This is a genomic window from Streptomyces sp. NBC_00461, from assembly GCF_036013935.1.
Lineage (GTDB): Bacteria > Actinomycetota > Actinomycetes > Streptomycetales > Streptomycetaceae > Streptomyces.
The window spans coordinates 2,554,857-2,784,472 of record NZ_CP107902.1; the positions used below are offsets into that span (position 1 = coordinate 2,554,857).

211 protein-coding genes, 2 pseudogenes and 2 riboswitches (2 of these 215 cut by a window edge) are annotated in these 229,616 nt (G+C 70.5%); of the genes and pseudogenes, 93 read left to right on the top strand and 120 right to left on the bottom strand.

Translation table 11 applies throughout. The annotated features are described in order from the left end of the window. From trpB to hisI, 8 genes are all read right to left on the bottom strand, one after another. Positions 1–579: the 5' portion of a tryptophan synthase subunit beta gene (trpB, locus tag OG870_RS12190; RefSeq protein WP_266512587.1), read on the bottom strand. 705 nt of this gene lie to the left of the window's left edge; only the first 579 of its 1,284 coding nucleotides appear in the window; its start codon is at positions 577–579; its stop codon lies off the left edge, out of view. 105 nt (positions 580–684) lie between these two features. After that, positions 685–852, bottom strand: coding sequence for a tryptophan biosynthesis modulator TrpM (gene trpM / locus OG870_RS48145; RefSeq protein ID WP_249834740.1), 168 nt, complete (start codon positions 850–852; stop codon positions 685–687). Positions 853–873: 21 nt separating this feature from the next. Beyond that, positions 874–1,683, bottom strand: a complete 810-nt coding sequence (gene trpC, locus OG870_RS12195) for an indole-3-glycerol phosphate synthase TrpC (protein ID WP_266585386.1) — start codon at positions 1,681–1,683, stop codon at positions 874–876. Between the two features lie 145 nt (positions 1,684–1,828). Further along, a complete protein-coding gene (locus tag OG870_RS12200) occupies positions 1,829–2,278 on the bottom strand; it encodes a DUF2752 domain-containing protein (protein ID WP_266585384.1) in 450 nt (149 codons plus the stop codon). Between the two features lie 76 nt (positions 2,279–2,354). After that, positions 2,355–2,609: an HGxxPAAW family protein gene (locus tag OG870_RS12205; protein ID WP_266512595.1), complete on the bottom strand. Its 255-nt coding sequence runs from the start codon at positions 2,607–2,609 to the stop codon at positions 2,355–2,357. A gap of 122 nt (positions 2,610–2,731) precedes the next feature. Beyond that, positions 2,732–3,373: a TIGR02234 family membrane protein gene (locus OG870_RS12210; protein ID WP_266512601.1), complete on the bottom strand. Its 642-nt coding sequence runs from the start codon at positions 3,371–3,373 to the stop codon at positions 2,732–2,734. Between the two features lie 72 nt (positions 3,374–3,445). Further along, the gene (locus OG870_RS12215; RefSeq protein ID WP_266512603.1) at positions 3,446–4,933 is read right to left on the bottom strand and encodes an anthranilate synthase component I; all 1,488 of its coding nucleotides are present in this window, start codon (positions 4,931–4,933) and stop codon (positions 3,446–3,448) included. Between the two features lie 11 nt (positions 4,934–4,944). After that, positions 4,945–5,337: a phosphoribosyl-AMP cyclohydrolase gene (gene hisI / locus OG870_RS12220; protein ID WP_266512605.1), complete on the bottom strand. Its 393-nt coding sequence runs from the start codon at positions 5,335–5,337 to the stop codon at positions 4,945–4,947. Positions 5,338–5,421: 84 nt separating this feature from the next. Here hisI and OG870_RS12225 point away from each other — a divergent pair, with 84 nt between their 5' ends. Continuing rightward, positions 5,422–6,057: a TIGR03085 family metal-binding protein gene (locus tag OG870_RS12225; protein WP_266512608.1), complete on the top strand. Its 636-nt coding sequence runs from the start codon at positions 5,422–5,424 to the stop codon at positions 6,055–6,057. A 185-nt stretch (positions 6,058–6,242) separates the two neighbouring features. On the opposite strand, the gene OG870_RS12230 is transcribed toward OG870_RS12225, so the two are convergent. The 10 genes from OG870_RS12230 to hisD all read right to left on the bottom strand — a co-directional run bounded on the left by OG870_RS12230 (position 6,243) and on the right by hisD (position 13,973). Continuing rightward, on the bottom strand, positions 6,243–7,493 hold the full coding sequence (locus tag OG870_RS12230; RefSeq protein ID WP_266585380.1) for an MFS transporter: 1,251 nt from the start codon (positions 7,491–7,493) through the stop codon (positions 6,243–6,245). A 14-nt stretch (positions 7,494–7,507) separates the two neighbouring features. Further along, a complete protein-coding gene (locus OG870_RS12235) occupies positions 7,508–8,098 on the bottom strand; it encodes an ArsR/SmtB family transcription factor (protein ID WP_266585378.1) in 591 nt (196 codons plus the stop codon). Positions 8,099–8,208: 110 nt separating this feature from the next. Beyond that, complete coding sequence (gene hisF, locus OG870_RS12240) at positions 8,209–8,964, bottom strand: imidazole glycerol phosphate synthase subunit HisF (protein ID WP_266512613.1); 756 nt, start codon at positions 8,962–8,964, stop codon at positions 8,209–8,211. Continuing rightward, entirely contained in the window at positions 8,961–9,356 is a 396-nt protein-coding gene (locus OG870_RS12245; protein WP_266512616.1) for a RidA family protein, read from the bottom strand. The genes hisF and OG870_RS12245 overlap by 4 nt, the downstream gene beginning before the upstream one ends. Continuing rightward, positions 9,353–10,078, bottom strand: a complete 726-nt coding sequence (priA, locus tag OG870_RS12250) for a bifunctional 1-(5-phosphoribosyl)-5-((5-phosphoribosylamino)methylideneamino)imidazole-4-carboxamide isomerase/phosphoribosylanthranilate isomerase PriA (RefSeq protein ID WP_266512618.1) — start codon at positions 10,076–10,078, stop codon at positions 9,353–9,355. The genes OG870_RS12245 and priA overlap by 4 nt, the downstream gene beginning before the upstream one ends. A 3-nt stretch (positions 10,079–10,081) precedes the next feature. Continuing rightward, positions 10,082–10,732 carry an imidazole glycerol phosphate synthase subunit HisH gene (gene hisH / locus OG870_RS12255; protein ID WP_266512621.1) on the bottom strand — a complete coding sequence of 217 codons (651 nt, stop codon included), beginning with the start codon at positions 10,730–10,732 and terminating at the stop codon, positions 10,082–10,084. Continuing rightward, the gene (locus OG870_RS12260) at positions 10,723–10,887 is read right to left on the bottom strand and encodes a hypothetical protein (protein WP_266512623.1); all 165 of its coding nucleotides are present in this window, start codon (positions 10,885–10,887) and stop codon (positions 10,723–10,725) included. The genes hisH and OG870_RS12260 overlap by 10 nt, the downstream gene beginning before the upstream one ends. A 4-nt stretch (positions 10,888–10,891) precedes the next feature. Then, positions 10,892–11,485 (bottom strand): imidazoleglycerol-phosphate dehydratase HisB, encoded by a 594-nt coding sequence (gene hisB, locus OG870_RS12265; protein WP_046261880.1) that lies wholly within the window; start codon positions 11,483–11,485, stop codon positions 10,892–10,894. Further along, positions 11,482–12,618, bottom strand: coding sequence for a histidinol-phosphate transaminase (locus OG870_RS12270; RefSeq protein WP_266585376.1), 1,137 nt, complete (start codon positions 12,616–12,618; stop codon positions 11,482–11,484). The genes hisB and OG870_RS12270 overlap by 4 nt, the downstream gene beginning before the upstream one ends. Beyond that, a complete protein-coding gene (gene hisD / locus OG870_RS12275; RefSeq protein WP_266585374.1) occupies positions 12,615–13,973 on the bottom strand; it encodes a histidinol dehydrogenase in 1,359 nt (452 codons plus the stop codon). Before hisD ends, OG870_RS12270 begins: the two co-directional genes overlap by 4 nt. Positions 13,974–14,152: 179 nt before the next feature. Between hisD and OG870_RS12280 the strand changes: the two genes are divergently transcribed. The 4 genes from OG870_RS12280 (at position 14,153) to ybaK (ending at position 18,185) form a co-directional block, all read left to right on the top strand. Then, positions 14,153–15,730 carry an oxidoreductase gene (locus OG870_RS12280; RefSeq protein ID WP_266512630.1) on the top strand — a complete coding sequence of 526 codons (1,578 nt, stop codon included), beginning with the start codon at positions 14,153–14,155 and terminating at the stop codon, positions 15,728–15,730. Between the two features lie 141 nt (positions 15,731–15,871). Further along, the gene (locus OG870_RS12285) at positions 15,872–16,909 is read left to right on the top strand and encodes a hypothetical protein (protein WP_266585372.1); all 1,038 of its coding nucleotides are present in this window, start codon (positions 15,872–15,874) and stop codon (positions 16,907–16,909) included. 11 nt (positions 16,910–16,920) lie between these two features. Next, positions 16,921–17,661, top strand: coding sequence for an LON peptidase substrate-binding domain-containing protein (locus OG870_RS12290; RefSeq protein ID WP_266512635.1), 741 nt, complete (start codon positions 16,921–16,923; stop codon positions 17,659–17,661). Between the two features lie 20 nt (positions 17,662–17,681). Further along, entirely contained in the window at positions 17,682–18,185 is a 504-nt protein-coding gene (gene ybaK / locus OG870_RS12295; RefSeq protein WP_266585370.1) for a Cys-tRNA(Pro) deacylase, read from the top strand. Between the two features lie 378 nt (positions 18,186–18,563). Here the strand turns inward: ybaK and OG870_RS12300 are convergent, their stop codons facing one another. From OG870_RS12300 to OG870_RS12315, 4 genes are all read right to left on the bottom strand, one after another. Next, entirely contained in the window at positions 18,564–19,259 is a 696-nt protein-coding gene (locus OG870_RS12300; protein WP_266512640.1) for an AAA family ATPase, read from the bottom strand. Positions 19,260–19,293: 34 nt separating this feature from the next. Beyond that, complete coding sequence (locus OG870_RS12305; RefSeq protein WP_266585368.1) at positions 19,294–20,115, bottom strand: ABC transporter permease; 822 nt, start codon at positions 20,113–20,115, stop codon at positions 19,294–19,296. A 100-nt stretch (positions 20,116–20,215) separates the two neighbouring features. Beyond that, complete coding sequence (locus tag OG870_RS12310) at positions 20,216–21,190, bottom strand: ABC transporter ATP-binding protein (RefSeq protein ID WP_266588473.1); 975 nt, start codon at positions 21,188–21,190, stop codon at positions 20,216–20,218. Positions 21,191–21,312: 122 nt separating this feature from the next. Then, positions 21,313–22,524 carry an NYN domain-containing protein gene (locus OG870_RS12315; RefSeq protein WP_266585363.1) on the bottom strand — a complete coding sequence of 404 codons (1,212 nt, stop codon included), beginning with the start codon at positions 22,522–22,524 and terminating at the stop codon, positions 21,313–21,315. A gap of 234 nt (positions 22,525–22,758) precedes the next feature. Here OG870_RS12315 and OG870_RS12320 point away from each other — a divergent pair, with 234 nt between their 5' ends. Then, positions 22,759–22,923 carry a hypothetical protein gene (locus OG870_RS12320; RefSeq protein ID WP_266512647.1) on the top strand — a complete coding sequence of 55 codons (165 nt, stop codon included), beginning with the start codon at positions 22,759–22,761 and terminating at the stop codon, positions 22,921–22,923. A gap of 91 nt (positions 22,924–23,014) precedes the next feature. Here OG870_RS12320 and dnaE read toward each other — a convergent pair whose 3' ends face one another. Then, on the bottom strand, positions 23,015–26,554 hold the full coding sequence (gene dnaE, locus OG870_RS12325; RefSeq protein ID WP_266585361.1) for a DNA polymerase III subunit alpha: 3,540 nt from the start codon (positions 26,552–26,554) through the stop codon (positions 23,015–23,017). A 205-nt stretch (positions 26,555–26,759) separates the two neighbouring features. Between dnaE and OG870_RS12330 the strand changes: the two genes are divergently transcribed. The 4 genes from OG870_RS12330 (at position 26,760) to OG870_RS12345 (ending at position 31,529) form a co-directional block, all read left to right on the top strand. Then, positions 26,760–28,100, top strand: a complete 1,341-nt coding sequence (locus OG870_RS12330) for a DUF2252 domain-containing protein (RefSeq protein ID WP_266512653.1) — start codon at positions 26,760–26,762, stop codon at positions 28,098–28,100. Between the two features lie 68 nt (positions 28,101–28,168). After that, positions 28,169–28,870 (top strand): hypothetical protein, encoded by a 702-nt coding sequence (locus OG870_RS12335; RefSeq protein WP_266512656.1) that lies wholly within the window; start codon positions 28,169–28,171, stop codon positions 28,868–28,870. A 79-nt stretch (positions 28,871–28,949) separates the two neighbouring features. Beyond that, a complete protein-coding gene (locus OG870_RS12340; RefSeq protein WP_266512658.1) occupies positions 28,950–29,765 on the top strand; it encodes a thioredoxin domain-containing protein in 816 nt (271 codons plus the stop codon). A gap of 93 nt (positions 29,766–29,858) precedes the next feature. After that, positions 29,859–31,529 (top strand): alkaline phosphatase D family protein, encoded by a 1,671-nt coding sequence (locus tag OG870_RS12345; RefSeq protein WP_266512660.1) that lies wholly within the window; start codon positions 29,859–29,861, stop codon positions 31,527–31,529. Positions 31,530–31,536: 7 nt separating this feature from the next. Here the strand turns inward: OG870_RS12345 and OG870_RS12350 are convergent, their stop codons facing one another. Beyond that, entirely contained in the window at positions 31,537–32,106 is a 570-nt protein-coding gene (locus OG870_RS12350) for a dienelactone hydrolase family protein (RefSeq protein WP_266512662.1), read from the bottom strand. A gap of 107 nt (positions 32,107–32,213) precedes the next feature. On the opposite strand from OG870_RS12350, the gene OG870_RS12355 reads away from it, so the two are divergent. Next, the gene (locus OG870_RS12355; RefSeq protein WP_266512664.1) at positions 32,214–33,326 is read left to right on the top strand and encodes a mechanosensitive ion channel family protein; all 1,113 of its coding nucleotides are present in this window, start codon (positions 32,214–32,216) and stop codon (positions 33,324–33,326) included. Between the two features lie 27 nt (positions 33,327–33,353). Here the strand turns inward: OG870_RS12355 and OG870_RS12360 are convergent, their stop codons facing one another. The 6 genes from OG870_RS12360 to OG870_RS12385 all read right to left on the bottom strand — a co-directional run bounded on the left by OG870_RS12360 (position 33,354) and on the right by OG870_RS12385 (position 39,344). After that, complete coding sequence (locus OG870_RS12360) at positions 33,354–34,094, bottom strand: SDR family NAD(P)-dependent oxidoreductase (protein WP_266512666.1); 741 nt, start codon at positions 34,092–34,094, stop codon at positions 33,354–33,356. Between the two features lie 66 nt (positions 34,095–34,160). After that, a complete protein-coding gene (locus OG870_RS12365) occupies positions 34,161–35,747 on the bottom strand; it encodes a Na+/H+ antiporter (protein WP_266585359.1) in 1,587 nt (528 codons plus the stop codon). 79 nt (positions 35,748–35,826) lie between these two features. Next, positions 35,827–36,297, bottom strand: coding sequence for a GNAT family N-acetyltransferase (locus tag OG870_RS12370; RefSeq protein WP_266585357.1), 471 nt, complete (start codon positions 36,295–36,297; stop codon positions 35,827–35,829). After that, a complete protein-coding gene (locus tag OG870_RS12375; protein WP_266512680.1) occupies positions 36,294–37,238 on the bottom strand; it encodes an RluA family pseudouridine synthase in 945 nt (314 codons plus the stop codon). Before OG870_RS12375 ends, OG870_RS12370 begins: the two co-directional genes overlap by 4 nt. A 95-nt stretch (positions 37,239–37,333) precedes the next feature. Continuing rightward, a complete protein-coding gene (gene lspA, locus OG870_RS12380) occupies positions 37,334–37,909 on the bottom strand; it encodes a signal peptidase II (RefSeq protein ID WP_266585355.1) in 576 nt (191 codons plus the stop codon). Between the two features lie 61 nt (positions 37,910–37,970). Next, positions 37,971–39,344, bottom strand: a complete 1,374-nt coding sequence (locus OG870_RS12385; protein WP_266585353.1) for a TraR/DksA family transcriptional regulator — start codon at positions 39,342–39,344, stop codon at positions 37,971–37,973. 594 nt (positions 39,345–39,938) lie between these two features. Here OG870_RS12385 and ileS point away from each other — a divergent pair. After that, positions 39,939–43,091 carry an isoleucine--tRNA ligase gene (gene ileS / locus OG870_RS12390; RefSeq protein ID WP_266512688.1) on the top strand — a complete coding sequence of 1,051 codons (3,153 nt, stop codon included), beginning with the start codon at positions 39,939–39,941 and terminating at the stop codon, positions 43,089–43,091. A 208-nt stretch (positions 43,092–43,299) separates the two neighbouring features. Here the strand turns inward: ileS and OG870_RS12395 are convergent, their stop codons facing one another. From OG870_RS12395 to rsmH, 16 genes are all read right to left on the bottom strand, one after another. Continuing rightward, a complete protein-coding gene (locus tag OG870_RS12395; protein WP_266512690.1) occupies positions 43,300–44,523 on the bottom strand; it encodes a DivIVA domain-containing protein in 1,224 nt (407 codons plus the stop codon). A gap of 53 nt (positions 44,524–44,576) precedes the next feature. Continuing rightward, positions 44,577–44,861 carry a YggT family protein gene (locus OG870_RS12400; RefSeq protein ID WP_016435858.1) on the bottom strand — a complete coding sequence of 95 codons (285 nt, stop codon included), beginning with the start codon at positions 44,859–44,861 and terminating at the stop codon, positions 44,577–44,579. Positions 44,862–44,932: 71 nt separating this feature from the next. Continuing rightward, positions 44,933–45,574, bottom strand: a complete 642-nt coding sequence (locus OG870_RS12405) for a cell division protein SepF (protein WP_266512699.1) — start codon at positions 45,572–45,574, stop codon at positions 44,933–44,935. Positions 45,575–45,703: 129 nt separating this feature from the next. Then, positions 45,704–46,438 carry a YggS family pyridoxal phosphate-dependent enzyme gene (locus tag OG870_RS12410; protein ID WP_266585351.1) on the bottom strand — a complete coding sequence of 245 codons (735 nt, stop codon included), beginning with the start codon at positions 46,436–46,438 and terminating at the stop codon, positions 45,704–45,706. 5 nt (positions 46,439–46,443) lie between these two features. Further along, positions 46,444–47,181, bottom strand: coding sequence for a peptidoglycan editing factor PgeF (pgeF, locus tag OG870_RS12415; RefSeq protein WP_266585349.1), 738 nt, complete (start codon positions 47,179–47,181; stop codon positions 46,444–46,446). Next, positions 47,178–48,371, bottom strand: coding sequence for a cell division protein FtsZ (gene ftsZ / locus OG870_RS12420; protein WP_266512707.1), 1,194 nt, complete (start codon positions 48,369–48,371; stop codon positions 47,178–47,180). The genes pgeF and ftsZ overlap by 4 nt, the downstream gene beginning before the upstream one ends. A 278-nt stretch (positions 48,372–48,649) precedes the next feature. After that, a complete protein-coding gene (locus tag OG870_RS12425; protein ID WP_266585347.1) occupies positions 48,650–49,444 on the bottom strand; it encodes a cell division protein FtsQ/DivIB in 795 nt (264 codons plus the stop codon). 34 nt (positions 49,445–49,478) lie between these two features. Further along, positions 49,479–50,576, bottom strand: coding sequence for an undecaprenyldiphospho-muramoylpentapeptide beta-N-acetylglucosaminyltransferase (gene murG / locus OG870_RS12430; RefSeq protein WP_266512712.1), 1,098 nt, complete (start codon positions 50,574–50,576; stop codon positions 49,479–49,481). 6 nt (positions 50,577–50,582) lie between these two features. After that, entirely contained in the window at positions 50,583–51,941 is a 1,359-nt protein-coding gene (gene ftsW / locus OG870_RS12435; protein ID WP_327690866.1) for a putative lipid II flippase FtsW, read from the bottom strand. A gap of 97 nt (positions 51,942–52,038) precedes the next feature. After that, positions 52,039–53,463 (bottom strand): UDP-N-acetylmuramoyl-L-alanine--D-glutamate ligase, encoded by a 1,425-nt coding sequence (gene murD / locus OG870_RS12440; RefSeq protein ID WP_327690867.1) that lies wholly within the window; start codon positions 53,461–53,463, stop codon positions 52,039–52,041. After that, complete coding sequence (mraY, locus tag OG870_RS12445) at positions 53,445–54,518, bottom strand: phospho-N-acetylmuramoyl-pentapeptide-transferase (RefSeq protein WP_266512719.1); 1,074 nt, start codon at positions 54,516–54,518, stop codon at positions 53,445–53,447. The genes murD and mraY overlap by 19 nt, the downstream gene beginning before the upstream one ends. Further along, the gene (locus OG870_RS12450) at positions 54,515–55,921 is read right to left on the bottom strand and encodes a UDP-N-acetylmuramoyl-tripeptide--D-alanyl-D-alanine ligase (RefSeq protein WP_266512722.1); all 1,407 of its coding nucleotides are present in this window, start codon (positions 55,919–55,921) and stop codon (positions 54,515–54,517) included. The genes mraY and OG870_RS12450 overlap by 4 nt, the downstream gene beginning before the upstream one ends. A 4-nt stretch (positions 55,922–55,925) precedes the next feature. After that, positions 55,926–57,446, bottom strand: coding sequence for a UDP-N-acetylmuramoyl-L-alanyl-D-glutamate--2,6-diaminopimelate ligase (locus OG870_RS12455; RefSeq protein ID WP_266520202.1), 1,521 nt, complete (start codon positions 57,444–57,446; stop codon positions 55,926–55,928). 161 nt (positions 57,447–57,607) lie between these two features. Further along, complete coding sequence (locus tag OG870_RS12460; protein WP_323179383.1) at positions 57,608–59,569, bottom strand: peptidoglycan D,D-transpeptidase FtsI family protein; 1,962 nt, start codon at positions 59,567–59,569, stop codon at positions 57,608–57,610. A gap of 5 nt (positions 59,570–59,574) precedes the next feature. Continuing rightward, positions 59,575–60,162, bottom strand: coding sequence for a septum formation initiator family protein (locus OG870_RS12465; RefSeq protein ID WP_327690868.1), 588 nt, complete (start codon positions 60,160–60,162; stop codon positions 59,575–59,577). A 62-nt stretch (positions 60,163–60,224) separates the two neighbouring features. Further along, positions 60,225–61,181, bottom strand: coding sequence for a 16S rRNA (cytosine(1402)-N(4))-methyltransferase RsmH (gene rsmH / locus OG870_RS12470; RefSeq protein ID WP_266585337.1), 957 nt, complete (start codon positions 61,179–61,181; stop codon positions 60,225–60,227). Between the two features lie 358 nt (positions 61,182–61,539). Between rsmH and OG870_RS12475 the strand changes: the two genes are divergently transcribed. The 4 genes from OG870_RS12475 (at position 61,540) to OG870_RS12490 (ending at position 67,303) form a co-directional block, all read left to right on the top strand. Beyond that, complete coding sequence (locus OG870_RS12475; RefSeq protein ID WP_405623994.1) at positions 61,540–62,148, top strand: beta-class carbonic anhydrase; 609 nt, start codon at positions 61,540–61,542, stop codon at positions 62,146–62,148. 240 nt (positions 62,149–62,388) lie between these two features. Beyond that, positions 62,389–63,429, top strand: coding sequence for an AAA family ATPase (locus tag OG870_RS12480; RefSeq protein ID WP_266512739.1), 1,041 nt, complete (start codon positions 62,389–62,391; stop codon positions 63,427–63,429). Continuing rightward, a complete protein-coding gene (locus OG870_RS12485) occupies positions 63,429–64,805 on the top strand; it encodes a DUF58 domain-containing protein (protein WP_266512742.1) in 1,377 nt (458 codons plus the stop codon). The genes OG870_RS12480 and OG870_RS12485 overlap by 1 nt, the downstream gene beginning before the upstream one ends. After that, positions 64,802–67,303, top strand: a complete 2,502-nt coding sequence (locus OG870_RS12490) for a transglutaminase TgpA family protein (protein ID WP_327690869.1) — start codon at positions 64,802–64,804, stop codon at positions 67,301–67,303. Before OG870_RS12485 ends, OG870_RS12490 begins: the two co-directional genes overlap by 4 nt. Before the next feature lie 81 nt (positions 67,304–67,384). On the opposite strand, the gene OG870_RS12495 is transcribed toward OG870_RS12490, so the two are convergent. From OG870_RS12495 to OG870_RS12505, 3 genes are all read right to left on the bottom strand, one after another. Continuing rightward, the gene (locus OG870_RS12495; protein ID WP_232648209.1) at positions 67,385–67,777 is read right to left on the bottom strand and encodes a DUF3040 domain-containing protein; all 393 of its coding nucleotides are present in this window, start codon (positions 67,775–67,777) and stop codon (positions 67,385–67,387) included. A 277-nt stretch (positions 67,778–68,054) separates the two neighbouring features. Continuing rightward, positions 68,055–68,882 carry a methyltransferase gene (locus OG870_RS12500; RefSeq protein ID WP_266923710.1) on the bottom strand — a complete coding sequence of 276 codons (828 nt, stop codon included), beginning with the start codon at positions 68,880–68,882 and terminating at the stop codon, positions 68,055–68,057. A 174-nt stretch (positions 68,883–69,056) separates the two neighbouring features. Beyond that, positions 69,057–69,623 carry an SAV_6107 family HEPN domain-containing protein gene (locus tag OG870_RS12505; protein WP_266512752.1) on the bottom strand — a complete coding sequence of 189 codons (567 nt, stop codon included), beginning with the start codon at positions 69,621–69,623 and terminating at the stop codon, positions 69,057–69,059. A 173-nt stretch (positions 69,624–69,796) separates the two neighbouring features. On the opposite strand from OG870_RS12505, the gene OG870_RS12510 reads away from it, so the two are divergent. From OG870_RS12510 to OG870_RS12525, 4 genes are all read left to right on the top strand, one after another. Next, positions 69,797–70,591: an ATP-binding cassette domain-containing protein gene (locus OG870_RS12510; protein WP_266840890.1), complete on the top strand. Its 795-nt coding sequence runs from the start codon at positions 69,797–69,799 to the stop codon at positions 70,589–70,591. Continuing rightward, positions 70,563–72,647, top strand: coding sequence for a YhgE/Pip domain-containing protein (locus OG870_RS12515; RefSeq protein WP_266840888.1), 2,085 nt, complete (start codon positions 70,563–70,565; stop codon positions 72,645–72,647). Before OG870_RS12510 ends, OG870_RS12515 begins: the two co-directional genes overlap by 29 nt. Before the next feature lie 47 nt (positions 72,648–72,694). After that, positions 72,695–73,324, top strand: coding sequence for a TetR/AcrR family transcriptional regulator (locus OG870_RS12520; RefSeq protein ID WP_266512760.1), 630 nt, complete (start codon positions 72,695–72,697; stop codon positions 73,322–73,324). Positions 73,325–73,809: 485 nt separating this feature from the next. After that, entirely contained in the window at positions 73,810–75,318 is a 1,509-nt protein-coding gene (locus OG870_RS12525) for a phytoene desaturase family protein (RefSeq protein WP_266512763.1), read from the top strand. Between the two features lie 33 nt (positions 75,319–75,351). On the opposite strand, the gene OG870_RS12530 is transcribed toward OG870_RS12525, so the two are convergent. The 6 genes from OG870_RS12530 to OG870_RS12555 form a co-directional block, all read right to left on the bottom strand. Beyond that, on the bottom strand, positions 75,352–76,335 hold the full coding sequence (locus OG870_RS12530) for an SCO2102 family sporulation regulator (RefSeq protein WP_266585325.1): 984 nt from the start codon (positions 76,333–76,335) through the stop codon (positions 75,352–75,354). A 56-nt stretch (positions 76,336–76,391) separates the two neighbouring features. Next, complete coding sequence (metF, locus tag OG870_RS12535; protein ID WP_266512768.1) at positions 76,392–77,315, bottom strand: methylenetetrahydrofolate reductase [NAD(P)H]; 924 nt, start codon at positions 77,313–77,315, stop codon at positions 76,392–76,394. Positions 77,316–77,434: 119 nt separating this feature from the next. Beyond that, the gene (gene thiE, locus OG870_RS12540; RefSeq protein ID WP_266585323.1) at positions 77,435–78,091 is read right to left on the bottom strand and encodes a thiamine phosphate synthase; all 657 of its coding nucleotides are present in this window, start codon (positions 78,089–78,091) and stop codon (positions 77,435–77,437) included. A gap of 195 nt (positions 78,092–78,286) precedes the next feature. After that, the gene (locus tag OG870_RS12545) at positions 78,287–78,658 is read right to left on the bottom strand and encodes an Rv2175c family DNA-binding protein (protein WP_266512774.1); all 372 of its coding nucleotides are present in this window, start codon (positions 78,656–78,658) and stop codon (positions 78,287–78,289) included. A gap of 66 nt (positions 78,659–78,724) precedes the next feature. Further along, positions 78,725–79,966 (bottom strand): NAD(P)/FAD-dependent oxidoreductase, encoded by a 1,242-nt coding sequence (locus OG870_RS12550; RefSeq protein ID WP_266512777.1) that lies wholly within the window; start codon positions 79,964–79,966, stop codon positions 78,725–78,727. Between the two features lie 32 nt (positions 79,967–79,998). Next, on the bottom strand, positions 79,999–80,349 hold the full coding sequence (locus OG870_RS12555) for a hypothetical protein (protein WP_266512780.1): 351 nt from the start codon (positions 80,347–80,349) through the stop codon (positions 79,999–80,001). A 52-nt stretch (positions 80,350–80,401) separates the two neighbouring features. Further along, a riboswitch (TPP riboswitch) is annotated at positions 80,402–80,513 on the top strand. On the opposite strand from OG870_RS12555, the gene thiO reads away from it, so the two are divergent. The 6 genes from thiO (at position 80,511) to OG870_RS12585 (ending at position 86,182) form a co-directional block, all read left to right on the top strand. Next, complete coding sequence (gene thiO / locus OG870_RS12560; protein WP_266512783.1) at positions 80,511–81,665, top strand: glycine oxidase ThiO; 1,155 nt, start codon at positions 80,511–80,513, stop codon at positions 81,663–81,665. Its footprint overlaps the riboswitch before it by 3 nt. Continuing rightward, positions 81,662–81,862, top strand: coding sequence for a sulfur carrier protein ThiS (thiS, locus tag OG870_RS12565; protein WP_266512786.1), 201 nt, complete (start codon positions 81,662–81,664; stop codon positions 81,860–81,862). Before thiO ends, thiS begins: the two co-directional genes overlap by 4 nt. A gap of 3 nt (positions 81,863–81,865) precedes the next feature. Then, on the top strand, positions 81,866–82,660 hold the full coding sequence (locus tag OG870_RS12570; RefSeq protein ID WP_266512789.1) for a thiazole synthase: 795 nt from the start codon (positions 81,866–81,868) through the stop codon (positions 82,658–82,660). A 118-nt stretch (positions 82,661–82,778) separates the two neighbouring features. Then, positions 82,779–84,710 carry a Stk1 family PASTA domain-containing Ser/Thr kinase gene (pknB, locus tag OG870_RS12575; protein WP_266585311.1) on the top strand — a complete coding sequence of 644 codons (1,932 nt, stop codon included), beginning with the start codon at positions 82,779–82,781 and terminating at the stop codon, positions 84,708–84,710. Positions 84,711–84,744: 34 nt separating this feature from the next. Next, the gene (locus tag OG870_RS12580) at positions 84,745–85,614 is read left to right on the top strand and encodes a deoxyribonuclease IV (protein ID WP_266512794.1); all 870 of its coding nucleotides are present in this window, start codon (positions 84,745–84,747) and stop codon (positions 85,612–85,614) included. Between the two features lie 76 nt (positions 85,615–85,690). Further along, positions 85,691–86,182, top strand: a complete 492-nt coding sequence (locus OG870_RS12585; RefSeq protein WP_266512796.1) for a DUF4396 domain-containing protein — start codon at positions 85,691–85,693, stop codon at positions 86,180–86,182. Positions 86,183–86,198: 16 nt separating this feature from the next. Here the strand turns inward: OG870_RS12585 and OG870_RS12590 are convergent, their stop codons facing one another. Continuing rightward, positions 86,199–86,846, bottom strand: coding sequence for a sulfite oxidase-like oxidoreductase (locus OG870_RS12590; RefSeq protein WP_266512799.1), 648 nt, complete (start codon positions 86,844–86,846; stop codon positions 86,199–86,201). Between the two features lie 173 nt (positions 86,847–87,019). Between OG870_RS12590 and bfr the strand changes: the two genes are divergently transcribed. After that, complete coding sequence (bfr, locus tag OG870_RS12595; RefSeq protein WP_266512801.1) at positions 87,020–87,499, top strand: bacterioferritin; 480 nt, start codon at positions 87,020–87,022, stop codon at positions 87,497–87,499. Here bfr and OG870_RS12600 read toward each other — a convergent pair. Further along, on the bottom strand, positions 87,496–87,723 hold the full coding sequence (locus OG870_RS12600; protein ID WP_266512802.1) for a (2Fe-2S)-binding protein: 228 nt from the start codon (positions 87,721–87,723) through the stop codon (positions 87,496–87,498). The genes bfr and OG870_RS12600 overlap by 4 nt on opposite strands. 169 nt (positions 87,724–87,892) lie before the next feature. Further along, complete coding sequence (locus tag OG870_RS12605; RefSeq protein ID WP_266512804.1) at positions 87,893–89,245, bottom strand: class II 3-deoxy-7-phosphoheptulonate synthase; 1,353 nt, start codon at positions 89,243–89,245, stop codon at positions 87,893–87,895. A gap of 105 nt (positions 89,246–89,350) precedes the next feature. On the opposite strand from OG870_RS12605, the gene OG870_RS48150 reads away from it, so the two are divergent. After that, positions 89,351–89,407 carry a trp operon leader peptide gene (locus OG870_RS48150; RefSeq protein WP_073723848.1) on the top strand — a complete coding sequence of 19 codons (57 nt, stop codon included), beginning with the start codon at positions 89,351–89,353 and terminating at the stop codon, positions 89,405–89,407. Positions 89,408–89,521: 114 nt separating this feature from the next. Continuing rightward, a complete protein-coding gene (locus OG870_RS12610; protein ID WP_266840880.1) occupies positions 89,522–91,402 on the top strand; it encodes an anthranilate synthase family protein in 1,881 nt (626 codons plus the stop codon). Between the two features lie 70 nt (positions 91,403–91,472). On the opposite strand, the gene OG870_RS12615 is transcribed toward OG870_RS12610, so the two are convergent. The 4 genes from OG870_RS12615 to OG870_RS12630 form a co-directional block, all read right to left on the bottom strand. Continuing rightward, positions 91,473–92,501: a 6-phosphofructokinase gene (locus OG870_RS12615; protein WP_266585301.1), complete on the bottom strand. Its 1,029-nt coding sequence runs from the start codon at positions 92,499–92,501 to the stop codon at positions 91,473–91,475. A gap of 108 nt (positions 92,502–92,609) precedes the next feature. After that, positions 92,610–93,299 (bottom strand): response regulator, encoded by a 690-nt coding sequence (locus OG870_RS12620; RefSeq protein WP_266585300.1) that lies wholly within the window; start codon positions 93,297–93,299, stop codon positions 92,610–92,612. Further along, positions 93,296–94,525 carry a MacS family sensor histidine kinase gene (gene macS, locus OG870_RS12625; protein ID WP_266840877.1) on the bottom strand — a complete coding sequence of 410 codons (1,230 nt, stop codon included), beginning with the start codon at positions 94,523–94,525 and terminating at the stop codon, positions 93,296–93,298. Before macS ends, OG870_RS12620 begins: the two co-directional genes overlap by 4 nt. Positions 94,526–94,550: 25 nt before the next feature. After that, positions 94,551–95,282, bottom strand: a complete 732-nt coding sequence (locus OG870_RS12630; RefSeq protein WP_266512818.1) for a lysophospholipid acyltransferase family protein — start codon at positions 95,280–95,282, stop codon at positions 94,551–94,553. 207 nt (positions 95,283–95,489) lie between these two features. On the opposite strand from OG870_RS12630, the gene OG870_RS12635 reads away from it, so the two are divergent. Beyond that, the gene (locus tag OG870_RS12635; RefSeq protein WP_266512820.1) at positions 95,490–96,269 is read left to right on the top strand and encodes an alpha/beta hydrolase; all 780 of its coding nucleotides are present in this window, start codon (positions 95,490–95,492) and stop codon (positions 96,267–96,269) included. After that, positions 96,262–96,825, top strand: coding sequence for a hypothetical protein (locus tag OG870_RS12640; RefSeq protein WP_266512822.1), 564 nt, complete (start codon positions 96,262–96,264; stop codon positions 96,823–96,825). The genes OG870_RS12635 and OG870_RS12640 overlap by 8 nt, the downstream gene beginning before the upstream one ends. Here OG870_RS12640 and OG870_RS12645 read toward each other — a convergent pair. The 6 genes from OG870_RS12645 to OG870_RS12670 all read right to left on the bottom strand — a co-directional run bounded on the left by OG870_RS12645 (position 96,822) and on the right by OG870_RS12670 (position 102,088). Beyond that, positions 96,822–97,568 (bottom strand): endonuclease/exonuclease/phosphatase family protein, encoded by a 747-nt coding sequence (locus OG870_RS12645; RefSeq protein ID WP_266512824.1) that lies wholly within the window; start codon positions 97,566–97,568, stop codon positions 96,822–96,824. The genes OG870_RS12640 and OG870_RS12645 overlap by 4 nt on opposite strands. Before the next feature lie 294 nt (positions 97,569–97,862). Next, positions 97,863–98,816, bottom strand: a complete 954-nt coding sequence (locus OG870_RS12650; RefSeq protein WP_266512827.1) for an ROK family glucokinase — start codon at positions 98,814–98,816, stop codon at positions 97,863–97,865. A 124-nt stretch (positions 98,817–98,940) separates the two neighbouring features. Then, positions 98,941–99,474, bottom strand: coding sequence for a DUF5304 domain-containing protein (locus OG870_RS12655; protein WP_266512830.1), 534 nt, complete (start codon positions 99,472–99,474; stop codon positions 98,941–98,943). A gap of 57 nt (positions 99,475–99,531) precedes the next feature. Further along, positions 99,532–100,701 (bottom strand): ArsA family ATPase, encoded by a 1,170-nt coding sequence (locus OG870_RS12660; protein ID WP_266840875.1) that lies wholly within the window; start codon positions 100,699–100,701, stop codon positions 99,532–99,534. Between the two features lie 64 nt (positions 100,702–100,765). Beyond that, a complete protein-coding gene (locus tag OG870_RS12665) occupies positions 100,766–101,209 on the bottom strand; it encodes an SRPBCC family protein (protein WP_266512842.1) in 444 nt (147 codons plus the stop codon). A gap of 123 nt (positions 101,210–101,332) precedes the next feature. After that, positions 101,333–102,088: a metallophosphoesterase family protein gene (locus tag OG870_RS12670; RefSeq protein WP_266520204.1), complete on the bottom strand. Its 756-nt coding sequence runs from the start codon at positions 102,086–102,088 to the stop codon at positions 101,333–101,335. Positions 102,089–102,426: 338 nt separating this feature from the next. Between OG870_RS12670 and OG870_RS12675 the strand changes: the two genes are divergently transcribed. Next, positions 102,427–104,223 (top strand): AMP-dependent synthetase/ligase, encoded by a 1,797-nt coding sequence (locus tag OG870_RS12675; RefSeq protein WP_266840874.1) that lies wholly within the window; start codon positions 102,427–102,429, stop codon positions 104,221–104,223. 31 nt (positions 104,224–104,254) lie between these two features. Here the strand turns inward: OG870_RS12675 and OG870_RS12680 are convergent, their stop codons facing one another. Next, positions 104,255–105,844: a GMC oxidoreductase gene (locus tag OG870_RS12680; protein WP_266840872.1), complete on the bottom strand. Its 1,590-nt coding sequence runs from the start codon at positions 105,842–105,844 to the stop codon at positions 104,255–104,257. A 207-nt stretch (positions 105,845–106,051) separates the two neighbouring features. Then, entirely contained in the window at positions 106,052–107,194 is a 1,143-nt protein-coding gene (locus OG870_RS12685) for a glycosyltransferase family 4 protein (RefSeq protein ID WP_266840870.1), read from the bottom strand. 120 nt (positions 107,195–107,314) lie between these two features. Between OG870_RS12685 and OG870_RS12690 the strand changes: the two genes are divergently transcribed. Further along, on the top strand, positions 107,315–108,550 hold the full coding sequence (locus tag OG870_RS12690) for a glycosyltransferase family 87 protein (protein ID WP_266585290.1): 1,236 nt from the start codon (positions 107,315–107,317) through the stop codon (positions 108,548–108,550). 4 nt (positions 108,551–108,554) lie between these two features. Here the strand turns inward: OG870_RS12690 and OG870_RS12695 are convergent. After that, positions 108,555–109,832: pseudogene (locus OG870_RS12695) on the bottom strand (MATE family efflux transporter); the annotation flags it as partial. 117 nt (positions 109,833–109,949) lie between these two features. Between OG870_RS12695 and OG870_RS12700 the strand changes: the two are divergent. Then, positions 109,950–110,480 carry a PadR family transcriptional regulator gene (locus OG870_RS12700; protein ID WP_266512858.1) on the top strand — a complete coding sequence of 177 codons (531 nt, stop codon included), beginning with the start codon at positions 109,950–109,952 and terminating at the stop codon, positions 110,478–110,480. Here the strand turns inward: OG870_RS12700 and OG870_RS12705 are convergent. From OG870_RS12705 to OG870_RS12725, 5 genes are all read right to left on the bottom strand, one after another. Further along, positions 110,468–111,658: a hypothetical protein gene (locus tag OG870_RS12705; protein ID WP_266512861.1), complete on the bottom strand. Its 1,191-nt coding sequence runs from the start codon at positions 111,656–111,658 to the stop codon at positions 110,468–110,470. The two genes, OG870_RS12700 and OG870_RS12705, sit on opposite strands and share 13 nt — an antisense overlap. 32 nt (positions 111,659–111,690) lie before the next feature. Next, positions 111,691–112,707 carry a C40 family peptidase gene (locus OG870_RS12710; protein ID WP_266840864.1) on the bottom strand — a complete coding sequence of 339 codons (1,017 nt, stop codon included), beginning with the start codon at positions 112,705–112,707 and terminating at the stop codon, positions 111,691–111,693. Between the two features lie 201 nt (positions 112,708–112,908). Further along, positions 112,909–113,943, bottom strand: coding sequence for a C40 family peptidase (locus tag OG870_RS12715; protein WP_266585286.1), 1,035 nt, complete (start codon positions 113,941–113,943; stop codon positions 112,909–112,911). Positions 113,944–114,165: 222 nt separating this feature from the next. After that, on the bottom strand, positions 114,166–115,509 hold the full coding sequence (locus OG870_RS12720) for an NYN domain-containing protein (RefSeq protein WP_266512869.1): 1,344 nt from the start codon (positions 115,507–115,509) through the stop codon (positions 114,166–114,168). 34 nt (positions 115,510–115,543) lie between these two features. Then, the gene (locus tag OG870_RS12725) at positions 115,544–115,783 is read right to left on the bottom strand and encodes a hypothetical protein (RefSeq protein WP_327690870.1); all 240 of its coding nucleotides are present in this window, start codon (positions 115,781–115,783) and stop codon (positions 115,544–115,546) included. 164 nt (positions 115,784–115,947) lie between these two features. Here OG870_RS12725 and OG870_RS12730 point away from each other — a divergent pair, with 164 nt between their 5' ends. Continuing rightward, positions 115,948–116,733, top strand: coding sequence for a rhomboid family intramembrane serine protease (locus tag OG870_RS12730; RefSeq protein WP_266840861.1), 786 nt, complete (start codon positions 115,948–115,950; stop codon positions 116,731–116,733). Beyond that, positions 116,730–117,011 (top strand): Lrp/AsnC family transcriptional regulator, encoded by a 282-nt coding sequence (locus tag OG870_RS12735; RefSeq protein WP_266512878.1) that lies wholly within the window; start codon positions 116,730–116,732, stop codon positions 117,009–117,011. Before OG870_RS12730 ends, OG870_RS12735 begins: the two co-directional genes overlap by 4 nt. 116 nt (positions 117,012–117,127) lie before the next feature. Here the strand turns inward: OG870_RS12735 and OG870_RS12740 are convergent, their stop codons facing one another. From OG870_RS12740 to ctaE, 6 genes are all read right to left on the bottom strand, one after another. Then, positions 117,128–118,492 carry an aminotransferase class V-fold PLP-dependent enzyme gene (locus tag OG870_RS12740; RefSeq protein WP_266840859.1) on the bottom strand — a complete coding sequence of 455 codons (1,365 nt, stop codon included), beginning with the start codon at positions 118,490–118,492 and terminating at the stop codon, positions 117,128–117,130. Between the two features lie 124 nt (positions 118,493–118,616). After that, a riboswitch (SAM riboswitch) is annotated at positions 118,617–118,733 on the bottom strand. Positions 118,734–118,809: 76 nt separating this feature from the next. Continuing rightward, entirely contained in the window at positions 118,810–119,874 is a 1,065-nt protein-coding gene (gene trpD / locus OG870_RS12745) for an anthranilate phosphoribosyltransferase (RefSeq protein ID WP_266512884.1), read from the bottom strand. Between the two features lie 144 nt (positions 119,875–120,018). Then, complete coding sequence (gene qcrB, locus OG870_RS12750; RefSeq protein ID WP_266840857.1) at positions 120,019–121,671, bottom strand: cytochrome bc1 complex cytochrome b subunit; 1,653 nt, start codon at positions 121,669–121,671, stop codon at positions 120,019–120,021. Further along, a complete protein-coding gene (qcrA, locus tag OG870_RS12755; protein WP_266512890.1) occupies positions 121,668–122,723 on the bottom strand; it encodes a cytochrome bc1 complex Rieske iron-sulfur subunit in 1,056 nt (351 codons plus the stop codon). The genes qcrB and qcrA overlap by 4 nt, the downstream gene beginning before the upstream one ends. Further along, complete coding sequence (qcrC, locus tag OG870_RS12760) at positions 122,720–123,529, bottom strand: cytochrome bc1 complex diheme cytochrome c subunit (protein ID WP_266585281.1); 810 nt, start codon at positions 123,527–123,529, stop codon at positions 122,720–122,722. Before qcrC ends, qcrA begins: the two co-directional genes overlap by 4 nt. A 79-nt stretch (positions 123,530–123,608) precedes the next feature. After that, positions 123,609–124,229, bottom strand: coding sequence for an aa3-type cytochrome oxidase subunit III (gene ctaE / locus OG870_RS12765; protein WP_266512895.1), 621 nt, complete (start codon positions 124,227–124,229; stop codon positions 123,609–123,611). A 178-nt stretch (positions 124,230–124,407) separates the two neighbouring features. Here ctaE and OG870_RS12770 point away from each other — a divergent pair, with 178 nt between their 5' ends. Continuing rightward, positions 124,408–124,812, top strand: coding sequence for a hypothetical protein (locus tag OG870_RS12770; RefSeq protein WP_266512897.1), 405 nt, complete (start codon positions 124,408–124,410; stop codon positions 124,810–124,812). 6 nt (positions 124,813–124,818) lie between these two features. On the opposite strand, the gene OG870_RS12775 is transcribed toward OG870_RS12770, so the two are convergent. The 4 genes from OG870_RS12775 to ctaC form a co-directional block, all read right to left on the bottom strand. Continuing rightward, a complete protein-coding gene (locus OG870_RS12775; RefSeq protein ID WP_266512899.1) occupies positions 124,819–126,075 on the bottom strand; it encodes a L,D-transpeptidase in 1,257 nt (418 codons plus the stop codon). A 132-nt stretch (positions 126,076–126,207) separates the two neighbouring features. Continuing rightward, on the bottom strand, positions 126,208–126,606 hold the full coding sequence (locus tag OG870_RS12780; RefSeq protein WP_266512902.1) for a cytochrome c oxidase subunit 4: 399 nt from the start codon (positions 126,604–126,606) through the stop codon (positions 126,208–126,210). Then, complete coding sequence (gene ctaD, locus OG870_RS12785; protein ID WP_266512905.1) at positions 126,603–128,339, bottom strand: aa3-type cytochrome oxidase subunit I; 1,737 nt, start codon at positions 128,337–128,339, stop codon at positions 126,603–126,605. The genes OG870_RS12780 and ctaD overlap by 4 nt, the downstream gene beginning before the upstream one ends. Further along, positions 128,336–129,295, bottom strand: a complete 960-nt coding sequence (ctaC, locus tag OG870_RS12790; protein ID WP_327690871.1) for an aa3-type cytochrome oxidase subunit II — start codon at positions 129,293–129,295, stop codon at positions 128,336–128,338. Before ctaC ends, ctaD begins: the two co-directional genes overlap by 4 nt. Before the next feature lie 260 nt (positions 129,296–129,555). On the opposite strand from ctaC, the gene OG870_RS12795 reads away from it, so the two are divergent. Then, positions 129,556–130,932 (top strand): cysteine desulfurase/sulfurtransferase TusA family protein, encoded by a 1,377-nt coding sequence (locus OG870_RS12795; RefSeq protein WP_327690872.1) that lies wholly within the window; start codon positions 129,556–129,558, stop codon positions 130,930–130,932. Position 130,933: 1 nt separating this feature from the next. On the opposite strand, the gene OG870_RS12800 is transcribed toward OG870_RS12795, so the two are convergent. Continuing rightward, positions 130,934–131,908 carry a carbohydrate kinase family protein gene (locus OG870_RS12800; protein WP_266512914.1) on the bottom strand — a complete coding sequence of 325 codons (975 nt, stop codon included), beginning with the start codon at positions 131,906–131,908 and terminating at the stop codon, positions 130,934–130,936. A gap of 143 nt (positions 131,909–132,051) precedes the next feature. On the opposite strand from OG870_RS12800, the gene OG870_RS12805 reads away from it, so the two are divergent. Both OG870_RS12805 and OG870_RS12810 read left to right on the top strand, forming a co-directional pair. Beyond that, on the top strand, positions 132,052–132,261 hold the full coding sequence (locus tag OG870_RS12805) for a hypothetical protein (RefSeq protein ID WP_266512917.1): 210 nt from the start codon (positions 132,052–132,054) through the stop codon (positions 132,259–132,261). A gap of 168 nt (positions 132,262–132,429) precedes the next feature. Then, the gene (locus OG870_RS12810) at positions 132,430–134,190 is read left to right on the top strand and encodes a hypothetical protein (RefSeq protein ID WP_266585276.1); all 1,761 of its coding nucleotides are present in this window, start codon (positions 132,430–132,432) and stop codon (positions 134,188–134,190) included. A 96-nt stretch (positions 134,191–134,286) separates the two neighbouring features. Here the strand turns inward: OG870_RS12810 and OG870_RS12815 are convergent, their stop codons facing one another. Beyond that, positions 134,287–134,643: an iron-sulfur cluster assembly accessory protein gene (locus OG870_RS12815; protein ID WP_124004201.1), complete on the bottom strand. Its 357-nt coding sequence runs from the start codon at positions 134,641–134,643 to the stop codon at positions 134,287–134,289. Between the two features lie 291 nt (positions 134,644–134,934). On the opposite strand from OG870_RS12815, the gene nadA reads away from it, so the two are divergent. Then, entirely contained in the window at positions 134,935–136,119 is a 1,185-nt protein-coding gene (nadA, locus tag OG870_RS12820) for a quinolinate synthase NadA (RefSeq protein WP_266512930.1), read from the top strand. A gap of 21 nt (positions 136,120–136,140) precedes the next feature. On the opposite strand, the gene OG870_RS12825 is transcribed toward nadA, so the two are convergent. From OG870_RS12825 to OG870_RS12845, 5 genes are all read right to left on the bottom strand, one after another. Then, positions 136,141–138,384, bottom strand: coding sequence for a serine/threonine-protein kinase (locus tag OG870_RS12825; protein ID WP_327690873.1), 2,244 nt, complete (start codon positions 138,382–138,384; stop codon positions 136,141–136,143). 110 nt (positions 138,385–138,494) lie between these two features. Beyond that, positions 138,495–139,181: a response regulator gene (locus OG870_RS12830; protein WP_266512934.1), complete on the bottom strand. Its 687-nt coding sequence runs from the start codon at positions 139,179–139,181 to the stop codon at positions 138,495–138,497. Positions 139,182–139,209: 28 nt separating this feature from the next. Beyond that, positions 139,210–140,433, bottom strand: a complete 1,224-nt coding sequence (locus OG870_RS12835) for a sensor histidine kinase (protein WP_266512937.1) — start codon at positions 140,431–140,433, stop codon at positions 139,210–139,212. Positions 140,434–140,580: 147 nt separating this feature from the next. After that, positions 140,581–140,859 carry a PspA-associated protein PspAA gene (gene pspAA / locus OG870_RS12840; RefSeq protein WP_266512940.1) on the bottom strand — a complete coding sequence of 93 codons (279 nt, stop codon included), beginning with the start codon at positions 140,857–140,859 and terminating at the stop codon, positions 140,581–140,583. A 23-nt stretch (positions 140,860–140,882) separates the two neighbouring features. After that, complete coding sequence (locus OG870_RS12845) at positions 140,883–141,650, bottom strand: PspA/IM30 family protein (protein WP_266520206.1); 768 nt, start codon at positions 141,648–141,650, stop codon at positions 140,883–140,885. A 242-nt stretch (positions 141,651–141,892) separates the two neighbouring features. Here OG870_RS12845 and OG870_RS12850 point away from each other — a divergent pair, with 242 nt between their 5' ends. The 3 genes from OG870_RS12850 to OG870_RS12860 all read left to right on the top strand — a co-directional run bounded on the left by OG870_RS12850 (position 141,893) and on the right by OG870_RS12860 (position 144,489). Next, positions 141,893–142,567, top strand: coding sequence for a DUF3043 domain-containing protein (locus tag OG870_RS12850; protein WP_266585272.1), 675 nt, complete (start codon positions 141,893–141,895; stop codon positions 142,565–142,567). An 83-nt stretch (positions 142,568–142,650) separates the two neighbouring features. Further along, a complete protein-coding gene (locus OG870_RS12855; protein WP_266585270.1) occupies positions 142,651–143,352 on the top strand; it encodes a class I SAM-dependent methyltransferase in 702 nt (233 codons plus the stop codon). 57 nt (positions 143,353–143,409) lie between these two features. Then, a complete protein-coding gene (locus tag OG870_RS12860) occupies positions 143,410–144,489 on the top strand; it encodes a S1C family serine protease (RefSeq protein WP_266585268.1) in 1,080 nt (359 codons plus the stop codon). Between the two features lie 53 nt (positions 144,490–144,542). On the opposite strand, the gene OG870_RS12865 is transcribed toward OG870_RS12860, so the two are convergent. After that, on the bottom strand, positions 144,543–144,755 hold the full coding sequence (locus OG870_RS12865) for a hypothetical protein (protein WP_266512951.1): 213 nt from the start codon (positions 144,753–144,755) through the stop codon (positions 144,543–144,545). 173 nt (positions 144,756–144,928) lie between these two features. Here OG870_RS12865 and OG870_RS12870 point away from each other — a divergent pair, with 173 nt between their 5' ends. Next, complete coding sequence (locus OG870_RS12870; protein WP_266512953.1) at positions 144,929–146,131, top strand: bifunctional adenosylcobinamide kinase/adenosylcobinamide-phosphate guanylyltransferase; 1,203 nt, start codon at positions 144,929–144,931, stop codon at positions 146,129–146,131. On the opposite strand, the gene OG870_RS12875 is transcribed toward OG870_RS12870, so the two are convergent. Continuing rightward, positions 146,120–146,653 (bottom strand): class I SAM-dependent methyltransferase, encoded by a 534-nt coding sequence (locus tag OG870_RS12875; protein WP_266840844.1) that lies wholly within the window; start codon positions 146,651–146,653, stop codon positions 146,120–146,122. The genes OG870_RS12870 and OG870_RS12875 overlap by 12 nt on opposite strands. A gap of 137 nt (positions 146,654–146,790) precedes the next feature. Between OG870_RS12875 and cobT the strand changes: the two genes are divergently transcribed. The 3 genes from cobT (at position 146,791) to OG870_RS12890 (ending at position 150,480) form a co-directional block, all read left to right on the top strand. Further along, positions 146,791–147,912 (top strand): nicotinate-nucleotide--dimethylbenzimidazole phosphoribosyltransferase, encoded by a 1,122-nt coding sequence (cobT, locus tag OG870_RS12880; protein ID WP_266512958.1) that lies wholly within the window; start codon positions 146,791–146,793, stop codon positions 147,910–147,912. Positions 147,913–147,995: 83 nt separating this feature from the next. Beyond that, entirely contained in the window at positions 147,996–149,732 is a 1,737-nt protein-coding gene (locus OG870_RS12885; RefSeq protein ID WP_266840842.1) for a phosphatidylglycerol lysyltransferase domain-containing protein, read from the top strand. A 10-nt stretch (positions 149,733–149,742) separates the two neighbouring features. Next, positions 149,743–150,480 (top strand): hypothetical protein, encoded by a 738-nt coding sequence (locus tag OG870_RS12890; RefSeq protein ID WP_266512964.1) that lies wholly within the window; start codon positions 149,743–149,745, stop codon positions 150,478–150,480. On the opposite strand, the gene OG870_RS12895 is transcribed toward OG870_RS12890, so the two are convergent. Further along, positions 150,431–151,192 (bottom strand): hypothetical protein, encoded by a 762-nt coding sequence (locus OG870_RS12895; RefSeq protein ID WP_266585262.1) that lies wholly within the window; start codon positions 151,190–151,192, stop codon positions 150,431–150,433. The genes OG870_RS12890 and OG870_RS12895 overlap by 50 nt on opposite strands. 60 nt (positions 151,193–151,252) lie before the next feature. On the opposite strand from OG870_RS12895, the gene OG870_RS12900 reads away from it, so the two are divergent. The 5 genes from OG870_RS12900 (at position 151,253) to sucB (ending at position 158,001) form a co-directional block, all read left to right on the top strand. After that, positions 151,253–152,038: an adenosylcobinamide-GDP ribazoletransferase gene (locus OG870_RS12900; protein WP_266512970.1), complete on the top strand. Its 786-nt coding sequence runs from the start codon at positions 151,253–151,255 to the stop codon at positions 152,036–152,038. Positions 152,039–152,103: 65 nt separating this feature from the next. After that, positions 152,104–152,688, top strand: coding sequence for an RDD family protein (locus OG870_RS12905; RefSeq protein ID WP_266923750.1), 585 nt, complete (start codon positions 152,104–152,106; stop codon positions 152,686–152,688). A gap of 246 nt (positions 152,689–152,934) precedes the next feature. Continuing rightward, positions 152,935–154,482 (top strand): leucyl aminopeptidase, encoded by a 1,548-nt coding sequence (locus OG870_RS12910; protein WP_327690874.1) that lies wholly within the window; start codon positions 152,935–152,937, stop codon positions 154,480–154,482. A 265-nt stretch (positions 154,483–154,747) separates the two neighbouring features. Continuing rightward, the gene (lpdA, locus tag OG870_RS12915) at positions 154,748–156,136 is read left to right on the top strand and encodes a dihydrolipoyl dehydrogenase (protein ID WP_266512977.1); all 1,389 of its coding nucleotides are present in this window, start codon (positions 154,748–154,750) and stop codon (positions 156,134–156,136) included. A gap of 56 nt (positions 156,137–156,192) precedes the next feature. Further along, complete coding sequence (sucB, locus tag OG870_RS12920) at positions 156,193–158,001, top strand: 2-oxoglutarate dehydrogenase, E2 component, dihydrolipoamide succinyltransferase (RefSeq protein WP_266840833.1); 1,809 nt, start codon at positions 156,193–156,195, stop codon at positions 157,999–158,001. Positions 158,002–158,070: 69 nt separating this feature from the next. Here sucB and OG870_RS12925 read toward each other — a convergent pair whose 3' ends face one another. Continuing rightward, positions 158,071–158,613, bottom strand: coding sequence for a hypothetical protein (locus tag OG870_RS12925; RefSeq protein ID WP_266840831.1), 543 nt, complete (start codon positions 158,611–158,613; stop codon positions 158,071–158,073). Between OG870_RS12925 and OG870_RS12930 the strand changes: the two genes are divergently transcribed. The 7 genes from OG870_RS12930 to OG870_RS12960 all read left to right on the top strand — a co-directional run bounded on the left by OG870_RS12930 (position 158,612) and on the right by OG870_RS12960 (position 166,004). Next, positions 158,612–158,797, top strand: coding sequence for a hypothetical protein (locus OG870_RS12930; RefSeq protein WP_266512985.1), 186 nt, complete (start codon positions 158,612–158,614; stop codon positions 158,795–158,797). The genes OG870_RS12925 and OG870_RS12930 overlap by 2 nt on opposite strands. 267 nt (positions 158,798–159,064) lie before the next feature. Next, positions 159,065–159,688, top strand: coding sequence for a GntR family transcriptional regulator (locus OG870_RS12935; protein ID WP_266512988.1), 624 nt, complete (start codon positions 159,065–159,067; stop codon positions 159,686–159,688). Between the two features lie 296 nt (positions 159,689–159,984). After that, complete coding sequence (gene aceE, locus OG870_RS12940) at positions 159,985–162,687, top strand: pyruvate dehydrogenase (acetyl-transferring), homodimeric type (RefSeq protein ID WP_266840829.1); 2,703 nt, start codon at positions 159,985–159,987, stop codon at positions 162,685–162,687. A gap of 168 nt (positions 162,688–162,855) precedes the next feature. Next, the gene (locus OG870_RS12945; protein WP_266840828.1) at positions 162,856–163,770 is read left to right on the top strand and encodes a hypothetical protein; all 915 of its coding nucleotides are present in this window, start codon (positions 162,856–162,858) and stop codon (positions 163,768–163,770) included. A 75-nt stretch (positions 163,771–163,845) separates the two neighbouring features. Continuing rightward, on the top strand, positions 163,846–164,820 hold the full coding sequence (locus tag OG870_RS12950; RefSeq protein ID WP_266840826.1) for a helix-turn-helix transcriptional regulator: 975 nt from the start codon (positions 163,846–163,848) through the stop codon (positions 164,818–164,820). Positions 164,821–164,876: 56 nt separating this feature from the next. Continuing rightward, a complete protein-coding gene (locus OG870_RS12955) occupies positions 164,877–165,395 on the top strand; it encodes a DUF4240 domain-containing protein (RefSeq protein ID WP_266520208.1) in 519 nt (172 codons plus the stop codon). Between the two features lie 66 nt (positions 165,396–165,461). Next, positions 165,462–166,004 carry a carboxymuconolactone decarboxylase family protein gene (locus OG870_RS12960; RefSeq protein WP_266840824.1) on the top strand — a complete coding sequence of 181 codons (543 nt, stop codon included), beginning with the start codon at positions 165,462–165,464 and terminating at the stop codon, positions 166,002–166,004. 12 nt (positions 166,005–166,016) lie between these two features. Here OG870_RS12960 and OG870_RS12965 read toward each other — a convergent pair whose 3' ends face one another. After that, positions 166,017–166,247: a hypothetical protein gene (locus OG870_RS12965; protein ID WP_266513001.1), complete on the bottom strand. Its 231-nt coding sequence runs from the start codon at positions 166,245–166,247 to the stop codon at positions 166,017–166,019. Positions 166,248–166,345: 98 nt separating this feature from the next. Here OG870_RS12965 and OG870_RS12970 point away from each other — a divergent pair, with 98 nt between their 5' ends. Next, on the top strand, positions 166,346–167,473 hold the full coding sequence (locus tag OG870_RS12970) for a lipid II:glycine glycyltransferase FemX (protein ID WP_266840822.1): 1,128 nt from the start codon (positions 166,346–166,348) through the stop codon (positions 167,471–167,473). Positions 167,474–167,578: 105 nt separating this feature from the next. Here OG870_RS12970 and OG870_RS12975 read toward each other — a convergent pair whose 3' ends face one another. Further along, entirely contained in the window at positions 167,579–168,385 is an 807-nt protein-coding gene (locus OG870_RS12975; RefSeq protein ID WP_266840820.1) for a peptidoglycan recognition protein family protein, read from the bottom strand. A gap of 187 nt (positions 168,386–168,572) precedes the next feature. Between OG870_RS12975 and OG870_RS12980 the strand changes: the two genes are divergently transcribed. Further along, complete coding sequence (locus OG870_RS12980; protein WP_266840818.1) at positions 168,573–169,766, top strand: MarP family serine protease; 1,194 nt, start codon at positions 168,573–168,575, stop codon at positions 169,764–169,766. A gap of 4 nt (positions 169,767–169,770) precedes the next feature. Here the strand turns inward: OG870_RS12980 and OG870_RS12985 are convergent, their stop codons facing one another. Then, positions 169,771–170,259, bottom strand: a complete 489-nt coding sequence (locus tag OG870_RS12985) for a GNAT family N-acetyltransferase (RefSeq protein ID WP_266513009.1) — start codon at positions 170,257–170,259, stop codon at positions 169,771–169,773. A 41-nt stretch (positions 170,260–170,300) separates the two neighbouring features. Here OG870_RS12985 and OG870_RS12990 point away from each other — a divergent pair, with 41 nt between their 5' ends. After that, on the top strand, positions 170,301–171,197 hold the full coding sequence (locus OG870_RS12990) for a TIGR01777 family oxidoreductase (RefSeq protein WP_266840816.1): 897 nt from the start codon (positions 170,301–170,303) through the stop codon (positions 171,195–171,197). A gap of 149 nt (positions 171,198–171,346) precedes the next feature. After that, on the top strand, positions 171,347–172,690 hold the full coding sequence (locus OG870_RS12995; RefSeq protein ID WP_266585239.1) for an NAD(P)/FAD-dependent oxidoreductase: 1,344 nt from the start codon (positions 171,347–171,349) through the stop codon (positions 172,688–172,690). Between the two features lie 87 nt (positions 172,691–172,777). Here OG870_RS12995 and OG870_RS13000 read toward each other — a convergent pair whose 3' ends face one another. Beyond that, complete coding sequence (locus OG870_RS13000) at positions 172,778–174,214, bottom strand: regulator (protein WP_266585237.1); 1,437 nt, start codon at positions 174,212–174,214, stop codon at positions 172,778–172,780. A 253-nt stretch (positions 174,215–174,467) separates the two neighbouring features. Here OG870_RS13000 and lipB point away from each other — a divergent pair, with 253 nt between their 5' ends. The 4 genes from lipB to OG870_RS13020 all read left to right on the top strand — a co-directional run bounded on the left by lipB (position 174,468) and on the right by OG870_RS13020 (position 177,647). Continuing rightward, positions 174,468–175,286 (top strand): lipoyl(octanoyl) transferase LipB, encoded by an 819-nt coding sequence (gene lipB / locus OG870_RS13005; RefSeq protein ID WP_266585235.1) that lies wholly within the window; start codon positions 174,468–174,470, stop codon positions 175,284–175,286. A 131-nt stretch (positions 175,287–175,417) separates the two neighbouring features. Then, on the top strand, positions 175,418–176,404 hold the full coding sequence (gene lipA / locus OG870_RS13010; RefSeq protein WP_266585233.1) for a lipoyl synthase: 987 nt from the start codon (positions 175,418–175,420) through the stop codon (positions 176,402–176,404). A 280-nt stretch (positions 176,405–176,684) separates the two neighbouring features. After that, positions 176,685–176,885, top strand: coding sequence for an SCO2195 family GlnR-regulated protein (locus OG870_RS13015; protein ID WP_266513023.1), 201 nt, complete (start codon positions 176,685–176,687; stop codon positions 176,883–176,885). A 60-nt stretch (positions 176,886–176,945) separates the two neighbouring features. Then, complete coding sequence (locus tag OG870_RS13020; RefSeq protein WP_266513026.1) at positions 176,946–177,647, top strand: DUF4191 domain-containing protein; 702 nt, start codon at positions 176,946–176,948, stop codon at positions 177,645–177,647. A 122-nt stretch (positions 177,648–177,769) separates the two neighbouring features. Here OG870_RS13020 and OG870_RS13025 read toward each other — a convergent pair whose 3' ends face one another. Further along, positions 177,770–178,237, bottom strand: a complete 468-nt coding sequence (locus OG870_RS13025; protein WP_266513029.1) for an RDD family protein — start codon at positions 178,235–178,237, stop codon at positions 177,770–177,772. A gap of 197 nt (positions 178,238–178,434) precedes the next feature. Here OG870_RS13025 and glnA point away from each other — a divergent pair, with 197 nt between their 5' ends. From glnA to pspAB, 4 genes are all read left to right on the top strand, one after another. Further along, positions 178,435–179,844, top strand: a complete 1,410-nt coding sequence (gene glnA / locus OG870_RS13030) for a type I glutamate--ammonia ligase (protein WP_266513032.1) — start codon at positions 178,435–178,437, stop codon at positions 179,842–179,844. A gap of 124 nt (positions 179,845–179,968) precedes the next feature. Continuing rightward, a complete protein-coding gene (locus tag OG870_RS13035) occupies positions 179,969–180,226 on the top strand; it encodes an SCO2583/SCO2584 N-terminal domain-containing protein (RefSeq protein WP_266513035.1) in 258 nt (85 codons plus the stop codon). 102 nt (positions 180,227–180,328) lie between these two features. Further along, positions 180,329–181,246: a zinc metalloprotease HtpX gene (htpX, locus tag OG870_RS13040; RefSeq protein ID WP_266585231.1), complete on the top strand. Its 918-nt coding sequence runs from the start codon at positions 180,329–180,331 to the stop codon at positions 181,244–181,246. Positions 181,247–181,249: 3 nt separating this feature from the next. Then, positions 181,250–181,834: a PspA-associated protein PspAB gene (gene pspAB, locus OG870_RS13045; RefSeq protein WP_266513040.1), complete on the top strand. Its 585-nt coding sequence runs from the start codon at positions 181,250–181,252 to the stop codon at positions 181,832–181,834. 40 nt (positions 181,835–181,874) lie between these two features. Here pspAB and OG870_RS13050 read toward each other — a convergent pair whose 3' ends face one another. The 3 genes from OG870_RS13050 to OG870_RS13060 all read right to left on the bottom strand — a co-directional run bounded on the left by OG870_RS13050 (position 181,875) and on the right by OG870_RS13060 (position 184,775). Further along, a complete protein-coding gene (locus tag OG870_RS13050) occupies positions 181,875–182,159 on the bottom strand; it encodes a hypothetical protein (protein WP_266585229.1) in 285 nt (94 codons plus the stop codon). 254 nt (positions 182,160–182,413) lie between these two features. Continuing rightward, positions 182,414–183,148 (bottom strand): GAF and ANTAR domain-containing protein, encoded by a 735-nt coding sequence (locus OG870_RS13055; protein ID WP_266513044.1) that lies wholly within the window; start codon positions 183,146–183,148, stop codon positions 182,414–182,416. 286 nt (positions 183,149–183,434) lie between these two features. Next, on the bottom strand, positions 183,435–184,775 hold the full coding sequence (locus OG870_RS13060) for a DUF2252 domain-containing protein (protein WP_266585227.1): 1,341 nt from the start codon (positions 184,773–184,775) through the stop codon (positions 183,435–183,437). 309 nt (positions 184,776–185,084) lie between these two features. Between OG870_RS13060 and OG870_RS13065 the strand changes: the two genes are divergently transcribed. After that, a complete protein-coding gene (locus tag OG870_RS13065) occupies positions 185,085–186,269 on the top strand; it encodes a winged helix DNA-binding domain-containing protein (protein WP_266513049.1) in 1,185 nt (394 codons plus the stop codon). A 149-nt stretch (positions 186,270–186,418) separates the two neighbouring features. Here OG870_RS13065 and OG870_RS13070 read toward each other — a convergent pair whose 3' ends face one another. Then, positions 186,419–186,727: a hypothetical protein gene (locus OG870_RS13070; RefSeq protein ID WP_266513052.1), complete on the bottom strand. Its 309-nt coding sequence runs from the start codon at positions 186,725–186,727 to the stop codon at positions 186,419–186,421. A gap of 173 nt (positions 186,728–186,900) precedes the next feature. Between OG870_RS13070 and OG870_RS13075 the strand changes: the two genes are divergently transcribed. Further along, complete coding sequence (locus OG870_RS13075) at positions 186,901–187,260, top strand: arsenate reductase family protein (RefSeq protein ID WP_266585225.1); 360 nt, start codon at positions 186,901–186,903, stop codon at positions 187,258–187,260. A 119-nt stretch (positions 187,261–187,379) separates the two neighbouring features. After that, positions 187,380–188,090 (top strand): hypothetical protein, encoded by a 711-nt coding sequence (locus tag OG870_RS13080; RefSeq protein WP_266840766.1) that lies wholly within the window; start codon positions 187,380–187,382, stop codon positions 188,088–188,090. 3 nt (positions 188,091–188,093) lie between these two features. Here OG870_RS13080 and OG870_RS13085 read toward each other — a convergent pair whose 3' ends face one another. Further along, positions 188,094–189,002, bottom strand: a complete 909-nt coding sequence (locus OG870_RS13085) for an alpha/beta fold hydrolase (RefSeq protein ID WP_266513060.1) — start codon at positions 189,000–189,002, stop codon at positions 188,094–188,096. Positions 189,003–189,039: 37 nt separating this feature from the next. Here OG870_RS13085 and OG870_RS13090 point away from each other — a divergent pair, with 37 nt between their 5' ends. From OG870_RS13090 to OG870_RS13125, 8 genes are all read left to right on the top strand, one after another. Continuing rightward, positions 189,040–189,531, top strand: coding sequence for a MarR family winged helix-turn-helix transcriptional regulator (locus OG870_RS13090; protein WP_266513063.1), 492 nt, complete (start codon positions 189,040–189,042; stop codon positions 189,529–189,531). 176 nt (positions 189,532–189,707) lie between these two features. Beyond that, entirely contained in the window at positions 189,708–190,739 is a 1,032-nt protein-coding gene (gene glnII / locus OG870_RS13095; protein ID WP_266513066.1) for a glutamine synthetase, read from the top strand. Between the two features lie 85 nt (positions 190,740–190,824). Further along, positions 190,825–191,781 carry a DUF6891 domain-containing protein gene (locus tag OG870_RS13100; protein WP_266513068.1) on the top strand — a complete coding sequence of 319 codons (957 nt, stop codon included), beginning with the start codon at positions 190,825–190,827 and terminating at the stop codon, positions 191,779–191,781. A 332-nt stretch (positions 191,782–192,113) separates the two neighbouring features. After that, the gene (locus tag OG870_RS13105) at positions 192,114–192,719 is read left to right on the top strand and encodes a winged helix-turn-helix domain-containing protein (RefSeq protein ID WP_266840762.1); all 606 of its coding nucleotides are present in this window, start codon (positions 192,114–192,116) and stop codon (positions 192,717–192,719) included. Between the two features lie 136 nt (positions 192,720–192,855). Continuing rightward, the gene (locus OG870_RS13110) at positions 192,856–193,848 is read left to right on the top strand and encodes an SDR family oxidoreductase (RefSeq protein ID WP_266840760.1); all 993 of its coding nucleotides are present in this window, start codon (positions 192,856–192,858) and stop codon (positions 193,846–193,848) included. Positions 193,849–193,951: 103 nt separating this feature from the next. Further along, entirely contained in the window at positions 193,952–195,223 is a 1,272-nt protein-coding gene (locus OG870_RS13115; protein WP_266840758.1) for a sensor histidine kinase, read from the top strand. After that, the gene (locus OG870_RS13120) at positions 195,208–195,861 is read left to right on the top strand and encodes a LuxR C-terminal-related transcriptional regulator (protein ID WP_266513091.1); all 654 of its coding nucleotides are present in this window, start codon (positions 195,208–195,210) and stop codon (positions 195,859–195,861) included. Before OG870_RS13115 ends, OG870_RS13120 begins: the two co-directional genes overlap by 16 nt. Positions 195,862–196,050: 189 nt before the next feature. Further along, positions 196,051–197,613, top strand: a complete 1,563-nt coding sequence (locus OG870_RS13125) for a DUF1996 domain-containing protein (RefSeq protein ID WP_266840756.1) — start codon at positions 196,051–196,053, stop codon at positions 197,611–197,613. A 76-nt stretch (positions 197,614–197,689) separates the two neighbouring features. Here OG870_RS13125 and OG870_RS13130 read toward each other — a convergent pair whose 3' ends face one another. Further along, positions 197,690–198,106: a hypothetical protein gene (locus OG870_RS13130; protein WP_266585218.1), complete on the bottom strand. Its 417-nt coding sequence runs from the start codon at positions 198,104–198,106 to the stop codon at positions 197,690–197,692. Between the two features lie 134 nt (positions 198,107–198,240). On the opposite strand from OG870_RS13130, the gene OG870_RS13135 reads away from it, so the two are divergent. The 5 genes from OG870_RS13135 to OG870_RS13155 all read left to right on the top strand — a co-directional run bounded on the left by OG870_RS13135 (position 198,241) and on the right by OG870_RS13155 (position 203,508). After that, positions 198,241–198,750, top strand: a complete 510-nt coding sequence (locus OG870_RS13135) for a tetratricopeptide repeat protein (protein ID WP_266513098.1) — start codon at positions 198,241–198,243, stop codon at positions 198,748–198,750. A 61-nt stretch (positions 198,751–198,811) separates the two neighbouring features. Beyond that, the gene (locus OG870_RS13140; protein ID WP_327690875.1) at positions 198,812–200,740 is read left to right on the top strand and encodes a hypothetical protein; all 1,929 of its coding nucleotides are present in this window, start codon (positions 198,812–198,814) and stop codon (positions 200,738–200,740) included. 97 nt (positions 200,741–200,837) lie between these two features. After that, positions 200,838–201,722 carry a metal-dependent hydrolase gene (locus tag OG870_RS13145; protein ID WP_266513102.1) on the top strand — a complete coding sequence of 295 codons (885 nt, stop codon included), beginning with the start codon at positions 200,838–200,840 and terminating at the stop codon, positions 201,720–201,722. Beyond that, on the top strand, positions 201,722–202,762 hold the full coding sequence (locus tag OG870_RS13150) for a PDR/VanB family oxidoreductase (protein WP_327690876.1): 1,041 nt from the start codon (positions 201,722–201,724) through the stop codon (positions 202,760–202,762). Before OG870_RS13145 ends, OG870_RS13150 begins: the two co-directional genes overlap by 1 nt. Before the next feature lie 56 nt (positions 202,763–202,818). Continuing rightward, positions 202,819–203,508 (top strand): TetR/AcrR family transcriptional regulator, encoded by a 690-nt coding sequence (locus OG870_RS13155; protein ID WP_266585210.1) that lies wholly within the window; start codon positions 202,819–202,821, stop codon positions 203,506–203,508. A gap of 43 nt (positions 203,509–203,551) precedes the next feature. On the opposite strand, the gene OG870_RS13160 is transcribed toward OG870_RS13155, so the two are convergent. The 3 genes from OG870_RS13160 to pulA form a co-directional block, all read right to left on the bottom strand. Then, positions 203,552–203,914 (bottom strand): 5-carboxymethyl-2-hydroxymuconate Delta-isomerase, encoded by a 363-nt coding sequence (locus OG870_RS13160; RefSeq protein WP_266585208.1) that lies wholly within the window; start codon positions 203,912–203,914, stop codon positions 203,552–203,554. A 35-nt stretch (positions 203,915–203,949) separates the two neighbouring features. Continuing rightward, positions 203,950–205,581, bottom strand: coding sequence for a fused response regulator/phosphatase (locus tag OG870_RS13165; protein ID WP_266840750.1), 1,632 nt, complete (start codon positions 205,579–205,581; stop codon positions 203,950–203,952). Between the two features lie 71 nt (positions 205,582–205,652). Further along, a complete protein-coding gene (pulA, locus tag OG870_RS13170; protein WP_327690877.1) occupies positions 205,653–211,064 on the bottom strand; it encodes a pullulanase-type alpha-1,6-glucosidase in 5,412 nt (1,803 codons plus the stop codon). Between the two features lie 290 nt (positions 211,065–211,354). On the opposite strand from pulA, the gene OG870_RS13175 reads away from it, so the two are divergent. Further along, positions 211,355–212,776, top strand: a complete 1,422-nt coding sequence (locus OG870_RS13175) for a hypothetical protein (RefSeq protein ID WP_266585202.1) — start codon at positions 211,355–211,357, stop codon at positions 212,774–212,776. Here OG870_RS13175 and OG870_RS13180 read toward each other — a convergent pair. The 6 genes from OG870_RS13180 to OG870_RS13205 form a co-directional block, all read right to left on the bottom strand. Further along, positions 212,754–213,959: a hypothetical protein gene (locus OG870_RS13180; RefSeq protein ID WP_327690878.1), complete on the bottom strand. Its 1,206-nt coding sequence runs from the start codon at positions 213,957–213,959 to the stop codon at positions 212,754–212,756. The genes OG870_RS13175 and OG870_RS13180 overlap by 23 nt on opposite strands. A gap of 356 nt (positions 213,960–214,315) precedes the next feature. Further along, a complete protein-coding gene (locus OG870_RS13185; protein ID WP_327690880.1) occupies positions 214,316–215,692 on the bottom strand; it encodes an alpha-amylase in 1,377 nt (458 codons plus the stop codon). A gap of 123 nt (positions 215,693–215,815) precedes the next feature. Then, positions 215,816–217,549 carry a glycoside hydrolase family 13 protein gene (locus OG870_RS13190; RefSeq protein WP_266513124.1) on the bottom strand — a complete coding sequence of 578 codons (1,734 nt, stop codon included), beginning with the start codon at positions 217,547–217,549 and terminating at the stop codon, positions 215,816–215,818. A 219-nt stretch (positions 217,550–217,768) separates the two neighbouring features. Continuing rightward, positions 217,769–218,674 (bottom strand): sugar ABC transporter permease, encoded by a 906-nt coding sequence (locus tag OG870_RS13195; RefSeq protein ID WP_266513128.1) that lies wholly within the window; start codon positions 218,672–218,674, stop codon positions 217,769–217,771. A 13-nt stretch (positions 218,675–218,687) separates the two neighbouring features. Then, positions 218,688–219,692, bottom strand: a complete 1,005-nt coding sequence (locus OG870_RS13200; RefSeq protein ID WP_266513131.1) for a carbohydrate ABC transporter permease — start codon at positions 219,690–219,692, stop codon at positions 218,688–218,690. A 122-nt stretch (positions 219,693–219,814) separates the two neighbouring features. Next, the gene (locus tag OG870_RS13205; protein WP_327690881.1) at positions 219,815–221,089 is read right to left on the bottom strand and encodes an extracellular solute-binding protein; all 1,275 of its coding nucleotides are present in this window, start codon (positions 221,087–221,089) and stop codon (positions 219,815–219,817) included. A gap of 400 nt (positions 221,090–221,489) precedes the next feature. Here OG870_RS13205 and OG870_RS13210 point away from each other — a divergent pair, with 400 nt between their 5' ends. Further along, entirely contained in the window at positions 221,490–222,524 is a 1,035-nt protein-coding gene (locus OG870_RS13210; RefSeq protein WP_266513136.1) for a LacI family DNA-binding transcriptional regulator, read from the top strand. A 131-nt stretch (positions 222,525–222,655) separates the two neighbouring features. Next, positions 222,656–223,552 (top strand): phosphatase PAP2 family protein, encoded by an 897-nt coding sequence (locus OG870_RS13215; protein WP_266840736.1) that lies wholly within the window; start codon positions 222,656–222,658, stop codon positions 223,550–223,552. A gap of 257 nt (positions 223,553–223,809) precedes the next feature. On the opposite strand, the gene OG870_RS13220 is transcribed toward OG870_RS13215, so the two are convergent. Beyond that, positions 223,810–226,809, bottom strand: coding sequence for a bifunctional [glutamine synthetase] adenylyltransferase/[glutamine synthetase]-adenylyl-L-tyrosine phosphorylase (locus tag OG870_RS13220; RefSeq protein ID WP_266840734.1), 3,000 nt, complete (start codon positions 226,807–226,809; stop codon positions 223,810–223,812). A gap of 279 nt (positions 226,810–227,088) precedes the next feature. On the opposite strand from OG870_RS13220, the gene OG870_RS13225 reads away from it, so the two are divergent. Next, positions 227,089–227,601, top strand: a complete 513-nt coding sequence (locus OG870_RS13225; RefSeq protein WP_327690882.1) for a pyridoxamine 5'-phosphate oxidase family protein — start codon at positions 227,089–227,091, stop codon at positions 227,599–227,601. Positions 227,602–227,623: 22 nt separating this feature from the next. After that, positions 227,624–228,067, top strand: coding sequence for a VOC family protein (locus OG870_RS13230; RefSeq protein WP_266513147.1), 444 nt, complete (start codon positions 227,624–227,626; stop codon positions 228,065–228,067). A 65-nt stretch (positions 228,068–228,132) separates the two neighbouring features. Here OG870_RS13230 and OG870_RS13235 read toward each other — a convergent pair. Both OG870_RS13235 and OG870_RS13240 read right to left on the bottom strand, forming a co-directional pair. Next, positions 228,133–228,324: pseudogene (locus tag OG870_RS13235) on the bottom strand (leucine zipper domain-containing protein); the annotation flags it as partial. A 993-nt stretch (positions 228,325–229,317) separates the two neighbouring features. Continuing rightward, positions 229,318–229,616, bottom strand: partial view of a glutamine synthetase family protein gene (locus tag OG870_RS13240; RefSeq protein ID WP_266513150.1) — the end only. 1,063 nt of this gene lie beyond the right edge of the window; the window shows 299 of its 1,362 coding nt (coding positions 1,064–1,362); its start codon lies off the right edge, out of view — the gene reads right to left on this strand; it ends in the stop codon at positions 229,318–229,320.

Sequence of the window (229,616 nt, forward strand, 5' to 3'; positions counted from 1 at the left end):
GTTGGCGACCCAGTCGCGGAAGGCCTCGTTGATGGCGTCCTTGAGCGTACGGCTGCCGGACTTCACGGCGATGACCTCGGCGCCGAGCATGCGCATGCGGGCCACGTTCAGGGCCTGGCGCTGGGTGTCGATCTCGCCCATGTAGATCGTGCACTCAAGGCCGAAGAGGGCACAGGCGGTCGCGGTGGCGACGCCGTGCTGGCCGGCGCCGGTCTCGGCGATCACGCGGGTCTTGCCCATGCGCCTGGTGAGCAGCGCCTGGCCGAGCACGTTGTTGATCTTGTGGGAGCCGGTGTGGTTGAGGTCTTCCCGCTTCAGGAAGATCCGGGCGCCGCCGGCGTGCTCGGCGAACCTCGGCACCTCGGTCAGGGAGCTGGGGCGGCCGGTGTAGTGGACCAGCAGGTCGTCGAGTTCGCGGGCGAACTCGGGATCGTGCTTGGCCTTGTCGTACTCGACGGCGACCTCGTCCACGGCGGCGACGAGGGCCTCCGGGATGAACTTGCCGCCGTACGCCCCGAAGTAGCCTTCGGGACTGGGGACTTGACCCTCGGGGTCGGGGATGAAGAACTCGCTGGGCATGACTGAACCTCACGGTGAGTTTGGGAAATACCTAATCGCCGTGGGGGCGGGGCTCGTTAGACGGCGAAAGGCCGTCTGTGGCTTGTCGCGCAGTTCCCCGCGCCCCTAAAGGGCGCGCTGCCATCGGCGGCCGTTTACCTGCCCCGGTTCGTCTCCGATGACGTACCTGACCCTACGACCGTGTACGCGGCGTGCCGGGGCGCGGCAGCCACGGGGGCGGCAGCCGCGCGCGAGGCGGGCGTACCGGTCCACGGTCGTCATGGTGAGGGTCATCGGGGTAAGCCTAGCGGGTGATCAGCTGCGGCCGTGCCGGAGTGCGGGGTGCTCGGCCGCTGCCACCAGGTCCGACACCGCCGACCTGGGGTCGCGGCCGGTGACCAGGGACTCGCCGACCAGGACCGCGTCCGCGCCGGCGTTGGCGTAGGCGATGAGGTCGTGCGGGCCGCGGACGCCGGACTCGGCGATCTTGACGATGTGTGCGGGGATCTCGGGGGCGACGCGCTCGAAGGTGCCCCGGTCGACCTCCAGGGTCTTGAGGTTGCGTGCGTTGATGCCGATCACCTTCGCGCCCGCGTCGACCGCGCGCTCGACCTCGTCCTCGTCGTGGACCTCGACGAGCGGGGTGAGGCCGATGGAGACGGCACGCTCGATCAGTGACTCCAGGGCCGGCTGGTCGAGGGCGGCGACGATGAGCAGCACGAGGTCGGCGCCGTACGCCCGGGCCTCCCACAGCTGGTACGAGGTGACGATGAAGTCCTTGCGCAGGACCGGGATGTCGACCCGCGCGCGCACCGCCTCCAGGTCGGCCAGCGAGCCGCCGAAGCGGCGCTCCTCGGTGAGGACGGAGATGACGGCCGCGCCGCCCGCCTCGTAGTCCGCGGCGAGTCCGGCCGGGTCGGCGATCGCGGCCAGCGCGCCCTTGGAGGGGCTGGAACGCTTGACCTCGCAGATGACCTTGACGCCGTCGCCGCGCAGTGCGGCCAGTCCGTCCTTGGCGGCGGGAGCCTTCGCCGCGCGCTCCTTGAGCTCGTCGAGGCTGACGCGCGCCTGCCGCTCCGCGAGGTCGGCACGGACTCCGTCGATGATCTCGTCGAGCACACTCACGCGAGCGGCCCCCTTCCAGACGGTTGACTGTTCAAGCGGTTGACCTTCGGTTAAAACCGATGGTCACTGCGATGGTATCCGGAGGAAGGCTTAGGCCTCACATCCGGTTGACGCCACTCCCTCTACCTGGACTTTCACCCATTGATCAAGGATGCAGCCAGCCACCGAACGGCGAGTTCCGGACAACCGTGAAGACCAGCAGCAACGTCCCCAGCGTCCACAGGTGCACCCGCCCGAGGTCGAGGCGCAGCGGCCGTCCGCGCACCGAGCGCACCACCCATACGGTCCACAGCGCGGCGACGCCCAGATAGCCGATCACGGCCAGGGCGTTGTCCTGGAGTGCGGCCAGGAAGTCCCCGTGGACGAACGAGTAGGCGCTGCGCAGGCCGCCGCAGCCGGGGCAGTAGACGCCGGTGAACCGGTAGAGCGGGCAGACGGGGTAGTGGCCGGGCTGGTTGGGGTCCACGGTGCCCACGTAGGCGAAGGCCCCGGCGACGGCCGCGAGCACCCCGGCGGGGACGGCCAGTCTCGCCGCCACCGTCGAAGGGACGCCGGACGGCGTCACAGGCTGGCCCTCGGCGTTCACACCTCGCATTGTCCCCCCGATCGCACGCCACGCACGCGTGAGGGGCGATCCGGCCACCGGATCGCCCCTCATCAGTCGTACGCGCTCAGCTCTTGGCGTGCGCCGCCTGGCTCTGCGCCAGCGCGTCCTGGAACGTCTCGTGCGCGTCCTTCTCCTGGCCGAGGCCCATCGCGCTCATGATCCAGCCGACGATGCCGCCGACGACCACGATCGCCATGCCGGCCCAGAAGCCCACGGGCTCGGCCATCACCATGAAGGCACCCGAGACGCAGAAACCGATGAAGGCGATCGTGACACCGGTCCAGGCGGCCGGGGTGTGACCGTGGCTGCTGCCCGCCATGACTTGCTCCTCGTTGCTGTGTACGTGTGTGAGCCGGACGCTCAACGGACATTGTCCCGCACGCGTACGCGTGCGCTGCTCGGGGGTCGCCCCTCGCGCGTCGGCGCCCCTAGAGGTGGTACCTACGCGCTGGTGGGGTCCTCGCCGCGGTCGAGTGCCTTCCAGATGTCCTCGGGGCGGTCGGGGTCGACGGCCGCGGCCCTGCGGCGGGTTTTGGGGGCGCCTCCGCGTTCGTAGCGGCCGGACATCGCGGGCCACTGGCGGCCGTAGCGCAGGGCGAGCAGGCCGGCGACGAGGAGCAGGGCGCCGCCCGCGGCCGCGACGTACGGCCAGGCGGTGTGGCTCAGGGCGTGCACGGTGGCCGAGGTGTCGCCCGCGGCCTGCGCGGCCTTCTCGTCCAGCGCGGAACTGTCGGAGACGCCCAGCAGGGCGGCGGCGACGGTACCGGCGCCGGAGAGCGCGAGCAGGGCCGAGACCAGCAGTCGTCCGGCCCTGCGGACGGCGAAGACGGCGACGAGCGCGGCGAGGCCCACTATGGCGAGCGCCGCGGGGACGCCGGTGACGTCGCTGCCCTTGGCGGCCAGGGAGAAGGGCGCGCCGGCCACCGTCGCGGTCCCCTCGGACCAGCGCTGACGGGTGGCCAGCAGCGCCACGGCCGCGCCGAGCGCACCGCACAGCAGGGCAAGGGCGAGACTCCGGCGGCCGGCCCGGGAGGGGCCGTCGGCTTCGGAACGGGGGTGAGGAGCAGCAGTCACGTACTCCACTATCGCCCGAACCCCGGGTGAACCGTCACCCGGGGTTCACGTGAGAAGCACCCCACTGCGCGGGAATGTGCCCTATTCGCCCAGTCTGTTCGCGGTGTGGACCGCGCGCAGGACCGCCGCCGCCTTGTTGCGGCACTCCTGGTCCTCGGCGACCGGGTCGGAGTCGGCGACGATGCCGGCGCCCGCCTGGACGTATGCCGTGCCGTCCCGGAGCAGGGCCGTGCGGATGGCGATGGCGGTGTCGGAGTCGCCGGCGAAGTCGAGGTAGCCGACGCAGCCGCCGTACAACCCGCGCCGGGACGGCTCGAGTTCGTCGATGATCTGCATCGCTCGCGGCTTGGGGGCGCCGGAGAGGGTGCCGGCCGGGAAGCAGGCCGTCAGGACGTCGAAGGCCGTGCGGCCGGCGGCGACCTTGCCGGTGACCGTCGAGACGATGTGCATCACGTGCGAGTACCGCTCGACGGACATGAAGTCGACGACCTCCACCGAACCTGGCTCGCAGACCCGTCCGAGGTCGTTGCGGCCGAGGTCGACCAGCATGAGGTGCTCGGCGCGCTCTTTCGGGTCGGCGAGCAGTTCGTCGGCGAGGGCCTGGTCCTCCTGCGGGGTGGCCCCGCGATGCCGGGTGCCGGCGATGGGGTGGACCATCGCCTGTCCGTCCTCGACCTTCACCAGGGCCTCGGGGGACGAGCCCACGACGTCGAAGCCGTCGAAGCGGAACAGGTACATGTACGGCGAGGGGTTCGTCGCCCTGAGGACCCGGTAGACGTCCAACGCGCTTGCCGTGCACGGTGTTTCGAAGCGCTGGGAGGGGACCACCTGGAAGGCCTCCCCGGCGCGGATGCGCTCCTTGACGTCCTCGACGGCCGCCTGGAAGTCGGGGCCGCCCCAGAGCGCGGTGTACTCGGGGAGTTCCGAGGGCGGGAGGACGGCCGGGGGCTGGGCGACCGGACGCGAGAGGTCGGCCTCCATGGCGTCCAGGCGGGCCACGGCGTCCGCGTGGGCCTCGTCGACGCCCGTGTCGAGGTCGTTGTGATTGATCGCGTTGGCGATCAGCAGGACCGAGCCCTCCCAGTGGTCCATGACGGCGAGGTCGCTGGTGAGCAGCATGGTCAGCTCGGGCAGCTTCAGGTCGTCCCGCTCCCCCGGGCCGATCTTCTCCAGGCGGCGCACGATGTCGTAGCCGAGGTAGCCGACCATGCCGCCGGTGAAGGGCGGCAGGCCCTCCTGGTGCGGGGTGTGCAGGGCCTCGATGGTGGCGCGCAGCGCGGCGAGCGGGTCGCCGTCCTCGGGAACGCCGACCGGCGGGGTGCCGACCCAGTGGGCCTGGCCGTCCTGCGCGGTCAGGGTGGCCGCGGAGCGCACGCCCACGAAGGAGTAGCGGGACCACTGAAACGCCGTGCGGCCGTTCTCCGCGGACTCCAGCAGGAAGGTGCCGGGGCGCTCGGCGGCGAGCTTGCGGTAGAGCGCGACCGGGGTGTCGCCGTCGGCGAGGAGCTTGCGGGTGACCGGGATGACACGACGGTCGGTGGCCAGCTTGCGGAACGTCTCGAGATCCATGGCGGCTGACCTTACTGATCCTGCGCCGGTACGCCGGAATCGGCGTCCTTGAGGAGCACGTCGACGTCGAAACAGGTGCGCGCGCCTGTGTGGCAGGCGGCGCCCACCTGGTCGACCTTGACCAGCACGGTGTCCGCGTCGCAGTCCAGCGCGACGGACTTGACCCACTGGAAGTGGCCGGAGGTGTCGCCCTTGACCCAGTACTCCCCGCGGCTGCGCGACCAGTAGGTGCAGCGGCCGGTGGTGAGGGTGCGGTGCAGCGCCTCGTCGTCCATCCAGCCGAGCATGAGCACCTCTCCGGTGTCGTACTGCTGGGCGATCGCTGGGACTAGCCCGTCGGCGCTGCGCTTGAGGCGCGCGGCGAGGTCCGGGGCGAGGCTGCTGGGCCGGGGCGTGCTGCTCATGGGTGCCATTGTGCCGCGCGCCACTGACAGTGACGGAGGGGTGTCCACTGGGCGGACCCCCTGGGCAGTCGTAGGCTGGCTGGCATGTCGACTTTCGCCAAGCGTGAACGACTTCTCCTGGCCGACCTGTTGGAGGCCGAGGGCCCGGACGCCCCGACCCTCTGCACGGACTGGCAGACCCGTGATCTCGCCGCGCACGTGGTGGTGCGCGAGCGCCGCCCCGATGCCGCCGGCGGCATCCTGATCAAACCGCTCGCGCCGCGCCTGGAGCGGGTGATGGCCGAGTTCACCGCGAAGCCCTACGAGGAGCTGATTCAGCTGATCCGTACGGGTCCCCCGCGCTTCTCGCCCTTCCAGCTCAAGCAGGTCGACGAGATGTCGAACACGGTGGAGTTCTACGTCCACACGGAGGACGTCCGCCGCGCGCAGCCGGACTGGACGCCGCGCGAGCTGGACCAGGTGTTCCAGGACACCCTGTGGTCCCGCCTGGAGCGCTCGGCCCGCCTCATGGGCCGCAGCGCCCCGACGGGCCTGGTGCTGCGCCGCCCGGACGGGCAGACGGCGGTCGCCCACCGCGGGACACCGGTGGTGACGGTGACCGGCGAGCCGTCCGAACTGCTCCTGTTCTCCTACGGCCGGCAGAGCGCCGCCACGGTGGAACTGGACGGCGACAAGGACGCGGTCGCGAAGCTGCACGAGGCCAAGCAGCTGGGCATCTGACGGCTCGCGATCGACCGAGGTGACGCGCGCCGAGAGCTGAAGCCCGACCAGGCTCCTCGGCGCGCCACACGTCCCGGACACCCCAGGCACCCACCACGCCGGCCCCGACCACCCGCGAGCCGCCGCGATCAAGGCCGCCCGCCTCCACCGAAGGAAGCCCGCCCGCCACCACCGAACGCCCGAGATCAGCCCGGCAACTCAGCGCGTCGCAGGTCCCGTACACCCAGCGCGACCACGCCGCCCAGACCACACACCACGGCGCTCACGACGAAGACCGGGCCGGTGCCCCAGGCGCCGATCGCGGCTGCGGACAGCGGCATGCTGAGGGGGGTCAGTCCGAGGCTGACCAGGCTGGAGACGGCGGTCACGCGGCCGAGGAAGGCGGGGTCGGCCTGGGTCTGCAGGAGGGCACCGCACATGGCGCCGCTGAGCCCGGCGAGCAGTCCGACGGCGAGCGCGACGGCCACGGCCGCGAGGAGGGTCGGTACGAAGGCCAGCGCGGCGATGGCGACCGCCCCGGCCAGGAGCGCGTACCCGGACACCTGTCCGGCGTGCGGCAGCCGGCCCCGCACGGCCAGCAGCAGCGAGACGAGCCCCGCGCCCACGCCGAACCCGGCCAGCACCCAGCCCATCCCGGACGCCCCCCAGCCGCGCTCGTCCGCGAGCAGGGTCAGGCCCACGTTGAGCGGCCCGACGAACCCGAAGTCCCCCAGGGCGATCGCCAGCACCAACGGGGCCAGGACGCGGTGGCGGCGGATGTACCGCAGCCCGGCCAGCAGGTCGGCCCAGGCGGTCCGGTCCCGCCCGGCCACCGTGTCGTCCGCCGGCAGCTCCCGCATCCGTACGCAGACCAGCAGCGGCACGGACACCGCGATCAGCAGCCCGGCGAGCCCGAACGCGGCCGCGGCCCCGCCCACCGCCACACCGAGACCGCCGAGCGGGGCGCCGACGATGACGGCGCACCGGTACGCGAGACCCCGCATGCCCTGGACGCGGGCCAGCTGGCCCGGCTCGGTGATGCGCGCGGGCAGCGCACCCACCGCGGGTACGAACACGGCGTCCACCGTGCCGAAGACCAGGGCGAGCACGGCCAGCAGCCACAGGCCCGGGCCGGTGAGCAACAGCAGCCCCGCCACCGCGAGCACGGACGCGCAGCGCACCGCGTCGCTGCCGATGACGACACGGCGCGGCCCGAACCGGTCGGCGACCACTCCCCCGCCCAGCATCAGTACCGCGCGCGGCAGCGCGCTGACCGACATCACCAGACCGGCCTGGGTGGCGGAACCGGCCTGCACGGCGGCCCAGGACAGGGCGACGTAGTAGACGCCGTCGCCGGCCATCGACGACGCGTAGGCGCCGAGCCAGCGCAGGACGTTGGGGTCGCGATGGGCCGGCCGGTCGTCCAGGCCGCCCCGGGGCGCGAGTGTGGTGGTCACGGCGGACCGTCCTCTCAGACGCGGAAGGGGAAGCCGTACGTGTGCACCGCGACGTTCTCGCGGCCCTCGGTGTCGCCCGCGGCCACGGCGGCGCGGCCGTGCTCCTCGTAGCGGCGGACGAGGTCGTTCATCTCCTTGGCCAGCTCGGCCAGTTCGTCCGGGGTGAGCCGCAGCAGCCACTCGGAGGAGTCGGACGCCGCCGTCCACGCGTCGCCCCAGTGGGCGCGCTCGTCGAGGTGGCGTCGGTACATGTCGGCGCGCTGCTCGAAGAAGAGGCGGCTGGCCGCGGTGTGCGCGGCGGCCTTCTCGGGCGCGTCCCGGAAGTCCTCTTCGTGGACGCTCACGCCGTCCGAGGCAGGCTGCCACCATCGCTCCCGCCCGTCCCCGCTGCGCGCCTCGGCCTCCTCGATGAGCCCGTGCACGGCCAGCTTGCGCAGGTGGTAGCTGACGAGCGAGACGGCCTCGTCGACCTGCTCGGCGAGCTGTGAGGCGGTCGCCGCCCGCGCGATGATCAGCAGTCGGTACAGCTGCGCCCGCAGGGGGTGGGCGAGGGCCTTGAGCGTGCCCACGTCCGTGATCCGGCGGTCTCTGTCCCTCTCAGGCATGCCCCCCAGGCTAGAAACGAAAGAAAAGTTGCGCAATCTATTTTGCGCAACTTCTCTTTCGTTTCTGCCGGAGTGGTGTCTCTCCGAGGGTGATGTCTCCGAGGCCGATGTCAGCGGACGGGGTGTCCCGCGGCCTTCAGCTCCTGCTTCACTTCCCCGATCCGCAGATCACCGAAGTGGAACACCGACGCCGCCAGCACCGCGTCCGCGCCCGCCGCGACGGCCGGCGGGAAGTGCGCGAGCTTGCCGGCGCCTCCCGAGGCGATCACCGGAACGGTCACGTGCCTGCGGACCGCCGCGATCATCTCCAGGTCGTAGCCGTCCTTCGTGCCGTCCGCGTCCATCGAGTTGAGCAGGATCTCGCCCGCGCCCAGCTCCGCGGCCCGGTGGGCCCACTCGACGGCGTCGATGCCGGTGCCCTTGCGGCCGCCGTGGGTGGTGACCTCGAAGGACCCGCTCCCGGTCCTGCGCGCGTCCACCGACAGGACCAGCACCTGCCGCCCGAAGCGCTCCGCGATCTCGCGGATCAGCTCCGGGCGGGTGATCGCGGCGGTGTTGACTCCGACCTTGTCGGCGCCGGCCCGCAGCAGCCTGTCGACGTCCTCGGCGGTGCGCACACCACCGCCGACGGTCAGTGGGATGAACACCTGCTCGGCGGTGCGGCGCACCACGTCGTACGTCGTCTCGCGGTTGCCCGACGAGGCGGTGATGTCCAGGAACGTCAGCTCGTCGGCGCCCTCGGCGTCGTACACCTTGGCCATCTCGACGGGGTCGCCGGCGTCGCGCAGGTTCTGGAAGTTGACGCCCTTGACGACCCGGCCGTTGTCCACGTCCAGGCAGGGGATGACTCGCACCGCCAGGGTCATGCGGAACCCCCTCGGAACGCCTCCACCTCGACCTCGACGACCAGGCTGGGGTCCACGAAACCGGAGACGATGATCATTGATGCAGCGGGCCGGACGGTGTCGAACAGCTCCTTGTGAGCACGCCCGACCTCCTCCACGTCCCGGGCGTGCGTGATGTACATGCGCGTGCGCACCACGTCGTCACGGCCGAGGCCCACTTGCCCGAGCGCCGTCAGCGCGACGGTGAAGGCGTTGACCGCCTGCTCGTACGGGCCGCCTCCGGCGATCTCGCCGTCCACTATGGACGTGCAGCCGGAGACCAGCACCAGGCCGTTCGGCAGCTCGACCGCGCGGGAGTAGCCGAAGGCGTCCTCCCAGGGGGCACCCGTCCTCACCCGACGTACCTCACTCACTGGGCCACCGCCTCCAAGGCCTCTTCCAGGGTGAACGCCTTCGCGTACAGGGCCTTCCCGACGATGGAGCCCTCGACACCGAGGGGTACCAGCTCGGCGATGGCGCGGAGGTCGTCGAGGGACGACACGCCGCCGGACGCCACGACCGGGCGGTCGGTCGCCGCGCAGACGTTCTTCAGGAGCTCCAGGTTGGGGCCCTGCAGGGTGCCGTCCTTGGCGATGTCCGTGACGACGTACCGCGCGCAGCCCTCCGTGTCGAGGCGCTCCAGCGTCTCGAAGAGGTCGCCGCCGTCGCGGGTCCAGCCGCGGCCGCGGAGCGTGGTGCCCCGTACGTCGAGACCGACGGCGATCTTGTCGCCGTGCTCGGCGATGACCTTGGCGACCCAGTCCGGAGTCTCCAGGGCGGCCGTGCCGAGGTTCACCCGGGTGCAGCCGGTGGCGAGGGCGGCGGCGAGGGTGTCGTCGTCGCGGATGCCGCCGGACAGCTCCACCTTGATGTCCATCGCCTTCGCGACCTCGGCGATCAGCGCGCGGTTGTCACCCGTGCCGAACGCGGCGTCCAGGTCGACCAGGTGCAGCCACTCGGCGCCCGACCGCTGCCAGGCGAGGGCCGCCTCCAGAGGGGAGCCGTACGAGGTCTCCGTGCCGGACTCGCCGTGCACGAGGCGGACGGCCTGGCCGTCGCGGACGTCGACGGCGGGGAGGAGTTCGAGCTTGGCCATGGTCTACAGGGTTCCGATCCAGTTGGTGAGCAGCTGCGCTCCGGCGTCGCCGGACTTCTCGGGGTGGAACTGGGTGGCCCACAGGGCGCCGTTCTCGACGGCGGCCACGAACGGCTTGCCGTGCGTCGCCCAGGTCACCCTGGGGGCGCGCATCGCCGGGTTGAGCACTTCGAGGGACCAGTCGTGAACGGCGTAGGAGTGCACGAAGTAGAAGCGCGCGTCCGCGTCCAGGCCGGCGAACAGCTCGGAGTCGGCCGGTGCCTCGACGGTGTTCCAGCCCATGTGGGGCACGATCTCGGCCTGCAGCGGCTCGACCGAGCCGGGCCACTCGTCGAGGCCCTCGGTCTCCACGCCGTGCTCGATGCCGCGCGCGAAGAGGATCTGCATGCCGACGCAGATGCCCATGACCGGACGGCCGCCCGACAGCCGGCGGTCGACGATCCAGTCGCCGCGCGCCTCCTTCAGGCCCTGCATACAGGCGGCGAAGGCGCCGACGCCCGGCACGAGCAGGCCGTCGGCGTTCATGGCCGTGTCGAAGTCACGTGTGATCTCGACGTCGGCTCCGGTACGGGCGAGGGCACGCTCGGCGGAGCGGACGTTCCCGAAGCCGTAGTCGAAGACGACGACCTTCTTCGAAGCCGCGCTCAATTCCACACCTCCAACCTCAGCACGCCCGCGAGCAGGCACATCCCGGCACTGATGGAGAGCAGCACGATGAGGCTCTTCGGCATCTGCTGCTTGGCGAAGGAGATGATGCCGCCGACCAGGAAGAGGCCGACGACGATCAGGATGGTCGACAGTCCGTTCATGGTTTTACAGCGCGCCCTTCGTGGACGGGAGGATGCCGGCCGCGCGCGGGTCGCGCTCGGAGGCGTAGCGCAGGGCCCGCGCGAGCGCCTTGAACTGGCACTCGACGATGTGGTGCGCGTTGCGTCCGTAGGGCACGTGCACGTGCAGTGCGATCTGCGCCTGGGCGACGAAGGACTCCAGGATGTGCCGGGTCATCGTCGTGTCGTACTCGCCGATCATCGGCGCCATCTTCTCGGGCTCGGTGTGCACGAGGTACGGGCGGCCGCTCAGGTCCACCGTCACCTGGGCGAGGGACTCGTCCAGCGGGACCGTGCAGTTGCCGAAGCGGTAGATCCCGACCTTGTCGCCGAGGGCCTGCTTGAAGGCGGCGCCGAGCGCGAGGGCACTGTCCTCGATGGTGTGGTGCGAGTCGATGTGCAGGTCGCCCTCGGTCTTCACGGTCAGGTCGAACAGACCGTGCCGGCCGAGCTGGTCGAGCATGTGGTCGTAGAAGCCGACGCCTGTCGACACGTCGACCTTGCCGCTGCCGTCGAGATCGATCTCGACGAGCACCGACGTCTCCTTCGTCACCCGTTCCACACGTCCAACGCGGCTCATGCGCTCTGCTCCTTAGGGGGTGTGGGGGTGCCCCCCACAAAGCTCACCAGTTCACGGACCGCGTCGAGGAACGCGTCGTTCTCTTCGGGGGTGCCGGCGGACACCCGCAGCCATCCGGGTACGCCGTTGTCCCGGACCAGGACGCCCCGGTCGAGGATCTGCTGCCAGACCGTGTGCGAGTCCTCGAACCGGCCGAACTGCACGAAGTTCGCGTCGGACTCGACGACTTCGTAACCGGCCGCGCGCAGCTCGCTCACCAGCCGGTCCCGCTCCGCCTTCAACTGCTCGACGTACTTCAGCAGCGTGTCGGTGTGCTCCAGGGCGGCCAGCGCGGTCGCCTGGGTGACGGCCGACAGGTGGTACGGCAGTCGTACGAGCTGGACGGCGTCGACGACGGCCGGGTGCGCGGCGAGGTAGCCGAGGCGCAGTCCGGCCGCGCCGAAGGCCTTCGACATCGTCCGGGAGACGACGAGATTCGGCCGACCTTCGATGAGCGGCAGCAGCGAGTCGCCGTGGCTGAACTCGATGTACGCCTCGTCCACGATCACCATCGACGGCTTCGCCGCCTGCGCGGCCTCGTACAGCGCGAGGACCGTCTCGCGCGGGACCGCGTTGCCCGTGGGGTTGTTGGGGGTGGTGACGAAGACGACGTCCGGCTTGTTCTCGGCGATCCACCGCTCGGCGGCCGGGAGGTCGATCGTGAAGTCCTCGGTGCGCGGCCCCGAGATCCAGCCGGTGCCCGTGCCGCGCGCGATGAGCCCGTGCATCGAGTACGACGGCTCGAAGCCGATGGCGGTGCGACCCGGTCCGCCGAAGGTCTGCAGCAGCTGCTGGATGACCTCGTTGGAGCCGTTGGCCGCCCAGACGTTGGCCAGGCCGACCTCGTGACCCGACGTGTCCGTCAGATACCTCGCGAGCTGGGTGCGCAGCTCCACGGCGTCCCGGTCCGGGTAGCGGTTGAGGTCCCGGGCCGCCTCACGGACGCGCTCGGCGATGCGTTCGACCAGCGGCTCGGGCAGCCGGTACGGGTTCTCGTTGGTGTTCAGCCGTACGGGGACGTCCAACTGGGGCGCGCCGTAAGGGGACTTGCCGCGCAGCTCGTCCCGTACGGGGAGATCATCGATGCCAGTCACTTGCTCTCGGGTACCTTCCAACCGAACCGCGCCTTGACCGCCGCGCCGTGCGCCGGCAGGTCCTCCGCCTCCGCCAGCGTGACCACGTGATGCGCGACCTCGGCCAGCGCGTCCTTCGTGTAGTCGACGATGTGGATGCCGCGCAGGAAGGACTGGACGGACAGGCCCGAGGAGTGGCAGGCGCAACCACCGGTCGGGAGCACGTGGTTGGAGCCGGCCGCGTAGTCGCCGAGCGAGACCGGCGCCCAGGGGCCGATGAAGATCGCGCCCGCGTTCTTCACCCGGTCGGCCACGGCGGCCGCGTCGGCCGTCTGGATCTCCAGGTGCTCGGCGCCGTACGCGTCGACCACCCGCAGTCCCTCGTCCACGCCGTCGACGAGCACGATCGCGGACTGCCGGCCGGCGAGGGCCGGGCGGATCCGGTCCTCGATGTGCTTGGTGGCCGCGACCTGTGACTCCAGCTCCTTCACGACCGCGTCCGCGAGCGCGACGGAGTCGGTGACCAGGACGGCGGCGGCGAGCGGGTCGTGCTCGGCCTGGCTGATCAGGTCGGCGGCGACGTACACCGGGTCGGCCGTGTCGTCCGCGAGGATCGCGATCTCGGTGGGGCCGGCCTCGGCGTCGATACCGATCTTGCCGGTGAAGTAGCGCTTGGCGGCGGCGACCCAGATGTTGCCGGGGCCGGTGACCATGTTGGCCGGGGCACACGACTCGGTGCCGTGCGCGAACATCGCGACGGCGGTCGCGCCACCGGCCGCGTAGACCTCATCGACGCCCAGCAGCGCGCACGCGGCGAGGATCGTCGGGTGGGGCAGTCCGCCGGCTGGATCATTTTCAAAGGCGGGGGCCTGGGCGGGCGAGGCGAGCGCGATCGACGGAACGCCGGCCTCCTGGGCCGGCACCACGTTCATGACCACGGAGGACGGGTAGACGGACCGTCCGCCGGGCGCGTACAGCCCGACCCGCTCGACCGGCACCCACTTCTCGGTGACCGAGCCGCCCGGCACGACCTGGGTGGTGTGGGTGCTGCGGCGCTGCTCGCGGTGGACGAGGCGGGCGCGCCGGATGGACTCCTCCAGGGCCGCGCGCACGGCGGGGTCGAGTTCCTCAAGCGCCTTTTCGAGCGCCGCGGCCGGGACCCGTACGGATTCCAGACGCACCCCGTCGAACTTCTCGGCGAAGTCGATCAGCGCCGCGTCGCCCCGATGATGCACGGCTTCGCAGATCGGACGCACCTTCTCCAGGGCGGCCGAGACGTCGAAGTCGGCTCGGGGCAGCAGGTCGCGCAGGGCGGGTCCCTCGGGCAGAGCGTCGCCGCGCAGATCGATTCGGGCCAAGACGGAATATTGCAGCACGGGCTCAATTCTCTCAGACCCTGCTCGGGCGTCGTTCGCGCGTATCAATGGCTGATACAGAACTCGGCGGAACCCGGAAGATCGCCTTCACGTCTAGCGTTCGAGGCGTCACACAGCGGGCATGAACAGTTGTGCGAAACGTGTGAGCCGGGAGGTTCGAAGAGCGTGCTGGAAGAGCAGTGACCGAGGGGGCCGGTATCCGCACCGGAGACCTGCCGGAGGATCTGACCGCCGCCGAGGCCGGCATGTGGCAGGCCTTCCGCAACGGCAGTGTGTACGACCTCAGCAGCGGAGACACGACGGTCGACGATCCGCACGGCGGCCATCCCTGGGGGCCCGCGCGGACCGTGCGGGCGCGCATCGTGTGCTGGCTGCTGCTCGACGGCCCGCCCGCGCTGGCCGGCCGTGTGTCGTCCCTGAAGCTGCGCGGTGTGCAGATCAGCGGCGCCCTGGACCTCGCGGGCGGCACGGTCACGCCGTACGTCGAGATGCGCGACTGCCGCTTCGAGCGGGACGTCCTGCTGCCGGAGGCCCACTTCACGACCCTGCGGCTGGTGGACTGCTCGGTGCCGCGCCTGGAAGCGGCCCGCGTCCACACGGAGGGCGATCTGCACCTCCCGCGCTGCCGTTTCCAGGGCGGCATCCGGCTGACCGACGCGCACATCGGTACGGATCTGATGCTCAACCAGGCGATCGTCTACCGCGACCGCAGCGGCCGCTCGATCGCCGCCGACGGCATGACCGTCGGCCAGGACCTGCAGGCCGAGCTGCTGGAGTCGCACGGCGAGCTGAGCCTGCGCAGCGCGAAGGTCGGCGTCTCGCTGAGCCTGCGCGGGGCGCGGCTGGCCAACCCGTACTCCCGGCTCGCGCTGAACGCTCCCCAGCTGACCGTCGGACGCACGCTGTACCTGACCCCGGCGGGCGTCGGCGCCTCGATGCTGAGCGGCGCGACGCCCGCGCGCGGGACACGGATCCAGCGGTTCGAGTGCCAGGGCGGGGTGCGGCTGGACGACGGGCGGTTCGAGGACGCGGTCGACCTGGAGCGGGCCCGGTTCACCTTCACCGAGGACCAGGAACTGTCGCTGCGCCGGGTGCAGACGCCCGAGCTGCGCTTCCTCGGGGAGCGGCCGCAGCGCGGCAAGGTCGTCCTGTCGGGCGCGCGGGTCGTCAACCTGATCGACCGGGCGAGCGCCTGGCCGGGCCCGGGCAACCTCCACATGGGCGGTTTCCAGTACGAGAACCTCGTACCGCAGGGGCCCTTCCCGCTCGCCGAGCGGCTGGACTGGGTGGCCGCCGCGACCGCCGAGTACAACCCGGAGCCGTACGAACGACTGGCCTCCGTGCTGCGGTCCGGCGGCGAGGACGAGGACGCCCGCGAGGTGCTTCTCGCCAAGCAGCGCCGACGCCGCGAGAGCCTGCCGATCGCCGCCAAGCTCTGGGGGTACATGCAGGACTGGACGGTGGCCTACGGGTACCGGCCGGGTCGGGCCGCGGTGTGGATGGCGGTGCTGTGGGCGGCGGGCTCGCTGGCCTTCGCACACGCGAGCCATCCGCCGGTGCAGCCCGGGGGGCACCCGCCTTGGAACCCGGCCCTGTTCGCCCTCGACCTGCTGCTCCCGGTCATCGACCTGGGCCAGGTCGGTGTCTGGCGGCTGCAGGGCGGCTGGCAGTGGCTGGCCGCGGCGATGATCCTGCTGGGCTGGATCCTGGCGACGACGGTGGCGGCGGGGGCCACGAGGATGCTGCGGCGCAACTGACGTACGGCGGGACCCGTGACTCGGTCCTTGACGTCCGAACAGTTGTTGAACAGTCACCCTTTACCTGTACTTGACCGACCCGCGCACAACTTTCCATGAGTTGCCGATAGGCCCTGGCGCGGGTTGACCTGCGGCCTTTCAATGGTCGACACGATGGCTCTGCTGCACCCGTTCAGTCGCACCGCCCGGGCTCCCCGGACCACCCCTCGCCCCGTCACCGGACTCCCCGCCGACGACGAGGTGCTCCTCGACGCGCCCGACGACCGCCTCGGCCCCGCGCTGGTCGCTGCCGCGCGCGGCGAGCACGGCCCCGCGGCCGCACTGCTCGCCGCCACGCGCGCCACCGCCGCCTGGGAGAACCGCGACCGGTACGCGAGACGGCTCGCGGCCTTCGCGCACTCCCGCCCGCAGTGGCTGGAGAGCTGGTACGCCCACGCCCCGCACGACCCGGACGTGCTGCTGCTCAGAGCCCAGCTCGCGGTGGACCACGCCTGGCGCTCCCCGGCGCGCGCGGAGTTGCTGCGCGAGGTGAGCCCCCTGATCACGGCGGCCGCCCGCGGCGACGACCGCGACCCGGTGCCGTGGCGGCTCGCGCTGGACCACGCGCGCGGCACCGAGGCCGGGCCCAAGTACTTCGGTGAACTCTGGGAGGCGGCACTGCGCCGCGCCCCGCACCACTACGGCTGCCATGTGGCGGCCCTGCGCTATCTCGCCGCCTCCTGGCAGGGCTTCCACCTCGAGTGCTTCGACTTCGCCGACCGGGCCGCGCAGGACGCCCCGCCGGACTCCCTCATCCAGGCGCTGCCGTCGCGTGCGGCGCTGGCCTACCTGACCGAAGGCGGCGGTGCCGAGGTGCCACGCGAGCGGCTGGACACGGCGGCCGACCGGGCGATCGCGCTGTCCGCCCGCTTCCCGGTCGCCGACCCGTGGCCGGCCGAGATCCGCAACAAGCTGATGTACGTCCTCGTACGCCTGGACCGCTGGCAGGACGCCCTCGCCGAAGTCCACCGGATCGGCCCGTGCGCCACGTCCTTCCCCTGGGACCGGATGTCGGACGACCCGCTGGCCCTGTTTCTCCGGGTGCGCGGCGACATCCGCGCCCGTGCGGCAGGCCTTGCGACCCCGTCCCGGTATCCACGGAGTGAGCGCGGCGGACGCGCCGGCTCCGGCGACCATTAGGCTTTTGCGCCGTGACCACCGTCCGTCTCCCCCTCTTCCCCCTGAACTCGGTTCTGTTCCCGGGGCTGGTGCTTCCGTTGAACGTGTTCGAGGAGCGCTATCGCGCCATGATGCGCGAACTCCTCAAGGCACCCGAGGACGAACCGCGCCGGTTCGCCGTCGTGGCGATCCGCGACGGCCACGAGGTGGCACCGAGCGCGCCCGGCATGCCGGACCCCACGGCCCTGCCCGACCGGGGGCCCTCGGCGGGCTTCGGCACCGACCCCGCGAAGTCGTTCCACGCGACGGGCTGTGTCGCGGACGCGGCCACGATCCGCGAGCGCGCCGACGGCACCTTCGAGGTATTGGCGACGGGGACGACCCGGGTGCGTCTGGTGTCCGTGGACGCGTCGGGCCCGTATCTGACGGCGGAGCTGGAAGAGCTCCCGGAGGATCCGGGCGACGAGGCGGGCGCGCTGGCCGAGGGCGTGCTGCGCGCGTTCCGCCAGTACCAGAAGCGCCTGGCGGGCGCGCGTGAGCGCTCGCTCTCGACGGGCGCCGACCTCCCGGACGAGCCGTCCGTGGTCTCCTACCTGGTGGCGGCGGCGATGATGCTGGACACGCCCACCAAGCAGCGCCTGCTCCAGGCCCCGGACACGGCGTCCCGGCTGCGCGACGAGCTGAAACTCCTTCGCTCCGAGACGTCGATCATCCGTAGCCTGCCGTCACTGCCGGCGTCGGACCTGACGCGCGGCCGGACGAGCCTCAACTGACCTCCACTGCGAAGGCCCAGATGGCGAAGAAGCCGAAGAAACAGCAGCAGGCGGGCGGCACACCGGCGACGGTGGCCCTGACCTCGGCCGGCGTCACGTACACGGTCCACTCCTACGACCACGACCCCTCCCACCCGTCGTACGGCGAGGAGGCCGCGGAGGCGATGGGCGTCTCACCGGACCGGGTCTTCAAGACCCTGGTGGCGGACGTGGACGGCGCGCTGACGGTCGCGGTGGTCCCGGTGGCGGGCCAGCTCGACCTGAAGGCCCTCGCCTCGGCCGTCGGCGGCAAACGCGCCGCGATGGCGGACCCGTCCCTGGCCGAGCGCACCACGGGCTACGTGCGCGGCGGCATCTCCCCCCTCGGCCAGCGCCGGAAACTCCCCACGGTCCTGGACGCCTCGGCCTCGGCCCACACCACGATCTGCATCTCGGCGGGCCGCCGCGGCCTTGAGGTCGAACTCTCCCCCGAAGACCTGACCAAGCTGACGCAAGCGGTCCTGGCCCCCATCGGACGCGCCTGACCCCTCGACGACCGCCCCTCGCTCGGTTAAGTACGAGGGACATGTCGAAGAAAACCCGAAAACGGAAGTGGCGCACCAAGAAGGGCCGCTCCAACCACGGCCACCGCCCGGCATAACCGTGCCCTGCCCCTCAAACGCCGGCCGGGTCAAGCCAGCCCGTCCGGCGTTCGAGGCCACACCTTTCCACACCGCCCCGCGCCCCCTCAGCCCGTCCGGCGTTTGAGGACGAGGCCGTTCAGGCCGATCGGGGGTCCAGGGGGCAAAGCCCCCGGCGGGGTCGAAGGGGCGGAGCCCCTGGGGACGGGACGGGAAGGGGCGGCGGGGGCGAAAAGAGACCACCGCGACCACAACGGCACCGCCCACCCCACGCCCGACGCCCTACGCCATCGGCGCCCCGTAAGGATCTTCGGGAACACCCCCGTGTTCCTGATACGGCTCCGGATCCCGAGGCCCGAACAACGCCATCAACCCAAGGTGCACCACCAGCGCGGCCAACGACCACGCCAACAACGCCCCCTTGGCCCCAAGCTTCAGCGGCGCGGAGAACCTGACCCCCTCGCCCACAGCCTTCGCATGGGCGATCACATCCTGCGCGGGCCCGAGCCACACCCCGATCTTCCAGGCCAGCAGGGACCCGAGCAGCCCCCCGACCCCCAGCGCCACCACCAACGGCACTCCCCCACGCCGCCGCCACAGGAAGACCGCGAGCGCACTCACCGCACCGAGGGCCACCGCAAGCAGAGTGAACGTTCCGTCCACCCCGATCGCCTGTTCGCCCTCGCTGTCCGCGAGATAGACGATCCACCTCTTGTCGACCACGTCCCCGACCAGCGGCACATGCGGGGCCAGCCACCACCACAACACCCCGAGCAGCACACCTGCGAGCGCCACCGCCACCGTGATCACGGCGGCCTCCCGCACTTCGGTCTTCATCCCGGGCCCGTCCTGTCCGTACGTACCGTCCCAGGATGCGTCATGCGGTGCGGGAGCCACCTGTCCGGCAGCCGGCGGCTGCCACGCGTTCTGCGAGGACGGTTCATGCGGCGGCGGAGGCGGAGTCAACGGTGCGGTCACCCTGCCATCGTGCCAGGCCCGCCTGTGCGGCGCGTCACCGGACGGCAGCCCGCCGGTACGCCCAGGTGGCGACGGCGAGCGAGAGGACGCCCACGCCGGCGCACACGGCGAGGTCCCCGGCCACGAAGGCCCAGTCGGGACGCGGCCCGAAGGTCCGCGCGAAGGCCTCGACGCCGTACGTCGACGGCAGCAGATCCCGGGCGAACCGCACGGCCTCCGGCATCCGGTCGGCCGGCAGCACCCCCAGCAGCAGCGCCGCGGACATGCCCAACTGCCCGAGCAGCGTGGCCAGTTCCGGCCGGGGCGCGAGCAGGCCGAGCGCCGCCCCCAGCCCCGCCAGTGCGGCCCCCGCCAGCGGGATCACCGCGACGAGCACCCACAGGTGCGCCATCGGCAACCCGAACAGCGCGCACCCGAACACCGCCGTGACCACGGTCCCCGGCACGGTGAACGACGCATACGCGCCCGCCGCCCCCAGCACCACGGACGCGGGCGGCACGGGCAGCGTGGCGTAGTGGTCGAGTCCCCCGCTCGCCCGGAGCTGCCCGAAGTACTGAGCCAGCAGGTTCAGCGCGACGAACGCCACCACGAGCACCGACGCCCCGGCCACCACCGACTCGGCCTCGCCCCCGCCGTCCACGACCCCGCGCATCAGGACCATGATCCCGACGGACTGGAAGGTCGCCACGAACAGCAGCGGAATCCGCGCGACCCGCGCGCGCGACAGCTGCGCCCGGTACACGGCGACGAGAGCAGGCCACATCCGCGCCCGCGGCCCGAGCTCGGCCGCGCCGCTGTCGGCCTCCTCCACCGCCAGGGCACTGCCCGGCAGGACATCGGCGGGTACGACACTCACCTCGTGCTGCTCCCCTTCTCGCTCGGGCCCACTGAGGCGCTGGGCCTCTCCCGTAGGGACCATACGGCTGCGGCGGCCCGCGCACTCACGACTACGTCGCTCACGCCTTCACCAACCCCTGCTGCGCGGCGCCGCCCAGCGCCAGGTACACGTCCTCCAGGCTCGGAGTTGCCAGCGTGAAGTCGTCCAGCGCGGCGAAGGCGCTGCCGCCGGTGACGGTGGAGACGACCGCACGCGCCTCCTCGGGGGCGAGCCTGAGCGTCCAGCGGCGCCCGGACTCGGCGGCCCGCTCCTTGAGCGCGGCTACCTCGGGGACGTGCAGCGGCGCCGTCTCGCGCCACACCAGCTCGACCCGGACCTCCCCGGCGACCTGCTCCTTGAGCCCGGCAGGGGTGTCGCAGGCGATGACCCGGCCTCGGTCGAGGACGGCGACCCGGTCGAGGACGGTCTCGGCCTCGATGACGTTGTGAGTGACGAGCAGCACGGTCGTCCCGCGCTCGGCCCGCCGCCGGTCCACGGCCGCCCACACGGCCCGCCGGGCCACGGGGTCCATCCCGGTGGTCGGCTCGTCGAGCACGAGCAGCGGCCGCTCCCCGACCAGCGCGGCGGCGAGGCACGCGAGCCGCCGCTGCCCCCCGGACAGCTTCTTGAGCGGCCGCCCGGCGATCGCCGTCAGGCCCAGCTCCTCGAGTACGGCGTCCCGCTCGTCCCGCGCCTGCCGCGCCTGAAGGCCACGCAGCCGCCCGGTCGTCTCGGCGGCCAGCGACACGGTCAGCTCGTCGAGCGCGCTGGACTCCTGTCCCAGGTAGGCGAGGATCCGCGCGGCCCGCTCCGGGTGCCGCACGATGTCGTGGCCGAGGATCTCGACCCGCCCGGAGTCGGGTCGCATCAGCCCGGTCAGCTGCCGGACGAGGGTGGACTTGCCGGCCCCGTTCGGGCCGAGGAGACCGAAGATCTCGCCCCGGCGGATGTCCAGCCGTACGTCGTCGGTGGCCCGTACCGCGGGCGCCCCCGGCACACCCCGGCGCGCCCGCATCGCCGGATAGGTCTTGGTCAGCCCGCGCACCGCGCACACGACATCCCCACCGTGCCGAAGTGCCTGTGCCGCGCGCGTACTCACAACACACGAGGGTACGGGGTCCGCGGCGTCCGGCCGCTCCCGGGTCGCCCCATAACGGCACATCCACCGGTAAGGAACTACTCCCCGGCAGGCGCGTGCTCCGCGGCCGTCCGTACGTCGATCTCCCGCCAGAACCCGGCCCGGATCGCGTACCGGTCGTGCTCGTCGATCTGGTCGTCCTTGTGGGCGAGCAGCCCGAAGCGGGCGGCGTAGCGCAGCAGCTCCCCGTCGACGCGGTGCGGGACCCGCGGGTACATCCCGGACAGCTTCTGCAGATGGCTCTGGTCGCCCAGCCGCTCCATCCACCGCCGCGCGAACACCTGCCCGACCTCGAAGGGATCGCCGCCGACCGTGGTGATGTCCTCCTCCCGGTCGGCCCACCGCTGCTCGGCCGTGGTCAGCTGTGCCAGCGTCGGCATCGAGGCGGCTTCGGGGGCCTCCGCGACGGGCCGGTCCACCCAGCCCTTGTCGGAGGACCAGCGCAGGGTCGCGTTGGCGGGATGCTGGGCGGGCTGCACTCCGGGGGCACGCAGTGCGGCCAGGTCCTTGGGGGTGGGCACTCCCTTGGACGCGGGGACCCGCTCCTGCGTGCCGTTCTCCGAGGCTGCGGCCGGGGCGTGCTCGACCTCCTCGGAGGTCCGCTCGCGCCCCTGGCCGAGCGAGGAGTCGGGCAGCGGCGCGGAGAGGATCGCGGCGATCTCGGGCCGGGGCACCGGCGACGGCGCGCACACTCCGCCGAGGTCCTTGGCGCGTACGGCCTTGGTGATCCACGTACGGTCCAGGACACGCCGCTCGTCCGCCTCGGCGACCAGGTCCTCGGACTGGTTGTAGTCACCGTCGGCCGCCTGAACGGCCCACAGGTGTACGGCGACGCCGTGCTCCTTGGCGGCCATCATGCCCGGCAGTAGATCGCCGTCGCCGGTGACGAGGACGATGTCGGAACAGGCGCGGTTGCGGGCCAGCTCGGTCAGCTCGGCGTGCATGGCGGCGTCGACGCCCTTCTGGGCCCAGCGTCCGTCGCTGCGGGTCAGGGCGCCCAGCCGGACGGTGACCCGGGGCATCACGCGCAGCCGGCGGTGCTCGGGCTGCGGGACGCGGTCGGGGGCGCCGTCGAACCAGTAGATGCGCAGCAACGGCCGCTCGGTGTCGGACTCGGCGCGTTCACGCAGGGCCTGGATGAGGGCGGTGTGATCGACGGTGATGCGGGAGCGTGACGGCTCACCGGCGAGGAGACTGGCGGCGGCCCCCAGCAGATACCCGGCGTCCACCAGGACGATGCAGCGGTCCACGCGTTCCACCCTCTTTCCGGGAGGTTTGCTTCGGGCTTCCTTCGAGTCTGCCCGACTGCGCGGGGGTTAACGGCCCGAACTCGATCTTCGGCGTGGCGTTTCGGGGCGGACCTCGCACCCTCGCGCTCCGACAAGCCCTGTAACAGACGGTAATTATCCGAAATGCGCTCGTTGTCAGCCTATGTGAATCTGGTCCCGGCCCTGGCCCCTAGATCCCCCACAGGAGGCAGAACCATGGCCAAGAACAAGAAGCAGAACCGTAAGCAGCCGCAGTCCGAGCGCGGACAGCAGCAGGCCCAGGAGACCTCGATGGAGGCACAGGCCGAGCAGCGTGCCACGCAGATCACCCCGGGCGACATGCCCCGCAAGGGCCGGCAGAAGAGCTTCGGTCACAACTGACATCTGAATAAAGGGTTGTTGAGACCCAGGCACAGCCGAGGGGCGCACCCCGTGCAGGGTGCGCCCCTCGCGCATGTCCGGGTGCCCGGCCTCAGCCGGCCAGGCAGGACGGGCCGAGCAGCACCTTCAGGTCGCCGAACAACGCCGGGTCGGGCTTGACCCGGTGGCGGTCGAGGCGCAGGACGGTCGTCCTGGTCGGGCCCTGCAGCCTGATCCGGACCTCGCTGTCGCCCCGGTGGTGGCTGAGGATCTCACCGAGGCGGCTGACCATCGGCGGGGTGACCCGGGTGGCCGGGATGGTGAGGATCACGGGCGCGTTGGTGCCCGCGTTCGACAGGTCCGGCACCTGGAGTTCCATCGCCACCAGCCGCGGCACGTCCTCGCGCTTGTCGAGGCGGCCCTTGACGAACACGACCGCGTCCTCGACGAGTTGGGTCGACACCAGCTGGTAGGTCGCCGGGAAGAACATGCACTCGATGGAGCCGGCGAGGTCCTCGACCGTGGCGATCGCCCAGGCGTTGCCCTGCTTGGTCATCTTGCGCTGCAGGCCCGAGATGATGCCGCCGATGGTGACGACCGCGCCGTCCGCGTGCTCGCCTCCGGTGAGCTGGGAGATGCCCGCGTCGGCCTTGTCGGACAGCACGTGCTCCAGACCGAAGAGCGGGTGGTCGGAGACGTACAGACCGAGCATCTCCCGCTCCTGGGCGAGCAGATAGGCCTTTTCCCACTCGTCGGTGGTGAACTCGACGTCGAGTCCGAAGCCGGGCTCGCTGCTCTCCTCCTCGCCCATCCCGCCGAAGAGGTCGAACTGGCCCTCGGCCTCCTTGCGCTTGACCGCGACCACGTTGTCGATCATCGGCTCGAAGTGCGCGGTGAGGCCCTTGCGGGTGTGGCCCATGGTGTCGAAGGCGCCCGCCTTGATCAGCGACTCCGTGGTGCGCTTGTTGCAGGCGACCGCCTCGACCTTGTCGAGGTAGTCGGGGAAGGAGGCGTACTTCCCCTTGGCCTTGCGGCTCTTGATGATCGACTCGACCACGTTCGTGCCGACGTTGCGGACGGCCTCCAGACCGAAGAGGATCACGTCGTCACCCTGCGCGGCGAAGTTGTGCACCGACTCGTTGACGTTCGGCGGGAGCACCTTGATGCCCATGCGGCGGCACTCGTTGAGGTAGATCGCCGACTTGTCCTTGTCGTCCTTGACGGACGTCAGCAGGGCGGCCATGTACTCGGCCGGGTAGTTGGCCTTGAGGTACGCGGTCCAGTACGAGACCAGGCCGTACGCGGCCGAGTGCGCCTTGTTGAACGCGTAGCCGGCGAAGGGGACCAGCACGTCCCACAGGGCCTGGATCGCCTCGTCGCTGAAGCCCTTCTTCTGGGCGCCGGCCTGGAAGAGGACGAAGTTCTTGGCCAGTTCGTCGGGCTTCTTCTTGCCCATCACGCGGCGCAGGATGTCGGCCTCGCCGAGCGAGTAGCCGGCGATGATCTGGGCGGCCTTCTGCACCTGCTCCTGGTAGACGATCAGGCCGTAGGTGACCGCGAGGACCTCTTCGAGCGGCTCCTCCAGCTCCTTGTGGATCGGGGTGATCTCCTGGAGCTTGTTCTTGCGCAGCGCGTAGTTCGTGTGCGAGTCCATGCCCATCGGGCCCGGACGGTAGAGCGCCGACACGGCGGAGATGTCTTCGAAGTTGTCGGGCTTCATCAGGCGCAGCAGCGAGCGCATGGGTCCGCCGTCGAACTGGAAGACGCCCAGGGTCTCGCCGCGCTGGAGCAGTTCGAAGGTCGTCGGATCGTCGAGGGGGAGGGCCAGCAGGTCGAGGTCGACGCCCTTGTTGGACTTCACCATCTTGACGGCGTCGTCCATGATCGTCAGGTTGCGCAGGCCGAGGAAGTCCATCTTCAGCAGGCCGAGCGACTCGCACTGGGGGTAGTCCCACTGCGTGATGGTCACGCCGTCCGTGTGGCGCACCCAGACCGGGGCGTGGTCGACGATGGGCTCGCTGGACATGATGACGCCGGCGGCGTGCACGCCCATCTGCCGGACCAGTCCCTCGACACCCTTGGCGGTGTCGATGACCTTCTTGACGTCCGGCTCGTTCTCGTACATCGCCCGGATCTCGCCGGCCTCGCTGTAGCGCGGGTGCGCCGGGTCGGTGATGCCGCTGAGGTCGATGCCCTTGCCGAGGACGTCGGCGGGCATCGCCTTGGTGAGGCGGTCGCCCATCGCGTACGGGTAGCCCAGCACGCGCGCGGAGTCCTTGATGGCGTTCTTCGCCTTGATCTTGCCGTAGGTGCCGATCATGGCGACCTTGTCGGCGCCGTACTTCTCCGTCACGTACCTGATGACCTCGACGCGCCGACGCTCGTCGAAGTCGATGTCGACGTCGGGCATGGAGACGCGCTCGGGGTTGAGGAACCGCTCGAAGATCAGACCGTGCGGGATCGGGTCGAGGTCGGTGATGCCCATGGCGTACGCGACGATCGAACCGGCCGCGGAGCCACGCCCGGGGCCGACCGCGATGCCCTGCTTCTTGGCCCACATGATGAAGTCGGCGACCACGAGGAAGTATCCCGGGAACCCCATCTGGATGATGACGTCCATCTCGTACTCGGCCTGCTTCTGGCGGTCGTCGGGGATACCGCCGGGGAAGCGGCGCTCCATGCCGCGGCGGACCTCCTCCTGGAACCAGGTGACCTCGGTGAAGCCGTCGGGGATGTCGAACTTCGGCATGAGGTTCTTGGCCTCGAACATCCCGGCGGTGTCGACCTGTTCGGCCACCAGGAGGGTGTTGCGGCAGCCTTCCTGCCAGGCGTCCGAGGAGTCGATGGCGTACATCTCGTCCGTGGACTTCAGGTAGTAGCCGGTGCCGTCGAAGCGGAAGCGGTCCGGGTCGGAGAGGTTCTTGCCGGTCTGGATGCACAGCAGGGCGTCGTGCGCGACCGACTCGTGCGCGTACGTGTAGTGCGAGTCGTTGGTGACCAGCGGCGGGATGCCGAGCTTCTTGCCGATCGCCAGGAGGCCGTCACGGACCCGGTGCTCGATGTCGATGCCGTGGTCCATCAGCTCCAGGAAGTACCGGTCCTTGCCGAAGATGTCCTGGTAGTCGGCGGCAGCCTTCAGGGCCTCCTCCTCCTGACCGAGGCGCAGCCGGGTCTGCACCTCGCCGGAGGGGCAGCCGGTGGAGGCGATCAGGCCCTCGGACCACTGGGAGATGGTCTCCTTGTCCATACGGGGCCACTTCTGCAGCCAGCCCTCGGCGTACGCGTCCGAGGAGAGCCGGAAGAGGTTGTGCAGACCCGTCGCGTTCGCCGCCCAGATCGTCTTGTGGGTGTAACCACCGGAACCGGAGACGTCGTCGCGCTTCTGGTGCGGCTGGCCCCACTGGATCTTGCGCTTGTTGCGCCGCGACTCGGGGGCGACATACGCCTCGATCCCGATGATCGGGGTGACTCCGGCCTTCTTCGCGGAGTGGAAGAAATCGTACGCACCATGGAGGTTGCCGTGGTCGGACATGGCGATGTGGGTCATGCCCATCTCGTTGCACGCGTCGAACATGTCCTTCAGCCGCGCGGCACCGTCCAGCAGCGAGTACTGGGTGTGGACGTGCAGGTGCGTGAACGGCGGCTTTGACACGGCGTGGCCTCCATGGAAAACACTCGGCGACAGGCGGGCGGCCAGTCTGGGGGACAGCGTCGAAGTCTATGCCTCGGCACTGACACTCCGGGGGCTCCCCCGCGTACCTTCACTGCGAGGATCGCGGGCACTTCCGCGCACCCTCGCCCGTTGGAAACCACAGAAACGCCGTCGTACACATCCAGGCACCAGGAGGCACCCCGCGATGTCGGTACCCGAGCTCAACGACGAGCAGCGCGGCGAGGAGATCCTCACCGTCTTCGACACCGCCTTCGGCCGGCTCCTGGCCGCCGACCCCGCCGCGTTCCGCGTGAAGTTCCGCAAGATGGCGGCCTCCGCGTTCGCGTTCTACCGGGGCACGGCGTGCCTCTTCTACCACGACCTCACCGCGAACTCCCAGTTCGGTTCGAAGCGGGGCGGACCGTACCTGGACGAGCGCACCTCGCGCGTGTGGATCCACGGCGACCTGCACGCGGAGAACTTCGGCACGTACATGGACTCCAACGGCCGCCTGGTCTTCAACGTCAACGACTTCGACGAGGCGTACGTCGGCCCCTTCACCTGGGACCTCAAGCGCTTCTCCGCCTCCATCGCCCTCGTCGGGTACGCGAAGGCGCTCGGTGACGACCAGATCACCGAGCTGGTCGAGGTGTACGCGGGCGCGTACCGCGAGCGCATCCACGCCCTGGCGACCGGCGCCAAGAGCGACGAGGTGCCGCCGTTCACCCTGGACACCGCCCAGGGCCCGCTGCTGGACGCCCTGCGCGACGCCCGCTCCCTGACCCGTTTCGAGCTGCTGGACTCGATGACGGAGATCCGCGACTTCGAGCGCCGCTTCGCCCCCGGCGGCGGCTCCATCGAGTTGGACGCGGCGACCCGCTACAAGGTCCTGGCGGCCTTCGACGGCTACCTGGAGACCCTTCCGGACGCCTCGCTGGACCGCCCGGACTCGTACCGCGTGAAGGACGTGGTCGGCCGCCGCGGCATCGGCATCGGCTCGGCCGGTCTCCCGTCGTACAACATCCTTCTTGAGGGCCACAGCGACGCCCTGGAGAACGATGTGGTGATCTACATCAAGCAGGCCCAGACCCCGGCCGTCTCGCGGCACGTCACCGACCCGGCGATCCGGGACTACTTCCAGCACGAGGGCCACCGCACGGTGATCTCGCAGCGCGCCCTGCAGGCGCACGCCGACCCATGGCTGGGCTGGACCGAGCTGGACGGTGCGGGCCAGCTGGTCGCCGAGGTCTCGCCGTACGCGGTCGACCTGGACTGGGGCGACATCGACGACCCGGAGGAGATCGCGGCCGTCGTCGCCGACCTCGGCCGGGCCACGGCCACCATGCACGCAGCGGCGGACGACCAGTCCGGCGAGTCCCTCGTGCCCTTCTCCACCGAGCGGGCCATCGACGCGGCGATCGCCGCCGACGAGGACGGCTTCGCGGGTCTGCTGACCGACTTCGCGCACAGCTACGGCACACGCGCGCGCGGCGACCACCAGATCTTCGTGGACCTGTTCCGCAACGGCCGGATTCCGGGTCTGTGACGGTCGGAGATCTCACAGGGACCTTTTAGGGCTCCCTTAGCAGGGCTCGTGACAGACTCTCCCTCGCTATGGACATATCCGGGACCCGACTCAGAGCGCTTCGCGCGGCGCTGTTCACGGCACTGGTCGTGACGCTCAGCACCGCGTCGCACGTGCTGCTGTCGCAGGTCCCGCTGCCGCTGAACACGGTGGCCGCGGTAGCCGTCACCGTGTTCGTGGTCGCCTTCGCACTGGCCGGCCGCGAGCGCGGTTACGGACCGATCGCCGCCCTGCTGATCCCGCTGGAGCTGGCCGCGGACACGGTCTTCACCACCGGTCAGCACGTCTGTTACGGCCGGGCGGGCGGCCCGGTGGCCGGCGCCCTGCGCTCCGTCGGCTGGGACCTGCTGTGCGGGAGCGACACACAGGTCGGCACTCCGCTGGCGCGGGTGACCCACACGGGCGGCGACCGGCTCGCCGCGCTGCTCGCGCACGCCGACCCGGCCGCCGCCTGGCTGCTGCTCGGCGCGCACATCGGAGTCGGCCTGCTCGCGGCCGCCTGGCTGCGCCGCGGTGAGCGCGCCCTGGCCCAGCTGCTGCGGGCGGTCGGCGCGACAGCGTGGACAGCGGTCCGCCCCCTGCAGCTGGCGGTCAGCGCGGTGACCGTGCGGCCGGCCACGGCGGTGCGGCGCATGTGGCGCCGCCGGCTGCCCTCCGCCGTCGTCCGCGACCGGCTCTTCGTGCACTCCCTGGGACGGCGTGGACCGCCGTGCTCGGTCGCCCTGGTCTGAGCGACACCTCCGAGCACGATCACTCCCCCACACGTATCCCGCGTACGACAGGTGCGCGTCCCACATGGAGAACACCAACATGAGCAAGCGGAACAGCCAGAGCTCGAAGACGGCGGCCCGGGAGCGGCTGCGGCAGGAGCGCGAGCGTCAGGCCAAGCGGGCCAAGGCCAAGCGGCAGATCATCGTGGCCGGCTCGGTCGTCGCCGTCCTCGCGGCGGCCGGCGGCATAGGCTACGCCGTCGTCCAGGCCAACAAGCCCAGCCACTGGGAGGCCGCGAAGGACGACAAGGTGGTCGCGCCGGCCAACACCACGGGCACCGACGGCACCACCGTCGTCATCGGCAAGGCCGACGCCAAGAAGACCCTCAAGGTCTACGAGGACTCCCGCTGCCCGATCTGCGCCCAGTTCGAGCAGACCGTCGGTTCGACCGTGAAGAAGGACATCGACGGCGGCAAGTACAAGATCCAGTACATCGGCGCCACCTTCATCGACAACAAGGACAACGGTGAGGGCTCCAAGAACGCGCTGAGCGCCCTGGGAGCCGCGCTGAACGTCAGCGACGACGCCTTCCTCCAGTACAAGACCGCCCTGTACTCGACCAAGTGGCACCCGGACGAGACCACCGACAAGTTCAAGGACGACAGCTACCTCATCAAGGTCGCCCAGACCGTCCCCGCGCTGAAGAACAACACGAAGTTCCAGGACGCGGTCAAGAAGGGCACCTACGACGCCTGGGCGATGGCCATGTCGAAGACCTTCGACGACAACAAGGACGGCGTGCAGGGCACCCCGAGCTTCGTCATGAACGGCAAGCAGCTCACGACCTCTCCTCCCAACCAGGCGTGGACGGTCGCGGAGTACAACAAGGTCCTGGACGCGGCCCTCAAGGCCTGACTCCGCCAAGGAACTTCACCATCCGCATGAAGAGCGGGCGAACTTTCGGAGTTCGCCCGCTCCCGCGCTTACCGATCAGTAACCTGATCGGTCGTGACCAGTCGATACAGAACGCCCGAGGCATCCCAGGACCTCAACTCCCTCAAGCCCCGCCGCCGTACGGTCGTCAAGGCCGCGGCGGCGACCGCTGTCCTGGCCGGCCCGCTCGCCGCCGCGCTCCCAGCCCGCGCCGCCGCCGAGACCCCTCAGTTCCTGCACGGCGTCGCGTCCGGCGACCCGCTGCCCGACGGCATCCTGCTGTGGACCCGGGTGACTCCCACCACCGAGGCGACACCCGGCTCGGGCCTCGGCCCGGACACCGAGGTCAGCTGGATCGTCGCCAAGGACAAGGCGCTGACGAACATCGTCGCCAAGGGCTCGATCACCGCCACCGCCGCCTCCGACCACACCGTCAAGGCGGACATACGGGGCCTGCAGCCCGCCACCGACTACTGGTTCCGCTTCTCGGCGGGCGGCACCGACTCCCCGGCGGCGCGCACCCGCACCGCGCCGGCGGCGGACGCGGCCGTGTCCGGCCTGCGCTTCGGCGTGGTCTCCTGCGCCAACTGGGAGGGCGGCTACTTCGCCTCGTACCGCCATCTCGCGGCCCGTGGCGACCTGGACGCCTGGCTGCACCTCGGCGACTACATCTACGAGTACAAGTCCGGCGAGTACGCGGCCCGCGGCACGGTCGTCCGCCCGCACGCGCCGGCCAACGAGATCATCACGCTCGCCGACTACCGCACCCGGCACGGCAAGTACAAGACCGACCCGGATCTGCAGGCCCTGCACCACAAGGCGCCGGTCGTCGCGATCTGGGACGACCACGAGTTCGCCGACAACTCCTGGTCCGGCGGCGCCGTCAACCACACCGAGGGCGCCGAGGGCACCTGGACCGACCGCAAGGCGGCCGCCAAGCAGGCCTACTTCGAGTGGATGCCGGTCCGCCCGGCGATCGCGGGCACCACCTACCGCCGGCTGCGCTTCGGCAAGCTCGCCGACCTGTCCCTGCTGGACCTGCGCTCCTTCCGCTCCCAGCAGGCGTCCACGGCGAGCGGTTCGGTCGACGACCCGGACCGTACGATCACCGGACGCGCCCAACTCGACTGGCTGAAGGCCGGGTTGAAAGCCTCCGACACAACCTGGCGACTGGTCGGCAACTCGGTGATGATCTCGCCGTTCGCCGTCGGCTCCCTCTCCGCCGACCTGCTCAAGCCGCTGGCGAAGCTGCTCGGGCTGCCGCAGGAGGGCCTCGCCCTCAACACCGACCAGTGGGACGGCTACACGGACGACCGCCGCGAGCTGCTGGCCCATCTGCGCTCGAACGCGATTCGCAACACCGTCTTCCTCACCGGCGACATCCACATGGCCTGGGCCAACGACGTGCCCGTGGACGCCGGTACGTACCCGCTGTCGGCCTCCGCCGCCACGGAGTTCGTGGTCACCTCGGTGACCTCCGACAACCTCGACGACATCGTGAAGGTCCCCGAGGGCACGGTCTCCGCGATCGCCTCGCCGATCATCCGCGCCGCCAACCGGCACGTCCACTGGGTCGACACCGACCGCCACGGCTACGGCGTCCTCGACATCACAGCCGACCGGGCGCAGATGGACTACTACGTCCTGTCCGACCGCACGAAGGCCGACGCGACGTCCTCCTGGGCCCGTTCGTACCGCACGCGCACCGGCACGCAGAAGGTCGAGCGGACCTACGACCCCGTATAGCCCTCGTCTACAGGCTGTCGAGGAAGCCGAGTGCCACCCGCCAGGTGGCCTCGGCGGCCTCCCCGTCGTAGTCCGGCAGCCCGGGGTCGGTGTAGATGTGGCCGGCACCCGCGTATCTGTACACCTCTACCTCGGCGCCCGCCCTGCCCATCTGCAGATACCAGGCGGTCAGCCAGTCGTCCGTCTCGAACGGGTCCGGCTCGGCGACATGCAGCTGGACCGGCAGGTCGTCCACCGAGGCGTTCGACGCGATGTCCGAGGTGCCGTGCAGGAGCAGCAGCCCGCGGGCCTTCTCGTCGCCGAGTGCGAGGGTCTGCGCGATGGAGGCGCCGAGCGAGAACCCGGCGTACACAAGGCCCCGCTCCGAGTACGGCGCGGCGGCCAGGACGGCTCTCCTGAGCAGTTCGTCCTTGCCGATCTCGTCCTTGAATGCCATGCCCTCCTCGACCGTCTCGAACGTACGCCCGTCGAAGAGGTCCGGTGTCCAGACCTCGTGCCCGGCGCCGCGCAGCCGGTCCGCGGCCTCGCGCACCGCGGGCCTGAGGCCGTTGGTCGAGTGAAAGAGCATGATGTTCATGAGGCCATGGTGCCAGCCGGTACTGACAACGCCGTTCGGCGCCCGTACCCCTTGCGCGCCCGAAGTCACATGTTCATGACCCCCTCGGGCCGGTTACGTTCGGAGGCATGGAGAACATACTCCGCCCGCTGATCGTGATCGGCGGCTCGGTCGTGATCACACTGCTCATCGGCTGGGCCACCGATCTACTGCTTCGCAAGGTCGACCAACGGCACAGCGAGACGCCCCTGTGGGGCCTGCTGCGCCGCGCCCGCGTGCCCTACCAGCTCGTGCTGTGCGCGGCGATGCTGAGAGGGTCCTACGACCAGGCGCAGCTGACCGAGGAGCACAGGGTCGGCGTCGGCCAGGTGCTGACGCTGGTACTGATCGGCTCCACGGCCTGGTTGGTGGTGCGGATCGCGGCCGCCATCGTCGAGTCGACGTACACCCGCTACGCGCGCATCCACCACGACGCCGCCCGGGTCCGCCGGGTGCGCACCCAGGTGTCACTGATCATGCGCGTGGTGACGGCGGTCGTCGGTGTGGTGGCGGTGTCCGCGATGCTGCTGACGTTCCCGGCGATGCGCGCGGCCGGCGCCTCGCTGCTGGCCTCGGCCGGCATCCTCGGCATCGTCGCCGGTGTCGCCGCCCAGTCCACGCTCAGCAACATGTTCGCGGGGCTGCAGATCGCCTTCGGCGACATGGTGCGCCTGGGCGACACGGTCGTGGTGGACGGCGAGTGGGGCACGGTCGAGGAGATCACGCTGACGTTCCTGACCGTACGGACGTGGGACGAGCGCCGGATCACCATGCCGGTGTCGTACTTCACCTCCAAGCCGTTCGAGAACTGGTCGCGCGGCACGCCGCAGATGACCGGCATCGTCTACTGGCACCTCGACCACTCGGCGCCGGTGGAGCAGATGCGCGAGAAGCTCCGCGACATCCTGCGCGAGTGCCCGGCCTGGGACGGCCGCGACTACGGCCTGGCCGTCACCGACACCACCCCGAACACCATGCAGGTGCGGGCCCTGGTGACGGCCAAGGACGCGGACGACATCTGGACGGTGCGGGTCACGGTGCGCGAGCAGATGGTCCGGTGGCTGTGCGAGCGGCACCCGTACGCCCTGCCCCGGGTCAACACGGCGGACGCGTCTCTGCCCACCGGCCGGCGCTCGCCCGCCGGCTTCTCCGACGGCGCGGCCCGCCGCGCGCACGAGCCGCCCCGGACGGGTCGCGGCTGAGGGCCCGCGCCGAGACCGTACGAGGTCTCAGTGGCCGCGCTCCGCACCCCCGTTGACCTGGACGACCTGCGAGGTGACATGCCCCGCGGCCGGTGAGGCGAGCCAGTGCAGGGTCGCGGCCACGTCGCCGGGGGTGCCGGCGCGCTTGTTCAGGGTGTCCCCCACGAGCCGCTCACGCCGCTCGGGGGCGATCCGCGGCCCGAAGAACTCGGTGTCCTCGATGTACCCGGGCGCGACGACGTTCGCGGTGATCCCGCGCGGTCCGAGCTCCCGGGCGAGGTCATGCGCGTACGGGTGCAACGCGGCCTTGGCTCCCGCGTACGCCCCGCTGCCGGACCCCCGGTAGGCGGCGATGGAGCTGACGAACAGCACCCGTCCGCCCGGCGTGGCCAGCCGGTCCTTGAGGGCCTCCGTGAGCAGCGCGGCGGTCAGGGTGTTGATCCGGAAGTTGACGGTCCAGTCGTGCGCGACCCGGTCGAGCGGATCGGCGCTGTCCGACGCGGGCTCCAGCCGCCCGGTGCCTCCGGCGGAGTGGATCAGCACGTCCACGGCCCCGAACTCCCGCTCCACGTGGTCGGCGACCCCCCGTACCGCTGCCGGATCACTCAGATCGGCCGCGTACGTCGAGGCCCCGGGCACCGCGGCCTCGTCGAGCACCTCCGCGCGCCGCCCGAGCAGCAGGACACGGTCCCCGTCCGCCGCGAACACCTGCGCCGCCGCGAGTCCAATGCCCGTACCGCCACCGCTGATTACGACATTACGAGTCATGATCCGACCCTACGCACCGAGAGCCGCCGAACGCGAAAGATCCGGGGACTCGCCGCCGCCGGAACGTCACCGCAGACTGCGCACGTCGAGATGGCGCAGCACCCGGTCCACGATCTCCGGATCCGCTCCGGGCTCGCTGCGCGCCGCCAGCACCTCGTGCCGCGCCGCGCTCAGCATCTCGCCCTGGATCCGCCGCACCCGCTTCAGCCGGCGCGCCCGGTGCTCGTGGGCCTCCCGCCGCTCCTCGTCGCCCATGTCCGGGCTGATCCGCACCCCGATGTCGAAGGCCCGCCGCAGCATCTGCTCGGACAGCTCCTCCGGCAGCTCCTCGCCCTCCTCGATCTCCCTCAGCCGCTGCTTGGCCGCCCGGGCCGCCCGGACGGCGAGTACCTTCTCGAAGTCCTTCTCCCGCTCGGTGTCGGCCCGCACTCCGAGCCGCTTCACCAGCCACGGCAGAGTGAGCCCCTGCAGCACCAGCGTGCCCATGATCACCCCGAAGGCGACGAACACGATCTCGTCCCGGTCCGGGAAGGCCGAACCGTCGTCGGTCCTGAGCGGAATCGCCAGCGCCAACGCCACCGAGGCCACGCCCCGCATCCCCGACCACCACATCACGACGGTCTCCCGCCAGGTCATCGGGATGTCCTCGTCGTGGTCCCGCTTGGCGTGCAGCCGCTTGGTGAGCCAGGTCGCCGGCAGCAGGTACACCAGACGTACGACGACCACCACGGCCACGATCACCCCCGCCCAGCCGAGCATCTCGCCCCACCGCCCGGCCGCCGTCCGGATCGCGTTGTGCAGTTCGAGGCCGATCAGCCCGAACGCGACGCCCGTGACGAGCGTGTCGACCACGTTCCAGAAGGTGTGCCCGGCCAGGCGGGTCATGACGTCGTCGGCGTCGTTGGCGTACTCGGCGAGGAACAGCGCGGTCATCAGCACGGCGAGCACGCCGGACCCGTGCAGCTCCTCCGCGAGCACGTACGACGCGTACGGCACCAGGAGGGTCAGCCCGATCTGCAGGGTCGGATCGTCCAGCAGATCGAGCAGCTTGTTGGCGCCCCAGCCGAGCGCGACCCCGATCGCCACCGCCACCACGCCGGAGAGCACCAGGTCGAGGGCGGCCCGCCCCGGATGGAACTCCCCGCTGACGGCGGCGGCGATCGCCACGTGGTAGAGCACGATCGCCGTGACGTCGTTGAACAGCCCCTCGCCCTCCAGGATGGACACCAGGCGACGCGGCAGCCCGAGCTGGCCCGCGACCGCGGTCGCCGCGACCGGGTCCGGCGGGGCGACCAGCGCGCCGAGCGCCACGGCGGCGGCGATGGGCAGCCCCGGCACGATCGCGTGCGCGACGGCGGCCACACACACGGTGGTGACGAACACCAGCGCCACGGCCAGCAGGAAGATCGGCCGCAGGTTGGCCGCGAACTGCCGCCAGGACGTCCGCCGCACCGCCGCGTACAGCAGCGGCGGGAGCAGCAGGGGCAGGATCAGATCGGGCGGGACGTCGACGTTCGGCACGAAGTCGAGTACGGCGAGGACGATGCCCAGGAGAGTCATCAGCACCGGCGCCGGCAGCCCGAGGCGATCCCCGACCGGGACGCTCACCAGGGCCCCGAGCAACAGCACGAACAGCAGGGCCAACTGATCCACGCTCAGCGCTCCGGGAGGGTCGACGTACGGGCAGCGGACCTCAAGCCTGCCACGCGACCGTCCCTGCCGCCCCGGGCCGCTACAGGGCGCGCCGCATCGCCCGGTGCGGGATGCCCGCCTCCGGGTACTCCGGTCCGTACGCCTCGTATCCGAGCCGCTCGTAGAACCCGAGCGCATGCGTCTGCGCGTGCAGATCCACCGCCGCGAGCCCACGCGCGCGTGCCGCGTCCTCGACGGCGCGCACCAGCGCCGCCCCGATGCCGAGCCCGCGCGCCTGCTGCGTGACCGCGAGCCGCCCGAGCGAACCCACCGTCAGGTCGCCGTCGGTCTTCGCCGCGGCCCGCTCCCCGTGCAGCAGCCGCGCGGTGCCGAGCGGCACCCCGTCCGCCCGCACGGCCAGCACATGCACCGCCACGGCGTCGTACGCGTCGTACTCGATGTCCTCGGGCACGCCCTGCTCGCCGACGAAGACCTCCTTGCGGACCGCGAAGCACATCTCCTGGTCGGCGGGGTCCTCGGCGACGCGCACCACGTACGCGTGCGTGGTCATCCGTACGTCTCCTCGCGGACCTGGTCGAGGGCCTTCTGCAGGTCGGCCGGGTAGTCGCTCTCGAACTCGACCCACTGTCCGTCGCCGGGGTGCTCGAAGCCGAGCCGCACGGCGTGCAGCCACTGCCGGGTCAGGAACAGCCGCTTGGCGAGCGTCGGGTCGGCGCCGTACGTCAGGTCGCCGACGCAGGGGTGGCGGTGGGCGGCCATGTGCACGCGGATCTGGTGGGTGCGGCCGGTCTCCAGCTTCACGTCGAGCAGGGAGGCCGCGCGGAACGCCTCGATGAGGTCGTAGTGCGTGACGGACGGCTTGCCTTCGGCCGTGACCGCCCACTTGTAGTCGTGGTTGGGGTGGCGGCCGATGGGGGCGTCGATGGTGCCGCTGGTCGGGTCCGGGTGGCCCTGCACGAGCGTGTGGTAGCGCTTGTCGACCGTGCGCTCCTTGAACTGGCGCTTGAGCGACGTGTACGCGCGCTCGGACTTGGCCACGGCCATCAGGCCGGACGTGCCGACGTCGAGCCGGTGCACGATGCCCTGGCGCTCGGCGGCACCGGAGGTGGAGATGCGGTAGCCGGCCGCGGCGAGGCCGCCGATGACGGTCGGCCCGGTCCAGCCGGGGCTGGGGTGGGCGGCGACACCGACGGGCTTGACGATCACGACCACGTCATCGTCGTCGTACGCGATCTCCATGCCCTCGACCGGCTCCGCGACGATCTGCACGGGCGCGGGTGCCTGCGGCATCTCGACCTCGAGCCAGGCCCCGCCGTGCACCCGCTCGGACTTCCCGACCACCGAGCCGTCGACCGTGACCTTCCCCGCCGCGGCGAGTTCGGCGGCCTTCGTCCGGGAGAAGCCGAACATGCGGGAGATGGCGGCGTCGACGCGCTCGCCCTCCAGGCCGTCGGGCACGGGCAGGGTACGGATCTCGGGAACGGTGCTCACCCGTCGAGTATGCCGGACGGGTCGGACAGCCCCGTACGCCAGCCTGTGCGCTCAGGCCTTGCTCGGGCCTCGTTCAGGCCTTGGTCAGACCTTGGTCAGTCCTTGTGGACGGTGCCGTCCGGGTCGAGCCCCTTGAACGACAGCAGCACGATCAGGATGCCGCCGCACACGATCGCGGAGTCGGCCAGGTTGAAGACGGCGAAGCCTTTGGGCGAGATGAAGTCGACGACAGCGCCCTCGAAGATGCCGGGCGAGCGGAAGATCCGGTCGGTGAGGTTGCCGAGCGCACCGCCGAGCAGCAGGCCGAGTGCGATCGCCCAGGGCACGCTGTACAGCTTGCGGGCGAGGCGGGCGATCACCACGATCACCGCCGCCGCGATCATGGTGAAGATCACCGTGAAGGCCTCGCCGAAGCCGAACGCCGCTCCCGCGTTACGGATCGCCTCGAACTTCAGCCAGTCCCCGATGATCTCGATCGGCGCGTGATGCTCCAGCTTGGCGACCACGATCATCTTGCTGACCAGGTCGAGGGTGTACGCGAAGGCGGCGACCGCGAACAGCACGGCGATACGGCGCCTGCCCCTGGGGCGTGCGGTCTCGCCCTGCTCCGGCTCGGTCCCCGCCGCTTCTGGGGAATCCGGCGTGCCGATGATGCGTTCCGCCTCTGCCACGTGAGTCCCTCAACCTAGGTACCTGACTGAGGACGAGGGTACGACACGCCTCCCCCGACCCTCAGTACCGGCGTTCCTGCTTCTGCTTGCACTCGACACACAGGGTGGCCCGGGGGAATGCCTGCATGCGGGCCTTGCCGATGGCGTTGCCGCAGTTCTCGCACAGCCCGTAGGTGCCGGCGTCCAGCCGTTGCATGGCGTGCTCGGTCTGCAGGAGCATCTCGCGCGCGTTGGCCGCGAGCGCCAGCTCGTGCTCTCGCGTGATGTTCTTGGTGCCGGTGTCCGCCTGGTCGTCGCCCGCGCCGTCCCCGGAGTCCCGCATCAGGCCGGCGACGGCGCTCTCGGACGCGGTGATCTCGTCGCGCAGCCGCTGCCCCTCGGACAGCAGCTCGGCACGCGCCTCCTCGACCTCCTGAGGGGTCCAGGGCTCCTCACCGGGGCGAACCGCGAGCTCGCCCGGCTCCGCCGCGGCGAGCCGCGCCTTGGGTACGGCGGTCTTCGCCGCTGTGGCCGTGCCTGGAGTCTTCTTCGTAACCACTGTCGTGGCTCCCGTCTGCTCCGCGGCCTCCGCCGCACCCACCGTCCTGGCCGTACGCTTCCTACCCAGACTCTTCGCGGCCGCGCCCTCTTCCACGCCCCGCGCCCCACCCGCACCCTTCACTCCCGCGCTCTTCACGCCCCCGGCTTTCCCGGCCGCCCGCTTCGCAGCCTTCTTGCCCGCGGTTTCCCCGGCCCCTGCACCCGTCGCGCTCTTCGTTCCCGCGTCCCGCTCGTCCGAGTCCTGCCCGGCCGCGGTCTTCCTACCGACACGTCGCTCGACACCGCCCGGTTCGGCGGCGCCTTCCGCGACGGCGGTCTTCTTGCCCGCGGCCTCCTTGCCGGCCGCCTTCTTCGCGACCGTCTCCTTCGCGGCAGACCTCTTCGAAGCCGCCTTCTTGGTGACCGACTTCTTGGTGGCCGCCTTCTTCACCCCGGCCTTCTGCGCAGCCCCCACCTTCTCGACACCCTTGTCGGCGGCCGCCGCCCTCTTGCCGCCTGTGGCCTTGCCTCCACCGACCGCCTTCCCCGCGCCCGTGGATCTCTCAGGCTCCTCCGCGGCCTCACCTCTCGACGCAGACGCCTTGGAGTCGGTCACCTTGGAGGCGGTCACTTTGGAGGCGGTCGCCTTCTTGGTGGTGCTCTGCTTTCCCGGAACCGCCTTCTTGGTGGTGCTCTGCTTCCCCTTCCCCGGAACCGCCTTCTTCGTGGCCCCCGGCCCCCCACCGCCGGCGGCTCCCCGCACCGTCTTCACCGACTTCGCGGCCGTCGTGCCCGCACGCGCCGGGGCCCCTCCCCGCGCGCTCTTCTTCCCGCTCACATCCTTGGCCGCACCGCCGGAGGCCTGGGGGGACCCGTCGGACGCCGACTGCTGTACGGCGGTCTTCTTCGCCACCATGGCCGCGGCCCCTTCACATATTGTGATCTTGCACGCGAATCGTGCTGGGACGATAAATCGACTTGAGCCCCGCGGCAACGGGGCACACCCCCAGATTCGCCCGGCCCGCGCCCGCCGCTCGCAAGCCTGCATGCGTTGTGCCCAGCTCCCCGCGGGGTAATCCGCCGGACCGACCGCCGCAGGATCCGAACAGGCGTACCGCTCCATTCGGGTCATCTCCGCCCGTCCGGCACCCGCGCCCCCGGGCACCCGAAAACCGGTCGGCCGCTGTCCGCGCGGCGCCGTACACTGGGCGGAGCGAAAAGCGTGGATGGGGACGAGTAGCGGCGTACGCAGCCCAGAGCGACCCGGGGACGGTGGAAGCCCGGGGGCAGGCGCGACGTGAAGATCACCCCGGAGCCGCCGGAAGAAAGCCCCGCAAGGGCGAGTAGAGCCGGCCTCGCGACCCCAATGAGGGGGCTCACAGGTGCACAGCACGCACCCGGGAGCCAAGGAGGGTGGTACCGCGGGAGCGCGCCGAACCCGGCGCTGGAAGTGACACAGCTCTCGTCCCTCCGGACGGAAGGCAGCAAGTCCGCCGGAGGAAGCTCGCTGATGACAACGCCGACGTACCGCCAGGTGCCCGCCCAGGTCGACCTGCCCGCCCTCGAGCACGCCGTGCTCGACTTCTGGCGCGAGCAGAAGATCTTCGCCAAGAGCCTGGAGCAGTCCGAGGGCCGCCCCGAGTGGGTGTTCTACGAGGGCCCGCCCACCGCCAACGGCATGCCGGGCGCCCACCACATCGAGGCCCGCGTCTTCAAGGACGTCTTCCCCCGCTTCCGCACCATGCGCGGCTACCACGTGGCCCGCAAGGCCGGCTGGGACTGCCACGGCCTCCCGGTGGAGCTGACGGTCGAGAAGGAACTCGGCTTCAGCGGCAAGCAGGACATCGAGGCGTACGGCATCGCCGCCTTCAACGACAAGTGCCGTGCGTCCGTGCTCCGCCACACCGACGCGTTCGAAGAGCTCACGACCCGCATGGGCTACTGGGTCGACCTGAACGACGCGTACGTCACGATGGACCCCGAGTACATCGAGTCGGTCTGGTGGTCGCTCAAGGAGATCTTCGGCAAGGGCCTGCTGGTCCAGGACCACCGCGTCGCCCCCTGGTGCCCGCGCTGCGGCACGGGCCTCTCCGACCACGAGCTGGCGCAGGGCTACGAGACGGTCGTCGATCCGTCCGTGTACGTCCGTTTCCCGCTCACCTCCGGTCCGCTCGCCGGCGAAGCCGCGCTCCTGGTGTGGACGACGACGCCCTGGACGCTCGTCTCCAACACGGCCGTCGCCGCGCACCCCGAGGTCGCCTACGTCGTCGTGACCGACGGCGAGGAGAAGCTCGTCGTCGCCGAACCGCTCGTCGGCAAGGCGCTCGGCGAGGGTTGGGAGACCACGGGCCAGACCTTCACGGGCAAGGAAATGGAGCGTTGGACCTACCAACGTCCGTTCGAGCTCGTGGAGTTCCCGGCCGAGGCGCATTTCGTCGTCAACGCCGAATACGTCACGACCGAGGACGGTACGGGCCTGGTCCACCAGTCCCCCGCCTTCGGTGAGGACGACCTCAAGGTCTGCCGCGCCTACGGCCTGCCCGTCGTGAACCCCGTCCGCCCGGACGGCACCTTCGAGGAGGACGTCCCCCTGGTCGGCGGCGTCTTCTTCAAGAAGGCGGACGAACGGCTCACCGAGGACCTCCAGCAGCGCGGCCTCCTCTTCAGGCACATCCCGTACGAGCACAGCTACCCGCACTGCTGGCGCTGCCACACCGCGCTCCTCTACTACGCGCAGCCGTCCTGGTACATCCGCACCACGGCCATCAAGGACCGTCTGCTGCAGGAGAACGAGAACACCAACTGGTTCCCGGACACGGTCAAGCACGGCCGCTACGGCGACTGGCTGAACAACAACATCGACTGGGCACTCTCCCGCAACCGCTACTGGGGCACCCCGCTGCCGATCTGGCGCTGCGAGGACGACCACCTCACCGTCGTCGGCTCCCGCGCGGAGCTCACCGAGCTGACCGGCACCGACCAGTCCGAACTCGACCCGCACCGCCCGTACATCGACGACGTCACCTTCGCCTGCCCCCAGTGCGCGAAGACGGCCACGCGCGTGCCGGAGGTCATCGACGCCTGGTACGACTCGGGTTCGATGCCGTTCGCGCAGTGGGGCTACCCGTACAAGAACAAGGAACTCTTCGAGGCCCGCTACCCGGCGCAGTTCATCTCCGAGGCCATCGACCAGACCCGCGGCTGGTTCTACACGCTGATGGCGATCGGCACGCTGGTCTTCGACAAGTCCAGTTACGAGAACGTCGTCTGCCTCGGCCACATCCTCGCCGAGGACGGCCGCAAGATGTCCAAGCACCTGGGCAACATCCTGCAGCCGATCCCGCTGATGGACCAGCACGGAGCGGACGCGGTCCGCTGGTTCATGGCGGCGGGCGGCTCCCCGTGGGCGGCACGCCGCGTGGGCCACGGCACCATCCAGGAGGTCGTCCGCAAGACGCTCCTCACGTACTGGAACACGGTCGCCTTCCAGGCCCTGTACGCGCGCACCTCCAACTGGGCGCCCAGCGAGGCGGATCCGGCCCCGGCCGACCGCCCGGTCCTGGACCGCTGGCTGCTGTCCGAACTGCACGCGCTCACGGACCAGGTGACCGAGTCCCTGGAGGCGTACGACACCCAGCGCGCAGGCAAGCTCCTGTCGGCGTTCGTCGACGACCTGTCCAACTGGTACGTGCGCCGCTCCCGTCGCCGCTTCTGGCAGGGCGACAAGGCGGCACTGCGCACCCTGCACGAGGTCGTCGAGACGGTCACCAAGCTGATGGCCCCGCTGACCCCGTTCATCACCGAGCGGGTGTGGCAGGACCTGATCGTGCCGGTCACCCCGGGCGCGCCCGAGTCCGTGCACCTCGCCGGCTGGCCGCAGACGGACCTGGCCTCGATCGACCCGGAGCTGTCGAAGCAGATGGTGCTGGTGCGCCGGCTCGTCGAGCTGGGCCGGGCCACGCGCGCGGAGTCGGGTGTGAAGACCCGGCAGCCGCTGTCCCGTGCACTCGTCGCCGCGACCGGCTTCGACACCCTCGACCGCGCACTGCACGCGCAGATCACGGAGGAGCTGAACGTCAGCTCGCTCGCGTCCCTGAGCGAGGTCGGCGGCAGCCTGGTCGACACGACCGCGAAGGCCAACTTCCGCGCCCTCGGCAAGCGTTTCGGCAAGCGCGTCCAGGACGTGGCCAAGGCCGTCGCGAACGCCGACGCGGCCGCGCTCTCGCTCGCGCTGCGCGAGGGCACGGCCTCGGTCGAGGTCGACGGCGAGACGATCACCCTCGCTCCCGACGAGGTGATCATCACGGAGACCCCGCGCGAGGGCTGGTCGGTGGCCTCCGACTCGGGTGCCACCGTCGCCCTCGACCTGGAGATCACCGAGGAACTGCGCCAGGCGGGCCTCGCCCGTGACGCGATCCGCCTGATCCAGGAGGCCCGCAAGAACAGCGGCCTCGACGTGGCCGACCGCATCGCGCTGCGCTGGACCTCGACCGACCCCGCGGTCATCGCGGCACTGAGCGAGCACGCGGGCCTGATCGCCGACGAGGTCCTGGCGACGGCCTTCTTGAATGAGCACAGCGCCCAGGGCGAGGCGGACGACACATACGGCGAGCCGTTCACCGACGAGGGCCTGTCGCTGACGTTCCGGCTCCGGAAGGTCTAGTCGCTCGTCATCAGCGGCTCCGCCGCGGGGGCGCGACCAGCTCCTCGCGGCGGAGCCGCTGATGACACAGCCCCTGCGCCGCAGAGGCCGACGCGGACACCACCCTCTCAATGCGCGTAAAAGGGCGGGGCCCCGGATCGAAATCCGGGGCCCCGCCCTTTTGAACGCTGCCGACGTCTACGGCGTACTACTCACCGTGCCGCGGCCGTCAGTTGTCGTCCTCATCGATAAGGAACCCGCGCATCGGCGAGGGAGCCTGACCCATCGGCGACGGGCCCTGCGGCCGCACCGGAGCCATCGGCTGGGTCATCGCCGGGGACATCTGCTGCTGGCCGCCGTAGGACGGAGCAGCGGGAGCCGGGGCGCCACCCATGGTCGGGTTGCCGCCGTACGACGGAGCGCTCGCGCCGGCCGGTGCCATGGAGGGCGCCGGGGACGGCGGCAGAGACGCGGCGGCCGGAGTGCGCGGCGGAGCCAGCGAGTCGTCGGCCTGAGTCTCAAGCTGACGCAGCTGGGACTCCAGGTACGACTTCAGGCGCGTACGGTACTCGCGCTCGAAGCCGCGCAGGTCCTCGACCTTGCGCTCCAGCGTGGCGCGGGCGGACTCCAGGGAGCCCATCGCGACGCGGTGCTTCTCCTGCGCGTCCCGCTCCAGCGCGTCGGCCTTGGCACGGGCGTCACGCTCGAGGCCCTCGGCGCGGCTGCGGGCCTCGCCGACGATCTTGTTGGCTTCGGAACGGGCCTCGGCGATCGCCTGGTCGGCGGTCTGCTGGGCCAGCGAGAGGACACGGGCGGCGCTGTCGCCACCAGGGCCCTGACCGGGGCCGCCCATCGGACCGCCCATGGGACCTCCCATGGGGCCGCCCATAGGGCCACCCATCTGCTGCTGCATGGGGGGCTGGCCACCCATCGGGCCCTGACCCATGGGGCCTTGACCCATCGGACCCTGGCCCATCGGACCGGGACCCTGGGGACCACCCTGACCACCGCCGGGACCGGCGGGCAGCTGCGGGGCACCGCTCGGCAGCTGGGGCGGGCCACCCATGGGGCCACCCATCTGCTGCTGCGGCGGGCCCGATATGCCGGCGGGTACGGGTCCGCCCGGCCCACGCATACCCTGCTGCGGCATTCCCTGCTGGGGCATCCCACCCTGCTGGGGCATACCGCCCTGCTGGGGCATACCTTGCTGCTGGTCCTGCGGACCGGGGCCGCCGGGACCCTCCGGGGGCTTGCGCATGTTCTGCTGGTTCTGGGCAGCAGCACGCGTCGCCGCGGCCAGTTTGGCGCGCAGGTCCTCGTTCTCCCGGAGCAGGCGGGTCAGTTCGGCTTCGACCTCATCGAGGAAGGCATCGACCTCGTCCTCGTCATAGCCTTCTCGGAGGCGGACGGTCGTGAACTGCTTGTTCCGCACGTCCTCGGGGGTCAACGGCATCTCTTCACCTCAACGTAGTCGTCGGCATTCGGCAAGACGGTAGGTCACATCGATCACAGCCGGCTCACGATCGAGATCAGGATGTAGACGATGATCATCAGTACGAAGAAGGACAGATCGAGCGCCACGCCCCCGAGACGCAGCGGCGGAATGAACCGCCGCAGAAGCTTGAGCGGTGGATCAGTGACAGTGTAGGTGGCCTCCAGAACGACCACCATCGCCTTGCCGGGTTGCCACGAGCGGGCGAACTGGAAGACGTAGTCCATGACCAACCGGAAGATGAGCACGATGAGGAAGCACATCAGCGCGATGTAGATGACATCCAAAACCACGCTCATGACCCGTGCTTCCCTCTCCCCTGTTTCCGTGCTGCGGTACTGCTTTGTATCGCTGTTTCCGGTCGTGCGTCTCAGCTCTGGTTGAAGAACCCGCCCTCTGCGATGCGGGCCTTGTCCTCCGCCGTGACATCGACGTTAGCAGGCGACAACAGGAACACCTTCTGCGTCACCCGCTCGATGCTGCCGTGAAGACCAAACACCAAACCAGCCGCAAAGTCGACAAGTCGCTTCGCATCTGTGTCATCCATCTCAGTCAGATTCATGATCACCGGGGTGCCCTCACGGAAGTGTTCCCCGATGGTACGGGCCTCGTTGTAGGTCCGCGGGTGAAGCGTGGTGATCCGGTAAGGCTCTCGTTCCGACACGACCTTGGGCATGATCACCGGTGCGTTCTTCTCCAGGCTTGCGCGTTCTTGTGTGATGGACGCCACGGGCGCGATGCGCGCCGGACGGCCGGATTCCGCGCCTAGCGAAGCGGAACGGGCTACCGGTTCGCGAGACACGGGCGGCTGCACGATTCGCACCTCTTCGTCCCTTTGGGACTGATGTGCTACGTGCGACTGGTGGGACGGCTCGTGCCGCCGGTGGTCCCGTTCGGGCTCGGGATCCAGTTCGGGCTCGAAGTCGTCATCGGGGTCGAATCCCCGGCCGTCGTACCCATCGTCCTCCACGAGGCCGAGGTAGACCGCCATCTTGCGCATCGCGCCGGCCATGCTCTGAGTCCTCCGCTCTGTGGTGGATCGGGCTGACGACTGCCAAGTGCCCGCGATCCACGAGGTCGTTACGCCCGCCTTCGGCGGCATTGACCATATTTTCTGCTGTGGTCCGACTTCCTGGCGACGTTACCCGAGCCTGGCGCGGACTCCGAGTACCGCGGTACCGACGCGTACATGTGTCGCTCCGGCCGCCACGGCCTGTTCGAGGTCCGCACTCATTCCCGCCGAGACCATGTTCGCAGCCGGATGGGCTCGGCGCAGGTCGGTCGACAAATCCATCAGCCGCTCGAATGCAGCCAGTTCGCGTCCCGCGTAAGGGCCGGTGAGCGGCGCGACGGTCATCAGTCCGTCCAGTCGCAACCCCGGCGCCCGTGCCACCGATTCGCCCAACTCCTCGACGCCGCGGGGCCCGACGCCGCCGCGCTCCCCGCGTCCGCCCCCTCCCGCCGCAGGCTCCTCCGCGTCGAGCGCGACCTGGATCAGGCAGCCGAGTTCGCGCTCCTGTCGCACCGCCTCCTTCGAGAGCGCCGTGACGAGCCGGGCGCGGTCGACGGACTGCACCAGGCCGGCATAACCGACCACGGAACGAACCTTGTTGGTCTGCAGTTGACCCACAAAATGCCAAGTCAGGGGCAGATCCGAACATTCCGTTGCCTTGGGGGCAGCGTCCTGGTCGCGGTTCTCGGCCACATGCCGCACTCCGAGTTCCGCCAGGATCCGCACGTCGCTCGCCGGATACGTCTTGGTGACCACGATCAGGGTCACCTCCTCGCGCTTGCGGCCGGCGGCCGCGCACGCGGCGGCGATGCGACGCTCCACCTTCGCCAGGTTCTGGGCGAGTTCGTCCTTACGGTCCGTCATGCCTCTCAGCCCAACCAGACATATCCCGCGAGTCGCCCCGTGGTGCGATCGCGGCGGTACGAGAAGTGATCGTCCGACTCCAGCGTGCACACCGGCGACTGCTCCCGGTCGTGCACCCCGAGCCGCTCGAGCTGCGCGTGCACTCCGGCGGTCACGTCGACCGCGGGCGTGCCCCAGCTCGTCTCGGAGTGCGCGGCCGGCTCGACGGCGGCCACGTCGGCGCGCATCGCCTCCGGCACCTCGTAGCACCGGCCGCAGACGGCGGGGCCGGTGCGGGCGACGATCCGGCCCGGTTCGGCGCCGAGTTCCGTCATGGCCCGTACGGCGGCCGGGACGACCCCGGCGACCATGCCGGGCCGCCCCGCGTGGGCCGCGGCGACGACCCCGGCGACAGGGTCGGCGAGCAGGACGGGCGTGCAGTCGGCGGTGAGGACGGCGAGCGCGAGACCGCGCCGCGTCGTGACGACGGCGTCGACCTCGGGTACGGGACGATCGCCCCACGGCCCGTCGACCACCGCCACCTCCGCGCCGTGCACCTGGTTCATCCACACCACCCGAGCCGCGTCCAGACCAAGGGACTTGGCGGCCAGCTCGCGATTGGTCCGTACGGCGTCGGGGTCGTCGCCGACCGCTCCGCCGAGGTTGAGCTCCTCGTACGGAACGGCGCTCACCCCGCCCCACCGGTCGGTGAAGGCGAAGTGCGCGCCGCTCACAGTGCTCGTTTCGGAGCGCTGTCCTATCACTTCAGGAAGTCCGGCACGTCCAGTTCCTCGGCTGCGCTGTCGTAGGACCGCGACGGCGGGACCGGCGGGGCGACGGGGATGTCGTTCGCCGGCTCCGGCGCGGGCTCCGGGTCCTCCTTCGGCGTGACGCTGCCGAGCGAGCCGAAGGACGGACGGCTCTCGGACTGCCGTACGGGAGTGGGCTCGTCGCGGCGGGCCGAGGCGGAGGACGAACCAAGGACGTTGTCCCGCTTGGAGGGCGGCTGGCCGCCGTCGAAGCCGGCCGCGATCACGGTGACCCGCACCTCGTCGCCGAGGGCGTCGTCGATGACCGCGCCGAAGATGATGTTGGCCTCGGGGTGGGCGGCCTCGCTGACCAGCTGGGCGGCCTCGTTGATCTCGAACAGACCGAGGTCGCTGCCGCCGGAGATGGAGAGCAGCACACCGCGGGCGCCGTCGATCGACGCCTCCAGCAGCGGCGAGGAGATCGCCATCTCGGCAGCGGCCACCGCGCGGTCGTCCCCGCGGGCCGAACCGATGCCCATGAGGGCCGAACCGGCCTCGGACATCACGGACTTGACGTCGGCGAAGTCAAGGTTGATCAGACCGGGGGTGGTGATGAGGTCGGTGATGCCCTGGACACCGGAGAGCAGGACCTGGTCGGCCGACTTGAAGGCGTCCAGCACCGAGACCTGGCGGTCCGAGATGGACAGCAGCCGGTCGTTCGGGATGACGATGAGGGTGTCGACCTCTTCGCGGAGTTCGGCGATGCCGTCCTCGGCCTGGTTGGCGCGACGCCGGCCCTCGAAGGTGAACGGGCGGGTGACCACGCCGATGGTGAGGGCGCCCAGGTTGCGTGCGATGTTGGCCACGACGGGCGCGCCGCCGGTGCCGGTGCCGCCGCCTTCTCCGGCCGTCACGAAGACCATGTCGGCCCCCTTGAGGACCTCTTCGATCTCCTCGCGGTGATCCTCGGCGGCCTTGCGGCCGACGGCCGGGTTGGCTCCGGCGCCGAGTCCGCGGGTGAGTTCACGGCCGACGTCGAGTTTGACGTCTGCGTCGCTCATCAACAGCGCCTGAGCGTCGGTGTTGATGGCGATGAACTCGACGCCCTTGAGACCGACCTCGATCATCCGGTTGATGGCATTGACACCACCGCCGCCGACACCGATGACTTTGATGACTGCGAGGTAGTTCTGCGGTGCTGCCACGTCGAAGGCCTCTCGCCTCGAGTTACGTGTCGCCCTCTCGCGGTTGCCCGTGATCCGACGACTGATGCCGAATGGGACGGTCCATAGCGCCGACCCGAACCCTAACGTTGAAGTTTAGGGTTACCAGTGTGTCTGTTCCCTGGAGTCTTCTGAACAGGACACTAAGTCGACAAGTGGCGCACGTTCAACGAACACGCCGAACCTCCCGTTTTTCTTTTCACCCTATGTGATCAGCCGTAGCAGTGACCAACCAGGGTGCTGGCCTGCGCGGATGTGCGTCAACTCCCTGATGACGCAGGCGCGGTGGGAACCGAAACGTCGAAGTACCGCGCATCGGGAGCTGCTTTCATGAGAGCGGTGAGCGTATGGGCCTTCGCGGCGCCCTTCTCACCACTCCCCCAGGCGACGCTCCGGCCGTCGCCCAACTCCAGTGAGATGTCGTCGTATGAACGCACCTTGACCACCTGGGTGACGTGCGCGACGGCGTCCGGAATGGCACCGGCGACGCGCACCGCCTCCCGTACCAACCCGTCCTCGCCGAAGCGCCGCAGGCTCGCGGCGGACGAGCCCGGGGAGGACACGGTCAATTCCAGTGCCGGAACGCCTTTCGGGGCCTGGGAAACCGTGGCGAAACGGACACCCTCATCGTCCACTTCGACGAACTTTCCGCCTTTTTGGACAATCAGAACCGGAGTGCGCTCAACCACTTTCAGGCCGATTCCGTGGGGCCAGGAACGGACCACGTCAACTGTGTCAATTCGGGGCAGTTTTCGGCTGAGGCGCGTCTCGATCGCGTCGGTGTCGACGGAAATCAACGGCGCCCCGACCGGGACTTCGGCCGCCTCGCGCACCTCGGCGGGCGTCAGAACGCTGGTGCCGGAGACCGACACGCGCTCCACGCGCGTCCAGTGCGAGCCGTACAACAGCCAGACGGTGCCCGCCCCGAGAAGGACGAGCACGACGGTCAGGATGATGATCGTACGAGGGCGGGGCAGCCTCAACCGCCGTGCCGGAGGCGGGCCGGACGACTCCTGCTGGCGTTCACCGCGTTCGGCGGTGGTCGGTCCGGCCACGCTTCCTGCCCTTCACCTACATTGAAATACAGTCCTATTGACGTGCACGACGCTCGGCGATCGCCTCGTACACCATGCCGACGAGCAGGTCGTCGGCGTCCCGACGGCCGAACTCGGCGGCGGCGCGGGACATCTCGTACAGCCGGTGCGGGTCGGCGAGCACGGGCAGGACGTTGCCCCGTACCCAGTCGGGCGTCAGTTCCGCGTCGTCGACCAGCAGTCCGCCGCCGGCCTTGACCACCGGCTGGGCGTTCAGCCGCTGTTCGCCGTTGCCGATGGGCAGCGGAACGTAGGCGGCCGGGAGTCCGACGGCGGAGAGTTCGGCGACGGTCATCGCGCCCGCACGGCAGAGCATCATGTCGGCCGCCGCGTACGCGAGGTCCATCCGGTCCAGATAACTTACCGGGATGTACGGGGGCATACCCGGCATCTGCTGTACATGCGGCAGTTCGTTCTTCGGGCCGACCGCGTGCAGGATCTGGATGCCGGCCTGCTGCAGCCAGGGTGCGACCTGCTGGACGACCTCGTTGAGGCGGCGGGCGCCCTGCGAGCCGCCGGAGACCAGCAGCGTGGGCAGGTTGGGGTCGAGGCCGAACGCCGCGCGGGCCTCGGGACGGACTGCGGCCCGGTCGAGCATCGCGATGGCGCGGCGCAGCGGGATGCCGATGTAGCGGGCGTCACGCAGCTTGCTGTCGGGGGTGGAGACGGCGACCCTGGCGGCGTAGCGCGAGCCGATCTTGTTGGCGAGGCCGGGGCGGGCGTTGGCCTCGTGGATCACGATCGGCACACCGAGGCGCTTGGCGGCGAGGTAGCCGGGCAGGGCGACGTAACCGCCGAAGCCGACGACGGCGTCCGCCTTCGTGCGCTCCAGGATCTGCTCGGTCGCCTTGATCGTGCCGCGCAGCCGGCCCGGGACGGTGATGAGTTCGGGCGTGGGCTTGCGCGGCAGCGGCACGGCAGGGATCAGCGCGAGTTCATAGCCCCGCTGCGGAACGAGCGTGGTCTCCAGGCCCCGCTCCGTGCCCAGGGCCGTGATCCCCACGGTCGGGTCCTGCCTGCGCAGGGCGTCCGCGAGGGCGAGCGCGGGCTCGATGTGGCCGGCGGTCCCCCCACCGGCGAGTACGACATGCACCGAAATTCACCGCTCTCCGGACGAGCGCGCCGCCGAGGCACGCCGTCGCATTGTGTTCCATCTCCGAGGCCCCCGGTCCCGCACGCCTCTCGCCCGCTTTCTACCAAAGCGAGGTTGCCGCATGGCAAGCGCCGCCCGCGCAGCGGGCTCGTCACGCGCGAACGCGATCAGCAGCCCGATGGCGAACATGGTCGGCAACAGGGCGGATCCTCCGTAGGAGAACAGCGGGAGGGGGACACCGGCGATCGGCAGCAGGCCGAGCACCGCACCGATGTTGATCACCGCCTGCGCGGTGATCCAGGTGGTCACGCCTCCCGCGGCATACCTGACGAAGGGGTCCTCCGTGCGTCCGGCCACGCGGATACCCGCATAGCCTAGAGCCGCGAAGAGGGCGAGTACCGACAGCGTCCCCGCCAGGCCCAGTTCCTCACCGGTGACGGCGAAGATGAAGTCTGTGTGCGCTTCCGGGAGTTGGCCCCATTTTTCCACACTCGCGCCGAGCCCGGATCCGAAGATTCCGCCTGATGCGAGCGCGTAGATGCCGTGCACGGCCTGCCAGCAGTCGGCGACTCCGGACTTGGGTTCGGTGGCGCCGATGCAGGCGAGCCGGGCCATGCGGTTCGGGCTGGTCTTGATGAGGATCACACCGAGGACGGCGGCGATCGACAGCACGCCCGCGAACAGCCGGGTCGGCGCACCGGCCAGCCACAGCAGGCCGAACAGGATCGCCGTGAGGATGATCGCCGTACCCATGTCGCCGCCGAGCATGATCAGGCCGAGCAGCATGAAGGCGACCGGGACGAGCGGCACCAGCATGTGCTTCCACTGGTTCAGCAGCTTCTTGTCCTGTTTGCGGGCCATCAGGTCCGCGCCCCACAGCACCAACGCCAGCTTGCCGAACTCGCTGGGCTGGATCTGGAATGAGCCGCCGAGCGCGATCCAGTTCTGGTTGCCGTTGACCGACATCCCTATCCCCGGCACCTGTACCAGCGCCATCAGGAACACGGCGCCCGCGAGGATCGGGTAGGCGAGCGCCCGGTGCAGCTTGACCGGCATCAGCGAGGCGATCAGCAGCAGGACACCGCCGATGACGGCTGCCAGGAGCTGCTTGCGGAAGAAGTACGAGCCCGGCAGGGACATCTGCAGCGCGGTGATCTGGGAGGCGGAATAGACCATCACCAGGCCGAGCACGGTGATCAGCAGACTGCCGCCGAAGATCAGGTAGTACGCGGTCAGCGGCCGGTCCCAGGCGCGCTTGGCGTTGAGGTACAGCCGGTGTACGGGGTTGTCGCGGGGCGGACGCGGCGCTGCGGGCCGTCTGGCCGGCCGCTGCACCGGCGGACGGCCGGTACGGCTACTGGACATCACCGGCTCCTCGCGCCAACCCACCGAACCCGCGCCACATCCGAGTCATTCGTCCCTCCAAGGGTCCCGAAGCACCCTATGTGGCCGAGACCCGCCGTCAGGCGCCCGCGCCGAGTTCGCCGACCGCCTGGGCGAACGCGTCACCGCGCTTGTTGTAGTTGGCGAACATGTCCATGGAGGCGCAGGCCGGGGCCAGCAGCACCGTGTCGCCGGCGACCGCGAGCCGCTGGGCCTCCTGGACAGCCGCGAGCATCGCCCCAGTGTCGGTCCGGTCGAGGTCGACGACGGGTACTTGCGGCGCGTGTCGCGCCAGGGCTTCACGGATCAGGGCCCGGTCCTGGCCGATGAGCACGACACCGCGAAGCCGCTCGGCAGACTTGGCGACCAGCTCGTCGAAGGTCGCGCCCTTGGCGAGGCCGCCGGCGATCCACACGATGGACTCGTACGCCGCCAACGAGGCCTGAGCCGCATGGGTGTTGGTCGCCTTGGAGTCGTCGACGTACGCGACCGCGTCCACGTCGGCCACGTGCGCGATGCGGTGCGCGTCGGGCCTGAAGTTCCGAAGGCCCTCGCGTACGGCCGCGGCGGGCACCCCGAAGGCGCGCGCGAGGGCCGCCGCCGCAAGAGCGTTGGCGATGTTGTGCGGGGCCGGCGGGTTGACGTCGGAGACCTCGGCGAGCTCCTGGGCGTTCTGCTGCCGGTTCTCGACGAAGGCTCGGTCGACCAGGATGCCGTCCACCACGCCGAGTTGGGAGGGGCCCGGGGTGCCCAGGGTGAAGCCGATGGCCCGGCAGCCCTCCTCTACGTCGGCCTCGCGCACCAGGTCCTCGGTGGCATTGTCGGCGGCGTTGTAGACGCAGGCGACGCGATTGCCCTCGTAGATACGGCCCTTGTCGGCGGCGTAGGCCTCCATGGAGCCGTGCCAGTCGAGGTGGTCCGGGGCGAGGTTCAGGACGGCGGCGGAGTGCGCGCGCAGGGAGGGGGCCCAGTGGAGCTGGTAGCTCGACAACTCCACGGCCAGGACGTCGTACTGTTGCTCGCCGAGGACCACGTCGAGGAGCGAGACACCGATGTTGCCCACGGCGGCGGTGCGCAGACCGGCGGCTGTCAGGATCGACGCGAGCATCTGCACCGTAGTCGTCTTGCCGTTGGTGCCGGTGACGGCGAGCCAGGGTGCCGCGTCCGGGCCGCGCAGGCGCCAGGCGAGTTCGACGTCGCCCCAGATGTCGACGCCGGCCGCACGGGCCGCCTCGAACAGCGGCTTGTCCGGCTTCCAGCCGGGTGTGGTGACGACGAGTTCGGTGCCCTTCGGCAGGGTCGCTCCGTCACCGAGACGCACCGTGATGCCCAGCGCCTCCAGCTCGGCGGCCTGTTCACGCGCGCGTGCGTCGTCGCCGTCGTTGACGACCGTGACGACGGCCCCGCGCGCGTGCAGCACCTTGGCCGCCGGGATCCCGGAGACGCCGAGCCCGGCGACGGTGACGTGCATGCCCTGCCAGTCGGTCACTTGTCCGCTGCCCATCCCGCGTAGAAGAGGCCCAGCCCGACGATCACGCAGATGCCCTGGATGATCCAGAAGCGGACCACCACAAGGACTTCGGACCAGCCCTTGAGTTCGAAGTGGTGCTGGAGCGGGGCCATTCGGAAGACCCGCTTGCCGGTGAGCTTGAAGGAGCCGACCTGGATGACGACCGACATGGTGATGAGGACGAAGAGGCCGCCCATGATGGCGACGAGCAGCTCCGTGCGGGAGAGGATCGCCAGACCGGTGAGGACACCACCGAGGGCCAGCGAACCGGTGTCGCCCATGAAGATCTTGGCCGGCGAGGTGTTCCACCACAGGAAGCCGAGGCAGGCGCCCATCAGCGCGGAGGCGATGATCGCAAGGTCGAGCGGGTCGCGCACCTCGTAGCAGGCGTTCGGGTTGGTCAGGGTCTGCGTGTTGGCGCAGGACTCCTGGAACTGCCAGACGCCGATGAACGTGTACGCGCCGAAGACCAGCACCGAGGCGCCGGTGGCGAGACCGTCCAGGCCGTCGGTGAGGTTCACGCCGTTCGACATCGCGAGGATCATGAACAGCGCCCAGACCACGAACAGGATCGGGCCGATCTTCCAGCCGAAGTCGGTGATGAAGGACAGCTTCGTGGAGGCCGGGGCGTTGCCGCGGGCGTCCTGGAACTGCAGGGCGAGCACCGCGAAGCTGATGCCGACGATCAGCTGGCCGGCCATCTTCGCCTTGGCCCGCAGGCCCAGAGAGCGCCGCTTGACGATCTTGATGTAGTCGTCGAGGAAGCCGACCAGGCCCATGCCGACCATCAGGCCGAGCACCAGCAGACCCGAATAGGTCGGCGTGTAACCGGTGATGACCTTGGACAGGAAGTACGCGGCCACCGTGGCGAAGATGAAGGCGATACCGCCCATCGTCGGCGTACCGCGCTTGCTGGCGTGCTCGCGCGGGCCGTCGTCGCGGATGTACTGGCCGTAGCCCTTGCGGGCCAGCAGCTTGATCAGCAGCGGGGTGCCCACCAGGGTCAGGAACAGGCCGATGACTCCTGAGAACAGGATCTGCTTCATCATCGGGCGGCAACCTCACCCTCGGCACCGGTCGCGAGCAGCGCCTGGGCGACACTCTCGAGGCCGACCGAACGGGACGCCTTCACGAGGACGACGTCCCCCGGGCGCAACTCGCTGCGCAACAGGTCGACCGCCGCCTGTGCGTCGGACACGTGCACCGACTCCTCACCCCACGAACCCTCGTTATATGCGCCCAGTTGCAGCCAGGACGCTTCCCTGCCCCCGACCGCGACGAGCTTGCCGACATTGAGCCGGACGGCGAGCCGTCCGACCGCGTCGTGCTCGGCGAGCGCCTCGTCCCCTAGCTCGGCCATCTTGCCGAGCACCGCCCAGGTCCGCCGCCCCCGGCCCATGGCCGCGAGCGCGCGCAGGGCGGCTCGCATGGATTCGGGGTTGGCGTTGTAGGCGTCGTTGACGATGGTCACGCCGTCCGGTCGCTCGGTGACCTCCATCCGCCAGCGGGAGAGGGAGCCCGCCTCGGAGAGTGCGGTGGCGATCTCTTCCGCGGACATGCCCAGCTCATGGGCGACGGCGGCCGCGGCGAGCGCGTTCGACACGTGGTGCTCACCGTACAGGCGCATGGTCACGTCGCTTGCACCGGAGGGTGTGCGAAGCCTGAAGGCGGGCTGTCCGGTGTCCGTGAGTCGCACGTTCTCGGCACGTACGTCCGCTTCGTCGGCCTCGCCGAAAAAGAGCACCTTCGCCTTCGTACGAGCCGCCATGGCCCGTACGAGGGGGTCGTCCGCGTTGAGGATCGCGGCGCCGTCCTCGGGGAGGGCCTCCACGAGTTCGCCCTTGGCCTGCGCGATCTGCTCACGGCCGCCGAACTCGCCGATGTGGGCGGTCCCGACGTTGAGGACGAGGCCGATCTTCGGGGGCGTCAGATCCGCGAGGTAGCGGATGTGGCCGATGCCGCGGGCGCCCATCTCCAGGACGAGGAACCTGGTCTCCTCGGTGGCGGTGAGGGCGGTGAGCGGCAGCCCGATCTCGTTGTTGAGGGAGCCGGGCGTGAACACCGTCGGCGCCTTGCGCTGGAGCACCTGGGCGATCAGATCCTTGGTGCTGGTCTTGCCCGCGGAGCCGGTGAGGGCCACGAGGGTCGCACCGAGGCGTCGTACGACATGACGTGCTAGGGCGCCGAGCGCCGTCTGGACGTCCTCGACGACGATCGCGGGCACGCCCACAGGGCGCGAGGCGAGGACGGCGACCGCGCCCGCCTCGACGACCTGCCGGGCGAAGTCGTGGCCGTCAGCGCGTTCGCCGACGAAGGCGACGAAGAGGCTGCCGGGCTCCACCTCGCGGGAGTCACGGACCACCGGAGCGGTGACCTGGACGGACGGATCCGGTATGTCGTGCGTCTGCCCGCCGACGACTTCTGCGATCTCGGCGAGAGAGAGGGCGATCACAAGTTCATCCCTGGGTCTTCTGGATAGCTTCGCGAAGCACCTGGCGGTCGTCGAAGGGACGGACCACCCCGGCGATGTCCTGGCCCTGCTCGTGGCCCTTCCCTGCGACCAGCACCGTGTCGCCCGGCCGCGCGCGGGCGACGGCCGCGGCGATCGCGGCGGCCCGGTCCTCGAAGACCTGGACCTCGCCGCGCTCGTGTGCTGGTACGGACGCGGCGCCCTCAAGCATGGTTGCAAGGATGGCGAGGGGGTCCTCGGAGCGGGGGTTGTCGGAGGTCAGTACGGCGGTGTCGGCGAGCCGGGCCACGGCTGCGCCCATCGGCGCCCGCTTTGTCCTGTCCCGGTCGCCGCCACAGCCGAGCACGACGTGCAGCTTGCCCTCGGTGACGTGGCGCAGGGCCCGCAGGACCGATTCGACGGCGTCGGTCTTGTGGGCGTAGTCCACGACCGCGAGATAGGGCTGGCCGGCGTCCACCCGCTCCAGGCGTCCGGGGACTCCCGGCACGGCGGCGATGCCGTCGGCGGCGGTCTGCGGGTCCAGGCCCGCGGCGGCCAGGGCGACGATCGCGGCGAGGGTGTTGGCCACGTTGAAGGGGCCTGGCAGCGGCGCCTTGGCGTGGATCCGCTCGCCCTGCGGGCCGATCACCGTGAACGTCGAGTCCAGTTGGCCGATCTCGACGTCCTCGGCGCGCCAGTCGGCGTCCGGGTGGCCCTCGGCGGAGAAGGTGACGACCGGGACGGCGGCCTCCTTGGCGAGCCGCCGGCCGTACTCGTCGTCGGCGTTGACCACGCCGAGCCTGCTGCGCTCGGGCGTGAACAACTGCGCCTTGGCCCGGAAGTAGTCCTCCATGTCGGAGTGGAACTCCATGTGTTCCGGGCTGAGGTTGGTGAAGACGCCGATGTCGAAGACGCAGCCGTCGACGCGGCCGAGGACCAGCGCATGGCTGGAGACCTCCATGGCGACCGCCTCGACGCCGCGCTCGCGCATGACCGCGAACAGGGCCTGCAGGTCGGTGGCTTCGGGCGTGGTGCGCTCGGACTTGATGCGCTCGTCTCCGATGCGCATCTCGACCGTGCCGATGAGGCCGGTGTTGCTCTTGGTCCGCAGCCCGCCCTCGACGAGGTAGGCGGTGGTGGTCTTGCCCGAGGTGCCGGTGATGCCGATCTGGAGCAGGTCGCGGCCGGGGTGGCCGTAGATCGTGGCCGCCAGCTCGCCCATCTGCGCGCGCGGATCGGCGACCACCAGGACCGGCAGGCCGGTCGCCACGGCGCGCTCGGCCCCCGTCGGGTCGGTCAGCACGGCGACCGCGCCGAGGCCTGCGGCCTGGACGACGAAGTCGGCGCCGTGCAGACGGGCGCCGGGCAGGGCGGCGTACAGGTCGCCGGGGCGGACGGCGCGCGAGTCATGGGTGATGCCCGTGACCTCGGCGGCGCTCTCCGGCGCGGTGGCACCCAGCTGATCGGCGAGTTCCGCGAGGGGTGTGGCGGAGAGCTGCACCGGCCTGGGCGGCCCCGGATAGGTCACGGATGCGCCCTTCTGGGTGGTTTGGGACTGATCAGCGTGTGGCACGGCGGTGAGCGTACCGGGCGCACCCGCTTGCGGGCGAAGTGAGGGGCGGGCGGTGCCCGGGTTGCCGGAGTCGGGAGTGATCATGGTCACGGAGCGTTCCTGGCTGGTTGCGCTGATCAGGGCGTGAAGGTGACGGGCAGGTTCGCGGCCTTGGCCCCCGTGGGCGGGACCTGGAGGGTCTTCAGTGCGAACTCCATCACCTTCTTGTAGATGGGTCCGCAGATCTGGCCGCCGAAGTAACTGCCGCTCGTGGCGTTCTGGATGGCGCAGTAGACGGTGATGCGGGGGTTGTCCGCCGGCGCGAATCCGGCGAACGACGAGGTGTAGCCGCGGTACTTGCCGGTGGCCGGATCCACGCGGTTGGCCGTACCCGTCTTGCCCGCGACCCGGTAGCCGGGGATGCGCGCCTTGGCGCCCGTGCCCTCCTCGTCGTCCACCACCGACTCCAGCATCTGGGCGAGCGTCTTCGCCGTCTTGGCGCTGACGACCCGTGTCTTCTTGGGCTGCGCGGCAGGCGTGAAGCGTCCGTCGGCTCCCTTGGTGCCGCGCACGAGCGTGGGTTCGACGCGGACACCGCCGTTGGCGATGGTCGAGTAGACGGAGGCCGCCTGCATCGCGGTGAGGGACACACCCTGGCCGAAAGGGATCGTGTACTGCTGCGACGTCGACCACTTGTCGGGCGGGGCGAGGATGCCCTTGGTCTCCCCCGGGATGCCGAGTCCGCTGTAGCTGCCGATGCCGAACTTGCGCAGGTACGAGTAGAGGACCCTGTTGGCCTGTGCCTGTGTCTTGCCGAGCTGGCCGGTGGCCAGGATGGTGCCGATGTTGCTGGACTTGGCGAGCACGCCGTTGAGCGTCAGGTTCCAGGTGGCGTGGTCGATGTCGTCCTTGAAGAGCCGGTCGCCGCGGTGCAGCCGGTTCGGCACGACGACATGCGTGAGCGGGGTGGCGACGTTCTGCTGCAGTACGGCCGCCATCGACATGATTTTCGCGGTGGAGCCGGGCTCGAAGGCGTCCTCGACGGCCCAGTTGTGCAAGGCGTTCGGGTTCGCCTTGGACAGGTCGTTCGGGTCGAAGCCGGGTGAGTTGGCCATGGCGAGGATCTCGCCGGTCCGGGTGTCCTGCACTATCACGTAGCCGCGGTCCGCCCTGGACTCCTTGACCTGCTCGGTGATCGCGTTCTGCGCCGCCCACTGGATGTCGCGGTCGATGGTGAGCTCGACGTCGCTGCCGGGCACGGCCGGCGTCTCGGCGGACCCCGCGGTGGGCACCAGGCGGCCGCCGGACTGCGCGTAGCGGATCTTGCCGTCCTTGCCGGCGAGGTCCTGGTTGAACTCCTGCTCCACGCCTCCGCCGCCCTTGCCGTCGTCGTTGACCCAGCCCAGTATCCCGGCGGCCAGGTCCTGGTTGGGGTAGATGCGCTTGCTGCTGGGGTCGGCGAAGACGCCGGCGAGGACGTTGACCGTGGACTTGTCCTTCTCGCCCTTCGCGGTGAGCGCGGCCTTCAGGTCCTTGATCTGCTTCCAGACCTGCGGGGTCTGCCGGCGGGCGAGCAGGACGTAGCGCAGCTCCCTGTTCGTGGGACGCAGCTTCTTCAGGAGCGCGTCCTGGTCGAGGCCTAGGATCGGCGCGAGGAGAACGGCCGCCTGCTCGGGTCCGTCGTCGATCTTCAGCTGCTTGCGGTTGAACATCGTGGGGTCGGCCGTGAGGTCGTACGCGTCCACACTGGCCGCGAGAGCCACGCCGTTGCGGTCGGTGATGCCGCCGCGCTCGGCGGCCAGGACGTGGCCGACGTAGCGGTTCTGCTCGGCCTTGGCGGCGTACGCGCTCGCGTCGACGGCCTGCACCTGCAGCAGCCGTACGACGAACGCGATCAGCACCAGGGTGAGCGCCAGGCTGACCATGCGCAGCCGGGGGCGGGGGCTGCCCAGCCTCAGTGCGTTCGGGGCCGCGGGGCGGGCCGGCACCGGACGGCGGGCCGGGCGGGCGCCGGGGTTCGGGCGGCGCTGGCCGGCGACGGGACGGGCAGGACGTGCGGGGCCGGGCACGCGGCGGCGCGGCGGTTCCCTGTCGGACACTTCCGTCACCTGCCGAGGGTCGTGGTCGTCTGAGCGGGGGCGGTCGTCTGAGCGGGGGCGGTCGCCTGGGCGAGGGTGGCCGCCTGGGCGGGGGCGGCTGCCGGAGTGGGAGTAGCCACGGGAGTGGGAGTGGCTGCCGGAGTGGGGGGCGTGCCGGGGTCCGGTGCGGAGGCGAGTGCCTCCGGCGGGAGCAGGACGAGTGGCATCCCTGCCGCGGACTGCTCGGCGGCGGCCGAGGGGACGCCCTTCACGGTGCCGTCGGGGTTCAGGAAGGCGGGGTCCGAGCCGGGGACCATGCCCAGCTCGCGGGCGCGGCGCTGGAGGGCCTCCGGGGCGGAGTAGGAGTCGATGTCCCGCTGGAGCGCCTGTTCCTCGTCGGTGAGGCTCTTGGTGTCCTTCTGGAGGTCGTCGAGCCGGAACGAGCCCTCGCTGACCGCGGAGTTCAGCACCAGGAGCCCGATCAGTCCGCCGCCGAGGAGGAGCACGACGAGGAGGACGAAGGGGGTTCGGGCCGCCTGTCCGCGGTTTCCCGGTCCCGGGAAGAGCCGGGCGAGCCGGGCGGCCCTCCCTCTCAGTTCGGGTTTCCTACTCACAAGGCCTCCAGTGAGTCCGGTTTCCCAACTCGCTCACTCCCCGGCTCGTTCGAAAATCCGACTCACTCGGCGTCCTCCCTGATGCGCTGGGCGCCGCGCAACCGCGCCGGTGCCGCCCGCCGGTTCTCGGCGACCTCTTCCTCGGTGGGAAGTTCGGCACCGCGCGTGAGCAGCTTGAGCCGGGGCTGGTAGCGCTCGGGCACCACCGGCAGACCGGGCGGGGCGGTGTTCGCCGCGCCTGCTGCGAACACCTGTTTGACCAGGCGGTCCTCGAGCGAGTGGTACGACAGGACGGCGATCCGCCCGCCCACGTCCAGCGACTTCACCGCGGCCGGGATCGCCTGCTCCAGGACGGAGAGCTCGCCGTTGACCTCGATGCGCAGGGCCTGGAAGGTGCGCTTGGCGGGGTTGCCGCCCGTGCGCTTGGCGGCCTGCGGCAGCGCGTCCCTGATGAGCTCGACGAGCCGCGCGCTGTTGCTGAACGGCTCCTTCCCGCGCTCACGCACGATCGCGGACACGATCCGCTTGGCCTGCTTCTCCTCGCCGTACGCGCGCAGGATCCGGACGAGTTCGCCCGGGGGGTAGGTGTTGAGGACCTCGGCGGCGCTCATGCCGGTCGTCTGGTCCATGCGCATGTCGAGCGGGGCGTCCTGGGCGTAGGCGAAGCCGCGGTCGGCCTCGTCGAGCTGCATGGAGGAGACGCCGAGGTCGAACAGGACGCCCTGCACGCGCGCGAGGCCGAGCCGTCGCAGTACGGCCGGGAGCTCGTCGTAGACCGCGTGCACCAGGGTGGCCCGCTCGCCGAAGGACGCGAGCCGCTCGCCCGACAGGCGCAGCGCCTCCTTGTCGCGGTCGAGGGCGACCAGCCGGGCCTCGGGGAACTGGGTGAGCAGGGCCTCGCTGTGGCCGCCCAGGCCGAGCGTGCAGTCGACGACCACCGCTCCCGGCCGCTGCAGGGCGGGGGCCAACAGGTCCAGGCACCGCTGGAGCATCACCGGGACGTGTCGACTCTGACTCAAGGGGCCCTCTCAGATCCGGCACGGTGTACGCACCGCCGGGTCCCCGCCCGCTCATGAAGGGGAGGCCTGCCGGCGCCGAGAGCGTCAGCCGACCGGGAGCGGGAGGAGGCCGAGCCGTACGTACGCGCCGCGCACGTGGGGAGACCGTCCGTGCGCGAGCCGGGGCCTCCGGGGAATTCAGTCCAGCAGGGAGAGCCTCGCCTCCCGCTTCGCGTCACTTTAGTCCACGGTGTCTCGCGGTCAATCAACCGGCCTGCGCGTCGCGGTCCGGCATGAGTGCGATGCGGTGAATCCGGGAAAACCACCCGCGCGGCTCCCTGTCGGCCACCCATGTGGGTTACCTCACAAGAGGACTGTGATGACTCCCTTTTCCCGCTCTCACACCGCGACCGGATCGCTTGTGACCAGTAACGTTATAGATATGACGACTTCTGCATCCGTTCCCACCGACTCCGAAGACGCCATACGGGGCGGCACCGTCACCGACCGCCTCGTGGAGGCCAACGAGCGGTACGCCGCCGAGTTCACCGACCCCGGAATGGACGCCCGTCCCGTCCTGCACGTCGCGGTCGTGGCCTGCATGGACGCCCGTATCGACCTGCACAAGGCACTCGGCCTGCAGCTCGGCGACTGCCACACGATCCGCAACGCCGGCGGCGTGGTCACCGACGACGTGATCCGCTCGCTCACCGTCAGCCAGCGCAAGCTCGGCACCCGCACCATCGTCCTCATCCACCACACCGGCTGCGGCATGGAGTCGATCACCGAGGACTTCCGCACCGAACTGGAGCAGGAGGTCGGCCAGCGCCCCGCCTGGGCGGCCGAGGCCTTCGCGGACGTCGACCAGGACGTACGGCAGTCCATGCAGCGTGTGCGCACCTCACCGTTCCTGCTGCACACCGACGACGTACGCGGATTCGTCTTCGACGTGAGGACGGGCCTGCTGCGCGAGATCGACCCCGTGTGACCGTCCCCGGCCCTTCTCGTTTTTCGCAGAACCGCCGCACACTGAAGCCCAAGCGTCACAAAACCCGACATATCGCAGCCAGTTGTCCACAGTCGAGTGACACGAATCGGTAACGGCAGCAAGAATGCGGTGTGTGACGTCGCGCGGAACTATTCACGCGTGGTGTCCGTGTTTCGGGGTGGGCCGGTCCGCATCGCAGAGCGCGACGGCCCGGAGAAAGAACGGGCCGAGGAGGGCCGGGTGACGACCTATGACGATCGAGCGAGCCTTACAGATCTGACTGCCACTGTGGAGCGGGTCCGCAGTTCGGTGGAAGGAGTGATCGAGGGCAAGCCCGAGGTCGTGCGGCTTTCGCTGACCGTACTGCTCGCCGAGGGGCATCTTCTGATCGAGGATGTCCCCGGCGTGGGCAAGACCATGCTGGCCAAGGCGCTGGCCAAGTCCATCGACTGTTCGGTGCGACGTATTCAGTTCACCCCGGATCTGCTGCCCTCGGACATCACAGGTGTGTCCATCTGGGACCAGCAGCGCCGGGACTTCGAGTTCAAGCCGGGCGCGATCTTCGCGCAGATCGTGATCGGCGACGAGATCAACCGCGCCTCGCCGAAGACGCAGTCCGCGCTGCTTGAGTCGATGGAGGAGCGCCAGGTCACCATCGACGGGACGACCTACGAGCTGCCCAGCCCCTTCATGGTGGTGGCCACGCAGAACCCGGTCGAGATGGAGGGCACCTACCCGCTGCCCGAAGCCCAGCGCGACCGCTTCATGGCCCGGGTCTCCATCGGCTACCCCAGCGCGGAGGCCGAGCTGCAGATGCTCGACATCCACGGCGGGGTGAACCCGCTGGACGACCTGCAGCCGGTGGCGCACGCCCACGACATCGTGAAGCTGGTCGAGGCCGTCCGCGGCGTCCACGTCGCCGACGCGGTCCGGCGGTACGCGGTGGACCTGGTCGCCGCCACCCGCACCCATCCCGACCTCAGACTCGGCGCCTCCCCGCGCGCGACGCTGCATCTGCTGCGCGCGGCGAAGGCATCCGCAGCTCTGAGCGGGAGGCAGTACGCGCTACCGGACGACGTGCAGGCACTCGCCGTCGCCGTCCTGGCCCACCGCCTGCTGCCCACCGCCCAGGCCCAGCTCAACCGCCGTTCGGCGGAGCAGGTCGTGCAGGAGATCCTGCAGCGCACCCCGGTGCCCGCGGCACCCCAGCAGCAGAGCGGCTACGGCACCCTGGGCCACGGCAGTGCGGCGTACGGCCAGCAACCGCCGCGGACGTTGTGATGACCACCGCCGGGGGGACGGGCCGCCCGGACACCGGCCACAGCGACAAGGGCGGCGTCCGTACGGCCCTCGCGGGCCTGACCACCCGCGGACGCTCCTTCCTGGCGGCGGGCGTCGCGGCCGCCGTCTGCGCCTACGTCCTGGGACAGAGCGACCTGTTGCGGGTCGGCCTGCTGCTCGCCGTGCTGCCCCTGGTCTGCGCGCTGTTCCTGTACCGCACGCGCTACCGGGTGGCCGGCAGCCGCCGCCTCTCCCCCGCGCGCGTGCCGGCCGGCAGCGAGGCCCGCGTCCATCTGCGGATGGACAACGTCTCGCGGCTGCCCACCGGCCTGCTGATGCTGCAGGACCGGGTGCCGTACGTGCTCGGCCCGCGCCCTCGGTTCGTACTGGACCGGGTAGAGCCGGGGGGCCGCCGCGAGGTGTCCTACCGGGTCCGCTCCGACCTGCGAGGCCGCTATCCGCTGGGCCCGCTGCAGCTGCGTCTGACCGACCCGTTCGGGATGTGCGAGCTGACCCGGTCCTTCTCGACGCACGACAACCTGACGGTGATCCCGCGCGTGGAGGCGCTGCCGCCGGTGCGGCTGACGGGCGAGGCGAAGGGGTACGGCGACGGGCGGCAGCGCTCGCTCGCCCTGGCCGGCGAGGACGACGTGATCCCGCGCGGCTACCGCTACGGCGACGACCTGCGCCGCGTCCACTGGCGCCTGACAGCCCGCTACGGCGAGCTGATGGTGCGCCGCGAGGAGCAGCCCCAGCGCTCCCGCTGCACGGTGCTGCTCGACACCCGGGGCATCGCCTTCGAGGGCGCGGGCCCCGACTCGGCCTTCGAGTGGGCCGTGTCGGGCACAGCGTCCGTCCTGGTGCACATGCTGGAACGGGGTTTTTCCGTCCGCCTGTTGACCGACACCGGCACCTCGGTGCCCGGCGAGGGCGCCGACGGGTTCGCGGGCGCGAGCCAGGAGACGGCCGACTCGGCCGGGCTGATGATGGACACCCTCGCGGTGGTCGACCACTCGGACGGCGCGGGCCTGTCCCGGGCCTACGACGTACTGCGCGGCGGGAACGAGGGGCTTCTCGTGGCCTTCTTCGGCGATCTGGACGAGGAACAGGCCGCGGTGGCCGCCAAGATGCGGCAGCGCAGCGGAGGCGCGGTCGCCTTCCTGCTGGACACCGGCGGCTGGGTGCGGGAACCGACCGATGTGCCCGGTCCGTTGGACAGGGGCGAGGAGCGGCTGCGGATGCTGCGGGAGGCGGGCTGGACCGCCCTGAGGGTGCCCAGGGGCGCTTCGCTGGCTGGGCTGTGGCGTCAGGCGGACCGTGAGCGCACGGGCCTCGCCGCGGCGGGCGGGACGACCGGTGAGGGGGTGGGCTCATGAGCGGGCGCGCACGACTGGCGCTGTGCGCCTGGGCGGCCACGCTGATGACGTCCTGCGCCCTGCTGCCCCTGCTCTCCCCGGCCACGTGGATCCTTCAGGTGGCCGTCATGCTGGGTGTGCAGACGGGCGTGGGCGCGGCGACCCGGCGGGTGCCGCTGGCGCGGCCGCTGACGGTTGCGGCACAGGCGCTCGTCACGCTGATGATGCTGACCCTGGTCTTCGCCCGGCAGCAGGCGCTGCTCGGGATCGTCCCGGGTCCTGAGGCGTTCCGTCACTTCGCCGATCTGCTGCGGCAGGGGGGCGACGACATCGCGCGGTACGCGATCCCGGCGCCCCTGGAGTCGGCCGGCATCCGGCTGATGGTCTTCGGCGGAGTCCTGCTGATCGGTCTCGCGGTGGACACGCTCGCGGTGACCTTCCGCAGCGCCGCCCCGGCCGGACTGCCCCTGCTCGCGCTGTACTCCGTCGCCGCGGGACTCTCCGACGGTGGGACGGACTGGCTGTGGTTCCTGGTCGCGGCGGCCGGCTATCTGATGCTGCTCCTGGCCGAGGGACGCGAACGGCTCTCGCAGTGGGGCCGGATCTTCGGCGGTGCCGCGCGCTCCCAGAGCGGGGAGCCCGGCGCGGTGGCGCCGGTCCGCACCGGGCGGCGTATCGGGATGGTCGCGCTGGGCGTCGCCCTGGTGGTGCCGGTTGCCCTGCCCGCGATGAACGGCGGCCTGCTGGACGCGGCCGGGACGGGCGTGGGCTCGGGCAACGGCAGCGGCGGCACCATCTCTGCGGTGAACCCCCTGGTGTCGCTGCGCGACAGTCTGAACGTGGACGAGGACCGCCAGGTCCTGTCCCTGAAGACGAACAGCAACGACCTCTCGAACATGTACCTGCGGATCGTGTCGCTCGACGACTTCGACGGCAGCACCTGGAAGCCGTCCAAGCGGCATGTCACCGGCGTACCGGACAAGTTCCCGACCCCGGTCGGCCTCGCCCCGGACGTCAAGCGGGCGGAGATCGAGACCCGGATCTCGGCCGCCGACTGGTACGCCCAGGACTGGCTGCCGATGCCGTACCCGCCCAGCGGCGTGGACGTCGGGGGCAAGTGGCGTTACGAACCGGTGGGCATGACGCTGGTCGGCGACCACGGGGAGACCACGCGTCACAAGACCTATCTGGTCAAGAGCCTCGATGTGCAGCCGACGGCGCAGCAACTCGCCGATGCCCCGGAGCCGCCCGCGTCCCTGAAGCGTGACTACACCAGGCTTCCGGACTCGGTGCCCGCGGTGGTGGGCAGGACCGCCCGCACGGTCACCAAGGGCTCGACCAGCCACTACGAGCAGGCGGTCAAGCTCCAGGACTACTTCGCGATGAACGGCGGCTTCCAGTACAGCACCCAGGTGCAGGTCGGCAACGGCCCGCAGGCGATCGCCCGCTTCCTGAAGGACAAGGAGGGCTTCTGCGTCCACTTCTCCTTCGCGATGGCGGCGATGGCCCGCAGCCTGGGCATCCCCGCCCGGGTCGCGGTGGGCTTCGCCCCGGGCACGCCACAGGCGAACGGCTCGGTGTCGGTGGGTCTCAAGGACGCGCACGCCTGGCCCGAGCTGTACTTCGAGGGCGTGGGCTGGACCCGCTTCGAGCCGACCCCGAACCGCGGCGTGACGCCCTCGTACACGCAGACGGACACGCCGGGCAACAGCCTTCCCGACGTGACGCGGCCCTCGCAGTCGGCGGGCTCGTCCGCCTCCGCGGCGCCGTCGGCGAGCACGAGCTGCTCGGCGCAGCTGAAGAAGCTCGAGGCCTGCGCGGCGGCGCTCCCGCTGGACACCGCCACGCCGGGCGACGACGGCCTCCCCTGGTACAAGATCGCCGGCTGGGCCCTGCTGGGGCTCCTCGCGGTCGCGGTGCCACTGCTGCCCATGCTGTGGCGACTGCGACGGCGCTCGGTGCGCCTGACCTCGGCTCAGCACTCCGCGTCGGGCATGCGGCCGACCCGAGAGGGCCGCACGGCACGAGGGACGGACACGGGGGCCGCCGACGACATCGAGGTGACGGCCCTGCAGATCGAGGCCGAGGCGCGATACGCCGCCGAGGTCGCCGCGGGCCATGTCCTGGCCGTCTGGCGCGAACTCACCGACACGGCCTGGGACTACGGCATCGCGCCGGACGACGCACTGACCCCGCGGAAGGCGGCCGCGCGCATCGTGCGGCTGGGGCAGCTGGACACGGCCACCGCCGAGGCGGTGCACCGGGTGGCGAGTGCGGTGGAGCAGGTGCTGTTCGCACCGGAGCCGCAGGCTGTGCCCGGGCTGGCCGACGATGTGCACCGGCTGCGGGTGGCGCTGCGGTCGAGTGTCGGCTGGACCACCCGGGTACGGGCGGTCGTGGCGCCCCGGTCGGCCATCCGCGCGGTGTGGGACTTCGCGGAACGCTGGACGGTCCTCAAGGCCCGCTGGGCGGACCGCTGGTCGACGCTGGTGCAACGGCCAGGGCAGCAGAGCGGCTGACGGCGCCTCGGTCTTCCGGGCACACATGAGGGGGTGACCACCCGGGCGGGTGGTCACCCCCTCATCTGCGTCTGGGAGGTGCTAGTGGCCCTGCTCGTCGCGGCGGCGCTGCCAGCGCTGCTCGATGCGGTCCATCATGGAGCGCTTCTGCCGTCCCTGACGGCGCGCGTGCGGGGCACCGGCGGCGGGCTGTTCACCCGGCTTGGGGGCCTTGCGCCAGCCGGTCACGGCGAGGACCGCACAGCCGAGCATGACGAGGAAACCCACCACGCTGAGCCACACCTGCTTGGCGACCATTCCAGCCATGAGGAGCGCGATACCCACGAGAAAGCCGGCGACCGCCTGGTAGACCCGTCGCCGGGTGTACGTACGCAGCCCGCTTCCCTCAAGCGCTGTCGCGAACTTGGGATCTTCGGCGTACAGCGCTCGCTCCATCTGCTCGAGCATGCGCTGCTCGTGCTCCGAGAGCGGCACGGAGTCCTCCTCATCGTGCAGTCGCCGGGGCGACCCGGGGGGTCCCTTCAGGATAGGCAGGGAATCGCCCCCGTGAAACCCGCCCCTCTGCGCCAATTGGCCAACCGGAATCCGCCATGGACGTCCCGGCTCGCTGAAGCTTGCATTCCCCAGCGGCCGACCCGTCATGCCGGGTGGTCTCCCTCGATCATACGGCGCCGAGCCTCCGATCGGGGGGCCTGTGGCCTACTCCATGTGCGGCCAAGTCCCTGATCAGCGGTGCACCGCAGGAGGCGGCTCAGGCGTCCAAGGCCCCCTGCGTCTCGCCGAGCACGTGGAGCTGGGTGGCGACGGAGTGGAAGGCGGGGAGTTCGGCCGCCGCCTCCTCCAGCTTCAGCAGCGCCTCCAGGGCGCCCGGCTCGGTGTCCACGAGAACGCCCGGGACGAGGTCGGCGAAGACCCGTACGCCGTGCACGGCACCGACCCTGAGGCCCGCGCCCTCGGCCAGGGAGGTGAGCTGCTCGGCGGTGAAGCGGCGCGGCACGGGGTCGCCGTCGCCCCAGCGGCCGTTCGGGTCTTCGAGGGCCTGCTTGGCCTCCTTGAAGTGGCCGGCGAGGGCGCGCGCGAGCACGGCGCCGCCGAGCCCCGCGGCGAGCAGGCTGAGCACTCCCTCGGACCGCAGGGCGGCCACGGCGTTGCGCACGCCTTCGGCCGGGTCGTCGACGTACTCCAGGACGCCGTGGCACAGCACCACGTCGTAGCCGCCGCGCTCGACCACGTCGAAGAGGCCGTGGGCGTCGCCCTGGACGCCCTTCACCCGGTCGGCGACGCCGGCCTCGGCGGTGCGGCGCTCCAGAGCGAACAGCGCATTGGGGCTGGGGTCGACGACGGTGACCCGGTGGCCGAGACGGGCGACGGGCACCGCGAAGTTGCCGCTGCCGCCCCCGGTGTCGAGGACGTCCAGCGACTCCCGGCCCGTGGCCTTCACTCGGCGTTCGAGGGCCTCCTGCAGGACCTCCCAGACCACGGCGGTACGGAGGGAGGCGCGGGGGCGAGGGGGGTCGGTGCGTGACGACGTCGTCTGGGGGTGGTGGTGGGAGACGGGCGGGCGCATCGGGTCCGACACGGCAGTTGACTCCTCGGCGCGGCACCGCCCCTTGCACGGCGGAGCGAACGGAGTGCCTCCCCCGCCGGGATGCGGGAGGGAAGGCTTCAGGCGCCTTCCACCCTATTGCCTCCTGTGCCCTGCCTGGTCACCGCGGTGGCGTGCCCCACCCGACGTCTCGTACGGCGGACGGGCTCATCCCGTGTCCGGTAAGTCACGGTCGCTCTCCGCTTCGGTCTGCGGATGGTCGGCGTCCTGGCGCGGCTGCGGGAGGACCGGCTGGAGGACGAGCATCCGCTCGACGAGGCGCAGGAACATCGCCACGTCGCGTATCAGGTCGTCGGCGTCGCGGCGGCCGGCGGCGCCCGGGATGCCCGCCTCGGCCCGGGCGCGGCGCCGGGCACCGGAGGCGAACAGCGCGCTCCACTCGGTCAGTTCGGGCGCGATTTCGGGGAGCACTTCCCAAGCGCTCCGGATACGGGCCCGGCGTCGGGAGGACGGTTCGGGGCGCCCTCGCGCGGCGAGCACGGCGGCGGCCGTGCGCAGGGCGGCGAGGTGGGCGGTGGCATAGCGCTCGTTCGGCGTTTCGAGGACGGCTGCCTCGTCCAGTCCGGCGCGGGCCTGGGCCAGCAGGTCGAGGGCGGCGGGCGGGGCCGTGGTCCGGCGGAGCACCGGGTGGACGTCGCTCGCCGGGCCGGTCAGTGAGGGGGCAGGACCGGTGGCACGGCGCCGGCGGGCGGCTGCTGCGTGGTAGCTGGCCATGACGAACCTCCTGTCGTCTGCGTGACGGCATGCCCCGATACGGGCCGCCGTATGTGCCCATCGTGCGGTATGCCACTGACAATCCGTTCTGACCTGGGCTTTTGCTTCGATCGAAAGTTCGCGTTAGTTTTTGCACTGACCAGTCAGTTCAAATTTAGGGGAATGGGGGAACCGTGCCCGGAATCGGTGTCACGGCCCGCGGCCTCGGACTCAGGGGCCCTCGCGGCTGGGCCTTCCGCGACGTCACGTTCGACGCGGAGCCCGGCTCGCTGATCGCGATCGAGGGACCGTCCGGGTCCGGCCGCACCTGCCTGCTGCTCGCGCTCACAGGACGGATGAAGCTCACGGAGGGCGCGGCCGGGGTGGGCGAGTGGAAGCTGCCCAAGCAGATGGCGGCCGTACGCCGGGTCAGTGGGCTCGCGCACGTCGGCGGGGTCACCGATCTCGACCCGGCGCTGACCGTGGGCGAGCACCTGCACGAACGGGCGCTGCTGCAGCGGCGGTTCGGCGACTCGCTGCGCGGGCTGCTGCGTCCGCGTGCGGAACGCGTCGCCGAGGCCAGGCTGCGGATCGACACCGCGCTGGCCGCCGCCGGCCTTGACCGGGAGGTGCTGCCCAAGGGCTCCCGGACGGCCGTACGCGATCTCGAACGGCTGGAGGCGCTGCGGCTGTCCCTCGCGCTCGCCCTGCTCGGGCGCCCCCGGCTGCTCGGCGTCGACGACACCGACCTCAAGCTCTCGGAGGCCGAACGGGGCGAGGTCTGGGCGCTGTTGAGGTCGGTCGCCGAGTCCGGGACGACCGTCGTGGCCGTGTGCAGCGAGGCTCCGGACGACACCGTCGCCGTAGCCACCGGGGACGTCGCAGCCACCGAGGAAGTCGCCGCCACCGAAGGCGTCATGGCCACCCAGGACGTCGCCACCGAGGGAAAGGGGAGGGACGATGCGCTCGCCGAAACTGGCCGCTCTTGAGCTGAGGCGCTTCGGCAGGGGCAGGCTGCCGCGCGCCGCCATGGTGGCGCTCCTGGTGCTGCCGCTGCTGTACGGAGCCCTGTACCTGTGGTCCTTCTGGGACCCGTACGGCCGTCTGGACCGCATCCCGGTGGCGCTCGTCAACGACGACAAGGGGGCGACGGCCGACGGGAAGAGGATCGCGGCGGGCGACACCCTCACCGAGGGGCTGCGCGACAGCGACGTCTTCGACTGGCACGAGGTGAGCTCCGCCGAGGCACGCGCGGGCGTGGAGGACGGCACGTACTACCTGTCGCTGACCATGCCGGCCGACCTCAGCCGGCGGATCGCGTCCAGCGCGGGCGACTCGCCGCAGACGGGCGCACTGCAGGTGCGTACGAACGACGCCAACAACTACATCGTCGGGCAGATCTCGCGGACCGTGTTCAGCGAGGTGCGCCAGGCCGCGTCCACGAAGGCATCACGGTCCTTCCTGGACAAGATCTTCATCTCGTTCTCCGACATCCACGGCGCGACGGTGAAGGCGGCGAACGGCGCCGACAAGCTGAGCGGCGGCATCGGGAAGGCGGAGAAGGGCTCCAAGGACCTCGCCGACGGGCTGAAGGACGCCAAGGACGGCAGCGGCAGTCTGTCCAAGGGCCTGCGGAAGCTCGACACGGGCGCCGGCGACCTGGAGGACGGCTCGAAGCAGGTCGCGGCGGGCACGCAGACACTCGCCGACAAGGTCAACGGGATCGACAAGAAGGCGGGCCCGTTCCTGAAGGGCAACGAGAAGACCATCGGGGACACCGCCCAGCTGGTCGCCGACTCCTCCAAGGCGATCCGCCACAACCTCGGCACCCTGGTCAAGACGGCCCCGGTAGCCGCCAAGGGCGCCCGTGCGGCCTCCGACACGCTGGACGACGTCTACAGGGCGCGCTGCGAGAACCCCGTACTGCCGGACGCGGCCTGCTCCGACCTGAAGAAGGCGAAGGAGGCGGCCGACGACGTGTCGACGATCGCCGACGACCTGAACACGCTGATCGGCGACCAGGACGGCGACCTGAAGAAGCTCGACAAGAACCTGGCCACCCTCCAGACGCAGGCCCAGGCACTCGCCGACCGCGCGCCGCACCTCTCCGAGGACCTCGACGACGCCGTCTCCAAGGTCAACAAGCTGAACGAGGGCGCCGGGAAGGTCGCCGCGGGCGCCAAGAAGCTGCACAAGGGGCTCGGCACGGCCAGGAGCGGTGCCGGAGACCTGGACGAGGGCCTCGGCAAGCTGAAGACCGGCGCCCAGACCCTCAACGGCGGCATGTACAAGCTCGTCGACGGCTCGGGCAAACTCGCGGGCGGGCTGCACGACGGCGCCGGGCAGATCCCCGACTACGACAAGCAGGACCGCGACAAGCGCACCCAGGTGATGGCGGACCCGGTCGGGCTCGTCTCCAAGGACCTGCACAAGGCGCCCAACTACGGCACCGGGTTCGCCCCGTACTTCATCCCGCTGTCCCTGTGGGTGGGCGCGATGGTGGCGTACATGCTGATCCCGCCGATGAACCGGCGCGCGCTCGCCACGGGCGCCCCGGCGTGGCGGATCGCGCTGGCGGGCTGGCTCCCGGTGGTCGCGATCGGCGTACTGCAGACAGTGTCCCTGATGTCGGTGCTGCACTGGGCGATCGGCCTGCAACTGGACCGGGCGGCCGGCACCGTCGGCTTCCTGTTCCTGGTGACGGCGTGCTTCGGGGCGATCGTGCAATGGCTGAACGCGCGCTTCGGGGCGGCGGGCCGGATCCTCGTCCTCGCCCTGCTGATGCTCCAGTTGACCTCCGCCGGCGGCACGTACCCCGTACAGACCAGTCCGGGCTTCTTCAACGCGATCCACCCCTTCCTGCCGATGAGCTACGTCGTGGAGGCCCTGAGGAGGCTCATCACGGGCGGCGGCACGGGACCGGTGTGGCACGCGTGCGTGGTGCTCACGGCGTTCACCGCGGGCGCCCTCGCACTGACCGCCGTGTCGGCCCGCCGCCGGCAGGTGTGGACGCTGGACCGCCTGCACCCGGAGCTGACCCTGTGAGCCCTGCGGTGACGTCCGGACGTACGGTTCCTGTGACAATCAGGACCATGGAACGCAGCAGCGCCACGTCGGGCGGCACCACCCGCCGCGAGGCCACCCGACAGAAGCTCTACGAGGCGGCCGTCACGCTCATCGCCGAGCAGGGTTTCTCCGCCACCACGGTGGACGAGATCGCCGAGCGTGCCGGGGTCGCGAAGGGCACGGTCTACTACAACTTCGCGAGCAAGTCCGTCCTCTTCGAGGAGCTGCTGCGGCACGGCGTCGGGCTCCTCACGGCCTCCCTGAGGGAGGCGGCCGAGCGGACGGCCAGGGACGGCGGCAGCAAGGTGGACGCCCTGGACGCGATGATCCGGGCCGGTCTCGTCTTCATCGACCGCTATCCGGCCTTCACCCAGCTGTACGTGGCCGAGATGTGGCGCACCAACAGGGCCTGGCAGTCCACGCTGATGGTGGTCCGTCAGCAGGCGGTCGCGGTCGTCGAGGACGTGCTGCGCGAGGGTGTGGCGAACGGCGAGTTCAGCGACGAGATCGACGTGTCACTGACCGCGTCGGCGCTGGTCGGCATGGTCCTGGTGGCCGCCCTGGACTGGCAGTCCTTCCAACCGGAGCGCTCCCTGGACGATGTCCACGCGGCGCTGTCCCGGCTGCTCCAGGGGCGCGTGAGCGGGCAGCGCTGAGCACACACGAAAGCGCCGGTCCGAGGTGGCCGCGTCCCCCGCGGGCCACCTCGAACCGGCGCCTTCCCGTACTCCCCCGTTTTCTCTTCCCCCCGTTGGGACCCCCGTTTCGGTCCGTTCCCCCGGGTTCCCCCGTGCCTCGCTCCCGCCGACCTCGGTCGGCGGAAGGAGCGGATCCGGGGCCGCTCCGTTCCGACGCCCCGTGTCGCCGGTGCCGGAGCCGCGCCCCTTTCCGTGCCTCCACTCTCTCGTTCACGCAGGTCGGGCCCATCCGCGCGCGTACTCATCTCGCTCACTAGGTACGCATACTCAGTGCTGCGCACTCACCCCCAGTGCGCTCCGTTGCCGACTGGTCCCGATCGCCTCCGCATCAGTACTCCCCTGGGCGCCTCCTGCCTCCCCTCGGCCGATCTTCCCGGTCTCCCGGATCCGGGGGCGGACCACTCGTGCCGTGGCTGTCAGTGGCGGTCGGTAAGGTCGCTGGCATGGGACGGATTGCGGTGATCGGCGCCGGGATGGGCGCGATGGCGGCCGCCGCCCGGCTGGCCGTCGCGGGCCACCGGGTCGCGGTGTACGAGCGTGCTCAGACGTACGGCGGGGCGGTATGCCGCTTCGAGCGGGACGGGTTCGGCTTCGACACCGGTCCCGGGCTGCTGACGCTGCCCGCCGTCTGGCGCGATCTGTTCGTCAAGACCGGCAAGGAGCCGCTGGAGGCGTGCGTCGAGCTGGTCCAGGTCGATCCGTCCTCACGGCACGTCTTCGCGGACGGCACGGAGGTGTCCCTGCCGAACGCCTCGCGCGCGGGCGCGGTCGCGGCCCTGGACGAGGCCCTCGGAGCGGGCGCGGGCGGGCGCTGGGGCGACTTCCTGGTGCGGGCCCGTGAGGCCTGGGACCGCACCCGCCGGCCCCTGTTGGAGGAGCCCCTGTGGACCGACTGGTCGGTGCTGGCCGAGCGCGAGCCGTACCCGGCGGTCCCGCACAAGAGGCTGCTGCGCACCCGACGCGCCACCACGCTCGCCGAGGTCGGCGCCTGGGAGCTGCGCGATCCCCGGCTGACGGCCCTGCTGGAGAGTTACGCCCTCTCCTACGGCCTCGATCCGCGGGTCGCTCCGGCGAGCGCGGCCGTGCTGCCGTACATGGAGCACGCCTTCGGGAGCTGGTATGTCCGCGGCGGCGTAAGGGAGTTGGCGCGCGCGGTGTACGAGCGGTGCGTGGCCCGCAGGGTCGAGTTCCACTTCGGCGCCGAGGTGACGGGCCTGTTGGAGAAGGACGGACGCGCGGCGGGGGTGGAGCTGGCCGGGGGCACCTCCCTGGTGGAGGCGGACCATGTGGTGGCCGGCGTGCATCCCGTACGTCTGCGGGGGCTGACGGAGCGTCTGCTCGACGGGGAGGGCGATGTACGGCCCGACACCGCCCCCCGCCCCGGACGGTTCACCGTGCTGCTGGCGCTGCGCGGCCCGCGGGAGGCCGGTGCGGTTCATCACACGGTCGTGCACGCGCCCGACCGTGCGGCCGAGTTGGACTCTCTGGGTTCCTGCGCGGCCGAGCCCGTCCGGCCCACGGTGACCGTGCTGCGGCCGGACGACCCGGCGCTGAGACCGGACGACGGGCACGAGTCCGTGGTCGTGTCCGCGGTGGTGGCGACGGGGTCCGACCGGCATCCGCCGGAGCGGGACGAACGCCTCGCCGACGTGCTCGTGGCCGCGGCCGGGGCCGCGATACCGGGGCTTCGTGAGCGGATCCTGTGGCGCGAGGTGCGGCCGCCGGAACACGGCGAGAAAGAAGCAGGCGCCGCGTTCGGTGGGCTGTCGGCTCCTTCGCTGGCCGCGGGGAGCGGGCGCTTCCTGCACCCGGCCAACACCACCCGGTTCCCGGGTCTGTACCGGGTCGGCGGGTGGTCCCACCCCGGTGGCGGTCTCCCGCATGCCGGCATGTCGGGCGCGCTGGTGGCCGGACTGATCGTGGAGGGGCCGGAGTTCAGGGGTTCCCAGTGAGCGCCCCGCGCCGAGGGGCCCGCTGAGGGGGTCTCAGAAGCGGTACTGCTCGTCGTACCCGTTCCCCTGTGCCTGTCCCTGCGCCTGCCCCTGACCGTTGTTGTCCTGGTAGGGGTAGGGCTGCTCCTGCGGGAGTTCGCCGCTGTAGGTCTCGTCGGTGCGCTGCTGCGGAACCCACACGCCGCCGGCCGGGGTCTCGCCGCCGTAGCTGCCGGTGGCGTACTGGTCCTGGCCGTAGCCCTGCTGCGCGTACTGACCGTAGGTGGCGTCGTAGCCGCCGCCGTAGGTCTGGGTGCCGATGTACGGGTCGGAGTAGGCGGCGTACTGCTGCTGGCCGGTGGTGTCGTAGCCGTACTGCTGCTGGTCGTACCCGGAGTAGTCGTACGCGTAGGCCTGGTCGGCGCCCTGGGCCGCCGTCGCGTACTGGTCCTGGGCCTGGCCGGCGTTCGCGTAGGACGGGTCGTTGGCCGCGGTGTACGCGTTGTCGTTGTATATGCCGTACGAGCCGGTGTCGTCGGGCAGGGGCTGCGGCTCGTACACCGCGGTGGACTCGGCGGCCGTGGGCTCGGCGGCGGAGCGGGCGGGGGTGAAGACGTCGTCGCGGTCGTACTCGTCGTCGTTGTACGACACGCTTTCGCGGTTGTAGGCGGCCGCCTGGTCGCCGTACCCGCTCTCACCCGGCTCCAGGTCGGAGACCTCCAGGGTCGGGTCCTGGCGGTCCGCCGTGCCACGCCTGCGCTTGGTGCCGGCGCCGTCCTCGTCGGGGCGCTTGACCGCCCAGCCCGCGGAGAAGCCCCGGCGGAACGACAGCGTGACGTAGGTCTGGCCGACCGCGAACGCGGCCGCGCCCAGCCCGATGACGATCACCTGCGAGATCAGCACCCCGGCCACGACGCACAGGAAGCCGGCGAAGGCGAGCAACCGCCAGCGCAGCCGCGCCTTGTACTGGAGCAGCACCTCACCCAGCAGCCACAGCGCGACGATTCCGAACGCGATGTAGAGGACCGTATAGCCCATGTACGCCCCTCTCCCAGTCGCCGCTACGCAGTGTGTCGTATACCCGTGCGGCTGGTCTAGGCCCGCGGGGGTTGGTGCAGGCCCAGGTTCTCGTAGATTTCCAGCGTCGCCGTGGAGTTGTTGAGCGTGATGAAGTGCAGTCCGGGCACGCCCTCGGCGAGCAGCCGCGCGCAGAACTCCGTGGCGAATTCGATGCCAATGGAGCGTACAGCGGTCGGATCGTCTTTTGCTGTGAGGATTCGCTCTTTCAGGGCGGACGGGATGTGCGCGTTGCTGAGCTGGGGCAGCCGCTCCAGCATCTTCACACTGGTCACCGGCATGACTTCGGGGATGACGGGGGTCTCGCAGCCCGCCGCGGCGACCCGGTCACGCAGCCGCAGATAGGACTCCGGCTGGAAGAACATCTGCGTGATGGCGTAGTCGGCGCCCGCCCGGCACTTGTCCACGAAGCGGGCGACGTCCGCGTCCCAGTCCTCGGAGCGCGGGTGCATCTCCGGGAAGGCCGCGACACCTACGCAGAAGTCGCCCGACTCCTTGATGAGCTGGACGAGTTCGGCGGCGTAGGTCAGGCCCGTCGGGTGCGGCACCCAGTCGCCCATGGGGTCGCCGGGCGGGTCACCGCGCACGGCGAGCATGTTGCGGATCCCGGCGTCGGCGTACTGGCCGATGATGTTGCGCAGTTCGGCGATGGAATGGTTGACCGCGGTGAGGTGGGCGACCGGGGTGAGGGTGGTGTCGACGACGATCTGCTGGGTCTCCGTGACCGTGGTCGCACGCGTGGAACCGCCTGCTCCATAGGTGACGGAGACGAAGTCGGGGGCCACCGCCTCGACCCTGCGCAGCGCGTTCCACAGGCTCTTCTCGCCCTTGGGGGTCTTCGGCGCAGAGAACTCGAACGAGTACGTCGTTTTGCCGCTCGCGAGCATGTCGCTCACCGTGCGTGCGCGATCAGTCCGGGTGGATGCGGTTCCGAGGGCCATACTCGCAGGTTAACCAGGGGTGGGCGGTCCCCCAACCGAGGGCCGGAAATTTGCCCGATTTGTCGACTTGTTGTCCACCCCTTGGACAGCCTGCCCGCTCAGGGATTCCGGCTGCCCGCTCAGCGATTCCGCAGCCGCTTCGCGAAGTCGGCCGCCGCCGCGCCGGGGTCGTCCGCCTCGGTGATCGCGCGAACGACCACGACCCGGCGGGCACCGGCCGCGAGCACCTCGTCGAGGTTGCCGAGGTCGATGCCGCCGATGGCGAACCAGGGGCGGTCGGTGCCGAGGGAGGCCGTGTATCGGACCAGGTCGAGGCCGGGGGCGTACCGGCCCGGCTTGGTGGGGGTCGGCCAGCAGGGGCCGGTGCAGAAGTAGTCGACGCCCTCCTGGACGGCGGCGGCCGCCGCTTCCGCCTCCGCGTGCGTCGAACGGCCGATGAGGACGTCGTCCCCGAGAATCGCGCGGGCCGCGGGGACCGGGAGGTCGCCCTGGCCCAGATGGAGTACGCCGGCACCGGCGGCGTGCGCGACGTCCGCGCGGTCGTTGACCGCCAGCAGCTTGTCGTGACGGGCGCAGGCGTCGGCGAGGACCTTCAGGTGCTCCAGCTCCTCGGCCGCCTCCATGCCCTTGTCGCGCAGCTGCACGATGTCGACGCCGCCGGCCAGGACGGCGTCCAGGAACTCGGGCAGGTCGCCCTGGCGCCTGCGGGCGTCCGTGCACAGGTAGACGCGGGCGTCGGCGAGCCGGGCGCGTGCGGTGGCGGCGGTGTCGGGCATACGAGGGTCCCCCCGGTGTCGTTCCGTGTCGGCGGCGTACGGGCTCGGGGACGGGCCGTGGCCGTCGGTCCCTGCGGGCCGCAGCGAACCTGCGGACCTGACCTCAGTGGACCTGCCGGCCGCAGTGAACCGCGGCCGTGGCCTTGGCCGGCCCCGGCCCGTACGCCGGACGGTGTTCGGATCAGCCTGTTCGGATCAGACGGCGAGCGCCTGGGCCCGGCGCTTCACCTCCGTGCCTCGATTCTCGCTGAGAGCCTGCGCGGGGGTGCCGGGCAGGCTCTCGTCGGGGGTGAAGAGCCACTCGAGCATCTCTTCGTCGGTGAAGCCGTCGTCCCGCAGAAGCGTCAGGGTGCCGGTCAGGCCCTTGACGACCTTCTGCTCGGTCCCGTCGATGAAGGCGGCGGGGACGTGCAGCGCACGGTTCTCACCACGGCGTACGGCGATGACTTGGCCGTCCTTGACCAGCTGTCGCACGCGCGTCACCTCGACATCGAGCATCTCTGCGATGTCGGGCAGCGTGAGCCAGGCGGGGACGAGAGCATCGATCTTTGCGTCAATCTCGGTCACGGAATCAAGCCTGCCATCCCGCACTGACAGTCGGAAGCCAGGAGCGTCCGACCTGCGGCTTTTGCACTACACCGCGGCGGCTTTCAAGGGCTTCGCCGGATCCGCGAGCAGCTCGGGGTCCATCGGCGTGCCCGCCTCGATCAGCCGTCTGCCCTGTGCCAGGTCCCGCGGCCTGCCCACCGCCAGCAGGGCGGCCAGTCGGTTCTCGCGCAACCAGCAGACGGACCAGGCGGGCCCCGACGGGTCGCCGCGCCACAGGGTCGTGTCGGCGGACGTGTGGTGGCCGGCGTACTGGACGAAGCGGCCGAACTGCTCGGACCAGAAGTACGGGACCGGGTCGTAGACCGCCAGGGGTTCGTCGGTGGCCTCGCCGACGATGTTCGCCGCCACCGTGCGCGGCCCCTGGAGGGCGTTGTCCCAGTGGTGGACCAGCAGGCGCTCGCCGTACCGTCCCGAAGGGAACGAGGCGCAGTCACCGACGGCGTAGACGTCCGGCGCGGACGTGCGCAGGTGGGTGTCGGCCACGACCTCGCGGTGCGCGCCGAGCCCGATGCCGGAGCCGGACAGCCAGGCCGTGGCGGGGCGGGCGCCGATGCCGACCACGACCGCGCCCGCGGGCAGCCGCGTGCCGTCGTCGAGGACGACCGCGCCGTGCTCGACGCGCTGCACGCGCGCGTGTGTACGCAGCACGGCGCCGGCATCGCCGTACCAGGCCGCCATCGGCGCGGCCACCTCGGCCGGCAGTGCTCCCGTGAGCGGCCGGTCCGCGGCCTCGACGACGGTCACCGCGCAGCCGGCCTCGCGCGCGGCGGTGGCGAACTCGGCGCCGATCCAGCCCGCGCCGACGACCACGATGTCGTGCTGCCGCGCGAGCACGGGCCGCAGTCGCTCGGCGTCGTCCAGTGTGCGCAGCAGATGCACGCCGGGCACGCCCTCCGTGCCCGGCAGGGCGATCGGCTCGGCGCCGGTGGCGAGGACCAGGACGTCGTACGGGACGGGCCCGGCCTCGGTGTCCAGTTCGTGCTCGCCGGGGCGCACGCCGAGCACCTCGCGGCCCAGTTGCAGTTCGATGCCGAGCGCCTCGAAGTCGACGTCGAAGGCGGAGCCCTCGGACTTGCCGAGCAGGACGGCCTTGGACAGCGGCGGCCGGTCGTACGGCTGGTGGGGCTCGGCGCCGATCAGTGTGACGGTGCCGGTGAAGCCCTGATCGCGCAGGGCGACGGCCGTCTGCACACCGGCCATCCCCGCGCCGACGACGACCACGCGCCGTGCCGGTGACGTGCTCACTTCCCGCGTCTGCTCGCTCACCTGATCACCATAGACAAGTGACGATTCGTCAGTCAGCGGTCGTGCTCAGTGACCTGCTCCACAACACTTGTTCCGCTGCCCGGCTGCGACTCCCACTCCCAGGTCTCCTCCAGCCGCACCCGCCGGTCCGGCAGTTCCACCACCGTCGACACGCAGTGCCCCGAGGACGTCGTCCCGTCGTGCTTGAGCTGGACGTACCGGAAGTCCAGCCGGTCCCCCGCCCGGGTACCCACCAGATGCCCGCGTACGACGTCGCCGCCCGCGTACTCGGCCCAGATCTCCCCGTCCTTCTCGTGGTACGTGAACCGGGTACGGGTACCCACCTGACCTGGGGCCTGGTCGGCGACGGGCGCGAGGACGAGGCCGTCGAGCGAGCGGGGCATGGCAGAGGGCTCCTTACAGAGGCGCGGCGGGTCGGGCTAGGGTGGCCAACGTACAAGCACTCGCGGGAGCCCGGACGCACCGGGCTGAGAGGGAGGCTGGCGGCCTCCGACCGTACGAACCTGATCCGGGTCATGCCGGCGAAGGGAGGGGCTGGACGCCCATGTCGTCACGTACGTCAGACGTCCTCGTCATCGGGGGCGGAATCATCGGCCTGGTCACGGCCTGGCGGGCCGCGCAGCGCGGGCTGACCGCGGCCGTCGTGGACCCCGAACCGGGCGGCGGGGCCGCCCAGGTGGCCGCCGGGATGCTGGCCGCCGTCACCGAGCTGCACTACGGCGAGCAGACCCTGCTCGGCCTCAATCTGGAGTCGGCCCGCCGCTACCCGGACTTCGCGGCCGAACTCACCGACCTCACGGGCCTCGATCTCGGCTACCGCCAGTGCGGCACGCTCGCCGTCGCCCTGGACGCCGACGACCGCGCCCACCTGCGCGAACTGCACGTCCTGCAGCGGCAGTCGGGGCTCGACTCCGAGTGGCTGTCGGGGCGCGACTGCCGACGCCTGGAGCCGATGCTCGCGCCCTGCGTGCGCGGGGGGCTCAGGGTCGACGGCGACCACCAGATCGATCCGCGGCGCCTGGCACGCGCGCTCGTGGCGGCGTGCGAGCGAGCGGGCGTGGTCTTCCACCTCACGTGGGCGGAGCGCTTCCACGTCGTACGCGACCGGGCCGCCGGTGTCACCACGGCGGGCGGTGACGAGCTGGGCGCGGGCCAGGTGGTGCTGGCCGCCGGCAGCCTCAGCGGGCGCCTTCCTGGCGTCCCCGACGACGCACTGCCGCCCGTACGGCCGGTGAAGGGCCAGGTGCTGCGGCTGACCGTGCCGAAGCGGTACGCGCCGTTCCTGAGCCGCACCGTGCGCGCGGTCGTCCGCGGCAGCCATGTCTACCTGGTGCCGCGCGAGAACGGCGAGCTGGTCGTCGGCGCGACCAGCGAGGAGCTGGGCTGGGACACGACGGTCACCGCGGGCGGCGTGTACGAGCTGCTGCGCGACGCGCACGAGCTGGTGCCCGGGATCACCGAGCTGCCGCTGACGGAGACACGCGCGGGCCTGCGCCCCGGCTCCCCGGACAACGCGCCGCTGCTCGGCCCGACGCAGCTGCCCGGACTCCTGCTGGCCACCGGCCACTACCGCAACGGCGTGCTGCTCACGCCGGTCACCGGCGACGCCATGGCGCACGTCCTGACCACCGGCGAACTCCCGGACGAGGCCCGTCCGTTCACCCCGAGGCGTTTCGCGCTCATGGAGCAGCCCGCATGAACATCTCCGTCAACGGTCAGGCACGGGAGTTCGCCGTCGGCACCGCTCTCGACTCCGTCGTACGCACGCTGACCCCGGCCCCCTCCGGAGTGGCCGCCGCCCTGAACGAAACCGTCGTCCCACGCGCCGAGTGGCCGTCGACGTCCCTCTGCGAGGGGGACCGCGTCGAGATCCTCACCGCCGTCCAAGGAGGCTGACCCATGGCCGACGATCCCCTTGTCATCGGCGGTACGTCCTTCACGTCCCGCCTGATCATGGGCACCGGCGGTGCTCCCAGCCTCGACGTGCTGGAGCGGGCGCTGGTCGCGTCCGGCACGGAGCTGACTACGGTGGCGATGCGGCGCGTGGACCCCTCGGTGCAGGGCTCGGTGCTGTCCGTCCTGGACAGGCTCGGCATCCAGGTGCTGCCGAACACGGCGGGCTGCTTCACCGCCGGCGAGGCCGTCCTCACCGCCCGCCTCGCGCGCGAGGCGCTCGGCACCGAACTGGTCAAACTTGAGGTCATCGCCGATGAGCGCACCCTCCTGCCCGACCCGATCGAGCTGCTGGACGCCGCCGAGACCCTCGTCGACGACGGTTTCACTGTGCTGCCGTACACGAACGACGATCCCGTCCTGGCCCGGAAGCTGGAGGACGTCGGCTGTGCGGCGGTCATGCCGCTCGGCTCGCCGATCGGCTCCGGGCTCGGCATCCGCAACCCGCACAACTTCCAGTTGATCACCGAGCACGCGCGCGTGCCGGTGATTCTGGACGCGGGCGCCGGTACGGCGTCGGACGCGGCGCTCGCGATGGAGCTGGGGTGCGCGGGTGTGATGCTCGCCTCAGCGGTGACGCGGGCGCAGGAGCCGCAACTGATGGCCGAGGCGATGAAGCACGCGGTGGAGGCGGGGCGGCTGGCCCGGCTCGCGGGGCGGATCCCGCGGCGGCATTTCGCGGCGGCGTCGTCCCCCGTGGAGGGCCTGGCACGGCTGGACCCGGAGCGGCCTGCTTTCTGAACGAACGTTCGACGCTGGCCGGAAGTCACTGCGATGTCCGTCACAGCTCGGCTGCAGTCACGCCCCGATCCCGCAGGAATCGACGGCTCTGTCAGTCACGGCTCGTACACTCACCTGCGTGGATACGACCCTTCAGGACCCTCTGGTCGGGCAGGTGCTCGACGGGCGCTATCGCGTGGAGGCGCGGATCGCGGTCGGCGGGATGGCCACGGTCTACCGGGCCCTGGACACCCGCCTCGACCGGGTGCTCGCGCTCAAGGTGATGCACCCCTCGCTCGCCGCCGACGGCACCTTCGTCGACCGGTTCATCCGGGAGGCGAAGTCCGTCGCCCGGCTGGCCCATCCGAACGTGGTGCAGGTCTTCGACCAGGGCACCGACGGGTCGTACGTCTATCTCGCCATGGAGTACGTCGCCGGATGCACCCTGCGGGACGTGCTGCGCGAGCGCGGGGCGCTGCAGCCGCGCGCCGCGCTGGACATCCTGGAGCCGGTGCTGGCCGCGCTCGGTGCCGCGCACCGCGCCGGTTTCGTGCACCGGGACATGAAGCCGGAGAACGTGCTGATAGGAGACGACGGCCGGGTCAAGGTCGCCGACTTCGGCCTCGTCCGCTCCGTGGACACGGTCACCAACACCACGGGGACGGTCCTCGGCACCGTCTCCTACCTCGCGCCGGAGCAGATCGAGCACGGCACCGCCGACCCCCGGGTCGACGTGTACGCGTGCGGTGTCGTGCTGTACGAGATGCTGACGGGCGACCGGCCGCACTACGGGGACTCCCCGGCCACCGTCCTCTACAAGCACATCCACGAGGACGTCCCGCCGCCGTCGGCCGCCGTGCCGGGGCTGGCGTACGCGCTGGACGCGCTGGTCGCGTCGGCCACCGCCCGCACCCCCGACATCCGCCCGCAGGACGCGGTGGCGCTGCTCGCGCAGGCGCGCGAGGTGCGCGCCGCGCTCAGCGTGGACCAGCTGGACGCGATGCCCCCGCAGGCGCTCGCCTCGGACCACCGGGACATCTCCGCGGACCGTACGAGCGTGATCCCGCGCGGGCTGACGGTGCAGCGCCCGCTGCCGGTGAACGAGGACGACGACCGGCAGGCGCTGCACCACACCAGCGTGCTGCAGACTCCCCCGCCGCTGCCGCCGCGCCGTCGCGGCGCGCGCGGCCGGCGCGGTCCGCTCGCGATCGTCGTCGCGGTGCTGCTGATCCTCGGGGTCGGCACGGGTGTCTGGTACATCAACTCCGGCCAGTTCACCAAGGTCCCGCCGGTACTGGCGAAGACCCAGGTGGAGGCGCGCAAGCAGCTGGACGACGCCGGGCTGGACCTCGGCAGGATCAAGCACGCCTACAGCGACACGGTGAAGCGGGGCACGGTCATCAGTTCCGACCCCGTGCCCGGCAGCCGCGTCCGCGACAACGCGTCCGTGACGCTCACCCTCTCCGACGGCCCGGAGACCGTGCAGGTGCCCGACCTGGAGAGCCGGACGCTGGCCGAGGCGAGGACGCAGCTGAAGCAGCACAGCCTCGATCCCGGCATGGTCACCCGCGAGTTCAGCGACGACGTCCCCAAGGGCTCCGTGATCTCCACGGATCCGGAGGCGGGCACGAAGCGGCACGCGGGTTCGGCGATCGCGCTGGTCGTCAGCAAGGGCAGCCCGGTGGACGTCCCGGATGTCACCGGTGAGGACCTTCAGGACGCGAAGGCCGACCTGGAGGACGCGGGCCTGACGGTGAAGGTCTCCTCCGAGCGGGTCAACTCCGAGTACGACAAGGGGCAGGTCGCCGCGCAGACACCCCGGAGCGACAGCAAGGCCGCCGAGGGCGACACAGTGACGCTGGCCCTGTCCAAGGGCCCCGAGATGATCGAGGTCCCGGACGTCACCGGGGACAACGTCGACGACGCGCAGAAGACCCTGGAAGACGCCGGCTTCAAGGTCGACAAGGACCGCGGTCTGCTCGGACTGTTCGGCGACACCGTCAAGAGCCAGTCCGTGGAGGGCGGGGACAAGGCGCCCAAGGGGTCGACGATCACCATCAAGATCCGGTGACGGAGCACGTCAGGCTGCGTGACACCCTGAACGGGTGAACAGTCAGCAGTCCCGCAACCCCGTCGGCGGCCATGTCCCCGTGGCCGGCGGTCTCCACTCCGTCGGCCTGTCGTACGCCCATGACCTGAAGGCCGAGACGGTGCAGGTCTTCGTCGCCAACCCGCGCGGCTGGGCCACGCCCGTCGGCAATCCGCGACAGGACGAGGAGTTCCGCGCGGCGTGCGAGGCCGAGTCGATCCCGGCGTACGTGCATGCCCCGTACCTGATCAACTTCGGTTCGCACACCGAGGCGACCGTCGAGAAGTCCGTGGACTCGCTGCGGCACTCGCTGCGGCGCGGCCGGGAGATCGGGGCGCTCGGGGTGGTCGTGCACACGGGCAGCGCGACCGGCGGCCGGGACCGCTCCGTCGCCCTGAAGCAGGTGCGCGAGCACATGCTGCCGCTGCTCGACGAGCTCACCCACGACGACGACCCGTTCCTGCTCCTGGAGTCGACCGCCGGGCAGGGTGCCTCGCTCTGCTCGCGGACCTGGGACTTCGGCCCGTACTTCGAGGCGCTGGACGCCCATCCGAAGCTCGGCGTCTGCCTGGACACGTGCCACATCTACGCGGCCGGCCACGATCTGACCGGCCCGAGCGGCATGCACCAGACCCTGGACCTGCTGGTGGACACCGTCGGCGAGGGCCGGCTGAAGCTGATCCACGCCAACGACTCCAAGGACGTGGTCGGCGCGCACAAGGACCGGCACGAGAACATCGGCGCCGGCCACATCGGCGAGGACCCGTTCCGGGCGCTGATGACCCACCCCGCGACCGAGGGCGTACCGCTGATCATCGAAACGCCCGGCGGCAAGGAAGGGCATGCCGCGGACGTGGAGCGACTGAAGAAACTGCGCGACTCGTAGGCCGTTGAGGAATACCCCTGGGGGGTATACGGTTCCTGCTCGGTGCAGGAACCGTTACCTGGCATTGGGGGCAGTCATGCAGCACGAGGCACATCAGGAACACCGGACACACCCACACCACCACCCGGCCGCCGCCACCTGGAGCATGGCCGCCCAGGCGACCCTGCACTGCCTGACCGGCTGCGCCATCGGCGAGGTACTGGGCATGGTCGTCGGCACGGCGCTCGGCTGGGGCAACGTCGCGACGACGGTCCTGGCGATCGTCCTCGCGTTCTTCTTCGGCTACTCACTGACGCTGCGCGGGGTGCTGCGGGCCGGCGTCGGTTTCCGTACGGCCTTCCGGGTGGCGCTGGCCGCGGACACCCTGTCCATCGCCGTGATGGAGCTGATCGACAACGGCGTGATCGTGCTGTGGCCGGACGCGATGGACGCCCAGCTCGCCGACCTGCTGTTCTGGGCTTCCCTCGCGATCTCCCTGGCGGTCGCCTTCCTCGTGACGACACCCGTCAACAAGTGGATGATCGGCCGCGGGAAGGGCCACGCGGTGGTGCACGGCTACCACCACTGACGACGTCCGCCAGGAGTCAGAGCTCGGGGCCGTCCCCTAGCTCCTCCTGGTAGGAGTAGCGCTGTTCCTTCCACGGGTCCCCGACGTTGTGGTAGCCGCGCTCCTCCCAGAAGCCGCGGCGGTCGGCGGTCATGTACTCCACGCCGCGCACCCACTTCGGGCCCTTCCACGCGTACAGATGGGGCACGACGAGGCGCAGCGGGAAGCCGTGTTCCGCCGTCAGCAGCTCGCCGTCCTTGTGGGTGGCGAAGATGGTCCGCCCGGACGCGAAGTCCGCCAGGCGGAGGTTCGAACTGAATCCGTATTCGGCCCACACCATGACATGGGTGACCGCGGGCGCGGGCGGCGCGATCTCAAGAATCGTTCGGGCGGGAATCCCGCCCCATTCGGCGCCGAGCATGCTGAACTTCGTGACGCAGTGCAGGTCGGCCACGACGGTGGTGTACGGCAGGGCCGCGAACTCCTCGTGGGTCCAGCAGTGCTTCTCGCCGTCCGCGGTCGCGCCGAAGACCCTGAACTCCCAGCGCTCCGGACGGAACTTGGGGACGGGCCCGTAGTGCGTGACCGGCCAGCCGCGTTGCAGGCGCTGCCCCGGCGGAAGTTCGGCCTGTGCTGCTCCTCCCGAATCGCGTTCTCCCGATTCACGCTCCGCCGGCTGACCCATGTCTCCATCCTGACAGACCTATGACAGTGCGCTTGACCGGCCCCATCAAATACGGGCAATTACAACTAAGCATGCACTTACTTACTAAGTGAAGACTTACTGGACGATCTTTGTTGCCGGTGCAATCATGCGGCGCAAACTGCCAGTCCCCCCGCCTGGAAGGAGCCACTGCGATGCAGGGCGACCCCGAGGTCATCGAATTCCTCAACGAGCAGCTCACCGGCGAGCTGACCGCGATCAACCAGTACTTCCTGCACGCGAAGATGCAGGAGAACTTCGGCTGGACGAAGCTCGCGAAGTACACGCGGCACGAGTCGTTCGACGAGATGAAGCACGCGGAGGTGCTCACCGACCGCATCCTCTTCCTGGAGGGGCTGCCGAACTACCAGCGGCTGTTCCATGTACGCGTGGGGCAGACCGTCAAGGAGATGTTCGAGGCCGACCGGCAGGTCGAGGTCGAGGCGATCGACCGGCTCAAGCGCGGTATCGAGGTGATGCGCACCAAGGGCGACATCACGTCCGCGAACATCTTCGAGTCGATCCTCGCGGACGAGGAGCACCACATCGACTACCTCGACACCCAGCTGGAACTGGTCGAGAAGCTCGGAGAGGCGCTCTACATCGCACAGCTGATCGAGCAGCCGGAGAGCTAGGCGGCCTCGTCCAGCGCGGTCAGGACCGCCTTGCCCTGTGGTTCGGCGAGCTCACGGCGGGGGCACTCACCCCGGCCCAGCAGTGCCTGGATCCGCCGGACGCACGAACCGCAGTCCGTGCCCGCCTTGCAGGCGGAGGCCAGCTGGCGGGGGGTGCCGGCACCGTCCTCGGCGTGCTTCTTGACCTGCTGCTCGGTGATGCCGAAGCAACTGCAGACGTACACGCGGTTCCACCTCCCGCCGGGATTGACCAGTCTTGCCGTCCCGAATGATCGGTGAGGCTAACCTAACCTTACCCGGCGCTCAGGAACCGCAAAAGTGCGATGGGGCGCGGATCGTATGTGATCCGCGCCCCATTCACGTCCCTGTAACAGGTGTCCCCGTCACTGGTCCCTACTGGTCCCTGTACATCTCCGCGACGAGGAACGCCAGGTCCAGGGACTGGCTGCGGTTCAGGCGCGGGTCGCAGGCCGTCTCGTAGCGCTGGTGCAGGTCGTCGACGAAGATCTCGTCGCCGCCGCCCACGCACTCGGTGACGTCGTCACCGGTGAGCTCGACGTGGATGCCGCCCGGGTGGGTGCCGAGGCCCTTGTGGACCTCGAAGAAGCCCTTGACCTCGTCGAGCACGTCGTCGAAGCGGCGGGTCTTGTGACCGGAGGCCGCCTCGTAGGTGTTGCCGTGCATCGGGTCGGTGATCCAGGCGACCGTCGCGCCGGACGCGCTGACCTTCTCGACCAGCTCGGGCAGCTTGTCGCGGACCTTGTCGGCGCCCATGCGGACGATGAAGGTCAGCCGGCCGGGCTCACGGTCGGGGTCGAGGCGCTCGATGTACTGCAGCGCCTCCTCGGCCGTGGTCGTCGGGCCGAGCTTGATGCCGATCGGGTTGCGGATCTTCGAGGCGAACTCGATGTGCGCGCCGTCCAGCTGACGGGTGCGCTCACCGATCCACACCATGTGCGCCGAGACGTCGTACAGCTGCCCGGTACGCGAGTCGACCCTGGTCAGCGCCGACTCGTAGTCCAGCAGCAGCGCCTCGTGCGAGGAGTAGAACTCGACGGTCTTGAACTCCTCCGGGTCCGTGCCGCAGGCCCGCATGAAGTTCAGCGCGTTGTCGATCTCGCGGGCCAGCTGCTCGTAGCGCTGACCGGACGGCGACGACTTCACGAAGTCCTGGTTCCAGGCGTGTACCTGGCGCAGGTCGGCGTAACCACCGGTGGTGAAGGCGCGCACCAGGTTGAGCGTCGAGGCGGAGGCGTTGTACATCCGCTTCAGGCGCTCGGGGTCCGGGATGCGGGCGGCCTCGGTGAAGTCGAAGCCGTTGACCGAGTCGCCGCGGTAGGTCGGCAGGGTCACGCCGTCGCGGGTCTCGGTCGGCTTGGAGCGCGGCTTGGAGTACTGGCCGGCGATGCGGCCGACCTTCACGACCGGCACCGAGGCGGCGTACGTCAGCACGGCGCCCATCTGGAGCAGGGTCTTGAGCTTGTTGCGGATGTGGTCGGCCGACACCGCGTCGAAGGCCTCGGCGCAGTCGCCGCCCTGGAGGAGGAACGCCTCTCCCTTGGCGACGGCCGCCATCCGGGCGCGCAGCTGGTCGCACTCGCCCGCGAAGACGAGCGGCGGATACGACTCGAGGTCCGCGATCACTGCGCGCAGAGCCTCGGTGTCGGGGTACTCGGGCTGCTGCGCCGCGGGCAGGTTTCGCCAGGTGTTGCCAGCGCTCGCGCTGGTCGTTGCGTTCACGGTCACCCCGTAAACATTACGGGGTCGTGTCGACTGGTTATCTCCCGGCTCGACTGGTGAGACAGGGCGATCACCGTCCGGACGGCCGGGCGGTGCGGTAGGGTCCGTCGCATGTTCGCGCATTCGACCCAGACCTGGTGGTGGACCGCTCATCCGGCGGCCCACTGACTGCGCGTACGCAAGACTTCGCGAAGGCCGCCCGAGGGGCGGCCTTCGGTGTTTTCCGGGGTCGTTCCTCTCCGCCTCTCCACCGGCGACGAGACCGAGAAGGAACCCGGACCCATGAACCTGCTGGACCTGCCGCACGACCCCCGGCCGTTCGCCCTGCTGCGCCGCCGCGCGCCGGGCCATGCCATCGAGGAAAGCGCCACGGTCGAACTGCTCCTCGGCCCGATCACCGCCTACGACCGCCTCGCCGACCTCCCTGACGAGGGCCTCGCCCTGGTCCCCTTCCGCCAGATCCGCGAGCGCGGCTTCGACGTCCGCGACGACGGCACCCCGCTGGCGTTCCTCACCCCCGAGGAGTCGTACGAGATCCCGCTCGCCGACGCTCTCGCGCAGCTCCCGACGCACGACGTGCGGGTGGAGGACGGCGGCTTCGACGTCGACGACGAGGAGTACGGCGAGATCGTCGGGCGGGTGCTGCGGGAGGAGATCGGGCGGGGCGAGGGCGCGAACTTCGTGATCCGGCGGACGTACGAGGGCGGGATCCCGGGGTTCTCCAGGGCCGACGCCCTCGCGCTCTTCCGGCGGCTGCTGGAGGGCGAGCGGGGCGCGTACTGGACGTTCGTCGTGCACACCGGGGACCGGACGCTGGTCGGTGCCAGTCCCGAGGTGCACGTCCGGATGTCCGGCGGCACGGTCGTCATGAACCCGATCAGCGGGACGTACCGGTACCCCGCCGAGGGCCCGACACCCGAGCACCTCCTCGGCTTCCTCGCCGACGGCAAGGAGATCGAGGAGCTGTCGATGGTCGTCGACGAGGAGCTGAAGATGATGTGCACCGTCGGCGACATGGGCGGGGTCGTGGTCGGCCCGCGCCTGAAGGAGATGGCCCATCTCGCGCACACAGAATACGAGCTGCGCGGGAAGTCCTCGCTGGACGCGCGTGAGGTGCTGAAGGAGACGATGTTCGCGGCGACCGTCACCGGGTCGCCCGTGCAGAACGCGTGCCGGGTCATCGAGCGGTACGAGCCCCTCGGGCGGGACGGCGTCGGGCGCGGCTACTACGCGGGCGCGCTGGCCCTGCTGGGCCGGGATTCCGGGGGCGCGCAGACACTCGACTCCCCCATCCTCATCCGTACCGCGGACATCGACGCGGACGGGCGGCTGAGGGTGCCGGTCGGCGCGACCCTCGTACGGGGGTCGGACCCGGCGAGCGAGGTCGCGGAGACGCACGCGAAGGCGGCGGGTGTGCTGGCGGCCCTGGGCGTACGCCCGTCACGGCCGCGTGAGGAGCACGCGCGCGTACGTCTCGCCGACGATCCACGCGTGCGTGCCGCGCTCGACGGGCGCCGGGCCTCGCTCGCCCCCTTCTGGCTGCGGATGCAGGAGCGGTCCGCTCAGCTCACCGGGCACGCCCTGGTCGTCGACGCGGAGGACACCTTCACGGCGATGCTCGCGCATGTGCTGCGCTCCAGCGGTCTGGAGGTGACCGTCCGGCGCTACGACGAGCCCGGTGTGCGGGACGCCGTGCTCGCGCATGAGGGGCCACTCGTGCTGGGCCCCGGCCCCGGTGACCCCTCGGACCTGGACGATCCGAAGATGCGGTTCCTGCGGGAGCTGACCGCCGCGGTGATCCGGAACCACCGGCACGGCGTCCTCGGCGTCTGCCTCGGGCACGAGCTGATCGCGGCCGAGCTGGGGCTGGAGATCGTACGGAAGGAAGTGCCCTACCAGGGCGCACAGACGACGGTCGACCTGTTCGGGCGGCGCGAGACCGTCGGCTTCTACAACAGCTTCGTGGCGCGCTGCGACGACGAGACCGTCGAGGAACTGGCCGCGCACGGCGTCGAGGTCAGCCGAAGCCCGTCGCACGAAGTGCACGCGCTGCGCGGCCCGGGATTCGCCGGAGTGCAGTTCCACCCGGAGTCGATCCTCACGCTCAACGGCGCCGCGGTGGTACGGGAGTTGGTCGGCCGGCTGCTGAACACGACCGTGTAGCCGGCCGCGCGGAGGTCCGGGGGCCGACGCGCCCGGACCTCCGTCTCGGCCGACCGTCATCGGCCTGCCGTCAGCCGAAGAAGACCCCGACCTCCTCGTACAGCTTCGGGTCCACCGTCTTGAGCTTGGCCGTGGCCTCCGCGATCGGGACGCGGACGATGTCGGTGCCGTGCAGGGCGACCATCTTCCCGAAGTCACCGTCGCGGACTGCGTCGATGGCGTGCAGGCCGAAGCGGGTGGCGAGCCAGCGGTCGAAGGCGCTGGGGGTGCCGCCGCGCTGGATGTGACCGAGGACGGTGGTACGGGCCTCCTTGCCCGTGCGCTTCTCGATCTCCTTGGCCAGCCATTCGCCGACTCCCGACAGGCGGACATGTCCGAAGGAGTCCAGCGACTCGTCCTTGAGGACCACGTCGCCGTCCTTGGGCATGGCGCCCTCCGCCACGACCACGATCGGGGCGTACGACGCCTTGAAGCGGGAGGTGATCCAGGAGCACACCTGGTCGACGTCGAAGCGCTGCTCGGGGATGAGGATGACGTTGGCGCCGCCCGCGAGGCCGGAGTGGAGCGCGATCCAGCCGGCGTGGCGGCCCATCACCTCGCAGACCAGGACGCGCATATGGGACTCGGCGGTGGTGTGCAGGCGGTCGATGGCTTCCGTCGCGATGCCGACCGCGGTGTCGAAGCCGAAGGTGTAGTCGGTGGCGGACAGGTCGTTGTCGATGGTCTTCGGTACGCCGACGACGGGCACGCCGTACTCGTCGGTGAGGCGCGCCGCGACGCCCAGGGTGTCCTCGCCGCCGATCGCGATGAGCGCGTCGACCTCCTGCTTGGCGAGGTTCTCCTTGATCCGGCGGATGCCGTTCTCCTGCTTCAGCGGATTCGTGCGCGAGGAGCCGAGGATGGTGCCGCCGCGGGGCAGGATGCCGCGCACCGCGGGGATGTCGAGGCGGACGGTGTCGCCCTCCAGCGGTCCGCGCCAGCCGTCCCGGTAGCCGACGAAGTCGTAGCCGTACTCCTGCACGCCCTTGCGGACGATGCCCCGGATGACGGCGTTGAGTCCGGGGCAGTCGCCGCCTCCGGTCAGTACTCCGACCCGCATGGAAATGTCCCTTCGCCGCGGTTGCCTGTGGGGGCCACGCTAATGGTGATCCAGGTCACACAGGGATGGGCGTGAAGGGCAATTCCGGTGAACTGTCGGGCGCGCGGTTTACTCGTCGTCAAGTCCGCGTTCTATCGCGTACCGCACGAGTTCGACTCTGTTGTGCAGTTGGAGCTTGCCGAGGGTGTTCTGGACGTGGTTCTGCACCGTGCGGTGGGAGATGACGAGGCGTTCGGCGATCTGCTTGTAGCTCAGGCCCTTGGCGACCAGGCGCAGCACCTCCGTCTCACGGTCGGTGAGCTGCGGGACCTTGGATTCGCCGGTGTCGGCGGCGGGCGCGGGCTCGGAGGCGAGACGGCGGTACTCGCCGAGGACCAGTCCGGCCAGGCCCGGTGTGAACACCGGGTCCCCGACGGCCGTACGGCGCACCGCGTCCAGGAGTTCCTCGGTCGACGCCGACTTCAGCAGATAGCCGGTCGCGCCGGACTTCACGGCCTCCAGGACGTCGGCGTGCTCGCCGCTCGCGGACAGCACGAGGACCCGCAACGCCGGGTTGTGGCCGACGAGTTCCTTGCAGACCTGGACGCCGGGCTTGGCCGGCAGGTTCAGGTCGAGGACCAGGACGTCGGGGGCGGCGGCCTTGGCGCGGCGTACGGCCTGGTCGCCGTCGCCGGCGGTGGCGACCACGTCGAAGCCGGACTCGGCCAGGTCGCGGGCGACGGCGTCGCGCCACATCGGGTGGTCGTCGACCACCATGACCCTGATCGGGTCCCGCTGCCCGTCGGTGGAATCCGTCATCGCCGCTCCGCCTTACCCCGTGGGTCCTTCGCGTCCTTCGGTACTTTCAGTTCGACCTCCGTGCCCTGCCCGGGCACCGAGATCAGTTCGGCGCTGCCGCCGAGTTCGCGCAGCCGGCCCCGGATCGACAGGGCCACGCCGAGCCGTCCCTCGCCCTCGGCCTGTGCGAGCCGCCCCTCGGGGATGCCGGGTCCGTCGTCCCGTACGGTCACCACGACCTCGCCGGGCTCGTCCTCGACGAGGACCCACGCGCGCGCGTGCTCGCCGGCGTGCTCGCGTACGTTGTCCAGGGCGGCGCCGACGGCCGCGGCCAGCTCCTTCGCGGCGGGCGCGGTCAGCAGCACGGGGGCGCCGGGCTCGGCGAAGCTGACCTTCGCGGCGGCGTACCGAGCGAGGAACACGCGCAGGTCCACGGGGCCGTCCTGGTCGTAGGACGGCTCCTCCACGGCCCGTACGACCGCGCCCTCGGCCGCGTCCTCCGACGCCCGGGAGACGGGGACCAGCCCGCCGGAGACCAGTGTGCGCAGCGCGACCTCCTGCTCGCCGGCCATCCGACCCAGCTCGCCCGCCTCGCCGCCGATGACGGCGCCGCGCCGCTGCACCATGGCCAGCACCTGCAGCACGCCGTCGTGGATGTCCCGGGCCAGCCGCTCCCGCTCCCTCGTCGCGGCCTCGATCTCCAGGGCCCGGGCGAGGGTGCGCTCGGAGGCGCGGGCGACCTCGACGACGTAGCCGATGGCGATGGAGGCGACCCAGACCAGGATCACGTTGTGGACGGTGTCGCGGGCCGGGGCGCCGCGCTCGATCAGGTTGGCGGCGGCGACCGGCGTGGAGGCGAACGCGGCCCAGCGCCAGCCGCCCTTGATCGCATACGCGAGGACCGAGCCCGCCGTCCATATCGACGGCAGGGTGGGGCCGCCGCTGTGGATGTGCGCGTCGTCGGCGGCGATCGGGGTGAGGAGGATGCCGGTGAGCGCGATGGCCAGGTCGACGGCGAGGAAGCGCTTGGTGCAGGCGGCCGCGCTCTGGACGCGGGGCAGGGTGGCGAGCGTCCAGACGAACAGGACGACGTAGTAGACGATGGCGATGCCCGCCCGGTCGTACTCGTCGTAGGCGGTGGCGAACAGGCCGACGGCGTACAGCATCGTCAGCACCCGGTACGCGGTGAGCGCACGCCACAGCGGCTGCTCGACCGACATCCGCATGACCTGCTCGCGCCTGGCCATTTCCCCCACCCCCACAACCAGGAGCCTAGGCCCCGGACTTCTCCTTCTTGACCTGTTCCTTGTCGGCCTTCGCGGCATCCGCGATCCGCCGCTTGGCCGCGGTCGCGTAGATGTCGACGTACTCCTGGCCGGAAAGCCTCATGATCTCGTACATGACCTCGTCGGTGACCGCGCGCAGGACGAAGCGATCGTGCTCCATGCCCTGGTAGCGGCTGAAGTCGAGGGCCTTGCCGATGCGGATGCCCGGGCGCATCAGCTTGGGCATCACCTTGCCCGGCGGCTGGATCTTCTCCGTGTCGATCATCGCGACCGGGATGACCGGCGCGCCACTGGCGAGCGCCACGCGCGCGAGGCCGCCGGGCTTGCCCCGGTAGAGACGGCCGTCGGGCGAGCGCGTGCCCTCGGGATAGATGCCGAACAGCTCACCGCGCTCCAGGACGTCGACGCCGCTCTTGACGGCGGCCTCGCCCGCGCCGCGCGCGCCGGAGCGGTCCACGGGGAGTTGACCGACACCCTTGAAGAAGGCGGCCGTGAGGCGGCCCTTCACGCCGGGCGTGGTGAAGTACTCCGCCTTCGCGATGAAGGTGACCTTGCGGTCGAGGACCGCGGGCAGGAAGAACGAGTCGGAGAAGGAGAGATGATTGCTCGCCAGGATGGCGGCGCCCTCCGCCGGAATGTTCTCGAGCCCTTCCACCCAGGGCCTGAAGGCGACCTTCAGCGGCCCTCCGATGGCAACCTTCATCGTGCCGTACAACAACCCAGTGCCTCCCGTTTCCGTCGATCAGACCTTAACCCGGAGCACTGTCAAAGGCGCCGACGGCCCTGGTCGGTGTCAGTGCGGTCGCGTACGGTGAAGGTTCTGCAGGCGCTCCATCCACTGTGTGCCCCTTCCTTGCCCCCTCCCCTGACCCCCTTGTCCATGACCCCCTTCCATGACCCCTCTTCCATGAACAGGAGACCGAAGGTGCCGGTCCTTCCTGGAGCCGAGCCGTACCGCCACGAGGGCGGAGACACAGGCGTCCTCCTCTGCCACGGCTTCACCGGTTCCCCCCAGTCGCTGCGCCCCTGGGCGGAGCATCTCGCCGAGCGTGGCCTCACGGTCGCGCTGCCGCTGCTGCCCGGGCACGGCACGCGCTGGGAGGACATGCAGCTCACCGGCTGGCAGGACTGGTACGCGGAGGTGGACCGCGAGCTGCGGTCCCTGCGCGAGCGCTGCGGCGAGGTGTTCGTGGCCGGCCTGTCGATGGGGGGCACCCTGGCGCTGCGCCTGGCGGCCAAGCACGGCGAGGGGGTCGCCGGGGTGGTGGTCGTCAACCCGGCGAACCGCATGCACGGCTTCTCCCCGTACGCCCTTCCGGTGGCCCGCCATCTCGTGCGGACGACGAAGGGGATCGCCAGCGACATCGCCAGGGAGGGCGGCGTCGAGCTGGGGTACGACCGGGTGCCGCTGCACGCGGCCCATTCGCTGCGGAACTTCTTCCGGCTGGTCGACCGCGAGCTGCCGCAGGTCACGCAGCCGCTGCTGGTCCTGCGCAGCCCGCAGGACCATGTCGTGCCGCCGGCCGACTCGGCGCGGATCCTCGGCCGGGTGTCGTCACGGGACGTGACGGAGGTCCTGCTGGAACAGAGCTACCACGTCGCGACGTTGGACCACGACGCGGACCGGATTTTCGAGGAGAGCCTCGCGTTCATCAGCCGGCTCGCACCCAGTGTCGGCAAGGAAGGGACGGCCGCAGGTGGCTGAGCACGACTCGGACCGCGAGGATCTCGAGCCGGAGGAGCAGGGCGTTCCCTTCGACGAGGATGCCGCGTGGGCCGCGATCGTCGCCGGGTACGGCGACGAGCCGAAGGATCCGCCGGGCGCCAAGCCCTTCAAGTCGGTCGAGGACCTCGCCCTGCTGGAGCCGGAGAGCAACGACTCCGCGGACGACGCGCCGAAGCAGGACAAGCCCGCCGGCCCCCTCGGTGGCTCGGTCTCCTTCGCGCCCGGCGTCGGCCCGCGCGACTACGCGACCGCGGCGCCGTCCGAGGGCGACTTCGACGAGGACGACGAGGGCCACTTCGTACCGCCGGAGCCGCCGCCGCTGCCCGCCGCCGACGCGACCGCGAAGTTCGCCTGGCTGGGAGTGATCGGCGGCCCGATCCTGCTCCTGCTGGCGGTGCTGCTCGGCTGGGACATGACCTGGTGGCTCGCCACGCTCGGCATCGGCGGCTTCCTGGGCGGTTTCGCCGCGCTGGTGATGCGGATGCGGACGGATGACGAGGACGACGACGATCCGGGGCGCGGAGCCGTCGTCTAGCCGGCCGGAATTCTGAGGGCGGCCAGGACCGGGAGATGGTCCGTGGCCGCCCTCAGGTCTGTCTCCGTCACTCCGGGGTGGCCGAGGGGGACGCCGCAGCCGAGTACCTCGATGCCCTTGGTGGCGAAGATCGCGTCGATGCGCTGGAAGGGCGTGACCGGCGTGAAGGTGAAATCGCCGCCCCAGGGGGCGGTGGCCCGGCAGTCCTGAAGGCCGTCGGCGAGACGGCGGAAGGTGCGGCCGGTGGGGCGGTCGTTGAGGTCGCCGCCCGCGATCGCGTGATCGACGCCCAGGCCGGCGAGGCGGTCCAGGAGCATGCCGCCCTGCTCGTACCGCTCGTCCTTCTGCAGCGAGAGGTGGCAGCTGAGGACGCCCAGGCGGGTGGCGCCGAAGCGGAGCACCGCGGTGGCGAAACCGCGGCGGAACTGACCGGGGGTGAGCGGCAGGAGGACGTCCTCGGTGCGTTCGACGGTCGCGCGGAGGGTGCAGAGGATGGCCGGGCCTGCGGCTGTGGCACCTCCGGTGAGGATCACCTGACCGGAGGCGGCCGCCAGCCGTGCGAGTTTCTTGCGCCAGCGGAAGAAGAGCGGGGCTTCCTGGAGGAGGACCAGGTCGGGGCCGCACGCGGTGATGACGCGGGCCAGGGCGTCCGTGTCGTCGCGCATGGAGCGGACGTTGTAGCTGAGGACCCGGATGACGGCGGAACCGTCCGGTTCGGTGCGGGAGTTGGGCAGCGGCTCCATGTGGATCAATTTACGCCTTTGCGCGGGGCGCGAGGTGTATGAGCGACCGCCGGTACGTCGTGGCTTGTCGCGCCGTTCCCCGCGCCCCTTGGAGAGCGAGACAGCCCAAGGCGCGAAGTCCGTCTGCGACTGCCAGTCGTGCGTGGCCGGTGGCGCCGTTCCCCGCGCCCCTTGGAGAGCGAGACAGCCCAAGGCGCGAAGTCCGTCTGCGACCGCCGGTCGTGCGTGGCCGGTCGCGCGGTTCCCCGCGCCCCTTGGGAGAGCGCGCACTCGCCGCGGCTCAGGGAGTGGGCCTCACATGATGGGGTCGGGTTCCCGAGCCAGGTCCGCCGCGCCCACCAGGCCCGCCTTGTTGCCCAGCTGGGCCGCGATGACTTCCGCGACCGGGCGCCAGTTGCCGCCGACCAGCCAGCGCTTGTAGGAGTTGCGGATCGGGTCCAGGACCAGCTCGCCCTCGTCGGAGAGGCCGCCGCCGACGATGAAGGCGGACGGGTCGAAGAGCGAGGCGAGGTCGGCGAGGCCGGCGCCGGCCCAGCGGGCGAGCTCACGGTAGGAGTCGACGGCGACCGGGTCGCCCTGGCGGGCGGCCATGGAGATGTGCTTGCCCTCGATGCCCTCGGGGCTGCCGTCGCCGAGGCCGAGCAGGATCTCGGCGTTCTCGGGGGTGGCGTTGGCGCGCTGTTTGGCGTATCGCACAAGGGCGCGTCCGGAGGCGTACTGCTCCCAGCAGCCCTGCGAGCCACAGCCGCAGAGCAGTCCGTCCGGGACCATGCGGATGTGGCCGAACTCGGCGGCGACGCCGAAGTGGCCGCGGCGCAGCTTGTTGCCGATGATGATGCCGCCGCCCAGGCCGGTGCCGAGCGTGATGCAGATGACGTTGCGGTGGCCCTTGCCCGCGCCGAACTTGTACTCGCCCCAGGCGGCCGCGTTGGCGTCGTTCTCCACGACGACGGGGAGGCCCACCCGGGCCTCGACCGCCTGCTTCAGCGGCTCCTGGCGCCAGTCGATGTTCGGCGCGAAGTACACGGTGGAGCGCTCCCGGTTCACGTAGCCGGCCGCGCCGATGCCCACGCCGACGATCTCGTGACCGGCGCGCGCGCCCTCCACGGCGGAGGCGATGGCGTCCACGATCGCCTCGGGCGTGCCCGGGGTCGGCACCTGGTGCGTCGAGAGGATGTTGCCGTCCTCGTCGACCACACCGGCCGCGATCTTGGTACCGCCGATGTCGACGCCGATGGTGAGTCCCATGAATCCCTCAGTTTCGGTCGAGCCCCGCTACGGCCAACCGTACCCGAGGCCCTGCCGTCGGGGTCCCGGCGTCCGCCTGGAGGACAGGCGGGCGGGACTCCGGCGGCAGGGCCTCGGGGGACTCTCAGTCCAGGTCGATGCGCTGCCCGGGGCCGGTGCCCTCGTCGCCGTCCCGGTGCTCGTCCAGGTCCTTGTGCAGGTCCGTGGTGCGGGTCGTCCAGCGCTGCTCCTGGGCCTGGACCGCGGAGCGGTAGGCGGCCAGCAGTTCGCTGCCCGCGGCGGCGAGGTGGTCGAAGACGTCCGGGTTGCGCTCGATGACGGGCTCGACCGCGGCCTTCGCCTGCTGGACGACCTGTTTCACCACCTGCTGGGCGGCAGGTCCGGCGACCGCGCCGAGCAGCGGGGACTGGATCGTCGACAGCTTGTCCGTGACGGCGTCGACGAGCCTGCGCAGTTCCTCGGCGGCCGAGCTCTGCGGCGGGCCGTACTCCGCGCGGCGGCGGGCCTTCTCCGCCGCGAGGTCCTCGGCGCACGCCGTCGACCAGGCGTCGGCGTCGGTCGCCCGCGCCTCGTCGATCGCCTCGTGCTCTCCCCCACTCTCGGCTTCGCTCGAGCGGGGTGACCCCGACGCGTCGGACGGAGGGAGCTCTTCGCTCATGACGACCTCCTGACTACGGTTCGTCTCTACGACGTTACCCGAACGGGCGCACGTGGTTCACCGGGTCTGAGGCCACAGCTGCGGGTCGGGCGCGAACCGGATGCGCAGCTCGCCCTCGCGCAGCGCCGCCCCGTCGACCGTACAACGGCGCAGGACGGACGGAAGCGGGAGGATACGGCGGAACTGGCCTGCCGCGACGACGAGTTCGTCGCCGCGCCGGATGAGGTCCAGATCCTCGCGTATGGCGCCGGGCAGGGGCAGCCGCCAGACGAGCACGCCGTCGTCGGCGAGCCGGTCGACGACGGGCCACTCGACGGTGGAGGTCGTGTCGTTGACCGCGGGTACGTGGAGCGCGGCGAGGTCGTCGGTGCCGCGGGGGTCGTGGCCGAGATGGGCGACGGTCCGGACGTCGTACGCCTCCTGCCACGCGTCGAGGACCTTGCGCTGCTGGGCGACGGGGCCCGCAGGCCAGCCGTCCGCGGCCCGCTCCGGCAGCACCCGGTTGGCGATCAGGACGTCGGGGCGCAGCCCGCGCAGGGCGAGGCCGAGAGTGACGTCGCGGACCGTGTCGGCGCCTGCCGGGCCGGGGTCGGCGACCAGTCGTACGACGGTGCCGCGGTCGGCGAGCACGGCCTCGACGGCGGCCAGCTCCATGTCCCAGCGGGCGGCGGTCTCGTACAGCCACTCCGACGGCATGGGGACACCGGCCAGCCGCCCCAGGATGGGGCGCAGCGCGCGGGCCGCCTGCCGCTCGGGCGGGAGCAGCCGGCGCAGATAGCGGCGCAGTTCCTCGGGGAGGGCGAGCAGGGCGAGGGCCTGCGGGGCGGGCGGGAGATCGACGACCAGCAGATCGTGCGCCTCGGCGAGGGCGGCGTCACGCAGGGCGCGCAGCAGCGCGAGCTCCTCGGCGCCGGGAAGGGGGGTGACCTCCTCGGCGTCCAGGCGGGAGGCGCCCAGGAGGTCCAGGACGTTGGCCGCGCGTTCCTGGAACGCCGAGAGGTCGTCCCGGAAACCGGCGGCGGCGTCGGGACGCCAGGCGGTGAGATGCGGAGCGATCCGGGTCGGCGTCGAGCCCGTCGCCGCGCCGAGGGCCGCGCCGAGGATGTCGGTGCGGTCGGCGCTGAGGACCAGGGTGCGGGTCCCTTCGCGGGCTGCGGCGAGCGCGGTGGCGGCCGCGAGGGTGGTACGTCCGCTGCCGCCGGGGCCGGTGATCAGGATGGTGCGCATGGGCCTGAACGGTACCTGTGCCTGATCGACTGCCGGACCGCCCCCGGAGGCTGCTCGGCCGCCCCTACTTCTCCCCCGACTCCACGCGCTTCTTCAGCCCCGCCAGCGCCCGGTCGATGATGACCTTCTCGGCCTTCCGCTTGATCATGCCCAGCATCGGGATCTTGACGTCGACGGTGAGCTGGTACGTGACCTCGGTCGCGGCCGCTCCGGCCGGCTTCAGGAGGTACGAGCCGTCGAGCGAACGCAGCATCTGGGACTTGACCAGGGTCCAGGAGACCTCGTCCCGGCCGGTCCAGGTGTACGCGAGCACCTGGTCGTCCTTGATCGCTCCCGCGTCCATGACGAGCCGGACCTGCTCGGCGCGGCCCTCGGCGTCCGTCGCCAGGACCTCCGCCTCCTTCACCTCGCCGGTCCAGTCCGGGTAGCGGGCAAAGTCGGCGATCACCGCCATGACGTCGGCCGGTGCCGCCTCGATCGTGATGCTCGAGCTGGTGTGTTCCGCCATCGCCGTGGCTCCTCCAGATGCGGGCCGGTACTCATGCACGTGCGTGCAGCGTGAAGGCTACCGCGCGTCCGACCAGCCGACTTCACCCGCATACCCGTAGCGCGGGCCGGCGTCAGGAGGTGGTCACCATTCCAGCGCCCACGGCTTTCCGTTCCCGGCGAAGTGACCCACGTTCACGCACTCCGTGGCGCCGATCCGCATCCGCCGGACCAGGGGTTGGTGGACGTGGCCGAACAGCGCGTACCGGGGGCGGGTGCGGCGGATCGCGTCAAGGAGGGCCCGGCTGCCGCGTTCGAAGCGGCGCGCGACCGTGTCGTAGACCAGCTCGGGCACCTCCGGCGGGATGTGGGTGCACAGCACGTCCACCTCGCCGACGGCCTCGATCTTCGCCGCGTACTCCTCGTCGCTGATCTCGTACGGGGTGCGCATGGGGGACTTGAGGCCGCCGCCGACGAAGCCGAAGGTCCGGCCGCCGATCTCCACGCGCTCGCCGTCGAGCACGGTGGTGCCCGGGCCGGCGTATTCCGGCCACAGCGGCGGCATGTCGACATTGCCGTAGGTGGCGTACGTCGGTGTGGGGAAGGCGGCGAACATCTCGGCGTATTGCTTGCGCACCGCCTGCTCGATCACGGCGGCCCGGTCCGGGCCGACACCGCTCCACAACCGGGCCCCGAACGCCCGTGCCTCCTCGTAGCGGCGTGCGGTGCGCAGCTCGACGATGCGGTCGGCGTTCTCCACGCCGAACAGGTCGGGGAAGATCCCGCGCGAGTGGTCGGCGTAGTCGAGGAAGAGGACCAGGTCGCCCAGGCAGATCAGGGCATCGGCACCCTCGCCGGCCGCGGCCAGGTCACGGGCGTTGCCGTGCACATCACTGACCACATGGACACGCGTCCTGCGATTACCGGCTGATGTGGATGCCATGGCGATCAAGGGTAAGCGTGTGCGGTGTACGTGAACAGTGCCGGCGGACCCTGCGGTTACTGGCCAGTCAGCTAGCAGGTGGACTACCGTACGCAAAGGAACACCAAACTGTGTGACGCAGCGAACATCTCGCCGGACCCCCCTGTCGAAGAAGCCATACCGGCGGGTAACGTCCGGGCAGTCCAGTCGTACTCAGGATTTCAACCACTGAACGCCTGAGTACCTGCCCGAGTCTTGGACCGCACCGTCGCATCACACAACGTCGTGGCGCCGGCGCCCTATGAGGAGCAGCAGTCTTGCGCGAGTTCAGCCTTCCGGCTTTGTACGAGGTCCCCGCGGACGGCAATCTGACCGACATCGTCCGGAGAAACGCCGCGCAGCATCCTGACGCCGCCGTCATCGCCCGCAAGGTGGGTGGTGTGTGGCAGGACGTGACGTCGACCGCGTTCCTGGCCGAGGTGCACGCGGCGGCCAAGGGGCTCATCGCCTCCGGCGTCCAGCCCGGCGACCGGGTCGCCCTGATGTCCCGCACCCGCTACGAGTGGACGCTGCTGGACTTCGCGATCTGGAGCGCCGGCGCGATCACCGTGCCGGTGTACGAGACCAGCTCCGCGGAGCAGGTGCAGTGGATCCTCTCCGACTCGGGCGCGAGCGCCGTCGTCGTGGAACTCGACAACCACGCGGCCGCCGTGGAGTCGGTGCGCGACCGGCTGCCCGCGCTCAAGCAGGTCTGGCAGATCGAGGCCGGTGCCGTCGAGGAGCTGGGGCGGCTCGGCAAGGACGTCACCGACGCGATGGTCGAGGACCGCAGCTCGCTGGCGAGGGCGGACGACCCGGCGACGATCATCTACACGTCCGGCACGACCGGCCGCCCCAAGGGCTGCGTGCTCACCCACCGAGCCTTCTTCGCCGAGTGCGGCAACATCGTGGAGCGGCTGCGCCCGCTGTTCCGTACCGGCGACTGCTCGGTCCTGCTCTTCCTGCCCCTCGCGCACGTCTTCGGCCGGATGGTGCAGATCGCGCCGCTGATGGCGCCGATCAAGCTGGGCATGGTGCCGGACATCAAGCAGCTCACCGACGAACTGGCGTCCTTCCGCCCGACGCTGATCCTCGGCGTCCCGCGGGTCTTCGAGAAGGTCTACAACTCCGCGCGCGCCAAGGCGCAGGCGGACGGCAAGGGCAAGATCTTCGACAAGGCGGCGGACACCGCGATCGAGTACAGCAAGGCGCTGGACACCCCGTCGGGGCCCTCACTCGGCCTGAAGATCAAGTACAAGACCTTCGACAAGCTCGTCTACAGCAAGCTGCGCGCGGTGCTCGGCGGCCGCGGCGAGTACGCGATCTCCGGCGGCGCGCCCCTGGGCGAGCGCCTCGGTCACTTCTTCCGCGGCATCGGCTTCACGGTCCTGGAGGGCTACGGCCTGACCGAGTCCTGCGCGGCCACCGCCTTCAACCCCTGGGACCGGACCAAGATCGGCACGGTCGGTCAGCCGCTGCCGGGCTCGGTGGTCCGGATCGCGGACGACGGCGAGGTTCTGCTGCACGGCGAGCACCTGTTCAAGGGGTACTGGAACAACGAGCAGGCGACCGCGGAGGCGCTGGCCGACGGCTGGTTCCACACCGGTGACATCGGCACCCTCGACGAGGACGGGTACCTCAGGATCACCGGCCGCAAGAAGGAGATCATCGTCACCGCGGGCGGCAAGAACGTCGCCCCGGCCGTGATCGAGGACCGCATCCGGGCGCACGCCCTGGTCGCGGAGTGCATGGTGGTGGGCGACGGGCGGCCGTTCGTGGGCGCGCTGGTCACCATCGACGACGAGTTCCTGGGCCGATGGGCCGATGAGCACGGCAAGCCGGTGGGCTCCACCGCGGCGTCGCTGCGCCAGGACCCGGACCTGCTGGCCGCGATCCAGTCGGCGGTCGACGACGGCAACGCCGCGGTGTCGAAGGCGGAATCGGTGCGGAAGTTCCGCATTCTGTCCTCCCAGTTCTCCGAGGAGTCCGGTCACCTCACGCCGTCGCTCAAGCTCAAGCGCAATGTGGTGGCGAAGGACTACGCGGACGAGATCGAGGCGATCTACCAGAAGTAGTACGCCGAGCAGTACGCCCCGGTCGTACGGCTCATGGCGCGGTGTCCTCCACGAGGACCCGCGCCATCGTGCGTTCCGCGAGCGCGGTGATCGTCACGAACGGGTTCACGCCGATCGAGCCGGGCACCAGCGAGCCGTCGGTGACGTACAGCTTCGAATAGCCCTTCACCCGGCCGTAGTCGTCGGTCGCCTTCCCCAGTACGCAGCCGCCGAGCGGGTGGTAGCAGAAGTCGTCGGCGAAGACCTTGCCGGCCGAGCCGAACAGGTCGTAGCGGTAGATCGTGGCGTTGGCCGAGTTGATCCGGTCGAACAGCTTCTTGGCCATGGCCACCGAGACGGCGCTCTGCGCGGCACTCCAGCCGAGCTTGACCCCGTCGCTCGCGGCGTCGTACGTGAACGTCGCCCGTTCCCGGTTCCTGGTGATCGCCAGATAGAGGCTGACCCAGGTCTCGAACCCGATGGGCAGCGGGGCGATCTCGGCGAAGACCGGGTTGTCCGCGTTGGCCCAGTCGTCGATGCCCATGACCGGCATGGTCGACTGGTTGGCGCCGGTGGTGTCCCAGATGTGGTTGGCGCGGCCCAGCATGGTGTTGCCGTTGGTGCCCCAGCCGGCGCCGACGCTGGAGTCGAGCGCGGACAGGGCGCCGGTGTCCCGGGCCCGGACGAGGAGTTCGGTGGTGCCGACGCTGCCGCCGCCCAGGAAGAGATACGTGCAGTTGTACTGCTTGGTCTCGACGACCGCGCCGGAGTTGTCGATCCGGTCGGCGGTCAGGACCCAACTCCCGTCGCCCGCCCGGCTGATGGCCTTCACCCGCTCCAGGGTGTTGATGGTGACGTTCCCGGTGCCGAGCGCCGACGCCAGGTACGTCGTGTCCAGGCTCCGCTTGCCGTGGTTGTTGCCGTAGATGACCTCCTGCCCGAGCGCGGACCTGGTCGCCGTACCGGCCGCCTCGCGCTCCATGTAGCCGAAGTCGTAGACGTTCGGCACGAAGGTGGTCTTCAGGCCGGCGTTCGCCGCGGCCTTCCGTGAGGTCCGGGTGAACCGGTACCACTCCGTCGACTCGAACCAGGTGGGGTCGACGCTGTTGACACCCAGCTCGGAACGGGCGCGCGGGAAGTACGTGTGGTACATCTCGCCCGCGTCCACGGTGGGAAACTGCTCGCTGAAGTACGACCGGAGCGGGGTGACCGCCATGCCGCCGTTGACCAGGGAGCCTCCGCCGACCCCGCGGCCCACGTACACGGACATGTGGTCGAAGTGCACGCGGTCCAGGACGCCGGGGTACGCGCTGATGTCCCTGTTGACGAGGTCCAGCCACAGGAAGGTGGCCAGCGGCGCCTCGGTGCGGGTGCGGAACCACATGGAGCGCTGGTCGGGGGCGGCGGTGGAGCAGAAGACCTTGCCGTCGGTGCCGGGGGTGTTCCACAGCCGGCCCATCTCGAGGACGAGGGTGCGGATGCCGGCCTGGCCGAGGCGGAGGGCGGCGACGGCCCCGCCGTAGCCCGAACCGACCACGATCGCCGGGGCGTTGTCGACGGCGGCCGCTTCCTCGGCGGCCTGCGCCGACTGGAGGCCGATACGGGTGAGACCGGCCGCGGCGGCCGCCTGGAGGGCTGCCATGCCCAGGATTTGACGTCTCGTCAGCTGACGCTTCATCAGTTTTGCTGTCATGCGCGCAGCATGTGCGGATTATTCGGTTCCGCCTAGGGGCTGCGCCGGTTTTGGGGCGCCATCCGGGGTGCCGGGTGCCCAGTCGGGCGGGTGCGGGCAGGGTGTGGCTGGTCGCGCCCACGCGGCGGAGCCGCATATCGACACAGCCCCGCGCCCCTAAAGGAGCGCCTTCAGCTTCTCGGCGAGTAGATCCCACCGCCACTTCTCCTCGACCCACTCCCGGCCCCGCTCGCCCATGCGTCGCCGTAGCTCCGCGTCGCCGAGCAGGACGACGATGCGGTCGGCGGCCTCCTCGGGGGAACCGCCCCGCACCACCCAGCCCGTCTCGCCGTCCAGCACGGCGTCGGGAGCGCCGCCCGAGTCGCCCGCCACGACCGGCAGCCCTGTCGCCGAGGCCTCCAGGTAGACGATGCCGAGACCCTCGACGTCGAGGCCTCCCCGCCGCGTCCGGCACGGCATGGCGAAGACGTCGCCGGCGCCGTAGTGCGCGGGCAGCTCCGACCAGGGCACCGCACCCGTGAAGCGCACGGAACCGGCGACCCCGGTCTCCTGGGCCAGCTTGCGCAGGTCCTTCTCGTAGGGGCCGCCGCCGACGATCAGCAGCACCGCTTCCGGCTCGGCGGCCAGGACGCGGGGCATGGCGAGGATGAGGGTGTCCTGGCCCTTGCGCGGCACCAGCCGGGACACGCACACGACCACCGGCCGGTCCGTCAGCCCCAGCCGTGCCCGGACCGCGTCGCCGCCCGAGGCCGGATGGAAGGTCTTCTCGTCGACGCCCGGCGGCAGTTGCGCCATCCGGCCGGCCGCGTCCGGGGTCAGAGCGGCGGCGATCCGCGAGCGCGTGTACTCGCCGAGGTAGGTGATCGTGTCCGTCGACTCCCCGATCCGGCGCAGCAGCTGCCGCGCGGCCGGCAGCTGCGCCCAGCCCGCCTCGTGGCCGTGGGTCGTGGCCACCAGCCGCTCGGCGCCCGCCTTCCTGAGCGCCGGCGCCATCAGCCCGAGCGGCGCCGCCGCCCCGAACCACACCGACGTGCACCCGTGCTCCCGCAGCAGGCCCACGGCCCGCCGGGTCACGCCCGGCGTGGGCAGCAGCATCGTCGTACGGTCGCGTACGACGGCGAAGGGCTGCTCGGCGTCGAAGGCGGCCGTCGCCTCGACGCCCTCCCGGCCGCGCTTCCAGGTGGAGGCGTAGACGACGACGCGCTCGGGGTCCAGGCGCAGTGCCATGTTGTGCAGGAACGCCTGGATGCCGCCCGGGCGGGGCGGGAAGTCGTTCGTCACAATGAGGGTCTTGTGCATCGCCGCCGACCCTACCCAACGGGAGCACACCGCCCGGCACGGCCACGTTTATGGCACGCACACAGCCCGGCAGGACATCATGTTCCCCTCAAGGCGGGACGCGGACGAACAGGGGCTCCGGTGGACATTGCGGGTACGAGGCGGTCCCTGGCGGGGCTGCTGGGGGCCTGGGGCCTGACCAGGCTGGTCCTGCTGCTGTTCGTGTTCAAGGTGTTCGTCTTCCCGGGCCCGGACGTGACGACCGACGTGTCCGTGATCTACCAGGGCTGGTACGAGACCCTGCGGCACGGCACCTTCCCGCTGGACGACGTCACCTGGCAGTACCCGCCCGCGGCCGCCCTGGCGATCCTCTCGCCCGCGCTGCTGGGCTTCCTGGCGTACACGAAGGCCTTCTTCGTCCTCGCCTTCCTCGCGGACCTTGTCGTCCTGTCACTGCTCGTGTACGCGGGCCTGCGCCCCGGCAAGACGCTGCGCGGAGCCTGGGTGTGGGTGGTGGGCGTACCGCTGCTCGGACCGACCGTGTACGCACGCTACGACGTGATGGTCACGGCCGTGGCCGTGGCGGGGCTCCTGGCGGGCGCCCGGCATCCCCGCGTGATGGGCGTCCTCGTCGGCTTCGGGGCGATGTTGAAGGTGTGGCCGGCGCTGCTGCTGCTCGGCGCCCGCAAGCGCGGTGCGTGGGCCTGGGCGGCGGTGACCGCGGCCGCGCTGGCGGTGGCGTTCGCGGTGAGCATGCCCGGTGCCTTCGCCTTCGTGACCTTCCAGCGCAACCGCGGCACCGAGGTGGAGTCGCTGGGCTCCCTGGTCATCCACGTCGCCCGGCAGTTCGGCTGGAACGGCCAGGTGCTGCTGAACTACGGCTCGATCGAGTTCCTCGGCCCCTGGGTGACCGTCATCAGCTCGGCCGCCCTGTTCCTCACCGGCGTGGCCTTCGGCTGGCTGCTGCTGTGGCGGCTGATGGCGACGCGGTTCCTGCCGAACACGCTCGCCGACGCGGCCTTCACGGCGGTGCTGATGTTCACGGTCACCAGCCGGGTGATCAGCCCGCAGTACATGGTGTGGCTGGTCGGCACGGCGGCCGTCTGCCTGTGCTTCCGCAGCAGCCGGATGGGGCTGCCCGTGGGCCTGGTCCTCGCGGCCGCCTTCGTGACGGTGCTGGAGTTCCCCGTCTGGTTCCAACACGTGGTCGCGAGCGACACCCTCGGCGTCACCCTCCTGGTCGTCCGAAACGGCCTGCTGGTCGTCGCCGCCCTGCTCGCCGCCGTGGAGCTGTGGCAGTCGACGGTCTCCCGCGAGCCGGTACCGTCCCTGCCCGCCCAGGCGACCCGCACGAGGGAGACGTCGACCTCGTCCTGACGCCGGCGCGCCGGAAGAGCACGGCCACCACCGCGCACTGCACGACCATCGAGAGCGCCAGCGCCAGACACACCCCGGGCAGCCCGAGCCCCGACAGGCCGTACGCCAGCGGCAGTTGGACCGCCGTGCCGAGCAGCGTCACCCGCAGCAGCACCGGCGCTTCCCCGCTGCCCTCGAAGACGCCGCCGAGCGCGATGAAGCAGGCCATCAGCAGCAGATAGGGCCCGACGCAGCGCAGGAACAGCACACCGGCGTGCTCGACGCCGGCTCCCGCGCCGAAGACGGCCATGATCCATGGAGCGGCAACGGACAGCACCACGACCGCCCCGAGCCCGACCGCCCCCGACACGAGCACCGCCTGCCGTCCGACGCCCCGGCGCTCGTCCCGCCCGGCACCGCGCAGATGGGCGGTGTGGATGGAGGCGGCCTGCCGCACCGCGTAGAACGCCATGGTGGCGACGTACATGACCTTGTACGCGATCGAGTACGCGGCGACGGCCGTCACCCCGAGCCGCGCCACGATCGCGACCAGGACCAGCGCCCCGCCCTGCCGCACGGTGAAGTCGGCGGACATGGGCAGCCCCGTCGCCAACGTCCGCCGCAGCGCCGCCCCGACCGGCTCGGCGGCCCGGACCCCGACAGCCGTACGCAGCAAGGCGTTCCGCCGCAGCACGACGAGTCCGACCCCGAGGGCCGCGCATCGACACAGCACCGTCGACGCGGCAGCACCCCGCACTCCGTACAGCTGGACCAGGAACGGATCGCAGGCCAGGATCAGCCCGTTCGCGAGCAGCGCGAGCCGCATCGGGGTCCTGGTGTCGCCGGCGCCCTTGAGGATGCCGTCGACGAGGTTCTGCGCGAAGAAGACGGCGATGCCCGGCAGGGAGATCCCGAAGTAGGCGACCGCGAGCGACAGCGCCGCGCCCTCGCCCCCGCCGAGCACCAGCCGGGCCAGCGGCTCCCGCAGCAGCAGGCCGCCCACCACGACGACCGGCGTGACCAGCCCGCACAGCGCCCATCCCCCGCGCACCGCCGCCCGCACCGCCGCCGGATCGCGCGCTCCCCGGGCATGGGCGACCAGCACGGTCGTGCCGGAGGCGAAGACCAGCGAGACCCCGAGCAGCACGTTCTCGGTGTTGGTCGCCACAGCCACGGCGGCCACGGCCGCACCGCCGAGCCGGGAGACCCAGACCGTGTTGATGATCCCGGCGGCGACGGTGGCGAGGAGCGAGAAGTAGACGGGGTGGGCGAGCGAGACGAGCTGTTTGCGATGAGCGTTCATGGATCTTCCCCCTGCGAGCCAGGACCCCTCGATACGAGCTACCTCGAATAGAGGTAGCTCGATAAGAGGTACCATGACCTCGTCGCGCCCGCAAGAAGACCCACAAGGGAGGGACAGGTGCTCGAGCTCTCGATCCTCGGCTTCCTGGCCGAACAACCGCTGCACGGCTACGAGTTGAAGGAGCGCATCAAGGGCCTGAGCGGCCACGTCCGCCCGGTCAGCGACGGCGCCCTCTACCCGGCCCTCACCCGTCTCGTCGAGGCGGGCAAGCTCGACCAGAGAACCGAGCCGGGCACGAGTGCGGCGCCGCGGCGCATGCTCTCCCTCACCGACAAGGGCCGCGAGGACCTGCTCCAGCGCCTGCGCCACCCCAAACAGGCGGAGATCACGGACCAGGTCCGCTTCAACACGGTCCTGGCGTTCCTACGGCAGCTGCCGGACCGCCGCGAGCAGGCCGAAGTGCTGCGTCGCCGGCTGGAGTTCCTGGAGACGCCGACGAGCTTCTTCTACGACAGCGGAAGGCCCGTGCGCGCGGAGGAGACGGACGACCTGTTCCGGCAGGGCATGCTGCGGGTCGCGCGGGCCACCGGCGAGGCCGAGCGGGCATGGCTGAGGGAGGCCATCTCGCTGCTGGATCAGCCGAGTTGAGCCTGGAGGTAGTCCCGCCACTGCGCCGTGAACTTCTCCGGTGTGGTGCCGAGCACCTTCTTCAGTGCGTTCTCGACGGACCCCGAACGCTGCTGGTGGTCGCCCACGGCGCGGTAGAACCGGCCGAGCCGCTCCTGGCCCCACTGCCCGGCGATCATCCGACAGGCCATCCAGCCGGCCTCGTAGGACTGCGCGAGCTTCGTGGCGTCACCGCTGAAGCCGAAGTCCCTGTCGGTGGGCAGGTTGTCCGGCACACGCCCCTCGTTCACCGCGCGCGCCAGCTCCGGCGCCGCCTCGGAGGGGGTGCGGGTGGTGCCGAGGTAGCCGATCCAGTCGGCGTAGCCCTCGGACAGCCACAGCGGGGTGGCGGCGGTGGTGTGGGCGCGGGTGGCGACGTGGGTGGTCTCGTGGGTGAGCACGACCTGCTTGCCCAGGGGCCCGAGCAGGGCGTACGCGTCAGGGTTGACGATGATGCGGTCCGCGGGCGCGTTCGGCGGACCGCCCACCTCGCCCGTGGTGACCGCCGCGATCCCCCGGTACTGGGACGCGGGCGAGCCGAGCAGCCCCGCCATGCCCTCCACCGACCCCGGGACCAGCACCACGACCTGCCCGGTCCACTCCAGGCCCCAGGCCCCGGACACGGCCGGCACCGCCTTGTCCGCGAGGTCGGCGTACGTGTGCAGCGCCTCGCTGGACTGTCCGGTGCCGAGGACGAGGCTGTGCCTGCCGCGCACGACGGTCACCCCGCCCTGGTCCCACAGCTGCTGGGCGGCCTTCTTGGCGGGCTTGTCGGCGTCGACGTACCACTGCCCGTCCGTCTCCCGGGAGAGGGTCAGCGTGCGGCCCACGGTGACAGGCGCCTTGTCGTATCCCTCGATGCGGTAGCGCAGTTCGGCGGCGGCTGTGGCCTCGTCGCCGGTGCGGTGCAGGGCGGTCACGCGGTACGACCAGGCCGCGAGGGGCACCCCGCGGAGGTTCTCGAACCAGCCGAGCTCACCCGTCGTCAGGAAGGCGCCCCGGTCGCGGTCGAGGACGGCGGTGGACCGCCGGTCCAGGACGCGCTGCAGATCTGCCTTGGCGGTGTCGCCCACGGGTCTGCCGCCGCACGCCACCAGAGAGACGAGCAGCAGCACCAGCACCACCAGTGCGGACCTCGATGCCCGCCTACGACCAGCCACCTTTCCGATCGTACGGCCGACAGGGTGGTTGGTCAGACCCTCGTGACCGAGGACACCGGCAACATGTTCACCGGGTCGTAGCGCACGGGCGCGCCGGGATAGGGCGCATGGATCACCTGGCCGTTGCCCATGTACATCGCGACATGGCTGGCGTCGGACCGGTAGGTGACCAGGTCGCCGGGGCGCGCCTGGGAGAGCGGGATCTGCCGGCCGGCGTACCGCTGCTCCTGCGAGGTGCGCGGCAGCTGGACGCCGGCGCGCGCGTACGACCACTGCATCAGGCCCGAACAGTCGAAGCCGGAGGGGCCGGTGGCGCCCCAGATGTACGGCGTCCCGAGCGCGGAGCGGGCGGCGGCGATCGCGGCGGCCGCGCGGGCCGAGGCCGGGAGGGCGCCGCCGAGGCCGGGGATGTCCCCGCGGTCGCCGCGGGAGGCACGGTCGTAGGCGGCGCGTTCCCCGTACGGAAGGGAGTTGAGCAGCCGGCGTGCCTTGGCGAGCTTCTTCTCGACGGTCTCCTTGTGGGCGGCGACGGCCTTGCGGTTCCTGGTCAGCTCGGCGAGCTTGCCGACCGCCTCGACGCGCTCCTGGGCGAGTTCGCGCATCGCGGACTGCAGGTCCCTGAGTTCACCTGCCTCATGGGCGGTGATGCGGTCGAGGACGGAGGCCTTGTCGAGGTAGTCGGCCGGGTCGTCGGAGAACAGCAGGGCGAGGGCCGGGGCGAGGCCGCCGGAGCGGTACTGGGCGCCGGCCAGCGAACCGAGCGACTCCCGCATGGTGTTGATGCGCTGCTGCTGCCGGGCGATGCGGTCCTGCGCGTCGTTAACCTGCCTGCGCAGCGTGTCGGCGGTCTCGTCGGCCTTGTTGTAGGCCTCGGTCGCCTTCTCGGCATCCTCGTAGAGGCGGTCCACCTCGGCCCTGGTCGTGTCGTGCGGAGCGGCGGTCGCCGGCACGGCGCCGAGGGCGGAGGCCGCGGCGGACAGCACACACAGGGCGGCCCCGGCCCCCCGGTTGAACCCGGACGTCGGTGCAAGACGGCGATGAGACCCCACGGGAAGCCGCACTCCTTCCGCTGGCGACAAGGACTGCCTCCCCGCCTCAGCAGGGAAACGCGGCAGACAGTAGCCCCGCGGCGGGCCGACGGCCAAAGACCTCCATGGCCACACAACGTGACGCCCCGCCTCTGACGCAGGTCATCGGCGGGGCGTGGGGTCAGCGTGGGGTCGCGCAATTCGCCCGTTCGGGCGGCACGGTCAGATCCGGACGCCGAACTGGAACGGCATGTTGCCGATCGACTCGTAGCGCACGACGGTGCCGGTACGCGGGGCGTGGATCACCTGGCCGTTGCCCGCGTAGAGACCGACGTGGTGCTGGTCGCCGTAGAAGATGACGAGGTCGCCGACCTTGAGCTGGCTCTCGCTGTAGATCCGCGTGCCCGCGTTGGCCTGGGCCTGCGAGGTGCGCGGGATGGAGACACCGGCCTGGGCGTAGGCCCAGGAGGTGAGGCCCGAGCAGTCGTAGGAGGCGGTGCCGGTGGCGCCGTAGACGTACGGCTTGCCGAGCTGGCTCTGGGCGGCCGAGAAGGCGGCGGCCGCGCGGCCGGAGGCGGCGGGCGCGTCGCCGAGGTCCACACGCTCCGCGGAGGAGCGGCTGGCGCGGCTGTCCGCGGCGGCGAGCGCCGCCCGCTCCGAGGCCGTCAGGGTGTTGAGCAGCTTCTGCGCCTCGGCGAGCTTGCCCTGGACCTGCTTCTTCTTCTTGGCCAGCTCGGTGCGGGTGGAGGCGAGGTCCTTGAGCTTGTCGGAGGCCTCGGAGCGCTCCTGCGCGAGTTCGCGCTGCTTCTCCTGGATCTTCTTCAGCGCCTCGACCTGCTGGGCGCTGAGCTGGTCGGCGGTGGAGGCCTTGTCCAGGTAGTCGTCCGGGTTCGACGACAGGAAGAGCTGGAGCGAGGAGTCGATGCTGCCCGTGCGGTACTGGGCGGCCGCTGCCAGCCCTATCGAGTCGCGCAGCTCGTTGAGGTCGTCCTGGCCGCGGGCCACGTTGTCCTGGATGGTGGAGATCTCCTTCTGGAGCTTCTCCTGCTTCTCCTTGGCGCCGTTGAGCTTCTCGGTGGCCTGCTCGGCCTGCTCGTAGAGAGCGTCGACCTTCGCCTTGACCTCGTCCTTGGAGGGCTTCTCACTCGGCGCGGCGTTGGCGGCCTGGGCGCTGAAAGCAACGGCGGCAGCAGCTGCGGTGGTGAGCACGGTCACGCGAGTGCGGCTCGGCTGCTTGGGTCGACGGTGGGACGCCACGGACGCGGGCTCCTTCTTGAGAGTGATCACCCGTTCGGAGGTTCGGCCCGACCCTAGTGACCATCCTGTGATCAGATCAAATCCTCACACAAAAAAATCCCGTCACGCAATGCATTCTTTGCACACAACGCACATGCAGTGATGCGCGGTTGACGCTACGTTGCGTGACGATCCCGCCAATTCGGTCATTAAACCTAGAAGTTCGACCTTCGGGACATGCGCTCAGGTCAGCCGCTTCAGGAGCATCGCCGAGGCGACCGGACGCGCCCCCGCACGAGCCACTCCGTCGGCCACCTCGCGGTCGGTGGAAGCCACGATGACGGGCCGGCCGGGCGGCTCGGCGCGCACCAGCTGGCGGATCAACTCGTCGGCGGTCACGCCGGGTTTGGAGAACAGCACCCGGACCCCGCGCGGCGGCGCGAGCAGCACGGGAGCGGCCAGCTCGGCCCCGTCGAAGACGCAGGTGACCTCGGCGCCGCTCTGCGCGGCGAGCTGCGAGAGCTGCCCCAGGAGCCTCAACCGCTGCTTTTCCAGGGGCATTTGGGGATAGCCGGTCTTGGTGACGTTGTAGCCGTCGACGACCAGGTGCGCCTGCGGCAGCGCGAGCAGCTGGTCCAGGATCGCGGGGTCGTTTTCGGACAGTGCCCGCGCGGCGATGTCCTTCGGTGTCATTCGTCCCGGTTCGACCGCATCGACGGTCTCGGCCGGCCGGACGGACACGGGTGGCAACGCCAGCTCCCGGCGCAGCCCCTGGGCCGCGTCCAGCACGGTGTCCAGAAGCAGTCGTACGCGCATGTCCTCGACGCTGCGCCCCTCGCGCGCTGCTTTGCGCGTGGCCTCCAGGGCCGCCTCCGCCTCCCCGAGCCGCGACTTCAGGCGCCGGGTCTCGCTCTCGGCGGCGGACAGCTGTGCCTGCCCCTCGGCGCGTGCGGCCTCCATCTCGCCCTGTGTCTTGCGCAGGGCGGCCTCGCGCCGCTTGACGTCGCTGTGGGCGGCACGCAGCTTCCGGTGCAGCGAGTCGGCCTCCTTCTTGGTGGCCTCCAGCTCGGCCCGCAGCCGCTCGGTGTCGGCCCGGGTCTGCTCCCGGGCGCGGTCGAGCTCCTCGCGCAGCCGCTCCAGCTCGGCCCGGCTCTCCTCGTCGGCGCGCTCGGCATCGGCCCGCTGGGCCTCCTCGCCGGCCGCGGTGACGAGCTTGACCCAACCGGTGGGCCGCAGAACATAGGCCGCGGCCGCCACATCGAGCGGATCCGCGGCCGGGGGCGGCGAGCCGGAGTCGAGAGCGCCGGTGATTTCCGGCTGGGCCTCTCTCAGCTTCTCCCCGATGCGCTGCCGGAACAGCGGATCGGTCTCCAGTGCGGCCGCCATCGCGTTGCCGGCGAACTTGGCCCGCCGGTTCGGCGCGAAGCGGGCGTACTGCCTGAGCTGTGCGGGCAGTTCGCCGACGGTCAGCCCGCCGAACCCGTCCGAGACGATCTGGACGACCCTGCGGCGCACTCCGTCGGGCAGCGGACGGTCAAGCACCTCGGCGGTGCCGTCGCCCGGCCCCCCGCCTGTGGTCTCCGCCATCCGTCACACCCCAATACCTGTGGGGCCGCTCCGCTCAGGAGTCGGCGCCCGGCCTGTCCACGAGTTCCACCTGATCCACCGCGTTGCACCACCGGCAGCGCACCGACTCGATGGTCTCACTGACCACCTCGCGCTCCTCGACCTTCGGGTCGCCCGCCAGATCGAGGTGGACGTACTCGACGACCTTGGACGAGCGGGTCACGTCGAAGCGCGTGAGGTTGCCGCAGAAGGTGCAGCGCCACCGCGTGGAGGCGGTCGGCAGGGGAACCGTCATCGTGCCTGTGCTCTTTCCTTCTAGGCTTCCATTGTCAGTGACACCCCGGATTCCCTGGGCGTATGGCTCGTAACCCTACGGCCTGGCGAGGACTCGCCGCCCGCCTGTCCAGGGCGGCGAGGCGCTCTGTGCTGCTGCGTCCCGTTACGTCATGCTCTGTGTCCATGATCAGCAACTGGAGCCCGACCGTCAGCAGAGTGATCCGGCGCCCTGCGGCGCCTGTGACATATGCGCTGATCACGCTGTGCTTCCTGGCCTTCGTGACCGGTCCGGCCGCGGGCCTGAACCCGGCCTACGGCTCCGGCGACGCGCTCGTCGCCGCCCAGCGCGCCTACTTCCACCGCTGGGGTGTGGTCCCGGCCGAGCTGTTCCAGGGCTCCCCGAGGGCCGTCCTGACCCCCGCCACGGCCCTGTTCGTCCACGGCAGCTGGGTGCACCTGCTGGGCAACATGCTGTTCCTCTACGTCTTCGGCGTGATGACGGAGCAACGCCTGGGCCCACTGCGGTTCACCGTGTTCTACGTCTGCTGCGGCTACCTCGCCCTACTGGGATACGCGGCCGCCAACGCCACGTCCGAGCAGTCCCTGGTCGGTGCGTCCGGGGCGATCTCGGCGGTCCTGGGCGCGTTTCTGTATCTGTTCCCCGGGGCCCGGGTCACCAGCCTGCTCCCGTTCCTCTTCTTCCTCCCCGTGCGCTTCCCCGCCTGGGTTGTGCTGCCCTTCTGGGCGGCCCTGCAGTGGCTGGCGGCCGGCCGGGCGCCCGCGGGCCCGGGGGTGGCCTATCTGGCCCACCTGGTGGGCTTCGGCCTGGGCTTCGTCCTCGCCTGGGTCCGCTTCGGACGCGGCGAGGGCCCGAAGGGCGGCCTCGGAAGGGCGGTGGTGGGAGACGGCCGGGCGACTACAGTGAAGTCCGCCCCAGCTCCGACCCCCGAGGGAGAGAACCAGCCGTGATCACCGCGATCGTCCTCATCAAGACCAGCGTGGACCGGATCCCCGAGATCGCGGAGTCGATCGCGGCGCTGGAGTCGGTGAGCGAGGTCTTCTCGGTCACCGGTACGTATGACCTCATTGCCATGGTGCGGGTGAAGCAGCACGAGGACCTTGCTGAAGTGATCCCCGGCAGCATCAGCAAGATCCCCGGTGTCGAGGCGACGGACACACACGTTGCGTTCCGGACGTACTCGCAGCATGACCTGGAGGCTGCTTTCGCCATCGGGTTGGACTCGTGATCGACGCCTAGTCGTCTGCGGGGCACGCCACGCGTGCGACTGCTGGTCCGTCGTGGCTGGTCGCGCCCACGCGGCGGAGCCGCACAATGTCACAGCCCCGCGCCCCTTTGGGGCGGTCAGCTCACCGCGGGTACGCAGCGGCCGTCCTCTGTCCTGTACGTCCACTTCGCGCCGTCCGTCACCAGTTCCCTGACGGCGCTGACGAAGCGCTCGACGTGCTCGTCCGGCGTTCCTGCCCCGAAGCTCACGCGGATCGCGTTGAGGGACTTCTCACCCGGGGCCGCCTCGGGGGCGCCGCACTCGCCCTGGGTCTGCGGGTCGCTGCCCAGCAGGGTGCGGACCAGCGGGTGGGCGCAGAAGAGGCCGTCGCGGACGCCGATGCCGTACTCGGCGGAGAGCGCGGCGGCGAAGTGCGAGCTGTTCCAGCCCTCGACGACGAAGGAGATCACGCCGACCCGGGGCGCGTCGTCGCCGAAGAGGGAGAGGATCCGGACCTCCGGGACCTCGGCGAGGCCCGCCTTCACCGTCTCGATCAGGTGCTGCTCGCGGGCGACCAGCGTGTCGAAGCCGGCCTCGGTGAGGGCCTTGCAGGCCGACGCGATGGAGTGGACGCCGATCACGTTCGGGGAGCCGGCCTCGTGGCGGGCGGCGCTTTCGTGCCACTCCACGTCCACTCCCCCGTCCTCGCGCCGCGTGACCCTGCGGCTGGCGCCGCCGCCCGCGAGGTAGGGGTCGGCGGCCCGGAGCCAGTCGGCGCGGCCGGCCAGCACGCCGGAGCCGAAGGGCGCGTACAGCTTGTGGCCGGAGAAGGCGACCCAGTCGACGTCGAGGTCCCGCACGGAGACCGGGTGGTGGGGGGCGAGCTGGGCCGCGTCCAGGACGATGCGGGCACCGTGGGCGTGCGCGGCCGCCGCCAGCTCGCGCACCGGCCACAGCTCGCCGGTGACGTTCGAGGCGCCGGTCACGCAGACCAGTGCCGGGCCGTACGGGTCACGGTCGGCGAGGGCACGCTCCAGGGTCTCGACGGCCTGCCGCGGGGTGCGCGGGGCGTCGAGGTAGGTGACCCGGGCGTCCTGCCACGGGAGCAGGCTGGCGTGGTGCTCGGTCTCGAAGACGAAGACCTGGCAGTCGGCGGGGAGCGCGGCGGCGAGGAGGTTGAGCGAGTCCGTCGTGGAGCGGGTGAAGACCAGCTGGTCGTCGGGACGGCAGTCGAGGAACTCCGCGACCGTCCTGCGGGCGTTCTCGAACAGGTCGGTCGACAGCTGGGAGAGGTATCCGGCGCCGCGGTGGACGCTGCCGTAGTACGGGGCGTAGGCCGCCACGTCGTCCCAGACCCGCTGGAGGGCGGGGGCGCTGGCCGCGTAGTCGAGCGCGGCGTAGGTGACCTCGCCGCCCGTCACGAGCGGGACGGTGACATCCCGGCCCAGAACGGGCAGCGGGGCACAAATGGTCTGGGCGATGGCAGCGGAGGAGACAGACATGGGGAACTCCCGTGAGAGGCAAGGAAAAGTGAAAAGGGGTACGCGGAGGCAGGGCACTACGCCCTATCGCATTCGCTTGCTCACAGAAGACTCCTCGACGACCAGGACCCCTGGCGGTGGGAGGGGTCCGCGCTTGCCGCACACCTTGTTGTGCACGGCCTGGTCTTCACCCGGGGCACCCCGCCACGGACGGAGGGTTGCCGGACAGTCGGCCGGGGCCTCATGACTGTCACTCATGACCTGGTACGACATCCTGCCATACGATCTTCGGTGCGCAAGGCGCAGTCCGGATTCTGGACTGCGCCCCGCGTGACACCTCAGCGGTTGCTGGCCGCCACCCAGCGCTCCAGCGTCCGCTTGGCCGCGCCCGAGTCGATCGAGTCCGCCGCCCTGTCCATCCCGGCCCGCAGCTGCTCGGCGAGCGTCCCGGAGCCCGGATCGAGCGCCACGAGCGCCGCCGCCGAGTTCAGCAGAACGGCGTCGCGGACCGGGCCCGTCTCACCGTCCAGGAGCCTGCGGGCGACCTCCGCGTTGAACGACGGGTCGGCGCCGCGCAGGGCCTGCACCGGCACCAGTTCGAGGCCGACATCACGGGGGTCGAAGGACTCCTCGGTGACCTTGCCGTCCCGGACGATCCAGACGTGGGAGGTGGCCGTCGTGGTCAGTTCGTCGAGGCCGTCGTCGCCGCGGAAGACGAGCGAGGAGTTGCCGCGCTCGGCCAGGACGCCCGCGATCATCGGCGCCAGCCGGGGGTCGGCGACGCCGACCGCCTGGGCCTTGACCTTCGCCGGGTTGGTCAGCGGGCCCAGCGCGTTGAACACCGTCCGGATGCCCAACTGGCCGCGGGCGGCGGCGACATGACGCAGCGCCGGGTGGAACTTCACCGCGAAGCAGAACGTGATGCCCGCCTCCTCGGCCACCTCCGCCACCCGCGCGGGCGTGAGGTCGAGGTTGACGCCCAGCTTCTCCAGGACGTCCGAGGCACCGGACGCCGACGAGGCCGCGCGATTGCCGTGCTTGACGACCTTCGCGCCGGCGCCGGCCACCACGAGCGCCGACATCGTGGAGATGTTCACCGTCTTGGCGCCGTCGCCGCCCGTGCCGACGATGTCGACCGTGCGGCCCGACACCTCGATCACCTTGGCGTGCTCGTACATCGCCCGGACCACGCCGGTGATCTCCTCGACGGTCTCGCCCTTGGCGCGCAGGGCGACGACGAAGCCCGCGATCTGGGCGTCCGTCGCCTCACCCCGCATGATCTGGTCCATCGCCCAGGCCGTCGCGTCGGCGCTCTGGTCGCGGCCGTACAGCAGGGCGTTCAGTACCTCGGGCCAGGAACGGCCCGCCGCGGTGTCGCCTCCAGCGGGGGTCACAGCGCTCATAAGGCCGCTCCTGGGTGTCGTAGAAGAGTGTGAACTCGTAGCAGAGTCCGCGACCCCCACCCTATCCAGCCGGAAGGCATGACAAAGGGCCCCGTCCGAACACCGGACGGGGCCCTTTGCTGTGGCGTGGCGACGCCGCAGCGATCAGTGGTGGCCGTGGCCGCTCGTGATCTCCTTGTACTCCTCGACGGTCGGCTTCGGAATCTGGGACTCCTCGCCGAAGTACGCCTCGCTGAGCTTGGCGCGGAGCTTCTCGGAGCCCTTCACCTTGCGCTCGACGCCGTTGTCGTCGGTCGTCGGGCCGATCTTGGCCGGCTTGTACTGCTCGTGCGCCGTGAGGGTGTGCAGCGCGTCCTGGCTGAGCGGCTCGTGGACCTCGATGAACTCACCGTGCGGCAGGCGCTTGATGATGCCCGACTCGCGGCCGTGCAGCACCTTGTCCTTGTCCCGGCGCTGGAGGCCGAGGCAGACCCGCTTGGTGGCGATGAACACGAGGACCGGCACGACGAAGAAGCCGACGCGCACGAACCAGGTGATCGAGTTGATCGACAGGTGGAAGTGCGTGGCCCACAGGTCGTTGCCGCCACCGATCATCAGCACGAAGTACCAGGAGATCCACGCGGCACCGAACGCGGTACGCGTCGGGGCGTTGCGCGGACGGTCCAGGATGTGGTGCTCGCGCTTGTCGCCGGTGACCCAGGACTCGATGAACGGGTAGACCGCGATCGAGACCAGGACCAGCGGGAAGATCACCAGCGGGATGAACACGCCCAGGACGAGCGTGTGGCCCCAGAGGTTGATCTCCCAGCCCGGCATGACACGGATCAGGCCCTCGGAGAAGCCCATGTACCAGTCGGGCTGGGCGCCCGTGGAGACCATGTCCGGCCGGTAGGGGCCCATGGACCAGATCGGGTTGATCGAGGCGATCGCCGCGATGGCCGCGATGACACCGAAGACCAGGAAGAAGAACCCTCCGGCCTTGGCCATGTACACCGGCAGCAGCGGCATGCCCACGACGTTGTTGTTCGTACGTCCGGCGCCCGCGAACTGCGTGTGCTTGTGGTAGAAGACCAGGATCAGGTGGCCGACCAGCAGACCGAGCATGATGCCCGGCAGCAGCAGGATGTGGACCGAGTAGAAGCGGGCCACGAAGTCGCCGCCCGGGAACTCGCCGCCGAAGAGGAACATCGACAGGTACGTGCCGACGATCGGCACGGACAGGACCGCGCCCTCCATGAAGCGGACACCGGTGCCGGAGAGCAGGTCGTCCGGGAGCGAGTAGCCGGTGAAGCCGGTGAACATGCCGAGGACGAGCAGCAGGAAGCCGAACAGCCAGTTGACCTCACGCGGCTTGCGGAACGCGCCCGTGAAGAACACACGCATCATGTGCACGAACATGCCCGCGAGGAAGATCAGCGCGGCCCAGTGGTGGATCTGCCGGATCAGCAGACCACCGCGCACATCGAAGGAGATGTGCATGGTCGAGTTGAACGCCTCGGACATCATCTGGCCCTGCAGCGGGATGTAGCTGCCGTGGTACTCCACCTCGTTCATCGACGGGTGGAAGAACAACGTCAGGTACACACCCGTGAGGATGATGATGATGAAGCTGTAGAGGCAGACCTCGCCCAGCATGAACGACCAGTGGTCGGGGAAGATCTTGCGCATGTTGGACTTGGCCAGGGAGTAGATCCCCAGACGGCCGTCGGCCCAGTCGGCGACGCGCTCGCCGGCGGGCGCGTCGCCGCGCCGCCCCGCGTTGTTCCCGGGGGTCCCGTTGGTCTCGTTGCTGCTCATCCGCGCTCCCAGAATGCAGGACCGACGGGCTCTTCGAAGTCGCCGAGCGCCTCGAGGTAACCCTGGTCGTTCACGCCGATGCGCAGCTGCGGCAGGGCGTGACCGGCGGGGCCGAAGATCACCCGGGCACCGTCGGAGAGGTCGAAGGTGGACTGGTGGCAGGGGCACAGCACGTGGTGCGTCTGCTGCTCGTACAGCGAGATCGGGCAGCCGACGTGGGTGCAGATCTTCGAGTACGCGACGATGCCCTCGTGCGACCACTCGAGCTCGCGCTTGTCCTTGATGTTGTCCGGCTGGATCCGGACGATCATCAGGGCCGCCTTGGCGATCTCGGTCTGGAAGTTCTCGTCGTGCTCCTCCAGGCCCTCGGGCTTGGCGAAGGTGAGCGAGCCGACCGCGACGTCCGAGGCACGCAGCGGCTCGTTCGTGTTCATGTTGACGAGCAGCTTGCCCTTGGACCACAGCGTGTGGCGGAGCTTCGTACCCGGCAGCGGGCCGAGGTCGCGCAGCAGCATGACGCCGGAGAGCGGGAACAGGGCCAGAGCACCGAACATCGTGTTGCGGATCAGCTTGCGACGACCGAGCGCGGACTCCTTGGCACCTTGCCGGAAGTCGTCCATCACCTTGGCCTTGACCTCGGGCGAGGCCTCGATCGGGTGACGCTCGTCGGCGACCTCCTCGTCGGACATCAGGGTGCGGGCCCAGTGGACCGCGCCGGCGCCGATGGCGAACAGCGCGAGGCCCAGGGTCAGGCCCAGCGCGAAGTTCAGCGCGTTGATGTGACCGATCGGGAAGACGTAGATCGCCTTGTCGTGCGGGATCGCCACGTACGAGGCGATGAAGCCCACCGTGGCGAGCATGGAGACCGTGAACAGCATGGCCACCACACGCTCGGACCGCTTGGCGGCCCGCTCGTCGATGTCCTGGACACGGTGCTCGTGGGGCGGCAGACCGGGGTCCGCGAACGGGTTCTTCTCGTCCGCGATGCTCACGGTGCCGTGCGCGTCCTGCTCTGCGGGCAGGTTCTCTTCTGGAATGTCTTGGCTACTCATGACTTCTTGGCCTTTGCGGTCCGAGCGGCGACCCAGACGGCGACCGCGATCAGCGCGCCGAGTCCGAAGATCCAGGCGAACAGGCCCTCGGAGACCGGGCCGAGACCGCCCAGCTCAAGACCGCCGGGGCTCTCGGTGTCGTCACCGTTGACCGCGTTCAGGTACGCGATGATGTCCTTCTTGTTCTGCTCCGACAGCGTGGTGTCGGGGAACGACGGCATGTTCTGCGGGCCGGTCTGCATGGCCTCGTAGATGTGCTTCGGGTCGACGCCTTCAAGACTAGGCGCGTACTTGCCGTGCGTCAGCGCGCCGCCCTTGCCGGTGAAGTTGTGGCACTGCGCGCAGTTGGTGCGGAACAGTTCGCCACCCTTGGCGATGTCAGCACCTTCCGGGCCGTACTGCGCCTGCGTCGGGACGTTCGGACCGGCGCCGAGGGAGGAGATGTACGCCGCGAGCTGGTCGATCTCGGCCTGCGTGTAGATGACCTTCTTCTTCGGGATCTGCGCGCCCGGCTGCTGGGCCGGCATACGGCCGGTGCCGACCTGGAAGTCGACCGCCGCGCTGCCCACGCCCACGAGGCTCGGACCGTCGGAGGTGCCCTGACCGCCGGTGCCGTGGCAGCTGGCGCAGCCCACGGAGTAGAGCTTCTTGCCCTCGACGATAGCGAGAGACTGGGCTGTTTCATCGGCCTGCGCCTTGCTCGCGGGTGCGAACGCGGCGTACAGCCCCCCGGTGCATGCCAGCGCGAGGAGTAGGACGACGAGCGCCGCCATGGGATGGCGTCGTCGTGCGGAGAGCTTTTTCACGGATTACCCCGGTGTCAGGATCTTCTGCGTCGATGCTTCTGGGATGTGCGCCTGTGGGCGCACGCGGGAACGGTCCCGGCTACTTGATCAGGTAGATCGTGGCGAAGAGGCCGATCCACACGACATCGACGAAGTGCCAGTAGTAGGACACGACGATGGCCGCGGTCGCCTGCTCGTGGGTGAACCTCTTCGCCGCGTAGGTGCGGCCGAGGACGAACAGGAAGGCGATGAGGCCGCCCGTCACGTGCATGCCGTGGAACCCGGTGGTCAGGTAGAACACCGAGCCGTACGGGTCGGAGGAGAGCGAGAGCCCGTCCTTCGTCACCAGCTCCGTGTACTCGAAGACCTGACCGCCGATGAAGATCGCACCCATGACGAAGGTGACGATGAACCAGCCCCGGAGCTTCTTCACGTCCCCGCGCTCGGCGGCGAAGACGCCGAGCTGGCAGGTCAGGGAGGAGAGCACCAGGATCGTGGTGTTGGTCGCGGAGAACGGAAGGTTGAGATGGCTCGCCATCTCCTTCCAGTGATCCGGACCGGTCACCGATCGCAGGGTGAAATACATCGCGAAGAGGGCCGCGAAGAACATCAGCTCGGAACTCAGCCAGATGATGGTTCCGACGCTGGTGAGGTTCGGCCGGTTGACCGACGGGTGCGCGTGCCCGGTTTCTACTGTCGTTGCTGTCGCCACGACCGACATTATGTCGGTCCCTTATCCCGCCCTCACTCCGGGGGGTGCTGTTCGGAGTGTCCGTACCGCGTGTACTGCCCGTATGGCCCATCGAAGCCGTGTTCCAACAGGTGTTGACGCGGTGTTCATGGGAGTAGCATCCGCCCCATCGGTAACCGATGTTCCCGACCAACGATGCGGAGGAACGATGCAGGCGACCGCCACGGTGCTGGTCTACAGCGATGACTCCAACACCCGCGAACAAGTCCGGTTGGCGACCGGACGCAGGCCTGCGCCGGACGCTCCCGTCGTCGAGTTCCTGGAATGCGCGACGCCCGCGGCCGTCCTCAAGGAGCTGGACAGGGGCGGGATCGACGTCTGTGTCCTGGACGGCGAGGCCGTGCCCATGGGCGGCATGGGCGTGTGCCGCCAGATCAAGGACGAGGTGTTCAACTGCCCGCCGGTGCTGCTGCTGATCGGCCGGCCGCAGGACGCGTGGCTGGCGACCTGGAGCCGTGCGGACGCGGCTGTGACGCTCCCTGCGGATCCTGTGGAGTTCGCGGCCGCGTTGGCCTCCCTGCTGCGGCAGAAGAGGCTTCAGCAGAGCGCCTAGAGCTCCTCAGACGCTCTGCGGCCTGAGCCGGGCTCGCTCCGCCGAGCTCGGCCCGTCCGGCGTGCCGGCGACCAGTGCGCTGCCGGTGCGCCAGTTCTGCCAGGTGAGGTTCCAGTCACCGAAGCCGTTGCCGAAGGGCTCCATGGTGTCGCCGCCTGAGTTGACGACCTTCACCACGTCGCCCTCGTGGACGGTGTCGAAGAACCACTCGGCGTTGCTGGTGCTCATGCCGGTGCAGCCGTGGCTGACGTTGGCGTAGCCCTGGGAGCCGACGGACCAGGGGGCGGCGTGCACGTACTCGCCGCTCCAGGTCAGGCGGGTCGCGTAGTAGACGGGCAGGTCGTACGAGTCCGCGCTGCCCTCGGCGATGCCGACCGTGGCGCTGCGCATACGTACGAAGTACTGCTTGCCCAGGACCACCTTGACGCCGTTGCGGGTGTCGAAGCCGGGCTTGCCGGTGGTGACGGGGAGCTCTTTGATGTCCTCGCCGTTCTTGTAGACCGTCATGGAGTGCGAGGCCGCGTCGGTGACGGCGACGATGCTGTCGCCGATGGTGAGCTTCAGCGCCTTGCTCTTGGTGCCCCACAGGCGGTCGCCGACCTTGACGCCGTCGAGGTCGCTGTGGACCTGGACGGTGGCCTGGGCGGGCCAGTAGTCCTTGGGGCGGTAGTGGAGTTCCTTGTCGCTCACCCAGTGCCAGGCGCCCTGCACGGCGGGCACGGCGTCCACCCGTAGGGCCCGTTCGACGACGGCCCGTTGTGCCTTGTCCTTGACGGGTTTGTCCAGTTCGGCGGTGACGGGCTGGCCGACGCCGTACGTCCCCGACTTGGGCCCGAACGTCACGCCCAGGCTCTTCTTGGTGGTGGGCGTGGTGGTGTCGAAGTCGAGGACCTTGCGTCCCGGTGCCCCGTCGTCGTCCTCCGTGCTCACCCGCACCGTGTAGTGCGCGTTGGCGGCGAGCGGGGAGGTGCTGTGCCAGCGGGAGCCGTCGTCGGAGAGTTCGCCCGTCACATAGCGGCCTGTGGCGTCCACGGCCGTGACGTCGGTGATGCGGTCGTCGTCGGCGGTGACCTCCAGGGGCTTGTCCGGGTCGGCCTTCTTCCCGTCTCCCGTGGGGCCCTTGAAGGAGATCTGGTCCGTCGCGTCGTACGGCTTGTCGGTCAGCGGGTTGCCGCCGCTGCTGCAAGAGGTGCCGCCCGCGCCGAGGGCGATCACCAGCAGCGTGCAGCTGACGACGATGCGGGTGCGCGGAGAGTGGTTCATGTCCCTCACGCTATGGACGTTCGTCAAGCACGGCGCGCCGGGTGACTCGTTCGAGCGAACGGTATTGCGGCAAACGCAGGAGCCCGGACGCTCCTGACGGAGTGTCCGGGCTCCCTTTGCGCTCTGCGCGTGCTACTGGGTGCGGTTCTCACCGCGGTAGTACTCGAAGACCCAGCCGTAGAGGCCGATCATGATGATCGGAGCGGAGAAGTACAGCAGCCACCAGCCGATCGCGATCGACAGGAAGGCCAGCGCGCCACCGAAACCGAGGGCGAGCGGCTGCCAGCTGTGCGGGCTGAAGAACCCGACCTCGCCGGCGTCGTCCGCGACGTCCGCGTCCCTGTTGTCCATGGCACCCGCGTCGACCCGCTTGGCCGTGAAGCCGAGGTAGAAGCCGACCATGATGCACAGACCGAACGCCAGGAAGAGGGCCGTGGTACCGGCCGGCTCCTTCGACCACACGCCATAGACGACCGCCATGGCGAGGACGAAGACGCTCAGCCACATGAACATCTTGCCCTGAACCTTCACTTGCCGGCCTCCTTGCCACCAGCCAGAGCCTTCTCACCGTGAGGCGCGTTCTCGAGCTGGTCGAGAGCGGCGATCTCAGGGTGATGCAGGTCGAACGCCGGGGATTCACTGCGAATCCGCGGCAGGGTGAGGAAGTTGTGCCGCGGCGGCGGGCACGAGGTGGCCCACTCGAGCGAGCGGCCGTAGCCCCACGGGTCGTCGACACCGACCGGCTTGCCGTACTTGGCCGTCTTCCACACGTTGTAGAGGAACGGCAGGATCGACATGCCGAGCAGGAACGAGCTGATCGTCGAGATCGTGTTCAGGGCGGTGAAGCCGTCGGCCGCGAGGTAGTCCGCGTAACGACGGGGCATGCCCTCGGCGCCCAGCCAGTGCTGGACCAGGAAGGTGCCGTGGAAGCCGATGAACAGCGTCCAGAACGTGATCTTGCCGAGCCGCTCGTCGAGCATCTTGCCGGTCATCTTCGGCCACCAGAAGTGGAAGCCGGAGAACATCGCGAAGACGACGGTGCCGAACACCACGTAGTGGAAGTGCGCCACCACGAAGTACGAGTCGGACACGTGGAAGTCCATCGGCGGCGAGGCCAGGATGACACCGGTGAGGCCGCCGAAGGTGAAGGTGACCAGGAAGCCGGTGGCCCAGAGCATCGGGGTCTCGAAGGACAAGGACCCCTTCCACATCGTTCCGATCCAGTTGAAGAACTTCACGCCGGTCGGTACGGCGATGAGGAACGTCATGAAGGAGAAGAACGGCAGCAGCACACCGCCGGTGACGTACATGTGGTGGGCCCACACCGTCACGGACAGGCCGGCGATCGCGATGGTCGCGCCGATCAGGCCCATGTAGCCGAACATCGGCTTGCGGGAGAAGACCGGGATGACCTCGGAGATGATGCCGAAGAACGGCAGCGCGATGATGTACACCTCTGGATGGCCGAAGAACCAGAAGAGGTGTTGCCACAGCAGCGCGCCGCCGTTGGCCGCGTCGAAGACATGCGCCCCGAACTTCCGATCCGCCTCCAGCGCGAACAGCGCGGCGGCCAGGACGGGGAAGGCGAGCAGCACCAGCACCGCGGTCAGCAGCACGTTCCACACGAAGATCGGCATGCGGAACATGGTCATGCCGGGCGCGCGCATGCAGATGATGGTGGTGATGAAGTTGACCGCACCGAGGATCGTGCCGAAACCGGAGAAGGCCAGACCCATGATCCACAGGTCGGCGCCGATGCCCGGGGAGCGCACCGCGTCCGACAGCGGGGAGTAGGCGAACCAGCCGAAGTCGGCCGCGCCGGACGGGGTGAGGAAGCCGCCGACCGCGATGGTCGAGCCGAACAGGTACAGCCAGTAGGCGAACATGTTCAGCCGCGGGAACGCCACGTCGGGCGCACCGATCTGCAGCGGCATGATCCAGTTGGTGAAGCCGGCGAACAGCGGCGTCGCGAACATCAGCAGCATGATCGTGCCGTGCATCGTGAACGCCTGGTTGAACTGCTCGTTCGACATGATCTGCAGACCCGGCCGGGCGAGCTCGGCGCGCATCAGCAGCGCCATGACGCCGCCGATCAGGAAGAACGCGAACGACGTGACGAGATAGAGCGTCCCGATCGTCTTGTGGTCAGTGGTGGTGAGCCACTTGATCACGACGTTGCCGGGCTGCTTGCGCCGGACCGGCAGTTCGTCTGAGTAGTGTCCCTCAGCTGCCGGGGCACCCTGGGGTTCGTTGACGATGCTCACAGGTTGTTCGTCTCCCGGTTCTTCTCGTGGCTCGTCTGCGCGATGCCGGCGGGAACGTAACCGGTCTGCCCCTTCTTGGCGAGGTCCTTGAGGTGCTGCTCGTAGCGCTCAGGGGAGACGACCTTCACGTTGAACAGCATCCGGGAGTGGTCGACGCCGCACAGCTCGGCGCACTTGCCCAGGAAGGTGCCCTCCTTGTTGGGGGTCACCTGGAAGGAGTTGGTGTGGCCCGGGATGACGTCCATCTTCATCAGGAACGGCACCACCCAGAAGGAGTGGATGACGTCACGAGAAGTGAGGACGAAGCGAACCGTCTTCCCCTCGGGCAGCCACAGCGTGGGGCCCGGGTTGCCGGTCTGCGGGTTCTTCGTGGCGGGCGTGCCGACGTCGTAGACACCGCCGGCGTTCGCCGGGAAGTCGGTCTTGAACCGGTCCGGAATGGCGGCCAGGTTCTTGTCGGTCTTCGCGTCACCGGTGGAACCCTCGACGGGCTCGATGTAGTTGAAGCCCCAGCTCCACTGGAAGCCGACGACGTTGACGGTGACGTCCGGCTTCTTGTCGAGGCTCAGGATCTTCGATTCGTCGCGGGCCGTGAAGTAGAACAGCACCGAGACGATGACGAGCGGAACGACCGTGTACAGCGCCTCGATCGGCATGTTGTACCGGGTCTGCGGAGGAACCTCGATCTTGGTGCGGCTACGCCGGTGGAAGATCGTGCTCCACAGAATCAGGCCCCACACCAGCACGCCGGTGGCCAGCGCGGCAGCCCAGGAGCCCTGCCAGAGGGAGAGGATCCGCGGAGCCTCTTCCGTGGTGGGGGTGGGCATACCAAGGCGGGGGAAGTCCTTGTATGTGCAACCGGTGGCGGTCGCCAGGACCAGGCCCGCGGTCATTGCCTGCAGCAGCTTCCGCCGCATCGGGCGCCGCGGCGAGCGGTCGGAGCCGTTGGGACTCACGTAGCGCCTTCCCGAGAGTCTCGCCCGCGCGTATTGGCTGCGGCCTTCTCGCTGGTCGGTCGCCGCCCTGCGTCGGGCAGGGGTTTGGATGTTTATGCGGACCAAACCCTAGCCGACGCTCTCCGAGGGTTCGCGGGGAGGGGTGCCTACTCACTCCGTGGGTTCGCTGGATTGGCGGGTGCGGGTTGTTTGTGGCTGGTCGCGCAGTTCCCCGCGCCCCCAATAGGTCGGTTGCGGGCAGGTCGTCATAGCGTTTGCGTATGTCCTATTTCGACGCCGCTTCCTCCGCGCCTCTCCATCCCCTCGCACGTCAGGCGTTGTTGGCCTCGCTGGACGAGGGGTGGGCCGACCCTGCGCGTCTCTATCGTGAGGGGCGGCGGGCTCGGATGTTGTTGGATGCGGCTCGGGAGGCGGCTGCTGAGGCCGTGGGGTGTCGTACCGATGAACTGGTCTTCACCTCTTCCGGGACCCGGGCCGTGCACACGGGAATCGCGGGGGCGTTGGCCGGGCGTCACCGGATTGGCCGTCACCTGATCGTGTCGGCGGTCGAACACTCCTCGGTGCTCCATGCGGCTGACACGCACGAGGCCGGCGGCGGGAGCGTCACTCGGATCGAGGTGGACCGGCGGGGAAGGGTGACGCCTGCGTCGTACGCCGACGCCCTGCGTCCCGACACCGCTCTGGCCTGTCTGCAGTCGGCCAATCACGAGGTGGGGACCGAGCAGCCGGTGGCCGACGTGGCCGCCATGTGCCGGGAGGCCGGGGTGCCGCTGCTGGTGGATGCGGCGCAGTCGTTGGGGTGGGGGCCGGTCGAGGGCGACTGGTCGTTGCTCGCGGCCAGTGCTCACAAGTGGGGTGGGCCCTCGGGGGTGGGTCTGCTCGTCGTGCGGAAAGGGGTGCGGTTCGCGCCGCCAGGGCCCGTGGACAAGCGGGAGTCGGGGCGGGCGCCGGGCTTCGAGAACCTGCCTGCCATTGTCGCGGCGGCGGCTTCGCTGCGGGCGGTGCGCGCGGAGGCGGCGCAAGAGGCGGTACGGCTGCGGGAACTGACGGAGCGGATCCGGGTGCGGGTGGCGCAGTCGGTGCCGGACGTGGAGGTGGTCGGGGATCCGGAGCGGCGGCTGCCGGGGATCGTCACCTTCTCCTGTCTCTATGTCGACGGGGAGACACTGCTCCACGAGCTCGACCGGGAGGGTTTCTCCGTCTCGTCCGGATCGTCCTGTACGAGCAGCACGCTGACGCCTAGCCATGTGCTGAAGGCCATGGGGGTGCTGAGTGAGGGGAATGTGCGGGTTTCTTTGCCGACGGGGACGACCCGGGAGGAAGTGGAGCGGTTCCTGGAGGTGTTGCCGGGGGTGGTGGCGGGGGTGCGGGAGAAGCTCGGGGCTCCGGACCTGGCCACGACCGTGCAGCAGGACGTCCTGGTCGTCGACGCTCTCGGCAGGCGCTGCCCGATCCCCGTCATCGAACTCGCCAAGGTCATCGGGGGCGTCCCGGTGGGCGGCACGGTGCGGGTGCTGTCCGACGACGAGGCGGCGCGGCTGGACATTCCGGCGTGGTGCGAGATGCGGGGGCAGGAGTACCTGGGCGAGGAGCCGGCGGACCAGGGCTTCGCGTACCTGGTCCGCCGGGTGTCGTAGCTCAGGCCAGATGCTTCTGGACCTCGGCCGCCGCCTCGTCGCCGTACGCCTTGGCGAAGCGGTCCATGAAGTGACCGCGGCGCAGCTGGTACTCCTGGGTGCCGACCGTCTCGATGACGAGCGTGGCGAGCATGCAGCCGACCTGGGCCGCGCGCTCCAGGGAGACGCCCCAGGCCAGGCCGGAGAGGAAGCCGGCGCGGAAGGCGTCGCCGACGCCCGTGGGGTCGGCCTTGCGCTCCTCCTGCGCGCACCCGACCTCGATCGGGTCCTCGCCCTTGCGCTCGACGCGGACTCCGCGGGAGCCGAGGGTGGTGATGCGGTGGCCGACCTTGGCGAGGATCTGCTCGTCGCTCCAGCCGGTCTTGGACTCGATGAGGCCCTTCTCGTACTCGTTCGAGAAGAGGTACGTGGCGCCCTCCAGCAGTATCCGGATCTCGTCGCCGTTCATCCGGGCGATCTGCTGGGAGAAGTCGGCGGCGAAGGGGATCGACCGCGAGCGGCACTCCTCGGTGTGCCGGAGCATGCCCTCGGGGTCGTCGGCGCCGATCAGGACCAGGTCCAGGCCGCCCACGCGGTCCGCGACGGTCTTCAGCTCGATCAGGCGGGCCTCGCTCATCGCGCCCGTGTAGAAGGAGCCGATCTGGTTGTGGTCGGCGTCCGTGGTGCACACGAAGCGGGCGGTGTGCAGGGTCTCGGAGATGCGGACCGAGTCGGTGTCGACGCCGTGCCGGTCGAGCCAGTCGCGGTACTCGGCGAAGTCGGAACCCGCGGCGCCGACCAGGATCGGCTGCGTGCCGAGCTGGCCCATGCCGAAGGCGATGTTCGCGCCGACGCCGCCCCGGCGTACGTCGAGGTTGTCGACCAGGAAGGAGAGCGAGACCGTGTGCAGCTGGTCCGCGACGAGCTGGTCGGCGAAGCGGCCGGGGAAGGTCATGAGGTGGTCGGTGGCGATGGAGCCGGTGACTGCGATGCGCACGGCGGGGACTCTCCTGTGGGGAGACGGATTGACAGTTCACGCTACCGGGTCGTAGCGAGGCACTGAAGAGGGGCTCTGAAGTGGCCAAAACTACCCGATAGTAGATCTTTCTTCGCAGGCTGGTACGTGCATACGGTTCCGCTATGACGAACCTCAAGGTCCATGCCCCGGTCCCGGTCGACCTGGAAGGCGACCTCGCGTCGCTGCGCGGCGACTGTGCCCGGATGGTCCCCCACTGGTCCGCTCCCGACCGGATCACTTCCCTTCCGGTCTCCCCGTCACTCATCCACGGGGTGAAGGTGCCGTCGAAGTCGGCCCGCCTGCTGGACGCGATGTCGGACTACGGCGACTGAACCCGGCTCGGTGGTACCCGATCGGCGCGTTCGAGGGAACCGCGCGCTCCCCCGCTGCGTCCCATCGCCGTCCCCCGTAAAGGGGATGCGCGATACGACCCCGGCAGGCCGTTTTGACAGGGCCGGGTCAGGGTCATGGGACAGCAGTGCAGCAGAAGGAGCGATGCGGTGAACACCGAGCGACCCGACAACGACGCCGACGGCTCCGACGAGGAGCGGGGCGACACCGGCTCCGCGGCGGAGCAGGGTGCCGTGGCCGGACAGGGCCCCGAGGGTGCCGGCGCCCAGGGTTCCGACGCCCAGGGGGAGGGCGCACGGGCCGACGGCGCCCAGGTCGAGGAGAAGACCGAGGCTGCCGCGGCTGACGAAGGTGACGCCGAGGCCACCGAGGCTCCCGCGGCCGAGGACGGTGACGACGGCGTCCCCGACGCCACCCCCGCACCGGGCACGGATCACCCTCGCCCGCCCGCCCGCCGCTCCCCCGTGCTCATCGCCTCCGTCGCCGCCGCCGTGCTGCTCGTGGGAGGCGGCGGGGCCTATCTCACCGCATCCGCCACCGGGGGGTCCGGCGGCCGTACGGGCTCCGGGGCCTCCGGCGACGACAGCACTCCCCCGCCGCTCGCACTCGACGGCTACTCCGAGGGCGGTTCGAACGGGATCGCGCCCGGGGAGCCCAACCCGTACGGCGTGACGTACAAGGTCGACGGCACTCTGCCCGCCGGCCCCGGCTCCGCGCCCGTGTACCGGGCGGCCGGCGAGGTCACCAAGGACGAGGTGGCCCGGCTGGCGAAGTCCCTCGGCCTGGCCGGGGCGCCGGTGGCGCAAGGGCAGGCCTGGCAGGTCGGGCCCGCGGGGGACGGGTCCGGGCCGAGCCTCGTGGTGGACAGGCAGGCGCCGGGGACCTGGACGTTCCACCGGTACGCGGCCGGCACCGACGCCTGCCAGAGCATCACCAAGTGCACCAAGGATCCCGCGAACCCGGCCGGAGCCACGGTGAGCGAGGCGGCCGCGAAGAAGGCCGCGGCGCCCGTGCTGAAGGCGGTCGGTCAGGATGACGCGAAAGTGGACGCGAGCCAGGTCATGGGCGCCCAGCGGGCGGTGAACGCGGACCCGTTGGTCGGCGGGCTGCCCACATACGGCTGGGCGACCGGGCTGACGGTGAGCGCACAGGGCGAAGTGGTCGGCGGCAGCGGTCAGTTGAAGGCACCGGCCAAGGGCGACACGTATCCCGTGCTGAGCGCGAAGAAGACGCTGGAGCTGATGAACTCGGCGCCCACGACCGACCACCGCATGGGCATCGGCGGCTGCGCCAGCCCCGTACCGCTGAAGGACCGGCTGGAGGCGCCGTGCGGGCAGTCGACCTCGGGGGCCGGTGCGACGCCGTCGAAGGAGACCGTCACGGTCGACGGTGCGGTGTTCGGGCTGGCCGCGCGGGCTGTGGACGGGCGGCGGGCGCTGGTGCCGTCCTGGCTGTTCGAGGTGAAGGGTGCGGGCGCGCAGCACGGCTTCACGGTGACCTATCCGGCCGTCGACCCGAAGTACCTGGCGTCGAACTCGGCCACCGAGTCCCCGGAGCCGACCCCGTCGGCGACCGCCCCGGGCGACGAGCCGACCTCGGCGCCGGCCACCCGGGACGTCAAGGTGGACGGCTACACGGCGGACGGCAAGGAGCTGACCGTGAGCTTCACGGGCGGCGTGTGCGCCGACTACACGGCGAAGGCGAGCGAGAGCGCGGACGAGGTGACCGTCACGGTGACCGAGAAGCCCTGGAAGGGCAAGATCTGCATCATGATCGCCAAGGAGTTCCAGAGGACCGTGCAGCTGGACGAGCCGCTCGGTGACCGGAAGGTCGTGGGCTCGGACGGCAAGGGGATCGCGCTGGTGAAGCCGGGAGCGCGACTGCCGCGGGCTGCGGCCGGGGTCCAGTAGCCGCCCGGAGGAACGCGAAGGCGGCGGCCCTGTCGGAGGGGGCCGCCGCCTTCGGCATGTTCAGTTGTTCAGCGGGCCTCGGCCGGTCGGCGGGGCTTAGCTGAAGGAGTCGCCGCAGGCGCAGGAGCCCGTCGCGTTCGGGTTGTCGATCGTGAAGCCCTGCTTCTCGATGGTGTCGACGAAGTCGACGGACGCGCCGCCCAGGTACGGGGCACTCATGCGGTCGGTGACCACCTTGACGCCGCCGAAGTCCTTGACCACGTCGCCGTCGAGGGAGCGCTCGTCGAAGAAGAGCTGGTAGCGCAGGCCGGAGCAGCCGCCGGGCTGGACGGCGACACGCAGGGCCAGGTCGTCACGGCCTTCCTGGTCGAGCAGGGCCTTGACCTTCGCCGCGGCGGCGTCGGACAGGATGATGCCGTCGGTGACGGTGCTGGTCTCGTCCGATACGGACATCTACATCTCTCCCGGGTTGTACGGAGACTGCTTGCCGACGTTTTCAACCGCCGGAGGCACGGATTCATTCCGAGCCGGGCAACTTGTCTTTTCGCCCGTTCTTTCATGCTCGCACACCCGCGACGAAGCGAACAGCGACCCAAGGGCCCCTCCGGCACGGCACCGGGATTCATGTCACATCGACGTTATGACCATCGTCAAACTGACGTGAACCGGGTTATCATAGATAACGTCAGTTCGACGAAAAGCACTCCCGCAGAGAATATCCGCAGAACAGAAAGGGTGCGTGTCGTGACCACCGCCCAGACCACGGAGCTCGACGTACAGCCGAGTCCTCTTGCCCTGCTGCTCCTCGGCCGTGAGGCCGACCCGAAGAGCGAGCGCGGCGTCGAGTGTCCCGGTGACCTGCCCTCGCCGTCCGACCCGGACCTCGTGGCTCGCGCCCGCGCGGCCAAGGAGAAGCTCGGCGACAAGGTCTTCGTGCTCGGCCACCACTACCAGCGCGACGAGGTCATCCAGTTCGCCGACGTGACGGGTGACTCCTTCAAGCTGGCCCGGGACGCGGCGGCGCGTCCGGAGGCCGAGTACATCGTGTTCTGCGGTGTGCACTTCATGGCGGAGTCCGCGGACATCCTGACGTCGGACGACCAGAAGGTGGTCCTGCCCGACCTCGCCGCCGGCTGCTCGATGGCCGACATGGCGACGGCCGAGCAGGTCGCCGAGTGCTGGGACGTGCTGACCGAGGCCGGCGTGGCCGAGCAGGTCGTGCCCGTCTCGTACATGAACTCGTCCGCCGACATCAAGGCGTTCACCGGCAAGCACGGCGGCACCATCTGCACCTCGTCCAACGCCAAGAAGGCTCTCGACTGGGCCTTCGAGCAGGGCGAGAAGGTGCTGTTCCTGCCCGACCAGCACCTGGGCCGCAACACCGCCGTCCGCGACCTGGGCATGTCCCTGGAGGACTGCGTCCTCTACAACCCGCACAAGCCGAACGGCGGGCTGACGACGGACGAGCTGCGCGCCGCGAAGATGATCCTGTGGCGGGGCCACTGCTCGGTGCACGGCCGGTTCTCGCTGGACTCGGTCAACGACGTGCGCGAGCGCATCCCGGGCGTGAACGTCCTCGTCCACCCGGAGTGCAGGCACGAGGTCGTCGCCGCGGCCGACTACGTCGGCTCGACGGAGTACATCATCAAGGCGCTGGAGGCGGCTCCGGCGGGCTCCAAGTGGGCCATCGGAACCGAGCTCAATCTCGTACGACGCCTCGCGAACCGTTTCGCCGCCGAGGGCAAGGAGATCGTCTTCCTCGACAAGACGGTCTGCTTCTGCTCGACAATGAACCGCATCGACCTCCCCCACCTGGTCTGGGCCCTGGAGTCGCTGGCCGAGGGCAACCTGGTCAATCGGATCGAGGTCGACAAGGAGACCGAGGCGTTCGCGAAGCTCGCGCTGGAGCGGATGCTGGCACTGCCGTAGCCCGTGGGCCGGGGCCCGCGCTCACCCCGCCGAGACCGCTGTCCGGTGGGGGTGGGCCGGGTCGAGGGTGAAGATCGTGCCGTCGGCGGTCGCCACCACCAGGGCGCCCTTGTCGAACAGCACGACGGGCTCCAGGCCACTGGCCAGGACCTCGGCACGGGCGGCGGTCTCCCACAGCACGGTGCCCCGCGCCGCGTCCAGGGCCGCCACCCGTCCGCTCGCGCCGGCCGTGTACGCGGTGCGCCCGTCGGCGTCCACCGAGACCCGGCCGGCCGACTCCAGGGTGGTGCGGGACTCCCAGACCCGCGCTCCCGTCAGCGGCGAGACGGCGGTCACCAGGCCGCTGGAGGTGGAGAAGTAGAGCGTGCCGCGCGCCAGGGCCACGGTCCCCCGGTACCGCTGGGGCAACGGTGTCACCTCGCGCTTCCCGCTCTCCGGGTCGACGCGCACGATACGGGTGTACGTCAGGTCTTTGCTGACCGCGACCGCGTCCGCGTCCGACTCCACGAACAGCAGCTTCCCGTCGAGGGCGCCGACGAAGCTGCCGCTGTCCGCGGGTGAGGCCAGACGCCGCACGGAGCCGTCGGAGGGGTCGATGACGATGAACTCCGTGTCGTCGTCCGCCGCGTCGGTGACGCACTCGACGTACGGACGGTCCCCCAGGTCGAGCAGGGTGCAGAAGTGCTTCGCCAGCAGGGACGTCCTCCAGCGCTCCTTGCCGTCGGCCGCCGAGCGGGCGGTCACCGACCGGCCGTCGGCCTCCAGCATGAGGACCAGTCCGGGGACCTGGACCGACCCCGGGCTGCCGTTGTACACCTTCCGGGACCAGAGTCTTCCGCCGCTTTCGCGGTCGAGGGCGACGAGGGACTGTTCCTGGGTGAAGCCGGACTCGTTGTTGACGAGGAGTTGGACGAGCACCACGTCGCCGTCGGCCCCGACGACCGACGAGACGTACCGGTCGGCCGGGACCCCGGCGGGCGCGATGTCGGCGCGCCAGAGGATCGTGCCGGTTGCGGCGTCGATCCGTTCCGGGAGGAGTGCGTTGCCGCCGCAGTAGACGGAGCCCTGGTCCACCGCGCAGCGCGGCGCCATGTCCGTGCCGTGCACGTCCGGCGCCTTCATCGCTCCGCTCGCGGCGGTTTCCGTCACCCCCGTCTGCCACGGCTTCCAGCCGGCCGGGAGCGCCGGCCAGCGGGACGAGGCGGAGGACGAGGCGGACGAGGCCGGGCCCACCGGCGGGGAGTCCGAGAACCCCGGCCCGAACCGGATGTAGCCCAGCAGCCCCAAGCCCAGCGCGCCGACCGTGCCGACCGCGGCCCACAACGGACGTATACGGCCGCGGCGGCCGGGGCCGGCAGTGGTGGTGCGGCCGGACGCGATCCCCGGGCCGGTCTCCGCCCCGGCCCGCGGCGCGGGCCGCCGCAGGGTCATCGTGAGCGGCTCGTCCTCCGTGGGCTCGGGCAGGACTGCCGCGAACTCGTGGGCCAGTTCGTCGAGTTCGGGCCGGTCCTTGGCGTCCTTGGCCAGGCAGCGCTCCAGGACCGTGCGCAGCGGGCGCGCCACCCCCTCCAGCACGGGCTCGTTGTGGACCACCCGGTAGGCGGTCAGATAGGGGCTGTCGGCGTCGAACGGGCCCCGGCCGGTGACCGCGAACACCAGCAGGGCGCCGAGCGAGAAGACGTCCGAGGCGGGGCCCACCGTACGGGCGTCGGTGAGCTGTTCCGGGGACATGAAGGGCGGGGTGCCGATCATCTGCCCGGTCTCGGTGAGGGTGTTGTGGTTCTCGGCCGCGCGGGAGATGCCGAAGTCGATGACGCGGGGACCGTCCTCGGCCATCAGGACGTTGGCGGGTTTCAGGTCCCGGTGCACGACCCCGGCCCGGTGGATCTCCCGCAGCGCCTCCACCAACCCCAGGGCCAGTTGCCGCAGTTCGGCGCCGCGCAGCCGGCCCTCTGCACGGATCCGCTCGGCGAGGGAGCGGCCGGGCACGTACTGGGTGGCCATCCAGGGCCGTACCGCCTCCGGGTCGGCGTCCACGACAGGAGCTGTGAAGGCGCCGCTCACCTTGCGGACCAGCTCGATCTCCTGGCGGAACCGGGCCCGGAAGACCTGGTCCTCGGCGTGCTGGGCGTGCACCACCTTGACGGCGACCTCGCGGCCTGAGCGGGATCTGCCCCGGTAGACGATGCCCATGCCACCGGCCCCGAGCCGATCGACCAAGGTGTAGCCGCCGACCGATTTCGGGTCGTCCTTCCGCAGGGGCACGCCCGAATCCCTTTCCCACGTACGGCAGTCAAAGGCCACAGAATACGCAGCGAGCAGACGAGGGCGGCCGGGGGCCCGGCCACCCCTACGAGAACGTCACATGCCGCCGGTCACTCCGCCCGTGGACGGACCAGCCCGGACTCGTAGGAGATGACGACGAGTTGGGCCCGGTCGCGGGCGCCCAGTTTGGCCATGGCGCGGTTTACGTGGGTCTTCACGGTGAGCGGGGAGACCTCCAGGCGTTCGGCGATCTCGTCGTTGGAGTGGCCGCCGGCGACCTGGACGAGGACCTCGCGCTCGCGGACGGTGAGGGCGGCGAGCCGCTCGGCGCGGGCCGGGTCGCGGCTGTCGTCGGAGGCGTCGCCCTGGGCGAGGAAGCGGGCGATCAGGCCCTTGGTGGCGGCCGGGGAGAGCAGGGCCTCGCCGCCGGCCGCGATGCGGATGGCGCTCAGCAGTTCGTCGGGTTCGCTGCCCTTGCCGAGGAAGCCGGAGGCGCCGGCGCGCAGGGACTGCACCACGTAGTCGTCGACCTCGAAGGTCGTCAGGATCACCACGCGGACCTGGGCGAGGGTGGGGTCGGCGCTGATCATGCGGGTGGCCGCGAGACCGTCCGTGCCGGGCATCCGGATGTCCATCAGCACCACGTCGGCCCGCTCCTCCTTGGCCAGCCGCACCGCCTCCGCGCCGTCGGACGCCTCACCGACGACCTCCATGTCGGGCTCGGAGTCGACGAGTACCCGGAAGGCGCTGCGCAGCAGGGCCTGGTCGTCGGCGAGCAGGACACGGATCGTCGTCATACGGGGTCCTCCGCAGGGGGTGGGGGTGTCATACGGCGTCTTCCGCGGCGCGGGAGCGGGTCCTGACCGGCAGGATCGCATGGACCCGGAAGCCGCCGCCGTAACGGGGGCCGGTGGTGAGGGTGCCCCGCAGGGCGGTGACCCGCTCGCGCATGCCGAGCAGGCCGTGGCCGCCGCCGCTCGTGGGGTCGTCGTCCTCGCCCGAGCCGTTGTCGAGGACGGTGATCTCGATGTTGGGGCCGACGCGTACGACGCTGACCTCGGCCTTCGCCTCCGTACCGGCATGCTTTTGCACGTTGGTCAGGGCTTCCTGGATGACGCGGTAGGCGGCCAGGCCGACGGCGGCGGGGAGGGTGGTGCCGTGGTCGGCGCGGGCGACCTCGACATGCAGGCCGGCGCTGCGGAAGGTGCCGACGAGTTCGTCGAGGCGCTCCAGGCCGGGGGCCGGTTCGGTGGGGGCCTCGGGATCGCCCGACTGGCGCAACAGGCCGACCGTGGCGCGGAGTTCGTTGAGCGCGGAGCGGCTGGCCTCGCGGACGTGGGCGAGGGCCTCCTTGGCCTGGTCGGGACGCTTGTCCATGACGTGCGCGGCCACGCCGGCCTGCACGTTCACCAGGGCGATGTGGTGGGCGACGACGTCGTGCAGGTCCCGGGCGATACGCAGGCGCTCCTCGGCGACCCGGCGGCGGGCCTCCTCCTCGCGGGTGCGTTCCGCTCGCTCGGCGCGCTCGCGGATGGCCTGGACGACGGCGCGGCGGCTGCGGACGGCGTCGCCGGCGGTGGCGCCGATGCCGGTCCAGGCGAAGATGGCGAGATTCTCCTGGGCGTACCAGGGCAGGGGGCCGGCCAGCATGGAGGCACCGGTCAGGACGGTCATCGTCAGCAGGCCCAGACGCCAGGTGGTGGGGCGGTCGGTGGTGGCGGCGACGGTGAAGAGGGCGATGACCGCGGCCATGGCGACGGGGGCCCTGGGATCACCGACGACGCATTCGACGAGGGCGACGGTGCCGGTGAGGGCGAGGACCGTCCTCGGAGCGCGGCGGCGGAAGACCAGGGCGAGGGCGCCGAGCGTCATGAGCACGAGGGCAAGGGCGTCGGGGGTGCGGATGCCCCAGGTGACGCCGTCGTCGCCGTGCGGGTCGACGAAGGAGCCGGCCACCATGCAGACGAGTACGCCGGCCGCCAGGGTCGCGTCCAGCGCGAGGGGGTGCGCCTTCAGCCGACATCTGGTGCGTTCTAGCGTGCCGCTCACTCCTGAACAGTACGGGGCGCCTGACCGGGCCGGAACTGGTGGTGACCGTACCTTGATGTGGCCGCGTCCTGGGGGGCTGCCGCCCCCAGACCCCCGCTTCGGCCCTTGAGGGGCCTCGTCCTCAAACGCCGGACGGGCTGAAGGGGCCTACCCGGGGATCAAGCCGTCGTCGCTCAGCAGGTCCCTGACCTCCTCCAAGGTGGCGTCCTCGGACGGGAGGATCAGTTCCGAGGGTTCCAGGGAGTCGTCGGGCAGGGGGTCGCCCAGTTCGCGGACCTTGGCGAGGAGGGCCTGCAGGGTGCGGCGGAAGCCGGGGCCGTCGCCGTTCTGCATTTCCTGCAGGAGGACGTCGTCCAGCTTGTTCAACTCGGTGAGGTGGCCGTCGGCCAGCCTCACCTGCCCCTCCCCCATGATCCGTACGATCATGTCGCCCTCCTCGGCGTGGGCCCCTACTGCTTGTCGAAGCGCGGGGTGTCCTTCGGCTGCTGCTGGGACTGCGAGCCGCCCGCGCCGCCCTCGATCGCCTGGGGGGACGAGGAGCCGCCGGCCAGTTCGGCCTTCATGCGCTGCAGTTCCAGCTCTACATCCGTACCACCGGAGATCCGGTCCAGCTCGGCCTGGATCTCGTCCTTGTGCATGCCGGACTGGTCGTCGAGGGCACCCGAGGCGAGCAGTTCGTCGATGGCGCCGGCCCGGGCCTGCAGCTGCGCCGTCTTGTCCTCGGCGCGCTGGATCGCCAGGCCCACGTCGCCCATTTCCTCCGAGATGCCGGAGAAGGCCTCGCCGATCCGGGTCTGGGCCTGGGCGGCGGTGTACGTGGCCTTGATCGTCTCCTTCTTCGTACGGAAGGCGTCGACCTTGGCCTGGAGCCGCTGGGCCGCCAGAGTGAGTTTCTCCTCCTCGCCCTGCAGCGTCGCGTGCTGCGTCTCAAGGTCGGTGACCTGCTGCTGGAGTGCGGCGCGACGCGAGAGCGCCTCGCGGGCCAGGTCCTCACGGCCCAGCGCGAGCGCCTTGCGGCCCTGGTCCTCCAGCTTCGTCGACTGCGACTGCAGCTGGTTGAGCTGGAGCTCCAGGCGCTTGCGCGACGTGGCCACGTCGGCCACACCGCGGCGCACCTTCTGCAGCAGCTCCAACTGCTTCTGGTACGAGTAATCGAGGGTCTCGCGCGGGTCCTCGGCCCGGTCAAGGGCCTTGTTCGCCTTCGCGCGGAAGATCATCCCCATACGCTTCATGACACCGCTCATGGGCTTCGCGCGCCCCCTTCTGACGTCCAGCTCTGCGACAAGACCCACAGTACGGGCCCTGCATCCATTGACGCACTGTTCGGGGACGGATGCGCTCATCCCCAAGGACGACTGCCACCGCTCCCGCTCCGGCGTAGGGAGTAGGTGTCCCCCCAAGGAAACCCCTGACGGACACCGGGGCCGGAAGCACGCGCAACGTCCCCTCTGTCCCTTACATGACGACTGGTGTTGCCGGATCGTTCCCCGCGGGGCTGGGGTCCAACCCCGGGCACCCCGTACCCTTGGGTTTTGTGTTCCGTAGCCGTGCCAAGGAAGAGAAGGCCGCAGGCGCCGACAAGGCGTCGCTGACCGACTCCAAGCAGCCCCGTGACCCTCAGGCCAAGAAGGGCAGGCCCACGCCCAAGCGCAGTGCCGCCCAGTCCCAGCGCCGCAGCGTCGCCAGCACCTCGATGACGCGCAAGGACGCCTCCAGGCGTCAGCGTGACGAGCGGCGTGCCGCGATGGACCGGCAGCGCCAAGCGCTGGCCGGTGGCGACGAGCGTTATCTGCCCGCCCGCGACAAGGGGCCGGTGCGGAAGTTCGCCCGCGACTGGATCGACTCCCGTTTCAACGTCGCGGAGTTCTTCCTGCCGATGGCCGTGGTCATCCTCGTGCTGAGCATGGTGCGGGTGGGCTCGCTGCAGAGCATCGCGCTGCTGCTGTGGCTCGTGGTGATCGTGCTCATCGTGCTCGACGCGATCGTCAGCGCCTTCCGGCTGAGGAAGCAGCTCGCCGAGCGCTTCCCGGACCAGAACACCAAGGGCGCCACCCGGTACGCCCTGATGCGCTCCCTCCAGATGCGTAGGCTCCGGCTGCCGAAGCCGCAGGTCAAGCGCGGAGAGCGGCCCTGAGCACTACGTCGTTCTCCGGGGGCGCGGCGGATGCGTGGCTGAACACGCTGGGCGGTCTGCGCGATGTCGTACGGCAGGAGCTGGTGGCCCGGCAGCTCGACGAGCAGATAGCGGGCCGTTTCCCGGTCGGGCAGCGGCTTCGGGTGCTCGACGTGGGCATGGGCCAGGGCACCCAGGCGCTGCGTCTGGCCCGGGCCGGGCATCAGGTGACCGGCCTTGAGCAGGACTCCACGATGGTCGCGGCCGCGCGCGAGGCCCTCTCCGGGGAGCCCGAGGGCATCCGGGACCGGGTGCGGATCATCGAGGGCGACGGCCGCGACACCGGCGTGCACTTCCTGCCGGGCAGCTTCGACGTGGTCCTGTGCCACGGGGTGCTGATGTACGTCGAGGAGCCTGATCCGCTGCTGGCCGGACTGGCCCGGATGCTCGCCCACGGCGGACTGCTGTCGCTGCTCGTGCGCAACGCCGACGCGCTGGCGATGCGGCCGGGGCTGTCCGGGGACTGGACGTCCGCGCTGGGCGCCTTCGACACGGTCTCGTACACCAACCGGCTCGGCCTGGACGTCCGGGCCGACCGGCTGGGGACGCTGACCGCGACGCTGGCCGGGATCGGCGCGCCGCTGCACGCCTGGTACGGGGTGCGGGTGTTCACGGACACCGCGGCGGACGGGGCGGAGATCCCGGCGGACGTACAGACCCTGCTGACGGCCGAGGAGCGGGCGGGGCGGACGGATCCGTACCGTGGGGTGGCGGCGCTGCTGCACCTGTGCGGGGTACGCGGCTGAGCCCCGTTCGGGCGTGCGCCACGAGCCGGGGATTCACTCCGAAGTGAGACTCGGGGCATGGACGTTTCCCGGATCCGTGCCCAGCGGCTGCTCGCTTGTGCCGCCGCTCTCTGCTGCTCTCTCGCGTTCGTCTCGGCCTGCTCCGACTCCGGCTCCCGGAGCGACACGGAGAAGTCGACCGCGCGGGCCGCACAGGCCGCCGTCCCCATGACGACCAGCGATCTGCAGAACGACTACCAGAAGGTGATCAAGGACGTACTGCCGTCGGTCGTGCAGATCCAGGCGGGCAACGATCTGGGGTCGGGGATCGTGTACGACGACCAGGGGCACGTCGTCACCAACGCGCACGTCGTCGGGGACGAGAAGACGTTGCAGGTGACGACCGCCAACAGCGAGGGCGTGCACACCGCCGAGCTGGTCAGCTCGTACCCGGACCAGGACCTCGCCGTCATCAAGCTGGACACGGTGCCCAGCGGGCTCAAGGCGGCGACCTTCGCGGACTCCCCGAAGGTCGAGGTCGGGCAGATCGTCCTGGCGATGGGCTCGCCGCTCGGGTTGTCGTCCAGCGTGACGCAGGGCATCGTCTCGGCGACCGGACGGACCGTCACCGAGGGCAGCTCGGCCGGCGGTACCGGCGCGACGATCGGGAACATGGTGCAGACGTCCGCGGCCATCAACCCCGGCAACAGCGGCGGCGCCCTCGTCAACCTCGACGGGCAGGTCATCGGCATTCCGACGCTCGCCGCCACGGACCCCAGTCTCGGGGGCGGCGCGGCGCCCGGGATCGGGTTCGCGATCCCCTCGTCGACGGTGAGGACGATCGCCGACCAGATCGTCAAGGACGGCAAGGTCACCGACTCGGGCCGGGCGGCGCTGAACATCACGGGCCGCACGGTCGTCGACAGCCGGTACCAGGCCGCCGGGGTCGCCGTGGTCGAGGTGAAGAGCGGCGGGGCGGCCGACAAGGCCGGCATCCAGGCCGGGGACATCATCACCAGGCTGGGCGACACGGACATCACCACCATCACGTCCCTGTCCGAGGCGCTGGCGGCGGACCAGCCGGGCGAGAAGACGTCGGTGACGTTCACCCGGAACGGGAGTGAGAAGAAGACCGAGGTGACGCTGGGCGAGCAGTGAGGAGACGGGGCGGCCGGGTCGCGGCCGCCCCTCTGCCCGGGGCCTCGTCCCGACTACGCGTCCTCGGCGTGCAGGCTCATCGGCCCGTAGATCTCCGTGGAGTCCTCGAACAGCCGCGCCTGGTCGGCGCCGCCTTCCTGCAGCGGCTTCCAGTACTCGCCGATCCAGGACTCGGCATCCCCCTGCGTGGTGAACTCCTCGGGCTGCACCGCGGGCTGGACCTCCGCCCCGTCGGCCTTCTCGAACCGCCACGTCCATGACGCCATGTACGCCTCCTCGCTCCGCTGGGTTACGCCGTGATCAACCTAAGGTAGTCGGTTGCGTGAGGGCCGGTGGGGGCTTGTCGCGCCCCGCGGCGCAGCCGCTGATGTCACGGCCCCGCGCCCCTTAGGGACGTACCCGTGACGCCAGATCAGCAGCGACGGGCGAAAATCGCATCGTGGAAGTGACTCTGCTCGGCACCGGTGCCCCCGCGGGCCTGCCCCGCCCCGACTGTCCCTGTGCCGCCTGTGCGGTCGCGCTCGGCGCCGACGCACGGGCGGCGACCGCCGTGCTCGTGGACGGGACCCTGCTGCTCGACCTGACCCCGGGCGCGGCGTTCGCGGCCGCGCGGGCCGGGCAGTCGCTGGGCGGCGTACGGCAGGTGCTGCTGTCGCACCCGCACGACGGGCCGGCCGTCGAGGTGCCCGCGGGGCTGCCGCAGCCCGGGCGGGTGCCCGACGGGCGGGAGTTGGCGCTGCTGACGGGACATCGGGTGCGGGCGGTGGCGATGGACGGGCCGGGCACCGGCTACGCGGTGACCGGGCCCACCGGGCAGCGGCTGCTGTACCTGCCGCCGGGTGGCGCGCCTGCCGGGTTGGAGAACGGGTCGGCGGAGTCGTACGACATGGTGCTCGCCGATGTCGTGGGGCGGCCGGACGCGCTGGCGAAGTTGCGGGCGGTGGGGGCGCTGGGGCCGACCACCGACGTCGTCGCCGTGCACCTCGACCATGACGTGCCGCCCGGTGCCGAGGTGCGGCGGCGGCTCGCCGCGGCGGGCGCGCGGGCCGTGCCGGACGGCACGACGCTGACCGTCGGGGTGTACGAGAACGTGCCCGATGTGCCGCGGCGGACGCTGGTCCTCGGCGGCGCCCGGTCCGGGAAGTCGGTGGAGGCCGAGCGGCGCCTGGAGGCCTTCCCCGAGGTGCTGTACGTGGCGACGGGCGGCTCCCGCAGCGGGGACACGGAATGGGCCTCGCGGGTAGCCGTTCACCGGGAGCGCCGGCCGGGGTCCTGGCGGACCGCCGAGACCTGCGACCTGGTGCCGTTGCTCCAGGGCGACGGGCCGCCGCTGCTCGTCGACTGTCTGTCCCTGTGGCTGACGGACGCGATGGACTCCGTCGGGGCGTGGGACGACGCGGTGTGGGCGGACGGCGGTGAGCGTGCGCTGCGCGAGCGGGTGCGGGAGCTGACGGCGGCGGTGCGGGCGACCCGGCGGACCGTGGTGGCCGTTTCGAACGAGGTGGGGTCGGGGATCGTCCCGGCCACCGCGTCGGGGCGGCGGTACCGGGACGAGCTGGGGCGGCTGAACGCGGCGTTCGCCGGGGAGTGCGAGCAGGTGGTGCTCGTGGTGGCGGGACAGGCCCTGGTGCTACGCGGCTGACGCCGTTCGGCGGGCGATGATCCGGCATGTGTACGGGAGCCGGTCCAGGACATGACGGCTCGTCGCCACGATCGCGCAGCCCTGGGACTCCAGTTGCCCGCGCAGGTCGTACGCGTCGGGCGGGGGCGCCTCCACGAGGAGCAGGCCGCCGGGGCGCAGCAGCATGAGGGCGGCGCGGAGTTCGGCGGCGGGGTCCGGGGCGGGTGAGCGGCTCTCCAGGAGCGTGACGACGTCGTAGCGGGCGCGCAGGATCGTCGTGATGTGAGGATCCGTCACATGCCCCGCGTACGCCTCCTCGACGCGCTCCGCGTGACGGGCGTACGCCACGCGCGGGGTCGGGTCGAGGCCGTCGATGGAGGTGTAGGGGAAGAGTCGTCGCGCCGTCTCGGGGAAGTGGGCGTCGCCCGTGCCCACGTCCAGCCAGCTCTCCGGTTCGGGCAGCAGCCGCAGGATCGCCCGGGCCGTCGAGCGGTGGCGTCTTTGCCGGTCGAGGACACTGACGCGGGTGCGCAGGCTGATCATGGCGGCTCCCGAAGACGTACGACAATCCGCTGCAAAACGGAACGTATGGGATCCAGTTCTTGGGAGCAACGACGTCACGCGCGCGTGGTGCCCATGTGGCGCTGTCACGTTCGATCGGTGCCGGTACTGTTCGGCGAATGAGCTCGCTTAATCTCGACGACTTCACCGATCTGATCGAGCGCCCCGACGGCGGGGTGCGCCGCGACGCCGAGGAGCGCCGGGAGCGTCAGATCGTGCCTCCCGGGTCGCTGGGCCGCCTCGACGACCTGGGCGAGTGGCTGTCAGCGGCGCAGTCCGCGGTGCCGGTACGGCCGATCGAACGACCGCGGGTCATTCTGTTCGCCGGTGACCACTCAGTCGCCGAACTCGGCGTCTCGGCGCGGCCCGCGGGCACCGCGGACGCCCTGGTGCGGGAGGTCCTGGAGGGCGGCCGTCCGGTGTCGGTGCTGGCCCGGCGCCTCGGCGTGCCGGTGCGCGTCGTCGACATGGCGCTGGACTGCGATCCCGAGACGCTGCCCGACGAGGTCGTACGCCACCGGGTGCGGCGCGGCAGCGGGCGGATCGACCACGAGGACGCGCTGACGGCCGAGGAGGCGGAGGCCGCGTTCCGTGCCGGGGTCGCGGTGGCCGACGAGGAGGCCGACTCCGGTACGGATCTGGTGGTGCTCGGCGATGTGAGCGTCGGCGGGACGACACCGGCCGGCGTGCTGATCGCCGCGCTGTGCGGGACCGACGCGTCCGTCGTCACCGGGCGGGGCGGGCTCGCCATCGACGACCTGGCGTGGATGCGCAAGTGCGCGGCGATCCGGGACGCGCTCAGGCGGGCCCGGCCGGTGCTGGGCGACCAACTGCAACTGCTGGCGGCCGTGGGCGGGGCCGATCTCACCGCGATGACGGGCTTCCTGCTGCAGAGCGCGGTGCGCAAGATGCCGGTGATCCTGGACGGGGTCGTGGCGGCCGCCTGTGCGCTGGTGGCGCAGCGGGTCGCGTTCCGGGCACCGGACTGGTGGCTGGCCGCGCACGACAGCGGGGAGCCGGGCCAGGCGAAGGCGCTGGACCGGATGGCGCTGGAGCCGCTGCTGTCGCACGGGGTGACCGTGGGCGAGGGCGCGGGGGCGCTGCTGGCGCTGCCGCTGGTGCAGGCCGCGGCGGCGCTGGCGGCGGAACTGCCGGAGAAGCCGCAGGTGGCCGAGGTGGCTGAGGTGTCCGAGGAATCCGAGAAGAAGGATGAGGAGACCGAGGCGGAGGAGATCGAGTAGGCCGGAGAACCGGCCGAAAGTCGACCGGCCTCAGACCAAAGATGGTCAGGTTCACCGAGGCATCGCCCATATGATCCTCATCCATGGGAGATGCCCGAAATGCCTCGCGGCGAGCCGCCGCCTTCGCCGTCTGGTACTTGCGGGCCGTCGCGTTCGTCAATTTCCTCAGTGCCGTCTGGGTCTCTCTGGGGCAGGACGTGCGACGGCACAACCAGGAGAACTTCTTCACCCCGTACCTGCTGACCGCGGGCTTCGCCTCCGGGGTGTTCACGGCGTTCCTCGCCATCACCATGCGGCGCCGCAAGCGCGCCGCGTGGATCCTCAACCTCGCCCTGGCGGGCCCGTTCCTCGCGCTGTTCTCCTTCGCCATGGCGTTCCCGGAGATCCGGCAGTACGTGCAGAACTGGATCTCGCTGGCCCTCACCGCGGCCTTCGTCGCCGCCCTGCTGGTAGGGCGGCGGGAGTTCTACGCCAAGGGCGACCGCTCGAACCCGAAGCTCGCCGCCGCCGTCGCGGTGGGCGGCACGCTGGTCGCCTCGCTGCTGGCGGCGCTGCTGGTGACGGTCACCAACGAGGCGGCGGACGCCTCCCGTTCGACGTTCCTTGAGCGCTGGCGCTACGGCACCTTCCGCCTCGTCTCCATCGCCGTCGACGAGTCCCACTTCCCCGGCGTCGACGCGCCGAACTGGATCAACGTCGCCATCAACGTACTCAGCACGGTCCTCGTCCTCGCCGTCTTCTACGCGGCCTTCCGGTCCCGGCGCGCCGTCGACCCGCTCACCGAGGACGACGAGAAGCGGCTGCGGGAGCTGCTGGAGCGGCAGGGCGAGCGGGACTCGCTCGGGTACTTCTCGCTGCGCCGGGAGAAGAGCGTCGTGTGGTCGCCGACCGGCAAGGCGGCCGTCGCGTACCGGGTCGTCGGGGGCGTCTCGCTGGCGTCCGGTGATCCCATCGGCGACCCGGAGGCCTGGCCCGGCGCGATCGAGCCGTGGCTGGCCGAGGCGCGGGCGCACGGGTGGATCCCCGCCGTGATGGGGGCGAGCGAGGAGGCCGGGACCGTGTACGCGCGCCACGGTCTGGACGCGCTGGAGCTCGGCGACGAGGCCCTGGTGGAGGTCGCCGAGTTCACCCTGGAGGGGCGTGCCATGCGGACGGTGCGGCAGGCCTACAACCGGGTGAAGCGGGCCGGGTACACCGTGCGCGTCCGGCGGCACGAGGACATCCCCGACGACGAGATGACGTACCTGCTGAAGCGGGCGGACGACTGGCGGGACGGGGCCACCGAGCGTGGGTTCAGCATGGCGCTCGGGCGGCTCGGGGATCCGGACGACGGGCAGTGCGTGATGCTCGAATGCACGGACGGCGAGGGCGAGTTGAGGGCGCTGCTGTCCTTCGTGCCCTGGGGGCCGCACGGGCTCTCCCTCGACCTGATGCGACGTGACCGCGACTCCGACAACGGGCTGATGGAGTTCATGGTGCTCGAACTCCTGCGCCGCGCCCAGGAGATCCAGGTCAGGCAGGTCTCGCTCAACTTCGCCATGTTCCGTTCCGTCTTCGAACGTGGGGCGCGGATCGGTGCCGGGCCGGTGCTGCGGCTGTGGCGCTCGCTGCTCAGCTTCTTCTCGCGCTGGTGGCAGATCGAGTCGCTGTACCGCGCCAACGCCAAGTACCGGCCCATCTGGGAGCCGCGGTTCCTGCTCTTCGAGAAGAGCGCGGACCTGCCGCGCATCGGTATCGCGTCGGCTCGCGCGGAAGGGTTTCTGGAGGCGCCGGGGCTGCCGAAGTGGCTGCACCGCAAGCACCTCGAAACGCACAGGTGAGGACCGCCGGATGAACAGGCTCGCCCGCTGGGCCCGCGCCGAATGGGGACTCCTGTACCGCACGGTGCGTGACCCGCTGGTCGAGCGGCGCCGGCGGGCGATCCCGATGACGCTCGGGGCGGTGGCGCTGACGACGGTCGTGCAGATCGTGCAGAACCAGTCGTGGGGTTATCAGTTCGTGCAGGACATCGGGGCCGTGCGCGCCGAGGACCCGCTGTGGCTGGCGTTGGTCCGCACTCCCCTCTCGCTGTTCGTCCCGGCGCTGGACCTCCCGGTCTGGGGCGCACTCGCGCAGATCCTCTTCGTCTTCGGCATCGCGGAGATCTGCATCGGCCGGTGGCGCACGCTGGTCATCGCCTACGCCGCCACCCTCGCCGGAACGCTGTACGCCCGCCTGGGCATCCGGCTCGGCTTCGACAGTCCGCTGGGCCTGCCCGCCTCGGACGCCTGGGTCGTGGACACCGGCCCATCAGCGGCCGTGGTGGGGCTCGCCGTCTTCCTCGGCTGGCGCTACGGCGCCCGCGTCACGGCCGGTGCGGTGATCGCGGCGATGGCGATCGAGGTGCTGCTGAAGGGAAACCTCGCCGGCAAGGAACACCTGGCGGCGATCGGGACAGTGGTGCTCCTGTGCGCCATCTCGACCCTGCGCCACCGCCACCGCCACCGCCGCGGTCCGGGGTCCCGGCGCTCCGGAGGCCTCACCGGCCCAGGGCGCGGCTCGGTTCGGGGTCGGGTTTTCCGCCGATGAGGTCCTGGAACCTGCGGCGGGGGCCGGCCCAGCGGCGGTCGTGGTGGTAGGCGCGCAGGGTGGACTTGGCCCGGGCGCGGGGGCGGCGGCGGTAGAAGCGCCTGGCCCAGGGTGAGCCGGGACGGGCGAGGCGTACGGCGCCGATCAGACCGATGAGCGGGATGATCACGCTGAAGATCGCCATCCTGGCCTTGCCCTTGCTCAGGACGGCCAGCGCGAACAGGAAGTTGATCACCACCGTCGAGATCACGCTGCCCCGGTCCTGCAGCTCCCCCTGGCTCATGTCGTTGACGCCGAACGGCGAGAAGCCCGCGAGCATCAGCCCGACCAGGGCCGCCGTCAGCACGACGACCTCGACGCTCTTGCGGCCCTGCTCGCTCCAGTAGACGTCGTCGAGGTGCAGGATCAGCGCGAACTCGTCCAGGACCAGACCCGCGCCCATGCCGAAGACCACCGCGAAGGCGGCCGCACCGAACCCGTGCCGGCTGCTGGCGACCGCCCCGAAGCCGCCGAGGACGGTGAGCACGACGCCGGGCACGACATGGTGGATGTGGAGCCCGCCCGCCTTGACGTTGCCGAAGGGGCCCTTGCCCGCCCGGATGAGACGGACGATCGTCCGGGTGATCAGGAACGTCAGCACGAACGCGGTGAGGGCGAGCAGCAACGGCAGCTTGCCGGGCTCGATGATGTTCCGCTGCAGCCAATGTCCCATATGCGCACTTTATCCACGGCCGCCGCAGCTCTCCTGACAACCGCCGGGTAACCTGCGCCGGTGCTCAAGACCCCCTGGCCGGACGGCCTCCGTTTCGCCTTCGGCACCCTCACCGTGCTGCCCGTACCGGTGACCCGCTGGGACCGGGACGCCGCACGCGGCGGCATGCTCTGCGCCCCGCTGTCCGGCCTGGTCGTGGGCGGCTGCGCGGCCCTGATCGGCGTACTGCTGCTGGCGCTGGGCGCGGGCCCGCTGCTCGCCGCCGTCGCGACCGCCGCCGTACCCGCCGTCCTCACCCGTGGTCTGCACCTCGACGGGCTCGCGGACACCGCGGACGGGCTCGGCAGCGGCAAGCCCGCCGAGGACGCGCTGCGGATCATGAAGCAGTCGGACATCGGGCCGTTCGGGGTGATCACGCTCGTCCTGGTGCTGCTGGCGCAGGTGGCCGCGCTGGCTCAGGCGTACGGCGACTCGTGGGGGCGGGGTGCGCTCGCCGCCGTCGTCTCGGCGACCGCCGCCCGGCTCGCGCTCACCCTGGCCGCGCGGGCGGGCGTGCCGGCCGCCCGGCCCGAGGGGCTGGGGGCGGCGGTCGCGGGCGTGGTGCCGGTACGGGCGGCGGTGGTCGCGGCGGTCGTGGTGACCGGGGCGGCCGCCGCCGGGGGTGCGCTGCTCGGGACGTACGACATGGTCCGTACGGCGGCGGCGGTCCTCGTCTCCCTCGCCGTCGCCGAACTCCTGCTCCGCCACTGCACACGCCGCTTCGGCGGGGTCACCGGCGATGTGTTCGGGGGGCTGGCGGAGACCGCGGCGACGGTTTCGCTCCTGGTGTTGTCACTGGGGCAGTAGTCTTTTCGGCCGTACGGACAAGGGATCTTGATCGGGGGACGTTCGTGCCGAAACTTCGTCGTGCCATGGCCTGGTTCATCGACTTCGCGCTGGTGCTCACACTGGCCGCCGGGCTGGCCGTGCTGACCTTCCACCGCATCTCCGCGCTCGTCACCGACGTACCCGAACTCGCCACCCGCGGCGGCTTCGACCTGGTGACCTCGCGCGGCGACGTCATCGGAGCCTCGGAGAACCTCGGCCTTTCGCTGTGGGGCAAGGTGGTGCTCCAGGTCGAGGAGGCCTTCGGGGCGCTGATCGTGGCGACGTTCCTGTACCAGTGGGGCTGCCTCGCCCTCGCCGGGCGGACCGTCGGCAAGGGACTGCTCGGGCTGAAGGTCACGCCGAGCGCTCCTCGCCGTGCCGCGGTGCGTGCCGCCGTCACCACGGCCGCGGACATCGCCGTGTACGCCGTCGCCTGCATCCTGCTGGTCGAGGGCCACTTCGTGCTGTCGGTCCTCGTGTGGACGCTGGCCGTCGCGGTCTTCTTCCTCAACGCGCTGCCGGTCTTCTCGCCCACCCGCCGCTCCCTCGCCGACCGCTTGGCAGGCACGGCGGTGACCGGCTTCGGGATCACCGGGCCCGGCACCACACCCCCGGTTCGTCCTTTCTAGTTCTTGAGGCCGTACCGCTTTTGGTTCCTGAGGCCGTACCGCTCGTGTACCCGGTCGTCTGACTCGAAGTCGGCCGGGACTGAGGAACGGGCGCACGCGCGTAGGCTCAACCGGAGTGTTCGCCGCACCGGGGAAGGCCCCGCTGAGACCGCGCCCTCAGGTCAGATCTAGGGTCGGCTGTCGGGCCCGGTCGACCCACACAGATCGACCACAGGAACTTCACATCGGAAGCGAGAATTCACCACCGTGACTGCTCTCACTCTCAGCACCGCCGCGGCGCCCGGTCTTCGGGCCGATGCGATCGTGATCGGTGTGGCCAAGGGCACCGGCTCCACATCTGGGGACCTGGTCGTGGCGCCCGGCGCCGAGGCCGTGGACAAGGCCTACGACGGCAAGCTCGCCGGCGTCCTGGAGACACTCGGTGCCTCCGGCGCCGAGGGCGAGGTGACCAAGCTGCCCGCGCCCTCCGGCTTCAAGGCCCCTGTCGTGGTGGCGGTGGGCCTGGGCTCGCAGCCCGAAAAGGACGCGAACGGGGCGGCCTTCGACGCCGAGGTCCTGCGCAAGGCGGCGGGCGCAGCCGCCCGCACCCTCGTCGGCGCCAAGAAGGCCGCCTTCGCGCTGCCGGTCCTGGACGCCTCCGCCATCGGCGCGATCGGCGAGGGCGTGCTGCTCGGCGCGTACTCCTTCGACGCCTACAAGGACAACGGCAAGAACGAGAAGGCCAAGAACGGCAAGGCCCCGCTCGCCGAGGCCACCCTCCTCGGCGGCAAGCCCCGCGACAAGGAGCACAAGGCGGCCGTCGAGCGCGCCACCGCCGTCGCCGAGGAGCTCAACCGCGCCCGCGACCTGATCAACACCCCGCCGAACGACCTCGACCCGGAGGCGTTCGCCGCCGTCGCGCAGGCCGCGGCCAAGGAGCACGGCATCAAGGTGCAGGTGCTCGACGAGAAGGCACTGGAGAAGGGCGGCTACGGCGGCATCCTCGGTGTCGGCGCGGGTTCCGCCGCCGGTCCGCGGCTGGTGAAGCTGTCGTACACCTCCTCCAAGGCGAAGAAGCACCTCGCGCTCGTCGGCAAGGGCATCACCTACGACTCGGGCGGCATCTCGCTGAAGCCGGCGGGCCACAACGAGACGATGAAGTGCGACATGAGCGGCGCGGCCGCCGTGTTCGCGGCCGTCGTCGCCGCCGCGCGGCTCGGCCTTGAGGTCAACATCACCGGCTGGCTGGCGCTGGCCGAGAACATGCCGTCGGGCTCCGCGACCCGGCCCGGTGACGTGCTGCGCATGTACAGCGGCAAGACGGTCGAGGTCCTCAACACGGACGCCGAGGGCCGACTGGTGCTCGCGGACGCGCTGTGGGCCGCCTCCCAGGAGAAGCCGGACGCCATCGTCGACGTCGCGACGCTCACCGGCGCGATGATGCTGGCGCTGGGCAGCCGGACGTTCGGGATCATGGCGAACGACGACGCGTTCCGCTCGGCGGTGCACGAGGCCGCCGAGGAGGTCGGCGAGCCGGCCTGGCCGATGCCGCTGCCGGAGCACCTGCGCAAGGGGATGGACTCCCCCACCGCCGACATCGCGAACATGGGTGAGCGGATGGGCGGCGGCCTGGTCGCCGGTCTGTTCCTGCGCGAGTTCGTGGGCGAGGGCATCACCTGGGCACACCTGGACATCGCGGGCCCGGCCTTCAACGAGGGCGGACCCTTCGGATACACCCCCAAGGGCGGTACGGGTACGGCGGTACGCACGCTGGTGCGGCTGGCGGAGCTGACCGCGGCGGGCGACCTGGGCTGACGTCACGTCGGGTGAGGGGGCTCCGCGCGCGGGTAGGGCTGAGCCCCCTCTTCCGTGCGCGCTCAGCCGGACGTGTCCACGCGCGCTCAGCCGAACGTGGGACGTCTCACACACGGGCCCGGCGTCTCGTTCGCCCCCGACAAGTGCGAAGATGGGGCTCGGCAGGACAGGGCCCCCACCACAGGGCCGAAGAAAGAGCGGCCGGACACCAGCCGCCGACCGGTCACTGCTGACCGGCGTGGCGCACATGCATGGAGGACGTGACGTGGCGAACGACGCCAGCACCGTTTTCGACCTAGTGATCCTCGGCGGTGGTAGTGGCGGTTACGCCGCGGCGCTGCGCGGGGCCCAGCTGGGCCTGGACGTCGCCCTGATCGAGAAGGACAAGGTCGGCGGTACCTGCCTGCACCGGGGGTGCATCCCCACCAAGGCCCTGCTGCACGCGGGCGAGATCGCCGACCAGGCCCGCGAGAGCGAGCAGTTCGGTGTGAAGGCCACCTTCGAGGGCATCGACGTACCCGCCGTCCACAAGTACAAGGACGGTGTCATCTCCGGCCTGTACAAGGGCCTGCAGGGTCTCATCGCGTCCCGCAAGGTGACGTACATCGAGGGTGAGGGCCGCCTGTCGTCCCCGACCTCCGTCGACGTGAACGGCCGGCGCGTCCAGGGCCGTCACGTCCTGCTGGCGACCGGCTCCGTGCCGAAGTCGCTGCCGGGCCTGGAGATCGACGGCAACCGCATCATCTCCTCGGACCACGCGCTCGTCCTGGACCGCGTCCCGAAGTCGGCGATCGTCCTCGGCGGCGGCGTCATCGGCGTCGAGTTCGCCTCCGCCTGGAAGTCCTTCGGCACGGACGTCACGGTCATCGAGGGCCTCAAGCACCTCGTCCCGGTCGAGGACGAGAACTCCTCCAAGCTTCTTGAGCGCGCCTTCCGCAAGCGCGGCATCAAGTTCAACCTGGGCACCTTCTTCTCGAAGGCCGAGTACACCGCCGACGGCGTCAAGGTCACCCTGGCCGACGGCAAGGAGTTCGAGGCCGAGTACCTGCTGGTCGCGGTGGGCCGCGGGCCCGTCTCGGCCGGTCTGGGCTACGAGGAGCAGGGCGTCGCCATCGACCGCGGCTACGTCCTGGTCGACGAGTACATGCGCACCAACGTGCCCACCATCTCCGCCGTCGGCGACCTCGTCCCGACCCTCCAGCTCGCGCATGTCGGCTTCGCCGAGGGCATCCTGGTGGCGGAGCGTCTGGCCGGTCTGAAGACCGTCCCGATCGACTACGACGGCGTGCCCCGGGTGACGTACTGCCACCCCGAGGTCGCCTCCGTGGGCATCACCGAGGCCAAGGCCAAGGAGATCTACGGTGCGGACAAGGTCGTCGCTCTGAAGTACAGCCTCGCGGGCAACGGCAAGAGCAAGATCCTCAACACCTCGGGCGAGATCAAGCTCGTCCAGGTCAAGGACGGTGCCGTGGTCGGCGTCCACATGGTCGGCGACCGCATGGGCGAGCAGGTCGGCGAAGCCCAGCTGATCTACAACTGGGAGGCGCTGCCCGCCGAGGTCGCGCAGCTCATCCACGCCCACCCGACGCAGAACGAGGCGATGGGCGAGGCTCACCTGGCTCTGGCCGGCAAGCCCCTCCACGCGCACGACTGACCCTCGGTCGAAGAACGCGACGACACAGACTTCCGCACTAAGGAGCAACCGAAACCATGGCGGTTTCCGTAACCCTTCCGGCGCTCGGCGAGAGCGTCACCGAGGGCACTGTCACTCGCTGGCTGAAGGCCGAGGGCGAGCGCGTCGAGGCCGACGAGCCGTTGCTCGAGGTCTCGACCGACAAGGTCGACACCGAGATCCCCTCGCCCGCCGCCGGTGTCCTGGCGTCCATCAAGGTCGCCGAGGACGAGACCGTTGAGGTCGGCGCCGAGCTGGCCGTCATCGACGACGGCACGGGCGCGCCCGCCGCCGCCCCGGCCCCTGCTGCCGAGCCCGAGCCCGCCGCGGCTCCCGAGCCCGCCCCGCAGGCCGCTGCCCCGTCCACCGAGCAGGAGGCTCCGGCCCCTGCTCCCACCGCCGAGGCCGCCACCGGCGCCGGTTCCGCCGAGGGCACGGACGTCGTCCTGCCCGCGCTCGGCGAGTCCGTCACCGAGGGCACCGTCACCCGCTGGCTGAAGGAGGTCGGCGAGGAGGTAGCGGAGGACGAGCCCCTGCTCGAGGTCTCCACGGACAAGGTCGACACCGAGATCCCGGCGCCGGTCGCCGGTGTCCTGCTGGAGATCGTGGTCGGCGAGGACGAGACCGCCGAGGTCGGCGCCAAGCTCGCCGTCATCGGCGCGCCCGGTGCCGCTCCGGCGGCTGCCCCGGCCCCCGCCGCCCCGGCCCCGGCGCCCGCCGCCGCCGCCCCGGCAGCTCCGGCTCCGGCAGCTCCGGCGCCCGCTCCGGCCGCCCCGGCCCCGCAGGCCCCGACGGCTCCGGCCCCGCAGCAGGTCACGACCCCGGCTCCCGAGCCGGTTCCGTCCGCTCCGGCTCCGGCGCCCGCCCCCGTCACCCCGGCTCCGGCTCCGGCTCCGGCTGCGACCGCCGGTGACGACGGCGCCTACGTCACCCCGCTGGTGCGCAAGCTCGCCGCCGAGAACGGCGTCGACCTGGCCGTCGTCAAGGGCACCGGCGTCGGCGGCCGTATCCGCAAGCAGGACGTCATCGCCGCCGCCGAGGCCGCGAAGGCCGCCGCCGCTGCTCCGGCACCCGCTGCCGCCGCCGCGCCGGCCGCCAAGAAGGCGCCGACGCTGGAGGCCTCCCCCCTCCGTGGCCAGACCGTCAAGATGCCGCGCATCCGCAAGGTCATCGGCGACAACATGGTCAAGGCGCTGCACGAGCAGGCGCAGCTGTCGTCGGTCGTCGAGGTCGACGTCACCCGCCTGATGAAGCTCCGCGGCAGGGCGAAGGACTCCTTCGCGGCCCGCGAGGGCGTCAAGCTCTCCCCGATGCCGTTCTTCGTGAAGGCGGCGGCCCAGGCGCTGAAGGCCCACCCGGTCATCAACGCCAAGATCAACGAGGCCGAGGGCACGATCACCTACTTCGACACCGAGAGCGTCGGTATCGCGGTGGACTCCGAGAAGGGCCTGATGACCCCGGTCATCAAGCACGCGGGCGACCTCAACATCGCCGGTATCGCGAAGGCCACGGCGGAGCTGGCGGGCAAGGTCCGCGCCAACAAGATCACGCCCGACGAGCTGTCCGGCGCGACCTTCACCATCTCCAACACCGGTTCGCGCGGTGCGCTCTTCGACACGATCATCGTGCCGCCGGGCCAGGTCGCGATCCTCGGCATCGGTGCCACGGTCAAGCGCCCGGCGGTCATCGAGACCGAGGAGGGCACGGTCATCGGCGTCCGCGACATGACCTACCTGACCCTCTCCTACGACCACCGTCTGGTGGACGGCGCCGACGCGGCCCGTTACCTGACCGCGGTCAAGGCGATCCTGGAGGCGGGCGAGTTCGAGGTCGAGCTCGGCCTGTAACCCCTCAGGGCCTGCCGTACGACGACGCCCCCGTCCGGAGTTCTCCGGGCGGGGGCGTCGTGTTCGCCGCTACGGCCGCAACGTCCCGTCGGACCAGCCGAACAGCGTCGCCGCCCACACGTTCGGGATGTCCAGGTGGGGCGCGTACGTCAGGTGCCGGGTCCGGTAGGCGTGCAGGACGTCGTATGTGGCGTCGAGGCAGTCCCGGGAGGTGAGGTCGCCGGTCTTCCGGTCGAAGCCGACGAGGAAGCCACGGCTCTCGACGGTGCGGATCATGGCCCTGGCCGAGTTCACGTCACTGGTCGAGGACGAGGTGCAGCGGTAACGGCTGTACGGGTGCGTCGACCTGCCCGGGTAGTGGGTGTCATGCGACATGTCGCTGAGCATGCGGGCGTACGACCCCTGCGCGTGCCAGGCGCCGATGTAGCCGCCGGGCGGTGTGTACAGCTTGTTCGTGGGGTTCTCGACGGCACCGTAGACCCACTGGCCGGTGCCCGTGATCCGGAAGCCCCAGCCGACGTGCCCGAACTTCTGCGCACCGTCCGGCTTGACGAAGACGCAGGCTCCGCCGGGCCCGGAGGGCTGCTCGGCGCTCACGGCAGAACCCGCCATGCCCTGGATCTCCGTACCGCCGCTCGCGGACGCCTCGGTGGTCGCCGCCTTCGTGGGCGCGTCCGATGCCGCCGTGGGCGTCGGCCGGCACCCCGCCACGCCGATCACCGTGCCCACGACCGCCGCCGCGACCGTCCAGCCCAGCCTGGTGCGCCGTTCCCTGCTGTTCATGCCGTCCCCCTGACGTTCCAGAAGTTCCCCGCACAGGAACTCCTTGCCGACCGCGACGGCAGGGGCGGCCCGGGGGTTCTCGCCGTGACACGGCGGTGACGACTCCGGGCCGGGCCCGGTACGGGTCTTTACAGGCCGCGGCCCTCTGAGGAGCGTGTAAGTCTCGTCTCACCTGCACGAGAGCGCCCCCGTGCGCCTCTCCCGGAGGCGCCCGCGGCCTTATTGTCTAAACGTCAAACGCCCGAGGGGCCGATGGGCGGCCCCTCCCTAAGGAGCCCTCATGACCGCGCCCGTCGTCCACTCGCTGCGCGAGCAGATCCGCGAGCACATCGTGGAGGGGATCGTCAGCGGGCGCTGGAAGCCGGGCGAGCGGATCGTGGAGCGGCGGATCGCGACCGAGCTGGAGGTCAGCCAGACACCAGTGCGGGAGGCGCTGCGCGAGCTGGAGTCCCTGCGGCTGATCGAGTCGGCGCCGAACAAGGGCGTGCGGGTACGGAACCTGACGGCGGCCGACCTGGAGGAGAGCTACCCGGTCAGGGCCGGCCTGGAGGCGATCGCGGCGGAGCTGGCGGCGGAGAGGCTCGCACAGGACTGCTCGGCCCTGGAACCGCACGTCGCCGCCCTCTACGAGGCCGACCGCAACGCCGACGGCACGGGCCAGGTGCGGCACACGGTCGCCTTCCACCGCGAACTGGTGCGCGCGGCCGGCAACTCGGTCCTGCTGCACACCTGGGAGGGGCTGGGCATCGAGGTGTTCACGGCGCTGTCGATCCGCTGGCTGGGGACGGTGCAGCAGTCGTACGCGGAGGAGCACGAGGAGCTGGTGGCGGCGTTCCGTCGCCGGGATCCGCGGATCGCGGAGATGGTGAAGGCACATGTGCTCGGGTGCGCGCCGCGGGCGTGAACCTTGAGCGTGCCAGCGCTCAAACGCGCCTCCGACCTGCGGAAACCCTTGAAAATCGCGGCACCCGGTGCCTGCCTCAAAGGCACGCCGTGCCTACTTTCTCGTGATCAAGAGATTTTGCCCGGGAACCTTTGATCGATCATCGATCAGGGAGTTACAGTCACCGACGGGCCACGCGGCGAAAGCCGCACGGTGTTACAGCACCACGAGCCTCACGCCCTGTCCTGCCAAAGACAAAGGGCACCCCCGAACCCTTGCCGATGAGGGAACCCCCTTCGACTGAGGAAGGCGGCGACATGACCGACCCCCACGCCATCCAGCCGAGCGAGCTCGACCAGCTCCCCGACCGGGACCCCGAGGAGACCGCCGAATGGCAGGCCTCCCTGGACGCGGTCGCCAAGGCGGCTGGCCCGCACCGTGCCGCGTACCTGATGCGCCGCACGCTGGAGCGCGCGGAGGGCAACGGCATCGCGCTGCCCAAGCTGCTCGAGACCGACTACGTCAACACCATCCCGACCGCCACCGAGCCGGGCGTCCCCGGTGACGAGGCGATGGAGTCCCGTATCACCGCGTGGAACCGCTGGAACGCGGCCGCGATGGTCACCCGGGGCGCCAAGCACGGCGTCGGCGGCCACATCGCCACCTTCGCCTCCGCGGCCTGGCTGTACGAGACGGGCTTCAACCACTTCTTCAAGGGCAAGGAGGCCGACGGCTCGGGCGACCAGCTCTACATCCAGGGCCACGCCTCCCCCGGCATCTACGCCCGCGCCTTCCTCGACGGCCGGCTGACCGAGCAGCAGCTCGACAACTTCCGCCAGGAGGCCGGCGGCAACGGCCTCCCGTCGTACCCGCACCCGCGGCGCCTGCCCTGGCTGTGGGAGTTCCCGACGGTGAGCATGGGCCTCGGCCCCCTCTCCGCCATCTACCAGGCCCGCTTCAACCGGTATCTGACCGCGCGCGGCATCAAGGACGTCTCGGACTCGCACGTCTGGGCCTTCCTCGGCGACGGCGAGATGGACGAGCCGGAGTCCACGGCGGCACTCGCCCTGGCCTCCCGCGAGGGCCTGGACAACCTGACCTTCGTCATCAACTGCAATCTGCAGCGCCTCGACGGCCCGGTCCGCGCGAACTTCAAGATCGTGCAGGAGCTGGAGGCCCAGTTCCGCGGCGCCGGCTGGAACGTCGTCAAGACGCTGTGGGGTACGGCCTGGGACGAGCTGTTCCAGCTGGACACCACCGGCGCGCTCGTACGCCGCCTGCGCGAGGTACCCGACGCCCAGGTACAGACGTACCAGACGCGCGACGCGGCATACATCCGCGCGGACTTCTTCGGCAAGGACCCGGCGCTCGTCGAGATGGCGAAGCTGCTGAGCGACGACAAGATCCTTGAGTGCTTCCACCTCTCCCGCGGCGGCCACGAGGCCCGCAAGGTGTACGCGGCCTACAAGTCGGCCCTGGACCACAAGGGCGGTCCGACCGTCATCCTGGCCCAGACCGTCAAGGGCTTCACCCTCGGTGAGGGCTTCGCGTCGAAGAACGCCAACCACCAGATGAAGAAGCTGACGGTGGACGAGTTCAAGACGATGCGTGACCTTCTCGAACTCCCGATCTCGGACGCGCAGTTCACCGACGGGCAGGTGCCCTACGGCCACCCGGGCGCCGACTCCCCCGAGGTCCGCTACCTCCAGGAGCGCCGCGCGGCGCTCGGCGGTCCGGCCCCGGCCCGCCGTGTCCACGCGCTCGCCCCGCTGCCCACCCCGGCGGAGAAGGCCTTCGCCTCCTTCGACCAGGGCTCCGGCACCCAGAACGTGGCGACGACCATGGCCTTCGTCCGCCTGATCAAGGACCTGGTCCGCGACAAGGAGACCGGGAAGCGCTGGGTGCCGATCGTCCCCGACGAGGCGCGCACCTTCGGCATGGAGTCGCTGTTCCCGTCCCTCGGGATCTACTCCCCCAAGGGCCAGACGTACGAGCCGGTCGACCGCGATCAGCTGATGTACTACAAGGAGGCCAAGAACGGCCAGATCCTCAACGAGGGGATCACCGAGGCCGGTTCGATGGCCGACTTCATCGCCGCGTCCACCGCGTACTCCACGCACGGCGAAGCGATGATCCCGTTCTACATCTTCTACTCGATGTTCGGCTGGCAGCGCACGGCCGACCAGATGTGGCAGCTCGGCGACCAGCTCGGCCGCGGCTTCCTCGTCGGCGCCACGGCCGGCCGTACGACGCTGACGGGCGAGGGCCTGCAGCACGCCGACGGTCACTCGCCGGTGATCGCGGCGACCAACCCGGCGGCGCTGTCGTACGACCCGGCGTTCGCGTACGAGGTGGCGGCGATCGTCAAGGACGGTCTGCGCCGTATGTACGGCGAGGCGGCCCCGGGTGAGGACCAGAACGTCTTCTACTACCTGACCGTCTACAACGAGCCGATGCCGCAGCCGGCGAAGCCGTCCGCACCCGGCATCGACGAAGGCATCGTCAAGGGCCTGTACCGCTTCAACACGGCCGAGTCGGCGGGGCTCTCCCCGGTGGCCAACGCGCCGCGCATCCAGCTGCTCGGCTCCGGCACGGCGATCCACTGGGCCCTCAAGGCGCAGCGGCTGCTCGCCGAGGAGTGGGGCGTGGCCGCGGACGTCTGGTCGGCGACCTCCTGGACGGAGCTGCGCCGCGACGCGCTGGCCGCCGACGCGGCCCTGCTCCAGGGCGAGGAGCGGGTCCCGTACGTCCGCCAGGCGCTGCACGGCGCGGAGGGCCCGGTACTCGCGGTCTCCGACTACATGCGCCAGGTTCCGGACCAGATCGCGCAGTGGGTGGACCAGGACTACTCGTCGCTCGGCGCGGACGGTTTCGGCCTCTCGGACACCCGCGAGGCGGCCCGCCGCCACTTCGGCGTCGACGCCGAGTCGATCGTCGTGGCGGCGCTGGCCCAGCTCGCTCGGCGAGGCGAGGTCAAGGCGACGGCGGTGAAGGAAGCGCGGGAGAAGTACGGGCTGTAGGCAAGCCGTTGCGGCGGACAGGAGGACGTGTACGCCTCCCTGTCCGCCGCTTGCGTTTTTCAGCCAGTTCCCCCTGGTTCTGCCGACGCGTCCGGGTTGGGCGGTCTGGTGGACATGTTCCGCCTCCAGTACCTTGTGCTGATTCCTGAGGAAAAGGTGGTGGGGGCCTTGACCGAAGAGCAGCCGCACACGCCCCGGGTGATGACCCGGTTGCAACTGGACAACGCGGCCCGGCACGTCCTGAGGACGGCCGGGGAGGCGCAGGCGGTGGTGCGGGGTGAGTACGGAACAGAGGACATCGAGGGGGTCCTCACCGAGTTGCTCCTGGACTTCGCGGCGCTGACGGGCCGCCCCGACCTGCGCTGGCCCGCCGTCCAGACGCCCGACAAGGCGGAGGAGCTGATCCGGCTCGTGACGGAGGCGGCTGTCTTCGTCCGGGCACACAACTGGCACGCGTCCGACCTGCAAGCGATCCTGCACGGGGTGGGGGCACAGCAGGAGGGGCCCCATGCCGGTGAACGCCTCGTGACGGAGTTCCTGGACGGGCTGGGCACGCTCACACTGGCCAGGTCCGACGACGGCGCCGACTGGGAGTTCCGGTTGCTCAAGGAGGCGGCAGCCGGGGACGAAACACTGACGACGACCGTGAAAGTGGCGCGCTACCTCGTGCACCCGTCGTTTCTGATGCTCTTCGGGGACACCACGGAGCTGCTCGGGGAAGCCGTCTACGCGACGAACGTCGCCCGATTCACCGAGTGCGTGGCCGGCATCGAGGCGCTCACCACTGAAACCCCTCCTTTTGACCGGGAGCCGGAGCCCGACTCGCCGGAACTCCACGATCTGCTCGGGAAGCTCGGCGAGGGGCCGCCGGATGAGCCGGATGCCCCCACCCCCGTCGACGATTCACCCTCGCGCCCGCCCGGTGCCCCAGGGGAGAAAGTGGACATACTGCCGGACGACGAGACGTCGTCCGTCCGTGGCCCGGAACCGGACGACCCTGGCCCAGAACCAGACGTTCCCGGCGCGGGCTCACTCAGGGTCCGCCGCCCTCGGCCGGACGACGGATGGTCCCCGACTCTGTAGGGACTGCCGGTGGCCTGCACCGCCGGGCGTCGCCCTCGGCCCGGCTCTGTCAGTGGCCCCCTGCATCATGTCCGTATGCGCGCTGCCCGCCTCATCAAGATGGTGCTGCTCCTCCAGGGCCGGCCCTCCATGTCCGCCGCCGAGCTGGCGCGGGAGCTGGAGGTGTCCGAGCGGACGGTGACGCGGGATGCCCAGGCGTTGTCGGAGGCGGGCGTTCCGGTGTACGCGGACCGTGGCCGGGCGGGCGGCTACCGCCTCATCGGCGGGTACCGCACCCGGCTGACCGGGCTGGCGCGGAGTGAGGCCGAGGCGCTGTTCCTGTCCGGCGTCCCGGCGGCGCTGCGGGAAATGGGTCTGGAGGACGCGGCCTCCGCCGCCCGGCTGAAGGTGTCCGCGGCCCTGCTCCCCTCCCTCCAGGACGCTTCCCGCGCGGCGGCACAGCGCTTCCATCTGGACGCCCCGAACTGGTTCACCGAACCGAGGACACCCCCGCTGCTGCCCGCCGTCGCCGACGCGGTGTGGGACGACCGCCGGATCACCGCGCGCTACCGGAGCCGGGAGACCGAGGTGGAGCGGGTGCTGGAGCCGTACGGGCTCGTACTCAAGGCGGGCGTCTGGTATGTGTGCGCGCGGGTCACCGAGGGCGGTTCCTTCCGGGTGTACCGGATCGACCGGTTCACGGCGGCGGAGGCCGGCGGGGAACGGTTCGAGCGGGACGAGGAGTTCGATCTGCCCGCCTTCTGGCAGGAGCGGGCGGCGCAGTTCGCGCGCTCGATCCTGCGGGCCGAGGTCGTGGTGCGGGTCTCCGCCGACGGGGCGCGAAGGCTTCCGTACGCCGTCGATCCCGCCGCCGCCCGGGAGGCACTCGCCGAAGCGGGCGCCCCGGACGAGGAGGGCCGGCTGACGGTGACGCTCCCCGTGGAGTCGGAGCAGGTCGCCCACGCGCAGCTCGCGGGGCTCGGCCCGGAGGTGGAGGTGCTGGCTCCGCCAAGCCTGCGGGCGCGTTTCGCCGATGACGCGATACGACTGGGTCGTCTGTACGGGACATAACAATCCGCCGCACTCCACGTGCGCCCCACCCTCCCAGGGCCGATGCTGTACCCGTGATGGACGAGACGGAGTTCTGGGAGCTGGTGGACGCCACCCGCGAGGCCGCCGAGGGCGACCCCGAGGAGCAGGCCGACCTGCTCGTGGACCGGCTGCTCCAGCTGGACCCGGACATGGTCCTCGACTTCGCCCGTCACTTCGAGGCCCGTTACAACCGCGCCTACCGGTGGGACCTGTGGGGCGCCGCATGGGTCCTGCTCGACGGGGCGAGCGATGACGCGTTCGACTTCTTCCGCTGCTGGCTGATCGGGCAGGGGCGGGAGGTGTACGAGGGGGCCGTGCACCACCCCGACGCACTGGCCGAACTGCTGGACGACTTCGACGAGGAGATCGACGGGGACGGGGAGGAACTGGGCTACGCGGCCGACGAGGCCTACGAGCAGCTCACCGGGACCGTCGCCCCCGACCTAGGGATCCCGCCCGCGGCCTCCGAACCGGAGGGTGCGTCGCTGGACTTCGAGAACGAGCAGGTGCTGGCGCAGCGCTATCCGAAGCTGTGGGAACGCTTCAGGGACTGACGTTCACGATTTCACGGACTTCACAGACTTCACAGACTTCACGACTTCATCACTGGTGGGGGGACCTTGGCCCGCATTCCGTATCCGGAGCGTCCCGCGGACGCCGTCGCCAGACTGCCCGTGCCGCTCAACGCCTTCCGCATGCTCTCCCACGCCCCGCCCCTGACGGGCCCGGCGATCGACCTGGGCATGGCCGTGCTCCGTGAGTCGACGCTCTCGGTGCGGTTGCGCGAGCTCGTCGTGATGGCGGTCGCGAGCGGGACGCGGTGCGCGTACGAGTCCGCCCAGCACCACCCGATCGCGCTGCACGCGGGAGCGACCCCCGCACAGCTGACGGCGATCGCCGAACGCAGGGCGGCCGGCCCGGAGTTCGACGAGTCGGAGTCGGCGGCGGTGACCGCCGTGTTCGAGCTGGTCGACCGGCACACCCTGGCCGAGGACACGCTGGCGGCTCTTCGCGCCCGCTTCACCGACCGGCAGGTGGTCGAGATCGTCACCACGGTCGGCTACTACGTCATGCTGGCGGGCCTCATGAACGGGCTCGGGGTGGACATCGACCCGTCCGGCGAGCAGTTCCTCGGCCTGTCCGGCGGCGACCGCCCGCAGTGAGGTACTGGGCACTCAGGCCACGGACGTCCGTCGGCGCCCGGTGTCGGAGGGGACGTAGGCCTGCATCTCGTCCGCCCGCACGGCGTGGTGCATCGGGGCCGCGTTGGCCTGGTCGAGCGCGGACGCGGTGACGGCGGCCGGGCCCAGGATCACGGCGGCGGCCGCGCAGAGCGCCGCCCAGGGGCCGTGGGCGGTCCGGATCCGGCCGTCCGTCTTGTGCGTGGTGCCGTGGTGACTGTTCACTTCTTCCCCACCTCCAGTCAGTGCGTGTGCATGACGATAGGGAGGCTGCCTCGGGACGATCCGTGGGGCGGCTACGAGAAACCTGTGAGGCCCTGCCCATGACCAGCCCCTACGTGAGGGAGATCACCCGCGGGGAACACCTGGCCCACCTCCGGCTGCACCCCGACACGAGCCATCTCCAGATACCGGAGTGGGGCGACGTGAAGCCCGACTGGCTGGCGGAGAGCGTCGGTTGGTTCGAGGGGAAGCTGCTGGTCGCGACGGCGCTCGTGCTGTACCGGCCGCTGCCCGGGACCCGGCGCTTCCTCGCCTACCTCCCCGACGGGCCCGCGGTCGACTGGCGCTCCCCACGACTTCAGCAGTGGCTGGATCCGCTCGTCGCCCATCTGGAGGGCCGCGGGGCGTTCTCGGTGCGGATCGGACCGCCGCTCGTCGTACGCCACTGGGAGGCGCCCACTGTCACCGCGGGCATCGCGGACCCCGACGTACGCCATCTCCACGATCTGCCGGCGGACGGCCTCGACGGGTACGCGCTGGACGTGGCGGAGCGGCTGGGGCGGCTCGGGTGGCGGCGGTGCGAGGAGGACGACGGCAGCGGCTTCGGGCTCGGCCAGCCGCGCTACGGCTGCCACATCCCGCTCGCGGGCCGCTCGGTGGACGAGCTGCGCGAGGCCCTGGCACCGCACTGGGAGCAGTCGTTGAACACGGCCGGGCAGGCGGGCGTCCGCGTCGGCTGGGGCTCGGCCGCCGATCTGCCCGCATTCCACCGCCTGTACGCCTCGACCGCCGCCCACGACGGCTTCAAGGCCCGCCCACTGGACTACTTCCACCGCATGTGGAAGGCCCTCAATGCCGAGGACGACGACCAGGTACGGCTCTATCTCGCCGAGTACGACGGCGAGGTGCTCTCCGCGGCACTCATGATCAACGTCGGCTCCCGTGCCTGGCACTCGTACGCCGCGTCCGGCCGCCGGGGACGTGAACTGCGGCCCAGCAGCGCGCTGTTGTGGCGGATGCTGTGCGACGCGCGGCTGGCGGGAGCCGAGACGTACGACCTGCGCTCCATCACCCCCGCCCTCACTGAGGACCGGCTGCTGGGCCGGCTGCGCTTCAAGACGGGAGCGGGCGGCCGGGCCGTGGAGTACCTCGGGGAGTGGAAGCTGCCGGTGGGCAGCCAGGGCAAGGTGCTGCAGCGGGCGTTGGGGGCGTATCTCGGACGCAGGTGAGGGGGCGTGTCCCGGACGCCGGTGAGGGCGCGGGAGCTGTCCGTTAGGCCCTGTCGTCACGTTCCCGTCGTCGCCCCGAGGCAGACGGGAATGTGACGACAGGGCCTAGGGAACCCGGCCCTGCAGCCGTGCCGCCTGCTGTCTGATCGCGGGAAGGCGGGCGCTGAGCGCGGCGCCGGGGCAGCTCGTCATGTAGGCGTCCTTGTGGCCGGCGAGGGCGGGCAGGGTGGCCGCGGTGCCGGACGTGTAGCGGCTGAGGCTGTTGCTGGAGACCAGACGCGCCTCGGCGCGCGGGTCGACGTCGGCGAGCCCCAGCTTCCAGGCGGCGACGGCGGCGATCGCGTCCGTCATCGCCTTCGGCACGGCGGCGCCGGCCGTGAAGGTGCCGATCGCGGCGATGCCGGCCGAGCGGTGGTTGAAACCCTGCGTGTGGGCGCCGGTGACGGGGCGGTCGACGCCCCCCGCGCGGCCCTCGTAGATGGTGCCGCAGCGGTCGACGAGGAAGTTGTAGCCGATGTCGTCCCAGTTCCGGGCGTCGGTCTGGCCCGCGTAGAGGTAGCGGATGATGCGCGGCACGTCGGCGCAGTCGTAGCCGTTCGGCGAGTCGGTGTGGTGGACGAAGACCGCGACGACCTTGTCGTCGTAGCGCGGGGGCGGCTGGGCGTGCCGGGTGAGGGAATCCAGCCAGGCCGATCTGGGCACGATGTGCGGCTTGGTCGCGGGGTGCAGGGCGGCGGGGCGGGCGGCGACCGGCGGCCGGCGGCCCGCGCCCGTGTGTCCGATGCCGTCCGCGCAGAGGATCAGTCCGAGGACGGCGGCCAGTCCGGGCAGCCAGGCGAGCAGCGACCGCGCGGTGCGGGGTATGCGCGCTGCGCCGGCCTGCCGTGCTCCTGGAGATCTGCGGACACGCATGACTTCACTTTCGGCCGGATCCGCTCCGTCCGCGATGTGTGCTGTGCCACCCGGTGGAACCATCGTCCTGGTCCGAGACGTTTTTCCTGATGCACACGCGCGTGGCCGGTTCCCGCCGCCACGCGCGTGTGGCTGATCACTGGGCCCGTCCCGCGCGTAATAGGGAGTCTGAGAGAAAGGCGGCTTCGTGGACCTGCTCGACATCCTGCTGTTGCTGGTCGTTGTGGCCTACGCGGCGTCCGGCTACCGGCGCGGACTGGTGGCCGGCTGTGTCTCCCTCGCCGGGTTCGTCGGCGGCGCGGTCCTCGGCGTGTGGCTCCTGCCCTGGATGATGGACCTGGTGACGGCCGGGACGACCCGCGCGACCGTGACCGCGGTGCTGACCGTGCTGGTCCCGGCCGTGGTGGGGCACGAACTGGCGGGGCGGCTGGCGCTGCGGCTGCGCCGGGAGCTGGGCCGTGCCAGTCTCGGTCCGCTCAGGGTGGCCGACGGGGTCGGCGGGGCCGCGGCCAACTCGGTGGCGGTGCTGATCGTGGCGTGGGTCGCCGCGAGCGTGCTCGGCGCCTCCTCCTCGCCCCTGCTCACGACGGCGATCCGGGACTCGACGCTGCTGGGCGCCGTACAGAACGCCATGCCGGACACGACCCCCACCTGGTTCTCCCGGGCCACGACCGCGCTCACCCAGGCGGGCTTCCCCCAGGTCTTCAACCCGTTCGAGAACGAGTCGACGGCCGAGGTGGCGAGGCCCACCGGCGACAGCGTGACGGCGAGCGCGACGAACGCGGCCAAGCTGAGCACGGTGAAGATCGAGGGCGTCTCCGGCACCCAGGGCCGAGAGGGCAGCGGGTTCGTGTACGCACCCGCCCACGTCATGACCAACGCGCACGTGGTGGCCGGCATCGACCTCCCGAGCGTGCGCATCGGCGGGGTCGGGCGGTCGTACGAGGCGCGGGTGGTGCTCTTCGACCCCGACAGGGACGTGGCCGTGCTCTACGTGCCCGGGCTGAGCGCACCGGTCCTGAAGTTCGACGACAGGGCGGCCCGCGGGGACTCGGCGGTCGTCGCCGGTTACCCGCAGGATGGCGACCTGAACCTCCAGGCGGCGACCGTCGCGAACCGGGTGCAGGCGAGGGGCCAGAACATCTACAGCGACGCCATGGTGACCCGCGAGATCTACTCGATCCGCTCCACCGTCCGGCCCGGCAACTCCGGCGGTCCGCTGCTGACGACCGAGGGCCGGGTCTACGGCGTCGTCTTCGCCCGCTCGACCTCGGACAACGAGACGGGTTACGTGCTGACGGCGGCCGAGGTCGCCTCCGACGCCGCACGCGGGGCGAGGGCGACGGCGACGGTCGACACGGGCGCGTTGGTCACGTCGTGACCGGTCAGAGACTGGCCCCCATGAGGACGTCGTCCACGTACTCGCCCTCCAGCAGGAACTCGCCGGGAAGGATCCCCTCGACCACGAACCCCTCGGCTTCGTAGAGCCCCCGTGCCGGGGTGTTGTGCCCGAGAACGCGCAGGGTGAGGCGGCGCGCGCCGTGCTGGCGGGCCTCGATCCGCGCGGCCCGCAGCAGCGCCCGCCCGACTCCGCTGCCGCGCGCCTCCTCGGCGACGACGAGCCCCTGGATCTGGCGGACGTGGGAGTTGCACGCGAGGGGTGTCGGATGGCCGAGCCGGACGTAGCCGACGACCGTGCCGTCCAGCTCGGCGACGAGGTGGTCCCTGGGCCCGAACCGCTCGTTGAAGAAGGGTTCGTAGGGCGGCTGCGGTCGCGGCTGGACGGCGTGCAGCGGGGACCAGGTGACGCGGTCGAGCAGGCCCAGCGTCTCCTCGTCATCGAGGGTGGCGTGGCGTATGTACGGAACCGGCATGTCGGCAACCCTACTTCCGCCCCACCAGCAGAATGGGTGCCATGGAACCTTCCCGAATCGTGGTGGCCGGTGCGTCCGGGCTCATCGGTGGTGCGCTGGTGCGGTCGCTGACCGCCGACGGGCACGAGGTGGTGCGGCTGGTGCGCCGGGCTCCCCGGGCGAAGGACGAGGTCCGCTGGGACCCGGAAGGCGGAGGCGTGGACGCGGCCGGGCTCGCCGGGTGCGACGCCGTGGTCAACCTAGCGGGCGCGGGTGTGGGCGACCGCCGCTGGACGGACGCGTACAAGACACGGATCCGGTGCAGCCGGGTGCTCGGCACCACGGCGCTGGCCGAGGCGGTCGCCGCGCTGGAGAAGAAGCCGCGGGTGTTCGTGAACGGCAGCGCGATGGGCTTCTACGGCGAGACGGGCGACCGGGCGGTCGACGAGAGCGCGCCGCCCGGGACGGGGTTCCTGCCGGAGCTGTGCGTGGAGTGGGAGGGCGCGGCGGCGCCGGCGCGGGAAGCGGGCGTACGCACCGTGTTCACGCGGACGGGGCTGGTGGTGGCCCGCGAGGGCGGGGCCTGGGGGCGGTTGTTCCCGCTGTTCAAGGCGGGGCTCGGGGGTCGGATGGGCGACGGGCGGCAGTACTGGTCGTACATTTCGCTGCATGACGAGGTGGCCGCGATCCGGCATCTGATCGACACCGACGGACTGTCCGGGCCGTTCAACCTCACCGCCCCGAACCCGGTGACGAACCTGGAGATCACCGCGGCCATGGGGCGCGTGCTGCACCGGCCGACGCTGTTCCCGGTGCCCGCGTCCGTGCTGCGGACGGTGCTCGGCGAGATGGCGGGCGATGTGCTGGGCAGCGCGCGGGTGCTGCCGAAGCGGCTGCTGGAGTCCGGCTTCACGTTCGCGTTCCCGGACATCGAGGGGGCGATCAAAGCCGCACTGTGACCGTATGCGACCGCTGTGCGACCGTGCTCTGCCCATGCGCGACTGTTCCTGACCGGTTACCGGCTTAACCTCGACCCGAACTCGGGTATTCCCAGAGCCTGTTGGGGGCATGACGTCTCCACCGGCCGCGCAACCTCGGGGAGGGGCACGTGCTTGAGCCCGCGTACCAGGCGGACGTCGTGATCGTGGGAGCCGGGGTCGCCGGGCTCTCGGCGGCGCATCGGCTGACCAGCGCAGGAGTGACGACCGCGGTCCTTGAGGCCGCCCCTTGTGTGGGGGGCCGCATGTCGACGGAGAAGGTCGACGGCTTCCGGCTCGACCGGATCGGGCAGTTGCTGTCCACGGCGTACCCCGAGCTACGGCTGACACCCGGACTGGACGCGCTGGTGCTGCGTCCCTTCGCGCCGGGCGTCCTGCTGCACAGCGACGGACGCCACCATCGCGCGGTGCCTCCGGCGAGCGCAGGGGGCGCAAGGGGCGCACTCCACGCCGTACGTGCCCTGGCGAGTGCCCCCGCGAAGAGCGCCCCCCGTTCAAGCGCCCCGCTCGGCACCGCTGTCGACCAGGCCCGCCTCGGCACCGCACTCGCCCGGCTCGCGGCGACGCCGATCGAACGGCTGCTGTCCCGGCCGGAGTTGCCCGCCGCCCAGGCCCTCGCGGCCCGCGGTGTCCCCGCCCGCACGATCGACGGCTTCGTGCGCCCACTGCTCGCCGCCCTGCTGTGCGACCCGGAGCTGACCACGTCCAGCCGGTGCGCCGACCTCGCGCTGCGCGCCTTCGCGTGCGGGCGGCTGTGTCTGCCGGAGGGCGGTGCGGAGATGCTCCCGGAGCTGCTCGCCCGGGCGCTGCCACCGGGCACCGTGCACACCGGCGTCCGTGTCACCTCGATCTCCACGAGCGCGGTGACCACGGCCGAGCACGGCGAGATCCGCTGCCGGGCAGTCCTGCTCGCCACGGACGCGCGCGCCGCCGCCGAACTCCTGCCGGGCCTGCGCGTACCGGACTTCCATCCGCTGACGGTGCTGCACCACACCACGGACGAGCCACCGACGACGGGCGCGTCCCTGCTCCTGGACGCCGACCGCGGCGGCCCCGTCGCGCACACGGCGGTCGTGAGCGCCGTGGACCCGAGCCGTGCGCCCGCGGGCCGCGCCCTCATCTCCTCGACGGTCCTGGGTACTCCCCCGGTCGACCTGGACACCGCCGTACGCATGCATCTCGCACGTCTCTACGGCACCTCGACCCGCCGCTGGGAATCCCTGGCCGTCCATCACACCCCTGACGCCGTCCCCGCCATGCGCCCCCCGCACGACCTACGCCGCCCGGTGCGCCTCCTGGCCGGCCTCTACGTCTGCGGCGACCACCGGGACACCAGCACGGTCCAGGGAGCGCTGCACTCCGGCCACCGCGCGGCGACAGCGATCCTCACCGACCTGGGGGCAGCCGGCTCCATGCACCGAGCAGACCCGCTCCCATCAACACGGGCGGCATGAGCGCCCTCAAGGGGCGCGGGGAACTGCGCGATCAACCACAGCAATGGCGCGCTGGGCACACAACAATCGGAATTACGGCGGCACCCCTCACCCCAGTGCCGCGACCCTGTCGCGATACCCCCGCACCGGCGCCGCGTCCTTGTACGGCTCCAACCGCCGCTCGAAGTCCCGGACATACTCGATCGCCCGCACGGACCGCATCTCCGCGGCAGCCCCCGCGGCCTCCGCACCGAGCTGACAGGCCTGGTCCAGTTCACCCAGCCCGAGCCGGGCGGAGGCGAGGACCACCCGGCAGAACAGCCGGCTGCGGGCGAAGGAGGGAGCCCGCAGCTGGAGCGACCGCTCGGCGTGCTGCGCCGCCGCACGGAACTGCTGCAGGTCACGGTGCGCGTGCCCGAACTCGTCGGCGAGTTGCGCCTCGTCGAAGAACCGCGCCCAGTACGGGACTTCGTCACCGGCGCGGGCCGTTTCCAGCGCCCGTTCGGCGCGGACGAGCGAGGCGGTGCAGTTGCGTACCTCGCCGAGCACGCCGTGCCCGCGCGCCTCGGCGGAGTGCAGCAGGGCCTGTACGACGGGCGGGGCGTTGGTGCCCACGCCCTGCTGGGCCACGCGCGCCAGCTGCACGGCCTCCCGCCCGTGCCCGAGGTACACGGCCTGGCGGCTCATGGTGACCAGCACGTACGAGCCGTACGCCCGGTCCCCCGCCGCCTGCGCGAGCCGCAGCGCCTGCACGAAGTAGCGCTGGGCGAGCCCGTGCGCGGCGATGTCGTACGACGTCCAGCCAGCCAGCCGCGTCAGGTCGGCGGCCGCGCCGAACAGCCGGCGGCCGGTCTGCTCGCCGTAGGTGCCGCGCAGCATCGGCTCGCACTCGTGCTCCAGGTAACGCACGAGGGCCTGGCGGGCGTGGCCGCCGCCGTACATGTTGTCGAGGGTGCGGAACAGTTCGCCGACCGAGCGGAGCGCGGCGATGTCGCCGGAGGTGACCCGCTGGCCGGGGCCGCGTTCGGCCTGACCACGCTGGCGGGGTACGACCGGGCGGCCCTGGGCGGGGACACGGATGGGCTGTTCGCCCCGGGCGACCCTGTCGTCGGCGCGGCCGATCAGCCAGTCACGGCTGGGCACGACAAGGCCGGCCGGGGTGAACGCGATCTTGCGGAGCTCGGCGTGCGAGCCGGAGTCCTTGCGCCACAGGCCTCCGACGATGTCGACGGCCTCCTCGGGGGTGGCGGCGAACTCCAGCCCGGCGTAGACCGGCGCACAGGCGTCGAGGCCGAGGTCCTGGGCGGTGAGACGGCGGCCGAGACGGCGGGTGAAGACCTCGGCGATCAGGGCGGGAGTGGTGCCGCGTGGCTGCTGCCCGCGCAACCAGCGGGTGACCGACGTCTTGTCGTATCGAAGATCAAGCCCGTGTTCGAGACCGAGCTGGTCGACTCGACGGGCGAGACCCGCGTTGGAGAACCCGGCTTCTGCGATGAGCGCGGCGAGCTGACGGTTGAGAGTGCGCTGCGCGGGTCGTTCCGTCATCTGCGGTGCGGTCTCCTGCCTTTCGGACCTCCGGTGCCGGTGTCGGCCCCGTTGCGCCCGGATTGCCTGTGAGCAGCCCTTATGGCCTCTGCGAACGGCGCGAATGTAGCGGAGAGTGAGCAGTCGATCGCACATTTCGCCGTTCGTTCATCCGATCGTGTGAGGATTGCCCGCGGGGCTGACGCGAGACGGCCGGTCGTACAGTGGCGTAGGCACGTTTCGTGCCTTACTACTTTCCAGGGAGGCGCTTGCCGTGAGTGAGCTGCGGTTCGTCCGGATGGGATTCGGCGCCGAGGCCGTCGACTACCAGGTGGCGTGGGACGAGCAACGCCGGGTGCACGCGGCGCGCTTCGCCGACGAGATCCCCGACACCGTGCTGCTCCTGGAGCACCCGCCCGTGTACACGGCGGGCCGGCGCACCGCGGACAACGAGCGCCCCCTCGACGGCACTCCCGTCATCGACGTGGACCGCGGCGGCAAGATCACCTGGCACGGCCCGGGCCAGCTGGTGGGCTACCCCATCCAGCAGCTCCCGCGCCCGGTGGACGTGGTGGCCCATGTGCGGCGCCTGGAGGAGGCACTGATCCGCACCTGCGCGGAGTTCGGGGTGCAGACCGCGCGCGTCGAGGGCCGCAGCGGCGTGTGGATCCTCGGCGACCCGGTCGAGCAGCGTCCGACGCCAGGAGGGCTGTCCCTCGACTTCGACCCCCGTCTGCACGACGAGGAGTTCGACCCGCGCATGAACGGCCCGGAGTACGCCCCCTCGAACGCCGGCCAGCGCCGCGAGGACCGCAAGATCGCGGCGATCGGCATCCGCGTGGCCAAGGGCGTCACGATGCACGGCTTCGCCCTCAACGTGAACCCGGACAACAAGTGGTTCGACCGCATCATCCCGTGCGGCATCCGCGACGCGGGCGTCGCGTCACTGGCCGACGAGCTGGGCCGCGACGTGACGATCGCGGAGGTGCTGCCCGTGGTGGAGCGGCATCTGCGGGACGTACTGGAGAACGCCGAGCTGAAGCCACGGGACATCGAGAAGACGCCGGCACACATCAGCCCGTCCGGCGTTTGAGGACGAGGCCGTTCAGGCCGAAGCGAGGGTCTGGGGGCGGCAGCCCCAGCAGGCCAGCACCGACGCCGGGCCACTAAATCGACGGGCGTACCCTGGGTGACGCCGAAGAATCAATCGCTAGGGAGCCCATCGTGTCCGCAGTCGCACCCGACGGACGCAAGATGCTGCGCCTGGAGGTCCGCAACAGCCAGACCCCCATCGAGCGCAAGCCCGAGTGGATCAAGACCCGGGCGAAAACGGGCCCCGAGTACACGAAGATGCAGAACCTCGTGAAGAGCGAGGGCCTGCACACGGTCTGCCAGGAAGCCGGCTGCCCCAACATCTACGAGTGCTGGGAGGACCGCGAGGCCACCTTCCTCATCGGCGGCGACCAGTGCACCCGGCGCTGCGACTTCTGCCAGATCGACACCGGCAAGCCCGAGGCGCTGGACCGTGACGAGCCGCGCCGTGTCGGCGAGTCCGTGGTCACCATGGACCTGAACTACGCCACCATCACCGGCGTCGCCCGCGACGACCTGGAGGACGGCGGCGCCTGGCTGTACGCGGAGACGGTCCGCCAGATCCACGCGCAGACCGCCGAGCGGGCGGACGGGCGGACGAAGGTGGAGCTGCTCGCCCCCGACTTCAACGCGGTTCCGGAGCAGCTCGAAGAGGTCTTCTCCTCGCGCCCCGAGGTGTTCGCGCACAACGTCGAGACCGTGCCGCGGATCTTCAAGCGCATCCGCCCCGGCTTCCGCTACGACCGCTCGCTGCAGGTCATCACGGCCGCCCGCGACTACGGCCTCGTCACCAAGTCGAACCTCATCCTCGGCATGGGCGAGACCCGCGAGGAGGTCAGCGACGCGCTGCGCCAGCTGCACGCGGCCGGCTGCGAGCTGATCACCATCACGCAGTACCTGCGTCCGTCCGTGCGTCACCACCCCGTCGAGCGCTGGGTCAAGCCGCACGAGTTCGTGGAGCTGAAGGAGGAGGCCGAGCAGATCGGCTTCTCGGGGGTCATGTCCGGGCCGCTGGTGCGTTCCTCGTACCGCGCCGGGCGGCTGTACCAGATGGCGGTCGAGCTGCGTCAGTCGGCCGCTCCGCGGCAGGACACCCACGTCGCCTCGCAGGCCGTCTGAGGGGCACCCGGCCCGTCGGCCGAATGGCACGGAGTGCCACCTCTACGTGTGAACCTGCACACAAGAAACTACCCGCTGGTAACGGCTGATTCAACGCGGTCCTGACCGTCCTCGCAGATGAGGGCGCCGTCAGGGCCGCGTCAACGTTTTCGCTCGTCGCATCAAGGCTTCATGGGTGTTTGACCGGTCGGTCACGCCCTGGTAACACCAATCAGTGACGCTGGACTCACGCCACGTACACCCGCACCCCGTGCCCGTATCCCGAGGGGGGACCTCCACCATGCAGGCCGCGCCGGTTCGCGCCACCGCAATCCCGTCGTTCACCACTGCACTGCGTGCAGTCGAATCGCTGCTCATGAGCAGCGGCCAGCGCACCGCCCGTCGCAACGCCTGGACCTCCGTCCTGGAGGACCGCCGCCGAGCAAAGGACCGGGTCGAGGCCCAGCGCGTCCTGGACCAGACGCTCGTCCCCCGCCCCTGAATCCCGCCCTCGGGGCACTGCCGTCGTACGGCGGTCCCCGGGCCACGTAGACTTCACGGCATGGCGAGGAAGGACACGGCAGCGGACGCTGCGAACCCCGGGCGACTGAAGCAGATCGCTCTGACCTACAAGATGACCCGCAAGGCCGACAAGAAGATCGGTCTTGTACTCGCGGCTGTCGGCATCGGCATCTTCGGTGTTTTCCTCGCGATCGGTTTCTTGATCGGTCACCCCATCTATCTCGGGATCCTGGGCCTGTTGCTCGCCTTCCTCGGAACGGCGATCATCTTCGGGCGCCGGGCCGAGCGGGCGGCCTTCGGGCAGATGGAGGGCCAGCCGGGCGCGGCCGCGGCGGTACTGGACAACATCGGCCGGGGCTGGACGACGACGCCCGCGGTGGCGATGAACCGCAGCCAGGACGTGGTGCACCGGGCCGTCGGCAAGGCCGGCATCGTCCTGGTCGCCGAGGGCAACCCGAACCGGGTGAAGAGCCTGCTGGCCGCCGAGAAGAAGAAGATGAACCGCATCGTCGCGGACGTGCCGGTGCACGACATCCTGGTCGGCACGGGCGAGGGCCAGGTGGCGCTGAAGAAGGTGCGGACGACCATGCTGAAGCTGCCGCGCGTCCTCACGGGTCCGCAGGTGACGGCCACGAACGACCGGCTCCGTGCCATGGGCGACCTGATGAGCAACATGCCGCTGCCCAAGGGGCCGATGCCCAAGGGCATGAAGCTGCCGAAGGGCGGCCCGAAGGCCCGCTGACCTCCCGGCACGAGCTTCATGGAAGCCGACGAGCACGTACGACGAAGGGGGCGCCCGGAGAATCACTCCGGCGCCCCCTTCGTCGTACGTGCTCGTCGTACGCGCTCGATACGGACCTCGGCCTAGATACGGACCTCGACCGTGCGCGCGAGGCGGTCGTGCAGGCCCCTGCCGTCGCGGTCCCAGATCAGGGCCGGGATGGCCACGCACAACAGGGCCGTGCGCAGGGCGGCCCGCAGGGGGCTGGGGCGGCCGGTGTCCAGGGCGACCACGCGCAGGCCGAAGAGGCGCTTGCCCGGGGTGAAGCCGATCGTGCCGACCGTCAGGACGCCGAGCAGGAAGAAGACGAGCAGGGCCCAGTTGCCGGTCGCCCGCTCATAGCCGTGCGTGATCAGGCCGTATGCGATCAGCAGACACAGCGCCCAGTCGACGACCAGCGCACCGAACCGGCGGCCCGGGCGGGCGATGGAGCCCGGCCCCTCCTGCGGCAGGCCGAGCTGCTGACCCGGGTATCCGAAGTCGACACCGGCTTCCTCTGCGGCCGCGCGGGGGCCCGAGAGCCACGAGCCGATTGCATCCCTGTTCTCCACCCGTCCACGGTACTGCGGGCGTTTCGCGATCCGGACAGGTGGGGTACACGGGGCCGGGTCCGGTTAACTTGAGCGAAACAAATGGGTCACGCCCGAGAAATCACGCGTCCCTAGTGTCGGGGCCAGCGTGTGCCACCGCACTGGCCGCACGAACGAACTACCACCCCGGCGAGGCGGTCGGGAGTAGGAGGAGCTGGATGTTCCAGAACGCCGACGAGGCCAAGAAGTTCATCGCGGACGAGGACGTCAAGTTCATCGACGTCCGCTTCTGCGACCTGCCGGGCGTCATGCAGCACTTCACGCTGCCCGTCGAGGCGTTCGACCCGGACGAGGAGCTCGCCTTCGACGGCTCGTCGATCCGCGGTTTCCAGGCGATCCACGAGTCCGACATGGCCCTGCGCGCCGACCTGTCGACCGCGCGCGTGGACTCCTTCCGCCGTGACAAGACGCTCAACATCAACTTCTTCATCCACGACCCGATCACGGGCGAGCAGTACTCCCGTGACCCCCGCAACGTGGCGAAGAAGGCCGAGGCCTACCTCGCGTCGACCGGTATCGCGGACACCGCGTACTTCGGTCCCGAGGCCGAGTTCTACGTCTTCGACTCGGTGCGCTTCGCGACCAGCGCGAACGAGTCCTTCTACCACATCGACTCCGAGGCCGGCGCCTGGAACACCGGCGCCCTCGAGGACAACCGTGGTTACAAGGTCCGCTACAAGGGCGGCTACTTCCCGGTCCCGCCGGTCGACCACTTCGCCGACCTGCGTGCCGAGATCTCCCTGGAGCTGGCCAAGTCCGGTCTCCAGGTCGAGCGCCAGCACCACGAGGTGGGCACCGCCGGCCAGGCGGAGATCAACTACAAGTTCAACACGCTGCTCGCCGCGGCCGACGACCTGCAGCTCTTCAAGTACATCGTGAAGAACGTCGCCTGGCGCAACGGCAAGACCGCGACCTTCATGCCGAAGCCGATCTTCGGTGACAACGGCTCGGGCATGCACGTCCACCAGTCCCTGTGGACCGGCGGCCAGCCGCTGTTCTACGACGAGGCCGGTTACGCGGGCCTGTCGGACACCGCCCGCTACTACATCGGCGGCATCCTCAAGCACGCCCCGTCGCTGCTGGCCTTCACCAACCCGACGGTGAACTCGTACCACCGTCTGGTCCCGGGCTTCGAGGCGCCGATCAACCTGGTGTACTCGCAGCGCAACCGCTCCGCGGCCATGCGTATCCCGATCACCGGCTCGAACCCGAAGGCCAAGCGCGTCGAGTTCCGTGCGCCCGACTCCTCCGGCAACCCGTACCTGGCCTTCTCCGCGCTGCTGCTCGCGGGCCTGGACGGCATCAAGAACAAGATCGAGCCGGCCGAGCCCATCGACAAGGACCTCTACGAGCTGGCTCCCGAGGAGCACGCGAACGTCGCGCAGGTCCCGACCTCGCTCCCGGCCGTCCTCGACCGCCTGGAGGCCGACCACGAGTTCCTGCTCGCGGGCGACGTCTTCACGCCGGACCTGATCGAGACGTGGATCGACTTCAAGCGCGCGAACGAGATCGCCCCGCTGCAGCTGCGTCCGCACCCGCACGAGTTCGAGCTCTACTTCGACGTGTGATCGGCCCGTAGGCCGCTCGGCCACGCCCCCGTTTCCTGCTTTTGCAGGGCGGGGGCGTCGTCGTATGCTCTGGCACTGCTGTTCGATGCAGTGGACTTCGACAGAGACAACGGGGAGAGCCGGGATGTCCGAACAGGACGACGCTGAGCGGGAGTTCGACCTCAGGTGGGCGGAGAGCGCCGACCACAAGGAGCCCTCGGCTCGGGCGCGGATGCTCGCGGCGCGCTGGAAGGAGAACCCGCCCGAGCCGGTGCCCTTCCGCGGTGACCCCGAGCCGGCCGCTCCACGCCGGTCGTCGTGGGTGTCGACGGCGATCGTGCTGGGCAGCGTCGCCGCGATCATCCTGCTGCTGGGGTACGCACGGTTCCGGGCGCCCTACTAGATCGGGGCCTTTGCAGCTCCTAGGGCCGATCGCGACCACTTCATGGGAGTGGCCGGGTGCACACTGGCAGTGGGACGAGTGCCTGACTGCGGGGTGAGGCAGATGCAAAGCCGCTTCCGGAGCGACCGGCGGTTGACCGTGCGGATGACGGTCACGATGTTCCTGCTCGGATTGCTGTACGTGGCGTTCTTCGCCGCGTTGATCGTGTTGCTCAAGTCCTGGTTGCTGGTCGTCGCGCTGATGGCTGCGATGTTCGTCGCGCAGTTCTGGTTCTCCGACCGGATCGCGATGTTCGCCATGCGCGGGCGGGTCGTGGAGCGCGAGGAGTATCCCGAGCTGCATGCGGTGGTCGACCGGCTGTGCGCGATCGCCGACATGCCCAAGCCGGTGGTCGCCGTGTCCGAGATGGACATGCCCAACGCGTTCGCGACCGGGCGGAATCCCGATCACGCCGTGATCTGTGTGACGACCGGGCTGCTGCGGCGACTGGAGCCCGCGGAGCTGGAGGGCGTGCTCGCACACGAGCTGTCCCACGTGGCGCACAAGGACGTCGCCGTGATCACGATCGCGTCGTTCCTCGGTGTGATCGCGGGACTGATCGTGCGGTTCGCCTTCTACTCGCAGTTGTTCGGCGGCGGACGCCGGGACCAGAACACCGCGATGATCTTCGCCGCCGTGATGGGTGTGTCCGCGGCGGTGTACGCGATCAGCTTCCTGCTCATCAGGGCGCTGTCTCGGTACCGGGAGCTGGCCGCGGACCGGGCGGCGGCGCTGCTCACCGGGCGGCCCTCGGCGCTGGCCTCCGCGCTGACCAAGGTGTCCGGAGACATCGCGCGGATCCCGACCAAGGACCTGCGGACGGCCCAGGCCTTCAACGCCTTCTACTTCACCCCGGCGACCGGCAAGGAGCCCGGCATCGAGCGGTACTTCTCCACGCACCCGAGCCTGGAGCAGCGGCTCGACCAACTGGGGCGGATCTCCGCCGAGTTGGGTGAGGCGGCCACCCCCGGAAAGGGCTGATGCATGGGGCTCCTGGACATTCTGCTCGGCCGTACGAAACCGGCCCTGCCCGATCTGGACCGGCTCTTCGCGCTGCCGTCGGCGGCCGTGACCCTTGAGGCCGCCGCCGGTTTCACGCCGACCGGCACGGGCGCGGTGTGCTTCGCCACGGTCGAGGGCTCGGCCTTCGAGCAGACGCACCGGGAGGTCCAGGCCCTGCTGGACGCGGACGCGGACCGGGACGGCCCTCCGGTGGAGCTGCGCCAGGACGAGTTCGGCTACTCCTGGCTGGTCTCCCGCCGCTCCCCCGACCAGCTGTCGGAGCTGGTCAACGATCTGCACGCGGTGAACAGCTCGATGGAGGTGAACGGCTTCGGGCCACAGTTGCTGTGTTCCCTGGCCGGTTTCCAGGGCGAGGGAGGCAGACGGCTCGCGCTCGTCTATCTCTACAAGCGCGGCACGTTCTACCCGTTCGCGCCGCTGCCCGGTGAGGGGCAGCGGCGTGACAACGCGCTGGAGCTGCAGGTGAAGGCGGCACTCGCCGACGACCTGCGGATGGAGCAGGACCTGAGCCGCTGGTTCCCGGTGTGGGGCGCGCCCGGCCTGTAGGGCCTGTGCGCCTTCGCCGGTACGCGCGCCTTCGCCGGTCCTACTTGTTCTTCTCTCGCTCCTGGCGACGGGTCTCCAGGGGGCGCTCGCGGCGGTAGCGGCGCTCCCACTTCGCCTGCTGGTCACGGCGCTTGCGGTAGGCCTCGTACGAGGCCGGCACGGACGCCGACGAGGATCCCCCCTGCGACGAGGGCCGCGAGGCTGAGCGGTCCCGACCGTACTGCAGGTACAGGAAGAGGACTCCGGCCGCGGCCAGCCACCAGACGTGGTTTCCGAATCCCAAGAGCGCCAGGACGACGGTCCCGGATATCAAGATGGTGCCCATGACGGGCCTCCGTGGGCGTGGTTGATCGAGCGGTGATGGTGGGTCGTCCCGACGGGGCGCTGGGGGACGGGCGTCCGTCCGTCGGTGCGTAGAGAGTAGCCCCGCGTCAGCGGGGTGATGCCGGTCCTGCGCAAAGCAGTGGTGGGCAGCTCCGCCGTGCTTGTCCAGCGTAGGGAGCCGGTCACGGGGAGTGCATCCGGTTTTCTTCGGACGTGGGGTACGGGGGCGCCGAATCCCCCTGCGCCCCTACCCGGCTACTCGGCCTGTAGGTCCAGTTTCCGGTCCACGACCTCCCGGGCCACGTCCGCCAGACGGCGGCGGTGGGAGCGGGAGTGGGAGCGCAGGACGCCGAAGGCCTCGTCCACCGAGATGGAGAGCCGGGCCGCGAGCGTGCCCTTGGCCTGTTCGATGACGATACGGCTGGTCAGGGCCTCGCCCAGCTGGTCGGCCAGGGCACGGGTCCGGCGCAGGCACCGGTCCCGTTCCAGGTTCCAGCCGGCGGCGTCGGTGAGTGACTGGCCCAGCGCGAGAAGCTCGCGGTCCATCGGCATGCCGACGGGGCCCAGCAGCCCCAGGGCGCCCAGGGTGTCCTGGCCGACGTGCAGAGGCAGGGCGGCGGCCCGGCCGTAGCCGAGTTCCAGGGCCCGGCCCGTGTAGCGCGGCCAGTCGCGGCGGGCCCGGTCGCCGTCGAGGGCGGTGTCCGGCACGGGCCGGCCGGTGCGGCGGGCCTCCGGGCCCGGTCCCTCACCCCAGCCGACGGCGTCACGCGCCAGGCCCATCAGCTCGTCGCCGGTGCCGGCGACCTCGGCGCGGGCACTCTCGTCGGAGCCGTACAGCACGATCACCGCACAGTCACCGAGCAGTTCGGTTCCGCGCGCGGCGAGGGCGGCGAGGAGCCCGGCCGGATCGGAGGCCTCCGTGACCGGGCTGGCGGCGAGGTCGACGAACGCCTGCGCCACCCGCTGCGGCGCGTGGGACATCGTGCTCATCGGCTGAACTCCCTTCGCCGTGGCGGAGATCCGCCTCCCGTGGGCGAGGCGGGCCCGCGTCGCCCTGGAGGATGCGCTGTGCCACTGAGTGAGCGGAGGAGCGCTCGGCAAACGCGCGTGCCTTGATGAGTTCCCGTGCGTCGGCCACCGGACGGACGAGGTGGACGGAGACCATGTCCGCGGCCTGGTGCGCCTCGGCGCGCGGATCGGTGGCCATGGCGGCATCGTACGCTCACCGTTGTCCCGCCCGGGGCGGTATGCGAATCGAACAGCGGGCAGTTCGGAGTCACACTTCCGGGGCCGCCGCGATCACGCCGGCCGCGATCGCCGCGCCCAGGGCGGCATGGTCGGCGGTGTTCTGGTCCGCGTAGTGGAGGGCGAAGTCGGCGACGGCCTGTTCGAAGGTGTCGGCGCCGCCCAGATAGGCGGCGATCGCGATGCGGTCGCCGGAGCGGGCGTGGGCACGGCCCAGGGCGGTGCCGCACAGCCGCGCGTACGCCAGGAGGTCGGCCGGCTTCATCCCCGCGACGTCCGCGGAGCCCTTCATGTCGCGTAGCTGCCGCCAGTAGTAGGCACGCCCCTGCGGCCCCGACATCCATCCGAGGAAGACGTCACTGGCGGTCTGCAACAACCGTTGACCTGCGACGACCCGATGCCCGGGATGGACGAAGGGCCCGGTCGGCAGATGCTCTTCCAGTACGGACTTCCGCGCCTCCTTGATCTGCAGGAACAGGGGGTCGTCCTGGTCGCGTCCGGTGAGCAGCACGACGAAGCACCGCATGCCGACGCTGCCGACGCCGACGACCTTGCGGGCGGCGTCCACGAAGCGGTAGCGGTCCAGGAGGAGGCGGCGCTCCTCGGAGAGGGTGGAGCGGTAGTCGCTGAAGATCTTGCGCAGCGACGCCATGTCGGAGGCGCCGGCGGGTTCGAGGAGCGGTGGGTACTGGACGATCCGGCGGCGTCCGTCGACCACTTCCGTGAGCTTGCCGACGGCGTGCAGGCTGGTGCGGCGGCGGGCCCGGGTGAGGCTGGAGGCAACCTGTCCGCGGCGGTTGGCGGAGCGGGCGAGGGGCAGCAGGCTCTCGGCGTCGATGCGCTCGTACCAGACGGCGAGTTCGCCCCGCCGGGCCAGCCGCCGCACGGTGGTCCGGTACGCGGCCACCGCCTCCAGCGCCGATCGGCGGACCTTGGCCTCGGCGTGCCCGTTCGTCCGGGCGGCCACGGCGACGGAGGCCGCGAGGCGTTTGACGTCCCACTCGAAGGGGCCGGGGAACGTCTCGTCGAAGTCGTTCAGGTCGAAGAGCAGGGCGCGTTCCGGGGAGGCGTACAGGCCGAAGTTCAGCAGGTGGGCGTCGCCGCACAGTTGCACGGTCAGCCCGGTGTGCGGCCGGGACGCGAGGTCGGTGGCCATCACGGCGGCCGAGCCGCGCAGGAAGGCGAAGGGTGACGCGGCCATCCGCCCGTACCGGATCGGCAGCAGTTCCGGCAGCCGGTCGCGGCCCTGCCGTTCCAGTACGGCGACGGGGTCGGGCCGGTCGACGGGCGGTATCCACGCGGCGTGCGCGGAACGGGCGACGCGGCGGCGGGCGGCCCTGCCGCGGTCGGCGCGTGAGGCAGGGGTACTCATGGCGTCCACCACCGCTTGCCGCGCCTGTCCATCACGCCTCCCGCTGCCGGCCGTGTCCGCACGGGGCGGTCCGGTTCCGCCGCCCCTGCGCGGTCGTCGCCCGGGTTCCGCCGCCCTCTTGATCGCAGTGAAGGCGGGTGCGGGGGTGCGCGCATGCCGGACACGGCGATCGGGTGACGGGCGTCCGGTTGGGCGCACGTATGCCGAGACCCTTGGGCCGTCTTTCTCTTCCCGGCTCCACGGCCCGTTGTCAGTGGCCTCCTGCAAGATGGGATCACGGGTGATGCGACGAGGAGGCAGGAGGCCGGGATGGGTGACGGCGTGCGGTACATCGGGGCGGCGGAGCGGCGGGCTCGGCTGGCTCTGCGGCAGCGGCTGGCGCCGGAAGCGCGGGCGGGGAGCCCGGAGGAGGTCGCCGGCTCGTTGGTCGCGCTGCACGGCACGGACCCGGCGACGGTGTATCTGGCCGTCGGCGCGCGGCTCGCGGACGCGGCGACGACCGTGCCGGAGACGGAGCGCGCCCTGTACACGGACCGTTCCCTGGTCCGGATGCACGGCATGCGGCACACCGTGTTCGTGTTCCCCACGGACCTGACCGCCGTCGTGCACGCCTCCACCGGCCTCGCGGTCGCCGCCCGGGAGCGGACCTCGCTGCTCAAGGACATGGCGAAGGCCGGGGCACCGGACGCGGCCTGGCTGAAGGAGGTCGAGGAGTCGGCGCTGGCGGCGCTGACGCGGCGCGGTCAGGCGACGGCGGCCGAACTCGCGCAGGACGAACCGCGCCTGAGGGAACAGTTCGCGTACGCGGCCGGGAAGAGCTACGAGGGCGTGCACACCGTTTCGACCCGGCTGCTGAGGGTGCTGGGCGTGGAGGGCAGGGTCGTGCGGGGGCGGCCGCTCGGGTCGTGGACGTCCAGCCAGTTCCGCTGGGCAGTGGCGCCCCCGCATCCCGAACTGGACGTGGCCGAGGCGCAGGCGGCGCTGCTCGGACGGTGGCTCACGGCGTGCGGGCCGGCCACGGAGGACGACCTGAAGTGGTGGACGGGGTGGAAGGTGACGGACGTCCGGCGCGCGCTGGCGGCGATCGGCGCGCGGTCTGTGGCACTGGACGAGGGCACGGGGTACGTCGTCGACGGCGACGTCGAGCCGGTGGCCGGGCCCGCGCAGCCGTGGGCCGCACTGCTGCCCGGCCTTGACCCGGCGGCGATGGGGTGGCGGGAGCGGGACTGGTATCTGGCACCGGAGTTGCGGCCGCTGCTGTTCGACAGGAGCGGGAACGTGGGGCCGACGGTGTGGTGGGACGGGCGGGTGGTGGGCGGTTGGGCCCAGCGGCTGGACGGGGAGATCGTGTGGCGGGTGCTGGTGCCCTCCGGGGTGGGGCGGGAGGCGGAGGCGGCGATCGGTGCCGAGGTGCAGCGGCTGCAAGGGTGGTTGGGGACCACGAAGGTGACGCCGCGGTTTCGGACGCCGGTGGAGAAGGAGTTGGCGGGGTAGTGCGTCCCGTCTCGGGGGCCGGCCCCCGGACCCCCGCTCCTCAAACGCCGGAGGGGCTGATTTCGGCTCAGCCACATCCAGCCCGTCCGGCGTTTGAGGACGAGGCCCTTCAGGCCGAAGCGGGGGTGCGGGGGCGGCAGCCCCCAGGCTCAGCGCGAGTAACGCATCAGTGCTCGCACCATGTGGCACGTCGTGTCCGACGGTGGATGGACGCCGATCACTTCGGCGGTGCTGCGTATCGTCTCGTTGCGGGCCTGGTTCGGTACGTACACGCCCGAGTCGAGCAGGGCGATCGCGAGCCGCATCGCCTTGAGGCGACGGTTGTGCGTGACGTACCAGTCGCGCGGACGGCCCGGCGGCAGCGGGCGCTTCTCCACGGGGTCGTACGGCAGGTCGAGCAGAACGGGCCGCTTTGCTGTGGACTGCATAGGCTTCGGCTTCAGTGCGGCAGCGGGCACAGGCATCCTCCTGTCGCGGTCAGGGCGCTCATCGGGGACTACGTCGACCCCGGCGATTCCCTCGAACACTGCTTCTATTCTAGCAACCACCACTGACAAAAGCCCCTGGCCACAAGGGCTTTCGGGGCCGCTGTGACGCAGGTGGAGGACGGGTTTTCGCGTACCGTGAGTGCATGGAGATCTGGATCAACCCGGCCTGTTCCAAGTGCCGCAGCGCCATCAGCCTGCTCGACGCCGAGGGCGCCGACTACACCGTCCGCCGCTACCTGGAGGACGTACCGAGCGAGGACGAGATCAGGGACGTACTCGACCGGCTCGGTCTCGAACCGTGGGACATCACCCGCACCCAGGAGGCGGACGCGACGGACCTGGGCCTCAAGGAGTGGGCGCGGGACGAGAGTTCGCGAGACCGGTGGATCAAGGCGCTGTCCGAACACCCCAAGCTGATCCAGCGCCCGATCATCACGGCGCAGGACGGCACGGCGGTGGTGGGGCGCTCGGAGGACGCCGTGAGGGATGCGCTGTCCCGCTGACCGTCTCACCAACCCCTGTGTGACGCACGTTACTTCAGTGACTCCCGTAACCGCTGAGTAACCTCGTTCGGTATCTCGTACATAGCGGCGTACGCTCCCCTACCTCTCAGGAGGCGCGCATGTCGCGTAGGAGAAGTCTCGGTACGAAGAAGAAGATCGCGCTGCTGGTGAGCGCGGCGGCGGTGGCGGGAGGTGGCGCCTTCGTCATGGCGAGCACCTCGAACGCCGCGCAGAGTCCGAGCCCCAGGACATTGTCCGCGGCGGACTCGAACGTCTGCCAGGGGCTCGCGACCGCCCTCGGCAACAACCAGAAGTTCATCGACGGGCAGAAGACCAGTCCGGACGCCCAGTCCGCGGCGCGGATCGCCAACCGCGAGGCCGTCATCGCGCAGATCAAGGTCCAGCAGAAGGCGTCCGGTTGCGCTGTTGGGGAGTCGGCTCAGGACTCCCAGGCGACGCAGCCGGCGCAGAACGGCGCGGGACAGCAGGCGGGACAGCAGGCAGGGGGAGCCCAGCCCTCGCAGACCGCCTCGGCGCCCGCGGGAAACGCGGGCGGGAACGCGGGCGGTGCCGCAGCCTCCGGACAGCAGGTGTGCAACGGCTCCACTGTCACCCTCTCCGGCGAGGGCGGCGCGCCTGCCGCCTCCAGCAACCAGTTCCCGGCGGGGACGACGCTGAAGGTCACCAACCTGGACAACAACAAGTCCACGACGGTGAAGGTCACTTCGGTGTCCGGCAGTTGTGCCCTGCTCAACAACGCGGCCTTCGAACAGGTCCGGGAGCCCGGCAAGTTCCTGATCCGACGCGCGCTCATCGAGAAGGTGGGGTGAGGTTCAGGCGTTCAGGAACTCCGTGAGGCGGCGCCCGAGTTCGGGGGGTGCGGACTGCGGCAGCGCGTGATGGGAGACATGCGGGAGTACGACCGTCTCGACACGCGGCAGCAGCGCATCCGCCCTCGGTGCCACCTTGCACGCGTCGTGGGTCCTGCTGTTCCCGGCCAGGAGCAGCAGGACCGGCGCGTTCAGTCCGCGCAGCGCGGCAGGCGCCGGGCGCGGGCCGGTCACCGGCTTCGACACGGAGGGGAAGCCGGCGGCCGCCTCCTGCAGACGGAGCCAGTCGGGGTCGAGGAGCACTCCCCCGGCCTCTCCCTCAGTCGCTCCCCCAGCCACTGTCCCGGTCGCTCCCCGGGTCTCCCATTCCAGGAAGGCACGGGCACGAGCGGGCGTGGGCCGCAGCATCAGCGGCAGGGCGCGCAGCAGGTACGCCGGCCGGAAGCCGGCGAAGCACATGACGGGGTCCAGGAGGAAGAGGCGGCGCACACGCGCGCGTGCGTGCAGTGCGTAGTGCAGAGAGATCCAGCCGCCGTACGAGTGCCCGCCCAGGTCCGTCTCCTCCAGGCCGAGTTCGTCCAGGACCGCCTCCAGCCAGGCCACCAGGTCGGCGACCGTACGGGGGTGACGGTCGCCGGCCTCGGTTCCGCGGCCCGCGCAGGCGGGGAGGTCGACGGCGAAGACGCGGTGGGTGCGGGCGAGGTCGGCGGACTGGGCGTACCAACTGGCGGAGGTGGCTCCGCCGCCACCGGGCAGCAGGACCACCGCAGGGCCGCGCAGCGGGCCGCAGACATTGACGTACGTCGTGCCGAAGGGCGTGGGGACGGTCATCGCCTCACGCTCGGCGGGCCACTTGCCCATGACCTTGTCGTACGCCTCCAGGAAGCCGTCCATGTCGTACGCGGGCCTCATTGCCCCTCCCTTATTATCTCGCTGAACGAGATACTCGATGAACGAGATGATAGAGCGGAGGCCGGTCGTGCGGAACCTTGGGCCCGAGATGGAGGTCGTCCATCTGCTGCGCGCGGTGACGGTCGAACTCGGCCTGCACAGCGCCCGGTTCGCGAGCCGCAACGGCATGCACCCCACGGACGTACGCGCCCTGATCGCCCTCATGGACGCCTCGCGGGCGGGTGAGGAGACGACGGCCGGGCGGCTCGGCGCGGCACTCGGGCTGAACTCGGCGGGGACGACCGCGCTCATCGACCGGATGGAACGCGCCGGGCATGTGCGCAGGGTGCGCGCCGAGGGAGACCGGCGCAAGGTTCTGATCGAGGTGACCGAGCAGGCGGTCGAGCTCGGATGGGCCTCCTTCGGACCGCTGATCGCCGGGGCGGCGGAGTTGCTCCGTGTGTACGACGAGCGCGAACTGGCCGCCGTCAGGGGGTTCCTCGAAGGCGTACTGGAGGGGGTGGCGGAGGCGGCGACGGAGCGGGAGTGACCGGTCCGCGCGTTCTCACACCGTGAGTCGCGCCACAGCACCCGCAGGTAACACGGGGTTCACATTCGAGCAATGGCCGGGAAATCGCCTGTTGACAGGCTCGCGGGCAACAAGAGCGGTGCCCCAGTGCCGCAGCACCCGCAAGTGCGTAAGACACACCCCGAAGGAAGTGGCTCGTGACCTTCAAGGCTGAGTACATCTGGATCGACGGCACCCAGCCGACCGCCAAGCTCCGTTCCAAGACGAAGATCATCACGGGCGGGCCCGCCGGTCTGGACGCGCTGCCGATCTGGGGCTTCGACGGGTCCTCCACGAACCAGGCCGAGGGCCACTCCTCGGACCGTGTCCTCAAGCCGGTCTTCACCTGCCCGGACCCGATCCGCGGCGGCGACGACATCCTCGTCCTGTGCGAGGTCCTCGACATCGACATGACGCCGCACGAGTCCAACACCCGTGCCGCGCTGGCCGAGGTCGCCGAGAAGTTCGCCGCGCAGGAGCCGATCTTCGGCATCGAGCAGGAGTACACGTTCTTCCAGGACGGCTACCCGCTCGGCTTCCCCAAGGGCGGCTTCCCGGCCCCGCAGGGCGGCTACTACTGCGGTGTCGGCGCGGACGAGATCTTCGGCCGTGAGATCGTCGAGGCGCACCTGGACAACTGCCTCGCGGCCGGCCTCGCCATCTCCGGCATCAACGCCGAGGTCATGCCCGGCCAGTGGGAGTTCCAGGTCGGTCCGGTCTCCCCGCTGGAGGTCTCCGACCACCTGTGGGTGGCCCGCTGGCTGCTCTACCGCACCGCCGAGGACTTCGGCGTCGCCGCGACGCTGGACCCGAAGCCGGTGAAGGGCGACTGGAACGGCGCCGGTGCGCACACCAACTTCTCCACCAAGGCGATGCGCGAGACCTACGACGCGATCATCACCGCGGCCGAGTCGCTGGGCGAGGGCTCCAAGCCGCTCGACCACGTCAAGAACTACGGCGCCGGCATCGACGACCGCCTGACGGGCCTGCACGAGACCGCCCCGTGGAACGAGTACTCGTACGGCGTCTCCGACCGCGGCGCCTCGGTCCGTATCCCGTGGCAGGTCGAGAAGGACGGCAAGGGCTACATCGAGGACCGCCGTCCGAACGCCAACGTGGACCCGTACCTGGTGACGCGCCTGATCGTGGACACCTGCTGCTCCGCACTGGAGAAGGCCGGCCAGATCTGATCCGCCCCGACTCCTGCGAGGGGGCGCCCACCGTGATCGGTGGGCGCCCCCTCGCGTTGTCAGTGGTGCGTGCGAGGGTTGGGCCATGGGGATCAACGAGGGCATGACGAACGACGGGGACCTGGAGAGCGACGGGGGCCTTGCGGTCAAGGTCCGGACCGAGAACGGGCAGGCGCACGCGCGGATTTCGGCCGAGCGGCTGGGTGAGCTGGTGCACCGGATCGGCGGTGCGGACGACCACTTCCTCGTCGTCCAGCGGATACCGGACCGGCCGGGCGTCTTCATCCAGGTGGCGCACGAGCCGGGCGGGGTCTACGAGTTCCAGCACCGCACGGGCTCCGTCCCGTACATGTGGGTGACCGAGGTGACGGATCCCCGCCTCGTCGCGGACGTGATGGTGCGCTGGGCCCGGCAGGAGGAGGACTGGGACGCGGGCGTCACCTGGCGGCGCGACGAGCTCGCACCGCCCGAGGAGGTGCCCGCACTCGACCCTCGGGCCGCGGATCGTGCCGAGCGGTATGTGCGCGAGCTGCTCCAGGACGGCTACCTGGGCATCGACGAGCTGGTCCGCGAGACCGTGTACCTGATGGAGGACGCGCTCTCCCCCGCCCAGGCCCGCCTGATCGTCGAGCGGCTGTGGCTGGAGCGTGTCGACGCACAGGAGGCCTGGACGGCGCCGACCGGCCCGGACCGGCTGGAGCGGGCGTTCACGGCTCTGGAGCGCACCGGCATCGTCGCCCGTGAGGACTTCGCCTGCTGCCATGGCTGCGGCATGACCGAGATAGGTGCGGAGGCGGACGCCGTCCAGGGGGCGCGGGGCTTCGTCTTCTTCCACCACCAGGGCACCCGCGGCGCGGCGGAGGGCGGCGGACTCACGCTCTATTACGGCGGGTTCGACGACTCGGCGCGGACCACCACGGCCGTAGGCCACGAGGTCGTCGCCGCGCTCGATGCCGCCGGGCTGTCCACGGACTGGGACGGCAATCCGGACAAGGCGATCGAGGTCACACCCCTGACCTGGCACAAACGCCTGACCGGCTGAGGTCCGCAACGTCAGTTTCCTACCAAGGAGGCGTCCAAGCAGTGAGAGGAGGCTCCTCGCCACGGGCAGTGTCTGCTTCAATGGAGCCATGGCCAGCTTCCAGAACCACACCGCGACGGGTCGCCATGACCTTGAGCCGTTCTGGCCTTCCCGTCAGCACCACGACTTCGACCGGGTGTGTTGCCGCGCGATGAACGCGCCGGCCCTCTAAAGCCGTACACCCCGGCCTTCGTCCGACGCGAAACGACGTACGTCCCTCGACGAGCCCGACCACGAACTCGTGGCCCGTCGTCCTCCCCGACGAACTCCTCGCGCGAAAGAGCTGACCTCTCATGGCGACCACTCGTTCTCTTTCCTCCGCCACCCTCACCGCCGCCCCGACCGTCACCCCGGCCCATGGCGCCCGGCACCGACTGCGCGCCGTCGACCGGGACGAGGTCGTGGACGTGGCGGACTTCCTGCCGCCCGGCGCCACCTGGCTGCCGGCTCCGCAGCACACCCTGCCCACCCTGCCGGGCCAGCCGCCGATGATCGGCTACCTGGTGCTCGTACCGGCCGACCAGCAGCCGCCGTTCCTGCCGGTGGCGGTGCCCGACCGCACCGACACCCTGATCGGCCGCGGCACGGACGCCGGCCAGGGCGGCGACCCGCTCGTCCGCATCGACTCCGTGCAGCGCACGGCCGAGGTGGACGGACGGGAACTCGACCTCACCTACCTGGAGTTCGAACTCCTCGCGCACCTCGTGGCGCACCCGCACCGGGTGCACAGCCGCGACCAGCTGGTCACCACGGTGTGGGGGTACGGCCACGTCGGTGACGGCCGCACCGTCGACGTCCACATCGCCCGGCTGCGCCGCAAGCTGGGCGTCGAGCACCGCGCGACGATCCAGACCGTGCGCCGGGTCGGCTACAAGTACACCCCACCGACCGGCCGTTGACCACCTGCTGACCCGCCGCGGATCCGCCGCGCACCGCTGCTGATCTGCCGCCGGTCTGCCGCCGGTCTGCCGCTGATCTTCTGCTGACGGCAGACTGCCGTTCCCTCCCGCGTCCGGTCCGGGCAGGCTCACCGGTATGAGACTTCTGGTGCTGGGTGGTACGGAGTTCGCGGGACGGGCCGTCGTGGAGGCGGCGCTCGGGCGTGGCTGGGACGTGAGCGTCCTCAACCGGGGACGGCACCGACCGCTCCCAGGTGTGCGGGCCCTGCACGGCGACCGCACCACGCCCGACGGGCTCGCCGCCCTCACGGACGGCGAGTGGGACGTCGTCGTCGACACCTGGTCGGGGGCGCCCCGGGCCGTGCACGAGGCGGCGCGACTGCTGCGGGGCCGCGCCGCACGGTATGTGTACGTATCGAGCTGCTCGGTGTACGCGTGGCCCTCGCCCCGCGGATACACCGAGGACGCGCCGCTGGTGGAGGGCGCCGAGCCCGAAGCGGACAGGACCGACTACGCGCGCGACAAGCGGGGCGCCGAGATCGCCGCGGTCGAGGCGTTCGGCGCGGACCGTTCCGTGCTCGTACGGGCCGGGCTGATCCTCGGCCCGTACGAGAACATCGGCCGTCTGCCGTGGTGGCTCGGCCGGATCGCGCGCGGCGGGCCCGTACTTGCCCCGGGACCGCGGGACCTGCCCGTGCAGTACATCGACGTGCGCGACCTGGCCGAGTGGATCCTCGGCGCGGCGGAGCAGGAGCTGAGCGGGCCGTACAACCTGGTCAGTGCGCAGGGGCACGCCACCATGGGTGAGCTGCTCGACGCGTGCGTCGCCGTCACCGGCTCGGACGCGGAGCTGCGCTGGACCGACCCCGGGACCGTCCTCGGAGCGGGCATCGAGCCGTGGACCCAGCTGCCGGTGTGGGTGCCGCCGGGCAGCGAGGAGCACGACTCCCTGCACAGCGGGGACGTCTCCCGCGCGCTCGCGACGGGGCTGCGCTGCCGGCCCGTCGCCGAAACCGTGACCGACACCTGGCGCTGGCTCCAAAACATCGGCGGCACGGCACCACAGCGCCCGGACCGGCCCCCGGTGGGACTGGACCCGGCAGTGGAGGCCAAGGTGCTGGCGGGGTAGTCGTCGACCGCGCCCTCTCGCCCCGGGGTGTACGTGGCACCACCCCTCGGCCGGGGGGCTCGGCCCAGTGACCGCCGGTCTGCGCTCGGCCAGACTGGCTGCCATGAACACCAACACGAAGAACGGCTCTCTCACCACGAGGGCCCGGGCCGTCGCTCTGGCGGCGGGGCGGGGGTTCGTGCTGGCCCTGGAGTCCCTGCCCGGCGCGGTTCTCGGCTTCACACTCTCCCTCGTGTCCATCGCGCTCATCCCGATCGGCTTCGGACTCGTCACGACGCCTCGGGTGCTGACGGGAGTGCGGGCGTTCGCGGACCGGCGGCGGGTGCTCGCGGCGAAGTGGGGCGGGGTGTCGATCCCGTCGGCGTACCGGCCGGTCCCCGAGGACGCCAAACCCTGGACGCGGGCGTATGCGATGCTGCGCGACCCGGCGACCTGGCGGGACCTGCGGTGGCTGCAGGTGGACATGACGGCGGGGTTCGTGACGGCGCTGCTGCCGGCGGTGGTCCTCTTCTACCCGCTCGAAGGCTTCGCCGTGGCGGCCGGACTGTGGCGGCCGTTGTCGGACAGCGGCGGCTACTGGTACGGCTTCGTGCACGTCACCGACCAGGCCTCCGCGCTCGGCGCCGGCGTGCTGGCCGCCGCGATCCTCGCCCTCGCCTCGCCCTTGGCCCCGCGGATGCTGACCACCCACTTCCGGCTCACCCGAGCCGTACTCGGCGCGAGTGAGAGCGAGTTGGCCGAGCGCGTCCGCGTCCTCACCGAGACCCGCCGTGACGCCGTCGACACCTCCGCCGCCGAGCTGCGCCGCATCGAGCGGGATCTGCACGACGGGGCGCAGGCCCGGCTGGTCGCCATGGGCATGGACCTGGGCACCATCGAAATGCTCCTCGACAAGGACCCGGCGAAGGCCAAGCAGCTCCTCGCCCAGGCCCGTCAGTCCTCCGTGGACGCCCTCGGCGAGCTGCGCGATCTCGTCCGCGGCATCCACCCGCCGGTCCTGGCCGAACGCGGACTCGGTGACGCGGTCAGGGCGTTGGCACTCCGGCTGCCCCTCCCGACCGAGGTGAATGTCGAGTTGGGCGGCCGCGCGGACGCACCGGTCGAGTCCGCCGCCTACTTCGCCATCAGCGAGGTGCTCACCAACGCGGTCAAGCACTCCGGCGCGGACCGGATCTGGGTCGACCTGCATCACCGCGAGGGCATGCTGCGGATCTCCGTCACCGACAACGGCAAGGGCGGTGCGGTGATCGGGTCGGGCTCCGGGCTGACCGGAGTCGAGCGGCGACTGGGTACATTCGACGGCGTCCTGGCCGTCAGCAGTCCCGCGGGCGGTCCCACCATGGTCACCATGGAGATCCCTTGCGAGTTGTCCTAGCCGAAGACCTCTTCCTGCTGCGCGACGGACTGGTCCGGCTCCTGGAGGCCTACGACTTCGAGATCGCCGCGGCCGTCGAGTCCGGCCCCGAACTCAGCCAGGCACTGGCCGAGCTGGAGCCGGACGTCGCCGTGGTCGACGTACGCCTGCCGCCGACGCACACCGACGAGGGGCTGCAGTGCGCACTGCAGGCCCGCCGGGACAGACCCGGGCTTCCGGTGCTGGTGCTCTCCCAGCACGTGGAGCAGCTGTACGCGCGCGAGCTGCTCGCCGACGGCAGCGGCGGGGTGGGGTATCTGCTCAAGGACCGGGTGTTCGACGCGGAGCAGTTCATCGACTCCGTACGGCGGGTCGCGGCGGGCGGGACGGCGATGGACCCGCAGGTGATCCAGCAGCTGCTGTCCCGGCGGGCGGCCGACGACCGGCCCCTCGGGCGGCTGACGCCCCGTGAGCGCGAGGTGCTGGAGCTGATGGCGCAGGGCCGCTCCAACGCGGCGATCGCGGGGCAGCTGGTGGTGACGGAACGGGCCATCGCCAAACACACCTCCAACATCTTCGCCAAACTGGACCTGGAGGTGTCGGATGATGACAATCGTCGCGTTCTGGCGGTCCTCGCCTATCTGGACCAGGACCGGTGAACGGCCGCGTATTCTCCGTAACTTCCGCTGTTCAGGCGGCTGTTGGGGCTCATCGGCCGAGTAATCCTCTGATTTGTTTGTGGGGCTGCTGAACACGCCTGGGGCCACGCCCGTATCAATGGGCGCCGCTTCACTCCTGTCGGGCGCCTAGAAGCCCCGCCAAGCCCGCAAGGAAGTCAGAGGAGTTCCATGGTACGCAACACACGAAAGCGCCGTACGCCGCTGGCCACCAAGGCCATAGCCGCATCGGCGGCCCTAGCGCTCGGTGGGGGCGGGCTGATCTGGGCGAACTTCTACGCCTCGGCCCACGAGTCGAACAACTCGGGGCAGAACCAGACCAAGGCCGCCGCCGGCCAGGTGGCCACGATCGCCTGCCCGGACGTCCAGCAGAAGCTGACGAACGTCCCCGACAGGGCCCGTCAGGGTGTGGCCACGGAGCTGGCGAACCTCGACAAGCAGATCACCGAGGCCTACGCCCGACTCGCTTCCACACGCCAGGCACAGACGCAGGACGCCAGCTTCGTGCAGAACGCGATCGTCGGCCCCCTCAAGGAAAAGCGGTCCGCGACCCTCGACCGGATCCGGATCGACATCCAGCGGGTGGGCGGCCAGGTCGACGCGTCCGGGCTGGGAGCTCTCGCCGCCTGTACGACGCAGAGCGCGAACCAGACCAACGCCGGTGGTGGCCAGAACAACAACGGCGGCCAGAACAACGGCGGCCAGCAGCAGGGCAACGGTGGCCAGCAGCAGGGTAACGGTGGCCAGAACAACGGTGGTCAGCAGCAGGGCGGCGGGCAGGCCGGCGCCGGCCAGAACATCGGCGGCCAGGCCGGCAACGGTCCCGTCGCGGCCGACTTCGTGGACATCACGAAGGTCGCCGCGAACGTCCAGGGCAAGCCGCGCAACGGCGGCCAGGCCTCGACCGGCACGTTCACCACCAGCTGCGGTGTGAACGCGAACAAGAACCACAACACCGACAACGTGATCGTGGCGCCCGGCGTGACCAACGGCGCGCACCACCTGCACGACTACGTCGGCAACCAGAAGGTCGACGCGTTCGCGACGAACGACTCGCTGATCGCGGACCAGACCAGCTGCCAGAACCAGGGTGACCTGTCGGCGTACTACTGGCCGGTCGTCCGTATCCAGGACGGCTCGCAGGACTTCGACCAGAACGCGGACGGCGGCGGCAAGGAAGGGAACGTCGGCAAGATCCTGACGCCGGTCCAGGCGCAGATCAAGTACGTCGGCAACCCGCAGAGCAAGGTCACCGCGATGCCGCAGTTCCTGCGCATCATCACCGGTGACGCCAAGACCACCACCAACGGTCTGGCGAACGCCAACGCGCACTGGAGCTGCACCGGCTTCGAGAACAAGGTCCAGCTGACGGAGCAGTACCCGATCTGCCCGCAGGGCAGCAACGTGGTGCGCACCTTCGCCTTCCAGAGCTGCTGGGACGGCAAGAACATCGACAGCGCCAACCACCGTACTCACGTGGCCTTCGCGGACCCGGCGAGCGGTGCCTGTGGGAACGGCTTCAAGGCGATCCCACAGCTGACGATGCGCCTGGTGTACAAGATCAACCCGCCGGCCCTGCAGAACGGCCAGGTGAAGAACGCCTACGCGGTCGACGGCTTCCCGGAGCAGCTGCACAAGTCGGCCACCGACCACGACGACTTCATCGCGGTCTTCAAGAACAACCTGGCGAACACGATCGCCAACTGCGTCAACAACGGCAAGCAGTGCCGGTGAGGCAATGAGCCGGTGAGGCAATGAAGAAGGCCGGTGGCGGGATCTCCCGCCACCGGCCTTCTTCTGTGCCGTGCGTTCAGCCGCTGTGGCCGGTGTGCGCGCTGTGGTTGGTGCCGATCTCCTCCTCGCCGCCCAGCGTGCCCTGCAGCGCCTTGACCACCTTGTCGTCGCCGACGGCGACCCACTTGCGGCCCACGAGGTAGAAACCGCCGTAGTCCTTGGCGTCGTTGATCCAATCGCGCTGGCCGCGGTCGGTGGCGAAGGTGGCGAAGACGTACTTGCCGTCCGAGGTCTTGCAGATGGCCTGGCGGACCTCGTCGGAGTCGATCTGCATGTCCGGCTTGCACTTCGCCTTGGCGGCCAGGCTCTCCAGGCTGCCGGTGGCGGTCGTCGGCACCTTGGCGGCCGCGTCGCTGTTTCCGGATCCACAGCCCGCCAGCGCCAGGGCGGCCGCGGTGCCTGCCACGGCGATCATCGGTCGGGTCAACCTCATCTGTTCCTCCGGTCGCGTTGCTGGCCCTCGGGCCCGTCCCCTTCGATACGGCTGTGGGCCGCGGTGCACTCAAATCCGGGCGGTGCACTCAAATCCAGTGTGACCGCGCGTGCGGGTGTGCGAGGGTATGGCCCGTGAACCAGGACTGGGAAGATCGCGTGGCCGCCACCTGGGCAGGCTTCGACGACTATGCGGAAGAAGACGCTGCCGACTTCCGGGCCGCGGTGGACGCCCTCGTCGCCGAGCTGCCGGACGGCAGTCCGCTCGGCCCCTTCGAGCGGGCCTGCGCCTGGGACTCGACGGGCCACTCGGACCGGGCGGTTCCGCTGTACCGGGAGGCGCTGACGCTCGGGCTCAGCCAGGTCAGCGGCTACAAGGGCCGCCGCGCCAAGATCCAGCTGTCCAGTTCGCTCCGGAACATCGGGGAGGCCGAGGAGGGCGTCAAGCTGCTGACACCCGAACTGGACGCACCCTCAGACGAGCTGGACGACGCGGTGCGGGCGTGCCTGGCGCTGTGCCTGTCCAGCCTCGGCCGGGACCGCGAGGGTCTCTCCCTGGTCCTGGGCGCCCTGGCCCCGCATCTCCCCCGCTACCAGCGGTCGATGGCGAACTACGCGCGGGCGCTCGTCGAGCCGCTGGACTGACGCGGGGACTGCGCCACCCGGGTGGCGGTGACCATCCCACGATTCGCTCGTTTTGCTGAACGTGCAGTCACAGGATGTCGCCCCGCGCCCCGCACCTTCCTCCTCCGACCCGGTCGTCGACGTCGAGCAGGCCGAGGCCGCGCTCGTCGAGCACTACCCGCGGCTGGTCCGGCTCGCCTACCTGGTACTGCCGCCGAGCCTCGGGCGCAACCGGCGCGTGGTGACCGCACACGCCCTCACCCAGCGCGCCCTGCCCAGAGGCCGGACTCCGGCGCCCGTGATCCCGGCCCAGTCGACCGGCCGCGACGGTGACCCCGGGTACGCCTTCGTCCGTCTGCAGGTGTTGCGTACGGCACTGGAGGCGGGCCTGCCGTTGCGGCGCGCGGCGTTCCCCAAGCGCTCCCAGCTGCCCCCGCTCCTCCCGCAGGTCTGGGGCCTGCGCCTGTTCCCGCGCTCGGGCGGAGCCGATGAACTCGCCCTGGACCAACGCCTGTCCGCCCTGTCCGGGCCGGCCCGTGCGGTGTACGTCCTGCGTGGCCTGGAGGAGCTGTCCGACGACGACGTACATTCGATCCTCGACTCCGCCGGCTGCGCCGACCCGGACGCGGCGCTGAGCGAGGCCGACGACGTGTCGGCCACGCACTACCCGCTGCTCGACTCCCCCGAGTTCGACCCCTGCTCGCTGCAGGCCCGGCCCACCGACCTGATGCGGCGCAGGCAGCACACCAAGGCCGGGCTCGCCGCCGCCGCGGCACTCGCCGTGTGCGGGACGCTGCTCGGACTGCCCGGCGACGGCTGGGCTCCCGACGGCGCCGCCGCCCCCGTGTACGCGCAGAACCCGGCCGCCGAGGCCGCCCTCGACCCGGCCGGGCTGGCCCGGGTCGCCCCCACCGCCTGGGAGACCTCCGCACGCACCGACTTCTCCGTCTGGCCGGCCCGCGGCGATCTCACCGGCGACAAGGCCCTGCTGCGCCGCGCCCTCGCCGTCTGGGCCCGCCCCGGCGAGAGCGTCCAGGTCTCCGCCACCCCGGGCACCCAGTCCGGCGGCCCCTCCGGCCCGCCTCAGCTGCTGTACGCGGGGACCGTCGACAGCGCACGCGTGGTGATCCTCTACGACGGTCTGCGCATCGCCCGGTACGCCGAGCCGAAGGACGGTACGAAGGGCGCCGCCCTGGACTTCGCGCGGGTCGACGACGCCGGCCGGTCCGAGGCGAGCGCGCTGGTCCTGGACCGGGCAGACGGCAACGTCCGCTATCTGACGGCGCCCTGGGTGACGACGGCCGCCGAGCGGAACCTGCTCAAGCCGGACGCCGGCGCGACGGGCCTCAAGCTGACCGGCGGTGTCACCGCGCCGCTGGCCGGCCCCGCGACACAGACCGGCGCCTGCACGTCGTGGAACGTGCTGCAGTTGACCGACTCCACCGGTACACACGTGGCGACCGACCTCGGTGAGCTGATCCCCGCCCGCCTCACCACCGGGCGGCCCGGCTCCCCCCACGAGGTGTCCGGCGCACAGGCGTTGCGCGCGTGGGCACCGTACGCCTGCTCGCTGGGCTCGCTGCGCTCGGCGGGTGTGCGCAACGTCAACGCCTGGGCGTATGCCCGGCAGCCGCTGCCCGGCGCCGGCGAGGCGGGATCGGCGGAGTGGGTGTGCACGCGGGCCGAGACCTGGCGGGGTGGCGGGACACGGGTACTGGCTCAGTTCCACACGCCGGGCGGGGCGTACGGGGCCATCGTCGCGAAGGCGGAGAACGTGCCGGCGTGCGGGGCGAAGGACCCGCATGTGCTCGCCGGCGTGCTGTGGAAGTCGGAGACGGGCAGCTGGTATCTGCTCGCGGCCGGAAGCCGGGCGACCTCGTCGATCAGCACGACGGGCGGGGTGCGGGCGAGCGCCCGGGGCGGTCTGCTGGCGGTACGGGCAGAGCAGGGGGCACGGGCCGAGCTCAAAGGCGTCCTGGACGACGGTCGGCCGATCGGCGGACTGGGCTAGGGCAGCCCCGCCCACCCGCGGCCTCTAGCTGACACTCGTGTCAACGAGTCGCCGTCGAAGGGTTTCCCTCGGCGCTACCCGTCAGTACATTGACGCCATGTCTCATAAGCAGGCCTCGGAGCGGGTCGCCCTCAAGGCGCGGAAGGTGTCCTTCTCCTGGGAGGACACACCGTTGCACTGGGTGCCGGGGGATCCGTTCACCACCCACACCATCAATGTGCTGCATCTGCTGCTGCCCGCCGGTGAGCGGTGGTTCGTGCACGTGTACAAGCAGGCGCTGCCGCTGATCCGGGACGACCGGCTGCGTGAGGACGTCATCGGGTTCATCGGCCAGGAGGCGATGCACTCACAGGCCCACGACGAGGTCCTGCCGCACCTGAAGGAGCTCGGGCTCGATCCGACGCCGTACACGGCGCAGGTCGACTGGTTCTTCGAGAAGCTGCTCGGCGACCGGACCCTGCCGCCCGGCAGGGCACGCAGGTGGTGGCTGCTGGAGCGGGTCGCGGTCATCGCGGCCATCGAGCACTACACCGCGTTCCTCGGCAACTGGATGCTGAATGCGGAGGAGTTGGATCGCCGTGGCGCCGATCCGACCATGCTGGACCTGCTGCGCTGGCACGGTGCCGAGGAGGTCGAGCACCGGTCGGTCGCCTTCGATCTGTTCCTGCACCTCGACGGGGGCTACCGGCGACGTGCGCGCACCTGGGCCACCGCCTTCACGGCGCTGGTCTTCCTGTGGCGGCGCGGTGTCCGCTTCTTCATGGAGAACGACCCGACGCTGGCCGACGGCAGGGCGAGCCTCAGGGACTTCTACGTGCGCGGCAGGCGAGGCACCCTGCCGGCCACCGGGGACATGCTCAAGTCCATCCCGCGGTATCTGAGCCGTACCTACCACCCCTCGCAGGAGGGCTCCACCGAGCAGGCCGTCGCCTATCTCGCCTCCTCCCCCGCGGCCACGGCGGCGGAGAGGGGAGCCGCGTGATGCCGAGGCTGCGGACCGTCGCGGTCGTCGCGGGCGCCGCGGTGCTGGTCCGGCGGGCGCTGCGGCGCCGCATCCGGACCTCGCCGCTGTGGCCGATGCCCGCGCTGGAGAACCCGACGTCCGGGCGGCCCCGGTCGCGAGCCCTCAGGCTGCTGGTCGTCTCGCGTGAGACGGTCGCCGACGGCGTCGTACAACTGCGCCTGGAGGGAAGGGACTTGCCGCGCTGGGCGCCCGGCGCGCATCTCGACCTCGTGCTGCCGTCGGGGCTGGTGCGGCAGTACTCGCTGTGCGGCGACCCGGCGGACACCTCGTCGTACACCGTCGCCGCGCGGCTGATCGAGGACGGGCGGGGCGGCTCGCGCGAGATGCACGAGCGGGTACGGGAGGGAACGCACGTCGAGGTGCGCGGGCCGCGCAACCGCTTCCCGCTGGTCGAGGCCCCCTCGTACGTCTTCGTCGTCGGCGGCATCGGGATCACTCCCGTGCTGCCGATGCTGCGAGCGCTCGGGGACGGTACGCCGTGGCGGCTGCTGTACGGCGGGCGGACGCGGGCGTCGATGCCGTTCCTGGAAGAGGTGGGCAAGCTGGGCGGCGACCGGGTGACCGTCGTCGCCGAGGACGAGGACGGACGGCCCGATCTCGACGGCCTGTTGGGGGATGCGCCCGAGGGGGCCGCCGTGTACTGCTGCGGGCCGGAGGGCCTCATCGCGGCGGTGGCGGAGCGGTTCCCGCAGGTCCGCCTCGAACGCTTCGCACCCCGTACGGCCACCGACGGCAACGGCGCCTTCGAGGTCGAACTCCGGCGCACCGGACGGACGTTGACGGTGCCGGCCGACTCCACTCTGCTGGCCGCCGTGCGTGCCGAGCTGCCGGACACCGCCTACTCCTGCGAGCAGGGCTTCTGCGGAACCTGCGAGCAGCGGGTGCTGGAGGGCGAGGTGGAGCACCGGGACGAGCTGCTGACGGACGCGGAGCGCGGTGACTCGATGCTGATCTGCGTATCGCGGGCACGAAGTGAGCGTCTCGTGCTGGATATGTGAACACCGCTGGCCGGTCCGGTCCGTTCGGGGCCGGATCCGATCGGTAAGGTGTTCGTATGACTACCGGGGTGCGCCGCAGAATGGGAGTGGAAGAGCGGCGGCAGCAGTTGATCGGCGTCGCCCTCGAACTGTTCAGCCAACGCTCTCCCGACGACGTCTCCATCGACGAGATAGCGTCCGCCGCGGGCATCTCGCGCCCGCTGGTCTATCACTACTTTCCCGGCAAACTCAGCCTGTACGAGGCCGCGTTGAGGCGTGCCGCGCAGGATCTGGCGGGGCGGTTCGACGAGCCGCGGGAGGGGCCGCTCGGGGCGCGGCTGCTGCGGGTGATGCGGCGCTTCTTCGACTTCGTCGACCATCACGGGCCCGGCTTCGCGGCGCTGATGCGTGGCGGGCCGGCCGTGGGCTCCTCGGCGACCAACGCGCTCATCGACTCCGTGCGGCAGGCCGCGTACGAGCAGATCCTTTCGCATCTGGCGGTCCAGGATCCGCCCGCGCGGCTGGAACTGGTCGTACGCTCCTGGATCTCGCTCGCCGAGTCGACCGCGCTGATCTGGCTGGACGGGCGGCGCATCCCGCGCGCCGAGCTGGAGGCCCAGCTCGTGCACGACTTCGCCGCGCTGGCCGCCGTGAGCGCCGCCTACGACGAGGAGATGGGCGCGCTGCTGCGCCGGATGATCAAGGACGAACCGGCCGACGGGCCCTTCGCACACCTGGTCGACCGGCTGATCGCGCTCGCTTCCTGAAGCGCCGGCGGCCCATGGCGGCCCCCGGCTCAGCGCTCAGCGCTCAGCGCTCGAACTTGCGGTACGACGGGTCGAGGTCGCGGACCTCGGCGGAGGCGTGCAGCACGATTCCCTCGTCCGCGATGTGCTTGCGGAGCAGTTCCAGAGTGGCCTCGGTGAGCCGCGCCTTGGTCTCCTCGGTACGTCCGGCGAGCAGTCCGAAGGTGACGTGGACGACCGCGTGGCGCAGCTCGGCGGGGTCCTCGTAGCCGAAGGCGGTGTACTCGCTGGGCCGGAACTGCGTCTTGCACGCCTCCGGCTTGGCCGCCGCGATCTCGACGGTCGCCTCGTGCAGGGCACGGGCGAAGGCGTCCCGGTCGAAGGCGTGGGTGATCGCCTTCGAGTAGTCGACGGTGATCTGCGGCATGGGCACTCCTGTTCTAGGACAGCGACGGGCTCAGCCTAGTTCCCCTCGTTCCTCAGTTGGAGGGCCAGCATGGCGATGTCGTCCTCGCGGTCGTGGCCGAAGCAGGCCAGGAGGGTGTCGCAGAGGGCGTCCAGGCCGGGCAGGGAGCCGATGGCCGCCGAGCGGAGCTGCTCCATCGAGATCGTCAGATCCGTGCCCCTGGTCTCGATCAGGCCGTCGGTGACCATGAGGAGCCGGTCGGCGGGCTCCAGGAACAGCTCGGTGGGCGGCGGGTGGGGCAGTCCGAGGCCGAGCAGCGGGCCTTCGGCCTTCGCGTAGTCGGCGTCGCCGGTGTCCCTGAGGATCAGCGGCGGGATGTGGCCGGCGTTGGCGATCCGGGTGCGCCCGGTGCCGGGGTCGATCAGGGCCAGGCACACGGTGGCCGTGACCTCGGCATGGTAGTGCTGCAGCATTCGGTCGAGGCGCTCGGCGAGCACGGCCGGGTCGTTCTCCTCGACGCAGTAGGCGCGCAGCGCGTGCCGGATCTCGACCATCACGGTGGCCGCCTCCAGTGAGTGCCCGACCACGTCACCGACCGCCGTGAGTACGCCCTCGTCGGTGCGCAGGGCCGCGTAGAAGTCGCCGCCGATCTCCGTGTCCTGCGACGCGGGCACGTACCGGACCACGACGTCCATGCCCGGCAGCTCGGGCAGCCGGTGCGGCTGGGGCAGGAAGCTGTGCTGGAGGGTGAGCGCGACGTGCCGCTCGACTTGGTACATGAGCAGCGGCTCGGCGGCCAGCGCGGTGGCCTGCGCCAGCTGCGCCACCAGCGCCTCGTCCTCGGGGTTCACCCGGCGCACCCCGCGCGTGGGCGTGGCCAGGCACACCGGGGCCTTGCCGTCCTGGGTGAGGACCATCGCCAGCCGACCGTCGTGCTGTATTCCGGGCCGGAAGAACCCGGCGGGCCACAGCGGCGCGGGCACGGTGGTGATCTGCACTCCCGACTGTCCCCGGGTGAGGCGCCGCAGCAGACCGGCCACGGCCCGGTGTGCGCCCGCGTCGGGCAGGGCGAGGGAGGTGCGGTCCCGGGAGGTGCCGCAGTAAAGCTCCTCGTCCGGGCCGAGGACGAAGACGGCGGCGGGGGTGCCGGTGAGCCGGGCGGTGGAGTCGGCGGCCGCGTCCGCGAGTTCCTGCGGTGAGCGCGCAGCCTGGATGGTGACGATCGCCTGCGACAGCAGCGTCAGCCGCCGTACCAGCGCCTGGTCGTCGGCCCGAAGGCGCGCGGTGCGCACCGCGGCCCGGACCACCGCCTCGATCTCCTCGGGCTCGGCAGGCACCGTCAGATATGTCTCGGCGCCCGCGTCCAGCCCCTGGCAGCGATCGCCCGGGGCCACGGCGGCGGCCGAGAAGTGCACGACGGGCAGGGCCGCCATGTGCGGCCGCTCCTTGAGCCGGCGGCACAGTTCGAAGCCGCTCATGTCCGGCAGGTCGACGTCGACCAGGGCCACGTCGGGCAGCATGCCCTTGCGCAGCCGTACGTCGAGCTCGACGAGCGCCTGCCCTCCGGTGGCGACCGGTACGACCTGGTGTCCGGCGCGGCGCAGCACGGTGCCCATGGCGTACCGACTGGCCGCCACGTCGTCCACGACCAGCACGGTCGTGTCTGTCAGTTTGCCGTCGACGTCCATCTCTCGGCCCTTGGACAACACCGGTGGGGCGGACCCCGGTTCGAGGTCCGCCCCACCAAAGTAATGCCCTATCAGGAGATCCGGGAGAATATCGCGACACTACGACCCGGAACGGCGAACGTGCCCGATTCCCGCTCGTAGGAGGAGCCCTTGACGATAGGGTCCGCGCCCTTCGCCTGTACCGGGTGCAGCCTGTAACCGGTCCCGGCCAGCGACTCGACGTGCTGCTCCTGCCGGCTGGGCGTCGCGTTGAACACGACGACGAGATCACCGAGTTCCATGGTGATCACGCCGGGTGTCTCGTCCTTGCCGGACAGCGGGAAGGACAGCTTCGACTGCACCTGCCCGGCCGTGGAAAGGGAGAACGCCTTCTCGGTCGTACGGATCCTCAACAGGTCCTGGTAGCCGGCCGAGGCGCCGGTGATCTGCGGGCAGCCCACCTTCACGGAGCTCAACAGCGGCTTCGCATACGGCCACTTGGACTCGTTGTCGGCCGCCATCGGCAGCCCGCGTCCGAAGCCGTTGCCGTCCGCGCAGTTCCAGTGGATGGCGTTGAACCAGTCACCGCTGTCGAACGAGTTGCGGTCCAGGGACTTGGAACGCAGCAGGTCGGAGCCCGCCTGCGAGAGGGACGGGCCCTGCGAGAGGGTGGCCGTCGCCATCGCGAGGACCTGCATCCGGGCGCGGTCGGCCGCTGACGTGTCCTTCGGCAGCTTGTAGGCGAGGGCGTCGAACAGTGACTCGTTGTCGTGCGCGTCGGCGTAGGCGACGGCGTCGCCGGGGGCGTCCGCGTAACCGGCGGGCTGACCGTTGTAGTCGACCTCGGCGCCGGTGACCTCCTTGCCGTCGTCGTCGGTGAAGCGGTACTTGGCGAGGTTGCCGGACAGACCGACCTTGATCAGATCCTGGTAGTGCAGCAGCCGTGCCTTCTGTTCGGCCGAAGTTCCGTTGGCCGACGACGAGTTGGGGTCGGTGTAGAGACCCGACGCGAAACCCTGGACACCGGGGTCCGAGTCGAAGGGGCTGCCGCCGCGCACGGCGTCACGCGCACGGTCGGAGAAGGTGGCGATGCCGGTTCCAGCCATGTTCTTCTGCGTGGCCTGCGCAAAGCGGGCGTCGTCGGCGACCTCGCCGAAGTTCCAGCCCTCGCCGTACATGATGATCTTCTTGCCGTCGACGCCGTCCCTGGCGAGGGTCAGCGCGTCGAGGGCCTTCCTGACCGCGAGGATGTTGGCCTTCGGCTGGTGTCCCATGAGATCGAAGCGGAACCCGTCGACCTTGTACTCCTTGGCCCAGGTGACGACCGAGTCGACGACCAGTTTGCCCATCATGGCGTTCTCGGTGGCCGTGTTCGCGCAGCAGGTGCTGTTCGCCACCGATCCGTCCGCGAGGAGCCGCTGGTAGTAGCCGGGCACCACCTTGTCCAGGACGCTGGTGTCCGCCTGCCCGGCGGCCGCCGTGTGGTTGTAGACGACGTCCATGACGACCCGCAGACCGTCCGCGTTCAGCCCCTTCACCATCTTGCGGAACTCGACCGTACGGCCGGCGCCGTCCGGATCGGTCGCGTACGAGCCCTCGGGGACCGTGTAGTGGTACGGGTCGTAGCCCCAGTTGTAGGCGTCCTTCGCGGCGGTCTTCGCGACGCACTCCTGCTGCTTGTCGGAGTCGGCGGCGTAGGACGCGAGGTCGCAGTCGGTGGTGGCCTGGTCGGCCTTCTTCTCGGGGATGGTGGCGATGTCGAAGGCGGGCAGCAGGTGGACGTACGACGTGCCCGACCTGGCCAGCTCCCGCAGATGCTTCGAGCCGTCGCTGTCCTTGTCGGTGAAGGCGAGATAGGTGCCCCGGTCCCTGGCCGGCACGGTCGGGTCCGCGACGGAGAAGTCCCGGATGTGCAGCTCCTGGATCTGGGCGTCCTTCAGCGCTACGGCCTTGGGTTTGGCCAGACTCGACCAGCCGCTCGGGGCAAGGGACTTGGCGCCCAGGTCGACGACGAGGCTGCGCTCGGAGTTCGCGGTGAGGGCCACCGAGTAGGGGTCGGTGACCTTGTTGGTGACGACCTTCCGCACGGTCGGCGCCCACACCTTCACGACGTACCGATAGGGCTTGTTCTTCCAGGACCCCGGGCCGGTGACGGACCAGACGCCGGTGGCGTCGTCGCGCTGCATCCTCTTGAGCGAGCCGTCCAGCTCCAGTGAGACGCTCTGCGCGGTCGGTGCCCAAACGGCGAGCGTGGGACGGCCGTTGTGGAACGTCGGCCCGAGCTCGGCCGAGCTCGCCCTCGCGTACACGTCGTCGAGCACACCGGCGATCTGGACGCCCGTGGCCGCCGGCACCGCACCGTTCGCGGCCCGTTGCGAGGCGACGATCTGCCCGTCGAGGGCCTCGCGCACCCGGTCGCGGTCGCGCGGGTCGACGGACCAGGCCGTGTAGTCCTTCAGGTGCGGGAACCTCGTCTTCTGGGCGTCGGTGAGCGTTGTCTTCGTCAGCCGCAGCCAGCGTTCGTCGTCGCTGGTCAGCGCGGCGTTCTTCACCGCGATCGAGCCGTGGCGGGAGTACAGCAGCTGGGTGGAGACGGCCGCGTCGGAGCCGTTCCAGGCGACCGTGTTCCGGTCGATCCAGATCGCCTTGGACGTGGTCAGGTCGAGCGCGGCGGCCGAACCCGCCGGCTGCGGCAGCAGGTACTTCTCCTGGCCGTTCAGCAGCCACACCTCATGGCCGTTGGCCTTGAGATCCAGCGACTGGTCGGTGGAGAGGTCCTTGTCGTCGCCCTTGTGGATGATGTAACTGAGGCTGGTGGCACCGTCGCCCAGCGGCACTTCGAAGACCGCACCATAGGCGTCGGTCTTCACCGGCTTCAGCGGGCTCGACCAGTCGGTGGGGTTCGCGGCTCCGGTCCAGACGTGCAGACCCCAGCCGTCGTAGTTCCCGTCGGCGCGGTGGTAGTGGATGAGCGCCTTGGCCTTGTCCTGCGCCGGGTAGTCCGGCCGCGTCGTCTGCACGGCGTCCTTGCCCTGCTCGATCCAGACCTCGCCGGTCTTGGTGACGTCGATGGTGCGGTCGGCGGAGACGTCCTTGTCGCCGTCCTTGTCGACGACCAGGAAGCCGACGCCGGCGGCGCCGGGCTTCAGCTTGACGTACGCGAAGGCGCCGTACGCGTCACGGCCGACGAAGGGGTGGCCGGCCGGCCAGGTGGTCGACTCGCCGTCGGCGAGGTCGCCCCAGGCGTACAGCCCCCACTTGTCGTAGTCGCCGTCGGTGCGCTTGTAGTGGACGATCGCGTAGTCGCGGGAGGAGGCGCTGGGGGTCTCCTCGGCGGGCAGGGTGCCGGTGCTGGAGGCGGCGGTGGCACTCGCCGTGCGCCCGGCCGAGTCGACGACAACCGCCTTGTAGCGCAGGGCGGTTCCCGGCGGTACGTCCTTCCCGATGATCTGCGTGACCTTGTACGGGGCGTGGTCGGCGGAGCCCAGGGTCTGCCACCTGCCACCTCCGACCTGGGCGGCGAAGACGACGCGGTTCAGCTGACCGCCGTCGGCATCGGCGGTGACGTCCACCGTGCCGGTGGCACCCGCGTCCGGGGCCTTCAGGGTGAGCGTCGGCGCGGTGGCGGGTGCGGCGAGCCGGCCGGCCGCTTTGAGGACGATCGCGGAACGGGCCGGGACGGTGACGGTGATCTTCCTGTCGCCGTCCGAGGTCACCTCGTTCGAAGTCCCGTGGACACCACGGAACTTCATGCCGGCCGAGCCGGTCGCGAAGGTCGCCGACTTCGCCTCGCCGGCGTTGTTGAAGGCGACGACGTACTCCTGACCGGTCTTGGCGTCCGTACGGCTGAACGCGTAGACACCGGCGCCTTCGGCCGCGTACCGCTGCGTCTGTACGCCGTCGGTGAGGGCGGGGTTGGCGCTGCGGAGCCTGCTGAGCGCCGTGATCTGCCGGTACAGAGGCGCACTTGTGTCGTAGGCGTCGCTCGCGTGGGTGCGGCCGGTGCCGATCTCGTCGTCGTCGAGGTAGTCGGCGACCTTCGAGGCGAACATCGTCTGGCGGGCGTCCTTGTCACCGCCGGAGCCGGTGAAGCCCTGCTCGTCGCCGTAGTAGACGACCGGGTTGCCGCGGCTGAGGAACATCAACTCGTTGGCCAGCTCGTCCTTCTTGAGGATCTCCGCGTCCGTGGCCTTCGGGTTGTCCTGCTCCAGGAAGTACCCGATCCGCCCCATGTCGTGGTTGCCGAGGAAGGTGACCTGCTCGTAGGCGTTGGCCTTGTCGGTCGTGTACTTGTAGTCGTCGCCGAAGACGGACGCCAGCTTCTGCGCGCTGCCGCCCTGGGAGGCGTAGGAGCGGGCCGCGTCCTGGAAGGGGAAGTCGAGGGTGGCGTCGAGGCGGCCCTCGGTGACGTACGGCGAGGTGACCGAGGTGTCGGCGGAGTAGACCTCCCCGAACATGAAGAAGTTCTTACGGCCGTGCCGGGCCGCGTAGGCGTCGAGAGCCGTGGCCCACTGGGTCCAGAAGTCCATGTCGACGTGCTTGACGGTGTCGATCCGGAAGCCGTCGATGCCGAAGTCCCTGACCCACCGCTCGTAGATCTTCTCCATGCCGCTGACCACCTCGGGACGCTCGGTCCACAGGTCGTCGAGGCCGGAGAAGTCTCCGTAGGTGGCCGACTCGCCCGCGTAGGTCGAGTCGCCGCGGTTGTGGTACATCGTCGGGTCGTTGAGCCAGGAGGGCACCTTGGCCTTCTTGTCCGCGGCGGCGACCGTCGGCGTACGCGGGAACGAGCCGGCGCCGACCGCGGGGAACTTCCTGCCTCCGTCGGCGTAGTCGGCGTCGTCGAACGGCTCGCCGTCCTTGGTCAGGTACGGGAAGGCACCCTTGGAAAGGTAGTCGTAGGACTTCTCCTTGTAGTCGACGACGTCCGCCGTGTGGTTGGTGATGACGTCGAAGAAGACCTTCATGCCCTTGGCGTGGGCCTTGGAGATGAGCGTTTCCAGGTCTTTGTTGGTCCCGAAGTGCGGGTCGACCCGGGTGAAGTCGGTGATCCAGTAACCGTGGTAGCCGGCCGAGGCGTCGGCACCGGTCCCCTGCACGGGACGGTTCTTGAAGATCGGGGCCATCCAGATGGCGGTGGTGCCGAGGCCCTTGATGTAGTCGAGCCTGCTGGTCAGACCCTTGAGGTCGCCGCCCTGGTAGAAGCCCTTGTCGGTGGGGTCGTAACCGGTACTGAGCCTCGACCCGGTCAGGCCGCCCTTGTCATTGGCCGTGTCCCCGTTGGCGAAACGGTCCGGCATCACGAAGTAGAACTGCTCACGGCTGTCGTCGTGCCGGGCGGGCTCGGCCGCGAGCTTCGCGTCGGAGGGCGGCGCGGGCGGGGTGTCCGCACGCGCCGCGAGGGGCTGGACAAGGGCGACGGCGAGGGCGGCGACGGCGACAGCCGCGACCCGTCCGGCATGGGTTCTGCGGCGCTTTTGCGGCGCCGCCCATCTCGGTATCACAGGCGGGAACTCCTTGCGCGTACGGCTCTGTGGGTCCGACCCCGCGCGACCGTATCGCCAACGCAAGGCTTACAGCAAGAGAGTTGAAACCCGTAGCAAGAACTTTCACGAAACTCCGCGGGGCGACGCCGGCCGACCGGCTGCCGTCGGCCGGCGTCGCCTTGCGGGGTGCGCCGGATGAGGGAAGAGTGGCTGGTGTGGCCACACCGCCGGGCGCGGAGCAGCCCTTCCGGATCCGGCGCAGAGCAGCCCCTCCGGATCCCGCGTCGAGCAATCCCTCTGGATCTCCGATGGCCAGAAACACGCAGCGACAGCGACACGTCCTCCACCTGACCAGCGCGTCCGCCCTGGTCACGGCACTGGTGATGGCCGCGGGTCCCGTGGCCGCCCTGCCGGCGACCTCTGCCCGCGGCGCGGCGGGGACGGGCGTGCTCGCCCCCTCCGGGCTTCCGGCTCGCACGCCTCCGCCTTCGCCGCCGTCGCCTCCGGACACTCCGGACTCTCCGGGGCCCTCGACACCGCCCGGCCCGTCGACGCCGACCTCGCCGAAACCTCCGCCGTCGCCGCCGACGCCTCCCTCGACCGAGACCTCGCAAACGAGCGAGACGCCTGACACCGGCACGCCGTCGGGTGCGAGCAAGGCCGGCGCCCCGGCGGGCGCCGCCCTGAAGCAGCAGAAGGACGACGTCGGCAACGTGATGGCGGATCTGAACGAGAAGAAGCAGGACGTTCCCGATGGTCTGGTGCCGAGCGTGGAGCAGTTGAGCACCGTGTTGCGGGCGGTGAACGACGCCCGGACACCGCCGCAGGAGCGCGACGGTGCACTCAGAACCGCACGGCAGGTGGCCTCCGCGCTGGAGGTGATCAGCGATCCCGGTACCCCTCAGGCGGCGCGGCGGCAGTTGACCGGCCTGGTGAGACAGCTGACCTCCACCCTGGATCTGGCGAACAGCCCCGGGACATCTCCCGAGGAGGGGCGCGTACTCACCTTGCTCGCGGACCGGTCGGCCTCCGCGCTACCGGCCTTCGGTGCCTCCGAGACGCCGCCGACTGTGGCCGCAAACCTGGCCCTCACCCTGCGGAACCTGTTGCCGGGGTCCGCGGAGGACGTCGCGGCGAACGCGAGCGTCCCGGCCCGGCTGAGGGAAAGCGTCGCGGCTGCGGTGCAGGCCGCGAGCGACCCGAGGAACGGCGACGACGAGCGCAAAGGACTCGCACAGAGCGCACACGAGACCAGTTCGTCATGGAAGGATCACGGCGGCTCCGGGGCGTCGGACGACAGGCGCCGGCTGGAGAAGCAGCTCAAGGAGGCGGCCGCCGCCCAGGGGCTGCCGGACGAACCGCTCGGCAAGGCGGCCGCGGCCTGCACCAACTCCCTCTTCGATCTGGTCTCGGACGCCACCCTCGCCAAAGAGCTGCGGAGCCTGACTCCCGACACCTGGAACAGCGAGGGGGTCCAGGATTTCTGGAAGTCCAGGGAAGAGGCGAACGACTCCCTGGACGTGTACGCCCAACTGCAGAACGACAAGGTCGACGACACCTCACTGGCGATCAGGCGGCTGATCCCCCGGCTCTCCGACGCGGTATCGGCGGACGAACTCGTCTCGACCGTCGGCCCTCCGGCGCTGCACTGCCTGCAGGCGGCTCTGGAGCTCGACCAGGACGCGGGCGTCTCGTCGGGAAGCTGGGTCAGCGCGGCGGAGCAGATATAGACCGCAGCAACTCAGCCACGGACACCTCGGCATCGGCGTAACGCGTCGTGATCCCGAACTTGTTCAGCTCTCGTCTCTCTTTCCTGTAATCGATCCATCCCCCCATGAAGTGGAACGAGGAGACGGAGTACACGGGAAGGGTGGCCGGAGACCAGAACGCCGTCACATAGAGCGGTTTGCGGGTCACGTTGACGAGGTTGTTGTTGTGGTGCACCCTGCCGTGGTAAGCGAGCGTGGCCACGCGACATTCACTCGCCCGGCAGGAATACCGGGGGTGCCGCCACGACTCGATCGGCCTGCTGAAATTCTCCACGTCGATCCGGCCCCGGTCCTTCCGCATGTAGGTGATCTGCAGATCAACGTGCAGGAGGTCGTACGGGACGTCTCGGGGGATCTCGAAGACGTGCTCCCTGGTGTCCTCCTGCCCGGCCGCGAGCACATCCCCGGGATCGTAGAACCGTCCCGTGCTCAGCCGGTGATAGGAAAGCCGATCGACGTGGCGTTCCGCCTCCTCCTCCTTCCCGAAGCTCTCCTTCCAGGCCTGCGCCGACGAATCCCCCCGCTCGGAATACGTGGCAGTTCTGCCGTAGACGGAGAAGTCATTGATGATGACGTATACCGGGACCTCCCCGGTGTTCTTGACCGAGAGTTTCAGCGGGACCTGAGCGAAAGGGTGGGCACGGTCCGCCAGCGCCGTCCCGAATTCCGCCTCCAGTGTCAGACGCATGGGGGCCGTCGAGGGTTGGTACAGGGTGGAGTACGCGAGACTGACAGTGGTCAGGAGAGCGGAAACGAAAACTCCCGCAGCGAATTTCCTGGGGTGCGGAAGTCCCTTCCAGGGTTTCTCCCGAACCAGCAGTCCGACCGCCCACAGCGACCAGCACCACAGAGGTATGAATGCCAGCAGATAGGGTGTGTACTCCTTTTCCTCCAGCCACAGCAGAATGAGCAGGCTGTCCGTGGCCAGCGCGATGAGGGCGCCGAGCAGAATGACGGCCCCGGACGTTCTGAACTCGTGCCGTCCCCAGTGGTCGAGCGAAAGCACCGCCGCCAGCCCTTGGACCACGCCGGACAGGACGAACAGGGCCCCCGTGACGCGCTGGGCGAACGTGAGGGCTCCGGAGGCGTCCGGCCATCCGATCATCGCGTTGAGGGCCATGGAAGCGAGCAGCCCGACCGTCATGACGACCATGGTCGCGCGACGCCTGAAGGCCCGGTCGGGCCAGGCACCGCTGTCCCCTCCGCGCCAGCACACGGCGGTGGGGTCCGCGACGTCCACGTCCGGGTGACCGAGGCGGTCCAGCAGGCTGCGCAGCTCACGCAGCGACCAGGCGCTGCCCACGGTGCGGCCGCCCAAGGTGACGCGGCGCAGGCCGCGGTCGTCCGGTGCCTCGACGACGACCCACGGGCGGATGCTCATGGGGCCAGCGTCGGCCCCGGGCCAGGTCGCACGCATGCGGGACTGCTCCGCTTGGCAGCGCCCGTCACCCGGCCCCGGCGCCAAGGTGCACGCAGCCGGGGGCCGGACCGTGGGCAGGCTCAGCAGGTCGTCCTGCCCGCGTAGACGGCGAGGGCGGTGTTGGAGCCGAGGGTGGCGGTGAGCTGGCCGGAGCTGTTGACCGTCACCGGCGTGTCGTTCTGGACGTTGCAGTACGTCCCGGCCGGGAGGGACGTCTGGTAGGTGCGGGTCAGGCTGCCGGACTCGTGGTTGATGGCGACGTAGCCCTTGCTGCCCCGCCCGAAGGCGATCGCGTCGCCGCCGTTGTCCCACCAGTTCGTCACCGACTCACCGCGCACGGCGTTCCGGAAGGCGACCATGCGGATGATCTCGGGCCAGGCGTGCTGACACTTCCAGCCGTCCTGCCAACAGGCGTTCACCTGACCGCCGTTGGGAGGTCCGGCGTCCGTGTCGGACCACTCGTAGCCGGAGTTGATGTCCGGGGCGCCGTAGGGGTAGGCGAGCATGAAGACGTTGGCCAGCGTGTAGTTGGCGCCGTCCTTGTAGTTGAGGGTCGACCCGTTGCGCTCGGTGTCGTGGTTGTCGACGAAGACTCCGGCCACCGAGCTGTTCATGTAGCCCCAGCCCTCGCCGTAGTTCTTCAGGTAGGCGAGGTTCTCGTTGTTGAAGACCCGCTTGAGGTCGTACGCGTAGCGGAACTCCTGGACGTCGCCGTTGCCCGTGTACTCGGTGGGCTGGACGGCCTCGCCTGCGCCGTAGATGACTTCTTGCTTCCAGTACACCGACGGGTTGCTGAGCCGGGACTTGATGTTGGCGAGGTCGGCCGCGGGGATGTGCTTGGCCGCGTCGATGCGGAAGCCGTCGGCGCCGTAGCCGAGCAGGGAGTTCATGTAGCCGGCGATGGTGGCGCGGACGTACTCCTCGCCCGTGTCCAGGTCGGCGAGGCCGACGAGTTCGCAGTTCTGGACGTTGGCGCGGTTGGTGTAGTCGCCGACCGTGGAGGTGCAGTCGTCCATGTCGGCCGAGGAGTACAGGCCGGGGTAGTTGTACTTCGTGTACGACGAGCCGCCGGTGCCGGTGCCGCTGCCCGCCGACATGTGGTTGATGACGGTGTCGACGACGACCTTCACACCGGCCGCGTGACACGTGCTGATCATGTTCTTGAAGGCCGTCGCGTCACCGAGCCGGCCCGCGATCTTGTAGCTCACCGGCTGGTACGAGGTCCACCACTGTGAGCCCTGTATGTGCTCCGCGGGTGGACTGACCTGGACGTAGCCGTAGCCCGCGGGGCCGAGCGTGTTGGTGCACTCCTTGGCGACCGAGGCGAACTTCCACTCGAAGAGGACGGCGGTGACGTCCTTGGTGCCGGGCGGGGAGGCGGACGCCGTGGTGGGGGACATGACGGCTGACGCTGCGGCGAGTGCGAGGGCCGCGGAAACGTATCTACGGGGTGCCATGTGGGGGCTCCTTCACCGTTGAAGGTTCTTGCTGCAAGTTTTCAACCAACTTGCGGTGACGGAGATGTTAAAGGCCCGCTGCCTGAAAAGGCAGCGGGCCGTGTGAAGTTGATGCAAGAAACTTCAGGGGCAGGTGGTGAACCACACCGTCGTGTCCGCCGGCACCTTCGCCTCACCGTCGGCCTCGGTCACCTCGCCGCTGGTGAGCAGGACGCGACCGTACGCGGGAGTCGTCACGGATTCCCCGCCGGTGTTGGTGACGCACACGAAGTCCCCGCGCCGGAAGGCGAGTACGCCCTCGGGAGCGCGCAGCCACTCCACCGCGTCGCCCGCGCCCAGGTCGGGCTGCTCGCGGCGGGCCGCGAAGGCGGAGCGGTACAGCTCCAGGGTCGAGCCCGGCACGCCGTCCTGCGCCTCGACGCTCAACTCGCCCCAGCTCTCCGGCTGCGGCAGCCAGCTGCCGCCGCTGCCGAAGCCGTACGACGATCCCTCACGCGTCCACGGGATGGGCACCCGGCAGCCGTCGCGGAAGCCGTCCTGGCCGGCGCCGCGGAAGTACGCCGGGTCCTGCCGGACCTCGTCCGCGAGGTCGACGACGTCCGGCAGGCCGAGTTCCTCGCCCTGGTAGACGTACGCGGATCCGGGCAGCGCCAGCAGGAGCAGCGTCGCGGCCCTCGCGCGCCTCAGCCCCAGCTCACGGTCGCCCGCCGTACGGATCTGGGTGCCAAGACCCGGCGGGTTGGCGAAGCGGGTGGCGTGGCGGGTGACGTCGTGGTTGGACAGGACCCAGGTGGCGGGGGCGCCGACCGGGCGCATCGCGTCCAGTGTGCGGTCGACGACCTCGCGGAGCTCGGCGGCGTCCCAGTCGGTGCTCAGGTACTGGAAGTTGAAGGCTTGGTGGAGCTCGTCGGGGCGGACGTAGTTCGCCGTGCGCTCGATGGTCGGCGTCCAGGCCTCCGCCACGAAGATGCGCCCGCCCGTCTCCCGCCCCCGCCCTTCCGAGGAAGGCCCTTCGGGCCCTTCTTGATTTCCGGAGTACTCGTCGAGGATGAGCCGCCACTGGCGGTAGATCTCGTGCACGCCGTCCTGGTCGAAGAACGGCATGACATCGTTGCCCAGCAGCTTCAACTGTTCGTGGGAACCGAGGTCGGGCAGGCCCTCTGCCTTCACCAGGCCGTGGGCCACGTCGATGCGGAAGCCGTCCACGCCGATGTCGAGCCAGAAGCGCAGGATCGAGCGGAACTCGTCGCCGACGGCCGGGTGCTCCCAGTTGAAGTCGGGCTGCTCGGGGGCGAACAGGTGGAGGTACCACTGCCCGGGGGTGCCGTCCGGCTCGGTGACCCGCGTCCACGCCGGGCCGCCGAAGATCGACTCCCAGTCGTTGGGCGGGAGTTCGCCGCTCGCGCCCTTGCCGGGCCGGAAGTGGTAGCGGTCGCGGAGGGGGGAGCCCGGGCCCTCGCGCAGGGCCCGCTTGAACCACTCGTGCTGGTCGGAGGAGTGGTTGGGCACGAGGTCGACGATGATCCTCAAGGCCAGCTCGTGGGCGTCGCGGATCAGCGCGTCCGCGTCGAGGAGGCTGCCGAACATGGGGTCTACGGCCCGGTAGTCGGCGACGTCGTAGCCGGCGTCGGCCTGCGGGGAGGCGTAGAACGGGCTCAGCCACACGGCGTCCACGCCGAGGTCGCGCAGATACGGGAGTCGGGAGCGTACGCCTTCCAGATCACCCATGCCGTCGCCGTTGCTGTCGGCGAAGCTGCGCGGATAGACCTGGTAGATCACCGCGTCCCGCCACCAGTCGCTGCGCCTGGCTTTGGCGGGGGTGAGGGCCGGGGCGATGACAGAGTGCTGCTGGCTCATGGCGTCCTATACGTAACGGAGTCATCGGGTCAGTGGTGGATACGACGGCGGGTGACGAGGCGGCCGCGATGTCAGCGGGGTCGGATGGACACCGCGGCCGCCACCCGCGCCCCCAAAGGGGCGCGGGGCTCTGTTGAATTTGCGGCTACCGCCGCGTGGGCGCGACCAGCCACGACGCCGCCGCAGACAGACAACGGCCCATCGCGGCTCAACCGGCGGTCAGCCCTTCGTGCCGCCCGCGGTGAGCCCGGTCACCAGGTTCTTCTGCACGAGATAGAAGAACGCGGAGACGGGTATCGCGATCAGCACCGCCGTGGCGGCCATCAGGTTGCGCTGGGCGTCGTGCTCGCTGACGAAGGTCTGCAGGCCGACCGCGAAGGTGTACTTCGTGTCGGACAGCATGAACGTCGACGCGAAGGCGACCTCGCCGAAGGCCGTGAGGAAGCTGTAGAAGGCGGCGACCGCCAGGCCCGGCTTGGCGAGCGGCAGGATCAGTCGCGCGAACGTGCCGAAGGGGGTCAGCCCGTCGACGCGTCCCGCCTCGTCGATCTCGAACGGGATGGTGTCGAAGTAGCCCTTGAGCAGCCACGCGCAGTAGGGCACGGCTGTCGAGCAGTAGACGAGGACGAGTCCAAGGTAACTGTCGATGAGCTGCAGGTCCGACAGGATCTGGTACATCGGCACCATGAGTACGGCTACCGGGAACATCTGCGTGACCAGCAGCACCCACATGAACTTCCGGTAACCCGGGAAGCGCATCCGGGAGACCGCGTATCCGGTGGTGGCCGCGATCAGGACGCCGATGACCGTCGTACCCAGCGAGACGATCAGCGAGCTCTTCAGCCAGTCGAAGAACTCGGTGTGCTGCAGCACGAACGAGTAGTTGGAGAACGACATCTTGGACCAGATGCCGCCGGGGTGGAGATAGTCGTCCTTGTCCGGGCCGAGGGACAGATAGATCAGCCAGGCCACCGGGAAGAAGGCGATCAGGCTCGCGACGATCAGGATGCCGTGCGAGGTGAGGGAGCCGGCCAGGCTCTTGTCACCGCGGCGCCGGACCCTGCCGGGGCTGACGGGGCTCTGCTCGCTCACCGCGGCCGAGGTCTCGACGGTGGTCGTACTCATGGGAACTCCTGCCTCAGATCGCGAGCTGCTGGTCATTGCGGTTCAGCCAACGGCGGTAGAAGGAGGTGAAGACGATCAGGATGGCCAGCAGCAGGATGCCGTAGGCGGCGGACTGCGCGAAGTCGCGCGGCTGCTGTCCGAAGCCGAGGTAGTAGGCCCAGGTCACCAGGATCTGGGCGTCGGGACCCGTGTTGCCGAACAGCAGGAAGATCACGGCGAACTGGTTGAACGTCCAGATGATGCCGAGCAGGACGACGGTGGAGCTGACCGACCTCAGGCCCGGCAGGGTGACGTAGCGGAAGCGCTGCCAGGCGGTGGCGCCGTCCATCTCGGCGGCCTCGTACAGGGAGCCGTCGATGGACTGCAGTCCGCCGAGCAGCGAGATCATCATGAACGGCACACCGCACCAGGTGTTGACCATGATGGCGGCGAACCGCTGCCAGAAGGTGTCCTCCAGCCAGTCCGGCGAGGGCAGATGGAGCGCGTCCAGGGCGAGGTTGATGATGCCGCCGTCGGCGAGCATGAAGCGCCAGCCGAAGACGGTGACGAAGGTCGGTACGGCCCACGGCAGGATGAGGATCAGCCGGTAGAGGGTGCGGCCGCGCAGCTTCTGGTTGAGGAGAAGGGCGAGGCCGAGGCCGACCGTGTAGTGCAGGGCGACACAGAGCGCGGTCCACACGATCGTCCAGATGAAGTGCGACCAGAAGCGGTCGTACGACGTCGGGCCGAACAGGATGTCCTTGTAGTTGTCGAGCCCGATGAACTTGTAGGTGGCGTCGATGTGGTTGACGCCGATCGTGCGCGCGGTGTTGAGGCTGTTGGCGTCCGTGAGCGTCAGGTAGAGGCCGTACACCAACGGGTACAGCACGAGGACGCCGAGTACGACGATCACCGGGGCGATCATCGCGTAGGCGTACCAGTGCTTCTGGTAGCCGTGCTTGAGGCGCCCGCCCAATCCGGGCCGCGGCGCGCGGTCACCGCGGCGCTTGCCGGTGGCGCGGTCGATGGCGACTGTCATGTTCGACACCTTCTGGAAGTTCTACGGCCCTGGGAAGTGGCTGGGCGAAGAGGCTCGGGCACAGACCGGTGGCCGCGGGATCCCTCCCCCATGATCAAGGGATCCGGCGGCCACACGGGGGCTTACTTGCTGAAGTCGGGCACCAGCTTGGCGATGGCCAGTTCCACGTTGCTCAGGCCCTTGTCGAGGGACTCCTTGCCGCCGGCGATCTTCGGCAGCTCGGTGTCCAGCGGCCCCCACAGGGAGCTGTACTCGGGCAGCGCCGGGCGCGGCTGGGCGGCGGGCAGGACCGTCTGGAAGCCGGCGATGCCCGGGTCCGCCTTGACCTCGGCGGTGTAGGCGTCGTCGCGGGTGGGCAGCGTGGAGTTCTTCAGCGCGATCTCCGTCTGGGACTTCGCGGAGGTCATGAAGTTGACGAACTTCAGCGCGGCCGTCTGGTGGGCCTTGTCCGAGCCGGCGTAGACGGACAGGTTGTGGCCGCCGGTCGGGGCGCCCGCCTTGCCGGTGGAGCCGGCCGGGACGGTGGCGATGCCGAGGTTGGACTTGTCCTTGAACGCCGAGCCCTTGTAGAAGTTCGTGATCTCCCAGGGGCCCTGGATGATCGAGGCGACCTTGCCGTTGACGAACGCGTCCTGGATGTGGGCGTAGGCGTCGGCGGTGACGTCGGCCTTGTGCAGGCCCTGTCCGGAGAAGAGGCTCTGCCAGGTGCCGTAGGCCTTCTTCGCGGCGGCCGAGTTCACGGTGATCTTCTTGGCGGAGGCGTCTACGGTGTCGGTGCCCTCTCCGTAGAGGAAGGTCTGCGCGTAGTAGGCCTGGGTGGAGCCCCAGTAGCCGTAGACCTTCTCCTTGGCGTCGATCTTGGAGGCGTCGGCCTTCAGCTCGTCCCAGGTCTTGGGGGCCTCGGTGATGCCGGCCTTCTTGAAGAGGGCCTTGTTGTAGACGAGGGCGAGGGTGTCGGTGACCAGCGGGACGCCGTAGGTCTTGCCCTCGTACTTGGCCTGCTCGATCAGGTTGGACCGGAACTTGCTCTGGTCCTTGAGGGCCTCGGTGCCCTCCAGCGGCAGGAAGTAGCCCTTCTTCGCGAAGGCAGGGGTCCAGCCGACCTCGGACCGCAGCACGTCCGGGGCGCCCTTGGAACCGGCGGCGGTGTCGAACTTGTTCTGCGCCTGGTCGAAGGGGACGTTGACGTAGTTGACCTTGACGTCCTTGTTGGCGGCCTCGAACTCCTTGACCAGGGCCTTGTACGTCGGCGCCTCATTGGTGGCGTTGGAGGTGTCCCACCAGGTGATGGTGACCGGGCCGTCGCTCTTGTCGCTGCCGCTGTCACTTCCGCCGCAGGCCGTCGCCGCGAGGGCGAAAGACGCCACCAGCGCGGTGGCCGCTATGCCACGCCGCATGAGTTCTCCTTGAGGGTGAAAGCCCGTGTCGTGCGAGAGGGGCCCCGTCCGCCGCTCTCGTCGTGCCGACTGCGCCGTTGCTGCCGCCGGGCGACGTGAACGTAACAGCGATGTCCGCAACCGCGAAAGTCCTTGCAGCAAAAAATTGCAAGACGGCACGAGAGTTACCCGCCCGTGACCTCCCGCCTCCCTCCCCCGACCCCCGTACTACCGTGTATTGCAGCCACTGGGCGGGCACGGGGAGTCTTGTGCAAGACTCTGCAAGCTCTTGCCGTACCAGGCGCCCACCCGAACACGAGGGACCGCGATGACGCAGCAACCCGCACGGGGCCGTGCAACCGCTCGTGCCCGGCGCCCGATTGGTGTGCAAAGTGACGGTCGGCCGGTACAGTCCACCCCTGTGACCACACGGCTAGCCGACATCGCTGCCCAGGCGGGGGTGAGCGAAGCGACCGTCAGCCGCGTCCTCAACGGGAAGCCGGGTGTCGCCGCCACCACCCGCCAGTCCGTGCTCGCCGCCCTCGACGTCCTGGGTTACGAGCGCCCGGTGCGTCTGCGGCAGCGCAGCGAGGGCCTGGTCGGCCTGATCACCCCGGAGCTGGAGAACCCGATATTCCCGGCGCTGGCCCAGGTCATCGGCCAGGCGCTGACCCGGCAGGGCTACACCCCGGTGCTCGCCACCCAGACCCCGGGCGGCTCGACCGAGGACGAGCTGACGGAGATGCTCGTCGACCGCGGGGTCGCCGGCATCATCTACGTCTCCGGCCTGCACGCCGACACCACCGCCGACATGGAGCGCTACGAGCGGCTGCGCGCCCAGGGCGTGCCGTACGTGCTGGTGGACGGCTTCTCGCCGAAGGTGCAGGCACCTTTCATCTCCCCCGACGACCGTGCGGCGATGACGCTGGCGGTCACGCACCTGGTGTCGCTGGGGCACACGAGGATCGGCCTCGCCCTCGGCCCCAAGCGCTTCGTGCCCGTACAGCGCAAGATCGAGGGCTTCGTCCGTTCGATGCAGGACCAGCTCGGCCTCGGCGCGCAGACGATCGAGGCGGAATTCGTCCAGCACTCGCTGTACACCCTGGAGGGCGGGCAGGCCGCCGCCACCGCGCTGATCGGGCGCGACTGCACGGCGGTGGTGTGCGCGAGCGACATGATGGCGCTGGGCGCGATACGGGCGGCCCGGCAGCTCGGGCTCGACGTGCCGCGCGACGTCTCGGTGGTGGGCTTCGACGACTCCCCCCTGATCGCCTTCACGGATCCGCCGCTGACCACGGTCCGCAAGCCGGTCCCGGCGATGGGGCAGGCGGCGGTACGGACGTTGCTGGAGGAGATCGGCGGGACGCCCGCACCGCACAGTGAGTTCGTGTTCATGCCGGAGCTGGTGGTGCGGGGTTCGACCGCTTCGGCCCCTGGGGACCGGAATCGTCCCTAAGGCGGAGTATCCGGAGATTCGCGCAGTGCGCTGGGAGTAGGCTCGGGCATCTCCTTGTCGTAGAACATGCGGCCCGAACCCGACCGAGGGATGATCGGTGACGGAAGGCATTTCTGGCAGACTTCGTGCCTATGGGTGACTCGACCGTGACCAGTCTGGAAGACCGTGAGCAGACGGCCGCTCCGGGCTCCCTCACGGCCGTGAAAGGTCCGGCTTTCCTGCGTCGGCTGCGCACCCCGCGCCGTCCCCGCCTCTGGTTCGAGATCCTTCTGATCGCGGTGAGTTACTGGACGTACTCACTGATCCGCAACGCGGTCCCCGAGCAGCGCGGCGCGGCACTGCGCAACGCCGACTGGCTCTGGCGGATGGAGCACCATCTCGGCCTCGCCGTCGAGGAGTCCGTCAACCACACCGTCAACTCGGTGACTTGGCTGATCGTCGGCATGAACTACTACTACGCGACGCTGCACTTCGTGGTCACGCTGGGTGTGCTGGTGTGGCTGTACCGCAGTCACCCGGGCCGCTACGCGGCGACGCGTCTGGTGCTGTTCGCGACGACGGGTGTGGCCCTGGTCGGTTACTACCTGTATCCGCTGGCACCGCCGCGTCTCATGACCGGCAGCCACTTCATCGACACGGTCATGGTCCACCAGACCTGGGGGTCGATGGCCTCCGGCGACCTGAAGCACATGTCGAACCAGTACGCCGCGATGCCGTCCATGCACATCGGCTGGTCCGTGTGGTGCGGCCTGACGATCTTCGCCCTGTCCAGGGTGCCGTGGGTGCGGGTGCTGGGCCTTCTCTATCCGGTGGCGACGCTCACGGTGATCGTCGCGACGGCCAACCACTTCTGGCTGGACGCGGTCGGAGGGCTGCTGTGCCTCGCCTTCGGGTTCACGGTGGCACGGCTCTGGTACGGGGCGTTGCCGTACGCGCTGCCACGCGACGTCCCCCCGGCGGCACCGAACCGGGCCGACGATCGTGCGCGACCACCTCGTGGCTGGTCACGCAGTTCCCCGCGCCCCTGAAAGCGACTCCCACCTGCACTTCAGCCCGTCCGGCGTTCGAGGACGAGGCCGCAAGGCCGACGGGGGGTCCGGGGGCGCAGCCCCCAGGAACGCGAGCCCCACTCACCCGCCGCCCCTGAAAGCGACTCCCACCTGCATTTCAGCCCGTCCGGCGTTTGAGGACGAGGCCGCAAGGCCGACGGGGGGTCTGGGGGCGCAGCCCCCAGAGGCGCGAACCCCCACTCACCCGCACCGTCTCCCACCCCACCGCCGGAGGCCTACGCTCCGTAGAACAGCTCCTCCACCACCGCCCGCGCCCGCCGCGCAGTCCTCCGATACGCGTCGAGCATGTCGCCCACATGCCCGTCCCCGTACCCCAGGTACCGCCCCACGGCGGCCAGTTCCCGCCCGTCCGACGGAAACGTGTCGCCGGCCCGCCCGCGCACCAGCATCACGGCATTGCGCACGCGAGTGGCGAGCACCCACGCCTCGTCCAGGATCTCCGCGTCCTCGGCCGCGATCAGCTCGGCCGCGCAGGCCGCCGCCAGCGCCTCGCGGGTGCGGGTCGTGCGCAGGCCCGGCTCGGCCCACCCGTGCTGCAGCTGCAGCAGCTGCACGGTCCACTCGATGTCGGACAGGCCGCCGGGCCCGAGCTTGGTGTGCAGCTTCGGGTCGGCGCCGCGCGGCAGTCGTTCCGATTCCATCCGGGCCTTCAGCCGCCGGATCTCCCGTACGGCGTCGTCCCCGAGCCCCTCCGCCGGGTACCGCAGCGGGGCGATCAGCTCGATGAAGCGGCGGCCCAGGTCCTCGTCCCCGGCGACGGGTTCGGCGCGCAGCAGCGCCTGCGACTCCCAGACCAGGGACCAGCGACGGTAGTAGGCCTCGTACGACTTGAGCGTCCGTACGAGCGGGCCGGACTTGCCCTCCGGTCGCAGGTCCGCGTCGATCAGCAGTGGCGGGTCCGCGCTCGGGATCTGCAGCAGCCGCCGCATCTCGGAGACGACCCGGTTGGCCGCCTCGGAGGCCTCCTGCTCCGGCACGCCCTCGCCCGGTTCGTGCACGAAGAGCACGTCGGCGTCGGATCCGTAGCCCAGTTCGTGTCCGCCGAAGCGCCCCATGCCGATGACCGCGAACCGGGTCGGCAGGGTGTCGCCCCAGCCCTCCCGCACCACCGCGCGCAGCGTGCCCGCGAGTGTCGCCGCGGTCAGGTCGGACAGCGCGCCGCCGACCCGGTCCACCAGCGCGCCCTGGTCGGGCTCGGCCGGCTGGGTCTCGGTGCCGTAGGAGCCGACGATGTCGACGGCGGCCGTGCGGAACAGCTCCCGGCGCCGGACGCCACGGGCCGCGGTGACCGCCTGCTGCGCGTTCTCCGCGCGACGGACCCCGGCGAGGATCTCCTGCTCCAGCTGGTCCCGTGCGCGCGGCTCAAGGCCGCTGCCTCCGTCCCCGTCGCCGAGCAGTGCCACCGCCTCCGGGGCGCGCATCAGCAGGTCGGGGGCGAGGCGCCCGGCGGACAGCACGCGGGCCAGGTTCTCCGCCGCGGCGCCCTCGTCCCGCAGCAGCCGCAGATACCAGGGGGTCTTGCCGAGCGCGTCCGACACCTTGCGGAAGTTGAGCAGGCCGGCGTCCGGGTCGGCGGAGTCGGCGAACCAGCCGAGCAGCACGGGCAGCAGGGTCCGCTGGATGGCGGCCTTCCTGGTGACTCCGGAGGCCAGCGCCTCCAGATGGCGCAGGGCGGCGGCCGGGTCGCCGTACCCGAGCGCGACCAGCCGCTCCCGGGCCGCCTCCGGGCTCAACCGGGACTCGCCGGGGGCGAGTTGGGCGACCGCGTCGAGCAGTGGGCGGTAGAAGAGCTTCTCGTGCAGACGGCGGACGACGGCGGCGTGCCGACGCCATTCGCGGTTCAGCTCGGCGACCGGGTCGGTGCGCAGGCCCAGGGAGCGCCCGATACGGCGCTGGTCAGTCTCGTCCTCCGGCACCAGGTGCGTACGCCGCAGCCGGTAGAGCTGGATGCGGTGCTCCATGGAACGCAGGAAGCGGTAGGCCTCGTCGAGCTGGACGGCGTCGGCGCGCCCCACGTACCCGCCCGCGGCCAGCGCCTGCAGCGCGTCGAGCGTGGTGCCGCTGCGCAGCGCCGCGTCCGCCCGGCCATGCACCAACTGCAGGAGTTGTACGGCGAATTCGACGTCCCTGAGGCCTCCGGGACCGAGCTTCAGCTCGCGGTCGATCTCGGCGGCGGGGATGTTCTCGACGACGCGGCGGCGCATCTTCTGGACGTCGGCGACGAAGTTCTCGCGCTCGGCGGCCTTCCAGACGAGGGGTTCGAGAGCGGCGACGTACTCCTCGCCGAGCTCGATGTCGCCGGCCACCGGGCGGGCCTTGAGCAGCGCCTGGAACTCCCAGGTCTTGGCCCAGCGCTGGTAGTAGGCGAGGTGGCTGGAGAGGGTGCGCACCAGCGGGCCGTTCCTGCCCTCGGGGCGCAGGTTGGCGTCGACGGGCCAGATCGAGCCCTCGACGGTCGTCTCCGAGCAGATCCGCATCATGTGCGAGGCGAGCTTGGTGGCGGAGCGCAGGGCCTTGCCCTCGTCGGCGCCGTCGACGGCTTCTCCCACGAAGATGACGTCGACGTCGGACACGTAGTTCAGCTCATGGCCCCCGCACTTGCCCATCGCGATGACGGCGAGCCGGCACAGCGCGGCGTCGCCGGGCGCGGCGGTGCGGGCGATGGCGAGGGCGGCGCGCAGGGTGGCGGTGGCGAGGTCGGCCAGCTCGGCGGCGCTCTCGGCGAGGTCGGTGGTGCCACACACGTCGCGGGCGGCGATGGACAGCAGACAGCGGCGGTAGGCGACGCGAAGCGACACCGGGTCGGTCGCCTCGGCCAGGCCCCGCTCGAACTCCTCCACCCCGGGGTGCAGGTCCCGCGGCTCGTACGTGACCAGCGCCTCCCAGTCGCGCGGGTGGCGGGCCAGGTGGTCGGCGAGGGCCTCGGAGGCGCCGAGCACACCGAGCAGCCGGTCACGCAGGGGCTTTGCCGCTATCAGCGTGTCGAGCAGCTCGCGTCGCGCGGTGGGGCCGGGCTGGGCCTCCAGAAGCCGTACGAGACCGAGCAGCGCCAGGTCCGGGTCGGCGGTCGCGCCCAGCGCGTCGAGCAGCACCGGGTCGTCGCGCACGGGCATCAGCTCAGCCCTGTCCAGGAGCCGCTCGGCGGCCGAGGGACCGGTGAAGCCGTGCCGCAGCAGCCGAGAGAAGGTACTGCTCCTGCGCCCCGGCACCGTCATCCCCGCCCTCCTGTCCGATCAAGGTCGTCCTGGCCCGAGCCTAACCGGAGACACTGACGGAAGCGCCGGGACGGGACGGCAGTTTCGGCGGGTGGCGGTCGTCGCTGCCTGGGCTGTGGTCGTTGCTGCCCGGTCCGGCCCCCGTCAGGTCCGGGCAGCCGCCGTGGCCCGGCCGGCCGACCGATGAGTTCCCACGGCGCGCACGGTCACCTCTTCGTACAGATTCATACAGATTCATACAGATCTTCGATACGAAGAGCGCGAAGAGAAGGGCACCTCATGGCGGACACCACCCCGCAGACCCGTCTCGACCCCCGCTACAGCGACCCACGGGCCACCGCGACCGATTGGTCCGAGGCCGAGGCGCGGCTCGCGGAGGCCGAATTGTTCTGGATCTCCACCGTGCGGCCGGACGGGCGGCCGCATGTGACGCCGTTGCCCGCGGTGTGGGCGGACGGCGCGTTGCACTTCTGCACGGGGCCCGAGGAGCGCAAGGCGAGGAACCTGGCGGCCGATCCGCAGGTCGCGCTGACGACCGGAAGCAACACCTGGGACAAGGGCTACGACCTGGTCGTGGAGGGCGAGGCGGTGCGCGTGGTCGAGGAGGAACGGCTGCTCCGCCTGGCCGCCGCATGGGAGACCAAGTACGGCAGCGTCTGGCACTTCGACGTGCGGAACGGCGCGTTCCATCACACTGCCGGGCACGCTTTCGTCTTCGCGGTGGCGCCGCGCACGGTCTTCGGCTTCGGTAAAGGGGAGCCGTTCAGCCAGACGCGCTGGCGGTTCACCTGACGCACGACAAAGGAGTCGTTCCATGGACATGAGTCTCGAAGTGCTGTTGCTGCCGGTCTCGGACGTGGACCGGGCCAAGGAGTTCTACCGGGACAAGGTCGGCTTCCACGTGGACCTGGACGGCGAGGTGATGGAGGGCGTGCGGATCGTGCAGCTCACCCCGCCCGGCTCCGGGTGTTCGATCGCGCTCGTCGACGGACTGAAGGTCCCGACGGGCACGCCGCAGCCGGGGACGTACCACGGGATGCAGTTGTGCGTGACGGACGCCAAGGCCGCGTACGAGGAGCTGACCGCGCGCGGCCTGGAGGTCAGCGAGCCGCAGCAGTTCGCGCCGCAGGACGGAGCCACCTTCATGTACTTCAAGGACCCGGACGGCAACGGCTGGGCGATCCAGGAGTACCGGCGCCGGGCGACGGAGCCGCTGCACAAGGTGCTGGCCGATCTGGCCGCCGGCAGCGGTGGTTGATGCCGTGACAGTGCCGTCCGGCCCCTCGCCGGGCGGCGCCGCGCCGCGGCCGCTCCCACGGTCCTCGTGCGGGGACGGCTGGAGCGGTCGATGAGTCCGCTCTCCCCCTCGGAGTGCCGGCGCCGGATCCACTTGTGGGCGGTGGGACGGGAGATGCCCATCTCGGCTGCGACGTGCGCGACGGGACGGCCGGAGCGGACCCGGTCGACGAGCAGTCGCCTGCCGTGAACGGTCAGCCGGGCATTACGGTGGGACACGAAGGCCTCCGTGCGGTGAAGATTCGACACCTCCACCACACACGGGGGCCTTCGCCATGATCAAGACCGGCCCGCGTTAACAACGCTCGTGATCAATACACCTAGTCAACGATCGTATTGAGGACGACAAACCCCAGATAGAGCGTCAGGAAGGTGAGGCAAATGTAAAAAAAGCGCGATTTGCCCTCATTTTTCCTGTCGAGTGCAATGAGGAACAGTAATAAGAGCACTACAAAGAGTACATCTGCCACTTTGCACCTTTTCCGTTTCCCGCTTCTGCTCAGTACAGCGAGGTCCGGGGCATCAGTGTTACAGAGTGTGGCCTCGCCGCTACGATCGCGTGAGGTCGGCGGAGTCTCAAGGACTCAGTCAAGCACCCACCGCTCTCCCCAGCTTCCATCCCGTCCGCCGTCGACCCACACACCGTGGAGCGGGCGTGGTTCATGGCGTCCAGGTGGAGCGCGCCACTGTACGAACGACCTGGACGCCATGGGCCGCGTCCGCTCGGCTCTGCCTGGGTCGATGGTGGACGGGATGGGAACTCCCCGCGCACGCCACTACGCACCCGCGGCCGCGAACGGCGCCCCCTCCATCCCGGTGTCGGCCGATCCCCGCCGGAGGCATCGTTCTGACCGTGGCCTTGCCCGTTTAGGTTTCTACTCAGGGCCGGAACTCGCTTGCGGCCCTGAGTGCCAGGCCCCGGTGCCGAAGGCACAGAGGGGCCGGGCCCTGGGGGCCAGCCCGCGCTTGCGCGGGCCCTTGATTGATGAAGCGAAGGTTGGAACAGCGCACTGCCGCTGAACTACGCTCGCTGGTTCTCCGAGCGCCGGGGAGCCAACACATGCGGCGAGTCCCGCGAGTGGCTGCAGGACGTCGGAGAATTGCTCTGACGGCCCACAGACGGCCCAGGGGGCGTGAGACGCGTCGGGGCCGACAGTCCATGACCGTCGGCCCCATCCGCCGAATGAGCAGGAAATCCGCTCTGACCTGCAGTTACAGCACCGGCAGATTCTTCCGCAGCTCGAATGCGGTGACCTCGCTGCGGTACTCCTCCCACTCCTGGCGCTTGTTGCGCAGGAAGAAGTCGAAGACGTGCTCGCCCAAGGTGTCGGCGACCAGGTCGCTGCGCTCCATGAGGGTGAGGGCCTCGCCGAGGTTCTGCGGGAGGGGCTCGATGCCCATCGCGCGGCGCTCGGCGTCCGAGAGCGCCCAGACGTCGTCCTCGGCGCCCGGCGGGAGCTCGTAGCCCTCCTCGATGCCCTTGAGGCCGGCGGCCAGGAGGACGGCGTACG

Excerpts from the sequence above, each read along its gene's own strand:
- OG870_RS12330 (WP_266512653.1), top strand. The coding sequence starts at position 26,760 with ATGTCGGTACCCGAGCTCAACGACGAGCAGCGCGGCGAGGAGATCCTC.
- OG870_RS12515 (WP_266840888.1), top strand. The coding sequence starts at position 70,563 with ATGCGCTCGCCGAAACTGGCCGCTCTTGAGCTGAGGCGCTTCGGCAGG.
- mraY (WP_266512719.1), bottom strand. The coding sequence starts at position 54,518 with ATGATGAAGCAGATCCTGTTCTCAGGAGTCATCGGCCTGTTCCTGACC.
- macS (WP_266840877.1), bottom strand. The coding sequence starts at position 94,525 with ATGGCCAGGCGCGAGCAGGTCATGCGGATGTCGGTCGAGCAGCCGCTG.
- OG870_RS12410 (WP_266585351.1), bottom strand. The coding sequence starts at position 46,438 with ATGACGGACCGTAAGGACGAACTCGCCCAGAACCTGGCGAAGGTGGAG.
- OG870_RS12860 (WP_266585268.1), top strand. The coding sequence starts at position 143,410 with ATGGACGTTTCCCGGATCCGTGCCCAGCGGCTGCTCGCTTGTGCCGCC.
- hisI (WP_266512605.1), bottom strand. The coding sequence starts at position 5,337 with ATGAGCAGCACGCCCCGGCCCAGCAGCCTCGCCCCGGACCTCGCCGCG.
- OG870_RS13165 (WP_266840750.1), bottom strand. The coding sequence starts at position 205,581 with ATGGACGTCGACGGCAAACTGACAGACACGACCGTGCTGGTCGTGGAC.
- OG870_RS12200 (WP_266585384.1), bottom strand. The coding sequence starts at position 2,278 with ATGCGAGGTGTGAACGCCGAGGGCCAGCCTGTGACGCCGTCCGGCGTC.
- qcrA (WP_266512890.1), bottom strand. The coding sequence starts at position 122,723 with ATGAGTAGCCAAGACATTCCAGAAGAGAACCTGCCCGCAGAGCAGGAC.
- OG870_RS12370 (WP_266585357.1), bottom strand. The coding sequence starts at position 36,297 with ATGACCACGCACGCGTACGTGGTGCGCGTCGCCGAGGACCCCGCCGAC.
- OG870_RS13050 (WP_266585229.1), bottom strand. The coding sequence starts at position 182,159 with ATGGGCACCATCTTGATATCCGGGACCGTCGTCCTGGCGCTCTTGGGA.
- OG870_RS13105 (WP_266840762.1), top strand. The coding sequence starts at position 192,114 with ATGGCGACCACTCGTTCTCTTTCCTCCGCCACCCTCACCGCCGCCCCG.
- OG870_RS12355 (WP_266512664.1), top strand. The coding sequence starts at position 32,214 with ATGGAGAACATACTCCGCCCGCTGATCGTGATCGGCGGCTCGGTCGTG.
- qcrB (WP_266840857.1), bottom strand. The coding sequence starts at position 121,671 with ATGAGCAGCAACGAGACCAACGGGACCCCCGGGAACAACGCGGGGCGG.
- OG870_RS13015 (WP_266513023.1), top strand. The coding sequence starts at position 176,685 with ATGCAGGCCGCGCCGGTTCGCGCCACCGCAATCCCGTCGTTCACCACT.
- hisB (WP_046261880.1), bottom strand. The coding sequence starts at position 11,485 with ATGAGCCGCGTTGGACGTGTGGAACGGGTGACGAAGGAGACGTCGGTG.
- OG870_RS12405 (WP_266512699.1), bottom strand. The coding sequence starts at position 45,574 with ATGGCCGGCGCGATGCGCAAGATGGCGGTCTACCTCGGCCTCGTGGAG.
- OG870_RS12685 (WP_266840870.1), bottom strand. The coding sequence starts at position 107,194 with ATGCACAAGACCCTCATTGTGACGAACGACTTCCCGCCCCGCCCGGGC.
- OG870_RS12930 (WP_266512985.1), top strand. The coding sequence starts at position 158,612 with ATGCCCTGGATCTCCGTACCGCCGCTCGCGGACGCCTCGGTGGTCGCC.
- OG870_RS12985 (WP_266513009.1), bottom strand. The coding sequence starts at position 170,259 with ATGCCGGTTCCGTACATACGCCACGCCACCCTCGATGACGAGGAGACG.
- thiO (WP_266512783.1), top strand. The coding sequence starts at position 80,511 with ATGTCGTCACGTACGTCAGACGTCCTCGTCATCGGGGGCGGAATCATC.
- OG870_RS13155 (WP_266585210.1), top strand. The coding sequence starts at position 202,819 with ATGACTACCGGGGTGCGCCGCAGAATGGGAGTGGAAGAGCGGCGGCAG.
- OG870_RS12530 (WP_266585325.1), bottom strand. The coding sequence starts at position 76,335 with ATGGGCTATACGGTCCTCTACATCGCGTTCGGAATCGTCGCGCTGTGG.
- aceE (WP_266840829.1), top strand. The coding sequence starts at position 159,985 with ATGACCGACCCCCACGCCATCCAGCCGAGCGAGCTCGACCAGCTCCCC.
- OG870_RS12925 (WP_266840831.1), bottom strand. The coding sequence starts at position 158,613 with ATGGCGGGTTCTGCCGTGAGCGCCGAGCAGCCCTCCGGGCCCGGCGGA.
- OG870_RS13115 (WP_266840758.1), top strand. The coding sequence starts at position 193,952 with ATGAACACCAACACGAAGAACGGCTCTCTCACCACGAGGGCCCGGGCC.
- OG870_RS12955 (WP_266520208.1), top strand. The coding sequence starts at position 164,877 with ATGGACGAGACGGAGTTCTGGGAGCTGGTGGACGCCACCCGCGAGGCC.
- metF (WP_266512768.1), bottom strand. The coding sequence starts at position 77,315 with ATGGCCCTCGGAACCGCATCCACCCGGACTGATCGCGCACGCACGGTG.
- OG870_RS12845 (WP_266520206.1), bottom strand. The coding sequence starts at position 141,650 with ATGATCTTCCGCGCGAAGGCGAACAAGGCCCTTGACCGGGCCGAGGAC.
- hisF (WP_266512613.1), bottom strand. The coding sequence starts at position 8,964 with ATGACCCTGGCGGTGCGAGTCATCCCCTGCCTGGACGTGGACAACGGC.
- OG870_RS12235 (WP_266585378.1), bottom strand. The coding sequence starts at position 8,098 with ATGCCTGAGAGGGACAGAGACCGCCGGATCACGGACGTGGGCACGCTC.
- OG870_RS13035 (WP_266513035.1), top strand. The coding sequence starts at position 179,969 with ATGTCCGAACAGGACGACGCTGAGCGGGAGTTCGACCTCAGGTGGGCG.
- OG870_RS12620 (WP_266585300.1), bottom strand. The coding sequence starts at position 93,299 with ATGACGGATTCCACCGACGGGCAGCGGGACCCGATCAGGGTCATGGTG.
- OG870_RS13100 (WP_266513068.1), top strand. The coding sequence starts at position 190,825 with ATGGGGATCAACGAGGGCATGACGAACGACGGGGACCTGGAGAGCGAC.
- OG870_RS13065 (WP_266513049.1), top strand. The coding sequence starts at position 185,085 with ATGGGTGACGGCGTGCGGTACATCGGGGCGGCGGAGCGGCGGGCTCGG.
- thiS (WP_266512786.1), top strand. The coding sequence starts at position 81,662 with ATGAACATCTCCGTCAACGGTCAGGCACGGGAGTTCGCCGTCGGCACC.
- OG870_RS12935 (WP_266512988.1), top strand. The coding sequence starts at position 159,065 with ATGACCGCGCCCGTCGTCCACTCGCTGCGCGAGCAGATCCGCGAGCAC.
- OG870_RS12585 (WP_266512796.1), top strand. The coding sequence starts at position 85,691 with ATGCAGCACGAGGCACATCAGGAACACCGGACACACCCACACCACCAC.
- OG870_RS12725 (WP_327690870.1), bottom strand. The coding sequence starts at position 115,783 with ATGACGGTTCCCCTGCCGACCGCCTCCACGCGGTGGCGCTGCACCTTC.
- OG870_RS13130 (WP_266585218.1), bottom strand. The coding sequence starts at position 198,106 with ATGAGGTTGACCCGACCGATGATCGCCGTGGCAGGCACCGCGGCCGCC.
- OG870_RS12655 (WP_266512830.1), bottom strand. The coding sequence starts at position 99,474 with ATGAGCGAAGAGCTCCCTCCGTCCGACGCGTCGGGGTCACCCCGCTCG.
- OG870_RS12610 (WP_266840880.1), top strand. The coding sequence starts at position 89,522 with ATGAACCTGCTGGACCTGCCGCACGACCCCCGGCCGTTCGCCCTGCTG.
- OG870_RS12680 (WP_266840872.1), bottom strand. The coding sequence starts at position 105,844 with ATGGCAGCCCTCCAGGCGGCCGCCGCGGCCGGTCTCACCCGTATCGGC.
- pspAA (WP_266512940.1), bottom strand. The coding sequence starts at position 140,859 with ATGATCGTACGGATCATGGGGGAGGGGCAGGTGAGGCTGGCCGACGGC.
- ftsW (WP_327690866.1), bottom strand. The coding sequence starts at position 51,941 with ATGTCCAGTAGCCGTACCGGCCGTCCGCCGGTGCAGCGGCCGGCCAGA.
- OG870_RS13090 (WP_266513063.1), top strand. The coding sequence starts at position 189,040 with ATGAACGAGATGATAGAGCGGAGGCCGGTCGTGCGGAACCTTGGGCCC.
- OG870_RS12660 (WP_266840875.1), bottom strand. The coding sequence starts at position 100,701 with ATGCGCACCATCCTGATCACCGGCCCCGGCGGCAGCGGACGTACCACC.
- cobT (WP_266512958.1), top strand. The coding sequence starts at position 146,791 with ATGAGCTCGCTTAATCTCGACGACTTCACCGATCTGATCGAGCGCCCC.
- OG870_RS12335 (WP_266512656.1), top strand. The coding sequence starts at position 28,169 with ATGGACATATCCGGGACCCGACTCAGAGCGCTTCGCGCGGCGCTGTTC.
- OG870_RS12650 (WP_266512827.1), bottom strand. The coding sequence starts at position 98,816 with ATGGGACTCACCATCGGCGTCGACATCGGCGGTACCAAGATCGCGGCC.
- OG870_RS13195 (WP_266513128.1), bottom strand. The coding sequence starts at position 218,674 with ATGAGTACGACCACCGTCGAGACCTCGGCCGCGGTGAGCGAGCAGAGC.
- OG870_RS12505 (WP_266512752.1), bottom strand. The coding sequence starts at position 69,623 with ATGGCCAGCTACCACGCAGCAGCCGCCCGCCGGCGCCGTGCCACCGGT.
- OG870_RS12475 (WP_405623994.1), top strand. The coding sequence starts at position 61,540 with ATGACTCCCTTTTCCCGCTCTCACACCGCGACCGGATCGCTTGTGACC.
- OG870_RS13205 (WP_327690881.1), bottom strand. The coding sequence starts at position 221,089 with ATGCGGCGTGGCATAGCGGCCACCGCGCTGGTGGCGTCTTTCGCCCTC.
- trpM (WP_249834740.1), bottom strand. The coding sequence starts at position 852 with ATGACCCTCACCATGACGACCGTGGACCGGTACGCCCGCCTCGCGCGC.
- OG870_RS12895 (WP_266585262.1), bottom strand. The coding sequence starts at position 151,192 with ATGGGACATTGGCTGCAGCGGAACATCATCGAGCCCGGCAAGCTGCCG.
- OG870_RS12260 (WP_266512623.1), bottom strand. The coding sequence starts at position 10,887 with ATGAACGGACTGTCGACCATCCTGATCGTCGTCGGCCTCTTCCTGGTC.
- OG870_RS12730 (WP_266840861.1), top strand. The coding sequence starts at position 115,948 with ATGATCAGCAACTGGAGCCCGACCGTCAGCAGAGTGATCCGGCGCCCT.
- OG870_RS12815 (WP_124004201.1), bottom strand. The coding sequence starts at position 134,643 with ATGTCCGTATCGGACGAGACCAGCACCGTCACCGACGGCATCATCCTG.
- OG870_RS12385 (WP_266585353.1), bottom strand. The coding sequence starts at position 39,344 with ATGGTGGCGAAGAAGACCGCCGTACAGCAGTCGGCGTCCGACGGGTCC.
- OG870_RS12320 (WP_266512647.1), top strand. The coding sequence starts at position 22,759 with ATGGCCAAGAACAAGAAGCAGAACCGTAAGCAGCCGCAGTCCGAGCGC.
- OG870_RS13220 (WP_266840734.1), bottom strand. The coding sequence starts at position 226,809 with ATGACGGTGCCGGGGCGCAGGAGCAGTACCTTCTCTCGGCTGCTGCGG.
- OG870_RS12830 (WP_266512934.1), bottom strand. The coding sequence starts at position 139,181 with ATGACGACGATCCGTGTCCTGCTCGCCGACGACCAGGCCCTGCTGCGC.
- OG870_RS12885 (WP_266840842.1), top strand. The coding sequence starts at position 147,996 with ATGGGAGATGCCCGAAATGCCTCGCGGCGAGCCGCCGCCTTCGCCGTC.
- OG870_RS13200 (WP_266513131.1), bottom strand. The coding sequence starts at position 219,692 with ATGACAGTCGCCATCGACCGCGCCACCGGCAAGCGCCGCGGTGACCGC.
- OG870_RS12720 (WP_266512869.1), bottom strand. The coding sequence starts at position 115,509 with ATGGCGGAGACCACAGGCGGGGGGCCGGGCGACGGCACCGCCGAGGTG.
- OG870_RS13185 (WP_327690880.1), bottom strand. The coding sequence starts at position 215,692 with ATGGCACCCCGTAGATACGTTTCCGCGGCCCTCGCACTCGCCGCAGCG.
- OG870_RS12360 (WP_266512666.1), bottom strand. The coding sequence starts at position 34,094 with ATGACTCGTAATGTCGTAATCAGCGGTGGCGGTACGGGCATTGGACTC.
- ctaE (WP_266512895.1), bottom strand. The coding sequence starts at position 124,229 with ATGTCGGTCGTGGCGACAGCAACGACAGTAGAAACCGGGCACGCGCAC.
- OG870_RS13000 (WP_266585237.1), bottom strand. The coding sequence starts at position 174,214 with ATGACGGAACGACCCGCGCAGCGCACTCTCAACCGTCAGCTCGCCGCG.
- OG870_RS13145 (WP_266513102.1), top strand. The coding sequence starts at position 200,838 with ATGTCTCATAAGCAGGCCTCGGAGCGGGTCGCCCTCAAGGCGCGGAAG.
- OG870_RS12740 (WP_266840859.1), bottom strand. The coding sequence starts at position 118,492 with ATGTCTGTCTCCTCCGCTGCCATCGCCCAGACCATTTGTGCCCCGCTG.
- OG870_RS13080 (WP_266840766.1), top strand. The coding sequence starts at position 187,380 with ATGTCGCGTAGGAGAAGTCTCGGTACGAAGAAGAAGATCGCGCTGCTG.
- glnA (WP_266513032.1), top strand. The coding sequence starts at position 178,435 with ATGTTCCAGAACGCCGACGAGGCCAAGAAGTTCATCGCGGACGAGGAC.
- OG870_RS13020 (WP_266513026.1), top strand. The coding sequence starts at position 176,946 with ATGGCGAGGAAGGACACGGCAGCGGACGCTGCGAACCCCGGGCGACTG.
- htpX (WP_266585231.1), top strand. The coding sequence starts at position 180,329 with ATGCAAAGCCGCTTCCGGAGCGACCGGCGGTTGACCGTGCGGATGACG.
- OG870_RS12665 (WP_266512842.1), bottom strand. The coding sequence starts at position 101,209 with ATGGCGGAACACACCAGCTCGAGCATCACGATCGAGGCGGCACCGGCC.
- OG870_RS13230 (WP_266513147.1), top strand. The coding sequence starts at position 227,624 with ATGGACATGAGTCTCGAAGTGCTGTTGCTGCCGGTCTCGGACGTGGAC.
- OG870_RS12775 (WP_266512899.1), bottom strand. The coding sequence starts at position 126,075 with ATGAACCACTCTCCGCGCACCCGCATCGTCGTCAGCTGCACGCTGCTG.
- OG870_RS12215 (WP_266512603.1), bottom strand. The coding sequence starts at position 4,933 with ATGGATCTCGAGACGTTCCGCAAGCTGGCCACCGACCGTCGTGTCATC.
- sucB (WP_266840833.1), top strand. The coding sequence starts at position 156,193 with ATGGCGGTTTCCGTAACCCTTCCGGCGCTCGGCGAGAGCGTCACCGAG.
- OG870_RS12645 (WP_266512824.1), bottom strand. The coding sequence starts at position 97,568 with ATGGAGCCGCTGCCCAACTCCCGCACCGAACCGGACGGTTCCGCCGTC.
- murD (WP_327690867.1), bottom strand. The coding sequence starts at position 53,463 with ATGGGCAGCGGACAAGTGACCGACTGGCAGGGCATGCACGTCACCGTC.
- OG870_RS12340 (WP_266512658.1), top strand. The coding sequence starts at position 28,950 with ATGAGCAAGCGGAACAGCCAGAGCTCGAAGACGGCGGCCCGGGAGCGG.
- OG870_RS13160 (WP_266585208.1), bottom strand. The coding sequence starts at position 203,914 with ATGCCGCAGATCACCGTCGACTACTCGAAGGCGATCACCCACGCCTTC.
- OG870_RS12890 (WP_266512964.1), top strand. The coding sequence starts at position 149,743 with ATGAACAGGCTCGCCCGCTGGGCCCGCGCCGAATGGGGACTCCTGTAC.
- OG870_RS12400 (WP_016435858.1), bottom strand. The coding sequence starts at position 44,861 with ATGAGCGTGGTTTTGGATGTCATCTACATCGCGCTGATGTGCTTCCTC.
- trpD (WP_266512884.1), bottom strand. The coding sequence starts at position 119,874 with ATGAGCGCTGTGACCCCCGCTGGAGGCGACACCGCGGCGGGCCGTTCC.
- OG870_RS12205 (WP_266512595.1), bottom strand. The coding sequence starts at position 2,609 with ATGGCGGGCAGCAGCCACGGTCACACCCCGGCCGCCTGGACCGGTGTC.
- pspAB (WP_266513040.1), top strand. The coding sequence starts at position 181,250 with ATGGGGCTCCTGGACATTCTGCTCGGCCGTACGAAACCGGCCCTGCCC.
- OG870_RS13175 (WP_266585202.1), top strand. The coding sequence starts at position 211,355 with ATGGCCAGAAACACGCAGCGACAGCGACACGTCCTCCACCTGACCAGC.
- OG870_RS12395 (WP_266512690.1), bottom strand. The coding sequence starts at position 44,523 with ATGCCGTTGACCCCCGAGGACGTGCGGAACAAGCAGTTCACGACCGTC.
- thiE (WP_266585323.1), bottom strand. The coding sequence starts at position 78,091 with ATGCCCGACACCGCCGCCACCGCACGCGCCCGGCTCGCCGACGCCCGC.
- OG870_RS12350 (WP_266512662.1), bottom strand. The coding sequence starts at position 32,106 with ATGAACATCATGCTCTTTCACTCGACCAACGGCCTCAGGCCCGCGGTG.
- OG870_RS13060 (WP_266585227.1), bottom strand. The coding sequence starts at position 184,775 with ATGAGTACCCCTGCCTCACGCGCCGACCGCGGCAGGGCCGCCCGCCGC.
- OG870_RS13190 (WP_266513124.1), bottom strand. The coding sequence starts at position 217,549 with ATGAGCCAGCAGCACTCTGTCATCGCCCCGGCCCTCACCCCCGCCAAA.
- OG870_RS12770 (WP_266512897.1), top strand. The coding sequence starts at position 124,408 with ATGCAGGCGACCGCCACGGTGCTGGTCTACAGCGATGACTCCAACACC.
- OG870_RS12990 (WP_266840816.1), top strand. The coding sequence starts at position 170,301 with ATGGAACCTTCCCGAATCGTGGTGGCCGGTGCGTCCGGGCTCATCGGT.
- OG870_RS12615 (WP_266585301.1), bottom strand. The coding sequence starts at position 92,501 with ATGCGGGTCGGAGTACTGACCGGAGGCGGCGACTGCCCCGGACTCAAC.
- OG870_RS12555 (WP_266512780.1), bottom strand. The coding sequence starts at position 80,349 with ATGCCCCGCTCGCTCGACGGCCTCGTCCTCGCGCCCGTCGCCGACCAG.
- OG870_RS13085 (WP_266513060.1), bottom strand. The coding sequence starts at position 189,002 with ATGAGGCCCGCGTACGACATGGACGGCTTCCTGGAGGCGTACGACAAG.
- ileS (WP_266512688.1), top strand. The coding sequence starts at position 39,939 with ATGACAACGCCGACGTACCGCCAGGTGCCCGCCCAGGTCGACCTGCCC.
- OG870_RS12905 (WP_266923750.1), top strand. The coding sequence starts at position 152,104 with ATGGCCTGGTTCATCGACTTCGCGCTGGTGCTCACACTGGCCGCCGGG.
- priA (WP_266512618.1), bottom strand. The coding sequence starts at position 10,078 with ATGGCCAAGCTCGAACTCCTCCCCGCCGTCGACGTCCGCGACGGCCAG.
- OG870_RS13075 (WP_266585225.1), top strand. The coding sequence starts at position 186,901 with ATGGAGATCTGGATCAACCCGGCCTGTTCCAAGTGCCGCAGCGCCATC.
- OG870_RS12975 (WP_266840820.1), bottom strand. The coding sequence starts at position 168,385 with ATGCGTGTCCGCAGATCTCCAGGAGCACGGCAGGCCGGCGCAGCGCGC.
- OG870_RS12950 (WP_266840826.1), top strand. The coding sequence starts at position 163,846 with ATGCGCGCTGCCCGCCTCATCAAGATGGTGCTGCTCCTCCAGGGCCGG.
- OG870_RS12865 (WP_266512951.1), bottom strand. The coding sequence starts at position 144,755 with ATGGCGTCATGGACGTGGCGGTTCGAGAAGGCCGACGGGGCGGAGGTC.
- OG870_RS12850 (WP_266585272.1), top strand. The coding sequence starts at position 141,893 with ATGACGACTGGTGTTGCCGGATCGTTCCCCGCGGGGCTGGGGTCCAAC.
- OG870_RS12485 (WP_266512742.1), top strand. The coding sequence starts at position 63,429 with ATGACCACCGCCGGGGGGACGGGCCGCCCGGACACCGGCCACAGCGAC.
- OG870_RS13055 (WP_266513044.1), bottom strand. The coding sequence starts at position 183,148 with ATGAGCACGATGTCCCACGCGCCGCAGCGGGTGGCGCAGGCGTTCGTC.
- OG870_RS13125 (WP_266840756.1), top strand. The coding sequence starts at position 196,051 with ATGGTACGCAACACACGAAAGCGCCGTACGCCGCTGGCCACCAAGGCC.
- OG870_RS12520 (WP_266512760.1), top strand. The coding sequence starts at position 72,695 with ATGGAACGCAGCAGCGCCACGTCGGGCGGCACCACCCGCCGCGAGGCC.
- OG870_RS12795 (WP_327690872.1), top strand. The coding sequence starts at position 129,556 with ATGTCCTATTTCGACGCCGCTTCCTCCGCGCCTCTCCATCCCCTCGCA.
- OG870_RS12590 (WP_266512799.1), bottom strand. The coding sequence starts at position 86,846 with ATGGGTCAGCCGGCGGAGCGTGAATCGGGAGAACGCGATTCGGGAGGA.
- OG870_RS13225 (WP_327690882.1), top strand. The coding sequence starts at position 227,089 with ATGGCGGACACCACCCCGCAGACCCGTCTCGACCCCCGCTACAGCGAC.
- OG870_RS12225 (WP_266512608.1), top strand. The coding sequence starts at position 5,422 with ATGTCGACTTTCGCCAAGCGTGAACGACTTCTCCTGGCCGACCTGTTG.
- ybaK (WP_266585370.1), top strand. The coding sequence starts at position 17,682 with ATGGCGAAGAAGCCGAAGAAACAGCAGCAGGCGGGCGGCACACCGGCG.
- OG870_RS12525 (WP_266512763.1), top strand. The coding sequence starts at position 73,810 with ATGGGACGGATTGCGGTGATCGGCGCCGGGATGGGCGCGATGGCGGCC.
- bfr (WP_266512801.1), top strand. The coding sequence starts at position 87,020 with ATGCAGGGCGACCCCGAGGTCATCGAATTCCTCAACGAGCAGCTCACC.
- OG870_RS12490 (WP_327690869.1), top strand. The coding sequence starts at position 64,802 with ATGAGCGGGCGCGCACGACTGGCGCTGTGCGCCTGGGCGGCCACGCTG.
- OG870_RS13150 (WP_327690876.1), top strand. The coding sequence starts at position 201,722 with ATGCCGAGGCTGCGGACCGTCGCGGTCGTCGCGGGCGCCGCGGTGCTG.
- OG870_RS12285 (WP_266585372.1), top strand. The coding sequence starts at position 15,872 with ATGGTCGACACGATGGCTCTGCTGCACCCGTTCAGTCGCACCGCCCGG.
- OG870_RS13180 (WP_327690878.1), bottom strand. The coding sequence starts at position 213,959 with ATGACGGTCGGGCTGCTCGCTTCCATGGCCCTCAACGCGATGATCGGA.
- OG870_RS12875 (WP_266840844.1), bottom strand. The coding sequence starts at position 146,653 with ATGATCAGCCTGCGCACCCGCGTCAGTGTCCTCGACCGGCAAAGACGC.
- OG870_RS13215 (WP_266840736.1), top strand. The coding sequence starts at position 222,656 with ATGGGTGACTCGACCGTGACCAGTCTGGAAGACCGTGAGCAGACGGCC.
- OG870_RS12970 (WP_266840822.1), top strand. The coding sequence starts at position 166,346 with ATGACCAGCCCCTACGTGAGGGAGATCACCCGCGGGGAACACCTGGCC.
- OG870_RS13110 (WP_266840760.1), top strand. The coding sequence starts at position 192,856 with ATGAGACTTCTGGTGCTGGGTGGTACGGAGTTCGCGGGACGGGCCGTC.
- OG870_RS12805 (WP_266512917.1), top strand. The coding sequence starts at position 132,052 with ATGACGAACCTCAAGGTCCATGCCCCGGTCCCGGTCGACCTGGAAGGC.
- OG870_RS12570 (WP_266512789.1), top strand. The coding sequence starts at position 81,866 with ATGGCCGACGATCCCCTTGTCATCGGCGGTACGTCCTTCACGTCCCGC.